Annotated in this window: 242 protein-coding genes and 3 tRNA genes (2 of these 245 only partly in view); 153 read left to right on the top strand and 92 right to left on the bottom strand. The window is 50.9% G+C overall.

Annotated elements, in window-relative coordinates; genetic code table 11:
• The 7 genes from prmB to phaR all read left to right on the top strand — a co-directional run.
• Positions 1-454: the end of a 50S ribosomal protein L3 N(5)-glutamine methyltransferase gene (gene prmB, locus ACFVYJ_RS03715; RefSeq protein ID WP_419413650.1), read on the top strand. Its footprint begins 467 nt before the window's first position; only the last 454 of its 921 coding nucleotides appear in the window; its start codon lies off the left edge, out of view; it ends in the stop codon at positions 452-454.
• 70 nt (positions 455-524) lie between these two features.
• Positions 525-1,616, top strand: a complete 1,092-nt coding sequence (gene aroC / locus ACFVYJ_RS03710; protein ID WP_419413651.1) for a chorismate synthase — start codon at positions 525-527, stop codon at positions 1,614-1,616.
• Between the two features lie 197 nt (positions 1,617-1,813).
• Positions 1,814-2,308: an adenosylmethionine decarboxylase gene (gene speD / locus ACFVYJ_RS03705; protein ID WP_419413652.1), complete on the top strand. Its 495-nt coding sequence runs from the start codon at positions 1,814-1,816 to the stop codon at positions 2,306-2,308.
• On the top strand, positions 2,289-3,143 hold the full coding sequence (speE, locus tag ACFVYJ_RS03700; RefSeq protein ID WP_419413653.1) for a polyamine aminopropyltransferase: 855 nt from the start codon (positions 2,289-2,291) through the stop codon (positions 3,141-3,143). Before speD ends, speE begins: the two co-directional genes overlap by 20 nt.
• A gap of 69 nt (positions 3,144-3,212) precedes the next feature.
• Positions 3,213-4,382: an MFS transporter gene (locus tag ACFVYJ_RS03695; protein ID WP_419413654.1), complete on the top strand. Its 1,170-nt coding sequence runs from the start codon at positions 3,213-3,215 to the stop codon at positions 4,380-4,382.
• A 73-nt stretch (positions 4,383-4,455) separates the two neighbouring features.
• Positions 4,456-4,725: a DUF6489 family protein gene (locus ACFVYJ_RS03690; protein WP_419413655.1), complete on the top strand. Its 270-nt coding sequence runs from the start codon at positions 4,456-4,458 to the stop codon at positions 4,723-4,725.
• Positions 4,726-4,786: 61 nt separating this feature from the next.
• Positions 4,787-5,260, top strand: coding sequence for a polyhydroxyalkanoate synthesis repressor PhaR (phaR, locus tag ACFVYJ_RS03685; protein WP_419413656.1), 474 nt, complete (start codon positions 4,787-4,789; stop codon positions 5,258-5,260).
• A gap of 39 nt (positions 5,261-5,299) precedes the next feature.
• Here the strand turns inward: phaR and phaC are convergent, their stop codons facing one another.
• The 3 genes from phaC to ACFVYJ_RS03670 form a co-directional block, all read right to left on the bottom strand.
• Positions 5,300-6,364, bottom strand: coding sequence for a class III poly(R)-hydroxyalkanoic acid synthase subunit PhaC (gene phaC / locus ACFVYJ_RS03680; protein WP_419413657.1), 1,065 nt, complete (start codon positions 6,362-6,364; stop codon positions 5,300-5,302).
• A complete protein-coding gene (locus ACFVYJ_RS03675) occupies positions 6,361-7,353 on the bottom strand; it encodes a poly(R)-hydroxyalkanoic acid synthase subunit PhaE (protein ID WP_419413658.1) in 993 nt (330 codons plus the stop codon). The genes phaC and ACFVYJ_RS03675 overlap by 4 nt, the downstream gene beginning before the upstream one ends.
• A gap of 63 nt (positions 7,354-7,416) precedes the next feature.
• Positions 7,417-8,313: a LysR family transcriptional regulator gene (locus ACFVYJ_RS03670; protein WP_419413659.1), complete on the bottom strand. Its 897-nt coding sequence runs from the start codon at positions 8,311-8,313 to the stop codon at positions 7,417-7,419.
• A gap of 150 nt (positions 8,314-8,463) precedes the next feature.
• On the opposite strand from ACFVYJ_RS03670, the gene leuC reads away from it, so the two are divergent.
• From leuC to ACFVYJ_RS03595, 15 genes are all read left to right on the top strand, one after another.
• Positions 8,464-9,885 (top strand): 3-isopropylmalate dehydratase large subunit, encoded by a 1,422-nt coding sequence (leuC, locus tag ACFVYJ_RS03665; RefSeq protein ID WP_419413660.1) that lies wholly within the window; start codon positions 8,464-8,466, stop codon positions 9,883-9,885.
• Positions 9,886-9,905: 20 nt separating this feature from the next.
• Positions 9,906-10,553 carry a 3-isopropylmalate dehydratase small subunit gene (gene leuD / locus ACFVYJ_RS03660; protein ID WP_419413661.1) on the top strand — a complete coding sequence of 216 codons (648 nt, stop codon included), beginning with the start codon at positions 9,906-9,908 and terminating at the stop codon, positions 10,551-10,553.
• 48 nt (positions 10,554-10,601) lie between these two features.
• Positions 10,602-11,684, top strand: coding sequence for a 3-isopropylmalate dehydrogenase (gene leuB, locus ACFVYJ_RS03655; RefSeq protein WP_419413662.1), 1,083 nt, complete (start codon positions 10,602-10,604; stop codon positions 11,682-11,684).
• A 101-nt stretch (positions 11,685-11,785) separates the two neighbouring features.
• Positions 11,786-12,901, top strand: a complete 1,116-nt coding sequence (asd, locus tag ACFVYJ_RS03650) for an aspartate-semialdehyde dehydrogenase (protein ID WP_419413663.1) — start codon at positions 11,786-11,788, stop codon at positions 12,899-12,901.
• A 349-nt stretch (positions 12,902-13,250) separates the two neighbouring features.
• The gene (locus ACFVYJ_RS03645; protein ID WP_419413664.1) at positions 13,251-16,010 is read left to right on the top strand and encodes a motility hub landmark protein FimV; all 2,760 of its coding nucleotides are present in this window, start codon (positions 13,251-13,253) and stop codon (positions 16,008-16,010) included.
• A 1-nt stretch (position 16,011) separates the two neighbouring features.
• Positions 16,012-16,875 (top strand): tRNA pseudouridine(38-40) synthase TruA, encoded by an 864-nt coding sequence (gene truA, locus ACFVYJ_RS03640; protein ID WP_419413665.1) that lies wholly within the window; start codon positions 16,012-16,014, stop codon positions 16,873-16,875.
• Positions 16,876-16,936: 61 nt separating this feature from the next.
• On the top strand, positions 16,937-17,569 hold the full coding sequence (locus ACFVYJ_RS03635; protein WP_419413666.1) for a phosphoribosylanthranilate isomerase: 633 nt from the start codon (positions 16,937-16,939) through the stop codon (positions 17,567-17,569).
• Positions 17,547-18,767 carry a tryptophan synthase subunit beta gene (trpB, locus tag ACFVYJ_RS03630; protein WP_419413667.1) on the top strand — a complete coding sequence of 407 codons (1,221 nt, stop codon included), beginning with the start codon at positions 17,547-17,549 and terminating at the stop codon, positions 18,765-18,767. Before ACFVYJ_RS03635 ends, trpB begins: the two co-directional genes overlap by 23 nt.
• 21 nt (positions 18,768-18,788) lie before the next feature.
• On the top strand, positions 18,789-19,592 hold the full coding sequence (gene trpA, locus ACFVYJ_RS03625; protein ID WP_419413668.1) for a tryptophan synthase subunit alpha: 804 nt from the start codon (positions 18,789-18,791) through the stop codon (positions 19,590-19,592).
• A gap of 28 nt (positions 19,593-19,620) precedes the next feature.
• On the top strand, positions 19,621-20,550 hold the full coding sequence (accD, locus tag ACFVYJ_RS03620; RefSeq protein ID WP_419413669.1) for an acetyl-CoA carboxylase, carboxyltransferase subunit beta: 930 nt from the start codon (positions 19,621-19,623) through the stop codon (positions 20,548-20,550).
• 63 nt (positions 20,551-20,613) lie between these two features.
• The gene (folC, locus tag ACFVYJ_RS03615) at positions 20,614-21,882 is read left to right on the top strand and encodes a bifunctional tetrahydrofolate synthase/dihydrofolate synthase (protein ID WP_419413670.1); all 1,269 of its coding nucleotides are present in this window, start codon (positions 20,614-20,616) and stop codon (positions 21,880-21,882) included.
• 6 nt (positions 21,883-21,888) lie between these two features.
• Entirely contained in the window at positions 21,889-22,446 is a 558-nt protein-coding gene (locus tag ACFVYJ_RS03610) for an SPOR domain-containing protein (RefSeq protein ID WP_419413671.1), read from the top strand.
• Between the two features lie 97 nt (positions 22,447-22,543).
• Positions 22,544-23,038, top strand: a complete 495-nt coding sequence (locus ACFVYJ_RS03605; RefSeq protein ID WP_419413672.1) for a CvpA family protein — start codon at positions 22,544-22,546, stop codon at positions 23,036-23,038.
• 40 nt (positions 23,039-23,078) lie between these two features.
• Positions 23,079-24,602, top strand: coding sequence for an amidophosphoribosyltransferase (gene purF, locus ACFVYJ_RS03600; RefSeq protein WP_419413673.1), 1,524 nt, complete (start codon positions 23,079-23,081; stop codon positions 24,600-24,602).
• A gap of 14 nt (positions 24,603-24,616) precedes the next feature.
• On the top strand, positions 24,617-25,837 hold the full coding sequence (locus ACFVYJ_RS03595; RefSeq protein ID WP_419413674.1) for an O-succinylhomoserine sulfhydrylase: 1,221 nt from the start codon (positions 24,617-24,619) through the stop codon (positions 25,835-25,837).
• Positions 25,838-25,862: 25 nt separating this feature from the next.
• Here the strand turns inward: ACFVYJ_RS03595 and thpR are convergent, their stop codons facing one another.
• Positions 25,863-26,399 (bottom strand): RNA 2',3'-cyclic phosphodiesterase, encoded by a 537-nt coding sequence (gene thpR, locus ACFVYJ_RS03590; protein ID WP_419413675.1) that lies wholly within the window; start codon positions 26,397-26,399, stop codon positions 25,863-25,865.
• Between the two features lie 68 nt (positions 26,400-26,467).
• On the opposite strand from thpR, the gene ACFVYJ_RS03585 reads away from it, so the two are divergent.
• The 4 genes from ACFVYJ_RS03585 to ACFVYJ_RS03570 are packed head-to-tail and all read left to right on the top strand — an operon-like array spanning position 26,468 to position 28,668.
• Entirely contained in the window at positions 26,468-27,442 is a 975-nt protein-coding gene (locus ACFVYJ_RS03585; protein WP_419413676.1) for a tRNA dihydrouridine synthase, read from the top strand.
• Positions 27,443-27,482: 40 nt separating this feature from the next.
• Complete coding sequence (locus tag ACFVYJ_RS03580; protein WP_419413677.1) at positions 27,483-27,815, top strand: TfoX/Sxy family protein; 333 nt, start codon at positions 27,483-27,485, stop codon at positions 27,813-27,815.
• Positions 27,812-28,138, top strand: a complete 327-nt coding sequence (locus tag ACFVYJ_RS03575; RefSeq protein WP_419413678.1) for a cupin domain-containing protein — start codon at positions 27,812-27,814, stop codon at positions 28,136-28,138. Before ACFVYJ_RS03580 ends, ACFVYJ_RS03575 begins: the two co-directional genes overlap by 4 nt.
• Entirely contained in the window at positions 28,135-28,668 is a 534-nt protein-coding gene (locus tag ACFVYJ_RS03570; protein ID WP_419413679.1) for an O-acetyl-ADP-ribose deacetylase, read from the top strand. Before ACFVYJ_RS03575 ends, ACFVYJ_RS03570 begins: the two co-directional genes overlap by 4 nt.
• Before the next feature lie 62 nt (positions 28,669-28,730).
• On the opposite strand, the gene ACFVYJ_RS03565 is transcribed toward ACFVYJ_RS03570, so the two are convergent.
• The 6 genes from ACFVYJ_RS03565 to ACFVYJ_RS03540 all read right to left on the bottom strand — a co-directional run bounded on the left by ACFVYJ_RS03565 (position 28,731) and on the right by ACFVYJ_RS03540 (position 34,361).
• Positions 28,731-29,150, bottom strand: a complete 420-nt coding sequence (locus tag ACFVYJ_RS03565; protein WP_419413680.1) for an Hsp20 family protein — start codon at positions 29,148-29,150, stop codon at positions 28,731-28,733.
• A gap of 141 nt (positions 29,151-29,291) precedes the next feature.
• Positions 29,292-29,702, bottom strand: a complete 411-nt coding sequence (locus tag ACFVYJ_RS03560) for an immunity protein Imm33 domain-containing protein (RefSeq protein ID WP_419413681.1) — start codon at positions 29,700-29,702, stop codon at positions 29,292-29,294.
• A gap of 66 nt (positions 29,703-29,768) precedes the next feature.
• Positions 29,769-31,718 (bottom strand): acetoacetate--CoA ligase, encoded by a 1,950-nt coding sequence (locus ACFVYJ_RS03555; RefSeq protein WP_463254894.1) that lies wholly within the window; start codon positions 31,716-31,718, stop codon positions 29,769-29,771.
• A gap of 129 nt (positions 31,719-31,847) precedes the next feature.
• Entirely contained in the window at positions 31,848-32,393 is a 546-nt protein-coding gene (locus ACFVYJ_RS03550; RefSeq protein WP_419413683.1) for a hydrolase, read from the bottom strand.
• Positions 32,394-32,409: 16 nt separating this feature from the next.
• On the bottom strand, positions 32,410-33,027 hold the full coding sequence (locus tag ACFVYJ_RS03545; protein WP_419413684.1) for a DUF2889 domain-containing protein: 618 nt from the start codon (positions 33,025-33,027) through the stop codon (positions 32,410-32,412).
• A 113-nt stretch (positions 33,028-33,140) separates the two neighbouring features.
• A complete protein-coding gene (locus ACFVYJ_RS03540) occupies positions 33,141-34,361 on the bottom strand; it encodes an EAL and HDOD domain-containing protein (RefSeq protein WP_419413685.1) in 1,221 nt (406 codons plus the stop codon).
• 216 nt (positions 34,362-34,577) lie between these two features.
• Here ACFVYJ_RS03540 and ylqF point away from each other — a divergent pair, with 216 nt between their 5' ends.
• The 14 genes from ylqF to ehuA all read left to right on the top strand — a co-directional run bounded on the left by ylqF (position 34,578) and on the right by ehuA (position 48,178).
• Positions 34,578-35,507, top strand: a complete 930-nt coding sequence (ylqF, locus tag ACFVYJ_RS03535) for a ribosome biogenesis GTPase YlqF (protein WP_419413686.1) — start codon at positions 34,578-34,580, stop codon at positions 35,505-35,507.
• A complete protein-coding gene (locus ACFVYJ_RS03530; protein ID WP_419413687.1) occupies positions 35,482-35,754 on the top strand; it encodes a hypothetical protein in 273 nt (90 codons plus the stop codon). The genes ylqF and ACFVYJ_RS03530 overlap by 26 nt, the downstream gene beginning before the upstream one ends.
• A gap of 76 nt (positions 35,755-35,830) precedes the next feature.
• The gene (locus ACFVYJ_RS03525; RefSeq protein WP_419413688.1) at positions 35,831-36,079 is read left to right on the top strand and encodes a CDGSH iron-sulfur domain-containing protein; all 249 of its coding nucleotides are present in this window, start codon (positions 35,831-35,833) and stop codon (positions 36,077-36,079) included.
• Positions 36,080-36,131: 52 nt separating this feature from the next.
• On the top strand, positions 36,132-37,310 hold the full coding sequence (locus tag ACFVYJ_RS03520; protein ID WP_419413689.1) for a BaiN/RdsA family NAD(P)/FAD-dependent oxidoreductase: 1,179 nt from the start codon (positions 36,132-36,134) through the stop codon (positions 37,308-37,310).
• Positions 37,311-37,456: 146 nt separating this feature from the next.
• Positions 37,457-38,464 (top strand): AAA family ATPase, encoded by a 1,008-nt coding sequence (locus tag ACFVYJ_RS03515; protein ID WP_419413690.1) that lies wholly within the window; start codon positions 37,457-37,459, stop codon positions 38,462-38,464.
• Between the two features lie 11 nt (positions 38,465-38,475).
• On the top strand, positions 38,476-39,405 hold the full coding sequence (locus tag ACFVYJ_RS03510; RefSeq protein WP_419413691.1) for a DUF58 domain-containing protein: 930 nt from the start codon (positions 38,476-38,478) through the stop codon (positions 39,403-39,405).
• Positions 39,395-39,865 carry a DUF4381 domain-containing protein gene (locus tag ACFVYJ_RS03505; protein ID WP_419413692.1) on the top strand — a complete coding sequence of 157 codons (471 nt, stop codon included), beginning with the start codon at positions 39,395-39,397 and terminating at the stop codon, positions 39,863-39,865. The genes ACFVYJ_RS03510 and ACFVYJ_RS03505 overlap by 11 nt, the downstream gene beginning before the upstream one ends.
• Positions 39,858-40,886, top strand: a complete 1,029-nt coding sequence (locus tag ACFVYJ_RS03500; RefSeq protein WP_419413693.1) for a vWA domain-containing protein — start codon at positions 39,858-39,860, stop codon at positions 40,884-40,886. The genes ACFVYJ_RS03505 and ACFVYJ_RS03500 overlap by 8 nt, the downstream gene beginning before the upstream one ends.
• On the top strand, positions 40,880-42,883 hold the full coding sequence (locus ACFVYJ_RS03495) for a VWA domain-containing protein (RefSeq protein ID WP_419413694.1): 2,004 nt from the start codon (positions 40,880-40,882) through the stop codon (positions 42,881-42,883). Before ACFVYJ_RS03500 ends, ACFVYJ_RS03495 begins: the two co-directional genes overlap by 7 nt.
• Positions 42,883-44,613: a BatD family protein gene (locus tag ACFVYJ_RS03490; protein ID WP_419413695.1), complete on the top strand. Its 1,731-nt coding sequence runs from the start codon at positions 42,883-42,885 to the stop codon at positions 44,611-44,613. Before ACFVYJ_RS03495 ends, ACFVYJ_RS03490 begins: the two co-directional genes overlap by 1 nt.
• Before the next feature lie 631 nt (positions 44,614-45,244).
• Complete coding sequence (ehuB, locus tag ACFVYJ_RS03485; protein ID WP_419413696.1) at positions 45,245-46,066, top strand: ectoine/hydroxyectoine ABC transporter substrate-binding protein EhuB; 822 nt, start codon at positions 45,245-45,247, stop codon at positions 46,064-46,066.
• Positions 46,067-46,072: 6 nt separating this feature from the next.
• Positions 46,073-46,738 (top strand): ectoine/hydroxyectoine ABC transporter permease subunit EhuC, encoded by a 666-nt coding sequence (ehuC, locus tag ACFVYJ_RS03480; protein ID WP_419413697.1) that lies wholly within the window; start codon positions 46,073-46,075, stop codon positions 46,736-46,738.
• On the top strand, positions 46,731-47,408 hold the full coding sequence (gene ehuD / locus ACFVYJ_RS03475; RefSeq protein ID WP_419413698.1) for an ectoine/hydroxyectoine ABC transporter permease subunit EhuD: 678 nt from the start codon (positions 46,731-46,733) through the stop codon (positions 47,406-47,408). The genes ehuC and ehuD overlap by 8 nt, the downstream gene beginning before the upstream one ends.
• Entirely contained in the window at positions 47,405-48,178 is a 774-nt protein-coding gene (gene ehuA, locus ACFVYJ_RS03470; RefSeq protein ID WP_419413699.1) for an ectoine/hydroxyectoine ABC transporter ATP-binding protein EhuA, read from the top strand. Before ehuD ends, ehuA begins: the two co-directional genes overlap by 4 nt.
• A gap of 168 nt (positions 48,179-48,346) precedes the next feature.
• Here the strand turns inward: ehuA and ACFVYJ_RS03465 are convergent, their stop codons facing one another.
• The 3 genes from ACFVYJ_RS03465 to ACFVYJ_RS03455 form a co-directional block, all read right to left on the bottom strand.
• On the bottom strand, positions 48,347-48,970 hold the full coding sequence (locus tag ACFVYJ_RS03465) for an OmpW/AlkL family protein (protein ID WP_419413700.1): 624 nt from the start codon (positions 48,968-48,970) through the stop codon (positions 48,347-48,349).
• A gap of 368 nt (positions 48,971-49,338) precedes the next feature.
• The gene (locus ACFVYJ_RS03460) at positions 49,339-49,902 is read right to left on the bottom strand and encodes a hypothetical protein (RefSeq protein ID WP_419413701.1); all 564 of its coding nucleotides are present in this window, start codon (positions 49,900-49,902) and stop codon (positions 49,339-49,341) included.
• 186 nt (positions 49,903-50,088) lie between these two features.
• A complete protein-coding gene (locus tag ACFVYJ_RS03455) occupies positions 50,089-51,684 on the bottom strand; it encodes an isocitrate lyase (RefSeq protein WP_419413702.1) in 1,596 nt (531 codons plus the stop codon).
• 166 nt (positions 51,685-51,850) lie between these two features.
• On the opposite strand from ACFVYJ_RS03455, the gene ACFVYJ_RS03450 reads away from it, so the two are divergent.
• A complete protein-coding gene (locus tag ACFVYJ_RS03450) occupies positions 51,851-52,801 on the top strand; it encodes a LysR family transcriptional regulator (protein WP_419413703.1) in 951 nt (316 codons plus the stop codon).
• On the opposite strand, the gene ACFVYJ_RS03445 is transcribed toward ACFVYJ_RS03450, so the two are convergent.
• From ACFVYJ_RS03445 to ACFVYJ_RS03420, 6 genes are all read right to left on the bottom strand, one after another.
• Positions 52,791-53,939: a JmjC domain-containing protein gene (locus ACFVYJ_RS03445; protein ID WP_419413704.1), complete on the bottom strand. Its 1,149-nt coding sequence runs from the start codon at positions 53,937-53,939 to the stop codon at positions 52,791-52,793. The genes ACFVYJ_RS03450 and ACFVYJ_RS03445 overlap by 11 nt on opposite strands.
• Entirely contained in the window at positions 53,932-54,693 is a 762-nt protein-coding gene (locus ACFVYJ_RS03440; protein ID WP_419413705.1) for an RNA methyltransferase, read from the bottom strand. Before ACFVYJ_RS03440 ends, ACFVYJ_RS03445 begins: the two co-directional genes overlap by 8 nt.
• A 100-nt stretch (positions 54,694-54,793) precedes the next feature.
• Positions 54,794-56,158 (bottom strand): adenylosuccinate lyase, encoded by a 1,365-nt coding sequence (gene purB / locus ACFVYJ_RS03435; RefSeq protein ID WP_419413706.1) that lies wholly within the window; start codon positions 56,156-56,158, stop codon positions 54,794-54,796.
• A gap of 85 nt (positions 56,159-56,243) precedes the next feature.
• Positions 56,244-56,909, bottom strand: a complete 666-nt coding sequence (hflD, locus tag ACFVYJ_RS03430; protein ID WP_419413707.1) for a high frequency lysogenization protein HflD — start codon at positions 56,907-56,909, stop codon at positions 56,244-56,246.
• Between the two features lie 13 nt (positions 56,910-56,922).
• Positions 56,923-58,038: a tRNA 2-thiouridine(34) synthase MnmA gene (gene mnmA / locus ACFVYJ_RS03425; protein WP_419413708.1), complete on the bottom strand. Its 1,116-nt coding sequence runs from the start codon at positions 58,036-58,038 to the stop codon at positions 56,923-56,925.
• A gap of 24 nt (positions 58,039-58,062) precedes the next feature.
• Positions 58,063-58,512 (bottom strand): NUDIX hydrolase, encoded by a 450-nt coding sequence (locus ACFVYJ_RS03420; RefSeq protein ID WP_419413709.1) that lies wholly within the window; start codon positions 58,510-58,512, stop codon positions 58,063-58,065.
• 123 nt (positions 58,513-58,635) lie between these two features.
• Here ACFVYJ_RS03420 and moaE point away from each other — a divergent pair, with 123 nt between their 5' ends.
• A complete protein-coding gene (gene moaE / locus ACFVYJ_RS03415; RefSeq protein WP_419413710.1) occupies positions 58,636-59,091 on the top strand; it encodes a molybdopterin synthase catalytic subunit MoaE in 456 nt (151 codons plus the stop codon).
• A gap of 1 nt (position 59,092) precedes the next feature.
• Here moaE and ACFVYJ_RS03410 read toward each other — a convergent pair whose 3' ends face one another.
• The gene (locus ACFVYJ_RS03410) at positions 59,093-59,713 is read right to left on the bottom strand and encodes a pseudouridine synthase (RefSeq protein WP_463254879.1); all 621 of its coding nucleotides are present in this window, start codon (positions 59,711-59,713) and stop codon (positions 59,093-59,095) included.
• A 118-nt stretch (positions 59,714-59,831) separates the two neighbouring features.
• Between ACFVYJ_RS03410 and icd the strand changes: the two genes are divergently transcribed.
• Positions 59,832-61,088, top strand: a complete 1,257-nt coding sequence (gene icd / locus ACFVYJ_RS03405; protein WP_419413712.1) for an NADP-dependent isocitrate dehydrogenase — start codon at positions 59,832-59,834, stop codon at positions 61,086-61,088.
• A gap of 50 nt (positions 61,089-61,138) precedes the next feature.
• Here the strand turns inward: icd and cspD are convergent, their stop codons facing one another.
• Positions 61,139-61,342: a cold shock domain-containing protein CspD gene (gene cspD / locus ACFVYJ_RS03400; protein WP_419413713.1), complete on the bottom strand. Its 204-nt coding sequence runs from the start codon at positions 61,340-61,342 to the stop codon at positions 61,139-61,141.
• A 251-nt stretch (positions 61,343-61,593) separates the two neighbouring features.
• Between cspD and clpS the strand changes: the two genes are divergently transcribed.
• Together clpS and clpA are read left to right on the top strand one after the other, a co-directional pair.
• Positions 61,594-61,923 (top strand): ATP-dependent Clp protease adapter ClpS, encoded by a 330-nt coding sequence (clpS, locus tag ACFVYJ_RS03395; RefSeq protein ID WP_419413714.1) that lies wholly within the window; start codon positions 61,594-61,596, stop codon positions 61,921-61,923.
• An 11-nt stretch (positions 61,924-61,934) separates the two neighbouring features.
• Positions 61,935-64,202 carry an ATP-dependent Clp protease ATP-binding subunit ClpA gene (gene clpA / locus ACFVYJ_RS03390; protein ID WP_419413715.1) on the top strand — a complete coding sequence of 756 codons (2,268 nt, stop codon included), beginning with the start codon at positions 61,935-61,937 and terminating at the stop codon, positions 64,200-64,202.
• A 99-nt stretch (positions 64,203-64,301) separates the two neighbouring features.
• On the opposite strand, the gene infA is transcribed toward clpA, so the two are convergent.
• From infA to trxB, 4 genes are all read right to left on the bottom strand, one after another.
• The gene (gene infA / locus ACFVYJ_RS03385) at positions 64,302-64,520 is read right to left on the bottom strand and encodes a translation initiation factor IF-1 (RefSeq protein WP_075172183.1); all 219 of its coding nucleotides are present in this window, start codon (positions 64,518-64,520) and stop codon (positions 64,302-64,304) included.
• Between the two features lie 131 nt (positions 64,521-64,651).
• The gene (locus ACFVYJ_RS03380) at positions 64,652-65,368 is read right to left on the bottom strand and encodes an arginyltransferase (RefSeq protein ID WP_419413716.1); all 717 of its coding nucleotides are present in this window, start codon (positions 65,366-65,368) and stop codon (positions 64,652-64,654) included.
• Positions 65,369-65,371: 3 nt separating this feature from the next.
• A complete protein-coding gene (aat, locus tag ACFVYJ_RS03375; RefSeq protein ID WP_419413717.1) occupies positions 65,372-66,073 on the bottom strand; it encodes a leucyl/phenylalanyl-tRNA--protein transferase in 702 nt (233 codons plus the stop codon).
• Positions 66,074-66,137: 64 nt separating this feature from the next.
• Positions 66,138-67,094: a thioredoxin-disulfide reductase gene (gene trxB / locus ACFVYJ_RS03370; RefSeq protein WP_419413718.1), complete on the bottom strand. Its 957-nt coding sequence runs from the start codon at positions 67,092-67,094 to the stop codon at positions 66,138-66,140.
• A 258-nt stretch (positions 67,095-67,352) separates the two neighbouring features.
• On the opposite strand from trxB, the gene ACFVYJ_RS03365 reads away from it, so the two are divergent.
• The 6 genes from ACFVYJ_RS03365 (at position 67,353) to ACFVYJ_RS03340 (ending at position 74,037) form a co-directional block, all read left to right on the top strand.
• Positions 67,353-69,818 (top strand): DNA translocase FtsK, encoded by a 2,466-nt coding sequence (locus ACFVYJ_RS03365; RefSeq protein WP_419413719.1) that lies wholly within the window; start codon positions 67,353-67,355, stop codon positions 69,816-69,818.
• Positions 69,819-69,892: 74 nt separating this feature from the next.
• Positions 69,893-70,495, top strand: coding sequence for an outer membrane lipoprotein periplasmic chaperone LolA (lolA, locus tag ACFVYJ_RS03360; RefSeq protein WP_419413720.1), 603 nt, complete (start codon positions 69,893-69,895; stop codon positions 70,493-70,495).
• A gap of 2 nt (positions 70,496-70,497) precedes the next feature.
• Positions 70,498-71,847, top strand: a complete 1,350-nt coding sequence (locus ACFVYJ_RS03355) for a replication-associated recombination protein A (protein WP_419413721.1) — start codon at positions 70,498-70,500, stop codon at positions 71,845-71,847.
• Between the two features lie 27 nt (positions 71,848-71,874).
• Complete coding sequence (gene crcB, locus ACFVYJ_RS03350; protein WP_419413722.1) at positions 71,875-72,246, top strand: fluoride efflux transporter CrcB; 372 nt, start codon at positions 71,875-71,877, stop codon at positions 72,244-72,246.
• Between the two features lie 21 nt (positions 72,247-72,267).
• Complete coding sequence (gene serS / locus ACFVYJ_RS03345) at positions 72,268-73,542, top strand: serine--tRNA ligase (RefSeq protein ID WP_419413723.1); 1,275 nt, start codon at positions 72,268-72,270, stop codon at positions 73,540-73,542.
• A gap of 18 nt (positions 73,543-73,560) precedes the next feature.
• On the top strand, positions 73,561-74,037 hold the full coding sequence (locus ACFVYJ_RS03340; RefSeq protein WP_419413724.1) for a GNAT family N-acetyltransferase: 477 nt from the start codon (positions 73,561-73,563) through the stop codon (positions 74,035-74,037).
• Here ACFVYJ_RS03340 and ACFVYJ_RS03335 read toward each other — a convergent pair.
• Complete coding sequence (locus ACFVYJ_RS03335; protein WP_419413725.1) at positions 74,034-74,612, bottom strand: Maf family protein; 579 nt, start codon at positions 74,610-74,612, stop codon at positions 74,034-74,036. The two genes, ACFVYJ_RS03340 and ACFVYJ_RS03335, sit on opposite strands and share 4 nt — an antisense overlap.
• Before the next feature lie 101 nt (positions 74,613-74,713).
• Between ACFVYJ_RS03335 and ACFVYJ_RS03330 the strand changes: the two genes are divergently transcribed.
• From ACFVYJ_RS03330 to ACFVYJ_RS03255, 16 genes are all read left to right on the top strand, one after another.
• On the top strand, positions 74,714-75,235 hold the full coding sequence (locus tag ACFVYJ_RS03330; RefSeq protein WP_419413726.1) for a YceD family protein: 522 nt from the start codon (positions 74,714-74,716) through the stop codon (positions 75,233-75,235).
• 23 nt (positions 75,236-75,258) lie between these two features.
• Entirely contained in the window at positions 75,259-75,441 is a 183-nt protein-coding gene (gene rpmF, locus ACFVYJ_RS03325) for a 50S ribosomal protein L32 (RefSeq protein ID WP_419413727.1), read from the top strand.
• Positions 75,442-75,443: 2 nt separating this feature from the next.
• Positions 75,444-76,460, top strand: a complete 1,017-nt coding sequence (plsX, locus tag ACFVYJ_RS03320) for a phosphate acyltransferase PlsX (protein WP_419413728.1) — start codon at positions 75,444-75,446, stop codon at positions 76,458-76,460.
• Between the two features lie 95 nt (positions 76,461-76,555).
• Positions 76,556-77,488 carry an ACP S-malonyltransferase gene (gene fabD, locus ACFVYJ_RS03315; protein WP_419413729.1) on the top strand — a complete coding sequence of 311 codons (933 nt, stop codon included), beginning with the start codon at positions 76,556-76,558 and terminating at the stop codon, positions 77,486-77,488.
• Between the two features lie 23 nt (positions 77,489-77,511).
• Positions 77,512-78,255: a 3-oxoacyl-ACP reductase FabG gene (fabG, locus tag ACFVYJ_RS03310; protein ID WP_419413730.1), complete on the top strand. Its 744-nt coding sequence runs from the start codon at positions 77,512-77,514 to the stop codon at positions 78,253-78,255.
• A gap of 158 nt (positions 78,256-78,413) precedes the next feature.
• Positions 78,414-78,647, top strand: a complete 234-nt coding sequence (gene acpP, locus ACFVYJ_RS03305) for an acyl carrier protein (RefSeq protein WP_275812042.1) — start codon at positions 78,414-78,416, stop codon at positions 78,645-78,647.
• Positions 78,648-78,766: 119 nt separating this feature from the next.
• Positions 78,767-80,005, top strand: coding sequence for a beta-ketoacyl-ACP synthase II (gene fabF / locus ACFVYJ_RS03300; RefSeq protein WP_419413731.1), 1,239 nt, complete (start codon positions 78,767-78,769; stop codon positions 80,003-80,005).
• Between the two features lie 20 nt (positions 80,006-80,025).
• Positions 80,026-80,844 (top strand): aminodeoxychorismate lyase, encoded by an 819-nt coding sequence (gene pabC, locus ACFVYJ_RS03295; RefSeq protein ID WP_419413732.1) that lies wholly within the window; start codon positions 80,026-80,028, stop codon positions 80,842-80,844.
• The gene (gene mltG / locus ACFVYJ_RS03290; RefSeq protein ID WP_419413733.1) at positions 80,841-81,869 is read left to right on the top strand and encodes an endolytic transglycosylase MltG; all 1,029 of its coding nucleotides are present in this window, start codon (positions 80,841-80,843) and stop codon (positions 81,867-81,869) included. Before pabC ends, mltG begins: the two co-directional genes overlap by 4 nt.
• A 12-nt stretch (positions 81,870-81,881) precedes the next feature.
• Positions 81,882-82,514 carry a dTMP kinase gene (gene tmk / locus ACFVYJ_RS03285; protein ID WP_419413734.1) on the top strand — a complete coding sequence of 211 codons (633 nt, stop codon included), beginning with the start codon at positions 81,882-81,884 and terminating at the stop codon, positions 82,512-82,514.
• 2 nt (positions 82,515-82,516) lie between these two features.
• Positions 82,517-83,521, top strand: coding sequence for a DNA polymerase III subunit delta' (locus ACFVYJ_RS03280; RefSeq protein WP_419413735.1), 1,005 nt, complete (start codon positions 82,517-82,519; stop codon positions 83,519-83,521).
• A 9-nt stretch (positions 83,522-83,530) separates the two neighbouring features.
• Positions 83,531-83,881, top strand: coding sequence for a PilZ domain-containing protein (locus tag ACFVYJ_RS03275; protein ID WP_419413736.1), 351 nt, complete (start codon positions 83,531-83,533; stop codon positions 83,879-83,881).
• 14 nt (positions 83,882-83,895) lie between these two features.
• Positions 83,896-84,672 (top strand): TatD family hydrolase, encoded by a 777-nt coding sequence (locus tag ACFVYJ_RS03270; protein WP_419413737.1) that lies wholly within the window; start codon positions 83,896-83,898, stop codon positions 84,670-84,672.
• Position 84,673: 1 nt separating this feature from the next.
• Entirely contained in the window at positions 84,674-85,570 is an 897-nt protein-coding gene (locus ACFVYJ_RS03265) for a radical SAM protein (RefSeq protein WP_419413738.1), read from the top strand.
• 11 nt (positions 85,571-85,581) lie between these two features.
• Positions 85,582-85,989, top strand: a complete 408-nt coding sequence (locus ACFVYJ_RS03260; RefSeq protein WP_419413739.1) for a secondary thiamine-phosphate synthase enzyme YjbQ — start codon at positions 85,582-85,584, stop codon at positions 85,987-85,989.
• A 202-nt stretch (positions 85,990-86,191) separates the two neighbouring features.
• Entirely contained in the window at positions 86,192-87,541 is a 1,350-nt protein-coding gene (locus ACFVYJ_RS03255) for an alanine/glycine:cation symporter family protein (RefSeq protein ID WP_419413740.1), read from the top strand.
• Between the two features lie 65 nt (positions 87,542-87,606).
• Here the strand turns inward: ACFVYJ_RS03255 and ACFVYJ_RS03250 are convergent, their stop codons facing one another.
• The 7 genes from ACFVYJ_RS03250 to ACFVYJ_RS03220 all read right to left on the bottom strand — a co-directional run bounded on the left by ACFVYJ_RS03250 (position 87,607) and on the right by ACFVYJ_RS03220 (position 91,111).
• Positions 87,607-88,167: a glycine zipper 2TM domain-containing protein gene (locus tag ACFVYJ_RS03250; protein WP_419413741.1), complete on the bottom strand. Its 561-nt coding sequence runs from the start codon at positions 88,165-88,167 to the stop codon at positions 87,607-87,609.
• A gap of 176 nt (positions 88,168-88,343) precedes the next feature.
• Complete coding sequence (locus ACFVYJ_RS03245) at positions 88,344-88,913, bottom strand: chemotaxis protein CheW (RefSeq protein WP_419413742.1); 570 nt, start codon at positions 88,911-88,913, stop codon at positions 88,344-88,346.
• 62 nt (positions 88,914-88,975) lie between these two features.
• Positions 88,976-89,302: a TusE/DsrC/DsvC family sulfur relay protein gene (locus ACFVYJ_RS03240; RefSeq protein WP_419413743.1), complete on the bottom strand. Its 327-nt coding sequence runs from the start codon at positions 89,300-89,302 to the stop codon at positions 88,976-88,978.
• Positions 89,299-89,592 (bottom strand): sulfurtransferase complex subunit TusB, encoded by a 294-nt coding sequence (gene tusB / locus ACFVYJ_RS03235; protein ID WP_419413744.1) that lies wholly within the window; start codon positions 89,590-89,592, stop codon positions 89,299-89,301. Before tusB ends, ACFVYJ_RS03240 begins: the two co-directional genes overlap by 4 nt.
• Positions 89,593-89,594: 2 nt before the next feature.
• The gene (gene tusC / locus ACFVYJ_RS03230) at positions 89,595-89,960 is read right to left on the bottom strand and encodes a sulfurtransferase complex subunit TusC (RefSeq protein WP_419413745.1); all 366 of its coding nucleotides are present in this window, start codon (positions 89,958-89,960) and stop codon (positions 89,595-89,597) included.
• Entirely contained in the window at positions 89,953-90,354 is a 402-nt protein-coding gene (gene tusD, locus ACFVYJ_RS03225; RefSeq protein ID WP_419413746.1) for a sulfurtransferase complex subunit TusD, read from the bottom strand. The genes tusC and tusD overlap by 8 nt, the downstream gene beginning before the upstream one ends.
• Before the next feature lie 76 nt (positions 90,355-90,430).
• Positions 90,431-91,111: a Bax inhibitor-1/YccA family protein gene (locus ACFVYJ_RS03220; RefSeq protein ID WP_419413747.1), complete on the bottom strand. Its 681-nt coding sequence runs from the start codon at positions 91,109-91,111 to the stop codon at positions 90,431-90,433.
• 125 nt (positions 91,112-91,236) lie between these two features.
• Here ACFVYJ_RS03220 and truC point away from each other — a divergent pair, with 125 nt between their 5' ends.
• The 4 genes from truC to ACFVYJ_RS03200 all read left to right on the top strand — a co-directional run bounded on the left by truC (position 91,237) and on the right by ACFVYJ_RS03200 (position 95,104).
• Complete coding sequence (truC, locus tag ACFVYJ_RS03215; RefSeq protein WP_419413748.1) at positions 91,237-92,031, top strand: tRNA pseudouridine(65) synthase TruC; 795 nt, start codon at positions 91,237-91,239, stop codon at positions 92,029-92,031.
• A gap of 12 nt (positions 92,032-92,043) precedes the next feature.
• On the top strand, positions 92,044-93,054 hold the full coding sequence (locus tag ACFVYJ_RS03210) for a thioredoxin fold domain-containing protein (RefSeq protein ID WP_419413749.1): 1,011 nt from the start codon (positions 92,044-92,046) through the stop codon (positions 93,052-93,054).
• 77 nt (positions 93,055-93,131) lie between these two features.
• Entirely contained in the window at positions 93,132-93,884 is a 753-nt protein-coding gene (gene mtnN, locus ACFVYJ_RS03205; protein WP_419413750.1) for a 5'-methylthioadenosine/S-adenosylhomocysteine nucleosidase, read from the top strand.
• Between the two features lie 44 nt (positions 93,885-93,928).
• Positions 93,929-95,104 carry a pyridoxal-phosphate-dependent aminotransferase family protein gene (locus ACFVYJ_RS03200; RefSeq protein ID WP_419413751.1) on the top strand — a complete coding sequence of 392 codons (1,176 nt, stop codon included), beginning with the start codon at positions 93,929-93,931 and terminating at the stop codon, positions 95,102-95,104.
• Positions 95,105-95,135: 31 nt separating this feature from the next.
• Here the strand turns inward: ACFVYJ_RS03200 and ACFVYJ_RS03195 are convergent, their stop codons facing one another.
• Complete coding sequence (locus ACFVYJ_RS03195) at positions 95,136-95,633, bottom strand: TlpA family protein disulfide reductase (RefSeq protein WP_419413752.1); 498 nt, start codon at positions 95,631-95,633, stop codon at positions 95,136-95,138.
• A gap of 34 nt (positions 95,634-95,667) precedes the next feature.
• Between ACFVYJ_RS03195 and ACFVYJ_RS03190 the strand changes: the two genes are divergently transcribed.
• Together ACFVYJ_RS03190 and ACFVYJ_RS03185 are read left to right on the top strand one after the other, a co-directional pair.
• On the top strand, positions 95,668-96,600 hold the full coding sequence (locus ACFVYJ_RS03190) for an NAD(P)-dependent oxidoreductase (RefSeq protein WP_463254867.1): 933 nt from the start codon (positions 95,668-95,670) through the stop codon (positions 96,598-96,600).
• A 104-nt stretch (positions 96,601-96,704) separates the two neighbouring features.
• Entirely contained in the window at positions 96,705-96,839 is a 135-nt protein-coding gene (locus ACFVYJ_RS03185; RefSeq protein WP_419413754.1) for a hypothetical protein, read from the top strand.
• Positions 96,840-96,883: 44 nt separating this feature from the next.
• Here the strand turns inward: ACFVYJ_RS03185 and ACFVYJ_RS03180 are convergent, their stop codons facing one another.
• On the bottom strand, positions 96,884-97,714 hold the full coding sequence (locus ACFVYJ_RS03180) for a DUF1853 family protein (RefSeq protein ID WP_419413755.1): 831 nt from the start codon (positions 97,712-97,714) through the stop codon (positions 96,884-96,886).
• 92 nt (positions 97,715-97,806) lie between these two features.
• Between ACFVYJ_RS03180 and ACFVYJ_RS03175 the strand changes: the two genes are divergently transcribed.
• The 7 genes from ACFVYJ_RS03175 to ACFVYJ_RS03145 all read left to right on the top strand — a co-directional run bounded on the left by ACFVYJ_RS03175 (position 97,807) and on the right by ACFVYJ_RS03145 (position 102,050).
• On the top strand, positions 97,807-98,121 hold the full coding sequence (locus tag ACFVYJ_RS03175) for a hypothetical protein (RefSeq protein ID WP_419413756.1): 315 nt from the start codon (positions 97,807-97,809) through the stop codon (positions 98,119-98,121).
• Between the two features lies 1 nt (position 98,122).
• Positions 98,123-99,970 (top strand): excinuclease ABC subunit UvrC, encoded by a 1,848-nt coding sequence (gene uvrC, locus ACFVYJ_RS03170; RefSeq protein ID WP_419413757.1) that lies wholly within the window; start codon positions 98,123-98,125, stop codon positions 99,968-99,970.
• A gap of 16 nt (positions 99,971-99,986) precedes the next feature.
• Positions 99,987-100,535: a CDP-diacylglycerol--glycerol-3-phosphate 3-phosphatidyltransferase gene (gene pgsA, locus ACFVYJ_RS03165; RefSeq protein WP_419413758.1), complete on the top strand. Its 549-nt coding sequence runs from the start codon at positions 99,987-99,989 to the stop codon at positions 100,533-100,535.
• Positions 100,536-100,631: 96 nt separating this feature from the next.
• Positions 100,632-100,706 (top strand) — tRNA-Gly (locus ACFVYJ_RS03160).
• 22 nt (positions 100,707-100,728) lie between these two features.
• Positions 100,729-100,802, top strand: a tRNA-Cys gene (locus tag ACFVYJ_RS03155).
• A gap of 17 nt (positions 100,803-100,819) precedes the next feature.
• A tRNA-Leu gene (locus ACFVYJ_RS03150) sits at positions 100,820-100,906 on the top strand.
• A 172-nt stretch (positions 100,907-101,078) separates the two neighbouring features.
• Positions 101,079-102,050 carry a tyrosine-type recombinase/integrase gene (locus tag ACFVYJ_RS03145; RefSeq protein WP_419413759.1) on the top strand — a complete coding sequence of 324 codons (972 nt, stop codon included), beginning with the start codon at positions 101,079-101,081 and terminating at the stop codon, positions 102,048-102,050.
• On the opposite strand, the gene ACFVYJ_RS03140 is transcribed toward ACFVYJ_RS03145, so the two are convergent.
• The 14 genes from ACFVYJ_RS03140 to ACFVYJ_RS03075 form a co-directional block, all read right to left on the bottom strand.
• Entirely contained in the window at positions 102,047-102,322 is a 276-nt protein-coding gene (locus ACFVYJ_RS03140) for a hypothetical protein (protein WP_419413760.1), read from the bottom strand. The genes ACFVYJ_RS03145 and ACFVYJ_RS03140 overlap by 4 nt on opposite strands.
• 12 nt (positions 102,323-102,334) lie before the next feature.
• Positions 102,335-102,661 carry a hypothetical protein gene (locus ACFVYJ_RS03135; RefSeq protein WP_419413761.1) on the bottom strand — a complete coding sequence of 109 codons (327 nt, stop codon included), beginning with the start codon at positions 102,659-102,661 and terminating at the stop codon, positions 102,335-102,337.
• 44 nt (positions 102,662-102,705) lie between these two features.
• Complete coding sequence (locus ACFVYJ_RS03130; protein ID WP_419413762.1) at positions 102,706-102,993, bottom strand: hypothetical protein; 288 nt, start codon at positions 102,991-102,993, stop codon at positions 102,706-102,708.
• Positions 102,994-103,064: 71 nt separating this feature from the next.
• Positions 103,065-103,796, bottom strand: a complete 732-nt coding sequence (locus tag ACFVYJ_RS03125) for a hypothetical protein (protein ID WP_419413763.1) — start codon at positions 103,794-103,796, stop codon at positions 103,065-103,067.
• A gap of 90 nt (positions 103,797-103,886) precedes the next feature.
• Positions 103,887-104,120, bottom strand: coding sequence for a hypothetical protein (locus tag ACFVYJ_RS03120; RefSeq protein WP_419413764.1), 234 nt, complete (start codon positions 104,118-104,120; stop codon positions 103,887-103,889).
• Positions 104,121-104,270: 150 nt separating this feature from the next.
• Entirely contained in the window at positions 104,271-105,977 is a 1,707-nt protein-coding gene (locus ACFVYJ_RS03115; RefSeq protein ID WP_419413765.1) for a DNA cytosine methyltransferase, read from the bottom strand.
• Between the two features lie 59 nt (positions 105,978-106,036).
• Positions 106,037-107,110, bottom strand: a complete 1,074-nt coding sequence (locus ACFVYJ_RS03110; protein ID WP_419413766.1) for a DUF1351 domain-containing protein — start codon at positions 107,108-107,110, stop codon at positions 106,037-106,039.
• A gap of 3 nt (positions 107,111-107,113) precedes the next feature.
• Entirely contained in the window at positions 107,114-108,175 is a 1,062-nt protein-coding gene (locus ACFVYJ_RS03105; protein ID WP_419413767.1) for a hypothetical protein, read from the bottom strand.
• A gap of 9 nt (positions 108,176-108,184) precedes the next feature.
• Positions 108,185-109,012, bottom strand: coding sequence for a PD-(D/E)XK nuclease-like domain-containing protein (locus ACFVYJ_RS03100; protein ID WP_419413768.1), 828 nt, complete (start codon positions 109,010-109,012; stop codon positions 108,185-108,187).
• 97 nt (positions 109,013-109,109) lie between these two features.
• The gene (locus ACFVYJ_RS03095) at positions 109,110-109,385 is read right to left on the bottom strand and encodes a hypothetical protein (protein ID WP_419413769.1); all 276 of its coding nucleotides are present in this window, start codon (positions 109,383-109,385) and stop codon (positions 109,110-109,112) included.
• Positions 109,385-109,675, bottom strand: a complete 291-nt coding sequence (locus ACFVYJ_RS03090; protein ID WP_419413770.1) for a hypothetical protein — start codon at positions 109,673-109,675, stop codon at positions 109,385-109,387. Before ACFVYJ_RS03090 ends, ACFVYJ_RS03095 begins: the two co-directional genes overlap by 1 nt.
• Positions 109,672-110,082, bottom strand: a complete 411-nt coding sequence (locus tag ACFVYJ_RS03085; protein WP_419413771.1) for a hypothetical protein — start codon at positions 110,080-110,082, stop codon at positions 109,672-109,674. Before ACFVYJ_RS03085 ends, ACFVYJ_RS03090 begins: the two co-directional genes overlap by 4 nt.
• Before the next feature lie 7 nt (positions 110,083-110,089).
• Positions 110,090-110,440 carry a hypothetical protein gene (locus ACFVYJ_RS03080; protein ID WP_419413772.1) on the bottom strand — a complete coding sequence of 117 codons (351 nt, stop codon included), beginning with the start codon at positions 110,438-110,440 and terminating at the stop codon, positions 110,090-110,092.
• A 96-nt stretch (positions 110,441-110,536) separates the two neighbouring features.
• Positions 110,537-110,887: a helix-turn-helix transcriptional regulator gene (locus ACFVYJ_RS03075; RefSeq protein ID WP_419413773.1), complete on the bottom strand. Its 351-nt coding sequence runs from the start codon at positions 110,885-110,887 to the stop codon at positions 110,537-110,539.
• A gap of 230 nt (positions 110,888-111,117) precedes the next feature.
• On the opposite strand from ACFVYJ_RS03075, the gene ACFVYJ_RS03070 reads away from it, so the two are divergent.
• The 3 genes from ACFVYJ_RS03070 (at position 111,118) to ACFVYJ_RS03060 (ending at position 112,635) form a co-directional block, all read left to right on the top strand.
• Positions 111,118-111,672, top strand: coding sequence for an HIRAN domain-containing protein (locus tag ACFVYJ_RS03070; RefSeq protein WP_419413774.1), 555 nt, complete (start codon positions 111,118-111,120; stop codon positions 111,670-111,672).
• On the top strand, positions 111,669-112,277 hold the full coding sequence (locus ACFVYJ_RS03065; protein WP_419413775.1) for a hypothetical protein: 609 nt from the start codon (positions 111,669-111,671) through the stop codon (positions 112,275-112,277). The genes ACFVYJ_RS03070 and ACFVYJ_RS03065 overlap by 4 nt, the downstream gene beginning before the upstream one ends.
• 70 nt (positions 112,278-112,347) lie before the next feature.
• Positions 112,348-112,635 carry a hypothetical protein gene (locus ACFVYJ_RS03060; RefSeq protein ID WP_419413776.1) on the top strand — a complete coding sequence of 96 codons (288 nt, stop codon included), beginning with the start codon at positions 112,348-112,350 and terminating at the stop codon, positions 112,633-112,635.
• Between the two features lie 176 nt (positions 112,636-112,811).
• On the opposite strand, the gene ACFVYJ_RS03055 is transcribed toward ACFVYJ_RS03060, so the two are convergent.
• Together ACFVYJ_RS03055 and ACFVYJ_RS03050 are read right to left on the bottom strand one after the other, a co-directional pair.
• The gene (locus ACFVYJ_RS03055; protein ID WP_419413777.1) at positions 112,812-113,324 is read right to left on the bottom strand and encodes a DUF4760 domain-containing protein; all 513 of its coding nucleotides are present in this window, start codon (positions 113,322-113,324) and stop codon (positions 112,812-112,814) included.
• Positions 113,325-113,486: 162 nt separating this feature from the next.
• A complete protein-coding gene (locus ACFVYJ_RS03050) occupies positions 113,487-114,266 on the bottom strand; it encodes a LexA family protein (RefSeq protein WP_419413778.1) in 780 nt (259 codons plus the stop codon).
• A gap of 1,024 nt (positions 114,267-115,290) precedes the next feature.
• On the opposite strand from ACFVYJ_RS03050, the gene ACFVYJ_RS03045 reads away from it, so the two are divergent.
• The 50 genes from ACFVYJ_RS03045 to ACFVYJ_RS02800 all read left to right on the top strand — a co-directional run bounded on the left by ACFVYJ_RS03045 (position 115,291) and on the right by ACFVYJ_RS02800 (position 149,136).
• Positions 115,291-115,578: a hypothetical protein gene (locus ACFVYJ_RS03045; protein ID WP_419413779.1), complete on the top strand. Its 288-nt coding sequence runs from the start codon at positions 115,291-115,293 to the stop codon at positions 115,576-115,578.
• A 274-nt stretch (positions 115,579-115,852) separates the two neighbouring features.
• Positions 115,853-116,740 carry a helix-turn-helix domain-containing protein gene (locus tag ACFVYJ_RS03040; RefSeq protein WP_419413781.1) on the top strand — a complete coding sequence of 296 codons (888 nt, stop codon included), beginning with the start codon at positions 115,853-115,855 and terminating at the stop codon, positions 116,738-116,740.
• Positions 116,733-117,269, top strand: a complete 537-nt coding sequence (locus ACFVYJ_RS03035) for a replication protein P (RefSeq protein WP_419413782.1) — start codon at positions 116,733-116,735, stop codon at positions 117,267-117,269. Before ACFVYJ_RS03040 ends, ACFVYJ_RS03035 begins: the two co-directional genes overlap by 8 nt.
• The gene (locus ACFVYJ_RS03030; protein WP_419413783.1) at positions 117,266-117,559 is read left to right on the top strand and encodes a hypothetical protein; all 294 of its coding nucleotides are present in this window, start codon (positions 117,266-117,268) and stop codon (positions 117,557-117,559) included. The genes ACFVYJ_RS03035 and ACFVYJ_RS03030 overlap by 4 nt, the downstream gene beginning before the upstream one ends.
• A complete protein-coding gene (locus ACFVYJ_RS03025; RefSeq protein ID WP_419413784.1) occupies positions 117,556-117,825 on the top strand; it encodes a hypothetical protein in 270 nt (89 codons plus the stop codon). Before ACFVYJ_RS03030 ends, ACFVYJ_RS03025 begins: the two co-directional genes overlap by 4 nt.
• Positions 117,825-118,184 (top strand): dATP/dGTP diphosphohydrolase domain-containing protein, encoded by a 360-nt coding sequence (locus ACFVYJ_RS03020; protein ID WP_419413785.1) that lies wholly within the window; start codon positions 117,825-117,827, stop codon positions 118,182-118,184. The genes ACFVYJ_RS03025 and ACFVYJ_RS03020 overlap by 1 nt, the downstream gene beginning before the upstream one ends.
• On the top strand, positions 118,184-118,705 hold the full coding sequence (gene ssb, locus ACFVYJ_RS03015) for a single-stranded DNA-binding protein (protein WP_419413786.1): 522 nt from the start codon (positions 118,184-118,186) through the stop codon (positions 118,703-118,705). The genes ACFVYJ_RS03020 and ssb overlap by 1 nt, the downstream gene beginning before the upstream one ends.
• A gap of 95 nt (positions 118,706-118,800) precedes the next feature.
• On the top strand, positions 118,801-119,301 hold the full coding sequence (locus tag ACFVYJ_RS03010) for a hypothetical protein (protein ID WP_419413787.1): 501 nt from the start codon (positions 118,801-118,803) through the stop codon (positions 119,299-119,301).
• Positions 119,298-119,864 (top strand): recombination protein NinG, encoded by a 567-nt coding sequence (locus ACFVYJ_RS03005; protein ID WP_419413788.1) that lies wholly within the window; start codon positions 119,298-119,300, stop codon positions 119,862-119,864. The genes ACFVYJ_RS03010 and ACFVYJ_RS03005 overlap by 4 nt, the downstream gene beginning before the upstream one ends.
• 18 nt (positions 119,865-119,882) lie before the next feature.
• Positions 119,883-120,482, top strand: coding sequence for a hypothetical protein (locus ACFVYJ_RS03000; RefSeq protein WP_419413789.1), 600 nt, complete (start codon positions 119,883-119,885; stop codon positions 120,480-120,482).
• Positions 120,482-120,811 (top strand): phage protein NinX family protein, encoded by a 330-nt coding sequence (locus tag ACFVYJ_RS02995; RefSeq protein ID WP_419413790.1) that lies wholly within the window; start codon positions 120,482-120,484, stop codon positions 120,809-120,811. The genes ACFVYJ_RS03000 and ACFVYJ_RS02995 overlap by 1 nt, the downstream gene beginning before the upstream one ends.
• 475 nt (positions 120,812-121,286) lie before the next feature.
• Positions 121,287-121,661 (top strand): M15 family metallopeptidase, encoded by a 375-nt coding sequence (locus ACFVYJ_RS02990; RefSeq protein ID WP_419413791.1) that lies wholly within the window; start codon positions 121,287-121,289, stop codon positions 121,659-121,661.
• 65 nt (positions 121,662-121,726) lie between these two features.
• Positions 121,727-122,065 carry a hypothetical protein gene (locus ACFVYJ_RS02985; protein WP_419413792.1) on the top strand — a complete coding sequence of 113 codons (339 nt, stop codon included), beginning with the start codon at positions 121,727-121,729 and terminating at the stop codon, positions 122,063-122,065.
• A complete protein-coding gene (locus ACFVYJ_RS02980; protein ID WP_419413793.1) occupies positions 122,062-122,478 on the top strand; it encodes a response regulator in 417 nt (138 codons plus the stop codon). The genes ACFVYJ_RS02985 and ACFVYJ_RS02980 overlap by 4 nt, the downstream gene beginning before the upstream one ends.
• An 8-nt stretch (positions 122,479-122,486) precedes the next feature.
• Complete coding sequence (locus tag ACFVYJ_RS02975; RefSeq protein WP_463254859.1) at positions 122,487-122,666, top strand: hypothetical protein; 180 nt, start codon at positions 122,487-122,489, stop codon at positions 122,664-122,666.
• On the top strand, positions 122,656-122,979 hold the full coding sequence (locus ACFVYJ_RS02970; RefSeq protein ID WP_419413842.1) for a hypothetical protein: 324 nt from the start codon (positions 122,656-122,658) through the stop codon (positions 122,977-122,979). The genes ACFVYJ_RS02975 and ACFVYJ_RS02970 overlap by 11 nt, the downstream gene beginning before the upstream one ends.
• Positions 122,870-123,154 (top strand): Rz1-like lysis system protein LysC, encoded by a 285-nt coding sequence (gene lysC / locus ACFVYJ_RS02965; RefSeq protein ID WP_419413795.1) that lies wholly within the window; start codon positions 122,870-122,872, stop codon positions 123,152-123,154. Before ACFVYJ_RS02970 ends, lysC begins: the two co-directional genes overlap by 110 nt.
• Positions 123,126-123,482, top strand: coding sequence for an HNH endonuclease (locus tag ACFVYJ_RS02960; RefSeq protein ID WP_463254858.1), 357 nt, complete (start codon positions 123,126-123,128; stop codon positions 123,480-123,482). The genes lysC and ACFVYJ_RS02960 overlap by 29 nt, the downstream gene beginning before the upstream one ends.
• Positions 123,483-123,584: 102 nt before the next feature.
• Positions 123,585-124,058: a phage terminase small subunit P27 family gene (locus ACFVYJ_RS02955; RefSeq protein WP_419413796.1), complete on the top strand. Its 474-nt coding sequence runs from the start codon at positions 123,585-123,587 to the stop codon at positions 124,056-124,058.
• Positions 124,055-125,719, top strand: coding sequence for a terminase large subunit (locus ACFVYJ_RS02950; protein ID WP_419413797.1), 1,665 nt, complete (start codon positions 124,055-124,057; stop codon positions 125,717-125,719). Before ACFVYJ_RS02955 ends, ACFVYJ_RS02950 begins: the two co-directional genes overlap by 4 nt.
• Entirely contained in the window at positions 125,719-126,936 is a 1,218-nt protein-coding gene (locus ACFVYJ_RS02945; RefSeq protein ID WP_419413798.1) for a phage portal protein, read from the top strand. Before ACFVYJ_RS02950 ends, ACFVYJ_RS02945 begins: the two co-directional genes overlap by 1 nt.
• Positions 126,914-127,567, top strand: a complete 654-nt coding sequence (locus tag ACFVYJ_RS02940; protein WP_419413799.1) for an HK97 family phage prohead protease — start codon at positions 126,914-126,916, stop codon at positions 127,565-127,567. The genes ACFVYJ_RS02945 and ACFVYJ_RS02940 overlap by 23 nt, the downstream gene beginning before the upstream one ends.
• 14 nt (positions 127,568-127,581) lie before the next feature.
• Positions 127,582-128,796: a phage major capsid protein gene (locus ACFVYJ_RS02935; RefSeq protein ID WP_419413800.1), complete on the top strand. Its 1,215-nt coding sequence runs from the start codon at positions 127,582-127,584 to the stop codon at positions 128,794-128,796.
• Between the two features lie 25 nt (positions 128,797-128,821).
• Positions 128,822-129,199, top strand: coding sequence for a hypothetical protein (locus ACFVYJ_RS02930; RefSeq protein ID WP_419413801.1), 378 nt, complete (start codon positions 128,822-128,824; stop codon positions 129,197-129,199).
• A 34-nt stretch (positions 129,200-129,233) separates the two neighbouring features.
• Entirely contained in the window at positions 129,234-129,410 is a 177-nt protein-coding gene (locus ACFVYJ_RS02925; RefSeq protein WP_419413802.1) for a hypothetical protein, read from the top strand.
• An 82-nt stretch (positions 129,411-129,492) separates the two neighbouring features.
• Positions 129,493-130,071, top strand: coding sequence for a head-tail connector protein (locus tag ACFVYJ_RS02920; RefSeq protein ID WP_419413803.1), 579 nt, complete (start codon positions 129,493-129,495; stop codon positions 130,069-130,071).
• Between the two features lie 4 nt (positions 130,072-130,075).
• Positions 130,076-130,420, top strand: coding sequence for a hypothetical protein (locus tag ACFVYJ_RS02915; RefSeq protein WP_419413804.1), 345 nt, complete (start codon positions 130,076-130,078; stop codon positions 130,418-130,420).
• A complete protein-coding gene (locus ACFVYJ_RS02910; protein ID WP_419413805.1) occupies positions 130,420-130,755 on the top strand; it encodes a phage head closure protein in 336 nt (111 codons plus the stop codon). The genes ACFVYJ_RS02915 and ACFVYJ_RS02910 overlap by 1 nt, the downstream gene beginning before the upstream one ends.
• Positions 130,745-131,194: an HK97-gp10 family putative phage morphogenesis protein gene (locus ACFVYJ_RS02905; RefSeq protein ID WP_419413806.1), complete on the top strand. Its 450-nt coding sequence runs from the start codon at positions 130,745-130,747 to the stop codon at positions 131,192-131,194. The genes ACFVYJ_RS02910 and ACFVYJ_RS02905 overlap by 11 nt, the downstream gene beginning before the upstream one ends.
• A complete protein-coding gene (gene gp17 / locus ACFVYJ_RS02900; protein ID WP_419413807.1) occupies positions 131,191-131,523 on the top strand; it encodes a tail completion protein gp17 in 333 nt (110 codons plus the stop codon). Before ACFVYJ_RS02905 ends, gp17 begins: the two co-directional genes overlap by 4 nt.
• A gap of 2 nt (positions 131,524-131,525) precedes the next feature.
• On the top strand, positions 131,526-131,729 hold the full coding sequence (locus ACFVYJ_RS02895; protein WP_419413808.1) for a hypothetical protein: 204 nt from the start codon (positions 131,526-131,528) through the stop codon (positions 131,727-131,729).
• Positions 131,730-131,854: 125 nt separating this feature from the next.
• Entirely contained in the window at positions 131,855-132,262 is a 408-nt protein-coding gene (locus ACFVYJ_RS02890) for a phage tail tube protein (RefSeq protein ID WP_419413809.1), read from the top strand.
• A complete protein-coding gene (locus ACFVYJ_RS02885) occupies positions 132,244-132,405 on the top strand; it encodes a DUF6171 family protein (protein WP_463254850.1) in 162 nt (53 codons plus the stop codon). Before ACFVYJ_RS02890 ends, ACFVYJ_RS02885 begins: the two co-directional genes overlap by 19 nt.
• Positions 132,405-132,749 carry a hypothetical protein gene (locus ACFVYJ_RS02880; protein ID WP_419413811.1) on the top strand — a complete coding sequence of 115 codons (345 nt, stop codon included), beginning with the start codon at positions 132,405-132,407 and terminating at the stop codon, positions 132,747-132,749. The genes ACFVYJ_RS02885 and ACFVYJ_RS02880 overlap by 1 nt, the downstream gene beginning before the upstream one ends.
• A 77-nt stretch (positions 132,750-132,826) precedes the next feature.
• Positions 132,827-133,000, top strand: coding sequence for a hypothetical protein (locus tag ACFVYJ_RS02875; protein ID WP_419413812.1), 174 nt, complete (start codon positions 132,827-132,829; stop codon positions 132,998-133,000).
• Positions 132,984-135,095: a hypothetical protein gene (locus tag ACFVYJ_RS02870; RefSeq protein ID WP_419413813.1), complete on the top strand. Its 2,112-nt coding sequence runs from the start codon at positions 132,984-132,986 to the stop codon at positions 135,093-135,095. The genes ACFVYJ_RS02875 and ACFVYJ_RS02870 overlap by 17 nt, the downstream gene beginning before the upstream one ends.
• A gap of 59 nt (positions 135,096-135,154) precedes the next feature.
• Positions 135,155-135,760: a hypothetical protein gene (locus ACFVYJ_RS02865; protein WP_419413814.1), complete on the top strand. Its 606-nt coding sequence runs from the start codon at positions 135,155-135,157 to the stop codon at positions 135,758-135,760.
• Position 135,761: 1 nt separating this feature from the next.
• Positions 135,762-136,364 (top strand): hypothetical protein, encoded by a 603-nt coding sequence (locus tag ACFVYJ_RS02860; RefSeq protein WP_419413815.1) that lies wholly within the window; start codon positions 135,762-135,764, stop codon positions 136,362-136,364.
• Entirely contained in the window at positions 136,364-137,134 is a 771-nt protein-coding gene (locus ACFVYJ_RS02855; RefSeq protein WP_419413816.1) for a hypothetical protein, read from the top strand. The genes ACFVYJ_RS02860 and ACFVYJ_RS02855 overlap by 1 nt, the downstream gene beginning before the upstream one ends.
• Positions 137,134-137,598 (top strand): DUF4376 domain-containing protein, encoded by a 465-nt coding sequence (locus tag ACFVYJ_RS02850; RefSeq protein ID WP_419413817.1) that lies wholly within the window; start codon positions 137,134-137,136, stop codon positions 137,596-137,598. The genes ACFVYJ_RS02855 and ACFVYJ_RS02850 overlap by 1 nt, the downstream gene beginning before the upstream one ends.
• A 25-nt stretch (positions 137,599-137,623) precedes the next feature.
• Positions 137,624-139,669 (top strand): hypothetical protein, encoded by a 2,046-nt coding sequence (locus ACFVYJ_RS02845; RefSeq protein WP_419413818.1) that lies wholly within the window; start codon positions 137,624-137,626, stop codon positions 139,667-139,669.
• Positions 139,670-139,845: 176 nt separating this feature from the next.
• Positions 139,846-140,937 carry a hypothetical protein gene (locus tag ACFVYJ_RS02840; protein ID WP_419413819.1) on the top strand — a complete coding sequence of 364 codons (1,092 nt, stop codon included), beginning with the start codon at positions 139,846-139,848 and terminating at the stop codon, positions 140,935-140,937.
• A 269-nt stretch (positions 140,938-141,206) separates the two neighbouring features.
• The gene (hypF, locus tag ACFVYJ_RS02835) at positions 141,207-143,516 is read left to right on the top strand and encodes a carbamoyltransferase HypF (protein ID WP_419413820.1); all 2,310 of its coding nucleotides are present in this window, start codon (positions 141,207-141,209) and stop codon (positions 143,514-143,516) included.
• A gap of 346 nt (positions 143,517-143,862) precedes the next feature.
• Positions 143,863-144,204, top strand: a complete 342-nt coding sequence (gene hypA, locus ACFVYJ_RS02830) for a hydrogenase maturation nickel metallochaperone HypA (protein WP_419413821.1) — start codon at positions 143,863-143,865, stop codon at positions 144,202-144,204.
• Between the two features lie 2 nt (positions 144,205-144,206).
• Positions 144,207-145,121 (top strand): hydrogenase nickel incorporation protein HypB, encoded by a 915-nt coding sequence (hypB, locus tag ACFVYJ_RS02825; protein WP_419413822.1) that lies wholly within the window; start codon positions 144,207-144,209, stop codon positions 145,119-145,121.
• Between the two features lie 167 nt (positions 145,122-145,288).
• Positions 145,289-145,585 (top strand): HypC/HybG/HupF family hydrogenase formation chaperone, encoded by a 297-nt coding sequence (locus tag ACFVYJ_RS02820; RefSeq protein ID WP_419413823.1) that lies wholly within the window; start codon positions 145,289-145,291, stop codon positions 145,583-145,585.
• Positions 145,578-146,294 carry a D-sedoheptulose-7-phosphate isomerase gene (locus ACFVYJ_RS02815; protein ID WP_419413824.1) on the top strand — a complete coding sequence of 239 codons (717 nt, stop codon included), beginning with the start codon at positions 145,578-145,580 and terminating at the stop codon, positions 146,292-146,294. The genes ACFVYJ_RS02820 and ACFVYJ_RS02815 overlap by 8 nt, the downstream gene beginning before the upstream one ends.
• Positions 146,257-147,453, top strand: coding sequence for a hydrogenase formation protein HypD (gene hypD, locus ACFVYJ_RS02810; protein WP_419413825.1), 1,197 nt, complete (start codon positions 146,257-146,259; stop codon positions 147,451-147,453). Before ACFVYJ_RS02815 ends, hypD begins: the two co-directional genes overlap by 38 nt.
• A 16-nt stretch (positions 147,454-147,469) precedes the next feature.
• Entirely contained in the window at positions 147,470-148,516 is a 1,047-nt protein-coding gene (gene hypE / locus ACFVYJ_RS02805; RefSeq protein WP_419413826.1) for a hydrogenase expression/formation protein HypE, read from the top strand.
• Between the two features lie 188 nt (positions 148,517-148,704).
• Positions 148,705-149,136, top strand: coding sequence for a DUF4864 domain-containing protein (locus ACFVYJ_RS02800; protein ID WP_419413827.1), 432 nt, complete (start codon positions 148,705-148,707; stop codon positions 149,134-149,136).
• A gap of 36 nt (positions 149,137-149,172) precedes the next feature.
• Here the strand turns inward: ACFVYJ_RS02800 and gap are convergent, their stop codons facing one another.
• Entirely contained in the window at positions 149,173-150,180 is a 1,008-nt protein-coding gene (gene gap / locus ACFVYJ_RS02795) for a type I glyceraldehyde-3-phosphate dehydrogenase (RefSeq protein ID WP_419413828.1), read from the bottom strand.
• 137 nt (positions 150,181-150,317) lie between these two features.
• On the opposite strand from gap, the gene ACFVYJ_RS02790 reads away from it, so the two are divergent.
• The 4 genes from ACFVYJ_RS02790 (at position 150,318) to ACFVYJ_RS02775 (ending at position 152,673) form a co-directional block, all read left to right on the top strand.
• Positions 150,318-151,001 carry a DNA-binding protein gene (locus ACFVYJ_RS02790; RefSeq protein ID WP_419413829.1) on the top strand — a complete coding sequence of 228 codons (684 nt, stop codon included), beginning with the start codon at positions 150,318-150,320 and terminating at the stop codon, positions 150,999-151,001.
• Positions 151,002-151,163: 162 nt separating this feature from the next.
• Entirely contained in the window at positions 151,164-151,613 is a 450-nt protein-coding gene (locus ACFVYJ_RS02785) for a hypothetical protein (RefSeq protein WP_419413830.1), read from the top strand.
• 98 nt (positions 151,614-151,711) lie between these two features.
• A complete protein-coding gene (locus tag ACFVYJ_RS02780) occupies positions 151,712-152,365 on the top strand; it encodes a response regulator (RefSeq protein WP_419413831.1) in 654 nt (217 codons plus the stop codon).
• Between the two features lie 26 nt (positions 152,366-152,391).
• Positions 152,392-152,673 (top strand): hypothetical protein, encoded by a 282-nt coding sequence (locus ACFVYJ_RS02775; protein ID WP_419413832.1) that lies wholly within the window; start codon positions 152,392-152,394, stop codon positions 152,671-152,673.
• 812 nt (positions 152,674-153,485) lie between these two features.
• On the opposite strand, the gene ACFVYJ_RS02770 is transcribed toward ACFVYJ_RS02775, so the two are convergent.
• The 7 genes from ACFVYJ_RS02770 to ACFVYJ_RS02740 all read right to left on the bottom strand — a co-directional run bounded on the left by ACFVYJ_RS02770 (position 153,486) and on the right by ACFVYJ_RS02740 (position 163,279).
• The gene (locus ACFVYJ_RS02770) at positions 153,486-154,670 is read right to left on the bottom strand and encodes a Fic family protein (protein WP_419413833.1); all 1,185 of its coding nucleotides are present in this window, start codon (positions 154,668-154,670) and stop codon (positions 153,486-153,488) included.
• Between the two features lie 817 nt (positions 154,671-155,487).
• Positions 155,488-155,817: a ubiquitination-like system serine protease family protein gene (locus ACFVYJ_RS02765; RefSeq protein WP_419413834.1), complete on the bottom strand. Its 330-nt coding sequence runs from the start codon at positions 155,815-155,817 to the stop codon at positions 155,488-155,490.
• On the bottom strand, positions 155,814-157,214 hold the full coding sequence (locus ACFVYJ_RS02760; RefSeq protein WP_419413835.1) for a ThiF family adenylyltransferase: 1,401 nt from the start codon (positions 157,212-157,214) through the stop codon (positions 155,814-155,816). The genes ACFVYJ_RS02765 and ACFVYJ_RS02760 overlap by 4 nt, the downstream gene beginning before the upstream one ends.
• Positions 157,211-158,377: a multiubiquitin domain-containing protein gene (locus ACFVYJ_RS02755; RefSeq protein WP_419413836.1), complete on the bottom strand. Its 1,167-nt coding sequence runs from the start codon at positions 158,375-158,377 to the stop codon at positions 157,211-157,213. Before ACFVYJ_RS02755 ends, ACFVYJ_RS02760 begins: the two co-directional genes overlap by 4 nt.
• A 94-nt stretch (positions 158,378-158,471) precedes the next feature.
• Positions 158,472-161,885 (bottom strand): UvrD-helicase domain-containing protein, encoded by a 3,414-nt coding sequence (locus tag ACFVYJ_RS02750; protein WP_419413837.1) that lies wholly within the window; start codon positions 161,883-161,885, stop codon positions 158,472-158,474.
• A 3-nt stretch (positions 161,886-161,888) separates the two neighbouring features.
• Positions 161,889-162,491, bottom strand: coding sequence for a hypothetical protein (locus tag ACFVYJ_RS02745; protein ID WP_419416030.1), 603 nt, complete (start codon positions 162,489-162,491; stop codon positions 161,889-161,891).
• Positions 162,488-163,279 (bottom strand): sigma-70 RNA polymerase sigma factor region 4 domain-containing protein, encoded by a 792-nt coding sequence (locus ACFVYJ_RS02740; RefSeq protein ID WP_419416031.1) that lies wholly within the window; start codon positions 163,277-163,279, stop codon positions 162,488-162,490. The genes ACFVYJ_RS02745 and ACFVYJ_RS02740 overlap by 4 nt, the downstream gene beginning before the upstream one ends.
• Positions 163,280-163,592: 313 nt before the next feature.
• Between ACFVYJ_RS02740 and ACFVYJ_RS02735 the strand changes: the two genes are divergently transcribed.
• Complete coding sequence (locus ACFVYJ_RS02735) at positions 163,593-164,114, top strand: hypothetical protein (protein WP_419416032.1); 522 nt, start codon at positions 163,593-163,595, stop codon at positions 164,112-164,114.
• A gap of 37 nt (positions 164,115-164,151) precedes the next feature.
• Here ACFVYJ_RS02735 and ACFVYJ_RS02730 read toward each other — a convergent pair whose 3' ends face one another.
• From ACFVYJ_RS02730 to ACFVYJ_RS02715, 4 genes are read right to left on the bottom strand one after another with little or no spacing between them, the layout of a single operon-like run.
• A complete protein-coding gene (locus ACFVYJ_RS02730; RefSeq protein ID WP_419416033.1) occupies positions 164,152-165,006 on the bottom strand; it encodes a DUF7281 domain-containing protein in 855 nt (284 codons plus the stop codon).
• On the bottom strand, positions 165,003-166,229 hold the full coding sequence (locus tag ACFVYJ_RS02725; protein ID WP_419416034.1) for a hypothetical protein: 1,227 nt from the start codon (positions 166,227-166,229) through the stop codon (positions 165,003-165,005). Before ACFVYJ_RS02725 ends, ACFVYJ_RS02730 begins: the two co-directional genes overlap by 4 nt.
• Positions 166,229-166,861 (bottom strand): hypothetical protein, encoded by a 633-nt coding sequence (locus ACFVYJ_RS02720; protein WP_419416035.1) that lies wholly within the window; start codon positions 166,859-166,861, stop codon positions 166,229-166,231. The genes ACFVYJ_RS02725 and ACFVYJ_RS02720 overlap by 1 nt, the downstream gene beginning before the upstream one ends.
• 1 nt (position 166,862) lies before the next feature.
• Entirely contained in the window at positions 166,863-170,546 is a 3,684-nt protein-coding gene (locus ACFVYJ_RS02715; RefSeq protein WP_419416036.1) for an ATP-binding protein, read from the bottom strand.
• A gap of 103 nt (positions 170,547-170,649) precedes the next feature.
• Between ACFVYJ_RS02715 and ACFVYJ_RS02710 the strand changes: the two genes are divergently transcribed.
• Positions 170,650-171,519, top strand: coding sequence for a WYL domain-containing protein (locus tag ACFVYJ_RS02710; protein WP_419416037.1), 870 nt, complete (start codon positions 170,650-170,652; stop codon positions 171,517-171,519).
• Between the two features lie 300 nt (positions 171,520-171,819).
• Here ACFVYJ_RS02710 and ACFVYJ_RS02705 read toward each other — a convergent pair whose 3' ends face one another.
• The 13 genes from ACFVYJ_RS02705 to ACFVYJ_RS02645 all read right to left on the bottom strand — a co-directional run bounded on the left by ACFVYJ_RS02705 (position 171,820) and on the right by ACFVYJ_RS02645 (position 192,144).
• A complete protein-coding gene (locus ACFVYJ_RS02705) occupies positions 171,820-173,511 on the bottom strand; it encodes a sigma 54-interacting transcriptional regulator (protein WP_419416038.1) in 1,692 nt (563 codons plus the stop codon).
• Between the two features lie 94 nt (positions 173,512-173,605).
• Positions 173,606-175,927 carry an FdhF/YdeP family oxidoreductase gene (locus ACFVYJ_RS02700; RefSeq protein WP_419416039.1) on the bottom strand — a complete coding sequence of 774 codons (2,322 nt, stop codon included), beginning with the start codon at positions 175,925-175,927 and terminating at the stop codon, positions 173,606-173,608.
• Entirely contained in the window at positions 175,917-176,801 is an 885-nt protein-coding gene (gene fdhD / locus ACFVYJ_RS02695; RefSeq protein WP_419416040.1) for a formate dehydrogenase accessory sulfurtransferase FdhD, read from the bottom strand. The genes ACFVYJ_RS02700 and fdhD overlap by 11 nt, the downstream gene beginning before the upstream one ends.
• A 329-nt stretch (positions 176,802-177,130) precedes the next feature.
• The gene (locus tag ACFVYJ_RS02690) at positions 177,131-178,189 is read right to left on the bottom strand and encodes a Rieske 2Fe-2S domain-containing protein (protein ID WP_419416041.1); all 1,059 of its coding nucleotides are present in this window, start codon (positions 178,187-178,189) and stop codon (positions 177,131-177,133) included.
• Between the two features lie 156 nt (positions 178,190-178,345).
• Complete coding sequence (locus tag ACFVYJ_RS02685; RefSeq protein WP_419416042.1) at positions 178,346-179,665, bottom strand: DUF1329 domain-containing protein; 1,320 nt, start codon at positions 179,663-179,665, stop codon at positions 178,346-178,348.
• 34 nt (positions 179,666-179,699) lie between these two features.
• A complete protein-coding gene (locus ACFVYJ_RS02680; RefSeq protein WP_419416043.1) occupies positions 179,700-181,298 on the bottom strand; it encodes a DUF1302 family protein in 1,599 nt (532 codons plus the stop codon).
• Between the two features lie 16 nt (positions 181,299-181,314).
• Entirely contained in the window at positions 181,315-183,795 is a 2,481-nt protein-coding gene (locus ACFVYJ_RS02675) for an efflux RND transporter permease subunit (RefSeq protein WP_419416044.1), read from the bottom strand.
• Positions 183,796-183,816: 21 nt separating this feature from the next.
• A complete protein-coding gene (locus tag ACFVYJ_RS02670) occupies positions 183,817-184,776 on the bottom strand; it encodes a WD40/YVTN/BNR-like repeat-containing protein (RefSeq protein ID WP_419416045.1) in 960 nt (319 codons plus the stop codon).
• A 469-nt stretch (positions 184,777-185,245) separates the two neighbouring features.
• Entirely contained in the window at positions 185,246-186,901 is a 1,656-nt protein-coding gene (locus ACFVYJ_RS02665) for a sigma 54-interacting transcriptional regulator (protein ID WP_419416046.1), read from the bottom strand.
• Between the two features lie 54 nt (positions 186,902-186,955).
• The gene (locus ACFVYJ_RS02660) at positions 186,956-188,602 is read right to left on the bottom strand and encodes an electron transfer flavoprotein-ubiquinone oxidoreductase (protein WP_419416047.1); all 1,647 of its coding nucleotides are present in this window, start codon (positions 188,600-188,602) and stop codon (positions 186,956-186,958) included.
• A gap of 49 nt (positions 188,603-188,651) precedes the next feature.
• The gene (locus tag ACFVYJ_RS02655; RefSeq protein WP_419416048.1) at positions 188,652-189,581 is read right to left on the bottom strand and encodes an electron transfer flavoprotein subunit alpha/FixB family protein; all 930 of its coding nucleotides are present in this window, start codon (positions 189,579-189,581) and stop codon (positions 188,652-188,654) included.
• A complete protein-coding gene (locus ACFVYJ_RS02650) occupies positions 189,581-190,330 on the bottom strand; it encodes an electron transfer flavoprotein subunit beta/FixA family protein (protein ID WP_419416049.1) in 750 nt (249 codons plus the stop codon). Before ACFVYJ_RS02650 ends, ACFVYJ_RS02655 begins: the two co-directional genes overlap by 1 nt.
• 35 nt (positions 190,331-190,365) lie before the next feature.
• The gene (locus ACFVYJ_RS02645; protein WP_419416050.1) at positions 190,366-192,144 is read right to left on the bottom strand and encodes an acyl-CoA dehydrogenase; all 1,779 of its coding nucleotides are present in this window, start codon (positions 192,142-192,144) and stop codon (positions 190,366-190,368) included.
• 272 nt (positions 192,145-192,416) lie between these two features.
• Between ACFVYJ_RS02645 and ACFVYJ_RS02640 the strand changes: the two genes are divergently transcribed.
• Positions 192,417-193,418, top strand: coding sequence for an AraC family transcriptional regulator (locus ACFVYJ_RS02640; RefSeq protein WP_463254836.1), 1,002 nt, complete (start codon positions 192,417-192,419; stop codon positions 193,416-193,418).
• 84 nt (positions 193,419-193,502) lie between these two features.
• Here the strand turns inward: ACFVYJ_RS02640 and ACFVYJ_RS02635 are convergent, their stop codons facing one another.
• From ACFVYJ_RS02635 to ACFVYJ_RS02590, 10 genes are all read right to left on the bottom strand, one after another.
• Positions 193,503-194,819: a DUF1329 domain-containing protein gene (locus ACFVYJ_RS02635; RefSeq protein WP_419415450.1), complete on the bottom strand. Its 1,317-nt coding sequence runs from the start codon at positions 194,817-194,819 to the stop codon at positions 193,503-193,505.
• Positions 194,820-194,837: 18 nt separating this feature from the next.
• Positions 194,838-196,472, bottom strand: a complete 1,635-nt coding sequence (locus tag ACFVYJ_RS02630; RefSeq protein WP_419415451.1) for a DUF1302 family protein — start codon at positions 196,470-196,472, stop codon at positions 194,838-194,840.
• Positions 196,473-196,539: 67 nt separating this feature from the next.
• A complete protein-coding gene (locus ACFVYJ_RS02625; protein ID WP_419415452.1) occupies positions 196,540-198,930 on the bottom strand; it encodes an efflux RND transporter permease subunit in 2,391 nt (796 codons plus the stop codon).
• 14 nt (positions 198,931-198,944) lie between these two features.
• A complete protein-coding gene (locus ACFVYJ_RS02620) occupies positions 198,945-199,877 on the bottom strand; it encodes a WD40/YVTN/BNR-like repeat-containing protein (protein WP_419415453.1) in 933 nt (310 codons plus the stop codon).
• Between the two features lie 431 nt (positions 199,878-200,308).
• The gene (locus ACFVYJ_RS02615) at positions 200,309-201,370 is read right to left on the bottom strand and encodes an NADH:ubiquinone reductase (Na(+)-transporting) subunit F (protein WP_419415454.1); all 1,062 of its coding nucleotides are present in this window, start codon (positions 201,368-201,370) and stop codon (positions 200,309-200,311) included.
• A 24-nt stretch (positions 201,371-201,394) separates the two neighbouring features.
• Positions 201,395-201,757: a phenol hydroxylase subunit P4 gene (locus ACFVYJ_RS02610; RefSeq protein ID WP_419415455.1), complete on the bottom strand. Its 363-nt coding sequence runs from the start codon at positions 201,755-201,757 to the stop codon at positions 201,395-201,397.
• 64 nt (positions 201,758-201,821) lie between these two features.
• Complete coding sequence (locus ACFVYJ_RS02605) at positions 201,822-203,324, bottom strand: aromatic/alkene/methane monooxygenase hydroxylase/oxygenase subunit alpha (protein ID WP_419415456.1); 1,503 nt, start codon at positions 203,322-203,324, stop codon at positions 201,822-201,824.
• Between the two features lie 16 nt (positions 203,325-203,340).
• On the bottom strand, positions 203,341-203,610 hold the full coding sequence (locus ACFVYJ_RS02600) for an MmoB/DmpM family protein (RefSeq protein ID WP_419415457.1): 270 nt from the start codon (positions 203,608-203,610) through the stop codon (positions 203,341-203,343).
• A gap of 11 nt (positions 203,611-203,621) precedes the next feature.
• Positions 203,622-204,605: an aromatic/alkene monooxygenase hydroxylase subunit beta gene (locus ACFVYJ_RS02595; protein WP_419415458.1), complete on the bottom strand. Its 984-nt coding sequence runs from the start codon at positions 204,603-204,605 to the stop codon at positions 203,622-203,624.
• A gap of 18 nt (positions 204,606-204,623) precedes the next feature.
• Positions 204,624-204,941 (bottom strand): phenol hydroxylase subunit, encoded by a 318-nt coding sequence (locus ACFVYJ_RS02590; protein ID WP_419415459.1) that lies wholly within the window; start codon positions 204,939-204,941, stop codon positions 204,624-204,626.
• A gap of 438 nt (positions 204,942-205,379) precedes the next feature.
• Between ACFVYJ_RS02590 and ACFVYJ_RS02585 the strand changes: the two genes are divergently transcribed.
• The 12 genes from ACFVYJ_RS02585 to ACFVYJ_RS02530 all read left to right on the top strand — a co-directional run bounded on the left by ACFVYJ_RS02585 (position 205,380) and on the right by ACFVYJ_RS02530 (position 217,130).
• A complete protein-coding gene (locus ACFVYJ_RS02585) occupies positions 205,380-207,083 on the top strand; it encodes a sigma 54-interacting transcriptional regulator (RefSeq protein ID WP_419415460.1) in 1,704 nt (567 codons plus the stop codon).
• Between the two features lie 454 nt (positions 207,084-207,537).
• Entirely contained in the window at positions 207,538-207,882 is a 345-nt protein-coding gene (locus tag ACFVYJ_RS02580) for a 2Fe-2S iron-sulfur cluster-binding protein (protein ID WP_419415461.1), read from the top strand.
• A 39-nt stretch (positions 207,883-207,921) separates the two neighbouring features.
• Positions 207,922-208,842 (top strand): catechol 2,3-dioxygenase, encoded by a 921-nt coding sequence (locus tag ACFVYJ_RS02575; RefSeq protein WP_419415462.1) that lies wholly within the window; start codon positions 207,922-207,924, stop codon positions 208,840-208,842.
• A gap of 106 nt (positions 208,843-208,948) precedes the next feature.
• Positions 208,949-210,409 carry a 2-hydroxymuconic semialdehyde dehydrogenase gene (locus ACFVYJ_RS02570; protein ID WP_419415463.1) on the top strand — a complete coding sequence of 487 codons (1,461 nt, stop codon included), beginning with the start codon at positions 208,949-208,951 and terminating at the stop codon, positions 210,407-210,409.
• Between the two features lie 10 nt (positions 210,410-210,419).
• Positions 210,420-211,286: an alpha/beta fold hydrolase gene (locus tag ACFVYJ_RS02565; protein WP_419415464.1), complete on the top strand. Its 867-nt coding sequence runs from the start codon at positions 210,420-210,422 to the stop codon at positions 211,284-211,286.
• On the top strand, positions 211,283-212,068 hold the full coding sequence (dmpE, locus tag ACFVYJ_RS02560) for a 2-oxopent-4-enoate hydratase (protein ID WP_419415465.1): 786 nt from the start codon (positions 211,283-211,285) through the stop codon (positions 212,066-212,068). Before ACFVYJ_RS02565 ends, dmpE begins: the two co-directional genes overlap by 4 nt.
• A gap of 25 nt (positions 212,069-212,093) precedes the next feature.
• Positions 212,094-213,005 carry an acetaldehyde dehydrogenase (acetylating) gene (locus ACFVYJ_RS02555; RefSeq protein WP_419415466.1) on the top strand — a complete coding sequence of 304 codons (912 nt, stop codon included), beginning with the start codon at positions 212,094-212,096 and terminating at the stop codon, positions 213,003-213,005.
• 15 nt (positions 213,006-213,020) lie between these two features.
• Positions 213,021-214,049, top strand: coding sequence for a 4-hydroxy-2-oxovalerate aldolase (dmpG, locus tag ACFVYJ_RS02550; protein ID WP_419415467.1), 1,029 nt, complete (start codon positions 213,021-213,023; stop codon positions 214,047-214,049).
• Positions 214,049-214,843 carry a 2-oxo-3-hexenedioate decarboxylase gene (gene dmpH / locus ACFVYJ_RS02545; RefSeq protein ID WP_419415468.1) on the top strand — a complete coding sequence of 265 codons (795 nt, stop codon included), beginning with the start codon at positions 214,049-214,051 and terminating at the stop codon, positions 214,841-214,843. Before dmpG ends, dmpH begins: the two co-directional genes overlap by 1 nt.
• Complete coding sequence (locus ACFVYJ_RS02540; RefSeq protein ID WP_419415469.1) at positions 214,827-215,429, top strand: antibiotic biosynthesis monooxygenase; 603 nt, start codon at positions 214,827-214,829, stop codon at positions 215,427-215,429. The genes dmpH and ACFVYJ_RS02540 overlap by 17 nt, the downstream gene beginning before the upstream one ends.
• 16 nt (positions 215,430-215,445) lie before the next feature.
• Positions 215,446-215,637: a 4-oxalocrotonate tautomerase gene (locus ACFVYJ_RS02535; RefSeq protein WP_419415470.1), complete on the top strand. Its 192-nt coding sequence runs from the start codon at positions 215,446-215,448 to the stop codon at positions 215,635-215,637.
• A gap of 443 nt (positions 215,638-216,080) precedes the next feature.
• Positions 216,081-217,130 (top strand): NAD(P)-dependent alcohol dehydrogenase, encoded by a 1,050-nt coding sequence (locus tag ACFVYJ_RS02530; RefSeq protein WP_419415471.1) that lies wholly within the window; start codon positions 216,081-216,083, stop codon positions 217,128-217,130.
• 85 nt (positions 217,131-217,215) lie between these two features.
• Here the strand turns inward: ACFVYJ_RS02530 and ACFVYJ_RS02525 are convergent, their stop codons facing one another.
• From ACFVYJ_RS02525 to ACFVYJ_RS02515, 3 genes are read right to left on the bottom strand one after another with little or no spacing between them, the layout of a single operon-like run.
• The gene (locus ACFVYJ_RS02525; protein WP_419415472.1) at positions 217,216-218,232 is read right to left on the bottom strand and encodes an LLM class flavin-dependent oxidoreductase; all 1,017 of its coding nucleotides are present in this window, start codon (positions 218,230-218,232) and stop codon (positions 217,216-217,218) included.
• Entirely contained in the window at positions 218,232-218,624 is a 393-nt protein-coding gene (locus ACFVYJ_RS02520; RefSeq protein WP_419415473.1) for a GlcG/HbpS family heme-binding protein, read from the bottom strand. Before ACFVYJ_RS02520 ends, ACFVYJ_RS02525 begins: the two co-directional genes overlap by 1 nt.
• The gene (locus tag ACFVYJ_RS02515; protein ID WP_419415474.1) at positions 218,621-220,300 is read right to left on the bottom strand and encodes a sigma 54-interacting transcriptional regulator; all 1,680 of its coding nucleotides are present in this window, start codon (positions 220,298-220,300) and stop codon (positions 218,621-218,623) included. The genes ACFVYJ_RS02520 and ACFVYJ_RS02515 overlap by 4 nt, the downstream gene beginning before the upstream one ends.
• A gap of 103 nt (positions 220,301-220,403) precedes the next feature.
• Between ACFVYJ_RS02515 and ACFVYJ_RS02510 the strand changes: the two genes are divergently transcribed.
• A complete protein-coding gene (locus ACFVYJ_RS02510) occupies positions 220,404-221,288 on the top strand; it encodes a LysR family transcriptional regulator (protein ID WP_419415475.1) in 885 nt (294 codons plus the stop codon).
• Here the strand turns inward: ACFVYJ_RS02510 and ACFVYJ_RS02505 are convergent.
• The 3 genes in view from ACFVYJ_RS02505 to ACFVYJ_RS02495 are tightly spaced (at most 18 nt apart) and all read right to left on the bottom strand, a layout consistent with a single transcriptional unit that may run on beyond the window.
• Positions 221,254-221,886, bottom strand: a complete 633-nt coding sequence (locus ACFVYJ_RS02505; RefSeq protein ID WP_419415476.1) for a nucleotidyltransferase family protein — start codon at positions 221,884-221,886, stop codon at positions 221,254-221,256. The genes ACFVYJ_RS02510 and ACFVYJ_RS02505 overlap by 35 nt on opposite strands.
• Positions 221,886-222,908: an XdhC family protein gene (locus ACFVYJ_RS02500; RefSeq protein ID WP_419415477.1), complete on the bottom strand. Its 1,023-nt coding sequence runs from the start codon at positions 222,906-222,908 to the stop codon at positions 221,886-221,888. The genes ACFVYJ_RS02505 and ACFVYJ_RS02500 overlap by 1 nt, the downstream gene beginning before the upstream one ends.
• An 18-nt stretch (positions 222,909-222,926) precedes the next feature.
• A protein-coding gene (locus tag ACFVYJ_RS02495) for a xanthine dehydrogenase family protein molybdopterin-binding subunit (protein WP_419415478.1) crosses the window boundary here: on the bottom strand, positions 222,927-224,776 show its 3' portion. The gene runs 358 nt beyond the window's last position; only the last 1,850 of its 2,208 coding nucleotides appear in the window; its start codon lies beyond the right edge, outside the window — the gene reads right to left on this strand; it ends in the stop codon at positions 222,927-222,929.

Genomic DNA, 224,776 nt, shown 5'->3' with positions numbered 1-224,776 from the left:
CGATGCTGAGGTTGATCTGGTGGATATTTCAGAGGATGCGCTGGATGTTGCAGCAATAAATATCAACAAGCATCAGCTGACAGAGCGGGTGACCGCTGTTCAGTCAGATCTGTTTCAGCAGCTCAAGGGGCAGCGGTTTGATCTGATTGTCAGTAATCCTCCGTATGTTGATGCTGTTGATCTGGCCAACATGCCAGCAGAGTTCGCTCATGAACCTGAATTGGCACTGGGTTCTGGGGTGGATGGCCTGGAGATTACCCGCCAGATTTTGCGTCAAGCCAATGACTATCTATCCGACGATGGCTTGCTGGTGGTCGAAGTTGGCAACAGTGAAGTCCACCTGATGCAGCAGTATCCGCAGCTGCCGGTTGTCTGGCTGGAATTTGAACGAGGTGGTAACGGTGTCTTTGCCATCACCGCCGTCGATCTGGCTAAGCATCGATTATCGATCTGATTTTAACTGCAGTAGCCGGTTTTGCTATACTCGGCACCCCTTTGACCTATCAAGCAACGGAAGAGAGCCCATGTCAGGAAATAGTTTCGGCAAACTGTTCACAGTGACTAGCTTTGGTGAAAGCCATGGTAAAGCACTGGGTTGTATCGTAGATGGTTGTCCTCCGGGAATCGAGATTAGCGAAGCGGATTTGCAGGTAGACCTGGACCGTCGCAAACCCGGTACCTCGCGTCATACCACACAACGGCGTGAAGCTGATGAAGTCGAAATACTGTCTGGTGTGTTTGAGGGTAAAACAACGGGCACGCCTATCGGGTTGCTGATCAAAAATACGGACCAACGTTCCAAAGATTACAGCAATATTGCCGAAACCTTCCGCCCGGCTCATGCCGATTATGTCTACAGCCATAAATATGGTTTTCGTGACTACCGGGGTGGCGGCCGTTCTTCCGCGCGCGAAACCGCAATGCGGGTGGCCGCGGGGTCTATTGCCAAAAAATTTCTCGCAACGAAAGGTGTTGAGATACGCGGTTACCTATCGCAGTTAGGTCCGTTGAAAATTGATCCAGCAAATTTCGACTGGACACAAGTTGAGGAAAATCCGTTTTTCTGTCCGGATCCTGCGCTGGTGGCACCGTTGGAAGCGTATATGGATAAGCTGCGTAAAGAAGGTAACTCCATTGGCGCTAAAATTTCCGTACTGGCCACTGGTGTGCCAGTTGGCCTTGGTGAGCCGATTTTTGATCGTCTGGATGCAGACCTGGCGCATGCCCTTATGAGCATCAATGCCGTAAAAGGTGTAGAAATCGGTGACGGTTTCGCTGTAGTCGAACAGAAGGGCACTGAGCATCGCGACGAGATGACACCGGACGGCTTTTTGTCCAACCATGCCGGGGGCATCTTAGGCGGTATTTCATCGGGCCAGGATATTCTGGCGCACATCGCCCTCAAGCCAACATCCAGCCTGCGTTTGCCCGGACGTAGTATCAATGTTAGAGGTGAGCCGATTGAAGTGGTTACTCAGGGGCGTCATGATCCCTGTGTAGGTATTCGGGCCACACCTATTGCTGAAGCGATGCTGGCAATTGTCCTGATGGATCACTTATTACGGCACCGTGGTCAAAATGCTGATGTGGATTGTGATATTCCGGTGATTCGTTAAGTTGTAACCGCCGAAAGAGATAGAAGAAATATTTCTGAAAAACGAGACATTTATTTACAGAATTTACTTTGTTTTTTACTTGTTTGATTGTATAAATGCGCCACAATTATCAGAGTGCTCGGCATAACTGTCGGGCACTTTTTTATTCTCACGTAACCTGCTCCATTAAAGGGGGCATTAAGGGGGAGTCAACGTCGATGCAAGAGGCACTTAACGCTGTGCACGAGGTGGAAGAACACGAGACTTCAAGCAGTGTAGCTTGGCCAGGTTTTTATCAGGGTGAAGACGATGATCGTCTGGATTACTTTATCGAACGCGATGGCGTGCGTTTTGCGGGTAGTCACCTGATTATTGACCTTAAAGGCGCGACCAATCTGGATAACCTGGAAGTGATGGAAAAAGCACTGCGGGATTCGGTTGAAGAAGCGGGCGCTACACTGCTGCATATCCACCTGCACCACTTTACCCCAAACGGCGGTATTTCCGGCGTGGCGGTTCTGGCAGAGTCTCACATCAGTGTGCATACCTGGCCTGAGCGCAACTTCGCCGCTTTTGATGTTTTCATGTGTGGTGATGCTACACCAGCAAAAGCCGTCCCGGTGCTGGAAAAAGCATTTAAACCATCTGAAGTGAAAGTAGACGAAATTCTCCGCGGTAAGGTGAACATCGACGATGACAACTTCTTACAGTGAAACGCTGCACCAGGGCTACGGGCAACGCTTTGATGTAGAGGAAGTGTTGTTTGAGCAACAGACGGATTCCTGGCATCTGGTGATCTTCCGTAACCCTGTGTACGGCACTGTTATGGCACTGGATGGCATTATTCAGACCACCGAACGTGATGAATTTGTCTATCACGAGATGCTGACCCATGTGCCTTTATTGGCACATGGCAACGCCAAACGTGTGTTGATTATTGGTGGCGGCGATGGCGGGATTTTACGTGAAGTCTGTCGTCACAGTGCTATAGAACATGTGACTCAGGTTGAGATTGACCAATCGGTCATTGAGATGTGTAAAACATACCTGCCGAAGCATTCGGCGGGGGCGTTTGATGACCCCCGTGTCAACATTGTGATCGCTGATGGTATGGAATATGTGCACCAGACCGATGACAAGTTTGATGTCATTATATCCGACTGCACAGATCCGGTAGGGCCGGGTGAAGTTCTGTTTAGCAGCCGTTTCTACGAAGGCTGTAAAAACCTGCTGAACGAGGGCGGGGTGTTTGTAGCGCAAAATGGTGTGCCTTTCCTACAGCAGGATGAAGTGATTACTACCCGGCGTCGACTAAGCCCCTATTTTGCAGATCAGAGCTTTTATGCAGCGGCAGTGCCTACGTATATTGGTGGCGTGATGACATTGGCTTGGGGTAGCGATGATGCTTCTTTGCGGCAGTTGGATCTGGCGACGTTGATCCAACGTTATCAGGACAGTGGTATTACCACTCGATATTACAACCCGCAGGTACATCTCGGTTGTTTTGCCTTGCCACAGTATCTGCTAGATGCATTACAGACTGCCTGAGCGTAGAATAGAAAAAAGCCGGTTTTAACCGGCTTTTTTATTGTCTCAGACTCTGATTGTAGACTCTTCATGTCCCAGGCTACGCCTTACTTAAAGCTCAGCGGGTTTTATTTTTTCTACTTTGCGCTTCTGGGCATCATGGTGCCTTACTGGACGCTGTATCTGAAATCCTTCGGGTTTGAAGCCCAAGTGATTGGCGTTCTGATGGCCATTCTGCATGGCTCTCGTATTTTTGCGCCTTATCTATGGGGACGTTTGGCAGACGAAACCGGGCAAAGATTAAAAATTGTGCGCTGGGGGGCGGCCATTACCTGGTGTGTTTTCCTGCTGATTTTTTGGCAAGCCTCTGCCTTGGGTATTGGCTTGGTAATGCTGGGTTTTAGTTTTTTCTGGAACGCGGTCTTACCGCAGTTTGAAGTGATCACACTGGGCCACCTGGGAGAGCGAAAGCATCGCTATAGTCAGATACGGCTCTGGGGTTCTGTTGGGTTTATAATCACGGTAGCCGGGGTTGGCGTGTTGCTTGACTGGGTTAGTGTGCGCTGGCTGCCTTGGATGATGCTACTGGCAATGGTCGGTATCTGGTTAAGTAGCTTATGGGTGGCGGAACCTGCGCAGCAATCTGTCGCAACCAAGGGCAGTGCCGGTCAGGCGTTTCGCGCAGTGTTAAGGCAACCGCAGGTTAAGGCTTTCTTCTTAATCTGTCTGTTAGTGCAACTGGGGCATGGCGCCTATTACACCTTCTACTCAGTATTGATGGTTGACCTGGGTTATACCCGTACAGAGGTGGGTGCTCTCTGGGCCATCGGCGTAATTGCTGAAGTGGTGGTGTTTGTCTTTATGCACCGCATGATTGAGTCCTGGGGGGTCCGCAATATCATGATTGGCAGTCTGGTGCTCTGTGTCGTGCGCTGGTTGCTGATTGCCCTGATTCCGGACCAGAAACTGCCAATGTTATTTGCACAAACCCTGCATGCTGCAACATTTGGTTGTTTGCATGCCGTGGGCATTGCGCTGGTTCATCAATATTTCTCGCAGCGTAGCCACGGCCAGGGACAGGCGATGTATTCCAGCTTTGGTTTTGGTGTGGGTGGTTCGCTTGGTGCTTTATTAAGTGGCTTTTTATGGGATGCTGCAGGCCCGCAATGGACCTTTGGTTTGTCCGCCCTGGTGAGTGTTGTAGCTATCGTGTTGGCAGTTATCTGGATCTATCCGGAAAAAGTGCAGCAAAACAATTGATTTGGGTATTTTGCAGTGCCGAAGTTTTGCTATAGGATAGGAGGGGATAAGATACCCCTTAAGGAGTCCGGGTATGAAGTTTAATATTGATATCGACATGACGCCTGATGAACTGCGCAGGATTCTGGGTTTGCCAGACGTGCAGAAGTTTCAGGAAGACATGATGCGAAAAATAACCGAACAGATGGAAGCCGGGGTTGAAGGTTATGACCCTCTGACTCTGTTTAAGCCTTACCTGACCAGTGGGTTGGGCTCCATGGAAGCACTGCAAAAATTTATGATGTCAGTCATGACATCCGGATATTCCGGTAGCAGTTCTTCAGCAGTGAAAGATAAAGACTAAGTGCTGCCCAGTGAGTGAGTTAGATACCTTGACACAAAATAATAGTAGAGAGATTAGTACGTTGCGAATTCTAAGAAAATATACAAATCGCCGTTTGTACGATACCTCACGTAGCTGTTATGTCACCCTAGATGATGTAAAGCAGCTGGTACTCTCTGGTGAGGCCTTTAAAGTTGAAGATTCCAAAACCGGTAGTGACCTGACTCGGAATATTCTCCTGCAGATTATCAGCGAACAGGAAGCCAGAGGGCATGGTACTTTGCTGACCAATCAAGTGTTGCAACAACTGATCCGCTTTTACGGTGATAGTATGCAGGGCATGATGAGTCAGTATCTGGAACAGAGCATCTCCTCTTTCCTTGAACACCAGGATCGCATCCGTGACCAGATGCAGACGATGATGGGGGCTGCTAACCCGCTGACCATGATGAGTCGGTTTGCAGATAGTAATCCGATGTGGAATATGTTCGGCCAGCCGGAAGGCGCTGAGAAAGAAGACGAGCCGGAACCGGCCGAGAAACCTGACAAATCCTGAACAAAAAAGGGCGGTGATTACCGCCCTTTTTTTAGTGATTTAATCCCGCGCTATAAGCCAATCCCTGATCGCCGGTGCTACCTGCTTTTGAGCCTTGGATGAAACAAAGACTCCGATATGTCCGGCCTTGATTTCCATCTCCTGATAATCCGTGCTACTGCAATGTTGCTTCAGGGCAGTGGACGCTCGGGGCGGCACTAAATGATCGAAACTACCGTAAATATTCAGCACCGGCTGGGTTAGGTTCTTCAGGTTGACAGTGTGCGGGCCTATTTCAGCGGTGCCCTGAATAAGTCGGTTCTGCTGGAAGAATTGGGTAATGAACTGCCGGAATGCTTCACCTGCCTGATCCGGGCTGTCGTAAATCCATTTTTCCATACGTAGAAAACTGAGTGCACTCACTTCATTTTCTAACTGATTAGGCATGCCCAGGTTTTTTTGCACACCCAGGCGCATCGGCATCAGCGAGTTATAGGAGTCATTCAGCATGCTGCCGGGGATATTGCCATAGGTATCCACTGCCAGGTCGGCATCGACATATTTCGCCAGATGATAGAGCAGGTTATCGTCGGTTTGGAAATCAACCGGCGTCACCATGGTAATCAGGTTTTTAATCTTTTCCGGGTTGAGAGCCGCATAACAAAGGCTGAACGTGCCACCCTGACAAATACCCAGCAGGTTAATCTTATCAGTACCCGCATGTGTACAGACCTGATCAACGGCGTTATTCAGATACTCGTTGATATAGTCGTCAAGATCGAGATAGCGGTCAGCCGCATCCGGGTATCCCCAGTCAATCAGGTAAACATCCAGGCCTAATTCCAACAACCGCTGTAGCATTGAGCGCTTGGGTTCGAGATCAATCATGTAAGGACGATTGACTAGTGCATAGCAGATCAACAAAGGTGTTTTGCAGGCCTTTTTGCCACTGCCTTTGTAGTAGCGCAGGGTTAGCTTATCTTGTTGATAGATGGTTGCGAAAGGGGTCTGATCGACATCCACTTCCTGAATCTGTAGCAGGGTGCTGTAGCTTTTCAGCAACTTGTTGTTGAAGTCATATAACTCTTGGGCAACAGTAACAGGGTCAAGGTCAAGCTGACTCATGCTTTGGATGCTCCTTTCGGTGTGCGCAGTTGTTTGACTTCCTTGCGCAGCTGCGCCACTTCCTGTTGCAGTGCTTGGATTATATCTGCGTTGCTGTTTTGCTGCAGCTCAAGCAGTTGTGCTTGCATGTGTGCAAAGTCACGTTGTGTAACGCGCATCTCTTTGCGTAACTTGTGCTGGCGTTGCAGGGCAGTATCAAGGCCACGACGTGTCGCCAGGCCTATAGATTGAAAATGAATATCCCTGACTTCCTGAACAAACTTGCGCAGCTGCATCAGTGCATTGCTTATTCTGCCATGTGCGCGTTGATATTCGTCTGTGAGCACAGTGATTGAATAGGCTGATTCATAAGCCTCAACCCAGAGGTCATGCAGTGCCTGTAGGCTGGTAACTTTGCCTTCAGAGGCTGTCAGTTGTTGCAGCAGTTTGCTGCTGGCCTGCTGATTGATAGAACCGTAATGCTCGACATATTCATGTAGTGCTTCCTGATATTCGATCAGCAATTTTAAGGCTTCCCGCAGCTGCTGCTGGGTTTCCTGGTTGCTGCCAACGACAGGGGTTTCCAGCAAGCTTTTGATGCCGCTGATAAAGGGGTTTTCAAATAACAGGTCGTCACTAAAACTGTGAGTTTTGAACAGAGATGCAAACTGTTCAGGTACCTGCCATTGGTGCAATAGCAGCTCGCCGGACTGTTTCTGCATGTAATTCTGAAACTGTAATACCGCATCGTTCAGGCTGGTGTCATCACCGCCGCGGTACTGGCGCAGAACTTCTTCGCCAAACTCAGTAAAGTTTTTTGCCTGCGCGCGTAGAATTGATAGCAATTGGGAAAACTGTTTAGGGCCTTCCTGGTTAACTGTGGACTGGGCCTGACTGATCCAGTCCTGCAGTTCGGCAGGAGACATCGCTGGCTTGCCGTCAGTTAATTGCGACCAGTAATCTTGCTGGGCTTCCAATAGCGCCTGAATTTGCGACGCACTGCTATCCATGGGCAACCTTCATAATGAGAAAACGAACCTTGCTGGTTCTTTAAACAACTAACCTCCATCTTATTACAACAATGCATCGGGTTGTACCTGTCTGGCATCGGTTCGGAGAATTTCCAGTAATTTACTCGCTGCATTAGACAGTGTTCGGTTGCGATGCACGATGGCGCCCAGTGGTCGTTTAACTGGTGTAGCGTTTACAGGTAATACGGTGAGGTCTGCTGTGATAAGCGATTCAGGCAGCAGGCTCCAGCCGAGCCCGATGGATACCATCATACGGATGGTATCCAGATAATTGGTAGACATGCTGACCGTTAGGCTGAGGTCATGTTTGGCAAACAGGGCTTCCACCAGTTGTCGGGTAAAGGTGTTACTGCTGGGTAGGATAGCGGGGTAAGCGGTAAGTTGTGCCAGCTCCAGGGAGGTTGCGCTGCTTAATGGATGATCGGGTGCGACGACATAACTGAGCTGGTCTTCCCAGATGACCTCTGACTGGATATTGATATCGGGGTTGGGTGAGAGGGTAATCAGGGCGAGTTCAAGTTCACCTTTTAATACTCCCTCGTAGGCCACTTCGGACTCGGCAAATCTCAGGTCCAGCTCCACATCCGGATAGGTTTGGGTAAAGCATTTCAGCAGCGGGGGGAGTCGATGCAAACTGATATGGTGGCTGGTAGCCAGTGATAACTTACCAGTGATGCCGCCGGCGAGGTTATCCAATGCCCGTCGGGCATCATCCAGTTCTATCAATACCTGTTGCGCTCTGGGGAGCAGTGTGACACCTGCTTCGGTCAAAGAAATAGTGCGCCCGATGCGATCAAAGAGGCGGCACCCCAATTGTTGTTCCAGTAATGCAATACGTTTACTGATGGCTGACTGGGTGAGGTATAGCTGGTCTGCGGCTTTTGAAAACGAAGCATTCTGCGCCACGCTAATAAAGGCCTGCAACGCATTAGTATCCATAGCGAGTTCCGGAGTAATAAAATATTTTTGTATTCTAGTACGGAATGGAAAGTATAAAAAATATGAATTTGTTTTGTGCAAAATCTTGCACTAGGATGGCGTCTTGCCAACGCTGCAGTTAATAGCTGCTGTTATGAATGAGGTGTTTTTATGGCTGGCCAGACTTTATATGACAAATTGTTCGCGTCCCATTTGGTGCGCACTAATGATGATGGTAGTTCATTGATTTATATCGACCGTCATCTGCTGCATGAGGTGACTTCTCCCCAGGCGTTTGAAGGTTTGCGCATTGCTGGCCGCAAACCCTGGCGTATAGATGCCAATCTAGCGACGCCAGACCATAACGTGCCGACGACCAATCGTAGTGGCGGTGTAACCGATATTGCTGATCCAGTATCCAAAATTCAGGTGATTACTCTGGATGAAAACTGTGACGACTTCGGTATTCTCGAATTTAAGATGAACGACCAACGTCAGGGCATTGTACATGTGGTTGGCCCGGAGCAGGGTGCTACTTTACCGGGGACTACGGTGGTTTGTGGTGATTCCCATACTGCGACCCATGGCGCATTTGGCGCATTGGCGCATGGTATTGGTACCTCTGAGGTTGAGCATGTGCTGGCAACTCAGTGCCTGATCACCAAAAAGATGAAAAATATGCTGGTGCGTGTTGATGGTCAGCTTGGTAAGGGTGTCACAGCGAAAGATATCGTGCTGCACGTGATTGGCAAGATTGGTACCGCAGGTGGTACCGGTTACGCCATTGAGTTTGGTGGTGAGGCGATCCGCAGTCTTTCGATGGATGGTCGGATGACCATCTGCAATATGGCAATTGAAGCTGGTGCGCGTGTTGGTCTGGTCGCGGTTGATCAGATCACTATCGATTATGTGGAAGGGCGCCCGTTTGCGCCTAAGGGTGCTCAGTGGCAGGCCGCAATCAGTGCCTGGAGTGAATTGGTCTCTGATGCTGATGCGGTTTTTGACACCGTGATTGAGATTCAGGCAGCGGATATTGAACCGCAGGTGACTTGGGGAACCTCACCGGAAATGGTGGTGGGGGTGAACGCTCAGGTACCAAATCCGGCAAAAGAAACCGACCCGGTGAAAGTCGAAGGCATGAACCGCGCCCTCGAATATATGGGTTTGCAGGCTGATCAGGCGATCACTGATATCCAGCTGGACCGGGTATTTATTGGTTCTTGTACCAACTCGCGGATTGAGGATCTGCGTGCGGCGGCTGAGGTCGTAAAAGGTAAAAAAGTAGCGTCGACTATTAAACAGGCATTGGTGGTTCCAGGATCTGGCCTGGTGAAGGCTCAGGCAGAAGCCGAGGGTTTGGATAAAATCTTTACCGAAGCTGGTTTGGAATGGCGCGAACCTGGCTGCTCCATGTGTCTGGCTATGAACCCTGACAAATTAGGTGCGGGTGAGCATTGTGCTTCAACCTCCAACCGTAACTTTGAAGGTCGTCAGGGCTTTGGCGGTCGCACCCATTTGGTCAGCCCGGCAATGGCTGCTGCCGCTGCGATTGCGGGTCACTTTGTCGATGTTCGCACCATGGGTGTCCACTGAACCGGTTTGAGGAGAGAAAAATGAGAGCATTTACCCAGCATACCGGTGTTGCCGCGCCAATGGATCGCGCCAATGTGGATACCGATATGATCATTCCGAAGCAGTTTTTGAAGTCAATCAAGCGTACGGGCTTTGGCAAGAATCTGTTTGATGAGCTGCGTTACCTTGACGAAGGTCAGCCTGATCAGGAGTGCACAGGGCGTCCGCTGAATGAAAAATTTGTTCTGAACCAGGCTCGTTACCAGGGTGCCAGTATTTTGTTGGCGCGGGAGAACTTTGGTTGCGGTTCAAGCCGTGAACATGCGCCATGGGCATTGGATGATTTTGGTTTTCGTTGCGTGATTGCACCAAGCTTTGCTGAGATCTTTTATAACAATTGCTTTAAGAATGGTATTTTACCTATTGTTTTAGAAGAGAAAGATGTCGATCGTCTGTTCAATGAAGTGATGGAGGCAGAAGGCTATCAGTTGACTATAGATTTAGCCCAGCAGCAGGTTGTTACCCCGTCAGGTGATGTCATGGCGTTCGATATAGATGGCTTCCGTAAACACTGTTTGCTCAACGGCCTGGATGATATTGGTTTGACGCTGGAGCATGCCGACGATATTCGTGCTTATGAAAAAAACCGCCGTCAGACGGCATCTTGGTTGTTCGACGCCATCAAATAAACACTAATTTTGTGGCGCCAGAAAAATTGTTGCCGCAGAGGAAATAATATGTCTAAGCAAGTACTTATTTTGCCGGGGGACGGTATAGGTCCTGAAATCGTTCGCGAAGCTAAACGCGTTTTGGACTTGGTTAATCAACAGGATGACCTGGGGTTGTCCTTCGCTGAAGCCCATGTTGGTGGTGCTGCCATTGATGCTACTGGTGTGCCGCTGCCAGACGCGACACTGACAGCGGCAAAAGCGGCAGACGCGATTCTTCTGGGTGCTGTTGGTGGCCCACAGTGGGATACCAATCCTGACTTTCAGATTCGTCCGGAAAAAGGCTTGCTGGGTATCCGTTCTAACCTGGGCTTGTTTGGGAATCTGCGTCCGGCGATCCTATATCCACAGCTGGCTGATGCGTCTACGCTGAAACCGGAGATCGTTTCTGGTCTGGATATCCTGATTGTGCGTGAGCTGACAGGCGGCATCTATTTTGGTCAGCCACGCGGTATCCGTGAGAAAGAGGGTGGTATTCGCGAAGGCTTTAATACCTATGTATATGACGAGAATGAGATTCGTCGTATTGCTAAGGTGGCATTTGAAGCAGCTCGTGCTCGTAATAAGCGACTCTGCTCTGTTGATAAGGCTAATGTACTGGAAGTTACGATTCTTTGGCGTGAAATCATGGAAGAGGTGGGCAAAGAATACCCGGATGTAGAACTGAGTCACATGTATGTCGATAATGCAGCGATGCAGCTGGTCCGTGCGCCGAAGCAATTTGATGTCATGGTAACCGGTAACATGTTCGGTGATATTCTGTCGGATGCAGCGGCGATGTTGACGGGTTCAATTGGTATGCTGCCATCGGCTTCACTGGATGTGAACGGTAAGGGTATGTACGAGCCGTGCCATGGATCGGCGCCGGATATTGCAGGTCAGAACCTGGCAAATCCATTGGCAACTATCCTGTCAGCATCCATGATGCTGCGCTACTCTCTGGATGCAGGTGATACGGCGGATCGTATTGAAGCGGCCGTTAGTAAAGTGCTTGATCAGGGGCTGCGTACTGCTGATATCTGGTCAGAGGGTACTGAAAAGGTCTCTACCAGCCAGATGGGTGATGCGGTTGTTGCAGCACTCAGTGCATAGAAAAACACGGCTATTTATTGCATAATATAGCCCCTTTAGCGGCTCCTACTGGTTAGGGGCCGCTTTCGTATGATGTTGAATCGGATCTATTGGTGATAACAATGAAGCGTGTAGGTTTTGTGGGTTGGCGTGGCATGGTTGGTTCCGTGCTGATGCAACGTATGCAGGAAGAGGGTGATTTCGACCATATCGATGAACCGGTATTCTTCACCACATCTCAGGTCGGCCAACCAGGACCGGAAATTGGCAAGTCCATTCCGGCGCTCAAAGATGCCAGCGATATCAATGAGCTGAAGCAGATGGATGCGATTATCTCCTGTCAGGGCGGTGACTACACGAAACAGGTATACGGCCCATTGCGTGAAGCAGGCTGGCAGGGTTACTGGATCGATGCTGCATCCAGTCTGCGTATGGATGATAGTGCCATTATCGTACTTGATCCGGTGAATATGCACGTCATCAAAGATGGCCTGAGCCAGGGAGTCAAAACTTTTGTCGGCGGTAACTGCACTGTATCACTGATGCTGATGGGTCTGGGTGGACTGTTTCAGGCAGACCAGATCGAATGGATGACCTCCATGACTTATCAGGCGGCATCGGGTGGTGGCGCGCGGCATATGCGGGAACTCATCAATCAGATGGGTATCATTCAGCAATCGGTTGCGAGCGACCTGGATAATCCGGCCAGCGCAATTCTGGATATCGACCGTCAGGTTGCTGAAACCATTCGCAGTGATGCTATGCCGACTGATAACTTTGGTGTACCGCTGGCAGGTTCATTGATCCCCTGGATCGACACGCGTCTGGATAACGGCCAGAGTCGTGAAGAGTGGAAAGCTTACGCTGAAACCAACAAAATTCTGGGATTAGCTAATAATCCAATTCCAATCGATGGTACCTGTGTGCGGGTTGGTGCTATGCGTTGTCATAGTCAGGCGTTTACCATCAAGTTGAAATCTGATGTGCCTATGGATGAGATCGAATCCATGCTGGCTGAAGCCAATGACTGGGTTAAAGTCATTCCTAATGAGCGGGATATTACTGCTCATGAACTCACTCCTGCCAAGGTTACCGGCACATTGTCAGTTCCAGTGGGCCGTCTGCGTAAAATGAACCTGGGTAATGAATACCTGAATGCATTCAGCGTGGGTGACCAGTTGTTGTGGGGAGCCGCAGAGCCTCTGCGCCGGATGTTACGTATCCTGATTGCAGGCTAAGGCGCAAATCAGCGGTGATATTTAAAAGGCAGCTTTAGCTGCCTTTTTTATGGTCTCAAAGGTATGGCTTTTATTATCAGTGTATTACCAGTAGTGTCAGCATCAGCCCTGTGCTCAAGTAAAACAGGACTTTAAATCTAGACGCTATGGCCGATAAATGGATATTGTTAGCTGAGAAGCTGGCGTAGCGGGTACCGCCAATGGCGTCGGTAGCTTATTCGGAGTGTCAGAAGTCCAATCGGTCTCTTGACCCCCGGCCCGTTTATAATCAATACTTCATGCAAGTTATCTAAACGCAACCCTCTGATTTATCCAGAATTTTTGAGGGTGGGGGAACAGGGACAAGACAATGTGGCAAAAACATGCTGTTGGCCTTGCCGTAGCAGGGATCATTACCGCCACCAATGCCCATGCGCTTGGGCTGGGTGAGATTAAAGTTATTTCCGCGCTAAATGAGCCTTTGAGTGCTGAAGTAAACTTGCTGCAGGTTAAGCAGCTCAATGCATTACAGATTCATCCCAGAATGGCAGATGTTAACGACTATGCCTTGGCAGGTTTAGAGCGCCCCTATTTTCTGTCGGGTATACGCTTTCAGGTAAAGGTCCAGCCTGATGGTTCCGGTAAAATTATCATTACATCCGATCAGCCAATGCGCGAGCCGTTCCTGAACTTCCTCATGGAAGTGAACTGGCCGAATGGGCGCTTGGTGCGTGAATATACCCTATTGCTTGACCCTCCGGTGTTTGAGCCTGCGCCAGTGAAACAGCAGGTTTCGCCTGCAGCTTCAACAACGGCGGTACCGGAAAAAAAGCCAGTTAGGGCTGAAGCTGTTACACCCCCGGCCTCTCAGGCTTCTCGAGTAACCACCTCAGCCCCAACTGCTGATAGCCCAGCGGCTGCACCTACTGTAACAAATAATGATGTACGGGTCGGGCGCAAAGATACGCTTTGGGCACTGGCGATTAACAATAAGCCAGCGGGTATTTCTCCCCAGCAGTTGATGATTGCCTGGTTGAAGAAAAACCCTGATGCTTTCATTGATGGCAATATCAATCGTTTGAAAGCGAATGCGATTTTGAAGATGCCTTCCGCGGAAGAGTTTGCTTCAGTAACCCCCGCTCAGGCAGCGGAAGAGGTTACACGTCAAACGCAGATGTGGCAGAGCAAACGTGCTAAACCCGCGCCGCAAAAAGTGGCTTCACAGTCGGCTCCGGAAGAACCCGCGACGCCTGAACCTGAAGAAAAACCGGCAGCAAGTCGTCCTGAGCCAGAGATTGCATCTGACGATGCTGAGTTGAAAGTCGTCGCCCCGGAAGAGCCTGCAGAGGGTGTAGCACAAGCTGACGATGCCGAATCCGATGCAGCGGCATCCGCGGCTGAAGCAGCGGCGGAAGATCCATTGGCAGTTTTGCAAACGCAAAATCAAGATCTCGAACAGCGCCTGAATGACAGCCTTGAAGCAGCAGATCAGACGGCTCGCGAGAATGAAGCCCTCAATGAGCGTTTGGATGCAATACAGCAGCAGTTAGAATCTTTACAGCGGATGCTGGAATTAAAAGATCAGGAGCTGGCCAGCCTCCAGTCTGAATTCGCCAAGGCACAGGCGGAGCCAAAGTCTGAATCCAACCTGCTTGAACAGTTGATGGCATCTCCTATGGTGTTGATTGGCCTGGCAGCAGGGTTGGTTATCTTGTTGCTTGGTGCACTGTTTGCGCTGCGTAAACGCAAACCAGAAGATGGCGCGGATAGTGATGCAGTAGTTCCTGCTACCGCTGCGGTTGCGGGTGCTGCTGTGGCGGCTGAAGCAGAACCTGCTGCGGAATTAGAATCTGAAACAGCTGTTGAAGAGGTTGCCGCTGCGGTTGCTGTAGAAGAAGCCGCAGAAGAAGTGACTGAGACTGAGCAGGTTGAGCTGCCAATAGTCGATGAAGAAGATACTGACCTGAGTGAGTTCGATGATCTGGATCTGGATATGGATCTTGATCTGGAAGATGATGAAGCTGGTCGAGTGCTCGGTACGTTGCAGGAAGATACCGATAACGGTGAAGTCCTTCTGGAAGATGAAGAATTTGACCTCGCGTTACCTGAAGCTGATGAAAATGACGAAGATGACAGCGCCGCAGTAGAGGGTACTGCTGAGATCGAAGAATCAGACATCTCAAGTGATCTTGATGACATTCTGGGTGAAACCCCAGAGCCAGAGCCAGAAGCTGAGCCCGAGATCGATCTCTCAAGTGACCTGGATGATATTCTTGGCGACGTTGAGTCAGCACCTGCTGTGGAAGAAGAACTGTCATTGGACGAAGTTCTGACTGAATCTGATCAGGTTGAAGCCCTGGCGGATGCCGAAGAGCTTGATGAATTGCTTCAGATGCCTGAGCAGCCATCAGATTCTGTAGTTGAGGAAGAAACGCTGGCAGTTGATGATGACCTCGAGTTCGATCTAGGTGATCTGACCCCGCCAGAGGCAGAGACAGAGACAGAGACAGAGGCGACACCGGCACCTGTGGCTGAGTCTTCGGTTTCAGTGGCAGAGGATGACCTTGAGTTTGATCTCTCCGACATTCCGGAAACGCCAGAGGAAATCAGCGTACCAGAAGAAGAAAGTGCAGAAGATGGGCTGGATTTCGATCTGGATCTTGACCTGGATATCCCGACTGATGCCCCAACGCAGACTGCTGATGAGCCGGTAGCTGCAATGGCGGATGATCTGGACTTGGATCTGGACCTGGATGATATTCAGTCCGAACCAGAAGCCGAGCCAGAAGCGGCAGCAGCGCTAGAATCTGCAGCAGAAAAACCGGCAGAGCAAGCGTTCTCTGAAGAGCTGGATTCTGAGTTGGATGAGTTGCTTGGCGCGACAGATAACGATATCGAACTGGAAGAATCAGGTGCCGACGATCAGGATGAGGACTTTGATGCATTAGCAGGGTTGAATCTGCTGGAAGGTGCAGATGAAGTCGAAACCAAGTTGGATCTGGCGCGTGCCTATATGGATATGGAAGATCTGGAAGGCGCCAAAGACATCCTGCAGGAAATCCTCAGTGAGGGTAATGCTTCCCAGAAACAGGAAGCCGAAGCTTTGATGAATACCCTTAACGAAAGCTAATATGTCAGAATCCGATGTAACTGCCACAGTGGTGGCACCAGAAGGGGCGACTACGGTCGCCCCTTCTTATCGTTATGCACTCTGTATTGAATATGCTGGCGCGGCATATCGCGGTTGGCAGATACAGAAAGATCACCAGGCCAATAGTGTGCAGGCAGAAGTAGAGCGGGCATTGGCTAAAATTGCCAATCATCCGGTGCATGTCATCTGTGCCGGCCGCACTGACGCTCGGGTCAATGCCACCTATCAGATCATTCATTTTGATAGTCAGGTACAACGCACCGAACGGGCTTGGGTTATGGGCGGCAATACACACCTACCTGATGATATCGCTATCTGCTGGGCCAAGCCGGTCAGTGATGATTTCCATGCCCGGTTTTCTGCATTGGAGCGGCGTTATCGTTATTTGATCTATTCCAGTTCAGTAAAACCAGCCGTGTTGGCAAGAGGCGTAACCTGGACTTATAAAGACCTGGATGTCGAGCGGATGCGTCAGGCGGCTGCGCATCTTATTGGTGAACATGATTTCACTTCATATCGGGCGGTTGGTTGCCAGGCAAAAAGCCCAGTACGGCACGTCAGAGCGCTGGACATTTATCGCTGTGGACAGCTGATTGTGCTGGATGTGACTGCTAATGCGTTCTTACATCATATGATTCGTAATTTTGCAGGGGTACTGATGAAAATTGGTGCTGGGGAAGCCGAGCCTGGCTGGGCAAAGACAGTGCTTAACGCACGTGATCGGCGCCAGGGAGGGGTGACAGCACCGCCGTTTGGTTTGTATTTCGTTGATGTTAAATACCCAGTTGAGTTTGCGCTGCCCGAATCTTCTATTGGACCCTATTTCCTTGCGCCGCGAGACTGACGCGGCCCCCCACAATCTGCTAATATCTCGGGCCTGCCCTGAAACCTGATGTGCTGGTGTCATGCGAACCCGAATTAAAATTTGTGGAATAACCCGTCTTGAGGATGCCTATGCAGCCATTGATGCGGGCGCAGATGCGCTGGGATTTGTGTTTTATCCCCCGAGCCCGCGTTATATTGAACCATGTAAAGCCGCTGCGATTATCAGCCAGTTACCCGCGTTTGTGACTACTACTGGATTATTTGTAGACGAACAAGCCAGCCTGATTGATCAGATCATCATGGAGACACGTATAGGCCTAATACAGTTCCATGGTAAAGAAACTGCGGACTTCTGCGGTGGTTTTTCCAAGCCCTATATCAAAGCCATGCGCATGAAACCGGGTCTGGATATTGCTGCTGCAGCGAACCAGTTTTCTGCTGCTCAGAATCTATTGCTGGATGCCTATCAGCCGGGCGTACCCGGCGGTACCGGTGAAGTATTTGATTGGCAGCGCATTCCCGCCGATCTGGCTGCTAAGGTAATCCTTGCTGGTGGGCTTGATTGTGATAATGTGGCGGACGCCATTTTGACGGTACAACCCTACGCTGTTGATGTCAGCGGGGGGGTGGAACAGGGTAAAGGCATCAAAGATGCCGCAAAAATAACAGCGTTTGTAAAAGAGGTTAACCGTGCCGACTCCAACCGATCTTAAAGCACTTTCTCAGTTGCCGGACAGCCATGGTCACTTTGGGCCTTATGGCGGTCGTTTTGTCTCTGAAACCCTGATGGCTGCATTAGAGCAGCTGGAAGAGACTTATGAGAAGCTGTGGCATGATCCAGAATTCCAACGGGAGTTTGATTACGATCTGGCGCATTATGTTGGACGTCCATCACCGCTTTACCATGCCAGCCACCTGTCAGCTAAAGTTGGTGGCGCACAGATCTATCTGAAGCGGGAAGACTTGAATCATACCGGTGCTCACAAGGTGAATAACACAATCGGTCAGGCGCTGCTGGCTAAATATACCGGTAAGCCGCGCGTGATTGCTGAAACCGGTGCCGGTCAGCACGGTGTTGCCACCGCTACGGTTGCTGCGCGACTGGGCCTGGAATGTCAGGTCTACATGGGCGCAGAAGATGTGCAGCGTCAGGCGTTGAACGTATACCGTATGAAACTGCTGGGGGCTACGGTAATTCCGGTAGAGTCAGGTACTCGTACGCTCAAAGATGCCATGAACGAAGCGATGCGCGACTGGGTAACCAACGTCGACAACACCTTCTATATCATCGGTACTGCTGCCGGTCCGCACCCTTATCCAAAACTGGTACGTGACTTTCAGTGCATTATTGGTCGTGAAGCACGCCAACAATGTCTCGAAATGACGGGTCGACTACCCGATGCACTGGTTGCTTGTGTGGGTGGTGGTTCCAATGCCATTGGCTTATTTCATCCGTTTATCGAAGATGCCTCAGTACGTATGATTGGTGTTGAAGCCGGTGGTTACGGTATTGCTACTGGCCAACATGCCGCGCCGTTGTCTGCCGGTCATCCCGGTGTGCTCCATGGTAATCGAACCTATTTGATGTCCGATGATGCCGGACAAATTCTGGGCACCCATTCAGTGTCTGCTGGGTTGGATTATCCTGGGGTTGGTCCGGAGCATGCGTTCCTTAAAGATTCTGGCCGGGCTGAATATGTTGATGCCACCGATGAAGAGGCAATGGATGCTTTCCGGATGTTGACCCGAATTGAAGGCATTATGCCTGCGCTTGAGTCCAGTCATGCAGTGGCATATGCCATGAAACTGGCCAAAGAGATGGACAAAGATCAGACCATCGTCGTGAATCTGTCCGGTCGCGGCGACAAGGACATACATACCGTCGCTCAAATTGACGGTATCAATATCTGAATCAGTGGAACACAAAGTATCATGAGTCGAATTTCTTCCTGCTTTGCTGCCCTTAAAGCCGATGGCCGCAAGGCATTGATCCCTTACGTCACTGCCGGTGATCCTGCGCCGGCGGTTACTGTACCCCTGTTGCATGCTCTGGTGGATGCCGGTGCAGACATCATCGAACTCGGTGTGCCATTTTCCGATCCAATGGCAGATGGCCCGGTGATCCAGCTAGCCTGTGAACGAGCGTTAAATCATGACGTGCGTCTACTCGATGTGCTGGATATGGTCAAAACCTTCCGTGAGCAAGATCAAAAAACGCCAATCGTGTTAATGGGATACCTGAATCCGGTTGAGGCGTTAGGATATGAGGCCTTTGCTAAGGCTGCTCAGGCGGCAGGTGTTGATGGCGTTCTCACCGTAGATCTGCCACCTGAAGAAGCAGAGCAGTTTACTGTTATTATGCAAGCACATGAAATTGATACTATTTTTCTGTTGGCACCAACCAGCAGGGAGTCACGTATCAAAAGTATTTGTGAGCATGGCAGTGGTTACCTGTATTATGTTTCTGTCAAAGGTGTTACCGGTTCTGCTTCACTGGATGTGGACGAGGTTGAATCACGTCTCGATCTGGTACGTCAGTACACCGACCTGCCGTTAGGGGTTGGTTTTGGTATCAAGGATCCTGCATCTGCTAAACAGGTGGCTCAGGTTTCAGATGGTGTTATTGTTGGTAGTGTATTGGTGAATAAAATCGCTGACCTGGTTAAAACTCCAGAGCAGATTCCGGCACAGGTTGCGGCGATTATTAAAGCGATGCGAACAGAGATGGATAGCTGATCAGCGGGATCAGGAAAGGGTTTGAAGCATGAGTAATTGGCTGGAAAAAATTGTACCTTCATTGGTTCGGTCTGAGCGCAAACGGGCTGCTGTCCCTGAAGGTTTGTGGAAAAAATGCCCCAAATGTGAGGCGGTACTGTATCGCCCCGAACTAGAAACAAATCTAAATGTTTGCCCCAAATGTGACCATCATATGCGTTTGGGTGCCCGCAAGCGGCTCGAGTTGTTTCTGGATCCTGATAACCGTCAGGAGATTGCCAATGATGTCACCCCGGTTGATCGCCTTAAATTCAAAGATTCCAAGAAGTATAAGGATCGACTGACTTCAGCGCAGCGTGATACCAATGAAAAAGACGCGCTGATCGCCATGCGCGGTGAACTGGAAGGTATGCCTATTGTGGCAGTTGCGTTCGAGTTTCGCTTTATGGGTGGTTCTATGGGAGCGGTGGTTGGTGAGCGGTTCGTGCGCGCCGCGAATATCAGTTTGCAGGAACGTATCCCCCTGATTTGCTTTGCGGCTTCAGGTGGTGCGCGGATGCAGGAAGCCTTGTTCTCCCTGTTTCAGATGGCAAAAACCAGTGCAGTACTGGAAAAGCTGCGTCAGGATGGTATCCCGTATATCTCGGTACTAACTGACCCTGTGTATGGTGGTGTTTCTGCATCGCTGGCAATGCTGGGTGATCTGAATATCGGCGAGCCAAAAGCACTGGTCGGCTTTGCTGGCCCCCGCGTTATTGAGCAGACGGTGCGGGAGAAGTTGCCCGAAGGTTTTCAGCGCAGCGAGTTTCTGCTGGAGCACGGGCAGGTTGATATGATCATTCCACGGGGCGAGCTGCGTGAGCGCCTGTCCGCTATTTTGCGTAAGCTGGGACATAGCCTGGCGGTGCCAGTGCTAGAGCCGGTTGAGGGTGAAGTTGTGGAAGAAACCGTTGATAGCCCTGCTGACGCAGATAAATAAGACTGTCCAGGTATTGAGCTAAGGCCGTCGCTCTGCGTCGGCCTTTTTTTCTGAGTAAACAGCATGACCCAACCGCCTCACTCCACGCGCACTCTTGCCGACTGGCTGCTTTGGATGGAGCAATGCCACCCATCTGAAATCGAGCTTGGCTTGAGCCGTGTCAGCCAGGTAGCTGAACGTTTGGCTGTTGATCTCAGCGCCAGCCGGGTGGTCACGATTGCCGGTACCAACGGCAAGGGCTCCACCGTTCGCTATTTACAGACCATCTATCAGCTTGCTGGTTATCGGGTAGGTTGTTATACCTCGCCGCATTTCCTGCATTACAACGAGAGGATAGAGCTGAAGGGTCAGCCTGTATCAGATGCACAGTTATGTGCAGCGTTTGCGTCTATTAATCAGGCACGTGGTGATATTGCACTGACTTACTTTGAGTTTGGTACCTTGGCAGCGCTATTGATCTTTAGCCAGGAAAAACCTGACCTGGTGCTGCTGGAAGTAGGGCTTGGGGGTCGTTTAGATGCTGTTAACATCGTCGATCCAGACGTTGCCGTAGTTACTACCATCGCTTTGGATCATCAGGATTGGTTGGGTGATACCCGAGAAGCTATTGGCTTTGAAAAGGCCGGTATTTTCAGGTCAGGCAAACCGGCAGTGTGTGGTGATCCCGACCTGCCAAATTCGGTTGTGGCAACCGCTCACAAGTTGAATGCACCACTGTATAGAACTGGCTATGAGTATGGTTGGACCGACACTTCTGATTATTGCCAGTTTAACGGTCAGGATGTCGGGGGGCGGTCCTGGGTATTAAGTGATATCCCAAGGCCAATGTTGCCCGAAGCCAATGCAGCCACAGCGTTACAAGTGACTGCTCTGCTCGATTTGCCGTTATCTAATACGGTGCGTCGGCAGGGTATTGCTGAGGCGCGATTGACCGGCAGAATGCAGAAACTCGAATATCGCGGCATAAATTTTTGGTTAGATGTGGCACATAACCCCGAGGCAGCTGAACTGTTGGCACAAAGGCTGTCAGATAAGGGGGGGACTGCGGTGATTGTATTGGCGATGCTCAAGGATAAGGACCGCGCGGCGGTTGTTGCAGCGTTGGCACCACAGGTGCAGACGTGGCACCTGGCGGATCTGCAGGTACCACGAGGAGGAACAGCCGCGGAGCTTGCAGCCCTGCTACCTTCTACCGCAGAGGTTAACTTGCATGGCTCAGTAACGGATGCCATTGGCGAACTTCTGCAAGGGGAAATTCTGCCGCAGAATGTTATTATTGCGGGATCATTTTATACCGTTGCCGAAGCGTTGAGCGTTTTGGACAGGGAATAAGCCGTTATGCAGCAACAGATTAAATACCGCTTGGTGGGGTTCGCCGTGATTTTGGTGTCTTCGGCGATTCTGTTTCCGCTGCTGTTTAGCGGTGCGGGTTATGAGGAGCGGCATCTGGTCAGTCAGATACCCGAGGCGCCTCAGCGGCCGGAGGTTTTCAAAATTGAGCCACAATCTAAAGCGTTGCCGGATACCACTGAGCCCGGCGCTGCAAACACTGCTGTTGGCCTGCCTCAGGTGCCGGAACATGTCGCCAAGGCACTGACTGATGCGAAACAGCAACCTGAATTGGATCTCAGAGATGACCAGCCGGTCCTTGATCAGCAGGGTGTTCCTGTGTCCTGGACATTGCAACTGGCCAGCTTTAAGGATGAAAGTAATGCCCGTAGCTTGCGCCGACAGCTGATTAACGAGGGGTATAAGGTGTTCACCCGTAAACAGGGAGAGCTGGTCAAGGTTTACGTGGGACCCGAAATGCAGCGCAGTCGGCTGGAAGGCCTCAAAGCGCAGTTGCAAAAGGATATGGGTCTGGATGGAATCATTGTTCGCTTTACGACGCAGTAAACCGGGCATGAAATCTTATCCGGTACAGGTATTTCCTTTTTTATCACCGACTAAAGTCTGTTAAAATGCGGCCTGTTTTTTCTAACGGCAGAAGACGATGAACTGGGCTGACTGGACCATCCTTGTCATTATTGCGATTTCAAGCCTGATCAGCTTGAGACGCGGTTTCGTACGTGAAGCCTTGTCTCTGTTGACCTGGGTCGCAGCTTTCATCATCGCCCGTCTATTTTCTCAATCACTCGAAGTTCTGCTGCAGCCATATATTCAAACACCATCGGTCCGGCTGGGTGCGGCTTTTGCTATTCTCTTCATTATCACACTGGTGATAGGTGCTCTGCTCAATAAACTGATTGGTCTGCTGGTAGACGCGACCGGTCTAAGTGGTACCGACCGTGTGTTAGGTATTGGTTTTGGGGCCGCTCGAGGCGGCCTGATTGTGGTGGTTTTAGTGGCTCTGCTTCGCATGAGTCCTGCCATCAACGATCCCTGGTGGTTGGAGTCACAGTTGATTCCCCACTTTGTTCTTATGGAAAACTGGACCAAGGATGCTGCCCGCGATATGGCGAGCCTGATTTGGAACGCCGGTCGGTAAAGTTTTCGTTTAGTAAGTTAGCACTTTGAGGTGAAGTTGAATGTGCGGCATTGTTGGTATCGTAGCCAAAACCCATGTTAATCAGACCATTTATGATGCTTTGACGGTGCTGCAGCACCGTGGGCAGGATGCGGCGGGTATGGTGACCTGTGAGGGTAACCGTTTCTTTCTGCGCAAGGATAATGGCCTGGTTAATGAAGTGTTCCGCACCCGCCATATGAAACGATTGGTGGGTAATGTCGGTATTGGCCATGTGCGTTACCCAACGGCTGGCAGCTCCAGTTCAGCCGAGGCTCAACCGTTCTACGTTAACTCACCCTACGGTATTGCGTTGGCCCATAATGGTAACCTGACCAACGCTGAAGAGCTGGCTGATCAGATGTTTCGTGCCGATCTGCGCCATATCAACACCACATCAGATTCCGAAGTACTGCTGAATATCTTTGCCCATGAGCTACAAAGACAGGGCAAGCTGCAACCACAGGCTGAGGATATGTTTTCTGCAGTGCGCCGGGTGCATGAACGCTGTAAGGGCGGTTATGCCGCTGTGGCTGTTATTACGGGTTACGGCATTCTGGCATTTCGCGATCCAAATGGTATTCGCCCGCTGACGTACGGCAAGCGGGAAACCGCGCAGGGTACTGAATATCTGGTGGCTTCAGAAAGTGTTGCGTTGGATATCGCCGGCTTTACACGGGTGCGTGATATTGCACCAGGTGAAGCAATCTATATCGATATGCAAGGTAACGTATTTACCCAGCAGTGCAGTGATAACACCCAGCTGGCACCTTGCCTGTTTGAATTTGTGTATCTAGCGCGTCCTGATTCCATTATTGATGATGTCAGCGTGCATAAATCACGTATGCGTATGGGTAAATGTCTGGCGGAAAAAATTCTCCGTGAGCGTCCAGAGCATGACATCGATGTTGTTATTCCTATTCCAGACACCAGCCGTACCTCGGCGATGGAAATGGCGCTTGAACTGGGTGTCACTTACCGAGAAGGTTTTATCAAAAACCGGTATATCGGCCGTACCTTTATTATGCCGGGGCAGACCGAACGTGCACGCTCTGTTCGGCGTAAGCTCAATCCTATCGGGTTGGAATTTAAGGACAAAGTGGTGATGTTGGTGGACGACTCTATCGTCCGTGGCACTACCTCGGGTCAGATTGTGCAGATGGCTCGCGATGCTGGTGCGCGTAAAGTGTATTTTGCTTCCGCCGCACCGGCCGTTAAATACCCTAACGTCTACGGAATTGATATGCCGGCGGCCAATGAGCTAATTGCGCATGGTCGGACAGATGAGGAAGTGTGTGCAGAAATCGGTTGTGACTGGTTGGTTTATCAGGACCTGGAAGATCTGAAAGGCTGCGTGGGTGACGGCAACCCAGATATTAAAATCTATGATACCTGCGTATTTGACGGTCAATATGTCACTGGTGACGTGGATGAGGCATATCTGGATCGTCTGAGTATGGCGCGTAATGATGCGGCGAAAACTGGCTCGGAAAGCCGGGTAATTGCCAGCAATGAATCTTCCAATCTGTGTAGCAAGATCGATTAAGGAGCCATAGTTCCATGTCCATAGCGGATTATGAACGCCTGCAGCGTATTCAGTTTGAAGCCGAGGGTTACGGCCAGTCGACTCAGGCCGTCCGTGCTGGACAGCATCGTTCGCTGGAAGGGGAGCACAGTGACCCGATCTATGCGACCTCCAGTTACGTGTTCTCCAGTGCTCGTGAAGCGGCTGCGCGCTTTGGTGGTGATGAAGCCGGCAATATCTATTCTCGCTTTACCAATCCTACAGTGCAGTTTTTCGAGGAGCGTATTGCTACGATGGAAGGTGGCGAGCGCGCTGTAGCCACTGCGTCTGGAATGGCGGCAATTCTGAGTACCTGCCTGGCGCTGCTACAGCAGGGTGACCATGTTGTTTGCTCGCGCAGTGTGTTTGGTTCGACTGTATCACTGTTCGAAAAATACCTGACCCGTACCGGCATCAGCACTACCTTTGTTGATCCCACTTCTATTGATGCCTGGCGTGAAGCGATTGTACCGGAAACAAAAATGCTGTTTTTGGAGACGCCCTCCAATCCACTGGCCGAACTGACCGATGTGGTCGCGGTTGCCGCGCTGTCTAAACAGCATGAGCTGCTGCTGGTCGTGGATAACTGCTTCTGCACACCGGTATTACAGCAGCCGATCAAACAGGGCGCTGACATTGTGATTCACTCGGCGACCAAGTATCTGGATGGTCAGGGTCGTTGCATTGGTGGTGTGGTTGTCGGGCGTGATAAAGAGATGGAAGAGGTATATGGCTTTATCCGCACGGGTGGTGCCTGCCTGAGTCCGTTTAATGCATGGGTGTTTTTAAAAGGGCTGGAAACTCTGCGTTTACGTATGGATGCCCATTGTCGCAATGCTCTGGACATGGCGCTTTGGCTGGAACAACAGCCGGGCATTGAGCGGGTATTCTATGCCGGCCTGCCAAGTCACCCACAGCATGAGCTGGCGAAGCAGCAGCAAACCGGTGGTTTTGGTGGTGTATTGTCATTCGAGGTTACCGGTGATCAGGCAGCCGCCTGGCGCTTTATTGATGCCACTGAAATGGTCTCAATCACCGGCAATCTAGGGGATGTGAAAACCACCATTACACATCCGGCGTCCACAACTCACGGCAGAATGACTGCTGAAGCACGCGCTGAGGCGGGTATTCATGACAATCTGATTCGTCTCTCGGTCGGCATTGAAGACCTGGACGATATCAAGGCCGATATGTGCCGTGGTTTGGCCGCCATCTGATCTGTCCAGCGCCTGAGGTTTAACGTCAGGCGCTGGGTTCTTCCGCCAAAAATACCGCTTCTGTGGTATGCAGCGCGCCATCCGGTCGTAGCTGACTGCTTTTAAGCACAAACTGATCCACGCTGAATGGCGCTTTGAACGCTGCCAGATTACTGGCCAGCTGTGTCATCAGTTCAGGTGACAGGCTTTGACATCTGCCCAGAGTAATATGTGGTCGGTAACGACGGCGACCAACGTGAAAACCCTGTTGGTCAATACAGTGGTGCAGCTTTTGTTGTAGCCGCTGTAGGCCTTCATTGGCTTCAATACCCAGCCAGACGATCCCGGAGGGAAAATGCCCGACACCACTGCAGATCAGCTGAAAAGGTTCAAATTCAATTTCGGCAATTGCCGTTAATAGAGGGTCGAACTGGTCCGGTGCGACCTCACCGATAAATACCAGAGTAATATGCATTTGCTCTGGCAGACTCCAGCGCATATCGGTGTCGTAGCCACTTGGAAGCAACGGGTTGAGTTGTTCTGACAGGCGTCGGGGCAGGTCAATGGCGGTAAATAATCTCATGTTCGGTACTCACCCGGCTTCTGCTTTATAATGGTCGCTTTTCACGGACAGTTTAGCCTGACATATCTATGAATATTATTCTCGCCCCGATGGAGGGTGTTGTCGATTTCACCATGCGAGACCTGCTGACCCGGGTCGGTGGTATTGACCGTTGTGTCACCGAATTTGTCCGGGTGAGTGATCGGATTTTGCCTGCAAGGGTGTTTCGTCGTATCTGTCCAGAACTACTTCAGGGGGGGCGTACGCTGGCTGGCGTGCCAGTGGTTTTACAGCTCCTAGGTAGTGATCCAGTGCTGCTGGCGGGAAATGCCCGGAAAGCTGCGAAACTAGGGGCGCCGGCGATTGATCTCAATTTTGGCTGCCCCGCAAAGACAGTTAATCGCAGTCGTGGTGGTGCCGTTTTACTGGATGAACCTGACTTAGTCCATGCTATCGTTAAAGCAGTACGTCAAGCGGTGCCAGCCGATGTTCCGGTGAGTGCCAAGATGCGACTGGGGAATAAAGATAAGGGCCTGGCACTGGAAAATGCAGCAGCCATTTGCAGTGCAGGCGCTACCAGCCTGGCGGTACATGCCCGAACCAAGCTTGAAGGTTATCGCCCACCGGCGCACTGGGAATGGATTGCGCGCATTCGTGAGCAAGTGGCTCTCCCAGTGATAGCTAATGGTGAAGTCTGGAGTGTTGAGGATTACCACCTGTGTCGCGAGGTCAGTGGTTGTGCCGATGTGATGATTGGTCGCGGTTTAATTGCCAAGCCAGACCTGGCCAATATGATCGCGCTGGATCGGGCACAGCAAACCGGCGATGAAATGGCTTGGCGTATGGTTGTTCCCCTAGTATTACAATACCTTGAGCAGATTGAACGTGATATTGCAGCACGTTATGTACATGGCCGGATTAAACAATGGTTACAGCAACTACAGCGGGAATACCCTGAGGCCGCTATGCTATTCCAGCAAGTTAAAACCCTGCGTCAGCCGGAGCAAATCCGCCAGGCGATATATCAATCCATCGGAGCTACTCACCGCACTGCTGTCGCTTAGTTTTTCACTGCTACACTACCTTTGTGGACAAGGAGTAGTTATGGCTAATTCACCAGCATTTATTGACTATTTGTTAGATCAACTGTCGCAACAGCGGTCTGTAACTTCGCGTCGGATGTTTGGCGGGCATGGTTTTTTTTGTGATCAGCTTATGTTTGCACTGGTGGTAGATGATCAGCTTTACCTTAAAGCTGATCATGCACTGGCTGATTGTTTTTTGCAGTGTGGCTGTCAGCAGTTTACTTACCTGAAACAGGGTAAATCTGTCCAGATCAATTATTACACTGTACCCGAGCAGGCAATGGATGATGCAGACTTGCTCAACCAATGGGCCGAGTTATCTGTTCAGGTTGCCCGAGCTCAGGCGGCATGAATCTGTTTGCAGACCTGCCTGAAGATCTGTTGAAGACAGAGCAGTTTGATACGCTGTTAGAAAAAAGCGGAGTCAAAATAGAGCGCATTATTTCCTCCGGTCAGGCCACCCCTGATGGCGAATATTATGATCAGGCCTGGGATGAATGGGTGGTGTTGTTGCAGGGGACAGCAACCATAGAGCTGCTTGCAGACAAACAAACAGTGACCTTGGCCGCAGGTGATAATTATTGGCTCCCCGCCGGTTGTCGGCATCGCGTGATTTATACCAGTAGCGCGCCCAAGGCCATCTGGCTGGCAGTGCATATTGGGCTTAAAACATGAGTCGTTCAACCATCGACAAACTCAGCATCGTGGTGGCTGATATTACTCAGTTGCAAGTGGATGCCGTGGTTAATGCTGCTAATGAAAGCCTGTTAGGCGGCGGTGGGGTGGATGGTGCCATTCATCGTGCAGCGGGGCCGGCGCTTCTGGTGGCTTGCCGGGAATTGCAGGGTTGCCCGACCGGTAATGCCAAAATGACTCAGGGTTTTCAATTGCCGGCCCGGTATATTATTCATACGGTGGGGCCAGTTTGGCACGGTGGCAATCACGGAGAAGCTGCTTTGTTAGCGCGTTGCTATTGTTCGGTCATGGCATTGGCGCAACAGTACCAGCTTAAGAGTATCGCTTTTCCTGCTATCAGTTGCGGTGTTTATGGTTATCCTTACACGCAAGCTGCTGAGATTGCATTACAAACGGTGTTGGCTGAACTTAATGGTCTACAGGCGTTGCAGCACGTGATCTTTTGTTGCTCTAGCGAGCTCATAGCACAGGCTTATCGAGATCAGTTCATGCGCATGCGATTGATGTAGCGCGAGCATATTTTGACTACAAAAAAGGAGGCGAATGCCTCCTTTTTATTCGCCGGATCGGCTTAGTGCTCTATGGCAATCGTGCGGGGTTTCATGGCTTCTGGAATTTCATGTACCAGATCAACATGCAGTAAACCATGTTCGATTGTGGCGCGCACCACTTTTACATGATCAGCCAGCTGGAAACGGCGTTCAAAGTTTCTGGCTGCAATACCCTGATACAGGTATTGTTTATCGTGCAGCTCTTCCGCTTTCTGGCCAGTAATGGTCAATGCGCCACTTTCACTCTGAATGCTCAGCTCTTCACGCTCAAAACCTGCGACAGCCATAGTAATGCGGTATTCGTTTTCGCCTAATAGTTCGATGTTGTAGGGCGGGAAACTAGGTTGATTATCAGAACGACTGGCGGTATTCAGCATGTTTGCTAGACGGTCAACGCCGATAGCGGATCGGTACAGGGGAGATAGGTCAAATTCACGCATGGTTATATCCTCATCAAGCAATATAGGTTGTTAACCCGTCCTAAGACCGGGTTAAGCCGACCCATCAGGCGCCGGCATACCACTTAGATAGGGATGGTCTCATAAATTTCAAGCGTTTTTTTCGTTGCTGCCCAGGAGTGACTATTTTTCGGGGAAGTCATCGACATCATTAGTGATGTGCACCGGAACATTGGCTGCAGGTATTTTGAAGTCATAGACGCGCTCCCAGCCATCACTGTCGGGGGTACGCTCCCATACAGTGCCTGCGTTATAACTCACCAAAGGTTCCAGTGAAGGATCGAGCTTGCAGACTTTGTCCAGATCCACTGGTAGCAGGTTGGTTTGTTCGTCCTGCAGGAAGGCCTCATCTTCATAACCGGTAAACATCCGCCAGCCAGTGTCATTAAGGTGTTCGGGTACCGTTTTGTATATAAAGCGGATCGGTAGTTTTTCTTCAAAGCACAGGCGGGACACTAATGCGAGAAACCCGTTCTTGGTTTGGTTGGTTTCGTTCTCGGCTGTGGTGAGCTGATCAATATTTGGGTTTTTCATCTGCGGCCATGTCGGAGTTACAAAAAAAGCTATTTTAAACTGGTAGCGGTCAGATGTTGAGTGCCATTATTCCTGTAGTTGCGGCAGGTCACGAAATGCCTCAAGTGCCTCAGGATTAGCCAGTGCATCTAGGTTGGTCACCGGTTGCCCTGTCACGATGTTACGCACTGCCAGCTCGACAATTTTACCACTGAGTGTCCGGGGGATATCTGCTACCTGAATGATCTTTTGTGGCACATGACGCGGGGTCGTATTCTGGCGAATGGTGTCGCGAATCTTCTGTTCATGTTCAGCTGTCAGGGTAAGGCCATCCTTGAGCACGACGAACAGCACGATACGGGTATCATCCAGCCATGGTTGATCGATACAGAGTGCTTCTTGTACCCAGTCCAGATGTTCCACCTGACGGTATATTTCTGCGGTCCCGATGCGTATCCCTCCAGGGTTGAGTACCGCATCGGAACGACCATGAATAATCATGCCGTCTTGTGCTGTGCGCTCTGCATAGTCACCGTGGCTCCAGATGCCAGGATAGCGGGAGAAATAGGCCTGTCGGTATTTCGCTTGTTCCGGGTCGTCCCAGAAATAGATTGGCATCGAAGGGAAGGGCTGTTCACACACCAGTTCGCCTTTGCCACTGATTAACGGTTGGCCAGAGGGATCGTAGATATTAACCGCCATACCCAGACCACGACACTGTAGCTCACCACGGTACACCGGACGCATAGGGCAACCCAGAGCGAAACAGCCGATGATATCAGTGCCACCAGATATCGAAGCGAGCATCAGGTCAGATTTGATCGAACGATAAACGTAGTCGTAACTTTCCTGTGCCAATGGCGAACCGGTGGAAAGGAGTGTCCTTAACGCGGGCAGGCGACATTGAGTTACTGGATGCACTCCGGCTTTTTCCAGAGCGGAAATGTATTTGGCACTGGTGCCAAATACGCTGATGTTTTCCTGTTCGGCAATCTGCCAAAGGTGTTCGGTCGTTGGGGCAAAGGGGGCTCCATCATACAGCAGCAGGGTACAGCCACTGGCGAGTCCGCTCACCAGCCAGTTCCACATCATCCAACCGGTGGTCGTGAAATAGAACAACACATCGTTGCGTTCAATATCGGTATGCAGTTGATGTTCTTTCAGGTGCTGCAACAGGGTGCCACCGATACCATGGACAATGCATTTGGGTACACCGGTGGTGCCGGATGAATACAGAATATATAAAGGGGCATTAAAAGGGCGTTGAACAAAATCAATACTGTCATTATCCGGTACCAGCACATCCTGCCAGAGTATGGCATTAGGTAGCGACGCGATGGCAGGCCTGCGCTGCATATAGGGGATGACAATAATCTGCTCAATGCTCTGAATTTCGCGGCTGATGGATTTTACACGCGGTAATACGTCAATATTCTGACCGTTATATTGATACCCATCGGCACAGATCAGCAGTTTTGGTTTTACCTGGCCAAAGCGATCAATCACACCATGACTGCCAAAATCTGGGGAGCATGAGGTCCAGACCGCCCCCAGAGCAGTGGTGGCAAGCATTGCAACCAGGGTCTCGGGGATATTGGGTAGATAGCCTGCGACTATATCCCCAGGTTGTATGCCTGCTCGAGATAATCCAGCCGTCAATTGTGCAGTCTGCTGGTAGAGTTCACGGTAACTGAGGGTACGGCGGCTGGCAGTTTCGTTGCGGAAAATAACGGCGGGGTGGTCATCCCGAAAACGCAGCAGGTTTTCGGCAAAATTCAGTTCAGCATCAGCAAACCAACGTGCCCCCGGCATCTTCTCCGGGTCTTCAAGCGCCTGTGTCGCGGTTTTGCTGGCAATCACGCCACTGTGTTGCCAGACGGCTGACCAGAATGCTTCAGGTTGCGCCACGGACCAGTCATACAACTCGTCATAATTGGTCAGACTGAGCTGACGAGTTTGGTTTAGCTGTTGCATAAATTGGAACAGCTGGCTGCATTTAACCTGCTCAGGATTGGGAGTCCAGATGGGTCTATACATAGTCTCTGGCATCGCAAAGTTTTAAGGCCAGTATATGTCAGGGAGCAGGGTGCGCCAAACTTCCATTATAAAACAGCCGAGATAACCGGCTGTTTTATAATAGAATGCCAGGCGTCAGGATGCCGTGGATTAGCGTATGTAATTTTTGCTGATATACCGGAATTGCGCTGTATCGGATTTCTGCAGCCACTCAAATGCCACCATCTCTCGGCTGACGACATAGATGCCACACTGACGCATCCGTTCTAATGCCAGTGCCTTATCTGCAGGATTGCGTGAAGCAACACAATCGGCCACAACATAGACTTCCCGGGCCTGTTGTTTGAGTTGAATGGCGGTTTGTAGCACACAGACATGGGCTTCCATACCAGTAATGATAACCTGATTAGGCCGCAGGGCATTGATCTGTTGATTACAGTCCGCCTCAGACATGCAGCTAAAAAAAGTTTTGCTCATCACATTGTCATTGCGCTGTAGTGCCTGCAACTCAGCTGCGGTATGGCCGAGCCCTTGGGGGTATTGTTCACTGATTAATACCGGCACATTGAGGTGCTGAGCAATTTCACCCAGCCAGCGGACATTTTTGACCAGGGTTTCGGGTGTTTCTACGGCAGGTAGCAGTTTTTGCTGCACATCGACGATCAGCAGGCAGGATTTATTGGGATGAATCAGCATCTCGGGTCCTCAGCGGTCAGGCGCTTTCATTTGTACAGTCTGAGTCACACAACTCATGCTGAATCAGGTTGAACTCTTCATCCTGAGCATGAAAGTGCGGCCAGTATTCTCGCACGATGGGACCGTCAGATGCCATGGTATGGCAGCTATCCAGCATAGGTGGAGGTGTATCCTTGTTTTGCCAGAAGTTTTCCAGCTTCTCGCGTTCCTGATGGGTCGCCTGAAACGCGGTAGTCGCCAACGGACCAAGTAGCTCCAGCAGGTGTGTGCAGCCTCGGGTGCCTGAGAACAGTTCACGGGTTTTACGGGTGAAACCTTGTGCAATCTGCAGACCGATCAGTTGTCGGTAGGCCGGGGCAATATTACTGCAGCAGTTGAAAGGCGTGTAGTCCATGCTGGCGGCGGCATCGAGAATATTCAGCTCAATGTCAACGGTAATGCGAACTGCCATACCATGCAGGGGTTCGCCTGCTGGAATAATGCCATTTTCGCGATCACGAAAGTTCATGGCAAAGGTTTTGGTGTCGATTAGATGGGCTTCAATATCCCAAAGACCATCATCACGCTTATAGCCTTCACATATGACACGCCGGGTGTGTCGCAGGCTTCGGCTAGCAGGTTGAGGCAATGGCATAATCTATTCCTCTGGCGTTACGCAGTCGCGAAATAGGACTATTGTATTGCGTCTTGAGTCGTATTTCACCCGCAAACAAGCGCACGTCCTGCGGGTGAAATAAGAGGAGGGGATTATTCGTACATGTTCTGCATGGTTTCGCGGGTCCATTCGATACTGTGGCGATAAGCCTTATCGTACAGATTGCCATTCAGGTCTGATGGCAGCAGGTCCCAGTCGCCGTTCTCATAGTTAACCACGTTACGTAGGACCTCACCGATAGGGCCTGCACCCATGGCTACGGCATCTTTTATATCATCACCCAGTGGCACTTGTTCCAGCATTTCGGCGCGATCAATATCTAACATCGCGTGTAGACCGGATAAAACACCGGCCATAAAGAAGCTGCTGGAATTTGGGAATTTATCGTGATCGGCAATGACTTCACACATGCGCCCACGAATTAGCAAAATACGGGTCAGCTCTTCGGGTTTATCTTGATTGGAGGTCATCGCAATCAGTGTGGCCCACTTTTTTACCTGCTCAAGGCCGAGCAACACGATGGCCTGAGCAATCGATTCAACTTTGCGCACCAAGTGATAACAGGCAGAGTTAACGATCCTGAGTAGCTTAAAGGTCAGTGCTGGATCACGCAGGATCATTTTCTCCAGCTTCTCAGGTGTGGCGTTAGGTTTCTGCAATTCCTGAATCAGCTGAAGCAGTGCAATGTGGCTGCTTTGCACCTTTTTGCCTTTGACGATTTCCGGCTTACTGAGGAAGTGGCCTTGAAATAGACGAAAGCCCAGTTCAACACATTCCGTTAGCTTATCGACGGTTTCAATTTTTTCTGCCAGGAGCGTTACCCGAAATTTGTTCAGCTTCTGAACCTGTTGCTTTAACTCACTGCTATTAAACAGAGTGACATCGACTTTAACGATCTGACAAAGCTCGATGTAGGGGTCAAATTTTTCATGGTAGGTGAAGTCATCCAACGCTAGGCGGTAGCCGTCTTTGTGCAGGCGCTGTACCGCTTCAAGGACTTCCGGGCCGGGTTCAATATCTTCAAGGATTTCAAATACAACCTGCTTTTTTGAAACTTCCGGTAAGCGGCTGTTGATCAACAAGTCTTTGTTGATATTGACGAAAGCGGGTACCTGTTTCACTGTGCCGCCTTCTGAAATGCTGGTGTAAGCATTTAATAGAACTTCGCTGGTGGCTTCAGAGCCTGATGCGAATAGGGCGTGCTCTTCCTCGCCCTCGGATCGATACAAAAGCTCATATGCGACAACCTTTTGGTTGCGATCGTAAATGGGCTGGCGAGCCATCAGAATCGTAGGGGTGGTGGATTGATCCATGGTTAGTTTGGCTCCATAACTGCGGCGAACGGCGTGGCAAAACAATAAGAGAATTCAAGTTTAAACCGTATTGTCCCCAACAGGCCAACTGATCTTCAATAAAATTGCTGTTTACCGCTGGGGGCCGGTAGGGCTTTCAAACAGTTTTCTTCTTTAGAACAACTACTTTAGTTAATCCGGTATAATCTGCTGTTTTTGACGGGGCAGGTATTAAACATGAGCATTAACTGGTTTCCGGGGCACATGCATAAAGCCCGGAAAGAGATTGCCAAAGTGATGGATGAGATTGATGTCATCATTGAGGTGCTGGATGCGCGTCTGCCTAGATCCAGTGAAAATCCGCTGGTTGATGCACTGCGCCGTGGCAAGCCGGTACTGAAAATCCTCAATAAATCTGACCTGGCTGACCCGGCGATAACCCGTGAATGGCTTGATTATTTTAATGCTCAGCCGGAAATTCAGGCGATAGCATTGAGTCAGAGTGATAAGAAGATTATCAAAGGGATTTTGGCTCGCTGTAAACAGATGGTGCCAGCGCGAAGCAGCTCTGGTCGACCGGTCCGTACCATGATTATGGGGATTCCCAATGTGGGTAAATCCACCCTTATCAATGCCTTGTTAGGCCGTAAAATTGCTAAGGTGGGTAATGAACCTGCGGTGACCAAAAGCCAGAAACGCTATACCACGCATAATGGTTTAGCGCTGTCTGATACCCCGGGTATTCTCTGGCCGAAAATAGAAGACCCTGATTCTGGCTACCGCCTTGCAGCGAGCGGCGCGATTCGTGATACCGCCATTGAACATGAAGATATCGCATTGTTTACGGCGGCATTTTTACGTGATCTCTACCCGGAAAGATTGGCTGAAAGGTTTAAAATCAAAGATTTGCCTGAGCTTTCTGATGAAGTACTTGACGAGATAGGGCGCCGCCGCGGCTGCCTGAGACCGGGTGGCATTGTTGAACGAAACAAGGCTGCCACCCTTTTATTAAATGAACTGCGTAGTGGCAAGCTGGGTTTAATCAGTTTTGAGACTGTCGCGGAATGGCAGGAAAAAGATCGGCAGGCCGAACTAGAACGCCAGCAAGCGTTGGCATTGGCTGCCACGGGAGAAGAGATAGATGACACGGTTAAAAAAGAGCCGTAAGGCAACAGGATTTATTGACGATACTGGCCCAAGCCGACGTGAACGTTTGGCTGATCCTGAGAGCTATGAAAGTCGGCGTCGTAAAAGTCAGGAAACGCGCAAGAAGCATAAGTCATTGTATGAAAAGCATCGGGAAGCCGAGCAAGCGGCCTCTGATCAGGATGAATCGGAGTCTGGTCCACAGACCCGTTTGGCGAAAAAAATTCGTCGGCTTAACCAGTCTCGATCAGAGAATCCACAGGATTAGTTTTTGCACACCACCGCCGCGTCTTCTACGGTTACTGCATCAGAGATTGAATTATCTGTGCTGCTAGGAGGTTGCTATGACACATTCTCCGGTGATTCGAGCGGGCGACGCGCCAATTAAAGTGACGGTTAAGCAGGGGCAGACTTATGCCTGGTGTGCCTGCGGTCGTTCTACCGATCAGCCCTTTTGTGATGGTTCACATCAGGGAACAGGTATTGACCCAGTGGTATTCAAGGCTGAGCGGGATGATGAAGTCTGGCTTTGCCTTTGTAAACAAACCGATACCCCGCCTCTGTGCAACGGCAACCACAACAAACCACAGTAGATTTCGCCGCTGACAGTTATGCTACTATAGCGCCCCTCAGAGGAGGGTCGCAGTGCAAAGCTATGATGTCATTATAATCGGTGCCGGTGCATCTGGACTGATGTGCGCCGCCACTGCGGGCTACCGGGGTCGTTCTGTTCTGGTACTTGAGCGCAGTAATAAAATCGGTCGCAAAATTCTGATGTCAGGCGGTGGTCGTTGTAACTTCACCAATCTGCATAACACCGCTAGCAATTTTCTGTCTGATAATCCTCACTTCTGCAAATCTGCACTGAGTCGCTACCCAGTAAGTGCCTTTATTGAGCTGGTAGAACGACACGGTATCGATTATCACGAAAAAACCCTGGGTCAGCTCTTTTGCAATGAGTCCAGTAAGCAGATTGTGGATATGTTGCTGACTGAGTGTAACTGGGCGGGTGTTGAGATACAGTCGCAGGCGGATGTTACACAGATACAGCGCGAGAGCACGGGATTCAGCCTTGCCAGCTCTGCTGGACGGTTTAGTTGTACATCGCTGGTGATTGCTACAGGTGGCTTATCTATCCCAAATGGTGGGGCGACTGATTTTGCGTATCGCGTGGCGGAACAATTTGGCTTGCAAGTATCACCATTGGCGGCAGCACTGGTGCCGTTTACTCTGCAGCCGCAGCAACTTGATAAGCTAAAGCAACTCTCTGGCAGCTCACATCGCGTCACTGCGGCCGTCAATGGCAGTGCTTTTACTGAGCAAATGCTGTTTACCCATCGTGGTCTGAGTGGCCCGGCAATACTGCAGGTATCCTCTTACTGGTCTCCCGGTGATACTCTGACAGTGAACTTTTTCCCGGAAACTGATCTATTAACCGAGTTGAAACAACAGCGTGAGCAGCGCCCCAAAGCAGAGTTGAGTTCTGTAATGGGACAATGGATGAGCCGTAAGATGGCCCAAGTGCTGTGTGAGTTGTTCGGTTTTAGCGGCAGCATGGCTGATCTTTCTAATGACCGGCTGCAACAGGTTAGTGAGACATTCAGCGGCTGGCAGTTGAAACCATCAGGTACTGAAGGGTATCGTACAGCCGAGGTCACGCGGGGCGGTATTGGTACCGCACAGGTTTCACAGAAAACCATGCAGGCAGAAGCCGTTGAAGGTTTGTACTTTATTGGTGAATGCCTTGATGTTACCGGCCACCTTGGCGGCCATAATTTTCAGTGGGCCTGGGCCTCTGGTGTTGCTGCCGGTGAGGTGGTTTGAATGATTTGTAAGTTTTGCTGACTAAGAGAGATTAAACAACACGATAGCTGTTTTGGGCGAAACAGTTATTAAACCATGTGGTAGGCTACTTTAAGAACAATTGTTAACTGCATAATATATAAAATAAAAAAATTAGGAGTAACAGGATGACAGCTGAAGTGAATGCTGAACCCATTCATTCAGATCGGCTACAGGGAAAATTCATTTCGCTATTAGACGCCCTTAAGCAGCGAGTGGTTGGCCAGGATGAATTGATTGAATATCTGCTGATTGCCTTACTGACCGATGGTCACGTACTGTTGGAAGGTCCCCCAGGATTGGCCAAAACCCGTACCGTACATGCCCTGAGTGATTTATTGGAAGGGGTATTTCATCGTGCGCAGTTCACCCCGGATTTGCTGCCGAGTGATATTACTGGCACAGAGATCTACAACAGCCAGCAGGGAGATTTTTCTTTCCGCCCCGGCCCCTTGTTCTGCAATCTATTATTGGCTGACGAAATCAACCGCGCGCCTGCCAAAGTGCAATCTGCACTGCTTGAAGCCATGGCAGAACGTCAGGTTACAGTTGCAGGTAAAACCTATCCGTTACAGCGTTTTTTTATGGTCATGGCTACCCAGAACCCCCTGGAGCAGGAAGGTACCTATCCTTTACCTGAGGCGCAGCTGGACCGTTTTATGTTGCATATCCGGGTGGATTACCCAGATCATGAGCAGGAAAAAGAGGTGTTGCGACTGGTGCGTCGCGAACATTCCGCCAGCCTTGCGGGTGATAACACTGCTGCACAGGTAGTACTGTCAGAAACTGACTTGTTTCAGGCGCGCAGTGCCATTATGGACACCTATATGGCACCCAACCTCGAGGATTATTTAATCGCTCTGGTGATGGCTACCCGCCAGCCTGAGCGTTATGGCGATGATCTGAAAGACAGCCTCGTGTTTGGTGCCAGCCCGCGTGCCACCATCGCTTTGGATCGAGCTGTTAGAGCCAAAGCCTGGCTGGCAGGGCGTGACTTTGTTACGCCTGATGATGTCCAGGAAATGGCCCCCAGTATTTTGCGGCACCGCATTGGTCTGAGTTACGTCGCTGAAGCGCGTGGTCTCAATAAAGACCAGCTAATAGGCGAGCTCATTAGCCGAGTCGCTGTGCCCTAGAGGAGTGACGGATGTTTGTGGCAGATAGTAGCCCCCGTCCGGTGCCGGTTCAGCGTCATCAAGTCAGTTTGGATGAGCTGGTTAGCCTGCGCCACTGGCCGCCCGCCAGGGGACATTCCAGTGAACGTATGGCAATCAGGGAAGGGCACCACCTGAGTCATGTCCGGGCGCGGGGCATGGAATATGACGATGTCCGCGAATACCAGCCCGGAGACGATATACGCCACCTGGACTGGCGCTTGATGGCGCGAACGGGTGATGCTTATACCAAGCTGTATCGTGAGGAGCGGGAGCGTCCGGTATTTGTCATGGCTGACATGCGGCCTGGCATGCACTTCGCCACACGTGGCCATTACAAAGCCGTACTCGCCGCTTATGCAGCTGCCATGGTGGTCTGGACCACGCTGGCCAATGGCGACCGGGTCGGTGGCAGGGTGCTGCAGCAATACCATGGCGGCTTATTCAAACCGAGCAATAATCGCCAGCAGGCGATGCAGATGATCGCAGCTCTGAGCGAACCTTTCACAACACCAGCACCTGACACCGGCAGCTCAAGTTCATTGGCATCACAGCTGATCGAAGTGGAAGCGTTGTTGGGCAGTGGCACCATTGTGTATCTGTTTAGTGATTTTCACGATGCAGATGCCCTGTTGCAACAACACCTTATGCGCCTGGCGCAACGCTGTGAACTGAAACTGGTGCTGATTTCTGATCCTATGGAGCAGCAACTTCCCGCCGGACGTCGTTTACGCTTTGCCGGTGAGGGTCGCGATATTGTGGTAGAAGGGAATCAACAACAGCAGGCGCTATTTCAGGCTCAGTTTCAACAACGATTAGCGATGTTAGAACAACTACGTAACTTGCGTGGCGTCGAGTTTGCGCATTGGCACAGTAATCATCATCCGCTGTTCGTAACCGATGGAGTTGGTGATGGATTATAGCCAGTTACCGTTGCGCGCCATGCAGGTGCCTGAAGCGATCGGCTGGTGGCCGCCAGCACCGGGGTGGTGGCTGCTGGCATTGTTGGTGGTCGTGCTGTTGTATCTGACAGTACGCTGGATACGCCAGAGATTGCAGAATCCAAGCCGTTTTGCCTTGGCAGAATTAAAATCTATCGAGCGTGCTTATCAGACTCACCAGAATCCCAGGCAATTGCTTATTCACTGCAATGCACTGTTGAAACGGATGGCGTTGACCCTGTATCCACGGGAAGAGGTGGCCGATTTATCCGGCGATGCCTGGGTGGATTTTTTGCAACGCAGTGGTTCCATTAGCGCCTGGGAGCAGCTGGTAGTGTTGGCCACTGGTCCATATCAGCCACAACCTGATGTCGACCCAGAGGCATTGCTGGCTATCTGTCGGTTATGGATTAAACGGGTCAGGGTGGTGAAACATGTTTGAGTTTGCCTGGCTTTGGGTTTGGTTACTGACGCCGTTGCCATTGCTTGTTCGCGCCATGATGCCTGCGGCAGCCGCGGTACAGAAAACTGCCTTGAAAGTACCTTTTATGCTCAGGCTGGAATCGGCGGTTGGTCAGCAACCGAGCAAGACAGTCAGGCAATTTTCTGCATATTACGGGTTGGCGTTGCTCGTCTGGTTACTGTTACTGGCCGCTGCGGCTCGGCCTCAGTGGCTTGGTGACCCCGTTCCTCAACCCCAGGAAGGTAGAGACCTTATGTTGGCGGTGGACCTTTCTGAGAGCATGTTGGAGAAGGATTTTGAATTAAATGGTCGCCTGATCAATCGCCTGATGGCCACCAGAATTGTGGCGGGCGATTTTATTGAACGGCGCAAGTCAGACAGAGTAGGCTTGATCCTGTTCGCTGATCAGGCGTACATGCAGGCACCGCTGACGCGGGATAGGGACACGGTTAAAACTTTTCTTGATGAAGCGCGGGTCGGCTTGGCCGGGAAGTCGACAGCGATCGGCGATGCCATCGGTTTGGCAGTGAAACGTTTTAAAGAATTGGCAAGCAAACAGCGAATCTTAATTTTGCTGACGGACGGCACCAATAATGCGGGTGCGATTGAGCCGCTGGAGGCGGCTGACCTTGCCAGCAGTTACGACGTAAAAATCTATACCATCGGTGTGGCAGGCGAGGGGCAGCTGGCGGGCCCCATCGGGCAGTTCCTGACCCATAATGCTTATATTGACGCGACTGTGCCTACCTCGATTGATGAAAAAACGCTGATTGAAATTGCAGATCAAACCGGGGGCCGGTATTTCCGTGCCCGGGATATCGAACAATTAGCGGAAATCTACAGTGTTCTGGATGAGTTGGAACCGGTGAGTCAGGATGATGCTGTATACCGTCCGGTGCAGCCCCTGTTTCATTGGCCTTTACTGGCCGGAATGCTATTGGGGGTGATCATGCTGGCGATTCGGCAGTTGTCGGCTGCCCGGGGAGGTGGGCGATGCTAACTCAGTTTCATTTTCTCCAACCGTACTGGCTCGCTCTGTTTCCGCTGCTTCTGGCGTTAGGTTACTGGCTTAAAAATAGCAAACTGCGACGCTCAGAATGGCATCGGATGTGTGATCCTGAATTATTACCTTACCTGGAACAGCGGGGTGCATCAGGTAAATCCTGGTGGCCGGTAAGTTTGGTGGTTGCCGCACTATTGCTCTCGGTTGCTGCTGCGCAACCGGTCTGGAAACAACAACCACAGCCGGTATTCAATCAGCCTGATACGCTGGTGATCGCCCTGGATTTGTCAGCATCGATGAACGCTACTGATCTAAAACCAAGCCGGTTACAACGGGCGCGTTTTAAGATTGAAGATCTGCTGACCCGGATGCAGGATGCTCAGATAGCACTGTTGGTCTATGCCGCGGATGCCTATAGCGTTACCCCGCTGACAGAGGACGGGGTAACGATCACTGCACAATTGCCAGCGTTAACCTCAGAAATTATGCCCGCCCAGGGGAGTCGTGCTGATAGGGCTTTACAGTTGGCAGATGAACTGCTGACGGGTGCCGGCATCAGTCATGGCAATATCTTGTTAGTCACTGATGCCGTATCCCCGGCGCAAATTGCGGCGACGGCGACTCAGTTGCGTGCCAAGGGCCGTCAGCTATCGATTCTTGCCGTTGGTACAGAGCAGGGCGCACCGATAAATACCGAACGTGGCCCCTTACGTGATCAGCAGGGCCAGGTCGTTATCTCTGCCATTCAGCCTGCGCTAATGCAGGAGGCAGCGGGCCTCGGGGGCGGCAAGGCGGTGATGATCAGCCTGGATGATAGTGATATTCGCCAACTGGTGAGTGGTTTCCAAAGCAGCGATCAAAACCCGATAGAGTCAGAGCAACAGATACAGCGCTGGATCGCGGAAGGTCCCTGGTTTGTATTGTTAGCCTTGCCATTGTTATTGCCACTATTCCGGCGTGGCTTGCTGAACTTGATACTGCCCGCCTTGTTGTTGTCCTGGGTTCTACCCGCAGATGCCGTCTTGGCGGACAGTACTGAAACTGGCCCAGGCTCCAGTATGTTGCAGCAATACTGGCAGTCTCTCTGGCAAACGCCTGATCAGCAGGCTTATGAGGCTTTTCAAGCGGGTGATAAGCAGTATGCAGCCAATACGTTTCACGATCCCAGTTGGCAGCAGCTCGCGCACTATGAAGCCGGTAATTATCAGGCAGCACTTGAGGCTCTGCCTAATCCGCAATCAGCCGCGGAATGGTACAACCAGGGTAATATATTGGCGCGGACAGGGCAGTTAGAGCAGGCAGTAGCCGCTTATGATCAGGCGTTGGCGCAGGATACCGGCTTGGAAGATGCGCGCCACAACCGGCAATTGGTACAGGATTTGTTGAATCAGCAACAGCCATCAAACGATCAGGGTTCAAATCAGAATGATAAAAGTGGTGGTGCCCGACAAGACGAGGATGAAAATACCGAGGGTACCGGTGCTGATTCGGAAAGCTCCGAAGGCGGTGGTGCGATGGATGGCGAGGTGCCTGACGGCGGCGCTCAAGGTGGTTCATCTAAAAATGGCAAAGCCAATGACGGTGACTTTGATGAGCAGAGTCAGGCTTCTGAGCAACATGCAAAAAGTAATGCAGCTGGGAAAAATGCGGCTACTCATGAGGGCTCGGCCAATGATCCGCAAGCATCGGATCAACAGCAGACAAGGCAACAGCTGGAACAGCAGCTAAAACAGCAACTTGATAAACAGTTGGCAGCGGCAGAGGAGCAAGTGTCAGCCAGCGAAGAGAACCAGGAGCAAACGGCTAAGGCACAAGCTAGCGCCGATGCTTTGGCTGGGCAACAGGCTGCAGCAGCCTTAAATGAGCAGGACCTTGCCCGGCAGCAGATGCTGAATCGAATAGATGATGACCCAACTGGACTATGGCGGAGAAAGTTTATGTACCAGTACCGCGATCGGGCCGATAACAATGCGGCAGAGGCAAAGCAGTGGTGATGATAGTACGTGTTGTGACAGCGTTACTGTTGATCTGTCTGAGTGTCTCGGTTCAGGCTGAGATATCCAGTCAAGTGGACAGGAACGCCATGGAACAGGGTGAAAGTTTCCTGTTGGTGTTGAATATTAGCCAGTCAGGTGCCCAGGACGTTGACCTGTCTCCACTAGAGCAGGATTTTGAAATCCTCGGGCGTCGGCATAAATCCAGCACCAGTATTATCAACGGAGATATTCAGAGCAGTACTCGTTTGCTGATTTCGCTTGCACCTAAGCGCGCCGGAACGTTAACCGTGCCGGTATTAAACCTGAATGGCGAGCAAACACAGGCACATCAAATTGAGGTTGCGCCGGTTAAACTTCAATCTGCGGTCGATGGTGGGGTTGAGTTGCTTTCAACGTTGTCTGATACAACGCCACTGGTGCAACAGCCGTTGGTGTATCAGCTGAGTCTGGTTTTAGGACAGCGTATCGCTAATGCCATGTTTGAAGAACCCCGTATTCGCCAGGGCAGAGCTTTGATACAACCGCTGGGTGAACAGCGACAACATCGCCAAGAACTTAATGGCCGAGAAATTTTGGTGGTTGAACAGTCGTGGTTGATTACACCGCAGCAGAGTGGGCCATTATCGATTGAGGCGGCTAAATTGAGTGCAGATGTGGCCAAGCAAGCCGGCCCTTATCGCCGCTTTAGTGACCCCCGGGCATTACGCCGTATCTATTTATCAGCGGACAGTTATCAATTGGATGTGGCGCCGATCCCGGCAGGTTTTCAGGGCTCAAACTGGTTGATGGCGAAAAAACTGCAAATTAGCAGTGAGCTGAGTAGTGCAGAATTAAAAGTTGGCGAACCAGTTACGCGGATCATTAAAATACAGGCCGATGGTATCAGTCAGGAGCAGTTGGCAGATATCGAGCTGCCTGAGGTGCCCGGTGTTAAGCAATACAAGGCTAAACCGGTTTTCTCTCAACAGCAGATGGGTAATGAGCTAAGCGCCAATATGACGCTTGAGGTAACCATGATTCCGGGCCAGCAGGGCTCAGTCACCTTGCCCGAGGTAAAGCTGCACTGGTGGAATATTGTAACCAACCGGGAGGAAACCGCATTACTGCCGGAACAGCGCCTGAATGTCGCCGCCGGTATTGCGTCAAGCACTTCGGTTTCAGGCACTCCGTCAGCCGGTGCAGATATCTCTGTGTCAGGTAAGGATGAAACGGTTCAGACCCGTCCAACCACCCGTCCGGCTAACCCACCAATACCTGAGCGTTGGCACGCCACAGAGGGTACCGGCAGCTGGTTCTGGGTGTTTATGGCAGCTGCGGTGCTGACAGGTGGCTTGACGGGTGGCCTGTTAACGTTGATTTTATGCAGACGAAAATTGTTTCCGGGAACACCGGTTGCGGTAGCAGAGACCTCTGCGGCAGTAATATCCAGTCCCAAGGCGGCGCTGCGGATGCTTGCGCAGGCATGTGCGGATAATGATCCGCTGGCGGCGCGAGAGGCCTTACTGGCCTGGGGCCGCGCTACTATACCCGGCTGCACCCAGCTAAACCACCTGCTGGTACGGGTCAGTCCCGACCTGAAAGCGGCTATTATCGAGATGAATGCCTGTTGTTATGGCCGTCATCCAGCGGATTGGCACGGTGATGAGCTGCTCCGTCAGGTACAACAGCAATCATGCCTGGCTGGCGCTGGGAAGGCTGAACGCTTGGCCGCACTGATACCGGCATAGGGTGTTGGCGTTTTAGAGGCAGCACTGGCATTGCAGCCCAGGCAAATTGGCCCGTTTTGCTCTGATGGTGATTGCGGTATTAACCCGAACAGATATAGCGAAATGGTGGTGTATAGTCGCAGCTATTGGTTGATGGCTGTTGGTCAGTATTTGGCAGTGTGCGACGCTGTACAGGCTGGTAATCCCGGACTCGAGAGTCGCAGATGAATGTCTGCATTCTGAACACGCCAGAGAAACACATAGGTTCTCTGTAGCGTGGCGCAAACCCTTTGCCGGTAAAGCGCCGCGTTGGTTGTCGAGCAATTGGTTGAGCGTGGCTCGGTAAAACTCTGCTAGTGACTGGCGGTAACGGTTGCTGTGTAAGAGGCAATCATTTACTTTATAAAGCTAAGGATTTTCTGCGTGGTTTTTTTGCAATTAGGTAGGCTTAAGCTTGCTTTTCAATTGTTTAAGGAAATGAATAATCTATTTAATTCAATGCTCTATGGATTTTTGTTAATAGGTTTTCAATTGTGTGCGCAGAAAGAAATGCTCGAAAAAATAATTTGGATTGCTAAATAAATTTATGATGAACAGCAGGTTACTTCCCTTTCAAACAGCACTTCTTTCTCTTACAGGACGCTTTCGTGCAGTGACAGTATGTGTGCTGCTATTGTTTATGCCCGCTGCCTGGGCAGATACCCTGCAGAGAATACAGCAAGGCGAAACCGTCACTATTGGTGTCGCTAACGAGATCCCATATGGCTATCTGGATGAGAAGGGTACTGTCACCGGCGAAGCGCCGGAAATTGCCAAAGTTATTTTGCAACAACTGGGTACCGAGAGCGTTGAAGTGGTGATCACTGAATTTGGTGCACTGATTCCCGGGCTTAAGGCCGGCCGATTCGACCTGATAGCTGCGGGTATGTATATCACCCCCAAGCGTTGTCGTCAGATTCAGTTCTCTAATCCTACCTATGCCATTGGTGAGGGGTTTCTGGTGCCAACAGGTAACCCTAAAAAGCTGCACGGTTATGATGATATCAAAGCCAACAGCGTCAAGTTGGGTGTAATGGCTGGTGCGGTTGAATATGGCTATGCGCGAGATTTTGGTATCGGTTTGCAAAAATTGGTGACCTTGCCGGATTATCCATCTGGTGTTGCCGCACTGAAAGCGGGCCGGGTTGATGCCCTTGCTGGTACCAGCCTGACCATGGCACAGCTGGCGCAGAAGGATACCAGAGTGGAGCTGGCCCAGCCTTTTACGCCTCTGGTGATTGACGGACAATCAGTGAAGGGGTTTGGTGGTTTTGGTTTCCGCAAAAAAGATCACACGCTCAGCCAGGCGTTTAATCAGCAGCTGACTACTTACATAGGTACAGAAGCCCATCTTGCCTTGATCGAGCCATTTGGCTTTGGTCGACATACTTTGCCTGGTACCGCGACTGCAGAAGCATTGTGTAAGGCTGACTGATTCCCGATGACAATTCTTGAAATGCTGCCGCTATTAATGAGCGGGCTGGGCACGACAGTACTGATTGTTGTCATCGCATTGCCTCTGGCTATCCTGGTTGGCTTTCTGGCCGGCATTGCGCGTTACAGTGGCAACCGGTTGGTTAAAATCACTGCCGTGGTTTATATCGAGTTTTTCCGTGGCACCTCGGTTCTGATTCAGCTCTATTGGATCTACTTTGTTCTGCCGTTTTTGGGTCTCAGCCTGTCTGCTTTTAATGCCGGAGTATTGGCGATCTCGCTAAACATCGGTGCCTATATTGCCGAAGTGGTGCGAGGCGCTTTGCTGGCTGTACCGCAAGGCCAGCATGATGCAGCGATAGCACTTAATTTCACACGCTGGCAGCGTATGCGGCATGTGCTGTTGCCACAGGCCGTGGTGAATATGCTGCCTGCTCTGGGTAATCTTTCCATTGAACTGTTGAAAGCTACTTCACTGGTCTCTCTGATCACGGTCGCCGATTTGACCTACAGGGCTAAGGGCCTAGCGGACCTGACTCTTCAGGTTGGCAGTATTTTCGGTTGTGTTTTGCTGATCTATTTTGTGTTGGCACAGGTACTGGCCTGGGTGGTCAGGCGCCTTGAGGTACGCTTGGGTCGTGGCCTCAAGCGGGGAGGGTTGGCTGATGGATGAGCTGTATTGGGACTGGGCGTTTGCGGTGGAGGTCATGCCGATGTTGCTGCAAGGTGCCAAAATTACCCTGCTGGCAACCCTGCTGGGTAGTGTATTGGCGATTGGCGTGGGTATCTTGCTGGCCCTGTTGCGCCGCAGCCGTAGGCGGTTGCTTAAACAGTCCGTGGGCTTGCTGATCGAATTTATTCGCAGCACGCCACTGCTGATACAGATATTTTTTATCTATTACATTACCCCTGAAATCGGCTTGAATTTATCCCCTCTGGCCACAGGTGTGCTGGCACTTGGTCTGCATTATGGCTGTTATCTGGCTGAGGTATTCCGGGCGGGGATTGATGGTGTCGACCATGGTCAGTGGGAAGCGGCAAAAGCCCTTAACCTGTCTCGCTTTTATACCTACCGGGATATTATTTTGCCACAGGCACTGCGAGCAGTGCTTCCGGCGACCGGAAACTATGTCATTGCGATGTTTAAGGAAACCCCCCAGCTGTCTGCAATTACGCTGCTGGAGATGATGCAGATGGCAAAGATTATTGGCTCGGAAAATTTCCGTTACCTGGAGCCTCTGACGCTGGTGGGCTTATTGTATTTGCTTTTCAGTTTGATTGCGGCTGCCCTGGTGGTGTTGCTTGAACGTAAATTTCCGGTTGAGGGGTTCCGTCTAAAATGAGTACCGCAAAAATCCGCTTCCAGGGCGTACAAAAAAGTTTTGGCGACCAAGTGTTGTTTGATGGATTTGATCTGGATATTCAGGATCAGGAAATTGTCACTTTGATCGGTCCTAGTGGCTCAGGCAAAAGTACATTACTGCGAATGTTAATGACGCTGGAAAATATAAACGGAGGAGAAATTTACGTTGATGGAGAACCGCTTTGGCAACAGCAGCATAGCGGTAACCAAACCTCCGTGGATCAACCGCATCTACGGCATATGCGTAGCAAGATGGGAATGGTGTTTCAGCATTTCAATCTGTTTCCGCATATGACTGTATTACGTAATATTGCTGAGGCCCCCATGCGAGTGCTGGGCAAATCACGACATCAGGCGTATACAGAAGCCGAGCAGCTCTTGGCACAGGTGGGGCTGGCTGAGAAAGGCGATGCGTTTCCGGCTGATTTATCCGGTGGTCAGAAGCAGCGCGTTGGCATTGCCCGAACCTTGGCGATGCAGCCGTCGGTATTGTTGTTGGATGAAATCACCTCTGCGCTTGACCCTGAGCTGGTCGATGAGGTGTTAGATGTGATTCGCCAGCTCGCTAAAACGCAGCGCTATACCATGTTGCTGGTAACTCATGAGATGTATTTTGCCCGTGAGATCAGTGACAGGGTGTGTTTTCTGGAGCAGGGCAAAATTGTCGAGGAAGGTACACCTGAGGCGCTGTTTAATAATCCCAGTGAGCCTCGGACCCAGTCATTTCTGGCCTCTTTTCTCAGGGGGTAACCCATGCAGACCATGGCATATAAGCGTGTAGAGTGGCCTGAATATTATGTTCGCAGCCTGGTAGCTATGGTGCGTATATATTAACTGTTAACGGACAGTGCACTGATTAATCAAAACAAAAAGCCGCACTCTGTGCGGCTTTTTCTCTACCTGACTGGAGCTGTTTATTTAGAACTTGTAACCGATCGCAATCATGTAAACGGTAGGGTCGATTTCAACTTTACCGATTTTGGTGCCGTTCAGTTTGACATCGGTTTCCATATCAACTTTCCACACTGCCGCGTTCAGCAACCAGTTGTCGTTGATAGCAATATCGATACCCGCCTGTACTGCAACACCCCAAGAGTCTTCCAATTTTAGCTTATTGCCAGCCAGGGCTCCTGTTGCTTCTTCAGAGAAGAAGGTGGTGTAGTTGATTCCGGCGCCGACATAAGGCTGTACTGTAGAGCCAGAGCCCATTGGGAACCACTGCACGGACAGGGTCGGTGGCAGGTGTTTAGTTTTACCAATCTGGCCAAGTACATCAGAATTGATTTCGTGGTTGAATGGCGTTGCTGCCAGCAGTTCGATACCCACGGTGTCAGTCAGCATATAGGTGCCGGTGATACCAATAGAGGTATCATTGCTTACGTCCAGATCAAGCGCACCGTCCAGTACTTTATCAGAAGTATCGGTGTTGGCGTTGGCCGCACCCAGGCGCACAATCATATCGCCTGCTTCATATGCCATCGCCGGTGTAGCGGCCAGCAGTGCGGTACCCATTGCTACAGCAGTCAGTAATTTTTTACTCATGAAACTCTCTCCGCTTCGTGACAACTCAAAAATGATGGGGCCATTAAACGGCAAAGTTCATTTTGAAATATTGATCTGGCGCAATTTTGCGCTGCGGAAAGTTATTAATGCAGTGTATTTATTGATCCACCTCAAGGTTACGCGGTTAGGGTGAGGGATTTGATTATAGAAACCTGAACCATGGCGGGTGGTGAGCTGATGGTTAGGCTAAAGCGTTGGCTGGAAAGAATACACAAGGACACGAGTGTGCCCTTGCTGCAGTGCCCGTTTTACTGATAGAACCAACATTGCCGGTACTTTAAACCACAGGTTGGATTGTGGCGGTATCAGGCGTTGGCTGGGTATCGACGTTCGTCACTGTGAATATATTAGTCAGTGACAAGTGCCAGGTATGAGGCTTCGATATCGGCATCAAAATACGCCATGCCCAATTTATTTAAGTAATCCATCCGCTCGGCTTGCATCAGATTAATGTCAGGGGCTTCCAAGCCATTATCCTGATAGACGCCCGCCAGGAAGGCGAGAAAGTTTTCGCCTTCTTTCAGGAGCAGTAAGCTTGCTGCGCCTACATCGGGTTTTACTTTGCTATTTAATGTGTCAGGGAGGGTGGCGGCGAATATGACGGGCTGCTCTTCGCCTTCAATACGCACGCTGCGGTTTCGCACCGTTTGTTCGGCCCAGAAATAAGCCAGTTGCTTGCTTTGGGTTAAAAACACCGGTTCGATGGTTTCGGTATAGGTATTACCAATGGTGGCCATGGTTTTCTTGGCGGCATCGTTGAGTGCTTTATCGCCGGACCGCTTTAAGCCCTGTTGTTGAATTGAGTCGGCCAGTGCTGATGAGGTGCCGTGATACCAGATATTGCCGGTAGCAAAACCTTGCTCGGTTAGCAGCTCTTTCGCATCTTTAAGAAAAGCGGGGGTATCAGTCATTGTTGAAACCACTTAAATCAGTTTGCAGTCGATAGCGGGATTAAATTCTATCCTAAAACGCTATGCGGTTGTTTTCTATAATTTGATTATTCTATTCATAAAAAAGGCGACGCCTGATTCAGGGGTCGCCTTTCTGTGGCAGGTTAAACCCTGGCTAAGCCGGGGTCTTGCCGTTAGCTATACAGCTTAGCCGAACTGGTTAGAGGTGTTTTTCGCACCACCAGCTTTCAGGGCGTTCTCACCAGCGTAGTACTCTTTGTGGTCGTCGCCCAGATCGGAACCAGCCATGTTCTGGTGCTTAACGCATGCGATACCCTGACGGATCTCTTTACGCTGAACGCCTTCAACGTAACCCAGCATCGCTTTGTCACCGAAGTACTCTTTAGCCAGGTTATCAACAGACAGTGCAGTTGTGTGATAAGTCGGCAGAGTGATCAGGTGGTGGAATACGTTCGCTTCGCGAGCAGTATCAGCCTGGAACGTACGTACACGCGCGTCGGCAGCAGCAGACAGTTCAGAATCGTCGTATTCAGCAGACATCAGGTTGGCGCGATCGTAAGCAGAAACGTCTTTACCTTCAGCAGCCCATGCATCGTAAGTCTGCTGACGGAAGTTCAGCGTCCAGTTGAAAGATGGGGAGTTGTTGTAAACCAATTTAGCATCTGGGTGTACTTTACGTACTTCGTCCATCATGCCTTTGATTTCGTGTACGGTTGGTACAGCTGTTTCGATCCACAGCAGGTCAGCACCAGCGGTGATAGCTTCGATGCAATCGAATACGCAACGCTCGTGACCAGTGCCCTGACGGAACTGGTACAGACCAGATGGCAGACGCTTAGGACGAACCAGTTTGCCGTTACGGCTGATCAGTACATCGCCTTCAGCGGTGTCTTCTGGTGCAACTTCTTCAACGTCCAGGTAAGAGTTATATACATCACCCTGGTCGCCTGGCTCTTTAACAACCGCGATCTCTTTAGTCAGGCCAGCACCTTCAGAGTCGGTACGTGCAACGATAACACCGTCATCAACACCCAGCTCCAGGAAAGCGTAACGCAGAGCGCGCAGCTTGTTGTGGAAGTCAGCGTGAGGCACAGTTACTTTACCGTCCTGGTGGCCACACTGCTTCTCGTCAGCAACCTGGTTTTCGATCTGCAGGCAGCAAGCACCGGCTTCGATCATCTGCTTAGCCATCAGGTAAGTCGCTTCAGCGTTACCAAAACCAGCATCGATGTCTGCAACGATTGGTACTACGTGAGTTTCGTGGTTGTCGATCTGAGACTGGATTTCAGCTTCTTTAGCGGAATCGCCAGCTTCACGCGCTTTGTCCAGCTCACGGAACAGACCGCCAAGTTCACGAGCGTCAGCCTGACGCAGGAAGGTGTACAGTTCTTCTACCAGTGACGCGACAGCAGTTTTTTCGTGCATAGACTGGTCAGGCAGAGGACCGAAGTCAGAACGCAGAGCAGCAACCATCCAGCCGGACAGGTACAGGTAACGACGCTCAGTAGAGCCGAAGTGTTTTTTGATAGAGATCAGTTTCTGCTGACCAACAAAACCGTGCCAGCAACCCAGAGACTGAGTGTATTTGGTTTTGTCTTTGTCAAACTCAGCCATGTCACGACGCATGATGCCAGCAGTGTACTTGGCAATGTCTAAGCCAGTTTTGAATTTGTTCTGAGCGCGCATGCGAGCAGCGGATTCTGGGTTGATAGCGTCCCAAGCAGCACCGTAAGATGCTTTCAGGCTTGCTACCGCATCGATATCTTGTTTGATAGAAGACATGGTAAATCCCTTGGTTGTTGGCCACGACTCTGTAGCCATTAGAATTAAATCGATGTCGATTCTAGCTGGGGTTGTGACATAATTGAAATAAATGGGGTTTATTTCTATTATTCACAAAACGAATACCCATGCTAAGTTTCTGGTTTGAAAAAAGAATCAACTCATTATGCTGTTAGATAAAATTGATCTTAACCTTCTGGTGTATCTGGATGTATTGCTGCGAGAGCGTAATGTAACCCGCTCTGCCAGTATACTCGGTATCAGCCAGCCCGCAATGAGCAATGGTTTGCGGCGTTTAAGGGAGATGTTGGGGGATCCTTTGCTAGTGCGAACAGCGGAGGGTATGACACCCACTGAACGTGCCCTTAGCCTGCAGCCTATGTTACGTCAGGTGCTGGCCAGTGTTGAGCAGGTAGTGGAACCCAATGGTGAATTTGACGCGGCTTCCAGTGACCGTGTTTTTCGTATTATGACCAGTGACTACGGCGAAGCGACGTTGATGCCTCGCTTGCTTAAGCGGTTGTGTACAGAGGCACCCAATATCGTGTTGGATATCCTTACGCCGAGCGATATGAGCTTTAAAGAAGTGGAGCAGGGCCTGGTAGATCTGGTAATTAACCGCTTTGATACCATGCCGCAGTCATTTCACCAGTGTACACTTTGGCGTGACAGCTTCTCTTGTCTGTTTAGTGTAGATAATCCGATCTCTCTGGATTTCTGTCTAGAAACTTACCTTTCCGCGGGACATGTCTGGGTCAGTAAAACCGGGATGGGGGCAGGAATGGGCATTACGCCTAAGGATACCAAACGGTTAGGCTGGGTTGACGAGGCCCTACAGAAAGTTGGCCATCAACGCCGAATCACCGTGTTTACCCGGCACTACCAATCAGCGGCGCTGTTAGCCGAACAAAAAGGCTTGGTGGTGACCATTCCGAGCAGAGCGGCCATGGCCCACACCACCAATCCTCGCTTGGTGATCAAGCAACCGCCGTTTGATGTGCCGGATTTTGAGTTCAAGATGGCTTGGAGCCCATTGTTGCAGCACAACAGTGCCCACAAGTGGCTGCGCCGCCTGATTCAGGATGTGGCGCAGAGTACGCAGTCCGCTACTCGCTGAAGTAGAGGCTACCTTGGCGGTACAGTGCTAGCAGTAAGTTCAGGTTTTCCGTGGTCACCTCTGGGTTAACCTGTTCAGCAGAGCAGAGCAGGCTAATCAGCTCTGCCTGAGAGTCTGCACAACTAAAGCTGTTGCCGTCGACAAAGAGTTTGTAGCCGCCATCTTGTTGAAGATAAGCAAAGCGAGACCCTTCTGTGCGATGACAGGGGATACCCTCGGCAAGTAATGTCTCTATCTCCTCAAGGCCGGCAGTGTCATCCGCTTCCAGTTGATCCGGGTATTTTGGTTCGGTCATAAAGCGGCCAAACCATTCGGCAACCTGTGATGGCTCATTAACATAGTGTTGCAGAATTGCCTGTACACGAGTGATTGCAGCTGCATCGATCTCTGCGGCGTTTGTTGTCGCTGTTATGTCCGGGTCGCTGTAGCGCTGCTCGGATAGCAGTTGTTGACCGATAAATTCAGCAAAACCATCAAGAACTTCTTCATGGCTTGGTGCCCTGAAGCCGATGGAGTAGGTCATGCACTCGTTACCAACGGCATAGCCGTTATGGCCGACTCGCGGGGGTATATAGAGCATATCTCCCGGTTTAAGATCCCAGGTTGCTTCTGGCTGCCACTCCGGCAAAATCATCACCGGTGTATCTTCCCGGCGCGGTGAAGTTTCGTCATAGATGCCACCCACCTCCCAGCGTCGCGTACCGGATGCCTGCAGCAGGAACACATCGTAGTTATCATAATGAGGGCCGACTCCACCACCGTCTGATGCATAGCTGATCATCAGATCATCCATACGCCAGCTGGGTAGAAAGTGAAAATGTGACAGCAGCTCCGCGACTTCAGGCACCCAGTGATCAACGGCCTGTACCAACAGAGTCCAGTCGGACGGCGGTAACTCAGTCAGCTCTTCTTCACTAAAGGGTCCGTGTTGAAGTTGCCAGTGCTTGCCATCATTGGATTGGCTGATTAGCCGAGATTCAACGCCTTCCTCCATGGCCAGTCCTGCCAGCTCATCGGCGCTGACTGGTGGTTCGAAATTGGGGAAGGCATTGCGGATCAGCAGGGGTTTCTTCTGCCAGTAGTCACGTAGGAATGTTGCGACTGGCATATCACCCAGGTGGGTCAGGGGGTTAGTCATGGCTGTTGTAATCCTTCTCGCTGCTGATGTTTTGTTCTGACCGTGTGGCGGTTTCTTCTACTGAAGTGAGAATGCCTCGCAGCATATTCAGTTCGGTTTTCTCCGGACGGGAGCGATTAAAATAACGGCGCAGCTTATCCAGTACCTTGCCTTCGTGTTGAGGAATGATAAAACGTGTCAACCGCAACACGCGTTCGAGATGCTCGTAAAATAGTGCCATTTCTCGCTGCCGGGGATATGTCTCGGCCTGGGGTTCGTGTACCGGTGCCTGAGCGGCGATCCATAGTTCATAACTCAGTAACTGAATTGCCTGAGCTACATTCAGTACCGGGTATTCCGGGTTAGCCGGGATATAAACATGGCGGTTACACAACTGTAATTCATGATTGTGCAGGCCCATGGTTTCACGGCCAAAGACCAGCGCGATTTGCCCCTGGGTTGCTTCGCTAACCATTTGAGTAGCGGCACTGCGTGCATCCATAAGTGGCAGGTCAAAACTGCGCTGAGTGCGGGCGCTGGTGCCGAGTACCAGTTGGCAATCAGCGATCGCTTCTTCTAGCGTACTGACGATCACAGCTGAGTCCAGCAGGTCTTTACCGCCTGCGGCACGGGACTCTGCTTCAGGTGATGGAAAGTCCTGTGGATCTACCAGCCAGAGCTGACTTAATCCCATATTTTTCATCGCCCGGGCGGCGGCGCCAATATTGCCGGGATGGAAGGTATTGATCAGTACAATGCGGACGTTTTCTAACATGGCCAAGTAACCGGATTAACAGAGCGGGCATTATAGGTGAGGGCAGTACAGGGTGAAACTAAAACGGGGCCCGACGGCCCCGTGATCAATTGCTGATGGCTCAGACATTTTTTGCCTGAGATACAGCATTACCGATGTAGTTATGTGGTGTTAGCGCCTTAAGCGATTGCTTTGCTTCTTCAGGCAGCTCCAGCGTATCGATAAAGTTCTGAATGGTAATTTTCGACATGTCCTGACCGCGGGTCAGGGCCTTGAGCTTTTCGTACGGCTCTTCGATGCCATAGCGGCGCATAACCGTCTGAATCGGCTCCGCCAGAACTTCCCAGGCAGCGTCCAGATCGGCATCAAGCTGCGCAGGATTCAGTTCAAGCTTGCTGATGCCTTTAAGGGTCGACTGGTAGGCAATCAGGCTGTAGCCAAACCCCACGCCCATGTTACGCAGAACGGTAGAGTCGGTCAGGTCGCGCTGCCAGCGCGAGATTGGCAGTTTAACGGCCAGGTGCTGCATGATGGCATTGGCTATGCCCAGGTTGCCTTCGGAATTCTCGAAGTCAATCGGGTTAACCTTATGCGGCATGGTGGATGAGCCAACTTCGCCAGCGATGGTTTTCTGTTTGAAATAAGCTTGGGAGATATAACCCCACAGGTCGCGGTCAAAATCGATGATGATGGTGTTAAAGCGACATACAGTATCGAACAGCTCGGCAATATAGTCGTGCGGTTCAATCTGGGTGGTATATGGATTCCAGCTGAGCCCCAGCGAGGTGACAAACTGCTCGGCAGTGGCCGCCCAGTCTACATCTGGATAGGCTGACAGGTGGGCATTATAGTTACCGACGGCACCGTTGATCTTGCCCAGCAGTTCAACCTGCTCGAGCTGTTTAACCTGGCGTTGCAGGCGATGCGCCACATTGGCCATCTCTTTGCCCACTGTGGTGGGAGAGGCTGTTTGGCCATGGGTGCGTGAAAGCATTGGCTGCGCGGCATAAGCATGGGCCAGACCGGAAATCTCATCGCAAACCTGACGCATCTGCGGCAGCATGGCTGCGAGGCCATGTTTCAGCATCAATGCGTGGGACAGGTTGTTGATATCTTCGGATGTGCAGGCAAAGTGAACAAACTCACTGATCGCTTGCAACTCGTCATTGCCGCTGATCTTGTCTTTAATGAAGTATTCAACCGCTTTGACGTCATGATTTGTCGTGCGCTCGATCTGTTTAACGCTGGCAGCATCGGCTTCGCAGAAGTTATCGATGATCGCATTAAGCAGTGCATTGGCTTGGGTGCTGAGTTCCGGCACCTCTTTGATCTGCGGGTGGGCTGCCAGTTGTTGTAACCAGCGGACTTCGACTTCGACACGGAAGCGAATCAGGCCATATTCACTGAAAATATCACGCAATTCGGCGGTTTTGCTGCCGTAACGGCCGTCAACCGGAGAGATAGCGGTAAGGGCGGAAAGCTCCATGAATTGTTCTCTGCCTTTTTAGGGGTTGCGAAAAACCGCGCATTATACCCGAAGCCCTGGCATCGTCATAGATGAGCGCCGGTGGTTATACCAGCAGTTTTTTCAGCGATGGGCGCAGCCGGGATTTAAAGAACATCAGATGCCAGCGCTTGCCGCCTTTCTGGCGCCAAAGCATGGCGCTGCGAATGCCTGCTAGCAGTAAGGCCCGAATTTTGGCTGCGTTTTCCCGGTTTTGCAGGTGGCGTGGATCCCCCGTCACCTGGATACGGAAACTGAAAGTACTGATGGTGTCCTGATACAGACTTGCCAGATTCGCAATCACGCTGGGGTGAGCAAAAGTGGAGGGGTCTGACAGGCTATCGGCATCATCGGGATTAAAGTAGCGCGCTTGTTCAGTCACCTGCTTCAGCCGCTGACTGATGGTCTGGATTAATTCAGGTTTAGCCATCAGCTTGCGTTCTAGGTGCATCATACTGAGCGCATAACGAATAACGTCGCGGTTATGTTCAGCGCGTGGCTTTTCAATCAGGTCTTGCAGGTTGCGTAGCCCGATACTCAGGTTATAGGGAAGGTCGCGGTCACCGCCGAACACTGCTTCGGTGTTATCAGCATTGGTTTGCATAATACTGAACAGGCTGGCTTCCAGGTTATTCTGTGACACCATGCCACGGGTGGCGATCTGTTCAACCAGGGCGGCCGCCTGAAATACCCCTGCCAGTGCGATGGCTTGTTCGTCATGTAGACGTGTCACGATCTATAAATCCTCAGAGCGGAATGCTGTCAACTTTGCCGGTTTGTTCAATCACTCCACCTCCCAGGCAGAGCTCACCTTCATAAATTACCACGGATTGGCCCGGTGTGATGGCGCGCTGTGGCGTGGTGAAGCGGATTAGGTAACCGGCACCTATGCGTTTTTCAATAATACAATCCTGATCACTTTGACGGTAACGTACCTTAGCCTTACAGCGATAGGGTAACTGCGGCTCATGGCCATTGATCCAGAACAGTGCTTCTGACATCAGCCAGTCTGTATACAGCAGGTCATGCTGCTGCCCTTGAACTGCGATGAGAACATTGCGATCCAGGTCTTTGCTTGCGACGAACCATGGCGCTTCCGGGTAACCCTGCAAACCGCCGATACAGAGCCCCTGACGCTGGCCAATGGTGTAGTACATCAAGCCGGTGTGCTCGCCAATAACCTCGCCATCTGGGGTCTCGATATTGCCGGGTTGCGCTGGCAGGTACTGTTTTAGAAAATCGGCGAAGCGGCGTTCACCGATAAAGCAGATTCCGGTGCTGTCTTTTTTATTATGCGTCACCAGGTCATGCTGCTCAGCCAGACGCCGCACCTCAGGTTTTTCTAGTTCGCCCACCGGGAATAGGGTCTGTGCCAGTTCTTCACTGCCGACCTGGTGCAGGAAATAACTTTGATCCTTGTTATTATCCAACCCCTTCAATAGGCAGGCGTGGCGGTTATGCTCGCCACGTCGCACATAGTGGCCCGTGGCAATCAGATCGGCACCAAGGGCTTTGGCATATTCCAGAAATGCCTTGAATTTGATTTCCCGGTTGCACAGGATGTCTGGGTTAGGTGTTCGGCCTGCCTTGTATTCCGCCAGGAAATGCTCAAACACGTTGTCCCAGTATTCCGCGGCAAAGTTTGCAGTGTGCAGGGTGATACCCAGTTTGTCACAGACCGCCTGAGCATCAGTCAGATCCTGTTTGGCAGTGCAGTATTCTGTACCGTCATCTTCGTCCCAGTTCTTCATAAACAGGCCTTCCACCTGATAACCCTGTTGGATTAGCAGTAATGCGGAAACGGAGGAGTCGACTCCGCCGGACATGCCAACGATGACTTTGGTTTCGGGAATTGATTTCATGGGTTTTTCTGATTCACTGATACTTCAAGCTGTGTATTCATAGATAAGATCCAATGGAAAGCGCCGCCCCTGCAGATAATCATCGACGCAGCGTAACACCATGGGGCTGCGTAGCCGTGTCGATTGAGCAATGATCTCCTCCCGGCTAAGCCAGTGAGCAGCAATGATACCATCATCCAGTGGTCGTTCTGGATGGTAAATTTGTGGTGTGGCAACAAAGCAGGCTCGGTGATAGGTAACGCCATTGCCTGGTGAGGTGTAAACATACAAACCGACCAGCGCTTCCGGCTGGACCTGCCAGCCTGTTTCTTCCAGAGTTTCACGGACTGCGGCTTCAGAAAAGGTTTCGCCGCATTCAATATGCCCTGCAGGTTGGTTTAATACCTGCTGACCGTCAGCGTGTTCTTCGACTATCAGGAAGCGGTTATCTTTTTCAACAATAACGGCTACTGTCGCATGGGGATACCAGGTCATACCCGGGTCCTTGATAAAACGCCAGATCATAACAGTTATTGTCGATGTTTTCAGGTCTTGAACAGCGGTCAGCGCGTACTTTGGTGGTATGCTTGATATAGCAGTTTTAAGTCGGATTTTATTGTGAAAGCACAGATTTCAGTACAAACAGCAGATTTTGATCTGACTGGCTTGACCCAGTCATTAGCCTCGCCAAAAGGGCAGTGCGGTGCCATCGTGACCTTTACCGGTCTGGTGCGCGAGCTGGCGGGTTCTGACGCGTTAACAGCACTTTATCTTGAGCATTACCCTGGCATGACAGAAAAAGCGTTGGCAAAAATTGTCGATGAGGCCGGACAGCGCTGGCCACTGGGTGCGGTGAGCCTGGTGCATAGGGTAGGTGAGCTGGCGCTTAATGAGCAGATTGTCTTCGTTGGCGTGTCTAGTGCGCATCGTGCGGATGCCTTTGCCGCTGCAGAATTTATCATGGACTACTTGAAACGTGATGCGCCGTTCTGGAAAAAAGAGATATCTGCTCGAGGAGAGAGTTGGGTAGAGCAGAAAACGACCGATGTAAAAGCGGCTAAACGTTGGCAGTGAGCTAGCGCAACTTACGGTGTGTTGTCCGGTTGCTCTGTTTTGAACGCTTAGCTTTAGGTGTGTTTGGTCGGGGCTGACTGGCGTGTACCTGCTCTTGACGATGTTCGCCAGGTTTTAACCCTTTCAGGGTCCAGTTGCCTATGGCGTATCGCACTAAGCGTAGGGTAGGAAAGCCAACCGCGGCTGTCATTCTGCGTACCTGCCGGTTTTTGCCTTCACTGATTTTTAATTCAATCCAGCTGGTGGGTTGGTTTTTTCGTTGTCGAATTGGTGGAACTCTTGGCCATAACTCAGGTGGCGCGAGGCGTCGCGCTGTTGCCGGACGGGTCAGACCATCCTTTAATACCACTCCCTGGGACAGTGCAATTAATGCCTGACCAGTGATCTCGCCTTCAACCTGCACCCAATAGGTTTTTTCCAGCTTAAATTTCGGGTGTGCTAACTGATGTTGTAACTGACCGTCATCTGTCAGTAGCAATAACCCTTCAGAATCGTAATCCAATCGACCAGCGGCGTAGAAGCCCGGTTGCTTAATGAAGTCAGCCAGCGTGCTTTTATTGTCTGTAGTGGTGAACTGGGTCAGCACCTGAAACGGTTTGTTGAAAAGCATCAGGTTGGCCAACGGTGGATCCTCAGCATAAACGGCGGAGTTCGCCTATGATGAAACTAGAGCAGCTATTTTGCTGTCTGACGGTTCGATAAGTATAACAATTTCAATAAGAAAAAAGCGCGGAGTCGATATGGGATATATCAATATAGCAGTACCTGCGGGCGAGAAAATTACAGTCAATAACGATGGTTCGCTGAATGTACCGGCTAATCCGGTCATTCCTTACATCGAAGGGGATGGTATAGGGGTAGACGTGACGCCACCTATGATCAAAGTGGTAGATGCTGCGGTTAATAAGGCCTATAACGCAAGCCGTAAGATCTCCTGGATGGAGGTTTATGCGGGCGAAAAAGCCACCTCTGTATATGATCAGGATACCTGGTTGCCAGACGAAACGCTGGCTGCTTTTAAAGAGTTTGTGGTGGGCATTAAAGGACCGTTAACCACACCGGTTGGTGGCGGTATTCGGTCTTTGAATGTGGCGCTGCGTCAGGAACTCGATCTTTACGTCTGTCAGCGTCCGGTGCGTTGGTTCAAAGGTGTGCCCAGTCCGGTGATTAAGCCGGGAGATGTCGATATGGTTATCTATCGTGAAAACTCTGAAGACATCTACGCCGGAGTTGAATGGAAAGCGGGTAGCCCAGAGGCAGACAAGGTGATCAAATTCCTCAAAGAGGAGATGGGGGTCACCAAAATACGCTTTGATACCGAGTGTGGTATCGGTATCAAACCTGTCTCAGAAGCAGGCAGTAAGCGGCTGATTCGTAAGGCTATTCAGTATTGCGTGGATAATGATCGTGACTCAGTGACCTTGGTACATAAGGGTAATATCATGAAATTCACTGAGGGTGCGTTTAAAGACTGGGGCTATGAGCTTGCGCGGGATGAATTCGGTGCTGAACCGTTAAATGGCGGCCCATGGCTGACATTTAATAACCCGCAGACCGGTAAGCAGATTGTAGTTAAAGACGTGATTGCTGACGCTATGTTGCAGCAGATCTTGTTGCGTCCGGCAGAGTATGACGTGGTTGCAACGCTTAACCTGAATGGTGATTACCTCTCAGACGCTTTGGCGGCTGAAGTGGGGGGCATTGGTATCGCGCCGGGGGCTAATTTATCCGATGAGGTAGCGATATTCGAGGCGACTCACGGTACAGCGCCTAAGTATGCGGGGCAGGATAAGGTTAATCCCGGTTCCATCATTTTATCTGCAGAGATGATGTTGCGTCACATGGGGTGGTCTGAAGCCGCTGACCTGATCATCAAAGGTATGGATGGTGCTATTGAAGCGAAAACGGTTACCTATGACTTCGAGCGCTTGATGCCAGGGGCTACTCTGTTGTCAGCATCCGCATTTGGTGACGCCATTATCAGCCATATGGAATGACCTAAACAAAACAGGCAGCCAATTGGCTGCCTGTTCGTATGCGGGGCGTTTTACACTGGCCTGATGTTGACGGCATGGGTGCCTTTTGGGCCAGGCTGGGTTTCAAAACTTACTTTCTGGCCAGCTTTGAGGCTTTTGTAACCGTCCATTTCAATGGCAGAAAAATGTGCAAAAAGGTCTTCTTGATGTTCGTCTGAGAGGATAAACCCGTATCCTTTCGAATTGTTGAACCATTTCACTTTCCCTGTTTGCATATACCGCTCCGTATCCTTCGCCGGTTAATCTGTAGACTGAACCTGACAGAGATAACTGCTAAAATTATTCTAAGTGCAGGTTTGTAAATAGTTTATTGCACAGATGAAAATATCTTCCTGATATCTTTCTGCCTTAGTATCTTTATATCATTGCAGGCAAAAGGTGTCAGGTCTGGTATCTTCTCCAAACAATCTTAATGTCTTAGATCATAGACCAACTTTTCATGTATACAACTTGTACAAGCAAACCAGTGGCTCAAGCGTCTGATGATGACCACGCCGATCATGACCATGGACTTGTGGTTCAGGAAGCCAAGCCTGAATTACAACAACCTTCCATGTATCGTGTAGTGTTGCATAATGATGATTACACCCCCATGGACTTTGTAGTGGAGGTGTTAATGCTGTTTTTCAGCATGGACCAGGAGAAGGCTACCCAGGTCATGCTGGCGGTTCATACACAGGGAAAAGGTGTATGTGGTGTGTTTACACGTGACATTGCTGAAACTAAAGCGGCTATAGTTAATCAATATGCTAGGGAGAATCAGCATCCGCTGTTATGTGAAGTGGAACAGGTTTAAGAGGCTGCGCCATGTTGAATAGAGAATTGGAAGATACCTTGAGTGCAGCCTTTCAGGCGGCCAAGGAAAAGCGGCACGAGTTCATCACCATTGAGCATTTACTTCATGCCCTGTTAGATAATCGTGAGGCGAGAGACGTATTGCTGGCCTGCGGCGCCGATCTTGAGGCGATTGGTCGCAGCTTGTCTGAATTTATCGATGAAACCACGCCTTTGTTGTCAGAAGTGATTCCTGATATTGAAACCCAGCCAACGTTGGGTTTTCAGCGGGTATTGCAGCGGGCAGTGTTCCATGTGCAGTCTTCTGGTCGCAGTGAAGTGACTGGTGCTAATGTCCTGGTTGCCATTTTTAGCGAACAGGAAAGTCAGGCGGTCTATATCCTGCAGCAGCACGGTGTAGAGCGGATTGATGTAGTTAATTTTATCTCTCACGGCATATCCAAGGTCGACTCAAGAGACAATGCTCAATCTGAGGCGATTGAAGAAGCCGAGGACAGCGAAGAAAACGGCGACAGCGCACTGCTTAAATATGCCGTTAATCTGAATATTGAAGCGGAACAGGGTCGAATTGATCCGCTGGTCGGCCGCGATTCGGAAGTGGAGCGTGTGGTTCAGATACTGTCCCGACGGCGCAAGAATAACCCTCTGTTGGTGGGTGAGGCCGGTGTTGGTAAAACCGCTATCGCTGAGGGACTTGCCAAGCTGATTATTGATAAAAAGGTGCCGGAAATCATCAAAGACTCAGTGGTCTATTCATTAGATCTGGGCGCATTGTTGGCTGGTACCAAGTATCGGGGTGATTTCGAGAAACGGCTTAAAGCCCTGCTGAAGGAGATCAAAGACAAAACCCATTCCATTTTGTTTATTGATGAAATTCATACCATCATCGGTGCCGGAGCGGCTTCCGGTGGTTCGATGGATGCGTCCAACTTGCTGAAACCCTTGTTGAGTTCGGGTCAGATTCGTTGTATCGGCTCGACGACCTTTCAGGAGTTTCGTGGCATCTTTGAAAAAGACCGGGCCCTAGCGCGGCGCTTTCAGAAAGTTGATGTGCTGGAACCCAGCGTCGATGATACCTATCGTATTCTCCGCGGCCTGAAATCCCGCTTTGAAGAACATCACAACATCATATATACCGATGAGGCCTTAAAAGCAGCATCGGAACTGGCAGATCGTTATATCAATGATAAACATATGCCGGATAAGGCGATTGATGTGATCGATGAGGCGGGTGCTTATCAGCGTTTACTGCCTCAGGAGCTGCGTAAATCAGAGATCGAGGTGGTTGATGTAGAGGCGATTGTTGCCAAAATTGCTCGGATACCACCGAAGAGTGTCTCGACATCAGATAAAAACCAGCTGGCCAAGCTGGCGGGTAATCTGAAAATGGTCGTGTTGGGGCAGGATGAAGCCATTGAAACGCTTTCGTCTGCGATCAAGCTTTCCCGTGCCGGCCTGAAAGAACCGAACAAACCGGTAGGCTGCTTCCTGTTTGCTGGCCCCACCGGGGTCGGTAAAACCGAGGTGACGCAGCAGCTCGCCCGTATTATGGGTATTGAGCTGGTACGGTTCGATATGTCGGAGTATATGGAACGCCATACTGTGTCTCGGCTGATTGGTGCGCCTCCAGGTTATGTGGGTTATGACCAAGGAGGCTTGCTGACGGAAGCTGTGACCAAAACCCCGCATTGTGTGTTGCTGCTCGATGAAATTGAGAAGGCGCATCCAGAAGTGTTTAACTTGCTGCTTCAGGTGATGGATAACGGTACGCTTACGGATAATAATGGCCGCAAAGCCGATTTTCGTAATGTCATACTGGTGATGACCACCAATGCCGGGGCCGAGGATATCAGTCGAAACTCCATTGGGTTTACCCGTCAGGACCATTCCACTGATGGCATGCAGGCAATTAAAAAGCTGTTCACGCCCGAGTTCCGTAACCGTCTGGATGGCATTATTCAGTTTAAATCTCTGACCATGGATATCATCAAAGGTGTGGTCGATAAGTTTATCGCTGAGCTACAGGTGCAGTTGGATGATAAACGGGTCGTACTGCATCTGAGTGAAGAGGCGCGGCAGTGGTTTGCTGACCATGGTTATGATCAGCAGATGGGCGCACGGCCGATGAAACGCCTGCTGCAGGAGCAGCTGAAAAAACCGCTGGCAGAAATGATCCTGTTCGGAGAATTGTCCGAAGAGGGTGGAGACGTCATGATTGAAGTGAATGACGAGGGTGAAATATCACTCGACGTGCCTCACTGCATCGTTGACGGCTGCTAACCAGTATTATTAATGCCGAGCACTAATTGGCATGATTTTACATAACCAGAAACGGGGAGCTCAGGCTCCCCGTTAACGCTTAGGTAAGTGCGGACTATATTAGCGGGCGCGGTATACGATGCGACCCTTGGTCAAATCGTATGGGGTCAGTTCAACTTTGACCTTATCGCCAGTTAGGATGCGGATGTAGTTCTTACGCATTTTGCCGGAAATGTGGGCAGTTACGACGTGACCGTTTTCCAGTTCGACACGGAACATTGTGTTCGGCAGAGTGTCGATCACGGTGCCTTCCATTTCAATGCTGTCTTCTTTAGCCATTCACTTTTTACCTTGGTTGCTTATCTCGGTGTTGTATTAAGCCCGAAAAATAATTGCGCGGTATTTTGCACTAATTGTTTTTGTATATCAAAGAGAAAACGTCAATAAACGACGAAACTTTGAGCAGGCAGTCAGGGTTGGGCTACTTCGACCCACTGATTATCGAGTAGCATTTCGATCGGACGATACTGGGTTTTGTATCGCATTTTGCGACATTCGCTTACCCAATAGCCTAAGTATAGATAGGGAAGTTTCAGTTCCTGGCACAGTTGTATTTCGCGCAGTATGGCATAGTTACCAAGGCTTCGGCGATTCGCGTCCGGCGACAGGAAGGTATAGATAGCAGAGAGTCCCTGAGCCAGAAAGTCCACTACCGCAACGGCTAGCAGCCGACCATGACTGTTTCTGAACTCAATAAATTCAGTATGCTGGTTACCGTCCACCAGAAATGAGTTGAATTGCTCCGGGTCAGGTGGATACATATCCCCATCAGCGTGGCGGGCTTCAATATATGCGGCGTAGAGCTCGTAATACTCCTGGGTGAAGATCGGCGAGATCCGACGTACAACCAGATCGGTGTTTTTGGCCAATACGCGTTTTTGGCTTTTACTGAATTTGAACTGATCGATTGGGATTCTGACTGATATACAGGCCTGGCAATGCTTACAGTGAGGGCGATATATGTGCCGGCCACTGCGCCGGAATCCCAGATCAGACAGTTCACTGTAGGCTTCGGTAGAAATCTCTACATGGGGATCGACGAACAGGGTTTGTGCATTGCGACCTTCGAGGTAGCTACACTTATGTTCCGGTGTGGCATAAAAATGCAGCGTTTTAAGATCCGACACAGATTACTCCCTCCGTAACAGATCAGCTTCAAACTCCCAGTCATGATCGGAGTTCTTATCCAGGTAGCGGCTCAGATAATCTTTAAACCGCCGCCGGGGAATTTCGCAGGCACCAAGGCTAAACAGATGCGGGTTGCTTACCTGGCAGTCAATTAAAGCATAGTCCCACTTCTTCAACTGTTCGACCAAATAAACAAAGGCAATCTTGGATGCATTGCTTTGTCGGCTAAACATCGACTCGCCAAAAAACAGTTTGCCCATGGCCAGACCGTACAGTCCGCCGATTAACTCACCGTCACTATACACCTCTACCGAGTGTGCGATGCCTGCGTTATACAGCGCCAGGTATGACTGGCGCATTTCTCGGGTAATCCATGTGCCGCCGGAACTACTGCGCGGCGCGGCGCAGGCATCAATTACGGCAGCAAAATTGCGGTCGAAAAAAACCTCAGGCTGTAACTGGCGCATCGTTTTACGCAGACTGCGGGAGACGTGTAGTTGATCGGGCAATAATACGCAGCGCGGATCCGGGCTCCACCACAAAATGGGTTCACCGGGGCTGTACCAGGGAAAGATGCCATTACGATAAGCATTGATCAGGCGCTCACTGTTGAGTGAGGCACCGGCGGCCAGAAGTCCATTAGGGTCATCAAGCGCCTCGTCAACAGGCGGGAAGGGGGTGGTATCAGATAGCCAGGGAATCATGACAGCTCAGAGTGGTTTTCCATAACAGGGGTTCCATATATTTCCCTCTGAGCTGTTAGCAGCATTACTTTTTCAGGTCATCAAGGAAGCGTTCAGCATCCAATGCGGCCATACAGCCAAAGCCTGCAGAAGTAATCGCCTGACGATAGACATGGTCAGATACGTCACCAGCGGCAAATACGCCTTCAACACTGGTCTGGGTGGCGTTGCCTTCGAGACCCGATTGAATTTTCAGGTAGCCGTTATGCATCTCAAGTTGGCCGGCAAATATATCGGTATTAGGTTTGTGGCCGATGGCGATAAACACCCCAGCAAGATCCAGTTCCTGGGTGGCGCCATTGTCAGTGCTTTTTACCCGCAGGCCGGTCACGCCAGTTTCATCACCCAAAACCTCATCCAGTGTGTGATTCCACAGGATGTTGATGTTGCCATTTTCAGCACGTTCCAGCAGTTTATCCTGCAGGATTTTTTCTGAACGCAGGCTGTCCCGGCGATGAATTAGCGTAACTTCAGCGGCGATATTGGACAGATAGAGAGCTTCCTCTACTGCCGTGTTACCACCACCGATAACGGCGACTTTCTGGCCGCGATAGAAAAAACCATCGCAGGTCGCGCAGGCGGAGACGCCTCTGCCCTGAAAGGCTTCTTCAGAAGGAAGTCCAAGGTACTGTGCCGAAGCACCAGTACAGATGATCAGCGCGTCGCAGGTGTATTCAGCCATATCACCTTTGAGTCTGAATGGGCGATTGCGCAGGTCAGTTTCATTGATATGGTCAAAAATAACCTGAGTATCAAAACGTTCAGCATGGCGCTGCATCCGGTCCATGAGTTCCGGGCCCTGTACGCCGTCAACATCCCCCGGCCAGTTATCAACATCGGTGGTGGTGGTCAACTGGCCACCGGCCTGCATACCAGTGATGACTACCGGCTTAAGGTTGGCGCGGGCAGCATAGACAGCAGCAGTGTAACCGGCAGGGCCGCTGCCGAGGATGATCAGGCTGTGGTGTTGTACTTCGCTCATCTGTTTAACAAGTCCTGTAGTAATGGCGTTTGATAGGTCAATGTGGTCAGTGATGACAAATTCAAGTGGGCAGCGTTAGCTAATGACTTAGCCTTGGCGGGTGCAGGTATGCACCCTGCTGTCCTGGCCCATCGTAATCTCGGCCTAACTATCGCTTAATCGGTTGTTTTCATCAACAGGCATTGGCCTGACAAGTGCTAATTTGTGGTATTGTTGGCGGTTGGAGAGAAACCCGATTCCATGGAGCCAGAAACACCAATGAGTGACACGCCTAGACGCCTGAGTTTTCCCGAATTGCTGATTCGTATCGGGCGGGAGTCAACGTTGATTCTAGTGGTCGCAGCCAACCTGTTATTGCTGCTGGCGTTGATAGGTTATGACCCCAGAGATCCGGGCTGGTCGCACCTCGGTTATCAGCCAGAGGTGCGCAATTTTATTGGTCCGTTTGGCGCCTGGCTGGCTGATCTGAGTATTTCTGCGTTCGGCTTGGGTGCCTATTTACTGCCGTTGCTGATCATTTATCCGGTTATGCGTTTTCTGTTACGACGTGGCGCCAGTCTCATAGAGTCGGTGCCCTACCTCGTGCTGCGTTGTGCTGGCAGTGTGGGTTTGTTACTGGCGTTTAGTGCGTTGTCGGCCACGCATTTTTCTGTAGAAGCGTTACATTACCCATTCAGTGCTGGTGGTATCTCCGGTGAAGCGCTCTCAGACTGGTTCGTTAGCTGGTTTAGCCTGACGGGTAGCTCTGTGGTGTTATTCAGTCTCTTGTTATTGAGTCTTACCCTGCTGCTGGAATTAAGCTGGGCTGAATTGTTGGAGTCCTTAGGCCGGGTTTGTCTTGAATTGCCCGAAAAGCTGACACTGCCAGCGAAGCACAAAGCGTTGAAGGCTGTGCAGGCAGAGAATCCTGCTGAGGTATCAACGCCTCCTGTGGCCACGAAAAAAGCATCTCCCGCCAAAGTGGTACGCACCGAACCTGTAATGACGGACCACCCATTTTCTGCAGCCGTTGATGATGCGCCGCCCTGGGAAGCTGAGCCGACTGTTGCGCCTGACGTGGATGCTAAAGTATCCGTCGCAGTGTCTACAGAGCCTGAACCTGTCGATAAAGGGCATGTGAAAATTGTCCCGCTATCCGAAGCTCACAAGCCAATGCAGGACAAAGAGCTTGGGCTTGAGCCTGAGCAGAGCTCTGGCCTGAGAAAAGCACCGCGTCGGCGAATTCCACCGTTAGATCTGTTGGATCCGCCTGAACTGAATACCAATACCGGGTATTCACCTGAAGAGCTGGAGCGCTTGTCAGGGCTGCTGGAAAGCAAATTGAAAGACTTTGGTGTGATCGCGGAAGTGGTTGAGGTAAACCCAGGTCCGGTGATCACCCGATTTGAGATTCAACCGGCTCCGGGCGTGAAAGCCAGCAAGATTACAAACCTGGCCAAAGACCTTGCGCGCTCAATGGCGGTCAGCAGTGTTCGTGTGGTGGAAGTGATTGCCGGCAAGTCCGTGGTGGGGATTGAGATTCCCAATGAAACCCGACAGACCGTTCATTTAAGTGAGGTGCTGAGCTCTAAACCTTATATGTCTGCGGCGTCTAAGTTAACCCTCGGCTTGGGTAATGACATTGCCGGTAACCCGGTGGTGGCTAACTTGGCGAAAATGCCTCATTTACTGGTTGCGGGTACGACAGGTTCGGGTAAGTCGGTCGGCGTTAATGCGATGCTGTTGAGTCTGTTATTTAAAGCTACCCCGGATGAGGTACGCCTGATTCTGGTTGATCCGAAGATGTTGGAGCTTTCCATCTATGAGGGGATTCCGCATCTCTTAACCCCGGTTATTACCGATATGAAAGATGCCGCGGCCGGTTTGCGCTGGTGTGTCGGTGAGATGGAACGCCGCTATCGGTTAATGGCGAAAATGGGTGTACGTAATTTAGCTGGCTTTAATGATAAGTTGACCGAGGCGCGCAAGCAGGGTGAACCACTGCGGGACCCGCTGTGGAACCCTGAAGATTATGGTGAGCCTTTTGGCACCCCAGCACCCGAGCTGGAGCCTTTGCCTTACATCGTGGTGGTGATTGATGAGTTTGCCGACATGATGATGATTGTCGGCAAAAAGGTAGAGGAGCTTATTGCGCGTATTGCTCAGAAAGCCAGGGCGGCTGGAATTCATCTTATTCTAGCGACGCAACGTCCGTCGGTGGATGTTATCACCGGTCTGATCAAAGCCAATGTGCCAACCCGCATTGCTTTTCAAGTCTCCTCTAAAATTGACTCGCGTACTATTCTCGATCAGGGTGGAGCCGAAAACCTGCTAGGTTGGGGGGATATGCTGTATCTACCTGCCGGTGTCAGCTTACCTAATCGCGTGCATGGTGCGTTTGTTAGCGATGACGAAGTGCATCGAGTAGTCGATGCATGGAAAAAGCTCGGGGCACCACAATATATTACTGATATCACAGAACCTGACGCAGGCATTGGTGACGGGTTAGGCTCCGGTTCAGGTTCGTTATTCGATGATGAGCAGGACCCGCTGTACGATGAGGCTGTGGCCTTTGTGCTGGAAACACGCAAGGCGTCCATTTCTAGTGTGCAGCGTAAACTTAAAATTGGCTACAACCGTGCCGCGCGTATGGTTGAAGCTATGGAGGCGGCAGGGGTGGTCAGTGAAGCTGGCACCAATGGTCAGCGCGAAGTGCTGGCGCCTGGCCCTCAGGGTGATCGTTGAATAGGGTGGTTATGCGAATCTATTTATTTATAAAAAATATTATAAAACAAAAATTTATAGCTTTTTTTTGTAGCGTGGTCTTAAGTTTTTCTGGTGCAGCGTTTGCTGCTGATTCCGTAGCAGAGCTGACTGCGCTACTGCAGAGTTACGATACCTTTGCTGCGGATTTTGATCAGATCACGGTGGCAGAAAGCGGTCGCTCGGCGCAGCAGACCAAAGGTCATATCAGTCTGGCCAAGCCTAACCTGTTCCGTTGGCAAACTATCGAGCCAGCGCCCCAGGAGATTGTGTCTGATGGGCGTTATCTTTGGATCTATGATCCAGATCTGGAGCAGGTAACACGCAAGACCGTAAATCTACAGAATAACAGTGCGCCAGCGCAGATTCTTAATGGCCAAGTGGACCAGCTGTTGCAGGAATACCAGCTTGAGCATCCGCAAGGCTCCGGAAATGATCAGCTTTTTGTGCTTACCGCGCGTGAGGCACAAGCCTCTTTCAGTATCATTCGCCTGGTCTTTCATCAGGACGTGCTGTCTGAGCTAATGCTGGAAGACACACTGGGCCAACGCACAACTATTGTATTTAAAGGTGCCCGGCGTAATCCTGATTTGGCTGAAGAGGTATTTGCTTTCCGGGTGCCAAAAGGTGTTGACCTGATTATCGACGGAGCTGAATAAGCGTGGACCTGTTTGCCGACCAAACGCCGGTTTATCAGCCGCTGGCAGCCAGAATGCGGCCTCGCACGTTAAATGAGTACTGTGGTCAGTCTCACCTGCTTGCTGCCAATAAGCCGTTACGGATGGCACTTGAGCAGGGCGCTATTCATTCGATGATTTTTTGGGGCCCGCCGGGTGTCGGCAAGACCACATTGGCACGTCTTATTGCGCACCAGGTCGATGCCCAGTTTTTGACGCTGTCAGCAGTGCTGGCAGGCGTGAAGGATATTCGTATCGCCGTTGAACAGGCCAAGCAGGTGAGGGCGCAGTCTGGCCGTGGCACGGTGTTGTTTATCGACGAGGTACATCGCTTTAATAAGTCCCAGCAGGATGCTTTTCTGCCCTATATAGAAGATGGCACCGTTATTTTTATTGGGGCCACGACTGAAAACCCCTCTTTTGAGCTGAATAATGCCCTGTTGTCGCGGGCCCGCGTCTATCTGTTGCGCAGTCTCGAAGCGACCGCGATCAAATCATTGTTAAGTACGGCACTTAGCGACGCGGAGCGTGGCTTGGGGAAGCGACGTTTAGTTATGTCGGATGACATATTGGCACAATTGGCGCGGGCTGCTGATGGCGATGCGCGGCGGGCTCTGAACTTGCTGGAGATTAGTGCTGACCTGGCTGAAAAACAAACAGACGGCTCTGAAGTAGTGCCTGAGACAGTACTGGTGGAGGTGCTGGCCGGGCAGGGACGCCGTTACGATAAACAGGGTGACCTGTTTTACGATATGATTTCAGCGTTCCATAAATCAGTACGCGGTTCATCACCGGACGGGGCGCTTTATTGGTACTGCCGCATGCTGGACGGTGGTTGTGACCCACTCTATGTCGCGCGTCGGCTGGTGGCCATTGCTTCGGAAGATATAGGTAATGCTGATCCCCGGGCGATGCAGGTGGCTTTAGCGGCCTGGGATGCATTTGAACGGGTGGGGCCGGCTGAAGGCGAACGAGCCATTGCCCAGGCAGCCATATACTGTGCCAGTGCACCAAAGAGTAATGCAGTTTATCGGGCATTTAATCAGTGTCTTGCAGACGTAAAGCAGCAGACAGGTTATGAAGTGCCAGTACATCTCCGTAACGCCCCCACTGAGCTGATGCAGGAGCTGGGTTATGGCGCTGAATACCGTTATGCGCATGATGAGCCTGACGCTTACGCTGCCGGTGAAAGTTACCTGCCTCCTGAATTGCACCAGCAGCAATGGTATGTGCCGGAAAACCGTGGTTTGGAGCTTAAAATTAAACAGCGACTTGAGTATTTGTCACAACTGGATGAGGCAAGCCACAAGCAGCGTTACCATTCGGATCAATAACATGAAACCCATCACAGGAGCCTGTTGATGCTACACGTGGTCTTTATTGCGCTTGGCGGTGCCATAGGAGCGCTCGGGCGTTACTGGGTCAGTGGTTTGTTGAATAATGCAGCCTACCGTTTGCCATACGGCACCCTGGCGTGCAATGTGGTGGGTTCGTTTCTGATGGGTGTTTTGTTTGTATTGATTCTGGAAAAGTCTCGCATCTCCCCTGAAATGCGACCCTTGCTGATGGTTGGTATGTTGGGCGCGTTAACAACTTTCTCCACTTTTTCCCTGGAAACCGTGGCCATGATGCAGGAAGGCCATGTCATGTCTGCATTGATTTATATATTATTAAGCGTTTTTCTGAGTCTGCTTGCGCTTTACGGTGGGCTTTGGGTTACTCGCTTGTTCTAATTAAAGGTACGTTAAACTCCTATGCTTGATGCAAAACTGGTCCGCGCGAATCCGGAAGAAGTAGCAGCATTGCTGCTGAAAAAAGGTTATGAATTTCCTGTTGCACGTTTTACTGAGCTGGAAAATCAGCGCCGTGAAATGCAGATGACAACAGAGAATCTGCAGAATGAGCGTAATACCCGGTCAAAATCTATTGGCAAGGCGAAAGCGGCAGGTGAAGATATTAAGCCACTGCTGGCTCAAGTTGCGGATCTCGGTACTCAGCTGGACACAGCTAAGGCCCAGCTGGGTGAAGTTACCACGGCACTCGATGACCTGTTGTCCGGTGTGCCTAATATTCCTGATGCAGCAGTGCCTGAAGGCACCGATGAAGCAGATAATGTTGAGTTACGTCGCTGGGGCACGCCAACGGCATTTGATTTCACCCCGCTGGACCATGTTGCGCTGGGAGAAAAAAGTGGTGAGCTGGACTTTGAAACTGCTGCTAAGTTAACCGGTTCTCGGTTCTCGGTACTGACCGGCAAGCTGGCACGACTGCACCGTGCGCTGATCCAGTTCATGCTGAATACCCAGACAGAAGAACACGGTTACTGTGAAACCTATGTTCCCTACATGGTGAACGAGGACAGTCTGCGTGGTACCGGTCAGCTGCCTAAATTTGGTGAAGACCTGTTTAAAGTTCCGTTTGGTGATCGGCAGTACTACCTGATTCCAACCGCAGAAGTGCCGGTAACTAACTTTGTGCGTGATGAGATTATCGATGCTGAGCGGTTGCCGCTAAAGTTTACTGCCCATACTCCTTGCTTCCGTTCAGAGGCGGGTGCCAGTGGTAAAGACACGCGTGGCATGATCCGGCAGCATCAGTTTGAAAAAGTGGAAATGGTTCAGGTGGTTGAGCCATCCCAGTCTTGGCAGGCGCTCGAAGAGATGACTGGTCATGCGGAAGCCATTCTGCAAAAACTGAACCTGCCTTATCGAGTGGTTGCACTCTGTGGTGGTGACCTCGGCTTTAGCGCTGCGAAGACGCATGATATTGAAGTATGGCTGCCGGGTCAGGATGCCTACCGAGAAATTTCCTCTATCTCCAATATGACGGATTTCCAGGCGCGTCGTTTGTTGGCTCGCTGGCGTAATCCGGAAACAGGTAAACCTGAGCTTGTGCATACCCTCAACGGTTCCGGCCTGGCGGTTGGTCGTACGCTGCTGGCTATTATGGAAAATTACCAGACAGCTGATGGACGCATTACAGTACCTGAAGTGCTGCTGCCTTATATGGGTGGTGTTACTGAGATTTAAAAATTAAGAGGTAGGCGGATGACCGACCCTTTGCAGCTGCAATGGCATTGCCTGCCTTTTACCAAGCTCAGTAGCGTGCAGGTGCATGCCTTGCTCTCCTTGCGGCAACAGGTTTTTATTATCGAGCAGCAGTGCCTCTATGCAGATGCTGATCTGCTCGATCTTCAGTCCTATCACCTGTTTGCGCTAGCGTCTGACGGCGATCTAGTGGCCTGTGCTCGCATGATTCCGCCTGCAATCCTGTATCCCGAAGTTGTTATTGGTCGTGTGGTAACGCGGCAATATTTGCGTGGGCAGGGTATTGGCAGGTGTTTGATGGAGCAGGCATTGCTCCACGCTGATCGGTTGTTTCCTGAGGTGACTGTTCGAGTTTCAGCCCAAACCCGGTTGCAGGCCTTTTATCTTCACCTCGGGTTTGTCGCTGCAGGGCGGCCCTATGATGATGAGGGCATTGAGCACATTGATATGTTCCGGGCTAAGCAAACCGGAGTTTAAAGTACATTTACCCCCTCTGTTTCCAGCATGCGCACCAGGCGTATCAGTGGCAAACCAATCAGTGTATTGGGATCATCCCCCTCAAGCTTATCGAAAAGGGCAATGCCTAGCGCTTCAGATTTAAAGCTGCCGGCGCAGTTATAAGGTTGTTCTGTCTTGAGGTAGTTTTCGATCATACGCTCAGTCAGTTGTCTGAACTCTACATGAAATGGCACCACTTCAGTCTGTATATTGCCGCTTTGGCTGTTAAGCAGGCTGAGTCCTGTCAAAAAAGTTACCCGTTGACCGGATAAGCGTTTTAGCTGTGCTGTCGCGCGCTGGTGGTTGCCGGGTTTGCCAAGTATGTCACCATTAATTACTGCGACCTGGTCTGAGCCTATAATCAGGGCTGAGGTTTCGCTTTCTGCAATTTTGGCGGCTTTGGCTGCTGCCAGTCGCGCGACCAGTTCGGTGGGGGATTCTTGATTGAGAGGTGATTCATCGATCTCTGGCGAAATGCAACGGTAGGTAAGCTGCAGCTTATCGAGAATCTGGCGCCGAAATGGCGAGCTGGAGGCAAGAATAATGTCAGACATCGGTGAATTGTTTCCTTTCTACATAGCAGCCGCAGATATTAGTAGATTTGCCCTGTAAAGTCTTTGACAGCAAGGGGTTCAGCCCCTAGAATTGCGCGCTTATGTCAAACGGCCCAATACCCAAGAAAATCGACCCGCGCAAAATGGCTGAGCGGGGAGCTCAAATCTCAGCTGAGGTTGCCGTATCGGCTATGCCTGAATTCTGCGATATGCTGGCAGATCAGGACGCTCGTATACAGGTTGAGCTGGATTTTTCGATTGATGAACAGCGCATAAGGCTGATCCAGGGGCAGGCCACCGGACAGGTGAACATGATCTGTCAACGGTGTCTTGAACCGGTAGAGATTACAGTTGCTGCGACGTTTAATCTTGGGATCGCCGCTAGTGAGGAGGCTGCCAAACAGTTACCCCGGTATTATGACCCGGTGATTGTTGAAGCCGAAGAACTCGAGCTTATTCCGCTGGTGCAGGAAGAGCTGATTCTTAGTATTCCACACGATGCATACCATGAAGACTGCTCAATTCAGACTTCGTTTGGTGAGCCCGAGACAGTGGCAACAGAAAGTAAAAAACCGAATCCATTCAGCGTGTTGGCAAATTTAAAGAAAGCCGACACCAAGTAATACGAATCAGGAGTTATTGACTCATGGCAGTTCAGAAAAGCAAAAAGTCCCGTTCCCGTCGCGATATGCGTCGTTCCCACGATGCACTGGGTAACCCGACTCTGTCTGTGGAAAACACTACCGGTGAAACTCACCGTCGTCACCACATCTCTGCTGACGGTTTTTACCGTGGTAAGCAGGTAATCAATAAGCAGGATGACGAATAAGTTTGTCAGACCGCTACACCATTGCTGTTGATGTGATGGGCGGGGACTTCGGTCCCCGCGTTACTGTTCCCGCTTGCGTCGATGCGCTTAAGCGGCACCCCCGCCTTATCATGAAACTGGTAGGCGATAGAGATACTATCTCTCCCCTGCTGCATAAACTTGATGCTGAACTGAGTTCTCGTCTGCAGATTATTCACGCCGATTTGACCGTCACCATGTCCGATAAGCCCAGCCAGGTGCTGCGCAACGGGCAGGAAACCTCAATGTATAAAGCTTTGCAGTTAGTCTCCGAGCAGCAGGCAAGTGCTTGTGTCAGTGCGGGTAATACTGGTGCCTTGATGGTGCTGGGGCGGTTTATTTTGCGCACGTTACCGGGTATTGATCGGCCAGCCATTATCTCATCGGTGCCAACTGAAACCGGACATTGTTACGTACTTGATCTGGGTGCCAATGTCGATTGCAGTGCCGAACATCTATTGCAGTTTGCCATTATGGGCTCGGTGATGACCACTGCTGTTGATGGTGTTGGTAGCCCGACGGTTGGCTTGTTAAATATTGGCCAGGAAGAGATCAAAGGTAATGAGCAGGTCAAGCTGGCATCACGACTGATTGCAGAGCGCGGCGGGCTTAACTATATCGGTTTTGTCGAAGGCAATGATCTCTATGCCGGCACAGCTGATGTTGTGGTATGCGATGGTTTCGTCGGCAATATTGCACTTAAAAGCAGTGAAGGGCTGGCTCGCATGATCAGCCAAAAGCTGCAATCAAGTTTTCGTCAGGGTTTATACCGGCGATTGTTGGCTTTGTTAGCTAAGCCCATTCTGGGTGAGCTTAAAGCCCTGATGGATCCGTCACGTCGCAATGGTGCCAGCCTTCTGGGTCTGCAGGGCATTGTCATCAAAAGTCACGGCGCCGCTAACCGGACCTGTTTCGGTTTTGCTCTGGATCAGGCTGTTGCCGAGATAGAGCAGGATGTGCCACGTCGTATCAGCTCTGAAATCGAACATAAACTCACCTGAGTTCAACCTGTTAATTACCCCTAGATGTTGTAAACTACGCAGCATTCGTCAGCCCGCCAGGGCTGAATCGCCGTAACAGGAAATCAGAGGAGCTCATGTCTCAATCGCTTGCTTTTGTTTTTCCCGGTCAAGGTTCCCAGCAGGTTGGAATGCTGGCAGATCTGGCCGCTACTTATCCGGTTATTCAACAGACCTTTGCTGAAGCCTCAGATGCCCTGGGTTATGACTTGTGGCAACTGGTTCAGAATGGCCCTGACACTGAACTTAATCAGACAGACAAGACTCAGCCGGCACTCCTGACCGCAGGTGTTGCATTGTGGCGTATGTGGGCCGGGCTTGGCCAGACTGCGCCGGCGATGTTGGCCGGTCATAGCCTGGGTGAATACACCGCCCTGGTGTGCGGCGGGGCAATAGAGTTTGCTGATGGCGTTCGTTTGGTAAAATTGCGCGGTGAGTATATGCAACAGGCTGTTCCCGCAGGTACCGGAGCAATGGCTGCGATACTTGGATTGGATGATGCAGCGATTGCAGCAGCCTGCGCCAGTGCTGCCGATGGTGACGTGGTGTCACCGGTGAATTATAACTGTCCGGGGCAGGTCGTTATTGCCGGCCAGGCAGCTGCAGTGGAGCGTGCCATAGAGGCCTGCAAGGCTGCCGGAGCGAAACGGGCTATTCCATTGCCTGTCAGTGTGCCGTCTCATTGTGCTCTTATGCGCCCTGCGGCAGAGCAAATGGAATCTGCGCTGGCTGATATTAGCATTCAAATGCCAGCTATCCCGGTTATCCAGAATGTTGCTGCTGAGCAGCCAGCGGATGCGGAGCAGCTGAAGGCGAACTTGTTGGCCCAGTTATATAGTCCCGTGTTGTGGACGCCAAGTGTCCAGGCAATGGTTGCTCAAGGGGTTGCAACAACGGTTGAGTGTGGTCCTGGCAAAGTACTGTCTGGCCTGAATAAGAAAATCGACAGATCTCTGAATGTTTTGGCCATTGGTGATGCCGCCGGGCTTGAGAAAGCACTCAGTGCCTGAGCAGAAACAGATAGGTAATCAGCATGAGTATTGAAGGAAAAATTGCACTTGTTACGGGTGCAACCCGAGGAATCGGCAAAGCGATAGCTGAAGAGCTGGGTAAACAGGGTGCAGTGGTGGTTGGTACTGCCACCAGTGAAGGTGGTGCTGCCAGCATCAGTAATTATCTGGCCGCTGCGGGTATCAAGGGTACCGGCTTAGTACTGGATGTCTCCGACAGTACATCCGTAGAAGCCGTTCTTAAGCAGGTGCAAAGTGACTTCGGCACAGTTGAAGTTCTGGTTAACAACGCTGGTATTACCCGCGATAACATTTTGATGCGCATGAAGGACGATGAATGGGATCAGGTGGTTAATACTAACCTGTCCTCAGTGTATCGCCTGGTTAAAGGTTGCCTGCGTGGCATGACTAAAGCGCGTTGGGGCCGAATCATCAGTGTCAGTTCAGTGGTAGCTTCCATGGGTAATGCTGGCCAAACTAACTATGCTGCAGCTAAGTCAGGCATGGAAGGTTTTACCCGTGCGTTGGCCCGTGAAGTGGGCTCGCGTAACATTACTGTGAATTGCGTAGCACCCGGGTTTATTGATACGGATATGACCAGCGGTCTGGCTGAAGAACATAAAGATAAGTTGAAATCTCAAATTCCGTTGAACCGTTTGGGCCAGCCGGAAGAGATTGCAGCAGTGGTCGGTTTCCTGGCCGGTCAGAGTGGCGGATATATCACTGGCGAGTCAATTCAGGTCAATGGCGGCATGTACATGGGGTAATCCCCCCATAAAGGAATTGTTTTTTTTCCTGAATTGTTGATAATGTGCCGTCAGGTAGAGACGAACTTAGCTGCGATGCTTTATGCATCGTCGCATTTAATGAACATTCCTACCCATGTCTAACCGATGTGTGGTGTTGATACAAAATAGGAACAGATATGAGTAACATCGAAGAGCGCGTTAAGAAGATCATCGCTGAACAGCTGGGCGTTAAGGAAGAAGAAGTGACCAACGAAGCTTCCTTCGTTGAAGATCTGGGTGCTGACTCCCTGGACACTGTTGAGCTGGTTATGGCTCTTGAAGAAGAATTCGAAACTGAAATTCCTGACGAAGAAGCTGAGAAAATCACTACAGTTCAGCTGGCAATCGATTACATCAACTCTCACCAGTAATCGTTTATCGTCTCGAACGTTTGAAAAGCCGCACTATCTCAGATAGTGCGGCTTTTCTTTTGCGTCTAATTCTGCAATAAAGAGCCGAGACTTTAGGATAATTGCTCAGGAGTGGCTTAATGGCAAAAAAGCGTGTCGTCGTTACCGGAATGGGAATGGTAACCCCGCTGGGGCATGATGTTGCCCAGACATGGAAGCAGACGCTTGAAGGCAAGAGTGGTGCATCACTCATCACCCATTTTGATGTCGAAAACTTTGCAACCCGTTTTTCCGCTTCAGTTAAAGACTTTGATGTATCTCCCTATGTGAGCAGTAAAGATGCTCGTAAGATGGACCTCTTTATCCAGTATGGGCTGGCGGCTGCAGTACAGGCAATTGATGATGCAGGCCTTGATCCGGAACAGGTGAACCCGCATCGGGTTGGTTGTGCGATTGGTTCCGGTATCGGCGGTTTGCCTATGATCGAAACCAACCTGGCTCAGCTAAGTCAGAATGGGCCACGCCGCGTATCTCCATTTTTTGTGCCGGGCAGTATTATCAATATGATTGCCGGCAACCTAGCAATTCGTTATGGCTTTAAAGGCCCTAATATCGCCATCACCACCGCCTGTACCACAGGGACCCACAATATTGGTTCCGCCATGCGAATGATTCAGTATGGTGATGCGGATGTCATGCTGGCGGGTGGTGCCGAGATGGCCACAACCCCGTTGGGTATTGCCGGTTTTGCAGCAGCCCGTGCACTGTCCACGCGTAATGATAACCCTGAAGCCGCCAGCCGCCCCTGGGATCGTGATCGCGATGGCTTTGTGTTGGGTGATGGTGCCGGTATTGTCGTGCTGGAGTCATATGAGCATGCTGTTGCCCGTGGCGCGCAGATCTATTGTGAACTTGCGGGTTTTGGTATGAGTGACGATGCGTATCATATGACAGCACCACCGGCGAGCGGGGAGGGTGCAGCACTCTCAATGGCAAATGCCATTGCCGATGCGGGTATCGACAAAGGCGATATTGATTATATCAACGCTCATGGTACCTCCACTCCAGCGGGTGACCTGGCGGAGTCCAACGCTGTTAAACAGGTACTGGGGGCTGCAGCAGCACAGGTGCGTTTAAGCTCGACGAAATCGATGACCGGGCACCTGTTGGGTGCGGCAGGGGCGGTTGAAGCAATCTTTAGCGTACTGGCTTTGCGTGATCAGGTAGCGCCCCCTACCATCAACCTGGATAACCCATCCGATGGTTGTGACCTCAACTACGTGCCCCATCAGGCTCAGTCTTGTCAGGTTCGGGCGACCATGTCCAACTCGTTTGGCTTTGGCGGGACCAACGGTACGTTATTGTTCCGCTCTGTTTAGTCTTCATTATGGGAAAGCTCATGCAGCAGGTCTGGATCAATGGGGTACAGGTGACAAGCATTCCGGTTACGGATCGTGGCCTGGCATATGGAGATGGACTGTTTGAGACTATCTGTGTTGCCGATGGCCAGATGCCATTACTTGAGCGTCACCTGTCACGTCTAAGCCTCGGCTTACGGCGGCTTAAGTTTCCCGCTGACACCCTTAACGCGGTCAAGGCGGATATAGCCGCATTATCCCTGCAGGGTGATCTGACACTTAAACTCATGGTTACCCGCGGTTCAGGCGCCCGGGGTTATGCCTTACCTGAGCCGACCGAGACTAGCCGAATCATTATCATCAGCCCGCGACAAGCCGTGCTATCACCACAACAGAAAAACGGTATCAAAAGTCGCTTCTGTGATTATCAGATGGCGATCAATCCACAACTGGCCGGAATTAAGCATCTCAACCGGCTGGAGCAGGTCATAGCCCGCAGCGAGTGGCAGGATACAACCATCAATGAAGGCGTTCTGTTGGACAGCGATGGCTTTCTGGTTGAAGGCACCATGAGCAATTTATTCTGGGTAACCACTGATGGCAAAGTTCAAACGCCAGCGTTAGAGCGCTGTGGTGTGGCGGGAGTGATGCGCGGCTATCTGCTCGACACTCTCACTGCTTTGGGTATTGCGACCGAGCAGGGACTGTATCGTCGCGAAGCTTTATTGTCTGCCACTGAAATTTTCTTCTGTAACAGCCTTATTCATCTGTGGCCGGTGCGTGAACTGGAAGGCCGGGCGTTTGCGCCGGGCAAGGTGTGTCGGTTGTTGCAGCAACGTATTAAACAGGACCTGTTTTGATCCAGCGTGTTTCTCGACTCTTTTTTGTGTTCGCCGTGCTCACTGCTGCAACGGCTATTTGGCTGTGGCAGGATTATCAGCGCGCTCTGCAGGCACCATTGTTATTGCAGGATGTGATCGAAATAGATATAAAAAAAGGCAGCAATTTCAATGATTTTGTAAGCTATCTTGAGAGTAAATCTCTTATAGAAAATCCGCTGTATCTGAAACTCTATGCGCGTCATTCGGGTTTGGCGCGTCAGCTTAAGGCGGGTTACTACCGATTGCAGCCAGATATGACTGTGGTGAGTCTGCTGGAGCTGGTGACCAGTGGTCGTTCAATCAGTTACAGTTTCACCATTGTCGAGGGTTCGACGTTCAAGCAGTTGCTGGCATCGATTAAAAGCAACAGCAAATTGCGCGATGATGTGACCGATCTGGAGACCGTAGATTTACTGAAAAAGCTGGCTATTGATGCCCCTCACCCCGAAGGGCAATTTCTGGCCGAAACCTATCACTTTGAAAAAAACGGCTCCGCCCAGGCGCTTTTAAAACGTGCACATGCCATGTTGCAGGATACGCTTGACCGGGCCTGGGAAGGCCGGGCTAAAGAGCTGCCCTATACCTCAGCCTATGAAGCATTAATCATGGCGTCGATTATTGAAAAAGAAACGGCGCGTGCTGATGAGCGGCCAGTGATTGCTGGGGTATTTGTACGTCGCCTTAATAAAAAGATGCGTCTGCAGACCGACCCTACCGTAATCTATGGCATGGGGGATCGTTACACAGGGAATATTCGCCGCTCAGACTTGCGCAGAGCCACGCCATATAACACCTATGTGATCAAGGGGCTGCCACCCACCCCGATCGCTATGGTCGGTGCTGCTGCCATTGAGGCTGCGGTACACCCAGCCAAGGGAAAGGCTTTGTTTTTTGTTGCCAAGGGAGATGGCAGTCATCAATTTTCCGAGACGCTGAAGCAGCATAATGAAGCCGTGCGTCGTTACCAACTTAAACGGCGTGAGGACTACCGTTCCTCGCCCTGATATGATGCCAATATGAAACAAACACAAGGTCGATTTATTACGGTTGAAGGTACAGAAGGTGTTGGCAAATCGAGCAATATCGACTTTCTCGCCGAATCCCTGCAGATACGCGGCAAGGAGGTGTTACTCACCCGTGAACCTGGTGGAACACCCCTTGCGGAAGATCTGCGTAAACTGCTTCTCGAGCCTCGGGAGGAGAACATCAGTAACGAAACTGAATTGTTGCTCATGTTCGCTGCCCGTGCTCAGCACCTGGAAAATGTAATCAAGCCAGCGCTGGCCCGCGGTGCCTGGGTGATTTCTGACCGGTTTACTGATGCTACCTATGCCTATCAGGGCGGTGGGCGTGGCATGTCCATTAACAGCATCGCCACACTGGAGCATTTGGTACAGGGTAGCCTGCGGCCGGACCTGACTTTGCTACTCGACTTGCCGGTAGAGGTGGGGCTACGCCGTGCCAGTGAACGAAGTACACCAGACCGTATCGAGCAAGAGCGGATCGATTTCTTCGAGCGGGTAAGAAAAGCGTACCTGCTCCGTGCCCAGCAGGACCCGGTAAGAATGCGCATTATTGATGCATCCCAGCCACTGAACCAGGTGCAGCAGCAGATCTCCCGGCAACTTACGATGTTTCTGAGGCAGTAATTTTGGCAGGTCTACATCCGGTTCATCCATGGTTTGAAACCCCGCTGTCTCAGGTAGTCGCGTTACATAGCAGTGGTCGTCTGCCGCATGCATTGTTGTTGCATGGGGTGGCGGGCATTGGCAAGAACCGGTTGGCACAGGCTGTGGCGAATTATTTGTTATGCCATCAACCTGAGACTGGGGTTGCCTGTGGCCATTGCAAAGGATGCGAGCTGAACCGTGCCGGCAGTCACCCTGACCTTTTTCAGCTGATGCCAGAAGAACCCGGTAAGCAGTTAAAGGTAGATCAGGTTAGAAACCTGGGCGATTTTATTTTCAGTACTGCGCAGCAGGGTGGTTACCGGGTAGTTATTATTGATCCGGCGGATGCGCTTAACCTGGCCGCTGCTAATGCGCTGCTAAAAATGCTGGAAGAGCCTGGTCAGAAAACACTGCTTCTGCTTATCACTGCGCGCATGGGGCAGTTGTTACCTACCATCAAGAGCCGCTGTCAGCACATCCAGTGTACGGCACCCTCGGCTGAGCTTGCTCAATCCTGGTTACTTGAGCAGATGCCTGAGTTGGATGCAGAATTAGCGCAGCAGGTATTATCGGTTAACCGAGGCTCACCGGAACAAGCGTTACAGTACCTGCAGCAGTCTGAAGCGGATTTGCGCCAACTGCTGGTAAAGGGGTTAGCAGATATTCTGCGACAGCGTAGAAGCCCTCTGGAGGTCGCAGCACAGTGGCATAGACAGGATGTCGATCGATTGTTAAATTGGTTTTATGCCATTTTGACGGACATTTTACGCCAGACGCTGACCGAAGGTGGCCACCTTATTGAACAGTCCGATGCGAAGAATATGATCGCGGCGGTTGCTAAAAAAGCAAACCCGGTTAAAATCTTGAAATTGGCCGATAAAATTGTCCAGGAACGCCGAGCCATACTGCAACGGCAAAATCCAAATAAACAGCTTTTGCTGGAATCGTTATTGTTGCAGTGGAGTGTTTTGTTCAGACAGGAGTAGCATCGCTTTATGAGTGTGGTCCCACGACTCAGTCACGGCATACTGTCATTGACCATAAAGACCAAGGAAGAGCTGTACCAGGCTTATCTGCCGTTTATCACTAATGGTGGCCTGTTCATCCCAACCCTTCGCTCGTACCACCTGGGTGAAGAAGTCTTTATGCTACTTGACCTGATGGAAGAAACTGACAAAGTGCCGGTTACCGGCAAGGTGGTATGGTTAACTCCCAAAGGCGCGCAAGGCGGCAGAACTCCGGGTATTGGCATTCAACTGACAGCAGATGATTCCAGTCTGGTCAGTAAAATTGAGACCTATCTGGCCGGCGCGCTCAATTCAGAGCGCAAAACTAACGCCCTTTAAAGCGTTCTTACTCTATGTTTATTGATTCACACTGTCACCTCGACAAGCTCGATCTGGCCACTTATGGCGATGATTTCTCCGCCATGGTGCACGCGGCTACTGAACGTCAGATCAGCAAAATGTTGTGCGTCAGCATCTCATTATCCGCTTTTGAGTCTATGTACCAGATAATCCGCGACTGGCCGCAGATTTTTGCTTCAGTAGGGGTGCACCCACTGCATACCGATGAAGGCGAAGTCAGCCGCCAGCAACTGCTGGAACTGAGTCAGCGTGACCGGATTGTTGCCATTGGTGAAACCGGCTTGGATTATTATTATCAACAAGACACTCAAGCCCTGCAGCAAGCTAATTTTGCGACCCATCTTGAAGTGGCAGCTGAAGTTGGCCTACCGGTAATCGTGCATACTCGTGATGCACGGGAAGATACTATTAATCTGATACGTCAGCATGGTAGCCGTGATTCGGGCGGCGTTTTACACTGTTTTACTGAAAGCCTTGAAATGGCACGTGCAGCGATGGATGAGAATTACCTGATCTCATTCTCAGGCATTATCACTTTCCGCAATGCCGCTGAATTACGTGAAGTGGTCAAAGCGGTACCTCTTGAGTCGATGCTTATTGAGACTGACTCACCTTATCTGGCACCCGTGCCATACCGTGGCAAAAGCAACGAACCGAAATATGTCGTTGAGGTCGCTCAGTGTATTGCTGAAATCAAAGGTGTGCCCGTAGAGCAGGTGGCTGAAGTGACCACAGCTAATTTCCACCGGCTCTTTTCTCGTGTGACCTGACATGTCCGGTTATCCGCTGAACTATATCGAACCGGTATTTCGCCCCCCCAGTGAAGCAGGCTCACTGATCCTCCAGGTTACCAACGGTTGTAGCTGGAACCGCTGCACTTTCTGCGAGATGTATACTGCAGAACAGAAAAAATTCAGTCTTAAATCACCGGCTGATATTGAACAGGAGTTGGCAGCATGTGCCGCACAACTGGCACCGGTGCGCCGGGTATTTCTGGCCGATGGTGATGCCATGGCTCTACCATTTGCCCGGCTAGAAAAAATATTGTTGTCGATCCGTGAGCATCTGCCAACGGTCAGCCGGATTTCCAGTTATTGCTTGCCGCGGAATTTGCGCAATAAAAACCCTGAACAGATGCAGCGCCTGCGTGAACTGGGTCTGCGATTGTTATATATCGGCGCGGAAAGCGGTGATGACGAAGTACTCTCTAGTGTCAGTAAAGGCGAAACCTTTGCCAGTACCGCCGAGGCTTTTCGTAAAGCCAGTGCAGCCGGCATGAAAACCTCCATGATGATCATCAATGGGCTGGGAGGGCGCCGTTTATCACAACAGCATGCCAGGGCATCTGCTGAACTTGCCAATGTCGCCCAGCCCGATTATCTCGCCACGCTGGTGCTGTATTTCAGTGGTTCACAAACGCGCCTGACGCAGGGGTTTGAACAGCAGTTTCAGACCCTTGATCAACAAGGCTTGTTTCAGGAGATGTATTGGTTTCTGGAAATGCTGCAACTGGAACAGACTATATTTCGTAGCGATCATGCTTCTAACTACCTGGTATTAAAAGGCGTGTTGGGTAGGGATAAAGCACGTCTGCTAGACCAGGTCAGCCAGGCGCTGGCAGGTGATGATCGTATCAGCTTGCGCGACGAGACTTACCGCAGCCTCTAGAGGAATCAGACATGGTTGAACGCTTAGTGGTTACCACGGGTCGCCAGGGGTTATTTGAATTTACCGACCAGATTCAGGCACTGGTGAAGCACTCTGGCCTAGAGCAGGGACTGTGTACACTTTGCATTCAGCATACCAGCGCCAGCCTGATCATTCAGGAAAATGCTGATCCCAGCGCTAGAGTTGATCTTGAAAACTGGCTGAATCGCCTGGTGCCGGAGCATGATCCGCTCTATACCCACACAATGGAAGGCGCGGATGATATGCCTGCACATATCAAATCTATGCTCACCGCGAGCTCTCTGTCGATTCCTGTTATTGACCAGCAACTGGCACTGGGGGTATGGCAGGGGGTGTACTGCTGGGAACATCGTCACTCCAGCAAGCAGCGCACCATTATCGTTCATTTAGGCCCCTGACACCGTCTGAAGCCCTGTAAACCTCCAGTAATCTGCGTAAAAACTTGCAGCACACGCGGCTGAGCGGTATTTATATTGGTTAAGGCCTGTACAGGCACAGGCCTGATTCTGCTTTTGGAATGGAGTTTGTGTCTTAAAACTTCGCTTTTCCACCCATCTTCTCAGTAACCAATCCCTCGCCTAGGGAAGGGAGCGTGCAACGATGGAACTTCTGAATTCAATTATTTCCGCAATCAACGGGGTCGTTTGGGGCCCCTTGATGCTGGTACTTATTCTTGGTGTAGGTTTGTTCCTGCAGATCGGTCTGAAGCTGATGCCAATTCTAAAGCTTGGCACCGGTTTCAAATTGATGTGGGGCGGACGATCACCAAGCAGCACTGAAAAGAGTGAAGGTGAAATCCCGCCATTTCAGGCGTTGATGACAGCCATGTCTGCGACTGTAGGTACAGGTAATATTGCCGGCGTGGCAACTGCCGTGTTTCTCGGTGGCCCGGGTGCCTTATTCTGGATGTGGTGTACCGCGCTGGTTGGCATGGCAACCAAGTTTGCCGAAGCTGTACTGGCGGTGAAATATCGCGAAGTGGATGCCAATGGCAACCATGTCGGTGGGCCGATGTATTACATCAAAAACGGCCTGGGTGCCAAGTGGGCCTGGTTAGGAACGCTATTTGCGGTGTTTGGTACCATTGCTGGTTTTGGTATCGGTAACACGGTCCAATCCAATTCGGTGGCAGATGTGCTCAACGTCAATTTTGGCTTGCCATTCTGGATTACCGGGGTGGTGATGATGGTGCTGACTGCTGCGGTACTACTAGGCGGAATTCGCCGCATCGGCATGGTTGCTGGTTCATTGGTGCCATTCATGGCGATCAGTTATCTGGTGGCAGGCCTAGTGGTGTTGATGCTGAACCTGGAAGCGATACCCTCAGCGTTGGCGATGATTTTTACTGATGCCTTCACTGGCACTGCCGCACAGGGTGGTTTTGCGGGTGCCGCAGTATGGGCCGCCATCCGCTTTGGTGTAGCACGTGGCGTCTTCTCTAATGAGGCAGGGCTTGGTTCGGCACCCATTGCCCATGCGGCGTCGCAGACCAAAGATCCGGTGCGCCAGGGGCTGATAGCGATGTTGGGTACTTTCCTGGATACTCTGGTGATTTGTAGCATTACTGGCCTGGTCATCATTACCTCTGGTATGTGGACCTCAGGCGAGTCAGGTGCGGCATTGACCTCAGCCGCGTTTGCCGCATCGTTGCCGGGTGTCGGAAATTATATCGTGGCTATCGCCTTAGCGCTGTTCGCGTTTACTACTATCTTAGGTTGGAGTGTCTACAGCGAACGTTGTGCAGAATACCTGTTCGGCGTCCGTAGTATCCTACCTTTCCGTATTTTGTGGATTCTTGGCGTATTGGTGGGATCAGTGGTTGGCCTGGACTTTATCTGGCTACTGGCGGATACCCTAAATGCCATGATGGCGATTCCTAACCTCATCGCGTTGATATTGCTGAGCCCAGTAGTATTTAAGCTCACCAAGGAATACTTCAGCGTGCATTAAACAGGGTGGCATCAAGTATAAAAAAAGGGCCACATGTGTGGCCCTTTTTAGGTTGTATCAGTGAATTACTGCGTCGAGCCCGGCTGTAACTTATCCAGATCCAGCTTGCCATCTTTGACAGGCAACTGGTCTGATGCAGGTTTTTTATCCATGCGCACAACTGCGACCTGGTCTGCAATTTTGTACTCTACATCGTAACCAATAACCCGCTGTTTTTTGTCATTGACTGTAGCGCAATGGGTTTCGACCTCAGTGTAGGTGTCCTTATTTTGCATATCTTCCTGCACTTTTTTACCGGCATAGCCACCGGCTGCAGCGCCTGCAAGGGTGGCGATCTTTTTGCCGCTACCGCCACCAACCTGATTGCCGATTAAACCACCAACCACGGCACCGACCGCTGTACCCGCAATCTGGTGTTCATCTTTTTTCGGCGCAACCTTGGTCACCTGGCGTTGGACACACTCTTCCCGGGGTACTGTGTAGCTTTCATTGACTGCATTTATGCTGAGTACTTCAGCAAACTGAGGGGCGTCTTCGGCAACATAAGCACGATAGCCGGCAATAGTTCCTACAGCAGTTGCAGCTGCTGCGCCGAGGACAACGCCCAATACCATGGACTTATTCATTGATCTCTCTCCTGTAGATCTTGCTTATAAGCTGCTCTTGAGGCGTAACGCCTAATGCTGAGCAAAATAATCGGGTATACCGATAGGTTGCATCACTATAGCAATAGATTGCTGCACTGAAAATGAATAGCGGGGGAGACGTCAGGGCGGCTGACCATCACCGCCCACAACACCTATTAAAACAAGTCGTCTGAAGAGGAAGCATCAACTGGAGTGACACTCTGCAACATTTTTGGCAGATCCAACAATATGGTCAGTATACCCTGGTGGTAACACACGCCCTGAACAAACTTTTTGGTGGATTCATCACCGGCCAGGTTGGGGGCTCGGTCAACGGATTTCTGTGGAATGTTAATAACTTCATCCACATTGTCGACTACCAGACCGACGACTTCGTTTTCGTTATATTCCACCACAATGACACGGGTATCATCGTCGGGTTCGTTCGACATCAGGCCAAACAGCCGACGAGTATCAATGACAGTAACAACATTACCGCGCAGGTTAATAATACCCAGGATATAACTGTCTGCGCCGGGAACAGGCGTGATTTCGCTGTAACGCAGTACCTCTTTCACCTGAATAACATCAACACCATACAGCTCGTTATCCACTTTAAAAGTGGCCCACTGATGGTAAATCACATCTTCCTGCTTACTGCTTTTTTTGCGGTCTCGCTGCTCAGTAAACGTGGCCTGTTCGGCCTGGAGTGCCCGAAGATGTTCTGCTGCTTCTTGCAGTGCCATAGCGTGATACCTGATATGTAGTTAAACCGCTGTTCTGCCAAGGCGTAAGCGGCATGGAATGTTCAGAGGCAGTTGGCGGGTTTAGGTAAACCTGCAATACGTGCCAATCGTTTAGCCGGGCTGCCCGGAAAAAGTTGCATTAGATAGATGCTCTTAGCCTTATCGGCACCTAATTTGATTCCTACAGCCTTAACCAGTGGCCGCATCGCTGGACTATGTTCGTAAGTATGATAGAAATCACGGATCAAATCGATCAGTTCCCAGTGTGCCTCAGTAAGGGTTAATCCCTCTGATGCTGCAAGCTGCTCGGCGATGAATGGTGTCCAGTCTTCCAGGTTATATAGATAACCTTCTTCATCAAGCTGCAGCGGTTTATGATCCGACGTCATGACCAACTGATCACCTTATCCTGTTGGCAACACAACTCAACAAACTGACTGTCGCTTACTGGCGTGAAGTGCTCAGATACCAGAGGACCAATGCCGCGTGCCAACATATCAGGCTCAAGGACATATAATGTTATGCCTGGCAGGTCGGTAAAACGTTGCGGAAAAGTCCCGGTGGCAGCGTAGACCGCATCCTCCAGCAAAAGTACGGCATCACCAGTGTTGAGTGCCAGCCTGCACTGTTCATAACAGCTGCTGGCATCGGGGCGGGCATTGATCAGATGAAGAGCCATAGTTAGAAAGTCAGGACCGTCTTATGTTGTTGGAATAGTTCGGGTAGCTGCTGTTGCTTGATGACCTGGACGCCCGTAATTAACTCATCGGCAGTCACGTTCCGTGCCTGAAGGTCCTCAGCGCAGACATATAGAGTGTCGATATCATACATGGGCAGGGAAGAGAGCAATGCCTGTAGTGATTTTTGGTTAACTTCGTCAGCGGCCTGGCTTGCCAGAAGCTGATACAGCCCGTCTCCCAAAAACAATAAGCTCACCGGGAGATCAAAAATAGCGCAGGTAAGCGCGATATCCAGTCCGTCGCGGGGTAAGTTACTGCCATAGGGAGGGTTACGATGGACTAAAAGTACATTGTGTTGTTCAGCCATGACTGCCCCCAAAACGTACTACTCGGTCAGAGCAGGCGATAGCTTCTGCCAGTTGGCCTAGTCCGGAAAGCTCAAAACCTTCAGCCAGATTATGCCCGGTTTTTTCATAGCGTTTGGCTTCATGCGCATTCAGAACGCCACGCCTGACTGCAGCAGCGATACATACCACCAAGTCTAGGTCATGGGCTTGCTGCAAGGCTTGCCACTCTTGCAATAGCTGTAATTCATCGACTGCAGGTGCGTTGAAGTGGCTGGCTGTCAGTACGGCATCACCATAGAAAAATACCCGATGTACCTGATGCCCTTGACGTAACACTTCACGGCAGAAACGCAACGCGGTCGCAGCGGATTGGTGACTGTGGGGTGAGGATTGAATGAGCAGAGTGAAACGCATACCAGAGGTGCTATCCGCAAATAAAAAAGCCCTGCAATCTTAACAAGAAAGCAGGGCTTTTACAGTAACTGGGCTATCAGTCGTCGCTGAAGGCACCTACCAGGCTCAACAGGTGAACCAGAAGGTTATAAATATTCAGATACAGGCTAACAGTCGCCATCACGTAGTTGGTGTAGGTGCCATTAACGATGTTGCTGGTGTCATACAGTATGAAACCAGCCATCAGTAGTACTACCAGCGCAGAGAAGGCCAGGTGCAGAGCGCCCAGCTGCACACCAAACAGCGGCAGTACAAACAGCGCTACCATGGCAATCAGGGCAACCATCAGACCGGCGGCCAGGAAGCCGCCCATAAAGCTGAAATCCTTGCGGCTGGTCAGCACATAAGCAGACAAACCCAGGAAGGTCATTGCTGTCATACCCATCGCGGTCATCACAATCTGACCGCCATTAGCCATTGCCAGATAGTGATTAAGTAGTGGACCCAGACCAAAACCCATTAAACCGGTAAACACAAATACCAGCGGCAGAGCAGCAGCACTGTTCTGTTTTTTGTGTAACACGAACAGCATGATGAAGCTGACGATAATGCTGCCCAGATAAACCATCATAGGTGGTTGGAGAAGCATGGAAATACCGGCGGTGGCAGCACTGAATACCAGTGTCATTGCCAACAGCATGTAGGTATTACGAATCACTTTATTGGTCTGCAGCACTGATGCTGGTTGCTGCATCTCGTAAGTGTTGACGTCTCGCATGTTGTTCCTCAATCAGGTTTTGAATTCACTCTCTATATATAAGCATTTTAGTCAGGTTTTCAAGAGAATTTGCCAAGTAAATGTAGAAGCATACAATGCCGAGTGATACCTGAAGCGGATAAAGCATGTCTGAACAAGCGTTAAACGTTGAAATTCTATACGAAGATGAGCACCTGATTGCTCTGAATAAGCCCGCTGGCCTGTTAGTGCACCCCAGCTGGTTGGCTCCCCGTGGCACCCCGAATCTGGCTTCCATATTAAAACAATACTGGTCAGCTTCGCCTTATACAGTACATCGCTTGGACCGGCCCACCTCCGGCGTCATTCTCTTTGCCAAGCATAAAGCAGTGGCGCAAGCTCTGAACCTGACGTTTGCCGAACACCGCATTGAAAAAACCTATCTTTGTGTCTGCCGAGGCTATGTGTCCGCAAGTGGTACTATTGATTACCCGCTACAGGAAGAGAAAGACAAGATTGCCGATAAGTTTATGGCGGACGACAAGCCACCGCAGGATGCAATTACGGATTACCGTTGCCTGGCGCAGGTTGAATTACCGCTGGCTGTGGGTCGTTATGCAACTGCACGTTACTCATTAGTTCAGGTGAAGCCTAAGACAGGTCGGAAACACCAGATTCGGCGGCATATGAAACATATATTTCATCCCATTGCCGGTGATACGAAACATGGTGACAACAAGCACAACACAGTGCTTAGGCAACACTATGCACTAAACCGCCTGTTACTGATGGCAACTGAACTTCGCTTTACCCATCCCGTCACAGAAGAGGAATTGCTGTTAACCGCCGGGGTAGATGCTGATACCGACAGGTTGCTCACTGCATTTGGCTGGCAGGGACGGTACCCGGTTGTCAGCCAGCCCAGCAAAGGTTTGTTAACTGTAGCGCAGGACATCGAATAAGAGGTGACCGCTATGCCGCGTCTGCCAAGCGCCATTATTTTGCTGATATTGTGCCTCTTGCCCACAGCATGGGCGGCACCCACTCAGCTTTTGCCTTATCAGGATGGAGAAATTCCAGAGCCAGACTGGTTTAAACACAGCTTTCTTGAGTTGGCGGATGACCTGGAAGAAGCATCGCAGTCGGATAAAAAGCTGTTGATTTACTTTCATCAGGCCGGTTGTGGTTATTGTTACAATCTGGTGCAGCAGGTGTTCATGGATCCAGCGTTAAGCGACTTCATCCAACAACACTATGATGTGATTGCCCTCAATCTATGGGGTGACCGTGCGGTGACACTGCCAGATGGCACGGAATTACCCGAAAAACAGCTGGCGAAGCAATGGCAGGTGCAATATACACCAACGCTGTTATTTTTCTCCGGCTCATTGGAGCCGTTACTCAGGCTTAATGGCTACCGCAAGCCGTCCACGATGGGTCAGTTATTGCGGGATGTAGCGGCACTGCAACCGGGTGAAGAACTGTCTACGGCTTTGCCAGCAGGTCGTCAAGCAGCCCGCCTGACCCCAACTAAGCAATTTGCCGACCTCCGGCCGGATACCACCTATTCCGAGAACCGCCCGGTGGCCGTGATTTTTGAGTACCCCGGTTGTGATGATTGTGCACAGCTGCATCAGACATTACTGCAGCGTGACGACAGCAAAGTCAATCTGGCCAGCTATCAAACCTTACGGGTGGACTTGAGTCACCCAGAGCTTATCCCGTTGCCTTCAGGTGAATTGCTGACTGCCCGTGCCTGGGCAACACAGGAGGGACTGGATTATTTTCCGTCTCTACTGCTGTTCGATGTGTCAGGGCAGGAACAGTTCCGGATTAATGCCTATGTGCAGGCCTTTCATTTCAATGCGGCATTGGAGTATGTCGCGGAGGGTATCTACCAGCATACGCCAGAGTTCCAGCGTTACATTGATTACCGTGCAGATCTGATGCGCGCTGAACAACAAACGCCGGTGATTACTCAATAATTGATCCATGTTGTTTTTTTTCCGTTAAGGCTATGCTCTAATCGGCGTTTTTAAAATCGACAGTGAACCGGCAGTAGATGAACAAGCAAGAGATTCAGGCGGGCAGTTTTTTGGCGCACAATACAGCCCTGCGTATCGGCCTTATTGGTGCGATGGATGAAGAAGTCGAACTGCTAAAGTGCTCATTAACGGATCGACAGGACCTGCAACTGGCAGGTTACGATTTTCATACCGGGAAACTGCACGGTGTCGATGTCATTTTGCTGAAGTCTGGTATCGGTAAGGTCAATGCCGCCATCGGTTGTACCTTGTTATTGCAGCACTTTAAGCCTGACTGCGTTATCAATACTGGTTCAGCTGGTGGCTTTGACCCAAACCTGAATGTGGGTGATATCGTTATCTGTAACGCGGTCTGTCATCATGATGTTGATGTGACTGCTTTTGGCTATGCGCCTGGTCAGGTACCGGGCTCGCCAGAGGTATTTTTACCTCACCCTGACTTGGCAGCAATTGCCGAGCAGTGCATTGCTAACATGGATGGGATACATACCTGCCATGGTTTGATTGCCACCGGCGATCAATTTATGCATGATCCGGAGCGGGTTGCGAAAACCCGCGAAGTATTTCCGAATCTGGCAGCAGTGGAGATGGAAGCTGCCGCCATTGCGCAAACCTGCTACCAATTTGAAGTACCGTTTATCATTATTCGGGCACTGTCGGATATCGCCGGCAAGTCATCTAATCTGTCTTTTGAACAGTTTTTACACATTGCTGCCAAGCATTCCGCGGAAATGATTATTTCTATGATTGAAGCGACCGGCAGAGGCTGATACAACTAGGCCCTTGCAGAATAATAAACAGGGGCCTTACTTTCATGATTACCTCGTTCCATCCACCGGCGCGTACCCTTATGGGGCCGGGACCTTCCGATGTCAGCCCTCGGGTACTAGCAGCCATGGCGCGGCCTACCATCGGGCACCTTGATCCTGCTTTCATCCAGATGATGGATGAAATTAAGGTGATGTTGAAAACCGTATTCAATACTGACAATGAACTCACTATCCCTGTATCCGCACCAGGCTCTGCCGGTATGGAAGCCTGCTTTGTTAACCTGGTAGAGCGCGGCGATAAGGTGATCGTCTGTCAGAACGGCGTGTTTGGTGGGCGGATGAAAGAAAACGTCCAGCGCTTAGGTGGCGAAGCCATCATGGTCGAAGATGCGTGGGGTAAACACGTTGACCCCGACAAGGTGCGCGCGGCTTTTAGTGCCCACCCAGACGCTAAAATTCTGGCTTTCGTGCATGCTGAAACCAGTACCGGCGTGCGCTCTGATGCCCAGGCGTTATGCGCCATTGCCAAAGAGTATGGTGCATTGACGATTGTGGATGCTGTGACTTCGTTGGCTGGGATTGAAGTCAAGGTAGATGAGTGGGGTATCGATGCGATTTATTCCGGTACCCAGAAATGTTTGTCCTGCCCGCCGGGCATCTCGCCGGTAAGCTTCAGTGATGCCGCAGTTGAACGGGTTAAAGCGCGTACCACGTCGGTGCCAAGCTGGTTCTTGGATAAAAATCTGGTGATGGGATATTGGAGTGGCGGTGGCAAACGTGCCTACCACCATACCGCGCCTATCAACTCCCTGTATGCATTGCATGAAGCATTGCTGCTGGTACTGGAAGAGGGCCAGGAAAATGTCTGGGCGCGTCACCAAAAACATCATCTGGCACTACGGGCAGGCCTGGAAGCAATGGGTCTGACGTTTCTGGTAGATGAGAGCCATCGTTTGCCGCAGCTGAATTCGGTATGTATTCCTGAGGGTGTTGATGATGCCGCTGTGCGTACTGCCTTGCTGCAGAACTATAGCCTGGAAATTGGTGCAGGTTTAGGCTCTTTGGCCGGAAAAGTGTGGCGTATTGGCCTGATGGGCGCCGCCTGTAATCAGCGTAATGTGATGCTCTGTCTGGATGCGCTGGAAAATACCCTGCAGGGTATGGATGCTCCGATCAAGCTGGGTGTGGCTGCTCAAGCAGCACTGCAAGCGTACCGTTAAAACGATTCCCCCATGCGGCTGCGTGGGGGAGTTACTTATCTTTGAGCAGTGTTTGTAGTTTCGCCAGGGTATCTGCGCTGTCCCACTCTCTGCCACCCAGAACCGTTTCTACCTTTTTGCCACTGCGGTCATAAATCAGGGTTGTTGGCAGTCCGCGAAGTCCCAGTGCGCCAAATGAAAGACCCTGCTCATCCAACAGGATGGGAAATTTAAGCTCTGTATCCAATTCCAGCAGGAAGGCGGAGACTGCCCCCTCGGTTTCACCAGTGTTGATAGCGATAATCTCAAATGGTTCACCCAGCATAGACTGGCGTAATCGCTCCATTCCAGGCATCTCTTTGATGCAGGGAGGACACCAGGTGGCCCAAAAGTTGAGTACCACGACTTTGCCTTTATAACTCTCAAGTGCAACAGGTTGCCCATCAATATCCTGAAAGCTATAGCTGAAGATATCCTTATCCTGAGCGGTTACGGTTTGGCACAAACAGCTAAGCAATAAACAGCAGACAGCAAGTAGACGGGATTTCATCGGATTATCAGGCCCAGTAGCGGTTTTCAAAACAGTGTTGAGTTTATACTCTGATAACACTCAAGTGGATTGGTTCAGGCAGGTACACGACATGAAAGTAGCATTTATTGGTCTTGGCGTCATGGGCTTCCCCATGGCCGGCCATTTGGCACGGGCAGGGCATGAGGTCTGTGTATACAACCGAACGTCAGCGAAGGCTGAGGCCTGGCAGGAGACCCATAACGGGCAGCATGCCGACACCCCGGCGGCAGCAGCCTATGAGGCTGAGATTGTCTTTACTTGTGTCGGTAATGATGACGATCTGGAGTCGGTGGTGTTGGGAGAGCGGGGCGCACTGGCTGGCATGGAGCAAGGCGCGGTGTTAGTGGATCATACAACCGCGTCTGCTGATGTGGCGCGGCGTTTGTCTGATAGTGCTCAAACGCGCGGAGTTGGCTTTATTGATGCGCCGGTATCGGGTGGCCAGGCCGGTGCTGAAAACGGTGTGCTAAGCATCATGTGTGGTGGCGATGAATCTACATATGACAAGGTAGAGCCTGTCATGAAAGCCTATGGCCGTTCCATTCAGCGCCTCGGGCCGGTTGGCTCAGGTCAGTTGGCAAAAATGGTTAATCAAATCTGTGTTGCTGGGGTATTGCAGGGCTTGGCAGAAGGGGTGCATTTTGCCAAGCAAGCGGGGCTGGATCCCTTACAGGTGTTTGAACTGATTCAGCATGGCGCTGCCGGTTCATGGCAGATGGCCAACCGGCATCAAAGTATGGTCGCCGGGCGTTATGATTTTGGCTTTGCTGTAGACTGGATGCGGAAAGATCTGAATATTGCGTTGGCAGAGTCACGACGTAATGGCGCACAGCTGCCGGTCACTGCCCTGATAGATCAGTTTTATGCTGATCTTCAGCGGCAAGGGGCAGGGCGTGAGGATACCTCAAGCTTACTGCACAGGTTGGAGTCCAATAATAACCATTAATATATTGTGGCTATTATGTTCTATGGGTTAATAGACAAACAGTATCATATGGCTATAATTCGCCGCCAAATACGATTTCTATTATTACCCTTGGGGACAGTTCTATGGATAAATACAGCCTGATTTCGGTTGCGCCAAGCCTGGCCATTGTTGTGGCCATGATTATCGGTACTTTTGTTGGAACTCGCATTCTGAAAAAAGTTATCGCCAAAGATGCCGCCGCTGCTGCTAAGCAGTAAGCATCCCGACCGGGTTGCCTTTGGTAACCCGGTGCTCCCGCCTTTTACCACGTATCGGGCACAATAAAGCCTCTATCTGTTTCAGCCCACGCACCTTTGTCAATAATACCTCGTGAAACCAATACCGGCCGAGTCTGTTGTGACAGCCAATGGTTAAATTCCGCCTGTGATATCGGGGCTTGCAACCTGGCGTGCAACCAGTAGGGTTTATCCAGGGGCATGAGCTGTAATTGTGTGTCTTGCCATAGCGTTGATGCCGATGCCTGCCTTAGCCACCAGCCTTGCAGGTGTGCGGGGTTAATCTCCGGTGCCAGTTGTTCCGGGCAGCCTTCTTGCCAGGGGTGAAACAGGTAGCCCTGCAGTAAAAGCCGCTGGCGCTGTGGTATCAGGTTGAGTTGTTGTAGAAGGTCTTTAGCCGCGCGGTGTTTAGCAAGTGGCAGTTGATGTTCAAGCAAGCGCAGGTATTTTTTATCCAGCCGGTCGGTTTTTCCCGGACCAATATAATCACTAAGTTGATCGCCTTTACCTACTCTTAGATAAAACTTTACCGCGCATTCAAGGTGGAAGATTTGCTGGTTCTGTTGGCCGATGAAGTCAAATTCGCCCAGGGTTATTTTGTCTTTTTTGACTTGTATGTTTCTTTTAAAAACAGTTATTTGAGATGACTTATTAAAAATAAATTCAACTATATTTTCATAGTAAAAACCTAGTCGGCGCGGTGCAGGGATTGCTTCATCAAGTGTTGATTCGGTATAACCGGCAGGCTCAATTAAGCCTGTCAGCCAATCGGTGGCATCGGTAATTCCACTGCCGCTTGGCAGTTTGATCAGACTGGGGCTGCGTAGAACCCATTCCAAATCTGTAGTCACCGTCATAGAATGTCTCTTTGGGTTCATTCCCGCTGATTGTCTGTCCGGCTGCCTGATTTGGCGCGGCCGGTGTGCCATTAAGGATAGAGAATAACACTATGGTAATGATCCAACACAAGGGGAACGATCTGCCCTTAAATGAACAAGAGCGCGAAGTGATGATGTCAGAATCAGACATCAACAATATTCTGGTTAACGGCGCGCAAATTTCTCTCACCAAACTTCGTCGCGCGCGCAACACCGATGCCCGACTGTGCTACTACGCCGAGATCGGTGTGTATCTGGAAGTGTCACTGTCCCGTGGTGCCGGCATTACCGAAGAAACGATGAATGCCCTGCAGGAGATTCACCGAGTGGCCACCCATGAATATATGGAAGGGCAAAAATTAAAACGCAAGGCTGCTCCTGTCTGACGTGGCTGACGCAAAACCCCAACCAGCCTTTGATGCCAAAGCGTTTCTCGCACACCTTACCCGGCGTCCGGGTGTATACCAGATGTATGATGCCGTTGGGCAGTTACTGTACATCGGCAAGGCCAAGAATCTGCGCAATCGTGTTGGTAGCTATTTCCGCAGCACGGGTTTGTCAATCAAAACCCGTGCTCTGGTCAGTAAAATCCAGGATGTTCAGGTTACTGTCACCCATAGTGAAACTGAAGCGTTATTGCTAGAGCAGAACCTCATCAAGCAATACCGTCCGCCATACAATATCTTGCTCAGGGATGATAAGTCCTATCCCTATATTTTTATCTCCGATAAGCAAGCTTATCCCGCCGTAAGATTTAGTCGCGGCACCAATGACAAAAGCGGACGCTATTTCGGGCCATTCCCAAGCGGCGGGGCGGTTAGAGAAAGCCTTAATCTGCTGCAAAAGGTGTTTCGCATTCGTCAGTGTGAGGAGAGTTTTTTTAAAAATCGCTCCAGACCCTGCCTGCAATATCAAATTAAGCGCTGCACAGCACCTTGTGTTGGCTTGATCAGCGAGGCGGATTACCGTCAGGATATTGAACATGCGGTGATGTTTCTCGAGGGACGCAGCCAGTTCCTTACACAAGCCCTGGCTGAACAGATGGAGCATGCTGCTGAAGCACTGGATTTTGAAAAAGCCGCACTGTTACGCGATCAGTTAATCGCCTTACGTCAGGTACAGGAGCAGCAATATGTTTCTGGTCTGCAGGGTGAGGCTGATGTGATTGGCTGTAATATGCAGCCCGGCGGTACCTGTATTCATATGTTATTTATTCGTGGTGGGCGAGTCATCGGTAGCAAGACGCACTTTCCCAAAGTCTCTATCGAAGAACACCCTGCCGATGTGCTCACTGCCTTCTGTGCACAATGGTATCTGAGCGGTAACCGGGATATACCGGCTTACGTGATTACCGCAGTTGAGCTTGCCGAGACTGAGCGCCACCTGCTGCAGGATGCGTTACAGCAACAGCGTAATAAAAAAGTCACCATTACCCATGCGGTGAGAGGTGATCGTGCCGGTTGGCAGAAATTAGCGCAAACCAATGCCGAGCAGCAACTCAGCAGTTTTCTCGCCAATAAACAGCAGATATACAACCGCTACCTTGAACTTCAATCCCTATTGGCGCTGGAAAACACACCGCAGCGGATGGAGTGTTTTGATATCAGCCATAGCTCTGGTGAGGCAACGGTCGCATCCTGCGTAGTGTTCGATCGTAATGGTCCGGTATCGGCACATTACCGGCGCTTTAATATCGAGGGTATCACACCAGGCGATGACTACGCTGCCATGCATCAGGCTCTTGAGCGGCGTTATGCCCGGCTTAAGAAGGGCGAAGGGCTCCTGCCGGACATTTTGTTGATCGATGGTGGTAAAGGCCAGGTAACGCAGGCCATGGAAGTGCTGGATGCACTGTCTATTGACCAGGTGATGGTCATAGGTATCGCCAAAGGTCCTACCCGTAAAGCGGGGTTTGAAGTCTTGCTGTCGGGTGAAAGTGGTGAAGAAATTGTGTTGGAAACCGACTCGCCGGCACTGCACCTGTTACAGCAGATTCGCGATGAGGCACATAGGTTTGCTATTACCGGTCACCGCAAGCGCAGGGATAAAGCGCGGCGTAAATCGGTGCTGGAAGGTATTCCGGGTGTAGGCCCAAAACGGCGGCGCGAATTGCTGCGTCATTTTGGCGGTATTCAGGAAGTTCAACGCGCGAGTATTGAAGAAATTACAAAAGTCTCTACCATAAGCCAAACCATTGCAGAAGCCATTTACGCGGCTTTGCATCCCGATCCGTGAAAGGCCTGCGCTGTAAATGAAAATCCCAAATATTCTGACGTTGTTACGCATCCTGCTGATTCCGGTTTTCGTACTGCTGTATTACTTGCCCTACAGTTGGGCAGGTTTAGCCGCTGGTGCCGCGTTTGCGCTGGCAGCAGTGACTGACTGGCTGGATGGTTACCTGGCCCGTAAACTGGATCAGGCATCGCCTTTTGGCGCATTTCTTGATCCTGTCGCTGACAAACTCATGGTTGTCATCGCGTTGGTGATGTTGGTGGAAACCTTCTCATCGCCTTGGCTGACCATTCCGGCAGTGATCATCGTTGGCCGGGAAATTGTTATCTCCGCTCTGCGTGAATGGATGGCTGAAGTAGGTCAGCGGGCCAGCGTGGCGGTGTCCAATATTGGTAAGATTAAAACGACGCTGCAGATGGTTGCGATCCTGGTGCTGCTTGTATTCAGCCCCGGCACGACACTTTCATGGGTGGGTGTTGTAGCACTTTATCTGGCTGCGGTACTGACATTATGGTCGATGATTCAGTATCTTAGAGCTGCTTGGCCAATACTTTCTGAAGATATTTGACCGCTGTAAGTGGTTAATCTTTAAGCAAAAATAAATACTGTTACAGTGTTGACATAGAACCCCCCGTCTCTATAATACGCACCACTTATCTGCACTGCGGGAATAGCTCAGTGGTAGAGCACAACCTTGCCAAGGTTGGGGTCGCGAGTTCGAACCTCGTTTCCCGCTCCATACTCGCAGACAAAGTATGAAAGGCGCGATGGCAGAGTGGTTATGCAGCGGACTGCAACTCCGTGTACGCCGGTTCGATTCCGACTCGCGCCTCCATTTCTTTGGTTCCATTCGCCCGAGTGGTGAAATTGGTAGACACAAGGGATTTAAAATCCCTCGGCCAGTAGGCTGTACCGGTTCGAGTCCGGTCTCGGGCACCACTCACTCTTTCATTAATTCCCACATAATGTAATCTAGCGCCACATATCCCTGCAAAACAAGGCGTTGCGCCTACCTATCTCAATCTATAATTCCTTTTTTTATCACGACTTATCACCTATATTTACGCTATGCTTCATCATATCTTCATCAGTCGGTTCATCAGGGGAAGCGATGGCGTACATTACAAAGCGCGGAGAGAAGTGGTTTGCGCAGGTTCAGGTAGATAATAGACGCAAATCAAAGTCTTTCCCAACGAAAGGGCATGCCAGGCAATGGGCTTTGGAAATGGAAAACCAACTGTCCAATCCGGATCAAATTGATGAATCCAGAACGCTGGCTGATCTGTTGGATAGATACGCCGAAGAGGTCACACCAACCAAGCGTAGTGCTGAAAGCGAAATAAAGCGCATAATTGCATTCAAGAAACGTCCAATCGCCTCTGAGCGGCTGTGCGATTTAAAGCGTGAGAATTTTGAGCATTACATTACTGAGCGCTTAAAGTCTGTGCAGGGCAGCTCTATCAATCGGGAACTTAATACCCTGAGCAACTGTTTCACCTACGCCAGACGCTGGCGGTGGATGACGCACAACCCGCTTGAGGATATGAAGCGACCGGCCAATCCTAAGCATCGGGATAGGCGCATTTTGCCTGAAGAGATTGAGCAGGTGCTGATTGCCCTGAATTACAACGATGATGAGCCGGTGGAACAAAAGCAACAAGCGGTTGCGGTTATGTTTCTGTTGGCCATAGAAACCGCCATGCGATCTGGCGAAATGTGTAACCTGACCAGAGAGAATATCCATCTGGATCGTAGATATGTGCATTTGCCAATGACAAAAAATGGCATGGCTAGGGATGTCCCATTGTCGAGCCGGGCGGTTGAGCTGCTTGAGAAGGTCATTGATCTGGAAGGATTGTTTAATGTCACAGATAGGCAACGTGACGCGATATTTCGCAAGGCTTTAGCGAGAACAGCTATTGAGGGTTTGACATTTCACGACACCCGGCATGAGGCTATAACGCGACTATCTAAAAAGCTTGGAGTGTTAGAGCTGGCCAGAATGGTAGGGCATAGAGATATTAAACAGTTGATGACTTACTACAACAGCACAGCGGAAGAGTTGGCGCGTAGCCTGGACTAGCGACGTTTCGCAGCCCAGGCAATTACTTCACTTGCATACCAGCAGTTACACACTTTCTTGGATGCGCCTTTTACCTCAGTTGTGGTTGTGCGCAGTGGTTTTGGAAAGCTTGGGTGCTTGCTGGTACGGTCCACAAAGTTGCGCCGTGACTGCCTCAGATAGCTTGCACACTGTTCTGAGTCCCACAAGGTGTACTCCCCAGGCTGGCTTAGCGTTAGCTTTTCAGCAATAGCCCCGGCCAGTTTCTCATAATCAATCGCTAAGTCTGTCATAGTTTTACCTGCTTACTGGTTTATCAATGGACGAAACAGTTTGGCTGTATTGCGAACCGCGTCATGCCAGCCGATCAATCCAGTCTGTTTTTGGTTATCCAGCATCCATCGGTATCTGTTTTTGTAATCGCCGGCCTGAAAAAGAAGGATGCTGTGCTCTACCGGGCATGGCGTTCTGAAATCCAGCATGATGGCAGCCATCTGCAGGCCCTTCGGAATTGGCGGATAGGCCGGCGGATCTTGAGCCAGCCGCTGTAATTCTCTGGCCTGCACCCCGAGGCGCGACATACGCTGCCGTTGCTCGTCTGTCATGTAGCGAAATGCATTTGCACTAATCATGTGCAAAACCTCCAAAAACTCTGCGGAGTTCAGTTATTACCGTGTTATATTTCGTCCCAGTCCTTGCCGCCAGCCATCGCAAAGCGTGTACCGGTTTTTTCAAGCATTGCGTGTTCCCACGCCTCAGTTTTTGTCATCAGCCGGAATCCGGGGATAGCCTCTTTCATCTCTTCATCCACAAACTTCTGAATTCGAGCCTTAACTTTTTCTTTGGATGGGTACTCGAAAATACCTAAACCAATCGTTACTTTTCCGGCCTGCTCGGTCTCATCATTTACAACAAATACTTCCATGTTGAAGTCAGCAGGGCCGTTAAAAACTAAATCTTTCATGTAATTCACCTTTAAATATAACAATCAAAACCAGTGGATCGTCACTGCGTTCCTCCCACTGTTTAGGTGGGTTATGCGCTTAGTAAGTCGCTCTCAACTAAGCTGCACAAAAAATCACATTCTGGTGCCAGTGGTTCAGTTGTTGGCTGATCCGCTGGCACTTCATCAATAAAAACTCGTTCCCCTTTGACTCTTGCAAGTCGTGCGCCGAACTTCCTAGATAGTTCAGCCATTCGATTAAATTCAGAAGGGTATTCCTTGCGCACTAATGCCCAATAATCGGGGGAAGTAGCTTTGCAGCAAGGGATGCAATTAGCATTCGGAAAGCCTTTCTCATAAACAATAGGTACGGCAATCCCAGCGCTCATCACCATTGCTAAGCATGCAGCTTTGGTTAATCCTCTATCGATTAGCGGCGTTTCTATATTCAACTCAGGCCAATTTTCACGCATCGCCTTTGCTCTGCGAACATCGCCGCTATCAGCCGTATAGCCAAAAATATGAATGTCGTCAGCTTCTTGAAATGCAAGGCGCGGGTTTACCTTTAGTTCGCTTGTGCAGGGTGCGCCAGCTATCCCGGCAATGTATTTTCTGTCCTCCCAAACCGACCAAGTATCTATGTACTTTTCAGACTGTAGAGTGATGATTTCTTGATCAAACCATTGCCGACAATCAAGCATAAATCGATTGTTATCCTTATCTTCTGCTCCTGTTTCACAGTAAGCGATAACATCCGGGGTGCTTAGCTTTGTTGCCACTGCGCTTGCCGCGCCGCAGCTAAACCAGCTTATTCTTCTACTCATGGGATCTCCCGTAATTCTGCACATAACAATCGGCTGTAATCAGATGCTCGCTGCGCCTCGCACAGCTAAGCCGTGGGTTATATTTATCCACTAATCCAATTTTGCGCAGTTGTTTGAGTAGTCCCATCGGCGCGTCTTCTTCATCGTTAAAACCAAATCAAGCTTACGCATTCTCATAACTTGCTCCTTCTCGCTTAACTCGCTCCACTCGCCTTGAGTTACACCAAGATCAAGCTTTAGAGGCATTTCATAACTATTGATAATCGCCTTAAGCTCTCTATTTTCCTGTTCTAACTTCTTCGCTCTTTTAAATATCCCGAACATGACTGTCTTGTCCCCGTGGAAAATATAACAACGCAATTAAGCGTCGACGCTCGTTGTACTCGCTCACCGGACCTCTCCGGTTACTGAAGGGTTATCCCTTCTTCCTATTCACATACCGGCTATATGAACGCCAGCACCAGTAGGTGGGTTTCATGCTGCGTATGCCTCCTGTTTGATCAGGTATGGGTTATTGGCTCTTGCGATAGCGGCCATGGGTGGCGGGCTTACGCTGTTACCACACATATGCACCTGTTCGCTTTTGGTGAACTTTCGCCCGTCATGCCCATGGGTAATGATGTAGTTATCCGGAAAGCCTTGTGCTGCATAGAGTTCATGCGGCTGTAGCATGCGCAGGCATATATCAACGATCACGTAGGGGTCGCCCTTTATCCAGACAGTCACCAGCGCCAAGCGGTCTTTGGTGGTGAGGGTGTGCATTGGGTCTGTAAGCTGCCCCCACTGACCACCTTCACCGTAATAACGCATTAGAAACGCTGCGCAGCGTAGGGCGTTTTCTTTATCTGCTGTCGATAGTTTTAGCTCTACCAGTCCATGATGCTGCCCCGCTGCGCTAATGGTATGCAGAGGTGAATCTACGGCTCTTGCATCGCAGTTGCCGCGCAGGTGGAGAAGGTGGGCAGCGATCAGTTGCTGCTGGCTGCCGGTGTTTGTAATTGTCGAAAGCGGGCAGTCTGCGGGCTTGCTATGGGTAGCGTTAAAGCCGCCATTGGCCTGAGCCAGAAATGCAGTCGCCAGTGCAAACCGATTTTCTGTAGTTTGAGTTCGCAGCGGCTGGTTGATTGAGTGGGCTCTGTTGCCTTTCACTTCTCCGCCATAAAACGGTGTCAACACTGGGCTGGCCAATGCAAACGATCCGCCCCGAGGCCAGGCTGTAATGGTGTTCAGTGGCTGGTCTGTCGGATGGATTGTTTCTGTACTCCAGTTGGCAATCGGCACAATAAACGGCTCTGTGCGGTCGATGACTTCCCGCTTAATGCCTTTCGCAATCCGGCGCAGGGTGGCTTCTGCTAATGGTCGCTTGCGGGTGAAGATGCTTTCACCCTGAATGGACCAATCAATGCACTCTGCCGCAGTACGGTAGGGCTGCTGCTTCTTCTTTTTGTCTGGCGTCGCGGTATGGGTAGGCTCAGGCCAAACAATCGGCTCACCGTCACAACGCGCTACCAGAAACAGTCGCTCACGACTGGTTGGTGCGCCAAAATCACAGGCTTTCAGGATTTGATGATCCACTGTATAGCCGAGGTTCTGAAGCGTTCGCAGAAATCGCTGCCATGTTTTGCCTTTGCGCTTTTTATCGGGCACCAGATACTGCTCTTGCCGTGGGACGCGCTCGCCGGGCAGTGCAACAGAGCCATCGGTTTTAATGACCCGCCCAGTCTGCTTGCAGCGTTTAGCAATGAGCGGTCCCCATTGGCGGATCTGTTTCACGTTCTCAAGGCTGATCACTCTGGGTTTGGCAATGCCTGCCCATTTACATACCACCCATGACAGGTCGCGGATCTCTTTTTTACGGGGTTGCCCGCCTGCTGCCTGGCTGTGATGAGTGCAATCCGGCGAGGCATGAAACCACCCAATGTGCCGGCCAGCCAATACCTGCACCGGGTCAACCTCCCATACATCAGTTTGCAGGTGTAGGCAGCCCGGGTGGTTTGCCTGGTGCATGCTGATGGCTGCCGGGTTGTGGTTGATGGCGATATGCACTGGCCGTTCAAGCCCCATCTCCAGCCCGGTACTGGCTCCGCCGCCACCCGCGAACAAATCCACGTTGATCTCGTGGTCTACCTGGTCGAGCGGCAGCCCGTACTGGGTGGTGAAGTGTGAATTGATTGCGTTCATCCTTTTTCCTTTCAAGCAGAGACTGCTGCAGATGCCGTCTATACAGGTTGGGCAGGGCATTAGGCGGCTTTCCGAATCAATTGACCCTGCCAGCCGATAGCGATCAATTCGCCTGGCACCCAAATCCCAAATGGAGTTTCATATGAGGCTGATGCCTGTTGTGCAACACGCTCCCAGGTGCATTCCATGATGGTTGCTCTGGCCGGTTCTGTGAGTGGGCCGACTGCGTACTTCCGGGTGGCCGATTCAGGTGGTGGCGCTAGTACTGGCTGCTGAGTTTCAGGCTCAGGCTGCTGTGGTTCGGCAACAACCGATGGTTTGATCTCTTCCCGAGCAGCTTCTGCTTGTTTCATCCGTTCGCCAGCAGCAATGGCTTCTGCCTTACGGCGCTCTTCCTGCTCGATTTTCTGGCGCATACGTTCCTGAGCGACTTCTTCACGCTTCAGTTCTGACGCCATGACGTTATCCAGGGCAATCTGGTATTGGCTGTCATCTGCAAACAGGAAGGTTTCAACGTGTGCCCGGGTGAGTGGGGCGGCAAGACCGGCCTTGTATGACTGGTTTTCCAGCTGCACCAGACGCATTTCGGTTTGTTGTTGCAGGGCCTTGTCAGCCTGCACGCGGGCTTTTACTTCGTTGGCAACAGAGGCCGTCAGCTTGCCTGTCTTGGTAAGAGCGGTGAGCTTGATCAGATCCTCAATGGTGGCATGCTGGAACTCTTCTTTTACGCCATGCTCGGTCCATTCCTGGTCCATATAGACGGTTAATTCAGCAAGTACCGCAGCACGAGTTTCGTCCTCAAACTTCTGCACTTGATCAAGGATCTTCTGGCGACCGTCTTTGCACATCTGGACCAGTGATTTCATCTGGTCTTCAAACATGCGGATCGGGCCAGATACCTGCTCCACTGCAGCTTTGCGCCGGGTATCGAACTCTTTGGCGTTTTTGTTCAGCTCAGTGGCCAGCTTTTTTGCACCCGGCAGGGTTTCTGCAGTCACCACTACATCGTACCGTTCCAGTTCCTGCTCCAGGCGGGCGCGAACCTCTTCATAGTTCACGCTGATCTTTGCTGGGACTGAGATTACGCTGATCTGATCAGCGGCTTCGTATTCAAGTTTTTCTGCTGCAGACATGGGTTAAGCCTCCTGATTAGCAGCGGCGTGCTGCAGGTTGGATTTATGGGTTTTGTAGGCGTCGATCAGCTGGGTGCGCTCGATGCTTCCCTCGGCCCATTTCGTTGCTTCAGCCTTCCACTCATTCAGATCTTTCTCTGATGAACAGTTGGCTAGATGCTCAAGCAGGGCAGCCACCGGCGTTGTCTCTACATCACCGAAGTCCGGCATGTCAGGTGCGGGTGTCTTTGCTGGGGCTTCCAGTTTTGCGCTCAGGCTGGTGCTTGATTCTGAAGCGCTACTCTCGAAATAATCACTGATGCGAGCCCCTTCCTTGATGGCGTTATAAACACCGGTCAGATCGGCAATATCGTCAGTGGTGACATTGTCCAGGCTGTGGCCGATGTATTTGCCAAGCATGTCCACACTGATTCCGTAAACTGAAAATATGGCGATCATACGGCTGGTGCGGTCTTTCAGGCTTTCTGTATTGTTGCCTGCAAGTGTTTTGCGGCACTCAGCAATACCAATAGCAACCAGTGATTTAGGGACCAGTGCGAGAATACGACCACGCATCTGTTTGCTGGCGATGTTGGCTATGCGGTTATCGATGTCTGCCTGGTCATGTAGAGGCCGTGACATCTTTTTCCGCGTGCTCTTGTCGGTGTAATCCAGCACATGATTCACGGTGATTTGGCGGGTTGAGCGGTTGTTCTTTTCTACATCCCATGCATACACTTCCACCTCTGACTTGCCGGCACTACGCGATAGCTCCCGGTGCCCGTACTGGAAGTTGCTGTACACCCGAGCTACTTCCTCAGCAAACCGAATAGACGGACCTGATCCGCGATTAGGCACAGAGTAGAAGGCCGATTCTGCGAACTCTGGTGATTTGCACACGTCAAGCAGTTCTGCGGTTGCTTCACTGATGCTACGCGGAAACATCTTTGCCAGTTGGATCTGGCCACGGGCTTCAGCGATGGCGCGTTCTTGTTCGATGGCGACAGCACCTTGATTGATAGCCTCGTTTTGTTTTGGGCGATCAAACGGATTCTCTTGCGGCGGCATGGTGGCTACGTTGCTCATGGGTTCCCCTTATGCTGCCCAGGCTGGCAGATAGATTTTCTGGATACCGTCTTGATAGGCGGGCCAGTGGCCGGTACGCTGACACTCAGCCAGTAAATCCAGAGCGGCATCGATTTTGTCAGCCGCCTTAGCCAGCATGTCGCTATCGGCTTCGTAGATTTGTACGGCGAATGGAGCTGATTTCTCAACAACCACCCATGCCCAGGTATCTGGACGGGTGCCGGTGGCTTTCTCGATACCGCGCAAATACCACTCAGCACTGATGTGATAGCCAAGGTTGGCGATCTGTTTGGCAAAGTCGCCGGGGCTGGCATCAGTTGTGGTTTTCAGATCCGCAACCACACCAATATCAGGACGCCAGATGTCAGGACGGCATTTGCACAGCAGGCCATCGCGCTCCATCCAGTAAACCGAGTGCTCGTTCTGACTGCCGCGCAGAAGGTTGGCGGCGGTAGGGTGAGCCAGTACCGCGTTAGCAATTTCGGCGGCACTGTCTAATTCTGTGAGCAATACCGGGGTGCGGTTGCCTGCGAATTCAGCCGCTTCTTTGTATGCCTTGGTGGTGCGTGTACTGGCGTCGATGATCAGGTAATCGTGTTCTAGTTCGTCTGGTTCCAGCACCATCGTATGCACCAGTGAACCCATCAGCATGGCGGCTGTGGATTCAGTCCGGTTGCCGTCGATGTACTGGTGCTTGTAGTGCAGAGGCGACTTCAGCAGCAGTTTAAGGGCGGAACTGCTCAGACCTTCGCCTGCGTGGTAGTCGGCATTAGGGATGCCGGGAAATACGCCGGTCTTGTCCTGCTGTATATCAAACGGATTTGCTGGCGCATTCATGCTGCGTTCTCCTGTTCTGTACCGCGCCGAATCCATTTAACGCGGTAGCCGTTATCAATAAGTTTCTGAGCTGACCGCTGGTTCAGGACGGTGATTTTCATGCCGCAGCCTCTTGCTTTAGCGCTGTCAGATCAGCAATCAGATGATCCAGCTTGCGGTGTAATAATTTTTCATCCGCCTGCAGATAAATCCGATCATCAATAATCCGCTCTCTGGTAAAGCCATCTTGGTACTCAACGTCTGCCGGATGCGCATAGACCGTTAGGTTATCAACGTGGCCTGAGTAGTCGCAGAACACATGGGCAATGTTTGCCTGGCTGATTTCAATGGCCAGCGTTTGGATGGTGCAAAGTTTTTCGGTGATTGTGTTCATTAGGAACCTCTGGCTTTATTCAGTGCTTTCTCTGCGTGATACAGAAGCATGTCTGGGTCTGATACGAAGTCGTGCATAACGAAGGCTTCAAGCGCTTCGTACAGATCAGGCGCGGCGGCAATCAGGCTGGCATCGGCTTTGTTGCCTGTTGTTACCTTGCCAACCATGCCTTCAGGCCCGTCTCTGTAGATGTTTATTCCGTGCGCAATAGATTGCTCTATCACTTTCCCGTGCTGCTCTGTTGTGGAAAAAACAGACCATGAGCCCGGCGTAAATTTTGGTTCGCTCATGCCGCCTCTCCGTCCTGTTCCTGCAGTTCATCAAAATGCATCAGCACAGCCTGTACGCAGTTCAGCTTTTTGAATAACTGGATGCAGGCTTGTATGCGTGGCAGGTTGATAGCGATCTGGACGCCATCACCTCTGTTGCTCAGCACAGCAAAATCGTCTTCTGCGTCATCTACACGCGGGTAGAGGTCTTCTACACAGCCGGTTTCGGTGAGCAGTAGAACCTCAGCCGCCGAAAACAGGGCATGCCTGGTATCCAGTCTGGCGATGGTGAGCGTGTCTTTGTCCATCCAGTACTTGTCCTCAGATACCCCTTTGCGGGTCAGTTCAAGATCACCCACCATCAAGGATTTGGTGACGAACAGTTCAGCGGCATAGCTGAAAACGGCCTGCGGGTTTGCGATATACATGGTCACCTCAAATTCCTGATTCTGACTTAATGGCTTTAATCGCCACCTTGCGGGCCTGAGTGCGAATAAACGCTTCCCGGTCATGGTGGTGCTGGGTGTGTGCTGCCATGAGCTGTTCTGAGGTCATGGTGTCAGCATGCTTAAACGCACGGTTAAATCCTTCGGATTGATAAAACGCTTCAAAGGCATCTTCTGCGCGGTGATAGCTGCCGGCAGCGTAAAAAGGCTGGCCCTTATCCCAGTGCTTCATTACCTGTGCCGTTTTGTCTTCAACTGCGGTTGAACGGTCAGCGGGGTGATTCCAGTCGATACCTGAAATCAGGCTGTTGATGTAACTTCCAATGCTCGCTTCAGTCATGGTTAGTCCCTCACAGTGTTCCGTTGCCAATTTCCCAGACCACCCAGCAGATAAACGCAGCTGGCGAGGATAGGGCGGTTAGGGTGTAAATCAGTTTCATACTCGGCCACCCACGTTGTAGGTGCGGGCGGTTCTGTATGTGGTACGGGGTGCCCGGGTGCGGCGCATGTCCAGGTCGCTGTTTTGCATGACTGCACCCAATACCAGCGCCATCATCAGCAGGTGCATGCGGTGGAGTGCGCCCAGGTCGATCAATTTATTGATGGCAATCACCACATCCGCTTTCGCCATGCCCAACTTGTAATAGATGCTCTGCCAGTATTTCTTTACCGCCTCGGCGCTGACGTGCATCTCTGTGGCGGTTTCTTTATGGCTCAGGCCATTCATGCGGCAGACGGTCACACGCGCCTCACCGGGGGTCAGATTGCCGCCAAATGGCAAACGCATGGGGGTGCATTCCCACTGGTCCCTTGCATATCCATTTGCTGTGCGTGTGATCATATTTGATTACCCTTAGACACTTTTGTTAAGCAAAGTATTACCCATGGGTAATCAATAATCAATACCTAAAGGTAACTTTAATGTTATTCGACAGATTTTTAGGAAAAACTCTTAATAAGTTCAGGTGTTCAGATGTGGCAGACTTGAGCTGCGGGGCTGATACATAGGGAATTAGAATGAAGCAATGGGGAATGATCGCTCTACTCTGGGTTGCGCCTTATCTACTGGGCTTTGAACTGGGGTTTATTGGGTATGCGATATGGGTGCCTATCGCAATTGTGATTGTAATTGTTGCGAATTCATTATTGGATGTTCAGAAGATAAGCGCAGACAGTGATGCAATCGACGCCGTGGAATTAGTACGGGAATTTTCCGTAGCTGGCGTTAGCCATCGCAAACAAGTTGTGCTTAAGCATTTCAGCAAAGGCACACCAAAGCTGTTCCTTATGGCCGAACCTGACAACCAGCATGATAAAAATGCGATAGCTGTGTACGCAGTAAGCGGTTTGAGATCGGGATTAGTTGGCTATATGCCAAAAGATATGGCAAAAATAATCAGCGACTTAGGTATTGTTAAAGATATATCGGTTGATTGCTTAAAGTTTTGGTCTGGTGATTACGGCGGGGTTAAGATTTATGCATCCCTGGAGTGCGATAAATCCATTATTAAAACGATTTCAGAAGGGGCTATCGAGAGTTTAAATGAGGCCGCCGAAGAGAGCTTAAGATGATCAATGGGCTGAACTTGAAAATTACTTTCTTTTGTTGCATGTCAGCGATATTAATATGGCCCTCGACTGTGTTCTCTGAGAATGAATACCTCCGCCAGGTTTGTGATGCAATCCAAAATCATCAAGAAAAACAGATTTGTCTTCGAGATGTCAGGCGACAAGAACGAAGAGCGGCTGAGGCTGATACGCGGCAGCTAAAGATAACAGCGGCAGAAGAGAGAAACACCCGAAAAGAACGCCTGGAAAAATGGAAATTAGATTCAAATTACCCTGTTTACGGAAGTTATTGTGGATATGATTTTGATTGTTGGTTAAGCCTTATTCATGACCATAGCTATAGACAGCCCGGCTGGAGCGCCTGCAAACGTGAGATAAAAAATGCTGCTGGTGATCGAAAATGGCGTGGACGTCAGCTATCAGAATCCTTGAACAGCTATCTACATAATCCGAACCTGCATCCTATGGTGGTTGGTTATAAAGGTGTAGATCTGGAGATACGAAGCCAAAACGGTGTTTGGGAGCGTAAAATATTTTTATGCAACTATGATTACGCAGAGCAAAAGGTTTTGGAGTTGCAGATAAAACCATTACCGCCAAGCAGATAATATTCAAATTATCTGGAAAAGGTTAGGTATATGGATGGCTTGGTTGATACAGCCAACTAGGAGGAAAATTATGCGATGGATAGCAGCGATGGCACTGCTGATTTCAATTAACGCTCAGGCGGCCCGCTTTACTGCCCCCGATGGCACCATTGTGATGGAGGGGCAACCTGTATCTAAGGTGCTGATTCACTTTGGCAATCCGTTAAATGTGAACAAGCAGGTCGTCTGCGGCGACCAGAAACGTGATTATTGTGCCCGCTGGGTCACGATAGAGCGCTGGTATTACAGACTGGATGGTATTTACTGGACGCTGGTTGTGGCTGGCGGCACTGTGCAGAAGATCAGCTGGACACGGTGATGCTGGTATTAACCTTAAAAATGGGCCAAAAGGTCAGAATAGGGGATCAGATAGTGTTCTGGTGCGACCATGACGGCCCTGCAAGGCGGCAGCTCTACCCGATCATAAGGGTGATGGTGGAAGCGCCGAAAGAGGTTGGAGTGGTGCGGGGAGAACTGGTGAAGGAGTAGTCTAGACTACACTTGTTTACGCAATTCCCCTTGCCATTTTCTAGCCAAACTTTCAAATTCCTTGAAAGCGTTTGGATGGGTTTTCTGGATATCTTTGATGTACTCTTCAGCGTCTTCAAAGTGATTGATGTAAGTTGATCTCATCCAGCTTTTATAGAATCCCTCATCAAGAATTTCTTTCCTGATCGAGATCGCTATAAGCTCGTAATGATTCAAAAAATTATCCACTTCTGTTTTCGCTTTGCGCTCTGAGTCTGTTTCAGCAAATAGAAGTGTTTTTAAGCCAGAAGACCTTTTTCGCTCAGAAGAAAAAACGGTATAGATACGCTCGAAATACTCATCGCTTTCACTTTTGAGTATCACGTCAAGCGTAGCTCTTTTCCTGGCGATTTCGCGGTTAGTTTTGATGGCATTGAGCGCAACAGCAGCACCAACCCCAGCAGAAACCAAAATGGCCAGAGGGGAAACCCACTGGCCACTGGTGATAAGCTCTACCGTGCAAGTTACTGGATCAGTCACGGTGTCCTTCGTTAGCAATACGCATAATTAATCCCCTTTGATTTGTTGCTTATCTGATATGACAGCCAGTCTAAAACATTTTGTTAATGTTTTTTTATCTATTAGACTAAAGTATTAGAAAAATAGTCTTACATTACATATCCGGCTTTTCTGATGAATAGCTTAGATCTTCAACTTAACTTCCCTGACCACCCCAACGATTCTGCAGTTGCCGTTGATGTGGATTGTCCCATAATTCGGATTAAGTGGTTTCAAATAATGCTGGCCAGCATCGATGACCAGCTTCTTGAATGTTACTTCGTCGCTGTCCTCAAGTTTGGCAACCACCAGGCTTCCATTGTCAGCTCTGGCGTTTGGGTCAACCAGTATTAAGTAGCCCTCTGGGATGCTTAAGCCAGCCGGTGAGGTCATGCTGTCACCGGTTACACGTAACCAGAATGACTGATCGCTGTACTGAGCGCCTGCTTCTTCCCAGCATTCAGCATCGCCTGGCTGAAAGAGATCAATTGCTTCCTTCCATGCCCCGGCTTGGACGCTGCTGATCACTGGATATTTTCGCATCTGGCCCTGATCTGGGGCGTATGTGAGATTGGAGGGCTCACGGACTTCTTGTGCTAACTGATTGGTCTCTACAAGGATGTCTGCCATCAGTTCTGGGTAGTCATCGCTAACACTGTGACCAAGTTGTTTCAGTCTATCGCAAACATAATTTGGGAATGCTGGATCATCAAACTCGTATTTTGCCAGGCCAATTGATTGCTCAATCTGATCACGTAGATCCTCGCCAATATTTTTCATTGGCACCTTCATTAAGCACCGAGAAATATAACTCGGATCTATTCCTACAGCCTCACCTAAGCGGCGTTTTGAGCCGCGTGCGTCGCCATATAGCGCATGAAGAAGGGCCCGCAAATTATTACGGCGAATAAATTTGATATCCATTTAAGCATCATCTTTTTAAATTACCTGAAGGTAAATGTCCTAAAGGTATTGATTTATGATTACCCTTGGGTAATGATTAAGCGTGTTTAGGAGGATGTGCTTTATGCCAATTAGAAACGACGCTCTGCTTACATGGGCCAAATCAGCCGACGATGAGGCTATTAAGCGGACTGGAACAACCAGGGCTTATTTGCTGCAAATTGCATACGGCAATAAACCTGCGTCACCTATGGTTGCTGCTCAAATTGAGATTGAAACTAATAAATTGGTTACCCGGCAGCAATTGCGCCCAGAGGATTGGCAGCGTATCTGGCCAGAAATCTGTGCCGCCTAACAATCACGCCCTCAGTATCCCCACTGCAGGGCGTTTCTTTTATGACGGCAAGGGTATGGGGATTTGTACAGGCTTCACACTGGTGCTCTAGCGCTTTGGCTGTTTCGACAGCCCTTTTTTAAGCCTCTTTGCGAAGGGGTTTAAGAAAGTAGGGGAGCAGCGATCTGCACTTACACCCGTCCTCGGGCGGGATTTTTAACAGGAGATAGGCGAATGAAAGTGACTCTTGAATGGATGAAGAAGCTAATCAATTCAAACCGCCCTATAAACGAAGGCGTTATCGGCAGCGGAACATCTAACAGCGAAGTTGATGGGCTGTAAGACTCCAGCGATACCCGACCCACGGCGGGGCAGTTGAAACCGTGGGCAACGGAGAGTGGTTTGCATAGAGCTGGGCGAGAAATCCATGCAATAGGTATCTACCAGACCACTGCCCGTTATGATGAATGCGCAGGCTGATGCGTTACAAGATAGCGGCAATAACTCGGTAAGGCCCATGTGGCACGACGTAACCCCGCAATGCCGGAGATCAGCACCGGCCATCGCAACAACCAGCCAGCAAGAAGGTGCAGCCGAGGTCATAGATTGATGCTGCAGCAGCGGACTAAGCCGGAGTGACGCCCGGCGGCTGGCACCAAACATAAGCGAACCTGTAAGCATTCCTTGCAGGTTCAGAAGGGGATAGGGGATATGCGAAAGACGAGAATCATTGCCGCCTGCCTGGTGCTGTCTGTACCAGTCTCAGCCGCGCCTGATATGAGTCAGGTGCTGTACGAACAAGCCCATGCGCTCTGTTATCACGCATCTACTCATCTCCGATATTTCCGTGATGCGCTTGATGAATTTCAGCGTAACACCGGAGCAACCCTAAATGATCAAAACGCTAGCCGCCTAATTTACCTTAATTGCATGAGTTTCCAGTATGGCTCTCATTTCGAAAGCCTGGCGCAGAAGTTGATCAGTGAGAAGAACATATGAATGTTCGCTCATTCGCCATCTACGCTTCAGCGCTTATCGCTTGTGGATCTTCCGGTCAGCACCACTCTTTTCGCCCGCAGCCTAAAAGAAAGACAAAGCTTTGCCTGCAATGCGGCGAAGAGCATCAGCATAACAACGCTTTTTGTAGTGCTGAATGCTGCAAAAGCTACCAGAGGAAGCCCATCTAATGTCTCTACCACAAAACAACAAAAAAATCCTTTGCCCTGGGGCAAAAGACTTCTGTCAGTTCATCAGGGTAGGGTGAGTTCATTCAATGAGTGCAATGCTAATGGTGCAGGCGATGAAAGCTAAAGTTGGCAACACGGCGAGCAAAATGGTGCTGGTGAAGTTGGCAGAGTGTGCCAATGACGACACTCACCAGTGCTGGCCGTCTATGCAACACATCGCTGACCATTGCGAGATGGGCAAAAGCACGGTTAAGAAACATATCAAAGCACTGGCTGAACTGGGGTTTATCTCTGTTACAACCCGAAATGATGGCAACAGCAGCAATCTGTATACGCTCACCCTTGATAAAGGTCAGAACATTGAAAGAACTGTTCACTCAAGAACAGTAGACGATGGACAGACAGGGTCAGGAGATGACCCAGTCACGAGCGAACCCGGTCACGAGATGACCCCCACAGGGTCAGGAGATGACCCCCTGACAGGGTCAGGAGGTGACCCCAGAACCTGTAACTCTTTTGAACCTGTCATTGAACCTAAAACACTTTGCGCAAAACAATCCGCCGAACAGCGCTTTGCCGAGTGGTATGAGAACTACCCCAACAAGAAATCCAGAGCGAGGGCGCTCAAGGCGTTCACCAAGCTCAACCCTGACGACCTGCTGTTGCAACGCATGATCCATGCGCTGAAGTCTCAGATCGAAAATCGGGAACGTGCCAAAACCGCTGGCGTATGGGCACCGGACTGGAAACATCCAGAGACGTGGCTGAACGGCCAATGCTGGGAAGACGACCTGATCGAAATACCTGACCCTCACACCGGAGGCAACCATGACAAAGCAAGTATCCGAATACATGGCCAAAGGTTATCAACCGTTGACCGGCAGCATGCCATCGTCAGACAGCGCCATGCGCAACGCGAAGGTGAGCGCGGAGGTGGTCGATTCAGTGACGCAGTTGTGGCTTCGTATGAGTGAGATTTACGGCAGCCAGTTTGCCAACCAGTTTGGCGATGTGGATGGCGAAGGTTTCCAGACCTGGTGCCTTGGCCTGCGTGACCAGACCGCACAGAGCATCAAACGCGGGTTTTCCAAACTACTGCAGCGTGAGAGCAAATTTGTGCCGAACCTCAACGAGTTCCGCGACCTGTGCTCACCGTCACTGGCAGAACTCGGCATTCCGTCTGAGCACGAGGCGTACACCGAAGCGGCCATGAACGCCCGTCGTGTGACACGCCACCCGTGGAGCCACCCGATTGTCTACCACGCTGGCAGCCAGACCGGCTGGTTCATGCTGGTGCGTGAAGCGGAAGCCAAAACCCGCCCCGCCTTCAAGAAAATCTACGCCGCGTTGATTGAGCGCATCCGTGCAGGTGAAGTGTTTCAGTTGCCAGAACGGGCCTCAAACCAGTTAGAGCACCACACCCATGGTGATCGTGTCACCACTCAGCAGAGCCGAAAAGCAGGTGAGAAAGCGCTGAACAGCCTGAAGGAGTCATTCCGGTGAGCACCCAACTCGAACGCGATTACGCTGCCGCACTGCGCACCATCCGCCGGTTGGAAAAAGACAACAGCACCATGCGCAAAGACATGCACAAGCTCTGCGGCCAGGCACTCGCGGTCAGAGGGGCTTCAGAGGTGAAAAGCGCCGCCCAGCAGTATTGGGATAAACACCAGCTCTACACCCTGGATAACGTAACGCAGCTGTGCAGCTATCCGTCCTGTGATTGTCCAGAGGTGAGGGATGAAGAGCCGGCGCATTGCGCCAAAGGCTACAAACAGGGTGGCAAATTATGAACCTCGTTGCCCTTGGCCAATGGCTGGCAAAAACAGTCCATGATCCGCGCAATATTCAGCCCGGTGAATGGCCGCTTATCAGCCACATTTACAACGCAGCGGATGCGGATGAATGGGAAGAAATTAAAGCCGTGGCAAAGACGTATTCAAAGAACGTGGTTAACGGCCCGGGTGAGAACAGTCGGGCAGCAAAGCGGGCATCAAGGAACATTCATTCAGTGATGAAAAGACAGAATCAGTGGTACAAGCCGGCAGAGGTTAAGTGATGCAACCGACACATAAACAGGGTTACACAGCGGAATCTGACCCGCACGGCACAGACCCGCATTCACCCGGCGCAAAGCTGGATCACGGTAAGAACCGGCTTGGTCTGGTCTTGAATGGATTTCCCCTGGCGCTGATGGCGGTAGGTGAGGTTGGCACCTATGGCGCAAACAAATACACCGATAACGGCTGGAAGCAGGTTCCGGACGGGATTAACCGCTACACCGATGCGATGTATCGCCATCTGTTTGCTGAGGCAGCAGGGCAACTGACTGACAGCGATACCGAACTGCTACACGCCGCCCATGCTGCCTGGAATGCGCTGGCACGGCTGAATCTGATGTTGGAGGGGAAAGGTTAATGGCTTCAAGAGGCATCAACAAAGTCATTTTAGTAGGCAACCTTGGTGGCGATCCTGAAGTGCGCTACATGCCCAACGGTAATGCGGTGACCAATATCACCTTGGCCACCAGTGAAAGCTGGAAGGACAAGCAGACCGGTAATCAGGAAACCCGGACTGAGTGGCATAAAGTGATTTTCTTCAACCGTCTTGCTGAAGTAGCAGGCGAATACCTGCGCAAAGGCAGCAAGGTGTATGTGGAAGGCTCACTGCGCACCCGTAAATGGCAGGATCAAAGCGGCCAAGATCGTTACACCACTGAGATAGTCGCCAGCGATATGCAGATGCTGGATAGCCGCGATAGTGGAGCGCAGAACACGGCTCAGGCTCCACAACAGCAGTCTGGCCAGCAACAGCCGCCGCGCACAGACCGGAATGCAAACGGTACGCAGAAGTCCTATACAGCACCGCCGCCGATGGATTTCCCGGATGACGATATCCCGTTCATGCGGGCCTATGCGGGCATGGAGTTGATGGTATGAGCGCCCACGGCTTTGTTTGCGGTCCGTGATTGTATGAGATCGACGGCGGTGTCCGGCTGTAATGCCTTGTTATATGCGTGTTTGAGGACTTGAGTGTGACCCAACTCGCCCGCCAGATCACCCGCACCATCAAGTCAGACGCAGATAAGCAGCATCTGGTGCGCTATCTGGTGGGTATAGACCAGTACCCGATGCACGTTGCAATTAAACCCGGCAAAGAGCCGCGCAGCCTGCAGCAGAACCGCCTGCAGTTTCAGTGGATGAATGACGCTGAGGGGCAGGGGGACCATACCGCCACGGAGTACCGCGCCCTGTGCAAGTTGCACTTTGGCGTACCGCTGCTGTGTGAGCATGACGAGGAGTTCAGAGAGGCATGGCAACGCATTCTGGATATGGGCCTGACCTACGAGCAGCGCCTGTATCTGATGGGTGAGCCGGTGAATATGCCCATCACCAGCCGCATGAGTGTTGCGGTAATGACGCAGTATTTGAACCGTATCTGGGACCACTTCACGGGCAAGGGCTTTGTGCTAACCGACCCGGCGCAGATGGGTATCGAGGATTATCAGAAATGGTTGGGAGAATCAGAAAGATGATCCAGCCTCGCCAGCGCACCTGCAAACTCAAACAACCCGGCTGTCATGGCAAATACACGCCATTCAACACTTTGCAGGCCTGTTGCCCTAATCCAAAGTGCGCGATTGAAGCTGGACGGCTGACAGAGGCGAAAAAGAACCGCCAGGCGCTACGGGATTTTCGCAAGCGAAACAAGCCGCGCAGTAAATGGCTGAAAGAGGCGCAGGCGGCGTTCAACAAATGGGTCAGGCTACGGGACCAAGGTAAGCCCTGCATCAGCTGCGGATCATTACCCGAACAGAAATACGGCGGCACCATGGATGCTGGCCACTATCGTTCTGTCGGGGCATGTCCTGCACTGCGGTTTGAAGAATTCAACTGCCACGCCCAGTGTGTCAGATGTAACCAGCACCTGTCCGGTAACACCGTGGAATACCGCATTCGATTGGTGAAGCGCATCGGCCAGCAGCGGGTTGACTGGCTGGAGGGTGAACACGAACCGAAGAAATACAGCATTGAAGAACTGAAAGCGATTAAAGCGCACTACGCGGAGCAGGCGCGGGTGTTACAGAAGGCCGGTTGAACTTTAGAGGGGGGCGCAATGGCCATCAGTAAGCATATGCAGAGCACCATCGACACACTTGTGAGCATCTACCTCAATCACCTTGAGCGGTATGTGTACGAGGCAGGCTGTCACGGTATGGGCACGCTGGGGAAGATTATCGACTTCCAGGGTGATCCGCCGCCGCCATCGGGCATGGACAGGAGCAACGATAAACTGATTGATGAAACCCTGAAGATGCGGGAGGAGCATGCGCTGTTTGCATCGGCTCGTTACCTGTTCGGTTGGAAGCATGACTGCAACCACTGCGGCAAGGCGTACCCGGTGGTGAATGAAAACGGCAAACGTATTCTGATGGTGCCTAATGTCTGCCCGGTCTGCCATGGCAATCGATTCATCCTGCTGAAAGGCGAACTGCCCGAGAGCAACACGCTGGTATTGCTGGCCGAAGGGTTTTATGCACGCAAAAAACTAAAACAACACCAGATTGCAGACCGGATGGGACTGACAGAGAGGCAGTACGAAGGACGGCTGAAAAAAGGCCGTGAATTGATGGCAGAAGAAATCCAGCGCATTCGCCGCTTCCGTGAAGCAGGCGTGATGGGCGATGAATTTAAAGCGGTGGTGGGGGGAGAGTGATGGACTACAGCAAGCTGAGTGATTTTGAGATTAACAAGCGGGTGGCTGAGGTTCTCGAAATCCTTGACTACACCGTAGAGGACAAAGGGGTCAGAGTTAGGGTTAACGCTGGTCCGATGGTTGTTCCATGTCCGTTTGACCCATGCAACAACCCTTCAGACGCATTGCCGATTATTGTTGAGAATGAGATAGGCATTACGTTTGGCACTGAGCAAGGTAGCGCAGTAGCTGTTGTCGGTAAGGACTTTTATCAGCATGTAGAAAGTAAAAACAAACTACTCCGCGCAGCAATGGTTGTATTTTTGATGATGAAAGAAAAACAAGATTAAAAAACCAGCCTGTCGGGAGACACGCCATGCAAGATATGAAGCAACTGGAAGGGCTTAAGTAAGCCATAAATGGCGGCGTGAAATCAGATTAAAAAATATACATCTTTCCCTTGAAAGACCAAGGGAAAAGCTATAGGATTATTCTAAATTGGTCTTAGTGACCGCAGAACACAGAACCTCGCCTCGGCGGGGTTTTTTTGTGCCTGAAGTTTCGCGTACCTGTGCCTTTTAAGTAGGCGCTCAGGGGATGTACGGGTGCGTGAATATATGCCGGTGAAGCCGAATTTCCGCTGATTGGATTTTGGCCGAGGAATCCCCGTAGCCACCCATATATGAACGGACTTGACTGCTATCAGCAGCGGTTGATGAAGGGCGAAGGCTGCCAGAGTGCCTTTTAATTTATCGGCCAGCGTCCTGGCTGCCCCTTCTACGCCCCTTTGCGTATCGGCCAGGGCGCTGACCCATAAGAGAAAATATGCACTCGTTTAAGTTCTCCAAGCGGTCCATAGACAATCTGAAGGGCGTACACCCTGAACTGGTGTTAGTGGCCAGCCGTGCGCTGATGTATTCCAGCATCGACTTTGCCATTACCGATGGCGTGAGAACGGAAGAAGAACAAAAACAACTCGTTGCACAAGGCAAGTCCAGAACCCTTAACAGTAAGCACCTGACCGGAGATGCCATTGATGTGATGGCATATGTTGACGGCAAGGGCAATTGGACGTGGGATCTGTATGTGGATATTTCCGAATCATTCAAGAAAGCCGCTGACGAGTTGGGTATTAAGATCCGCTGGGGTGGCGACTGGAAAACATTCAAAGACGGCCCCCATTTTGAGCGGGCTATTTGACTGGCTGACAAATCAACCCTCACCTATGGAGGGAACGAGTTTCTTATTCCTATAGGTGGATTGATATGGACGTACCGTGGCAGGTATTTGCTGTTGCGCTGGGTCTTTGCGGCTTCCTGATACTGATGATCTGGAACATGAAAAGCGCCCAGATCGACAATCTCTCAAGACAATTGGCAAAGTATAAAGCCGACCTTGAGAACTGCGTTAAGGAGCCAAACCATCTGCGCGATATTGATGCGCTGAGTGACCATGTGAGTGGGGCGGTGATGCGGGTGGAGAAGGATCTCGCCAAAGAGAGCAGCGAGCGCAAGGAAGGCCATAAGGATCTGCAGAATAAGTATGAGCGTTTAAACAGCGAACAGCAGGCCATTAATATCAAGCTTGCACAGGATGGCCGATGAAAGTTCTCTTGGTCGATGACAACAAAACCACCCGGATTCTGATCCCGGAATTACTGAAGAAGAAACAATCCTCACTGGCTGAAGGCGTGGTGATTGATACCTGCGCATCAGGCGAGGACTGTCTGAAGGTCTTCAGAGATTACGATGTGATCGTGATGGACTGGAATCTGGAAGGGATGTCTGGCGTGGAAACCTGCCAGCGCATCCGTGAACTGAGCAACGGACAAAGCCCGATTGTTATCATCCTGACGGGCAAGCATGACCGCTACGAAGACGAGCAAGTTTATAAGAGCGGCGCACGCCACTTCCTTGATAAGTTCGACCCTGACATGCTTTACAAACTGCTGTGGAACCTTCGCCTGGCAGAGAACCATTTGCAACGCCGTGGCATGCGGTCATTGGCCACAGCATGAATCCACCCATGATTGGCATGCGGAAGGTCTACTGTGCCGCTGTAGCGCATAGCACCAACACTGTATTGCTGATCTTCGGTGTAATTGATGGGGATCAGTACGTTTCCCTCTCTGGCATGCTGTTCGGCTTCTTAGGTCTGGCTAACAGCGCAGAACACCTCAGCAAGCGAGCACAGAATGAACGTTAAGCTGATCATTACTGCAATCATCCTTGTATTAGTGACTGGCATCTTCTGGCTGGTGCAGGACAGAGGCCAGCGTAAGGCCGAATACGACCAGCTCGAAACCACACTAAAGACCGCAGCCACCCAACTGACTAAACAGCAGGCCGCCAGAGTAGAGACTGACCGGCAACTGGCTGAATCCCGCACTCAACAACAGAGGTTGCAACGTGAAACAGAACGGCTCAGAAAAGCAATTCAGCAGTCAGCTGATCGCTGCGCCTCTACTGTTATCAGTCCTGACGTTGTTGACGGGGTGCAAACCTACCGTAATCACTGAGACAATCCGTGAGCCTGTCCCTGCTGCATGGCTAGTCCCTCTGCCTGCGCCTGATTTATCCGGCACCTATGGCGAGTACATCGCTCAGTGCGAGCAGGTAGTGAAACAGTGCAACGCAGACAAGCAAGATATTAAGCGGTGGTCAGATGCCAAGACGGATACCCAAGGCCTGTAGAAAGCAAGGCTGCCCGTGCACAACAAACCATCGCAGCGGCTACTGTGACAACCACTTGAGCGAGTCATGGGAAGCACACCATCAAGGCAAGACAGCATCCCAGCGTGGATATGGTTCAGCCTGGAAGCGTAAGCGCAAGCAGATCATGGAACGCGATAATGGATTGTGTCAGCCATGTCTGCAGAGTAATCGAATCACAGCAGCTGTAGCGGTTGACCACATCATCCCGAAGGCTCAAGGCGGCACAGACGCAGACACCAACCTGCAAGCGATCTGCAAGACCTGCCACGACGCAAAGACAGCAGATGAGTCCAGGCGGTCACGATAGGGGGAGGGGGGATCAAATCTCTACAGACTCCAACCGCAAGCACCGCCGCCTCCCGTTTTTACACACGAACGCAGGTTAGAAATATTTTTTTGGAGAGTTTTTATGTCAGGTCCAGCGCCTAAACCCACAGCGCTGAAGCTGGTGACAGGCAATGCAGGCAAACGCCCGATTAACAAGAAAGAACCAAAGCCTAGATCAGAGCGGCCAAAAGTTCCAGCCCATCTGAGTCCTAAAGCTAAAACGGCGTTCAAAAACGTCTGCGACCTGCTTGAAGATATGGGCGTGCTCACCATTGCGGATGGCATGGCGCTTGAACTGCTATGCGATGCTTACGCTGAATGGCGTGATCTGGACAAACTGATCAAATCCAAAGGCCATATCTACACAACCGTTGCCACCTCTGGCGAAGAAGTCATCAAAGGCAACCCGGCTGTGGCCATGCGGGCCGATGCCTGGAAGCGCGTCAAGTCGATGGCTGCTGAGTTCGGCCTGACCGCTGCCAGTCGCACCAAAATCCAGACCAACACCCCAGAAGAAACCGACCCGCTTGAAGAGTATCTGAAGCGTAAAAAATGAGCGCAGGCGTCCCGCAAGGCCACCAATATGCAGTGCAGGTGGTCGAGGGGGCTATAGTTGCGTGCAAATGGGTCCGGCTGGCGTGTCAGCGTTACCTGAATGACCTGAAGCGCGAAGATATCTGGTTTGACGAAGAAGACGCGCAGTTCCATCTGGATTTTTACCCGACATTCTGCACCCACGTTAAAGGCAAGCTGGCCGGACAACCGATAGAGCTTGAGCCGTGGCAGGCCTGCATCCTGATGAACGTGTTTGGCTGGAAGACGCCAGACGGCAAACGCCGGTTCAGAACCATCTACGAAGAAGTGGCGCGTAAGAACGCCAAGTCCACCAAGCTGTCAGGCGTCGGTCTGTTCATGCTCGGCTTTGATGGTGAAGGTGGGGCAGAGATTTACAGTGCTGCTACCACCCGCGACCAGGCGCGAATCGTTTGGGCGGATGCGAGAGAGATGGGGCGCAAGTCGCCACACCTGCGCAGAGCGTTTGGCTTTCATCAGAACAACATCCACCACCTGCCGAGCGCGTCAAAGTTTGAGCCGCTTTCAAGCGATGCCCAGACGCTGGATGGGAAGAACGTCCACTGCGGCCTGATTGACGAGCTACACGCGCACAAGACCCGTGAAGTGTTCGACGTAGTGGAAACCGCCACCGGTGCCCGTGAACAGCCGCTGATCTACTGTATTACCACTGCAGGCAGCAACAAGCAGGGCATCTGTTACGAGCAGCGCGACTACCTGTGCAAAGTGCTCGAAGGCGTTATACAGGATGACACCTATTTTGGCCTGATCTACACGCTGGACGAAGGCGACGACTGGACAGATGAAAACGTCTGGATCAAAGCCAACCCCAATTTAGGCGTCTCAAAGAAATGGGACGACATGCGCCGCCTCGCAAAGAAAGCGCAGGAGATGCCCACCGCCCGCAATAACTTCCTCACCAAGCACTTGAACGTGTGGGTGAATGCGGCGGTTGCCTGGCTGAACATGGAAAAGTGGGACCGCTCACCCAAAGCAGCAGACGATATTGTCCTGCAGCAGACGCCCTGTTTTATCGGCCTTGACCTTGCCAACAAGCTCGACGTTGCGGCACTGGTCATGGTGTTCATGGTCGAGGGTGGATACCACCTGAAATGCAAATTCTACCTGCCTGAAGAAGCGGTCCACATCAAGTCCCGCAGTATCGGCAACATGTACCAGGCATGGGCAGAGGCGGGCTATTTAACGCTCACCGATGGCAACGTGATCGACCACGACTACATCGAAAACGACCTCCGGCTGATTCTCTCTGAATACGACGTGAAAGAGATCGGTTTCGACCCCTGGGGATCAACCCAACTGGCCACCCATCTGCATGAAGACGGTGCGCCGATGGTGGAAGTGCCGCAGACCGTTAAAAACCTGTCTGAAGCCATGAAAGAAGTGGAAGCCGCTGTTTACTCAGGACGGCTGCACCACGGAGACAACCCGGTACTCAACTGGATGGCCTCCAACGTGACCGCCAAGGTCGATAAAAACGAAAACATATTCCCCCAGAAAGAACACGCAGACAACAAGATCGACGGCATGGTGGCATTGTTTATCGCCATCAGCCGGATCATTCGGCATGCGGATGAAGCCACCCTCTCATCACACATCGAAACACACGGAATCAGGACGCTTTAATGAAGTTTTTCTCGCGCATTCTAGGCCGCAAAGCGTCCTCGGAAGTTATCGACACGCCTGAAAAACTGGCGGCCTATCTGGGTGTAAGCGCAGAAACCTTCTCTGGCCGGTCTGTAACACCGCAAACCGCCATGCAACTGGTGACGGTGTTCGGTTGCGTCCGGGTGCTGGCCGAATCTGTTGGCATGCTGCCGTGCAAATTGATGACCCGCGAAGGCGGCATGCGTAAACCAGCAGACGATCACTCATTGTCTGAACTGCTATCCATTGCGCCGAACGACTACATGACCGCCCAGGAATTCTGGGAGCTGGCGATTGCCTGCCTATGCCTGCGGGGCAACTTCTACGCCTACAAGGTAAAGGTTATGGGGCAGGTGAAAGAGCTCCTGCCTATCGACCCGGGCGCGGTAAATCCCAAGCTGAACGATGACTGGTCTGTCGCCTACGAAATCACCTTCAGAGACGGCACAAAGGACGTACTAACGCAGGATGAAATCTGGCACGTCCGCATTATGACGCTGGACGGCCTGAACGGAGTCAACCCGGTAGCCTATGCCCGGCAAGCCATTGGTCTTGGTCTGGCTACTGAAGAGCACGGCTCTCGTCTATTCAAGAACGGTACCGTGACCAGCGGCGTACTGACAACTAAAGACGAACTCAGCAACCCGGCATTCGAAAGGCTTAAAAAGCAATTCAATGAAGATCATGGCGGTTTAACAAACGCCCACAAACCATTGATTTTAGAGATGGGTCTTGAGTGGAAGCCGACCGCCCTCAACCTTGAAGACAGTCAGTTCCTTGAGACACGCAAATTCCAGCGCGACGAGATCTGCGGCCTGTACCGCGTGCCGCCGCATCTGGTCGCCAACCTTGAGCGAGCCACTTTCAGCAACATCGAGCATCAGTCACTCAGCTTTGTGAATTACTCGCTGGTGCCGTACCTGACACGCATCGAAAGCCGCATTCGGGTAGGCCTACTCAGCAAACAAGACCGCGCCAAATACTACGCCAAATTCAACGCGGCAGCATTGCTGCGTGGCGACCTGAAGTCCCGCTACGAATCCTACGGGCAGGGCATTAACTGGGGCATTCTCAGCCCCAACGACTGCCGAGAAACCGAAGACCTTAACCCACGCCCGGGCGGCGATGTGTACCTCACCCCCATGAACATGACCACCAAACCGGAGGCAGCCAATGCTGACGACAAAACGTCTTGACGTCCCGCTGACCATCAAGGCAGTCAGCGACTCAGGTGAATTCGAGGGCTACGGCTCCGTGTTCGGCAATAAAGATTCAGATTCAGACATCGTGGTTGCGGGCGCTTTCGCTGCAAGCCTGGCCGAGTGGAACAGCAAAAACCGCTTTCCGGCCATGCTCTGGCAACACGACATGCACGAGCCCATCGGCGTGTATACCGAAATGAAAGAGGACGAACACGGCCTGTACGTGAAAGGCCGCCTCCTGATTGAGGATGACCCTCTGGCCAAGCGTGCCCATGCTCATATGAAGGCCGGCAGTCTTGGCGGTATGTCCATCGGATACCGGCTGAAGGACTGGGATTATGACGACAACAAAAACGCCTGGCTCCTGAAAGAAATCGATTTGTGGGAAGTGTCACTGGTGACATTCCCCGCCAATGAAGAAGCACGAATTTCCAACGTCAAAAGCGCACTGGATCGGGGCGTGACGCCTCGCCCATCCGACGTTGAACGCGCCCTGCGAGAGGTAGGGTTCAGCAAGTCGCAAGCCCAAGGCTTTATGGCCAAAGGCTACGACGCCATCAGCCCGCGAGATGCGGACGCAACCACCGCGCTAACACACCTTAAATCACTGATTAACCGCATCTAAGCGAGGACACAATCATGTCTGTAGATATTCAGGACGTAAAACAAGTCGCCGAAGAACTCGGCGCACGGTTTGATGAATTCAAATCGAAAAACGACAAACGCATCGACGCAATGGAAGCCGAAAAGGGCAAACTGTCTGCATCCGTAGACACCCTGAACGGCAAGCTGACTGAGCTTGATACCTACAAAAAACAGCTGGAAGAAGAACTGGCCGCCCTTAAACGCCCAGGTGCTACCGGTACGGACAAAAAAGCCCAGGCAGAGCACAAAGCTGCCTTTGATCGCTTCGTTCGTAAAGGCCATGACGACGGCCTGCGTGATCTGGAACAGAAAGCCTTTGCAACGGATTCCGATCCGGATGGCGGCTACGTTGTTCCGCAAGAAGTAGACACCATGATCGACCGCATTATGGGTGATATGGGTGCAATGCGCCGTCTGGCACAGGTGCGCTCTGTCGGTTCTGCGACCTTTAAGAAGCTGGTTAACCAGGGCGGCACTTCCTCTGGTTGGGTTGGTGAGCGCGAATCACGTCCAGAAACCGACACCCCAACGCTGAGCGCACTGGAATTTCCAGCAATGGAATTGTACGCAGAGCCAAAAGCCACCCAGTCCATGCTGGATGATGCCTATTTTGATATTGAAGGCTGGCTGGGTGATGAAGTGGGTATCGAGTTCTCTGAGAAAGAGGGCGGTGCGTTCATTACTGGCGATGCCATCAACAAACCACGCGGCATTCTGGCTTATGACACTGTGGCTAATGCCAGCTATGCCTGGGGCAAACTGGGCTATATCGCCTCTGGTGCCGCCGGTGCATTTGCGTCCTCTAACCCATCCGACAAGCTGATTAGTCTGGTGCACAGCCTTAAGCGCGGTTACCGCAACGGTGCAGCGTTCCTGATGAACGATCTGACCCTGGGCGAAGTCCGCAAGCTGAAAGACGGTCAGGGCAACTACATCTGGCGTCCGGGTTTGGAAGCAGGTCAGGCAAGTACACTGCTGGGTTACATGGCAGAGACTGACGACTTCATGCCAGACATTGGCGCGAACAGCCTGTCCATCGCCTTTGGTAACTTCAAACGCGGCTATCTGATCACTGATCGTCGTGGCGTTCAGGTGTTGCGCGATCCGTACACCAGCAAACCGTACATCAACTTCTACACCACCAAGCGCGTTGGTGGCGGTGTACAGAACTTTGAAGCCATCAAACTGATGAAGTTTGCCACTTCCTAACACGCCATAAACAGGAGACAGAATCATGCGTGATCTGAAATCAAACATCGGCGTGGTGCAGTCCATCGCGCCTGCAGCTATCACCTCAACCACTGAAGGCGCAGGCGTAGACCTGCAGGACTACGGCTCTGCTGTTGTTGTTTTCCACCCGGGCACCATCACTGACGGCACACATACGCCAACTGTTGAAGAGTCAGACGACAACTCGTCTTTCTCTGCGGTAGCAACTGCTGACCTGCAGGGCACCCTGGCTGCACTGACATCCGACACCGTCCAGCGTGTTGGCTACAAAGGCACCAAGCGGTACATCCGTGCGGTTTCGACTGTAGCAGGCGCGTCTACGGGTGGCGTGTACGGCGCAGAAGTGGTGGTCGGCAATCCGGCCGTTGGCCCAATCGCTTAACAGGGCAGGCGGTAGCAATGCCGCCTGAATTCTTATGAAAGAGTACAAGAACCTGACCGACTGGAAAGGCTCACCCACCGGTGCCGAGACGTTCTGGTATCGCAAGGATGAAACCCAGCCGCTGCCAGAATCTTTGGCGGCTGTTGCCCTGAAGGAAAAATGGGTGTCTGAAGTTAAGCCAGCGGCTAAAGCAAAAGCTGAAGATAAGTAAGCCTTAATTCAAAGCCATTCCACGAGTGGCTTTCTGTGAAGGTATCTCGCCGTGAGGCGACACGTTCCCCAAGGGAAACCCCATGAAATACAAACTCACTACAGCGCCAGCATCTGAGCCGATCAGCCTTGCCGATGCCAAACTGCATCTGCGCATTGAGTCATCCATTACCGAAGATGACGACTATATAACCGCGTTGATTGCAGCCGCCCGGCACCATGTCGAAAAGACCACTGGGCTGGCGATTATCGACCAGACATGGACGGCCTATGCCGATGCGTTCAGTGATGAAATGGAACTACTGCGTGACCTGTCATCCGTGACAGAGATTCGTTATCAGGACACCGACAACGCCCAGCAAAAACTGGCCACCAGTATCTACACCGTAGACACCGCCAGCTATGTTGGCCGGGTGGTGCTCGCCAAGGATCAGGAATGGCCGGACACCTACGAAGAGATCAACGCGGTAGAGATTGAGTTTGTGCGCGGCATCGCTGCCACCGCGACCGATGTGCCGCAAAACCTCCGCGCCGCCATGCTGCTGATTATCGGCAACCTCTACCTGAACCGCGAAACCGATGTTATTGGCGTCAGCGTGGCTGAACTGCCATTCGGCGTGAAAATGCTACTTCAGCCCTACATTCAGCCAAATATAGGATAAAGACATGGCCACCATCACAGCGACAGATATGTCATCCGGTCAGGCGACCGTTACCAAAACCACCCTGGGCGCATCTGACACGTTCACCTATGACTCTACAAAACGGCCTGTGTTGATCCTGGATAACGTCACCGGCGGCGCGCTTACCGTCACTATTGATGGCGATGGCGCGTCCACTGTGTCTGTGTCAGGTGTTGGCGCTGTTGATATCAGCGGTGGCTACTCCACTGGCTCAATCGCAGCCGGTGCACAGGTGGTTATTCCGCTGAAAGATATCAGCGCGTACCTGTCCGGCACCATCGCTGTGACCGGCGGCACCGGCATTGAGGCAGCACTGCTGGAATACTGATGCGTGCTGGCAGACTCAACACACGGATCACGCTGAAAACCGCCTCCACCGCACAGGACAGCGCCGGACGTGTCACCAAAGGGCCGGACGCCATTGTGGCTACCCTGTGGGCAGAGAAACGCCACATCAGCGGCAATGAACGCTGGGCATCCGAACACGTCACCAACACCGCTACTGTTGTGTTCCGTATCCGCTACCGCACCGACATAGAAACCAGCATGTGGATCACCCACGGCGGCACTGATTACCAAATCACTGGCCAGCCCATCGACCCGGACGGACGGCGTACCGACATGCTGATTACCTGCACAGAGGTTCAGGTGGATGGAAATTGATTTCAAAGTAGAAGGGCTTGATGAGATTGAAAAAAAACTGATTGCCCTGGGTGCTGAAACTGGCTTCAAGACACTGCGAAACGCCGCCCGTAAATCTATGCAGCCCGTATTGGATGATGCCAAAGCCAATGCGTGGGAAGACAGCGGCGACATGAAGGCATCTCTGTCTATCCGTACCCGTAAAGGCAAAGGTAAGAGCAATGCTGTTACGGCAGAGGTTGGCTCATTTAAGCGCACTCTGACAGAAAAGCAATCAGATGGCTCTAAAACAAAACGGAAGATCAACCGGCAAGACGCGAAAGTCGCAGCACAGGAATACGGCGTTAGAGGCCGAGCTCCTGAGCCATTTCTTCGGCCTGCGTTGAACGACAACGCAGAAACCGTACTGGGTATCTTCAAGAAAGCCTTGGTTAAAGCCATAGAAAAGGCCACCAAATGACCGAAGCCCAAATCTACACCCTGTTAAGCGCCGCCTTTTCAGGCACAGCAACCGTTTACAACGGCTGGCTGCCAGAGCGTGCCAACTTACCGGCGGTCACGTTTGAGTATGTCTCAGACACGCCAGAAAACACCCTGGCAGGCGACACTGGCATATCCCGTGTCCGTTACAGCTTCAGCGTCTGGGCTGATACTGGGTCCAGTGCCGACAGCCTGAAAAACACCCTGCTCAGTACCTTGGCCAGTTATTACAGGGTAGGGCTTGTTCCGTTGCACGACGAAGAGCAGAACTACTACCGCTATGCGATTGACTACACGTTTATGAGGTAACTATGGATACCCGAGAACTTCCAAAGGCAAAAGACGATCTTGAGCGCGAAATCGGACTGACTGTTCGCGACATGGTCACAAAATTCAAAAAAGAAACCGGCATTTGTGTATCGGATATCAGGATCGGCATGGAAGAAGTGACATCTATGTCTGACACCTCGCCGCAGTTTGTTGTGTCCGTTACTGAAGTCAATCTCAGTATCTAAACAACCCCGTTTTAACCCAACCCGCTCCGGCGGGTTTTTTTATGCCCGGCTTGTCGTGATGACACCCAGGTGGGCACCCAAACCACACCGCTGTGAAGCGGCACATTCCCTCGGAGGAAATACCCATGGCTGTTCTTGATGCCCAAGGCGCAACAGTTACCTTTAACGATGGCACGACAGCCCAAACCGTGGGCGGCTGTGTCTCCTTTTCTTTTGGTGATGGTCAGGCGGCTGATATTGACATCACCACCCTGGCATCCACAGCGATGGAATACCGTCAGGGGCTTCAGGATTTTGGTGATTGCACCATCGAACTGAAGCGCGACCCCAACGATGTAGGTCAGGCTGCAATGGAAACCGCCAAAGCGGCACAGGCCACCCGTGAGGTAGTGATTACCTTGCCATCTGATGACGTTGCCACGTTTAACGCTTACGTCAAATCCATCTCCAGTTCCGGCGGCGTGAATGACGTGCTGAACGGCACCGCCACCCTGAAAGTGACCGGCTCTGTTGTATGGAGCACCGTTGTATGAAGTTAACACCAAAGGCCCAGCAGCGGTTAGCGATCTGCCAAACCTGTGAGCACTTCACAGGCAAGCGCTGCCGGGTCTGCGGCTGCTTTATGAAACTCAAAACCAAACTCGAAAACGCCAACTGTCCGAAGGGGAAATGGTAATGGCACTACTCACACGCGATGCAATCCTGCAGGCCGACGATAAAAAAACCGCTGAGGTAGCGATTAAAGAGTGGGGCGGCGATGTCCGTATCCGCTCACTGTCTGCCGGTGAAAAAGGGCGGTTTGAGCAGAAGATGCTCAATAAAAATCTGGACTATTCCACGGTCCATGCGGAATACATCGCCATGATCTGCGTGGATGAGAACGGCAAAAACCTGTTCTCAGCCGCTGATGTGAAAGCCCTGTCAGACAAATCCGCCAGTGCCCTGCAGCGCATCTTTGAAGAAGGCAACAAGCTCAACAGCTTTGACGAAGACGACCTGAAGGAATTGGCAAAAAACTAACCCGGCGACCGTTCCGGCATTACCTGATTGGGCTGTCGAGACGGTTGCACACCCCTGTCTATGAACTGGAACAGCGCATGGACGTAGCCGATGTGCGCGAGCAGATGGCCTACGACCTGCTGCAAGACGAAGACTTCCGCAAACGCCTTGAAAGAGAGGCCGAACTGGAAGCCTCCCGGCAGCTCACCCCCGAGCAGCAAGCCGAAAAAATGAAAAACCACTTAGGTAAACGCCATGGCAACCATCAGTAAGCTGGTCGTATCACTGCAGGCCAACTCGGCCAAGCTGGTCACAGAGCTGAAAAAATCCCGTGGTGCTGTGGCCAACTTTGTGGATGCCGCCAAGAAAAAAGCCCAGAAGCTGAAAAAAACCTTTGCCCCCATTGCCGGTGCCATTGGTGCCATCACCAAAGCAGCACTGGCAGGGGCGGGCGCTTTGGCGGGATTTGTCACCGCGATTGCATTCAGGGCCAGTACACTCAGGCAACTGGACACGCTCTCACGGTCGCTCGGCATCAGCGTAGAAGCGCTGCAGCAGTGGCAGTACGCCGGTAAATCGGTGGGCATCGAAGCCGACAAGATGGGCGACATCTTCAAAGACGTATCTGACAAGCTGGGTGATTTTCTAGTTACCGGCGGGGGCGCTGCGGCTGATTTGTTCGACCAGCTTGGCCTGAGCATTAAGGACTTTGTTGGCCTGTCACCGGATCAGGCGCTGCTGAAAATCGGCAAAGCCATCGAGCCGCTGACCCAGCAGGAAAAAGTGTTCTTTCTGGAAGCTATTGCAGGCGATGCCGCATACCTTCTGCCTTTGCTTGACCGAAATGCCGAAGCGTTCCGCAAATTCTCAGCCGAGGCAGAAAAGGCCGGGCTGATTATTGATTCCAAAGCGGTATCTGCCGCCACTCGTTTCAGTACCTCAATCGACAACCTACTTGTACGCAGTAAAGCTTTCTGGTCGCACTTGACTGGTCAGCTTTCTGGCCCGCTGGATGTTTTGACTCAGGAAATAATCGAATGGGTGGATAGCTTTGGCGGGGTGGATCAGGCTGCAAAAAAGGCGGCAGGATTCGTCCTGGAAGCTATCAGGACAATCCTGACAGCAGGGGCTGGCTTGATAACCTTCTTTGCGAACCTTGACACCTACCTTGCAAAGATTGAGCTCCGGTTAAATAAACTCCTTCTTATTGAGGACAAGTTTGCCAAATATTATCCAGCAGCAATGGTGGGAAGATTATTTACTGGGGAAGATATTGATAAGCAGATCGCGGAGAGAGAGAAAAAAATAGCAGATCTTGAAAGTGATATAAAAAATAATAATGAAGCAGCCAAAACTCTTGAAGACTTTCAAGCTGAAGCCCAGGCGCTTTATGAAAAGATGGTTGCTGGCTTAAATGATCCAGTTGACGATAACACAGACTCAAATAATGATAATACTGACGCAACTGGCAAGAACACTGATGCTTTAGGTGGTGTAGAGGCCGCGCTTAATCGCTATCGTCAAAATCAATTAGGCGACAATATCACCACCGGCAGCGGTGGTACAGGCGTAGTCGATACAGACCGGATCTTTGGCCGGGCCAGTCAGGACAATCTGAAAAGCAGCAAGAGTTTTGAGGATTCCGCCAAGCGCTTTTCCGACTCCATCAAAGCCGGTTACATCACCGCCGACAGTGCCACCACAAGCGTTGCACTGCTGCAGCGTCACATCGCCACCCTGGCACTGGACAACGCCCGTTTAGGTGGAGAGAACTTCGACATTGAAGGCATGAAGGCCGTGGTCGATCAACTGGCACAAATGGCCAAGGATCAGTTGGAAGGCAAAAACGCGCCGGTTACGCTGCAAGACTATCAGGCCATGTTCGAGCGAGCGGCACAGGCGGGGCGTAATGCGTCTATCGAGTCCGCACAGAAACAAGTGCAGGCCATCGAGGCATCTACGAATGATATCGTCCGCAGCATCGAGAACGGGCGTCAGTCGTTCAGTAATGTTGCGCCTGAAAAATCTCAGACCGATGCGCAGCAGGTAATGGCTGAATACAACCGCCAGAAATACCTGCAGCCGATTGAAGATGCTGGACGAACCTTTGAGCAGGTCATGGGGAATATTCGCTACCAGTCTGAGCAGATGGGCAAAGCCATGCGCGGCAGCGCAGAGGGCGAAGCAAAAACCTTCAACAGCCTGAACCAACCACAGACCCAATCCATGGGCAGCCTGACCCTCGAACTGATGGGCGATGGCAAAAATCTGTCTGGCAAAGTCCTGGCAGACCCTGCCTTCATCCGTGAAGTGAAACAACTGGCCCGCGAAGAAGCGGCATCAGAAGCCCGCGCTGTCGATCAGTAATTCCCAAACCTCCTATTTCCCAACCCGCTTCGGCGGGTTTTTGCGTTTAGAGGCCCGCAATGCCGAGTTTTAACCTTTTTACCGACACATCGTTAAGCACCGCCTACGGTGGCACCAGTGCGTTTGTGCATAAGACGGATTTCTCCGACAACGATCAGGATTTTGTGCTCTACCTCGGCAGTCCGCTGACCGGTCGGCAGTTGCAGGCCAACAGCAACCCGGGCACCGATAACATCACCCTGACCCCCACCGACACGCTCACCGATTGGACGGTTGCCACGGAGGCAGCGGTAGGGGATCTGATCGAGCCCAGCACCCCCAACGATTACATGTACATCTGTGTGACCGCCGGCACCACCGATGCCAGCACAGAGCCGACATGGACCACCACCGTGGGCGACCAGTTTAACGACAACGGCGTGATCTGGGAGTGCTACGGCAAAAAGCACAAAACCACAGAGATCAAACTGGCCACCACATCTGCCGGGCTCGACTCTGCCACCGCCGGTGCGGCGCTGTCGCTGGGAACTACCATCAGCAGCGGCACGGCCAACAAGATCGAGATCCACGTGCGCCTCACCAATGCCGTGAACCACGTCACCAACACCACTGGCAAACCAAACATAACGCTCACTTTCAACGAGCCAATCGAGACGGCGGCATAACATGGCAGGGCGCAAATACCAGAACTTTTACGGCGATACAATCAGCACCGGATCGGTCGGCACCGGCGACACCAGCTTTGATGTCAATACCGCCCCGGATGCACTCGGCACCGATGAATACTACATCGCCAAGCTGACCGACAGCCTCACCAGCCCCACCAAAACCGAGCTGATCAAAATCACCGGCATCAGCACCAACACGCTCACCGTGGTGCGTGCACAGGAAGGCACCACAGCGCAGAGTTGGAGCAGCGGCGACATCATCGAAATTGTGGCAACCGCCAGCAGTTTTGAAAACCCAGACAACCCCACGTTCAACGATTACACCGAATCAACCAGCAGCGCCGCTGGCACCGTGATCAAATCCAGCGGCCAGTTGATTTGGGAACGTACCCTAACCGCCAACACCACCTTCACCGATGGCCTGAGTAACGGGCAAAGCGTGACCCAGCATTTATACGATGCCGACACCTACACCCCCACCTGGCCAACCTACACCCTGGTGGGCGACACCGCCCTCAGCGGCCTGCCTGCCGCCTGCGTGATTGTGTGGTGGAAAACCGGCGGCGTGTTGTACGGGCAGTATGGCGGGGTGATCAACTGATGCTGGCCCGGCGACTGATAGCGGGTGCCAACAATGGTAGTTTTCACCCGTCTGATCTGTTCGCAAATGGTGAAGAGGGCGGGTCATGGATACCTGCAGAAACCTCAACTTTGTGGCAAGACACCGCTGCCACAACTGCGGTATCCGCCGATGGCGATCCGGTTCAGCGTATAGATGATATTTCGGGCAACGGTAATCATCTAACCAACGCCTCTACACCCCCGACCTATAAAACTGCCAGCAGCCTGCATTGGTTACTGTTTGACGGTGTAGACGATTACCTGGTGTCAGGCACGCTGGGCAGTAACGTCATGACGGGCAGCGGCTTCATGTGCGTTGCGGTGAGCAACGACAACGCCAATGAAGTGGGTATTGCGCTGCTAGAAGAGGGTGTCAGCAATAGCCAGAAGCGCGTTTATGTGGCAAGTGATACGCGCACCAGTAAGCGCTTTTATTACTATGGGCCTGACACAACAAACCGTTATCTGGACCGTGACTCAGAACTGGATACAGATGTTCATGTCCTGAGCGCAGAGAATGATGCTGATGCGCACTCAGCCTATACAGACAGCGGCGCCGAGTCGGGCTCTATTTCATCATCAGCCACGTTTGGTGAGTCAACCCGGATTAGCATGGGGCGACAGACCTATTCCGGCGGGTCACTGTATCTGGATGGCAATATGTATGGCGCACTGATTATTGATCGGGCGCTAACCAGCGCAGAACAAACCAACCTCGAAAACTATTTCGCAGCGCTTGCGGGGTTATAATGAGCAGATACACCAACGGCACCGACACTCACCCATTCAAATGGTTTGAAACTACCTACCCAAACAAAAGCCTGCCCCGCAACCCGGAGCACTGGGATATACCAGACGGCCCGTGGTGGTTTGCGCCATCGCTGCCTGCGCCTGAAATACCCATTGAGCAGCGCATTAAATCCCGCCGTATTCAGGCCATGAACGCAGGCACCACATTCAACGGCATGATTGTAGAAACAGACGACATCAGTCAGCAGCGGATTACCGGGGCAGCCATGGCGGCGTTTCTGGACGGTACGCTGGTCACGCACTGGAAAACGCCCGAGGGCTTTATGCCACTGACAGCGCCGGTCATCATTCAGGTGGCCACTCATGTGGGCAAGTTCGTGCAGGCCTGCTACAACCGCGAAAAAGCCCTGCTGGAAATGGAAAACCCCACTCATGCCGATATCGATTCCGGCTGGCCCAGCTAACCCCTAAACCGCCCAGAGTGCCCGCATGTCTCAATCCCTTGGTCGTAACGCCCTCGGCACGATTCCCGTTGGCGGCTATGGTGTGTCTGGCTATACCAGCGAGGTGTATACCCTCACCAGCATTGCCATTGAGCAATCAGTTGAAGAGGTCGTCACCCTTAGCAGCGTTGCCATTGAGCAGAACGTCGGCCAGCCCGTACCACTGAGCATCGCTATTGAGCAAAGCGTAGAACTGCGCGAGGTGTTCACGCTCACCAGTATTGGTATCGAGCAAAACGTACAGGCGGTGTACACCCTCACCACCATTGGCATTGAACAGAGCGTTACGCAAAGCATCGGCCCGGCAAAACCGTGGGATCTGCTGCTGCGGGTTGGCACACAGGTGATCCCGGCTGATCAGATGATCCGCACCATCACCATCACCCGGGGCGAGGGCGATGCGGCCCTGATGGATGCATCACTGCGCCCACCGCGTGGCACACAAAACCTGATCCAGTACCAGGGCAAACCGGTCACGCTGGACGTGATCGAAAACGGCACGACCATCACTCGTGTATATACCGGCGTGGTGGACATCCCAGAGATCGACCTGATCCCCGGTCACATCATGCTGCGCTGTACCGACCGGCGCACCGAACAAAATAACGGGCTGGAACGCAGCTTTGTTGACGGCATTGGCTACCACTCGCTGGCGGTGTTCAATGAGCCAGACGACCAGCACGAAGAGATCCAGCAGCGGCTGGAAACCGTAGAGGCCTCATTAGACTATGACGCCTACGGCAAGCCGCACCTGACCAGCTGGACACCCAAAGCCACCCCGGACTTTACCCTGGGCGATTCCGACATCTACCGCCGACAGCCTAAAGTGGTGATTGCCAACCGTGGCCGCATTATCAACCGGGTCGACATCACATTCGAGCGGCAATACAAACGCCTGCGCCACCGCGAGCGCAACTTCAGTTTTGATTCAGACCTGACGGCCTGCGAGTACGGCGCATGGGGTCTGCCACCGCGCACCCAGATGCTACGCTCGGCCATCGAGTCTGCAGGCTGGCCACACACCAACCTAAGCATCACCGGGCTGGATGATTCCGGTATCTATAACTGCTACGGCAGCCGGATTGTCTGGAGCACCAAACAGTTCAACGCTGAACTGCAGCCAAAGAAAGACGAAAACGACCAGCAGGTGTATGACGCTGATAACAACCCGGTCTACGAGCAGGTGAGCCGCAGTACCACTGATGTGAAAAGCGCCTTTGCCAGCGCTGCTACCTGGACAGCCGCCACCCGGTTTGTGCAGAACATCAGCGAGCAGATCACCGTTTCCATCCAGTCGCCCGACAGCATCGCCCAGTATGGCGAAGTCAAACGCCAGAACTCCCACGGCATCCGCAGCGACTACGATCAGGAAGCGTTTGAGGATTTCGATAGCTACGCCGCGCCCATGTCAGGCATGGTTCAATCTGCCAACGGTGATTGGGTGATGGATGCCGACGGTATGGATGGAGCCGATGAAGACTGGCGCGACATGACCTGGTGCGCCATCCGAAAAGGCATGACCACCGTGCGCGGCAGCCACCGGGCCAACCGGGTGAATCTACAAATCCCTATTTTGCCACAGGTCGACCTGCGCCACACCATCGAGACCACCGCCGGTCGTATTCAGTGCAAAGGCAAAGTGGCCCGGGTGCAGCATACGTTTGACTGCGGCGCATCACGCGAAGCGGTGACAGAGATCGAAATCGCCCTTAGCCGGGTAGACGGCACGTTCAGCGGCGATGGCGCAGTGCTGGTATATCGCCCAGCTGTAACAGACCCGAACGACACACCGTCAACCATTCAATTTGGCACCCACACCATCCCGATTGGTGGCACGCAGGACGAAAACTGGAACGGCTACATCTTCCAGAAACTGCAGGACCGGGCGCCCATCGACTTTAAAACCCCCGTGGCACTGATCATCGACACCCCCGACATCGACGACAACAGCCGCGAAAACCGAGACGTAACCGCCAGTCAGACAGAACAGATTGGTATTCGGAATGATTTATTGACGGTGGTGTTTGAGTAGGAAAGCCGGGAGTTATCGCAAGCTCGTTACTGTATGCCTACAGCCCGGTGACTCTTGATAGTTTGGCTTCACTTGCCGATATGCGCACTTTCAGCATCTGCCCAGGCTCTCTCCCAATAGCCTGAATCTAAATTATAGCAAAATTACTAAACCTAAGAAGGTTTTTAAGGCAACTTATGAGCCGCTACGCAGAAAACATCCGCCGCATTGTAGGCATTAAAAACACCAATGGCGGCATCGATGCACAAGACGAACTGTCGCCCATCAGAGGCCGCCGAGGTATCGCCTACTTCAATGCAGACGGCACCATCGGCAGTTCATCCGGCAGCACCGGCTCAGACGGCAGCACCCCCACCACCCAGCCCGATGACGCACAGAGCGGCGACCAGGCGGCAACCTCCGACAGCACCACCGGCAGCACCACATCCGGCGGAGGCGGGGGCAGCCTACCCGCCGACAGCGGCACAACCAGCAACCCAGCTGCGGGGAACTCAGTCGATGCGGACGACCTCTTCGGCGGCTCACTCGGTGTAGGCGACAGCTTCAGCTCCATGGGCGGCCTGTTTGAATGCGGCACAACTAAAGAATTCCAGCTCAACTTCGATGGCCAATGGCCAGATATAGACGGCTGGGATGATCCCGATACGCTCCCGCCGGTAGATGACGGCACGTTTGAGGCAGGGTATTTCTGGTACTGGCCGGGAGCCTTTGGTGGTGCCGAACAATCAATTGCCCCAACCGCAACCGAAGCAGCTCAGAACGCCGTATCATTAAACGCAGCGTGGAGCAGCCTGGTCAGCGTGGGCGACCCATATCCTGAAGGGCATATAACATTAGGCTACACGTCCGATATGGTTGCTGTCGCTACATTCAATAAAACAAGCGGCGGCACGGCAACATGGGGAATTTATAGAGCCATCTGCGGATCCAGCAGCGGGGGGGTTGCTGAACCAGCAACCTGCGTGACAGGCCTGCCAAATTACGAGACCAAATGGCCATCAGACGGCGTAACCCAGCTGGCCTTCAATGCCGAAACAGCAAAATGGGAAAGCAGCGCCTACGATCCCGACACCCCAGCCAACTACCAGCAGCCAAAATCCATGGTCTGCCTCTGCAGCGCATCAGGTGACAACATCTGCTCAACCGCCACCAAAGACGGCGAAGCCATCACCATCAACTACGACAAAGGCATCTACATCGTCCGCGGTCAAGACGGCAAAATCAAAGCCGCAGGCGGCATGTCAGACCTGAATAGCTGGCTGCCGTAATGGTCGCCATCGCGCTGCATGATTGCCGGTTGAAGATCGATCGGGCACCGCATTGATGAAAAAATAAAAATAATTCATCATAAACCCATCAATTGCTCTATAGCCCAATAATATAGGCATAGTTCGAGTCCGGTCTCGGGCACCATATACACCCATGATCCATTAGTTATTCCAGCACGTCTGGGGAGAATGTTACATCTCTCCCTTGACTCATTTCTGCTCGCATATTTCTTTGTACACAACCCGATGCACTGTCATAGAATCAATCTATGTTGCAGTCTGAACAAACTTATCTCATACACGTTACCGGACTTGTTCAGGGGGTGGGTTTTCGTCCGTTCGTTTGGCGGCTAGCACGTGAGATGGGCTTGCGGGGCTGTGTATATAATGCTCCAGCCGGTGTAAAAATTCGGCTCAATGCAGATACCGCATCTCTTGCGGCCTTTATGCAATGTCTGGAAGATGATGCCCCCGCGCTGGCACGCGTCGATAGTGTTCAGGCACAAGCCATCGCCTCGGCCTCTTATGATTCATTTGACATTATCGCCAGTCAGCAAGGCGAGGCCAGCACCGGGTGTCCGCCGGATGCCGCTACTTGCGCTAACTGCCTGGCAGAGTTAATTGACCCGGCCAACCGCCGTTTCGGTTATCCGTTTATCAATTGTACTGACTGTGGACCCCGGCTGAGCATTATCCGCAGGATTCCCTACGACCGGGAATATACAACCATGGCTAATTTTGATCAGTGCGCTGCCTGTCTGGTCGAATATCACGATCCGGCGAATCGCCGCTTTCATGCCCAGCCCAATGCCTGTGCTGCATGCGGACCTCAAGTCTGGCTTGAAGATCGCTCAGGCAGCAGAGTCGCGGCGCGAGATGTATTTGCATATCTGAGTGCAGCCGTGCTTGAAGGAATGATCATAGCGGTAAAGGGCTTAGGCGGGTTTCATTTGGCCTGTGATGCCACCAACGCAGAAGCTGTCGAGAAACTGCGCACACGGAAACAGCGCCCTGATAAACCCTTTGCGCTGATGGTGAAAAATAGCGATATCCTGCAACAGTATGCGGTTGTCGATACTGCTGGCGAGGCTGCGATCCGTAGTCGTGCCGCACCGGTAGTACTGTTTGACCTGGTGTCAGTCAGCACTCCTCCAATTGCCCAAAATGTCGCGCCGGGTCAGTATCAACTTGGTTTTATGCTGCCGTATACCCCAATTCATCACCTGCTGTTACAGGGTATTGATAGGCCGCTTATTATGACCAGTGGCAACCGTTCCGGCAGCCCGCAGGTTATCAGTAATCAAGCTGCACATGCGCAGCTCGGTGACATGGCAGACCTGTTTCTGATGCATGACCGTCCGATTGAGAATCGCGTGGATGATTCTGTTATCCGGCAGGTGGCGGGGACTACTCACTTTCTACGCCGGGCAAGGGGATATGCACCCACGTCGCTGCCATTACCCAGAGGGTTTGAGGATGCTCCAGATCTGGTTGCCTTAGGCGGAGAACTGAAAAGTACCCTGTGTTTATTGCAGTCAGGCCGGGCAATAATTACCCAGCACCTGGGTGACCTCGAAGATTACAGCACTTACCAGCAGTATCAGAACACTCTGCAGCTGTATGCAAATTTATATCAATTCAATACCGATCTGTACGTATGCGACTTGCATCCGGAATACCTGTCGAGCAAGTTTGGTGTGCAGCTCAGTGAGCAGGGCAAGCAGTTATCCCGGGTTCAGCATCATCATGCTCACCTGGCTGCCTGCCTGGGTGACAATGGTTACCCACGCGCTGCTGAGCCGGTTCTGGGTATCTGTATGGACGGCACCGGCTTTGGGCTAGATGAAAGTCTGTGGGGCGGCGAATTCCTGTTAGGAAGTTATCGCCAGTGTGAGCGGCTTGCGCATATTAAAGCGTTTCCGCTTGTTGGAGGCAGCAAAGCCATTATCGAGCCCTGGCGCTGTTTGTACGCGCAATTAAAACAGGCTTTTCCCGGTGAGGACATTCAGGGTTATCAGACATGCTTCCCACCCTTGGCATCGCCGAGTTGTGCCACTTTTGCACACATGATTGCCAAAGATCTCAATTGTCCAATGACCACTTCCGCTGGACGGTTATTTGATGCGGTCGCGGCGGCACTGGGCTGCCATGCTGAGCAAATCAGTTACGAGGGGCAGGCGGCGATCGAACTGGAAACCCTGGCGCAGAGCGGTGATCCTGCGGTGAAACCTTACCCCTTTGTCATTATCGGTCATGAGATTGATCCTGCCCGTTGTTGGCAGGCTTTGATCAATGACCTTAACCTGCAACGCGTATCCAAGGCAGATATGGCGCTGGCATTCCACAAAGGTTTTGCCAAGGTGCTGGTAGAGATGGTCTGCCAGTTGCACCGACAGCACAGCTTTACCACTGTTGCGCTCAGTGGCGGCGTAATGCAGAACACAATTCTTCTGCAGCTCCTGCAAACGGATCTGGCAGCCGCCAATTTCAGGGTGCTCTGTCACCAGCAGCTGCCTGCAAATGATGCCGGTTTGTCGTTCGGTCAGGCATTGATTGCTGCATCCCAACAGCTAGCTTAGTGGCGGTAAGTGGGTAAGCAGCGCAATTGCAGAACACTTCAATTTCCTTTCTCTTGTTTTGCTCAAACTGAATAGCTATTTCCTGCAACCAGATAACTACTTATTGCGCTAGATCAGAGGTCATTTAAGACGAGTTAAACTATTGTTTATACAGACGGATGGCCATTGTCTCAGCTACAGGCATAGCCTGATCCGGCGTGTGGAGCTGTCGGCATATATTGCGCACCGCATTAAGGATTATCACATTGCTGCCCCTGCAGATTGGAACTTTCATCCACGCGGGTTGCTTCGCTGATTAAGCGGCCAGATCCGGGGGTTGATTGGCAGCTGGAATTGGACACAGAAAATGCATGAAATGTCGATTGCTGAAGCGATCATTCAGGTGCTTGAAGAGCAGGCTGCAGCTCAGCATTACAGCCGGGTAAAAGCGGTCTGGCTTGAAATTGGCCCTTTAGCAATGATTGAACCTGGGTCACTGCAGTTCTGTTTTGGCGCAGTGACGCAAAACAGTCTGGCAGAAGCGGCAATATTACACATTATAAATATACCCGGTGAAGCGCTCTGCATGCAGTGCCGGAAAACAGTTCCTGTCGAAAACCGTTACGATGCGTGCAAGGTATGCGGTAGCCGTCAGTTGCAGGTTACTCAGGGTGAAGAGATGCGAATTAAAGAGCTGGAGGTTGAGTAATTATGTGTACCGTTTGCGGCTGCTCAGAGGGCGAAGTGACAGTTGAGGGCCAGCAGCATCGTACTGATGAGCACCCGGATGCACATTCCCACAGCCATGCCCACTGTGCTGATCATCATGCAGATAATGAGAACCTTCAGGTTAAAGGTGACAATATGCATTTTGGTAAGGGTCCTGCCCGTGCGCATGTCGCTGGTCTTAGCCAGTCTCGAATGGTGCAGATAGAGCAGGATATTCTAGGTAAGAATACTCTTTATGCTGAACACAACCGGAAACATTTTGCACAACACTCGCTGTTTGTTCTCAATCTTGTATCCAGCCCCGGGTCAGGCAAAACAACTCTGTTGACCGAAACCATTACCCGAATAAAAGCAAAGTACAGGGTTGCGGTGATTGAAGGAGATCAGCAAACCGCTCATGATGCGGATCGCATTCGTGAGACCGGCGTTCAAGCGATTCAGGTGAATACCGGTAAAGGCTGTCACCTTGACGCCCACATGGTGGGTCATGCCATGGAAAATTTTACTGATATACAAGGCGGCCTGCTGTTTATAGAAAATGTTGGTAACCTGGTTTGCCCCGCTGCTTTTGACCTTGGCGAAGCCAGCAAAGTTGTCATTTTGTCGGTGACCGAGGGTGAAGATAAACCGCTGAAATACCCTGATATGTTTCATGCTTCAGATCTGATGATTCTGAATAAAATAGATTTATTACCCTATCTGGATTTTGATGTTGCCCGCTGTATCGACTATGCCAAACAGGTTAATCCGAATATCAAAGTGTTGCAGCTGTCGGCGCGTTCCGGGGAGGGTATGCAAGCCTGGATTGAATGGTTAGATGAGCATCGTAGAGCGATAATCCAGCAGCGTATCGACACGTTGCAGCATGAGGTCGAGCAAGTCAGGGCGTTATTATGATGGATGATTCACAAAGGCCAGCCATTCTGCGGTTGCATCACACAGTGTGGTCATCGTCATGTTTCATTGTGTCCTTATGCTATAGGGTATTCGTTGCCTGCGTTTCAGGGCAGGTATGGCACGCTTTCTCAGCCACCTGAATTGTCACATTCATTGCTGGAGTTAATATGTGTTTAGGAGTCCCCGGTCAAATTGTTGCGATCTCAGATCCGGAGTCTGCCGCAGCGATTATCAACGTCTCCGGTGTGAAACGTGAGGTTAACCTGAGCTGCGTCATTCCTGAATGTGGCGATCTAACTCAACTTATTGGCCGTTGGGCGCTGGTTCATGTCGGTTTTGCTATGAGCTTGATTGATGAAGACGAAGCGCAGAAAACTTTGCAGGTTCTGGCAGAGCTTGGTGAGTTGCAGGAAGAGCTCGATGCTATCCAGAATTCCTTAACCCAGCGAGATAGCGATGTCTGATGCAAAGGCTAGCAACAAGATGCTCAATGCCCTTTATCCCTTTATGGGTACAGAGGATGGCGCCAGGCTGGTAGCGCGGGATAAAACCCAGCAGCTGCTGGCGGCCATTCAAGTCAAAACAGCTGAAAGCATCGCAGCTAAGCAGGCATTTTTCAGCAAATACAGCCAAACATTAGCCGATATTGCCGGTACGATCGCCAGCGCATATGCTCGGGGCGGACGCCTGATGACCGCCGGTAATGGTGGTTCTTCCTGTGATGCCGCGCATCTGGCGCTGGAATTTATGCACCCGGTTACTGCCGGTCGCCCGGCACTTGCCGCCATTAACCTGTCGCAGGATGCAGCCATGTTATCGGCCGTTGCCAACGATGTGGGCTTTGATCATGTCCTCAAGCGTCAGCTGCTTGCTCTGGCCAAAGCCGACGATGTGCTGGTGGTGTTTTCAACCAGTGGCAACTCGTCCAATTTAATAGAAGCTTGTCGTAAGGCCGGTGAACTCGGTATGGATGTCGTGGCCTTTTCAGGCGGGGACGGCGGTGAGTTAGCAAGGTGTGAGTCGGTCAAACATTGCCTGATTGTCGAAATAGATAGCGTACATCGTATACAGGAGTGTCATCTGGTGTGTTATCACATTTTATGGGACTTGGTGCACACCTTGTTGGCGGATGAGCGTGGCTTTATTGGTGAGCATGGCCGGGCTACTGAATAGCCGAATGAAAAAACACCGTGAGACGTTGCATATGAAGTTCGTCGATGAATTCCGTGATCCTGAAATGGCGAAAAGGGTATTGGCGCGTATCCATCGCCTGGTTGGTGAAATCCCTGCTGCCCAAAAGCGACCGTTACAGATCATGGAGGTATGCGGTGGTCACACCCACAGTATTTTCCGCTATGGGCTTGAAGAGCTACTGCCGGAAAATATTGAAATGGTTCACGGTCCAGGCTGCCCGGTCTGCGTATTGCCAATGGGGCGAGTGGATGATTGTATCGCTATAGCTGAACAACCTAATGTGATTTTCACCACGTTTGGTGACGCGATGCGTGTCCCAGGGTCTAACAAAAGCTTGCAGCAGGCCAGTGCTGAAGGCTGCGATGTGCGTATGGTGTATTCACCTTTGGATGCGCTGCAGCTGGCCCGAAAACATCCGGATAAAAAGGTGGTTTTTTTTGGTCTCGGTTTTGAAACCACGATGCCCAGTACTGCCTTAACGTTAAAACAAGCCGAGAAAGAGAGGATTAAAAACTTCTTTCTGTTCAGCAATCACATCACGATTATCCCTACGATAAAGGCTATTCTCGATTCGCCTGATATGGATATAGACGGCTTTCTCGGCCCTGGACATGTGAGCATGGTGATTGGTCAGGCGCCCTATGAGTTCATCTCCATGCAGTATCATCGACCGCTGGTGATCTCCGGCTTCGAGCCCTTGGATATTTTGCAGTCACTGATGTTGGTGCTGGAGCAACTCAAAGCCGGCGAAGCGAGCATTGAAAACCAATATAAACGCATTGTGCCTGAAGGTGGCAATTTGAATGCGCTGACTGCAGTGTCAGACGTGTTTGAGCTGCGGGAGTTCTTCGAGTGGCGCGGCCTGGGTTCCATTGATCACTCAGGGGTACGCATTCGTGAAGCGTATGCGCGCTTTGATGCGGAGAAAACGTTTAAGTTACCGAATCTGAAAATTGCTGATCCCAAATCCTGTCAGTGTGGAGAGGTACTCAAAGGCGTCATTAAACCCTGGCAATGCAAATTATTCGGCAAACAATGTAATCCGGAAACCCCGATGGGGGCGCTCATGGTCTCCACTGAAGGTGCCTGTTCTGCTTACTACAGCTACGGCAAGATCGACGCTAAAAATATCGCTTAATTGAACGAAAACCTAGATGACTATACAAAGACGCACCCTTAAAGCTGACACGATTACCATGGCACATGGTGCCGGTGGCAAAGCTATGCGTGACTTGATTGAAGATGTTTTTGTGGCCACTTTTGATAATACAGATCTGAATAAACTTGAAGATCAGGCCCGGTTTGACCTGCAGAGTCTTCAGGCAGATGGTCAGCAAATTGCGTTCACTACGGATTCTTTTGTTGTCGATCCGGTTGAGTTTCCGGGCGGTAATATTGGTACCCTTGCGGTCAACGGCACCGTGAATGACCTGGCCGTTGCCGGAGCCATCCCTAAATACCTTTCCTGTGCCATGATCTTGGAGGAAGGGCTTGATGTTCAGTTATTAAGACGCATCGTAAGCTCTATGCGCACAGCGGCAGATGCTGCGGGCGTGACAATTGTTACCGGTGACACCAAGGTGGTCCCCCGGGGCAAAGCAGATAAGATCTTTATCAATACAACCGGGATCGGTGTTATACCTGCGGGGCTAAATATTTCCGCCGCAAACTGTAAACCCGGCGACAAAATTATCATTAACGGATTTATTGGCGACCATGGTGCGGCCATACTGAATGCGCGGGGTGACCTGGCGCTGGATGTAGAATTAACCACAGATTGCCAGCCGCTGCATGAGCTTATCCGGGCGATGCTTGATGTCAGTCCCGGCCTGCATGCAATGCGAGATGCCTCACGCGGTGGCGTGGCGACGGTTCTGAATGAATTTGCTGAAACATCTGAAGTCGCAATACGCCTCGATGAAAGCACCATTCCCGTGCGTCGCGAAGTGCGCGGCGTATGCGAAATACTTGGCCTGGATGCTTTGTACTTTGCTAATGAGGGCAAGCTCGTGGCTGTGGTGCCGCAAGCAGATGCTGAGGCGGTATTGCAAGTTATGCTGGCACATCCGGCAGGGCGGAACTCTGTCATTATCGGAGATGTCATCCAGGGCCCCGCCGGGCGTGTGTTGGTAAAAACCGGTTTCGGTGGCGAGCGGATTCTGGATATGCTGGTTGGCGAACAATTGCCCAGAATTTGCTAGGCCGACATCCCGACAAAAAACTGGCAGTAACTGCCTGATAAAACCTGGGACCATAGGCGCAGATGTACGGCGCCATATTGGCTTGGCGCTTGCTGTGGTTAACCATCTTGGTGTCGTAACGCAATAAAATGATCCCTAAAGCCCTTTTGACGTATAGAGTTAAAAGAGCGGCCTGAACAGGGGTAATAATGAAAATAGTACAAGCGATTGCAGGAATGTTACTGTCTGCTGCCATTTTGGTGGGTACTGAAGTGTCCGCTGCTGACGTGGCGGAGGAAGAAACGCAAGCGGCTAAGCACGTTATCGTTGATCAAATTACGGCATTTTTGCACGATGATAACGCCAGGGCCTATTCACATGCTGCGCCAATTATCCGGCAGCAGTTTCCGACGGTTGAGGCTTTTATGCAGATGGTGACACATGCCTTTAAACCGGTCTGGAAACCACGGCAATATGCATTTGGCATGTCTGCCAAACTTAATAATCAGCAACTCATGCAGCAGTTGTTTGTCATTGGTCCGGACGGTAAGTCCTATGAGGCCCTGTATACGCTAATGCTGCAGGGTTCTGGTGATTACAAGATTCTGGCGGTGCGTGTCATCGAGGCACCTGCTATTTGAATTAACGCCACCAAGCACGCTTTTATACTGGCAAGCTCATGCAAGTTTGCCAATATATATCGCCATATCCAGCATCCGGTTAGAAAACCCCCACTCATTGTCATACCAGCCAAACACCTTGACCAGGCCATCCGCTACCTGAGTTTGGGTCGCATCAAAAATACAGGACGCTGCGTGATGGTTGAAATCGACTGACACCAGTGGCAGGTCGTTATATTCAATAATGCCGGCATAGTCGGTATTGGCGGCGTTTTGCAGTAATTGATTAAGTTCAGCAACGTCCGGTTGCTGTTCAGGAATAAAACTCAGATCAACCAGAGAGACATTCGGCGTAGGCACTCGGATTGCCAGACCCGATAGGCGTCCGTTGAGCTCTGGCAGCACCAGGCCAACAGCAGCGGCAGCGCCTGTTTTCGTCGGGATCATTGACAGTGCCGCTGCGCGAGCGCGATGCAGATCTTGATGATGAGTATCCGTCAGGTGCTGATCATTAGTGTAAGCATGGATGGTGGTCATAATGCCTTGTCGTATGCCTATGGCGTCATGCAGGACTTTAGCCATCGGTGCCAGGCAATTAGTGGTGCAGGAGGCGTTGGAAATAATCCGGTGCTCAGGTGTGAGCTGGTGGTGATTGACGCCGTACACCACCGTGGCGTCTGCGCCTGCCGCCGGGGCAGAAACCAGCACTCGTTTCGCTCCCTGAACCAGATGAACCTGTGCCGCCTCTCTGGAGGTGAAACGGCCGGTGCACTCGAGCACCAGATCTATATCCATTGCTTTCCAGGGCAGGGTAGTTGGATCAGCAAGGCTGAGTACCTGAATACTCTGCCCGTTAACACTGAGCTGTTCTGCGTTGGCCGATACCGGGTAAGCAAACCGGCCATGCACACTGTCGTATTGCGTCAGGTGCGCATTCACCGCACTGTCGCCTAGGTCATTAATCGCAACAATCTTAATATCTGCTGTGCGGTCAGATTCATAAAGGGCACGTAATATATTCCGGCCAATCCGGCCGTATCCGTTGATCGCTACTCTGACTGTCATCTGCGTTACCCCAGCTAACTGATTGTTTTTAAACTAAGCATAGAAGATGAGACTGATTTTTAACAACATGTACCGACTAGATATTTTTAGAATACAAATATATGATATGTATCAATTGGTACATATTGGATATTGAAATGAGCAAAAAGAACGACACCCAGTCAATGGCCAGAAAGGCAGCGGACGAGCTGCTTTTTGAGGGAATTAGACCAACGCAGCAAAATGTGCGGGAGCGACTGGGCAGTGGCTCTATTACCACCATTAACAAGGCACTAAACAGCTGGTGGCAAGAGCTAGGCGAGAGGCTTAAGGCTAATAGCACGCACCCTATGATTCCTGACCCGGTAGCAGAAACGGCCAGCAAGTTATGGCATCAGGCAGTGGCGTATGCTGATGCCAGGCTGGAGGAAGAAAAACTGGCGCTGGAGCAAAGCTATCAGTCACGACTCGACGCACTCAAAGGGATAGAGAAAAGCGACGAAGATGAGTTGAAGCAGCTGCGTCAGCAGTGTTTGTCATTACTTCAGGATAAAGAGCGGATTAGCGATGAGAAATATGCTGCCCTTAAGCTTATCGCTGAGCTTGAAAATCAGCTTATGCGGTCACGAAGCGAGTCAGATACACTCCGGCGCGAACTGAAGCAGCAAGGCGTACTGGCGGGGTCGGGTGGTTCGACCGAGGGGGTTGAGGCGCTTATCGAGCAGCAGGTAACTAACCGCTTTTTGAAAGAAGAAAACAAACGCCTTAAAAAACAACTCGATACAGCGATTAATGAAAATGCGACATTAAAATACGAGCTATCATGCCTGAAAAAAAGCTAAGCTAAGGCGCTCTGGGTGTCACGGCTTAATTAGGCTAACTCATTGCAAATATTAATTTTTTTCTGCCTAATGGTAGCCTGCGCACGCAACCCAAACCTTTGGTGAGAGATTGCTTTCTTCTCATTGTGGATATTAATTAACAGTCTTATATAAGTGATTGTTATGGATATACTTCTTTCGGAAAAACCAACTGCAGACGACATTAGCGCCGCACTAAAACAATGCACTGCTGATGATGCGGTATGCTGCAAAAGCGAACAGGTGTTTCAGCAGGCTAAGATTTTGTTGGTTAAGCACAAGCTTAGCAATGTTACCGTCCAGCTGCTCGACAGCGAAGGTTATGCTGTACGTCAAGTTACCAGCAAGAAGCGCGGGGAAGGGCGTCAAGATCAGCTGTCAGATCGCCAGATATCCGTGATAAAGGCGTTAGAAAAAGTACTGATGCACTGCAAGAAGGAAGGGATTCAGCTAGTAGGATACAGTGACGAATTAGTGGCACTGCCGGCTCATATTAATAGCGAGGAAATCTCAAGCGCAGGTGCAATGGATATAGAGAGCTTTGGCGTTTACCAGGGCGCTGATGCGCTGTTAAGTGCCGAGATCGACGAATAGAGAATCCCAACCAAAGTAGCAGGCCGTTTGCTAGTTTTCTATGGCATAGTTAGTAGTTAGCTGTCCTCACTTAGAGAGTATCGTCTCGTTAATTTATCATGACCCAGTCAATCAGTGTTTTGTTAGTTGATGATCATCCTTTAGTTCGGGCGGGCTTTCATCGCCTGCTTACTGCTGATGGCAGTATCGTGGTTAAAGGAGAGGCGGATAATGCGAAATCCGCCTTCGAAATGTATAACACACTGCGTCCTGATGTTGTGATCATGGATCTAAACATGCCGTCAGGCGCGAATGGCGGTGATGGCGCAGGAACTCATAACGCAGGCCTGGAAGCGATTCGGCGCATTATGGCGCATGACAGCGAGGCTTGTGTCCTGGTACTGTCCGCAACCGACTCGACGCCTTTTCCTAGCCAGGTAATAAGCGCAGGCGCGCGAGGCTATCTAACCAAGCGGTGCGCTGGCGATGAGCTGCTTATCGCTGTTCGTAAAGTCTTTGCTGGCGGTCAATATTTGGCTGACGGTCTTGAGGAAACAGGTGAGGATTCGCCTCTAAATTCCTTAACTAAAAGAGAGTTTCAGATCTTTTCTTTATTAGCCGAAGGCAAAAGCGTCAGCCACGTTGCGGAAGCTATGTTTCTCAGTCCTAAGACTGTTCATGCGCACCGATCAAACCTTTTTAGGAAACTCAATATCAAAAGTAATGCTGAACTAATTCACATTGCGATACGTCTTGGTATTGTAGATACTTAAATTTCTCTCTGTATGAGGTTTCTGGTATGGAAGGTAATGACTTTACTGAACTGTTGCTGGAAACCGCGTTTCTCTGGCAGGAAATCTCCGTAGGTGACCGCGTTATGCTGGATGCAGACCTCTGTGATGCGTATGCCGTTCAGCTTAAGCGTAATCATCCTTACCAAGTTGTCGCCAAGCTAGAAGCTGACCCGCTGGAAAAATCTGTCCTGGTGGTCGAATCTGACTACACCGGCGAGCTGGTACAAATTCATCCTTCACTTATCTGTAGCTACCAAAGCGCAGTAACGCCGGTCATTCTGTCCTGATCACGCCAGGCTCTTTGTTGCTTATAAAATCCCATTTTACGCTCACCCTGAAGCAGGGTTGAGCTTGTCTCGTCAAATAATCGGTACCTGGTGCGAGTGCTAACTATCGATAATGCGCCTTAATACGGTATTTATACGCTATAATACATATTCGCATAATGTATATTATGTTAAATAGAATACATTTAAGATAAATACTCCTCGCACACTAATTGTTGTTTTCAGATTCAGATGACTTTCTGTCCAGTTTGTTGAATCTGTGTGGTGTTGTTAATGGACAGATGAGCTTGTATTAGCTCAAAAAGCTTGAGAAAACCCCAAACCCCTATTCATCAGTTTTAGTAGTTTTCGAGCAAAATTGGTTTTCTCATGTTTGTTGAGCTATTGCTGTTGCTGGGTTTTACAAATCACTATCGTGCGGAGAGTTTCGTAAAATGCTTTTTCATGGGTAAAGTGTCGTAAAGAGAAACGTAGCGCACGCTGTTCCTTTGACTTATTTGAGATTAATGGATGTAAACGCTTTGACCCTGACCTGGGTATTTCTCATAGACGTGTATAAATACTTCTGAGCACGCCTTTGGCCATAGGTCATCATCGTAAGGCTTCTTTAATCAGATTTTTAATCTTAGTGATGTTTAGGTTGATACTGACGTTCGTATGAATCGTGATGTAACTTTGTTTCAGCCATTGCGGCTTTCGAGTTCTTCGGGTCGCTATTCTTTAAGTAAGTCAGCGGCCATCCATGGCGCATTTTGTTCTTAACCTTCAGCAATAACTACATGACGTTACAGAGGTTTTTTCTGTCGCAATATCTACCAAAGTTTTGGGAATAGAATGTCAATTGATTCTGGCGAGAGGGCTAATTCTATCGGTTGTTTGTGAGGTGCAATCACTAGCCGCTCATCAGCCATTTGAACCAGGAGCTTTTGAAAGGTTCGCTCGCCCAAACCAATGGCTTCGCGAATCGAGGTGCGGGACTTGGGTCCGTCATTCATTAGCATCCTATAGACCTCTTTAGCCTCAGAGCGAAGGGGTGGCAGCATAGTCCCATCATCCCTCGGTAAGGCCCCCTTAGCTCGCATATCAAAATAGTAGTCCACGCGTGTTCTGAGATGATCCATTTGAAGAAGTGATGCGAAGTATGTCACTTGATCTAAGGCAGTCTTTAGGAAGTATTCGGTATACTTCAGCAGTCCTTTTTCTGATAATAAACCGCGGCCATCTAAATCCCCTTTGCGTTTTAAGTCGGCCTGCTTTAAGGCTGCGTAATACGCATCTGTATCGCGGGCAAAGCCACGACTCATAGACCATAAGCCATAACCAGATAAGCCAGACTGTTTCATGTGTGCATCAGTGAACATTCTCCCTACTCGGCCGTTTCCATCCATAAATGGGTGTATCCAAGCAAAGCGGTGATGTGCAGCTGCAGCTGCAAGCATACGGTTTAGGCCGTGCATTTGGTCGGGCTGGTACATCTGCTCAAACCATCTCAAATAACGATCGAGCTCCTCATGGCCAGGAGGGGTGTGTTTGCCAACTTTAACGCCGCGCTTTCGGCATTCGCCAGGCGTAATGGCAATCTTCTCCTTTGTTTCAGGATGCTCAATATATCGAAATTTCTCTGGCAGGCCTTCATAAAAGGCTTTATGGACCTCGCTTAAAAAATCCCGAGAAGAAACCTTGCTACGTTCAATTTCGCCAAAAGCAATTTTGCACTGTACCTCTAAGTGCTGTTTTATTTCCATGAGATCATCATCAACTTCTCGGTCGCCATTTTCTTCCTGAAGATGCAGGACTTCAGATGGTAAAGTTGGATTGCCCTCTATTTTGTTCGAGTAGTAACTGTTCACCATACGTAACAGATACTCCATCGGCTTGCGAAGTGCTGGAGGGATGCTGTCATTTAGGGCGCGGTCGCGCGAATAGATCTCAACAATGAGGTCTTGAAGCTCTCCTGGAGCTTTATCCTGTGTGATGTAGGGTGACAAGCTAATCATATTTGCTGGATTCCCAATTTAGATTATTCTCAATAAATATAGGTTATTGGGAGGGGTAAAAGCAAGAAGTACCGTTATATTTGCCGAAATAATTGCGCGAAAATTAAGGTCTGTAGCCTAATAATAATTTTAACGATTCTTTCTGGCATGAGCTGTACGGTCAACCAGCCGATCATTGGGTCAGAGCGGGTTTACTTGCAGCAAACCGTTATAACTAGCCCGCCCCCGCTCTCTTATCAATCACCTTCAGCGATTACTTAGAGAATCTCATGCTGAGCGCCCGGATCTTTAAGAACTCAGAGTACGAGCATCTAGAAACTACATTCTTCGTCGTTCTAGCAGATCCAGTGTACGTAGTTACCGCCCTCTTCTTGGTGATTAGTCTGGTGCTTAGCAATGCATGAGTCACGTCTATCAAAAATTTCCATTTAAGTGCTCGAAAGCCATGTTCGAAATTCTTGCGTAACTTACCCAAACCCAGGAGAAACGTTAAAGTAATTTACGCAACCTTCTACCCTTCCCGTTCTTTCATGGAATCTTGTCTGAAACTAAGAAAAGTAAAAATTTCATAGAAAACCCAAAACGCCAGGAATATAGGATGTAATTGCGAAATGGTTATAAATAAATACAAGGAAAGATAATTTTTCGATTTTTATCAAAAAGTTCTAGCAAGACCCTTCGTTCTTAGAGGCGAGCTCATTGATCCTTCTGCGCCCCCTGCAGAAGTTGCCTCGAACATTTAATATAGAATTAGTCAGGTATTTTCTAAGGGGTGAGAGGGTTTAAGCCTCTCACCTGTATTTCTTTTCAGCCCCTTTTAACACCACACCACCTTTCCGCTTCTAACCCAAAAATGTGACTTACAACCAGTCTTAAGCCACACAGATGGATACAGGGTCGGCTTACCGCCCTCATCAACACTGAGCTTCCAATTGGGCGATGCTTCTTTGATTAAAAGCAGTTCTAGCTTCTTCCCACAGCCACATGGACATCTGAATCCGACAGCCCAATTCTCACCATCCTCTCGGGCTAAGACTATATTCCTTAGTGGTAACCGAGCTGGCGGCGTATCCCCCTCAATTATTTTGATTCGACGACCAGGCGATACAAATTCAATCAGCTTTAATAACCAGATTGGTTTTTTCATGCAGCCACTCCTTTCTCAATAGAAAAACAGGGCATTCCTAGCAATGGCTCATGCAGGCCGCGGCCTATATGAGGATTCGTTCCACAGCTAAATTCATCCTCGCCAAAGTATTCCTCTTCACCAGTTGCCAAAGAGAATGTAGTTCTGCTGAAGTAAGAATTTGGCTCATGTCTAAATGGGTAGCACCTAGCAACGAACTCCAGTACACAGGCGCTTGCTGCTCGCATATTCAAGGTGATTACTGAGGGGGCTTCCTCGATAATACCTTTTAGATAACCTGCTGCGACCTGCTCATCGTGGTCTTCGGGGGCAACTGCACGTAAATATTCATTGCGTAAAGATTCCGGTGAGTAAACGCCACGATCAAACAATGTTGCCCCTCCTGGAAAGGTATAGTCTAGGCGCCCACAGGCATCAGCTATGGCTATACTCTCATTCGGTGTTTTTCTGGTTGGGATGGTTACAGCCACGTCAAATAAGGGTTGTAAGAATGCAGAAGCCATTCGGTCGCATATTTGCCGCCCTTCAAAACTATCAACACAGCAAAATAACAGGTCTGCATCACCTGCAGCTTCAATGGCTTCCCGAGAACTGATACTGGATTCGATACAGTGAATATCAATATCATCACGATACATTGCAATTCTTGCAGCAAGCATTTTTGTTTTAAAACGCCCTTCGCTGGCATCTTTCAGTGTCGAATTAATGATCCGGTTAAGGTTTTTCAATTCAACCTTATCGAAGTCGATAAGAATTAATCGCCCAATACCCATTCTGGCCAATTGCTCAGCGACGATAGATCCAGTACCAGATACACCGACAATGCAAGCTGTTAAATATCTCAGGTCCTCTCTCATGGCAGAGGAAAACGTCATAGGACGTTTTTCCAAGCTACCAGTTTTAGATGCTCTCCATATGGTTATATCTTCCGATGAACAAATGACCGACTCAACGTATTCAAAGCTAAGACCCCTCTGGTAAAGGCGTGCGCGTATAGCGCCGTCGGGTGTCATTATTGCCGACCCGTGCAATGTCGTCGGTAATGAAACACCCTCAAATAGGCTTGGAATAGTACGGAGGTCACTATCATCGTCATAGTTAGAGAAATCAAATAGGCCGCCGGGGTGAGAATGAATCAAGATAACTGACAAACTCTCTGATTCAGCTTTGTCAATTGCCTCTTCAATTGAAGAGCCAGGCCAAGCAACCCTGTTTGGAAATCTCACTCTACAGCTATCATGCGGAACAAGCATTAGCTCTTTAACCAGTAGACGGTGCTCACTACTTTTTCCGCATAACAAAATGGCTGCTGCTTCAAGGCCATCGCCGGGAAACAAGTGACTTATCAACTGTGTGTGATGTTGCGTAGAAATGGCAAGTCTATACGGTGTATTCATTCCCCCACCTCCCGTAACAGAGACTCTTCTACAACTGCCATCTGAGTGATAACGCTATCTGTCATTGGGTTCCAACGTGTTGCCCCATTAAGGTGTCGACTCCATCGCTGATAACTAATGCCGCCAATTGAAACATGGCTAGAGGTCTGCGCTATCTCGGCCCCCGAAGTCAGTTTTAATGGGGGATTGCAATAAAACATATCAATGGCTGCATCAGGGTATGATGCTGGGACATCGATGGCGACATCTACTACTTTATGGTTGTACCCTTCGGGCAGCAGGTAATCCCGAATAACCAGCCAGCGTCGAGTGTCGTCAATCAAGGTCTCCCACGTGATACACAAGGTATTCAAATAGGCGGCATCTTTTTCCAATAAAGCAAAATCTGCGCGCAAACCCATTGTCGCCTCCCCGTTGTTTATTTCGGCAGGTGTCAGCCTGAGCTTTTCAATACCGGGTTTAGTCAAATCGATAACGTCATCGACTGTGATGCTTTGCTTCGGCTCTCCTTTAACCTTAAGTATCAAAATCCAACCTTCAGCAGGATTAAACCCTGCGGCCTGCATTGCTTCTGAGGCCAAAATAGTAGGCTGTTCAGAGATTATCCGAACACCATGCACATTAAGCACCCAGCTGGGCTTCTCAGAATAGATTCGTTCCAATCCTGATTCTGATAAGTCAACTTTGTCCCCACTTTCAAGTAACACATCTTCCATTTTGCGCTGTTCCAGCCACAGCGACTGCTCAGCAGGAATGTCGCCAAGGGTTCGCAGGGCTGTTTCACTTATATGCTCAGTTCCCCAAGGGAAACGCTTACCATTGAGTTCAAAGTAGAAAATGCGGTCGCTTTCGAAGGCGATAAACTGCTCGACCCCTTGTTGATAGACGTCAACCGTTTCCGATAGGTTGACTTCTTCCAGCATGCCTGAGCCCTGTAACATCAACAGCATGTAGTTATTGGCAGGGGTATGGCCTGCTGCCTCCAGTATTTGCCGGCCAGTGGGAACTGGGTCATCAGTACAGACAGCCTCTTGCTCCAAATGCTCATTGGCAACTACTATCTGGTATTGATTGGCCAGGCGCGGCGGCCTTTGTTCACGAAGACAAGCAAGAATGTCTTCAAGCGGAATAGGTGGTACTGTTTGTGTGTTGCTATCACTCATAATGATTAATCTCTTGTTTCGCCAGCCGCGACATGCGGTTTTTTGGCTGTTCAAGACCTTAATCGCAAGCAATCTACAAACCGGAAAGATTAATTTACTTTTTTATAGTGACTTTTCCCTGCGGAACATCACCGCAGATAAAGAAGTTGGGGCAGGTTGGGCACCCGCGAGTCGAAGGTGCTGCAGAATAGCTCCCACCAGAAATGGCAGTCAGGGCGCTGCTACTCTTTTCTAGCCGCCCTCCTCTCTTTTTGTCTGTGATGGACACTGCTTCTTGTGTTTCACCCGCTAAATGCACCGCCTCTACTTCGGTACCCTTGCCAAAACGTCTTTCTGCGGCTTCAAGCAGAACCGAATATTCCAACTGGTCAAACTCATTCGAGCGCTGTTTTCCGGTTTTTATACGTCGAATGCTATGACGCCCGGACTCATCAACAAAAACCTCATCAGGCAGAACTGTAACCACTCCATCTGGAAAAGACAGCTGTAACTCCTCCGGTTTAACCAGTTGCTTGTCTTGACGAGTCTCCAACAGAAACTCAACGAGGCGATAGCCTATACGCTGATAATCTTCAGCATAACCATGGTCAACAGGCCCCTTGGCATGCCACGAACGCTGGAATTGTTCATCTAATTCAGCTGCTGCTGGGTTTGACTCCGGATAACTGGTTTTCAACCAATCAATAACGTCATAAACGACGTTGTGCATTTGTAGGAATGCACTTTCTGTTCGCTTACCTCCCAAGGCCAAACCGTGTGTATAAAGGAACCGGCGGGGACATCCGTTATAAAGTCCGAGTTGTTTATCGGAGATTAATAGACCATCACCGGTGTCGGTAGCAATCAGTTGAGCTGGCGCATCATTGGCGGATAATAACGACGGCTGATTAATTTGCTGAATATACCCGCAAATACGTTCTATATACTTTGAGGGGCTTCGGTTCTTGCCGCTATTTTGTACCGATGATGCATAAAGGATTAACCGGTCTCTAGCCCTTGATGCTGCCACGAAAAATTTGCATTCTTCCTCTTCGTCATGCCCTCGTTTAATGGCCTCCTTTCCGGTAAGCTCTTCAGTTCCTTCAATCAAACCATCAGGCGGTAAACAATTAGGAGATTTATTGTTTCCTGGCAACCCAGTCGAAATCATGCCAGGCAAATGCACAACGTCAAACTCAAGCCCTTTGCTCGCATGAATTGTCATCAGGCGTACACCTTGGAGATTCATGGCGGCCTGAGGCAACTGACGAATATCCCTATCTTCTGATAACTGGACAATGCGTCGAATTCTAAAGAGCAAGCGTTCTATCAGTAGCCCCCTACCATTAACTCTCTTACGACAAAAATTCAGCAGCTGCCATATTGCAATTCCCTGCATTCGCTTCTGGATCTGATCCGACTGTGCGATTTCTTTGGCTATTCCCAAGCGATCAATTACCAAAGTTGCCAATACAGACCAAGGGCTATCCTGTTTAGAGAAGCCGTGGAGTACCGAAATTAGATGCTGTAGAGACTTTCGTCCGGCATCCGATAACGGGTTGATATCGTCAATGCAATCAACCCAGCCCAGTGCGGGCAAGTCCTTCTCCTTAATGTATTGGCTAACGGATTGCACATCGTTCACCGTCATCGTCATGCTTGGTAAGCCAGCTGCCCGAATCAGCCCCAGAGCACGTTTATCCACCAGAAGTGATAACAATGATAAGAGATCTCTGATTTCAGCACGTTCAAACAGACTGCCTAAATACAATACTGGTATGCCTTGATGCTCAAGTTTTCCTGCTACTTCGCTGAGCCTGGCATTGGACGTACATAGGACTGCCTGTTTTTCATAGGCAAATCCTTGCTCAATTTTTTCTTCAATGGCTGCGGCAATGGCGGCAATTTCGTCATCAGGTTTGCCGGCTACCCTAAACTCCGGCAACTCACCAGAGCCCCCTCTCTTGGGGTCAAGGTTTAGTGGCAAAACCCCAACAGACGCTTTCATATTCGTTGAAAACGTTGAATACAAATTAATGACTTCAGCAACCGAACGGTAATTCACTGCCAACTGCTCGGCTTTAGCGCCGGGGAAATCCTCGATAAAGCGCTGCATATTAATAGACGAGGCGCCGCGAAAACGGTAGATAGACTGACAGGAATCACCGACAACCCAGAGTTTCTCACCTTTCCCAGCAATTGCCTTAAGTAAACGTACGGAAGCTCTGTTTACATCCTGATACTCATCAACAAGGATGTGTTGATGACGCTCAGCCAAAGATCGGCTAACCCTCTCATTAGTCTCTACCAACATCGTTGGTAACAACACTAGGTCGCCGAAATCCAGAGCATCCCGCGCTTTTAGTAACTGCTCATATCGCTCATATAGTGCGGCCACCTCTAGACATTTCTCTGCTTGAAGACGCTGATCATCACTATTAGCAGTGGTGCGCATGCTTTCCGCCAATTCGCGATAGCGTGTGGCATTGACCACCTCATCTTTAGCCCGAGATATAGCGCTGAGCATATCGTTCAGGTTTAGCGTTGGGTCATAAACGTTTTGATAATGCTTTAATGGTAGCTTTGTCAGCTCATCTTCCAGTAACTCTATAGCCTCGTAACGACCTATAACCGACGGATTATCAGATAACCCCAAGGGTTCGTTAAAGCGATGAATGATATCTAAGCCAAAAGCGTGAAAGGTGCCAATCCATAAAGTTGCTACTGCTTCAGGGGCTTTAGCAGCAATGCGCTCTCGGAGTTCGCCTGCAGCTTTATTTGAGAAAGTCAGTACTAAGATAGATGCCGGCTCAACACCTTCATCCAGTAGGCCTAGAACACGTCGAACCAGCGTTGTGGTCTTACCTGTCCCGGGGCCAGCTTGAAGTTGGTATGGGGTGCCACGGTGATCAGCAGCGTCGACTTGGGATTGATCTGGCTCCGAAGGCTTTTTAGCTATCGACTGAACGGGGATTGAATTAGCAGGCAGCAGCAAAGCATCCAATAACTGCTGTTGTACCACTGCATGAGGGGCTCCAATACGGTTTGCGATATCAAGCGAAGTCGTGTTCTCGTCGATATGCCAACGACGCAGTAGTGAGCGTGGCAATAAGAACTCACGAGCAAAGATATCCATCACGACTTCTCTATGCTCGTGGCTGCCATAATCCAGTACTCGCTCTACTCCAACGGCGGGCTCTTCACTGGATCGTGCTGCATCAACATCTTCAGCAATAAAGTCCTCTTCTCCCCCTTCCAGAACAAGATGAGCGATTTCATGAGCGATCAAGAAAGCTCGTTCAAAATCGCTGCCGCAATTTTCATAGAGAATAGTATCGCCATGACTATCATAGACGGCTCGACCGCCTTTTAGTTGGGGGTCATCTGCAGGCAAAGCACACAGTTCTATATCCCTGCGTTCGGCTTCAGCTGACGCAAAAGCCAGGGGATTGCTAATGTCACCGCCGGCCCTTATCGCTGCAAGATGCAGTTTTTCAGCTTCCTGGCGAGCCGACTCAATAGCGTCCATACTTTAATCCTTGAATGCTCTCAGAGCAGCTTTCTGCTCTTCTGACAAGTTAGACGTTTCTATCGCTTCATCAAAGGAAATTGGCTCAGGCGCAGTGGGCTTACCATCTGCCTTAAAGCTCTGCGCCGAAGATATTGTTGCGGGCCGATTTAGAGCAGATTTCATGATATCAGCACTGACATTAGCGGCATCAGCCACTGCTTCAATAAAGCGTATGGGGATTGACGAAAATGTTATCGTTTGATCACGCAGTCGCGTCAAAAATATTCTGCTTAAGCCTAGGCTTTTGGCTAAGTCGCGGAAGCTCTTCTTGTCCAGATTAGCCAACGGGTTTTCGACGCCCGTCGATCGTGATTCAGACTCAGTGCCCGACAACATTGACTGGAATTTATCCCATGCCATCGCAGCCCCCTCACTTACTTTGCCATCAGCTGGAATCTCCTCATGTACTGGAGCAGTAAGCATTTCAATTGAAAGGTCGATTAGCTCATCGCGGTACTGCGGGTAGCTCTGTAGGTACTTCTCTAATATCGCAGCGTCTCGCCTTGGTTCAACAGAAAAGGCGTATAAAACATCTTCTTTTGATTCATCGGGACCAATTGTCATAATTCTTCCTCCGCAGGCAGCATCGTCTGCAACTTTGTATATGCCCGACGTAATAGATTACGTACAGTCCGATCGGTGCAATCCAAAGCTTTTGAAATGGTTGGCGTATTTGGGTCTTTGGCTTCAACTTGCATGCCTTGTAGCCTTAGGCCGACCGCCCTTCGTTCCTTATCGGGCAGAAGCTTAATCGCATCACTTAGCCAAAACCGGAAATCACTATCGTCAAAACTTGACGACCCAGGACTGAAAAACTCTGCGGCGGCCTCCTCTAACCCAGGGATTACCTCAACTCCATCGTTGGTATCTCTAGTTAGCGTGGCAGGGTTTGCAAGAGGGTCGCTCTTGCTAGCTGGCCCCATTTTTCTTAGTACACTGAAGCGCAAGGCTTGGAGGGCGTGATTGAAATTTACTTCGTAATAATCAAGGGTAGAATCGCCATCAGTATGATCTTTAGCGACTTTCTCTAATAGCTGGCTGACTATCTCTTCTCGAATAATCCCCGCTTTTCCAAACTCAACCTCCGAAACGGCTTTTTTTAATGAAACTTCCAATCGAGTAAAAAAAGCAGAAAATAGTTGCTCCAAATGCTGAGATTCAGATCCACCCTTCTTCTGTCGAAGAAAATAGAGCAGCACCTCCATTGGTACTGGATTATCAAAGCGACTGCAACACTGTACTTGGTCGCTCTCAGGTATCCCCTCAAGCTCATCAATTAACTGCTCAACTTCAGGCCGCCTTTGATAGGGTTTTCCATCTTTTACTGATGTTTTCCTTAGTGGAATAGCCATCCATGCCTCCAAAATAAAACTTTGTTCTAGGATACACTTAATGTGATCATTTTAAATGATCCACCTAATTGGCTTATAAATAGCGTCCTTCCAGAGGCAAGAACACTGCTATGGGATTTCGTGTTTTTGGCGTAAATTGCGCCCATATCTGACTTTTTACTTTACCCACATATCTTCCATGAAAGGATCTTCGTGATTCATCAACAATTAATGGCAATCGTTGCGTTAAACTTGGTGAAAATCAATAATGCCCGTGCTCCAATTCGCTGGCAAATTGGATTGAGTAATGTCTTGTATTCATGAGGGGGAGTTTATGAGTGTCACACACTATGCGCTCCACTTACGGATGAATCATCAAAAATACCGGGCAGCATTTCATGAAGTTGGGCACTTAGTCATGCTAAAGAGTTGGAGGCCTGATAAGTCCAATGTGGCTATCTATTATGATGGGCTTTGGTGTGGAGAAATTCTCCCTCCTCCTAACTACCCGCATTCGATTGACGTTGCCAAAGTTATCGTTGCAGGAGTCGTTGCAGAAACGTGCTATGAACAGCTGAATGCGAAAGAGGTTCGACGTGTTTTCGAAAGCGATTTTCGTTCATTTGGCGGGGACTGGAAAAATTACAAAAAGAACTTAAAGGCCACTAAACCTGAGAGGATAGCGCTGTCGGAAATGCTATTAAATGAGGGAAGATACTATGGTGATGTGGTGGAAGACTCGGGATATTTTCCATATATCCATTCAGCTTGCATGGCTACGTTTCAGCATTTTGGTGAGCACAAAATGCACCTCCTAGCTAAAGCGCTATACCTTAACGGCAAAGTCATTCTTTAATGCAAATTCGTTTAACTTTATGACTAATTACTTCGAATTACTGCTTCATCTCAATGATTCTCAAGGGGATTTTATTGGCGATGATATGCTCTTGCATAACAGCTATATTCTGATCTTTCATCGAGATAAGTAATTCACAGGCTTCACCGCATGCTTTCATTTCAGCTGTTTTCAATTGCCGAGCTTGCTTCCAAAAAATGTCAGGCTGATTGAATTTATTAAATTCAGGGTTTTCTTTTGTCCATATACTGATATCTGCAGGAACCAGAATTGCATCGTGGTTATTAGACAACCCTATGGACATACCTGCAGGGTCAAAATCATAAAAACCAACACTTTTTGCTGGCGGATTTATTTCTAAAAGCTGCTTTACCTCTCTAGCATCTTCTTCGTGGCCTCGATAGATAAGCAATGAGTTGGAAAGCTCTTGAGGTAAACGCAGGCCAGACCAATCCCTAATAAGCTCACCATTCTCAACGATAACGACGGTTTCATTCTCGAGGATTAGATTTGAAGCCGGAGTATTCATGAAGCAGCGAGGAGGCAAAATGGCAAGACCTGAGTGAGTATTAATGGCAGTGCCGTCAGCCCGTGCCACTTTAATCAGATCTGAGAAGACGTTCTTGCCTGAAACCTTTTCGCTTTTACCACGGAGTGCTGCTTCCACCCTACTCTTTGGTAGTTCTGATTTTGAGTGGGGATTTAAGCCAAGCTCCTCATCCATCCAGCCTTGAAGGTAATCTCTGTCTTTCTGAGAGAAAGTTATCGTTGAATTTCCAGAAATACGACCTACGCCATGCTCATCATGGATTCGTTTCCACGTACTGTTAAGCTTTGCTGTAGGTCCACCGTTCAGAAAGTATGCTTGAATGACTTTGAATTCTCGTCTCACACTACCACTCCTGAAACTGGTTGAATAACTATGTCTGATACCCAGTAATTACCCCTGAAGGTGTCATCCTGCCTCTCTAGAAAATCAAGGCAGATCGATTTTCGATCTATGTCTGGTAAGCCATAAACCTCATTCACTAAGGCCATAAACCATAGTTCAGGTTCGCATCCGAGCTCTAAGACTTTATAAACCTCGTAGGCAGAAATTGATTGACTGGTTTCTTGCACCAGACTTACAGCATCTAAGACAGCTGTGCGTATAGGATCTACGGGTAATAGCTCTGCTTCACCTTCCAGCGCGTTTTTAACGGGCTCCTCTTCATGCTCCTCTTCTTCTACTGGAACGATTGGAGGGAGCTTATGAACAATCTCTGCAAGGTCCTCTTCATGATCTGGGTTACGTATATCTGCTTTAGCAGAAACCATAACGGCTTCAGCACGGTTCAATACTTGTGGGATTTTATCTAGATTATCGATATTTGCTGTGTACGTTTCCTGATTTTGATATAGACCTAGAACACTGTCGATCAATCGTGACTTGCGTTGTTGGCGGTTAATCGTATGTAGCATGTCAGTAAGCCGATCTATCGCATAAATCAGCTCTTTTCGACAGGCTTCAAGCGCTTTAGGGATTGCTTTTCTTAACAAGCGTCTTAAGTCAGGATCTCGACCCGCTTTAGCTTGTAGGTCCTGATAATCAAATGTACTAAGAATGTTATTAAACTCAGTCGCACGATCGATCATTTTTCGGTTTTCACGTGCTCTTAGGTCTAAATTATGTATGTGTGTAAATCCACTGCTGATGTGATGGGAGAACATTGCTATAGATTCTGTTAGCCCTTCTATGAGCTGCTGACCATATTCAAAGGCAATGCCCAAGTAAGTTAAGCTATCCTCTTCTGCGCCACGTTTCTTTGCTTCTTGGTAACCATTTATCGCCTCTTCAATCTCACTCCAAAGGTGCCCGATAACAACGTTAGCACTCGACATTCGATAACTTCGTGTGACTGCGGATAATGTTGTTGTAAGAGCGCGACTCAACTGGACGGGTTCGTCTGGATCTAGCTGCCATGCGAGATGGTGTTTCAATAATGCTTTTATTGCAGCTTGGTTTTCTTCTGTATCATGTAGTGTGCCACGATGGTTTAAATAGGCATCGAGCACAGGACCATGATGTGTGGCCAATGACTTCAAGCCATCTGCAGCATCATCTAATCGAGCCATTACAAAAGACCTCCTTGGGTCTGCTCTGTATCTTCGATGTCTAAGCGTTCGTGAGAAGCAATGAATTCCAGAACATCGTAAAGATAGCTCCATTTAGCAGTGGCACGATATCGCGAACCGGAAGCATCTAACTTGATGAGATATTCTTCACTCTCAAGCTTGTTCAAAATATGGCGGATACGGCCTTTACCATCTCTTGCAGCGGATTTGAAAAGAGCGTTCTTTGTTAGATCTGTAAGGGCATGATTTAACTCTGGAGATCTCTCAATATAGCCAAGCATTTCACTCTCATTAACTAACAAGCCTGCTTCTATAGGTCTTCCAGTTGGATTGCAATCACGAGCAAGTCTCATCCAGCGCACATACGGTTCTATCTCACTCGCAAACTGCTTGAAAGTTCTACGGATATCAGTTTTTGCTTTTGGCTCATCCAGATCAACATATGCCAAATGAAATCCTTTCCCATCACTTGTAGACCTTACTGAACGATCGATACGTATCAGAAACTCAAGCACTTCACGGTTATGCGTTTCGTTTTGGAGGAAAGCATACTCGCCAGGTAGAGTTTCATGGCAAATGACTTTGTCAGCGAGTAAAGCTTGAGTAGCACGAGAAAACATTTTTAGATCCATCTTATTCAGCCTCCACTGCCAGTGATGATAGTTTCCCTTTTAGAGAGTTTGACCGATTTTTTAACGGATCAGTAAGATTTCTAACTCCCCTTTTACGATCAATCAGTTTGCGGTGCTTAAAGAACTTCAGCAGATTTTGGTCTGTACTAGGGAATGCTGAGAAGCAATAGATGCCAGCCTCCTCAAACATATGGAACAGCCTTGCAATATTTTCGGGTGATAGAGCGGCAAGTTCGTCGATAGGCCAGTGAAGAGATATCTGATTATTAGGACATAGGTAACGTGCCATACCCATGAAGATTACAAGTATTGCTAGATAGGACAAGCCGTTACTACTTAGCGCATCAAATTCTTTAGCGGATTCAACATGTGCTTTACGCCCATTTTCTTCAAGACATATTCGCAGACGAATCAAAGAATTGATGTCATTACTGATACGAGCATTTTGTAAGGCTTCATTTGCTGATTGGATGGCATAGAGAAGCGCCTCTGGTGGTAGTTCAAAGTCTCGACCATCTTGCCATTCTCTCCATTGTTCATTAAAGCTGGAAAGCTTGTCCCAATAATCACCTTCCACCACCACTGAGGTGACCTGTAGTTCAATATTGGTTAGGTTCTCAATCCGCTGATTTGTATTGACGCGCTGCCCAAGAAGGCGTGAAACTCGTGAAACTTCATCGTTCAAACCTTTTAGGCAATCATGATATTTAGACAGGCTATCCCCAACCGCCCTTACCTGCTGAATTAAGACATCTCTTATTGCAGGAAGGTCATGATCTAATAGGTGCGCCAAATCTAGAGGCTGTTTAAGCCTGAATTCATCAGAAAACTCATCGCTATGACTTAAGCTTCTTCGCTGCTCAAGCAAAGATTCCCACGCTTTATAAATACGTGAGTTAATGTACTTATTGAGGATAGCCTGAGCGTTATTGACGCCTTCAATCACTTCTTTTTTCAGTTGCTTCTCTTCTGAAATAAGGCGGGATAGCTTGTCAGTCAAATCTAGCAGGCTACCACTTGGCTCTTCCTCGGCTGTTTCTGATACTGGACACTGTGAAATAAGGTTGTTTGCGTTTTCAATTTGAGGCTTTAGTTCTTTCAACTTATCTAGACTTTCGCGACGCTGAGTCTCGATACCATTTTTGGCCTGATGGTGTTTTTTGTTATGGATTTGAATATCTTCTTGCGCACTAGAAGCCTTAGATCTGAGTTCTGAAATTAGTAGGTCTTTCTCAGGTACTTTTGACCAGAAGTTTTTGCACCAACTCTCATATTTTTGTAATTCGGTTGTGTAGCCTCTGATTGTTTCAACTAAATTGTATTGATCATTCTTAGTTTTGCGTGCAGTTCTTATCTGATTGGGATCAACACCAGCTTTCTCGCACTCCACTGTGAAACGCACTTCGATTTGTTTCACTCGGGTTTGAAAATCAGCTTTCGACTGTTTTTCCTGAGATACGAGTAGATTAATCCTCTCCTCAATATTTTGGCTTTCAGATTGCTGCCTTGAGTCAAGTTCTAGCCTCGTTTGATTAAAAGAACTTTCGATCTCTCTTTTCAGTTCAGTTGTACGTTCATCATGGTCTTTTAGGGCTTTCTTGAGGCTCTTAACCTCTTCAAGAAGTTGTACCTGTCGCTCTTCAGCTTTCTCCTGAGCAATCGCCTTGGTTCTTTTGTACCTGTCTCTAAGGGCCTTAATGCTATCTCCTTGTTGTTTAACATGATGTTTCAATTCAGCATATTTTGTTTCAAGAGGTTTGATAGCCTTGAATAGCTCATTAGCTGCACTTTCTAATTCATCACATCGTTTTTGTGAAGACCTAAGGCGTGTATCAGCTTGCTCTAAACGTGCCAGTAATACATCTTCCCTAGTGGCGTGTGGCGGGGTATCAATATTTTGTAATGCTAAGTGCCATCCATAGATGGTGCCAGATAGCCCTTCTTTGTAATCAGGTTGCAAATCAGTTCTTAAAAGCAACTCTGGATCTAAGATTTTCCCGATTGTCTCAGCCCAAGCTGGGTCGAATAAACGTAGATCAGATAGCAATGTCCCGTCTTTAGGATAAATTAGAGCATTTAATTCATCATAAGCTTTCTGGAGATCCTTTGTTTCATCAAGCCCATACTGTAGGGCTTTTAGCGCTGCCTTGTGCTTATCATTTTGTGTGTCGAGTTCGCTCTTGCTGTTTGCTAAAGCAAATTCATTTACCTCAAGCTTCTCACTCGCTTCATCAATTTGAGCTTCAATGAGATCTAGGGCTTTTTGGTCATCGTTAGTTATTTGTACAGAACCAGATTGGAGCCCTGTTTTAACTATTAGGTTATTAAGTTCCTGGCGTTGCTTGGCGTTTTCGCCCTCTATCAACTCGGTAATTGCTTTATGCTTTTGGGAGGTGACTTCAGCTTTAGCATCCGCAAACTTTATGACCAGCTCGTTCTGTTGTTCCCTTAGTTCAAGCTTCTTAGCCGAGAGCTTTTTTAAGTCCTTATCGAGATTCTCTTGAGCCTTATATTTCCCTGAATCTAGTGCGCTTTCTAAATTGTTTACCTGTTTTGTGAGTAGCTCTAGATCACTCTCAAACTGTTGTAAACGATCAATGTGGTGATCTAAATTATCGTACTGAGCTTTCTTTTCGGTGACGTTCCAGCCCTGCCACCTTCTATTTTCATCATGGATTCCATTGATTTCGTCATCTAACTGCTTAGCTTGACTCTGAAGCTGCAACGCATTTTCCCTAAGCTGTAAGCTTTCGGATTTGTAAACTTCATCAAGGGCTGTAATCTCAACAGTAAGTGTTTCTATCTGATTTTTTAACGTTTCGGCCTGATCTGACGCTTCAAGGCAACGATATTTCAGCTCAGTTACAGCTATGACTCTGTCTGAAATAACAAGGTCTCGTTGTTGGTGCTTCTCTATGCAGAGGCGAATTTTTAGTTCTGCAGAGTCAAAATCCCTTAAGCCAGCAATATCCTGTACAAGTGTTTTATCTTTTAGGTGCTCAGGCCTTTCATCAATATGGATATCGTTAAACTGTGTTTCCGCAATCATTTTCTTAAGACGGTCAAACATATCTGCCCGCCTTAATATTGCGTAGCTCATTCTGTCTAAATGACTCATATGGTCATTCGGCCCGCCTAAACAGTATTCTCTGGCTAATTCACTCTCATTATTCCCCTTACTACCCCTTCGGCGTAATAGTTTCTTGTCGTTCTGAATGAGGGCTCTGTAGTCAGTAATGGTATCGATCTGACGTGATAATCGAATCCCCATGTCCTTTAAAGCCATGAATACTTCAGTTATAGCTGAGCCCCTTTCCAGCAATGGGGTAATGGTTGGATGAAAGAACGTTTCTTCAAGAGAGCCGGTTACAAATCGATAGATGGTTTTAGCACCACTGCTATGCCGATACATGACCACCAGTCGATGACCGTCTTCTCTTAGGTGCTCGTAGATAAGAGCGCTGGACTGCTTGGGAAGGTAAAAGTCTAAAAAAGAATCTTTATCAGCAACTTGGTCAACCAGTTGATTGGGCTCAGTACCATAAAATATAGGTATTAAGTTTAGTGCAGATGTTTTGCCAGCACCATTACCGCCGCTAGCATTAGAATGACCATCAGCATCAAACATAACTGATAGCCCGGAAAAATAGGAGTTATGAAGAGCTATTCGTTTAAGACCAAGCATAGATACATTCCTTTGAATAATAACTTCCATAATGCTATGTAGCATTTGTATACATGTATATACTGTATACATATATATGTAGCATTTTCACGCAGGTGTATGGATGAAAGACGTTAAATGGGATCAAGCGCTCCGTTTCCGCTTAATCGAAATTATTGCCCTTTGGGAGGGCCGCTTAACTACAAACCATCTATGTACTGCGTTTCAAATTGGTCGCCAACAGGCATCGCGAGACATTAACAGTTATCAGTCTCTTTTTGAAACTCCTCCTCTTGTACTTGATCGATCTATAAAGGGATATAAACCAACTCAAGCCTTTTCTCCAAAATTCAGCCAGGGAACTGCGAGTGAATATTTAGCGCTTCTCCATAGGCAAAAAGAAATGGTTGAAGCGTTTGATTGCTTCGAATTGGGTCATGCGGAATCAGAAATTGTAAGTGTTCCGGATAGGACTATTTCGCCAATCATAGTTCGCTCTCTAATACAGGCGGCACGAGAACAGCGCCGAGTTGATATTGATTACATATCACTTTCTACTCCTAAGGTCATAGGCCGGAATATAGTGCCCCACACTATCGTTAATGATGGTTTTCGATGGCATGTAAGGGCATATTGTGAGCACAGGAAAGAATATAGAGATTTTGTGCTTAGTAGGTTCAGAAATGAACCTGACTTACTGGATCGATCCGATTTTGGAAGGGAGCATGATACTGATTGGAATGAATCTACAGTACTTGAAATAACCCCAAATCCTTATTTATCTGAGGCCCAACAGCAAATTATTGCTGAAGATTATGGCATGCAAAATAAGTCCATGATCATTGAAGCTAGAAATGCTTTGGTTAAATACGTTGTTCAACGTTTAAACCTCTGCTTAGAAGAAAAACTTCTTAAAAACACTCCTGAAGCTAATCAGCTCACCGTTAAGAATCAACCTGACACAATTGCCCATCTGATATCTAAGTCACCGTAAATAAGGGGGCTAAAGTGAAAAGGATCACTCGTAAGGAACTTCATGAGCTAGTCTGGCTAAAACCTCTTTGTAGTGGTCAACTAATTCCGGACAGGGATCAAACCTTATTCTGGACAGCTCCTCTACAGGCCTTAGTTCCTGGCCCTCTGTAGATTCACTTATTCTGAAAACAACATAATAATGATTGAGCGGGTTCTACTTTGTTAGTCAGGCAAGGTTGCTTTTGGCGCTGATAAACCAGCCACTTGCATACGGGTGGCTGGTTTCGCACAGCCTGCAACTCGCTTGGGAATGGGGTCGTTAGCTCACATTAATTTTTTCATGTTTCTTCAGGCGGTATTCAAACTGACCTCTGGGCATATTCAGCAAGCGGGCGGCGGCGGAGATATTCCCCCCCGACTTTTCCAGCACATGGTTGAGGAATAACCCCTCAAGCGCATCGAAGGAATCCACACCGACCAGGATCTGATCCAGTGCCTGATTTGGGCTCATACCTGGAGCCTGCTCAGTATCGGGAGTTGTGCCTGAAGCTTGTAATAACGACTCTGCAAACTCTTTACAAGAGAACAGGTGTTCAATATCCAGACTTTCGCCATCTTCAGCCAGTATCACTGCCCTTTCGCATATATTCTCCAGTTCGCGAACATTGCCGGGCCAAGCGTAGCTAAGCATGGCATTGACTGCTTTTTTGGTAACGCCTTTGATGTTTTTATTGATGCGCTCTGAGTAACGATTGACGAACAAGTTGACCAGCAGTGGAATGTCGTCTTTTCGCTGCCGCAGTGGCGGAATTTCGATTGGGAAGATATTCACTCGGTAATACAGATCTTCACGAAAACGCCCGGCTTTGACTTCCTCTTTCAGGTCAACATTGGCAGCAGCGACCAAGCGGATATTTATGTTAATCAGGTCGCTTCCCCCTACCCGCTCTATCTCGCGTTCCTGAATCGCACGCAGCAGTTTGCCCTGAGCTTCCATCGGCAAGCTGCTGATCTCATCCAGGAACAGGGTGCCGCCATTGGCGCGTTCAAACTTACCCGGGCGGGAACTGACCGCACCGGTATAGGCACCTTTCTCAACGCCAAACAGCTCGGCTTCTACCAGCTCTGACGGGATGGCGGCACAGTTAATTGATATAAAGGGGGCGTCAGCACGGTGACTGATGGAGTGCAGTGCTTTGGAAAACCGTTCTTTGCCGACACCACTTTCACCTAGCAGGAGGACGGTAGAGTCGGTATTGGCCACTTTTTTCAGTAGCGTGGCGACCTTGTTAAACTCCCGGGATGCACCCACCAGGTCGGGCAGGCCTGCTGTCTCTGTGTCTGCCTGAGCCATCCCGGCTCTTTCATTATCGACACGTGATCTGGGCGGAGAGATAAAGTCTTCAATTTGCAGAAAGCGCAAACCTTCTTCAGTTTCGTCGCTTTCTTCAAGGGGTGTCCCGATTACCCGGCAGTGCTTGTGTCCCATTGCGGTACATTCAATCTCTTTCCAGAAGATCGGTCGGCCCATCACTGCGGTGGTGTAACCGCAGGCGTAACCTGTCATCATCCAGCAAGCGGGTGAGCCACTGATACCAAAATGCTCGAGGTGCGCCTGAGCTTCCCAGGAGTGCTCCCAATAGTAGTCGCCCCAGAACTCGCCGGTCTGCTCATCGAACTGCATGGTGTCTACAGCACGGTTGTGCACAAAACCTTCGGTCTCTCTGAGCTTTGGGCCATAGGAAAACATATCGGTAATATCGGTGATGCCATATTCATCACGCAACCTGCGGGCATCTTCAGAGCCTTGCTGGTAACCAAGCCGGGTAAAGATTTCGCGGGTTTTGCGGATGCCTAGCTGATCGACCAGTTCACGCCGGAGAGTGGCCAGGGAAAAGCCGTGCAGCAACAGCATACGCTGTCCCAGTAGCCGGATTTCACCACGGTCCAGATTGGTCTTAATCAGTGAATCAAGATCAAGTTTTACTTGGTCATCTATGAATTTTTTCATCGTCACCCATATCGTTATTTTTGTCAGTGGTGGCTGGACGATTGCTATATTTTTCTACTCTACCTATTCACCCGGAAATATCCAATTACCCGGTTTAATCACTTTTGGTGATCCAGGGTGATACGTGCTCGCAGAGTTCCACCGCAATACTTTTGGCGGTAGGTGTCAGACTTTGCAGGCCGTAGCTGGCCAGCGGGATCAGCGGATTACACTCAGGGTAATAGGCGGCCAGATTTCCCCGGGGGATATCATAGGGAATCAGCCGAAATCCCTGCACTTCTCGGGTTACGCCGTCATTCCAAATGGAACGGATATTGATCTGCTGACCAGCACTAAAACCGGAAGCTTGCAGGTCTTCGGGGTTAATAAGCACAATCTTGCGTTCGCCATGCACGCCGCGGTAGCGGTCTTCCATACCATAGATGGTGGTGTTGTACTGGTCATGGGAACGCAGGGTTTGCAGGATAAAACCGGTGGTCGGGCCTGATACTATGGCGGCACTGGCCAGAGGGGACTCCGGTAATGGATTGGCATGAATCTGCAGCTGGCCTGAGCGAGTATTGAAGACCCGCTGGCGAACCGGGTTGCCGAGATAAAACCCTCCGGGTTCGGTGATGCGGGTGTTGAAATCAGCGAAGCCGGGTATGGTTTCAGCAATCAGGTCCCGAATACGGCAATAATCTTCAACCAGCCAGTGCCAGGGCACCGGATGCTCACCCAGCGTCGCCTGTGCGATTCGAGCGATGATCCAGGGTTCGGAGTGCATGGTGGTGGCCAGTGGTTCAACAATGCCGCCGGAGGCATGTACCATGCTGAACGAGTCTTCCACGGTTACCCGTTGTGGCCCTGTAGCCTGCAGGTCAATATCTGTGCGGCCCAGGCAAGGCAGAATCAGTGCTTCCTTGCCGGTTGCCAGGTGAGAGCGATTCAGCTTGGTACTGATCTGTACTGTCAATTCACACTTACTCAGCGCCTGCTGCGTTAGCTGGGTATCAGGCGTGGCGGCGGCAAAGTTACCGCCCAGGCCGATAAAGACCTTGCTGCGTTTTTCCAGCATGGCGGCAATGGCTTCAACCGTCGCGTGGCCATTGTGTTTGGGCACAGTAAAACCAAAATGCTGCTCAAGCTGCGCCAGGAAATCAGGGTCAGGACGTTCATTAATGCCCATAGTCCGATCGCCCTGGACATTGCTGTGTCCTCTCACCGGGCAGAGACCGGCGCCGGGCAGTCCAAGCTGGCCCCGAAGTGCCATCAGGTTGACCAGCTCCTGAATAATGGCAACAGAATGGTAGTGCTGGGTTAGCCCCATCGCCCAGGTTGTTATAACCCGCGGCGATTGCAGGAAGATCTCTGCTGCCAGACACAGGTCCTGCTTACTTAAGCCGGACTGCTCTTCAATTTGTGACCAATGGGTATGCTTTACGAGGTTGAGATAGTCTGTTGCGCCCCGGGTGAAAGCATTGATAAAAACCTGATCAAAAACGTCTTCAGAACGCTGTGGGTCGGCATCGACCTCAATGAGATGTTTTACCAACCCCCGAATTGCGGCCATGTCCCCGCCGAGTTTGGGAGACAGGTACAGTGTGTTCATACGCGTGGCTGAGCTGGTCAGCATCTCAACCGGATCTTGCGGGTGCTGAAAGCGCTCCAGCCCCCGTTCTTTCAGGGTATTGAATACTACGATTTGGGCGCCACGTTTTATGGCGCTGCGCAGGGTTTCCAGCATCCTTGGGTGGTTAGTACCTGGATTCTGGCCAAATACAAAAATAGCATTCGCCTGCTCAAAATCATCAAGCGTTACTGTGCCCTTGCCAACCCCGATGCTCTCAGTTAAGGCAACGCCGCTAGCCTCATGACACATGTTAGAGCAATCAGGAAAGTTATTGGTACCAAAGGCTCGGCCAAATAGCTGGTACAAAAATGCAGCTTCATTGCTGGCGCGGCCTGAAGTGTAAAGTTCCAGTTGATCGGGATGCTCAAGTTGTTTCAGGTGTTTGGCAATCAGTGCTATCGCAGCATCCCAGCTGATTGGCTGGTAATGGTCTGTTGCCGGATCGTAGCGCATTGGCTCGGTAAGTCTGCCCTGGTATTCCAGGAAGTAATCCGACTGCTGGCGTAACCAGCCGACGCTATAACGGGCAAAGAAGGTCTGGTCGACTGTTTTGGAGGTAGCTTCCCAGGTCACCGCTTTGGCGCCGTTTTCACAGAAGCGAATACGGTTAGGGTGTTTGTCTTCGCCCCAGGCGCAACCGGGGCAATCAAACCCGTCAGGTTGATTGGTATTCAGCAGCGAGCGGATATTGATGGTGGGCTGTTCGCTCTTGAACAGGTATTTCAGGGTACTGCCAAGTGCCCCCCAGCCCCCAGCCGGGCCCAAATAGGGAGGTTGGCTGAATCGGTTTTTTTTATGCTTCATGGTTGGACTCTGATAATTGCAGTGCCTGTGCATTCTGGTGAAAAATGCGATGTTCGCCATTTCTCAGTTGTTGGGTCAGATTGAGGTTATGGGCTTTGGCAACAGCGATTGCCTGATAGCTTGGGCTTGATAAATGTGTCAGACAACGCAGCCCTGCCCTCACCGCCTTATAGACCAGCTCAACACTGCAACGGCTGCTCATGACAATGCTGTGCTGGCTTAGATCAAGCTGCTGGGCCAGTGCATAGCCGATAGCTTTGTCCATTGCGTTATGGCGACCAATATCTTCCTGGAAGGTAATAACCTGCCCTGATGTATTCAGGAGTACGGCGGCATGCAGGCCACCAAAGTCCCCCCTTTGCTGCTGCAGTATGCTGAATTTATGGTGCAGGTCGCCCATTGCGGACAGGTCTGGCAAAGGTTGTGGCGAGTTCGATTGCAGTTCGGGGAAGGCCTGGTGCAGTTGTTCAGTACCGCACACGCCACAGCCTGCCATCCGTCGCCGGATCACCCCATCGTGGCGGTAGCGGTGGGATGCTCTGCTGCTGAGGGTGATATCGAGTATTAATGGCGACAGGGCTTTGTCTGCAACACGCTGGTCTTGGGTTTCAGGGGATTGCAGCGCCATGTCCCTGATTTCATCAGGATCGGCAATCACACCTTCATTAAATAGAAAACCAAGCGCAAACAGCTCCAGTGATAATGGCGAAACCATCATCACGGCATGCGCGACCTGATTAATAGTCAGCGCCAGTGCAACCTCTTCTGCCAGGGTTGCTACTGCAACTTCATCAGAGCTACCCAGGCGGTAGCGTTGTTGACGGCTACCTGCTGCCGTTTTCATCGGCACGGTGGAGGGCGTGGTTATGGACATAAACGCTTAATGGCCTTTCCGCCGCCTGCAGCGAGTGCAGTCCGGTGTGAGTATGTGGCACGTAGCGATAGGGGTAACCGAACAACAGTTCGCCGCTTGGTCGGCCAGCAGGGAGAAGCTAAACAATAGGATTGTCCTTCACCGTTTATTTGTAGTGATAAATGTTGGTCGCCTTGTCACTGTAGCTCATAGCATAGCAGGGCTTTTTACGACAAAGTTAAATCGGGCTTTTCTTATAGTATATTCTTTAATATCAACATCTAAATAAATATTCATCAGATATTACCTTAAGATACCGGCGCAGAGCGCCGGGCTCTTAGGCGGGTTTGTTACACGGTTTCTGCTTCAATCATAGCGCGTAATTTTCGTCTTACCCGGATACCACCTGCATCACTTGAAAGCAGTACTGGGTTCATGCCCAGCAGGTCTATACCGCCCATTTCTAGCTGCTGTGCTTCGATAATCGGTTTATCTTCCAGAGTGAATGCCTCAATCATGCCTTCCATCTTAACGCGGTTATATTCGCCATCATCCATTTTGTAATTGCGGGTAGAAGCAAAAAAGTAATGCGTCGTTGTGGCTGATTCCGGCGTCATAATGTGGAAGTCATAGAGTACCAGGCCATCGTTATGATAATCATCAGCATCCTGCACAGCCCCCACGGTTAGTTGCATATTGGAAGGGGCATGCCAAACCACTTCGAAGAACTGATTGGCAGTGTCCTCTGGCCGCTCAAGGTTCATGGCAAACAGCAGCATGGCCGGATCAGCCAGCCAGTCCCAGCGTACGGCAATGGTGTCGCCCTGCTCGTTTACTTTGGGTAGCAGTGGACTGAGTTTGCCGTTGGTATTGATCAGCGGGCCATGCAAGTGATCAATATGTGACAGATCCATGATGTTATCGGTCACCAGTTCATAATTACACTTGTTGTGCATATAGGTATGAGCCACTGAGCTGGCGGGATTCCGGCTCAGGCTCGAGCAGTCCATGATCTTGCCAGGATCAGCTTTGTCACTGTCTCCCATCCAGATCCAGATAAATCCATCCCGCTCTTCCACCGGGTAGGTTTTCAGTTTGCATGCTTTAGGCACCTTGCCATTGCCATGCGGATTGTTTGTGCATTCACCATCGGCATTAAAACTGAGGCCGTGATAATGACACGTAATAGTGTCGCCATCGCGTTTGCCGATATGCAACGGGGCGAAACGATGTGGACAACGGTTAGTGGTAGCAACCATATTGCCTGCAGTGTTACGAAAAAGCAGTACAGATTCAGACAGTATGGTGCGGGGAAACAGCGCGTCACCGACCACTTCCTCACTCAGCGCGGCCACATACCAGGCATTTTTCAAAAATTTGTATGAGTCAGACGCAATAGTGTTTTCCATGATTGTTCTCCTCTATCCGGTCAGGTTTATAGGTCAAACGGATAGCCTGATAGCTGCCTAAACAACTACGTAAAATGGTTAAAAAGGGAGAGTGCCGTGGCTCAGATAACCCCGGCCACTCTCCAATGCCATAGCCAAATGGCACCCTGAAGGGTTCTATTTGCCTGAGGACCGCATGTTCTGCACTGTAAATTTATCGACAGGGCTGAGTGCGGGATCGACAATTCCTTTGAACTGGCCAGTGGTACAGTGCTGTGCCTGAACATCAATCATTGAGAACGAGTCATCAATGGATACGCCGGTACCTTTGTTAACCGGCAAGTGATGATCTGGGTGTGCCTGACCAATTGAGAATGAACGCCACAGGTCACCTTTACGGTCATACGCGATGGTGCGCGGAATGGTAAAGGTCTGGGCATCGATAAAGTGAATGCGCTTGCTGATCGGATGACTCTCGTCTACCGGGTGCGACTCAAGCAGATGGACCTTACGCAGTTGCCAAGTGATCTGAGGGAAGCAACCGCCCTTGCCACCAAAGGCGACCATTTTGTAGCCGTCTTCGTCATCTGGATGCACTTCAAGGTCGTACTCAGTCAGCGCATTATGGTTATACATTGGCAGCAGCACATTCTTGGTGCCTTTATAGGCCCAGTTCATGTCACTGATACGGCCGTTATAACCCTCAAAATCTTCGATCATCAGGTCAGAACCCAGGAAAGCATCCGTCGTCTGACCGGAAGACAAACGACGTACCCGGCGCTGAAAGCCCAGGTAGAGGTAAACGTTGTCCAGCTTGGTGTCATCCTCAAAGCGGTGAATCAGCAGCTGGGTGTTTTTCACGTCGTAAGGCTCGAGTACTTCACCATAGGTGGAGCGGAAGAAGTTAGACGGGTTTGGCGTAACCTCAGGGAATGGCTCGTGTTGAGTACGGTGGGTAAAGTTAAGGAAGTGGAAGTTGAACTTCAGCGTCCGTTCAACCTTGCCACTGCCCATGTCACGATACTTCCAGTAGAACGGATAGATTGAGGCAGAATCACCCCAGTTGTAACCGTACTTGAAGTTCCAGGCCAGCTTCTCGCCCGCACGAGGATCGTCCATTGAAGGCTCTTCCGGGAATGGGCGACCGGCAACCGTCTCGGAGATCTGCCCCACTTCAGCACCCAGTGTGACACCAGCAGAGTACTTGCGGGTCGCTTCAATATAACTCTCATCCAATACGAAATCGCTGGTCTCACCGACTTTCATGTCGGTATCACCGTTCTTGATGAAGGTATACATGGCCGGGTCCAGCGCCTCTTTGAACTGATCAACGTTGGACTGATTAATGGTCATGCCGGCGCTCAAACCTTCAAGGGTCGGCACACCGTCTTTATATGGGTAAAAGCTACTATCAATTACCGCGTCCGACACTTCAGCCTGTACCTGAGTAGTCATTACGGCGGTGATAGCCAGAGTTAACAGTGGTTTATTTCGCATAATTACACCTTTAATTGTTGTTATAGGTTGAGTGTTAGAAGCTGTAACGGACTGTCAGCTGAATCTCATCTTCCTGGTTGGCAACACCGATCGGGCCATTGGTGAAGCGTGCCAGTGGCTCATAGGTTTCCTGGCCAGCGGGTGCCCAGTTGAAACGCTCATCACCACCAAACTTCACATTCAGACCCAGGTTGAACATCCAGTGGTTATCCGGTGTCCAGGAGATGCTTGGAGCAATGGCAGTGGCTTTGCCCGCGAAGTCATGCGCCATGATGATCTGCGGACTCAGACGGTTATTGATGTACCAACCTTTGAACAGCAAGGTGGCAATCCAGTTATCTTCATCGTTTGGCATATCCTCAACGTGATCCAGGATGTGCTCACCAAACAGCTGGGCCGAGATCAGGAAGGCACTCTGGGTACCCAACGCAGGCATCATCAGGTTTTTATCGAAACCGATGACATAACGCAGCATGTCAGTTTCCTGATGGCCGTTGGCATCACGAGCCAGCTCTTCACCTTCGGTGTAAGCCAATTCCAGACGCCAGACTGCATCCATGTTCATGGAGTAGTAGTCAACAGCACCCCCCAGCAGGGTTACTCGTGGGAATTCAATATTAAACAAACCGAAGTTATCACCCGGTCCAGGCAGCGCATGCAGCGACGGTAGCTGCTGACGGAAGTGCAACGCATTCAGGGAGAACGTGGCGTCGCCATACACCCCTTCCCACTTCACGCCGAACTGGGTATTGGCCAGGCTCCAGCTAGGCTCTTCCACATCATTGATGACGTAAGGGCCGCCGCCGTTAATACGGCTGCTGAAGAAACAACCTGCATCCAGGATGCTGTATGACTGTCCACAGGTACCCAGGTTGCTGGGACGGAACTTGTCGAAGTTCCAGACAAATGACAGGTTGATATCATCGAAGGTCTCAGTGGCACCCATGCGCCAGGTGGCATTCAGCATCCACTGTGGGATACGGATATCTTCCAGTTCGTCATAGATGTTGTGGCGGGAGTAATCCACCGGGTTGAGCACATCCAGTACCCGGAACAGGTCAGTTTTGCCCCAGACTACCTGTTGCTTACCGATGGACAGGGACAGCATGTCGCCATTATCCATTGGCAAGTCGGCGCGGACATAGAGTTCGCGGATGAAGTCCAGCTGGTCGTTGAACTCTGGGAACATAGCATCGCTTTCATGCTGATCCATGTAACCGTCAAGGTTGTTACACAGTGCCGGATCGTTCTCGCAGGGGAACGGAGTACCCGGTGCCAGAATGACATTGGAGAAATCTGAGCTGTGCCAATTGGACCCGAGATGAGGTTCCTGCGCATTTTTGCCAAAATCTTTATCGTTCAGATCGTAGACACCGTCATAGGTACCGCGCAGAACGCCGTTCAGGGACAGGGAGCGAAACGTCTCGCTTTCATAGCGGGTTTCGAATTCTGCCTGGGCAGTGTTGCGGAACTTGGACAGACCTACATCCTGGCGGTAGTAGGTGGCGTTCTCTACAAAGCCCGCCCAATTCGTTTCTGCAGCTACCGCGGTGGTAGCGAACTGGCCCCCTGCCAGTACAACAGAAACAGCCAGTGCCATGCGAGTGTATGTCGTTGTTATTTTTTTCGACATTTTTATCGGCCTCTTGTTATGCCTTGGTTGTCACATATAGGGATGAATCTGGAGTTTGCGCCACATCCCCTTCGGTTTCGGTTGACTGAACACCTGCTTCAGGCGCATCGGCGTGAATTACACCGTCCTCATCTAAGTAGGCGTTACGGATAAACTTGGGTTGGAAAACCAGTACCCAGCTAGGGACCAGCAGCATGGCCGCGATGGCATTGAGTACGACCATTACGATCAGCAACAATGCGGCATCGGCTTGGAAACGAAGGTCAGACAGTGCCACCCACATCACGATACCGGCGATCAACGTGGTCGCTGTGAAGCTGACCGCAAGGCCGGTGGTTCTGATGGCATGTTTAACCGCATGTACCAAGCTGGACTGATGGGTCATCTCAGCGCGAATACGGTCCATCATGTAGATGGAGTAATCGATGCCAACACCTACACCCACGGCGATGATTGGCACGGTATTAGCGTTAATACCCATGCCTGCCAGCCCCATATAGGCATAGGTCAGTGTGGTGGCAAACAACATGGCACCAAACATCATGGCACCGGCCATCAGTGACTGATAAAACAGCGTCACGAAGAGAAAGATCAGCAGGAATACCAGTGGCAATACCATCAGGTTGGTTTCATAAGCGGCTTCGTTCTGTGCTGCAATGACACCAATGGTGCCCCCCGCCAGACGTACCGTCAGACCTTCAACCTGCCCTTCGTTATCAGCAATCCACTGTTTTGCGGTATGAATGGCGCGACGGATGGTTTCGCCCTGATGATCCTTGTAATAGAACACCAGATTGGCAACCCGCTCGTCAGTATCCACGAACTCATCCAGCGCACCGGGAATCGGATTGGACATCATGTAGGTATACATCAGGCCACCGACATAGCGCTGATCAGCAGGCACCTGATACCAACGCGGATCATTGTTGTGCAGCAAGCGGTTAACCTGCATCACCAGGTCGGGCACGCCTTTGGATGCACCCACTTCAGGATCCATCAGCATATGGCGTTGCAGATCAGCCAGTGCCAGCAGTACTTCGGGACGTTTAATACCACCCTTCTCTGCTGTTTCGGCAACGATGTACATCTCTTCAGACCCGGGAAAACTGTCATTTACCGCTGTCGAGGAGATGTTGTAATCATGATCCTGATAGAGAATTGGCGAGCCAGGCTCTGATTCACCAATCACCACTTTAGAGGAGAAAATGAAACCGCTCAGCAGCATTACGCCGGCAATCATTAGTGCCGTCGCACCCGCTTTGCGGCTACTGATCAAGTCCGCACAAAAGTGGCCAACGCTGCGGAAAATATTGTCGCGAATGTTGTTGTCTTTTGGCTTTGGCAGCACAGACAGCAGTAACGGCACCGCCAGCAGCACAGTCACGATGATGCTCAGCGCCCAGATGGAGGCATAGTGCGCCAGCTTAGTATTCAGCGGAATCGAACCAATGGCGATCAATAACAGACCAATGGCATCTGACACGACCCCCAGGCTGCCGGGGCGGAACAGGCTTTCAAAGGTCAGCCGCGCGGCCAGGTGATGGTCATCGTGGCCTGCCAGTTCGTGGTAATAACGTTCAACCAGCTGGATACCATGAGACATGGCGCGGGCCGAAATCAGGAACGGGATAACCAGACTGAGTGGATCGAGGTTATAACCGAACAGAGAGATAATACCAATGCCCCAGATAGTGGACACGATAACCCCTGTTAGTGGCACCAGAATACCGTACGCTTTGCGGAAGTAAAAAATCAGCAAGGACAGCATGATCAAAATGGTGAACAAGAAGATCTCGTAGATCTGGTCGAGATACTGATAAGCCCAGCCAACCAGCATCGGCTGGCCAGTGACATGGATTCTGACTCCGTCTGCTGATTCAGCAAGGCGCATCTGCTGAATTTTGTTGAATGTGGCCGCGTAGTCCAACTGTCCTTCTATTAACTGCGCTTTAACCAGCGCCATATGCATATCGGGACTGACCAATGGGCCATAGATACGACCATCAGCGACTACATCCTTACGGATCTGATCCAGCTCTTCAGTTGTAAGCTCAGTATGCTCCGGATTGTAATAGGGTACCGAGTTCACATTCCCTTCAGGGGTCAGCCATACCTTACGCGTATTACGGTGGGTAACACTGGTTACCAAGTTATGGTTAACCCCAGGCAGTGAATCTACCTCTTTAGTGATGCGATGAATCCGCGCCAGCGCTTCATTATCAAAGATGTCATGCTCGGTATATTCAATACCTACAATAATGACATTGGCACCACCAAAGGATTCCTTGATCTCGTTATGCAACTCAATATAGGGGTGAGTTTGCGGCAGCAGGTCAGCGAAATCGGAGTACATTTTGACGCTGGGAATCTGCGCAGCAAAAAACAGCGTGGCAAGAAGTATCAGCCCAAGAATGGTTTTGGGGTAATCAAACACCCGCTGCTCAAACTGGTGCAGCCAGTGGGTGGTTGTATGTGCTTTAGCAGAGTGCTTATCCATAACCGGTATCCTGTAAATAAATCAGAGCTTCAACGCGACAAGCGTGCCTTTACCACCACCGAGCAACACGCCCTCGGCTGTAGCAATGCCTGCGCTGAGGTAAACAGGAGGCAGTGAAACCGCAACTGTCTGCCAGCTATCATCGATATATTGAAGAACGGTGGCGTTCTCACCTAGCGCATAGGTAGTGCCACCGGCAGTGAATAATTCGAATAATGGAGCCGATACCGGTGTTGGTGATATTACCCAGGACTCACCCCCATCTTCTGTATGTAAAATGGTACCGTCGAGACCCACGGACCAGCCCTGCAGCTGATTGAGAAACAGTGTGTCCTGAGGATAAAACTCGTCCTGCATGGGCGGCAGCACATCCCAGCTCAAACCACCATCGTTGGTGCGGGCCAACATGCCAAATTCACCCGCTGCAAAACCATGCTCTGCATCCAGAAATTGAATGCTGGTCAGCTGAGCATCTTCATTTAATGAGGTTTCCTGCCAGCTAGCGCCCTGGTCAGAGCTGGATAGCAGCGTAGCAAAACTGCCAACAGCCCAATATGAGCCGTCGGGTGTGCAGGTCAGCGAGAGCAGATTTTCCGGGGTATCAAGCGCGAGTTTGGTCCAGGTTTTTGCCTGATCCTGGCTACGCCAGATCTGCTTATTAAAACTCAGTACCAGAATTGACTCATCCGGACAGACGGTAATATCCAATAAGCCCGGATTACCCTCAAGGGCCTGACGCTGCCACGACTGTTCACCCACTGCGCGGGTCAGAATAACGCCGAAGTTACCCACCACGATTTCTGTTGTCTGGGTACTGGCAATCGCCTGATACTGGTCGGTACGCAGCAAGGACTTAGTATGTTCCTTGGTGACACCCTCCAGGTTCAGAGGCGCTTCACAGCCAGTTGCTGATATAACAGCACCCAGAAGTGCAGTTTTTAAAATAGGATTTAACGATTTCACAATATTATTCTTATTCATAGTTATCGATTTCCATCGCCAAAAATTGCCGGTCAGACCACAAAAAAGAGTGCGAATCCTTTGCTTGTAGCTTGGGTTTAAACCCCTGACCGGCAGACGGCTCTTTTATCAAGTGATGAAAATGCTTACAGGAATTACTGTAATTCAGAATTCCAATACCCATCCAATACATTTAAGTCGCTTTCTCAATACCAAAAAGGTATTGCTTGAAAAGCCCACCATAGAACTAAAAAACTGTTTATAAACATATACTTAAGAATCAAGCTTAGACGAAAAATAGATTTACAGGCTGAGCATCACCGACAGCTTTTTACCCAGCGTGAAGAAATACACAAGGAGAGTCATCGGAATAACGATGCAGGCAAACAGGTTCCGGCATCGCGGGCTGTTGCAGTATGTCCGCTGATTAAACCAGGGGAGAGAAAATATAAGTGTTAAGCCCGGCCAGAGAATCGGGCAAGCCCGGCAATCAGCGCTTGGCCAGTTTGTAGGCCACCTGGCGCCGGGTCAGACCCAGCAAGCGGGAAGCTGCTGCCACATTGCCTCCGGCGCGTTTCATGGCTTGATCCAGCAAACGGTTTGCATGCCGCTCCAGATTGAGGTCAGTATCTGACAATTCATCAAGCTGCATGCCCAGACAGGCCGGGCGATCCTCACTGACCACCCCATCGGAGCTGACCGAGGCCAGCATTTTTTGTTCGGTCTGTATCTTGAGCTGCTCAAGTCCCAGCATGCCATTATCCGGCAGTAACAGAATTGCCCGCTCAATGACATTTTCAAGCTGCCTGACATTGCCTGGCCAGTGATAGTGCACCAGCTCTGCCATCGCCTCGTCGGTGACCCCTTTGACTTTTTTGTCATACAGTGGGGCGTACTTTTCCAGCATCGCCTGTATCAACAGTTTTATATCCTGGCTGCGCTCACGTAGCGGCGGAATTTCGACTGGATAGGCTGAGAGCCGGTAATAGAGATCCGAACGAAAGCGACCATCCGCAATCATGCTGTTGAGATCGACATTGGTGGCGGCAACCAGACGGACATTCACCTTGCGGATCTTGTTATCACCCAGACGCTCAACCTCACCGGTTTGCAGTACCCGCAGCAGCTTGACCTGCGCCGCTGGTGATAGCTCGCCCAACTCGTCCAGAAACAGTGTTCCCCCATCGGCACGTTCAAATTTACCCGGTCGTGATTGTTGAGCCCCGGTAAAAGCTCCTTGGCTGACGCCAAACAGTTCAGCCTCAATTAACTCTGCCGGTATTGCCCCGCAGTTAATCGGCACAAAGGGCGCTGCATTGCGGTCACTGTTGTCATGCAGCCACCTGGCAAATACCTCTTTGCCAACCCCGGTTTCACCAAGAATTAACACTGAAATGGGCGCTTTTGCAGCGCGACTGAGCATATCAAAACACTGCAGAAACCCCGGTGATTCGCCAACCAGATTGCCCTGAGTTGGCGGTTTACTGCGTTTACCGCGCAAGGTTTTCAGCTCCTGCTCGATATCCACCAGATCTTGCTGTACCTGCTCGGAACGGAACAGGTTGATGTAGTGCTGGTCTTCCCAGGCATCCGCCGGTTTGCCAACCAGCAGGCAGTGATCGTCACCTTTGGCAACACATTTGGTTTCTTTGAAAACAATAAAGCGTTTGAAGAAACCCGTGACATAACCCGATGCATAACCGGCCAGCGCCCAGCAGATAGCGTGATTGCTGGGACCAAAATGGCGCAGGTGACATTCAGCTTCCAGGGATTCATGGCAGATGGCGCGGCCAAAAAAAATGCCGGCCTCCCAGTCAATATCCGCATCGATCACTTCTGCCTGAACCACTCCTTCAAAGCCGTGCAGTTCAGGGCCAATACGAAAAACTTCGTAATTGTCCCCTTCACCAAACAGCTTATAGGCCATAGCAGCATCCTGCTGACCGGAGGCAAATCCCATTCGCAACAGCGTGCCCTTGGCACGCTCAACCCCATAGTTTTCTATCAGGTCACGGCGCAGTTCGGCAAAGGCTGATGCATGCAGCAGCATCATCCGGTTCTGGTCTAGCCAGATCTGGCCTTTTTCAATGTCAAAATGTAACCGGGACCTCAGGTTGAACTGATCTATCAGACGTTTCTTTGGCATAGTATTTATCTGCAGAAGCCAGGTAACAACGGGGGCACCCCCCTCTCGGTGCTGTTACATATTCGGGTAATTGGGGCCTCCACCACCCTCAGGTACCACCCAGGTAATATTCTGTGCCGGATCTTTGATGTCGCAGGTTTTGCAATGGATGCAGTTTTGCGCATTTATCTGGAAGCGTGGCCCATCAGTTTCTTCGATGATTTCATACACCCCCGCCGGACAGTAACGCTGAGCCGGCTCCTGAAAACGCTTCAGATTGTCGCCCACAGGCAGGGCCGGGTCAGTCAGTTGCAGGTGGCAAGGCTGATTCTCTTCATGGTTGGTATTAGAGATAAACACCGAGGATAGCTTGTCAAAGCTGAGTTCACCGTCTGGCTTCGGATATTCGATTGGCGTCGTCTGATCAGCCGGTAGCATTCTGCTGTGATCAGCATCCGTATCATGCAGGGTAAATGGCAGCTTGCCGGCAAACAGATTCTGATCGACAAAATTAAATGCGCCTCCCAGGATCGGACCAAACTTGTGCAGTGCCGGACCAAAGTTACGCGACCTGAACAGTTCGTCATACAGCCAGCTCTGAGCAAACTTATCGGCATAGCTGCTCAGTTCCCGCGGGGCATCGGTATCAGTAGTGAGTGCTTCAAATACGGATTCAGCTGCCAGCATGCCGGATTTCATCGCGGTATGGGTGCCCTTGATCTTGCTGAAATTCAGTGTACCGGCATTGCAGCCGATCAATAGCCCTCCAGGGAACGTCATTTTTGGCAGTGCATTAAAACCGCCTTTAGTAATGGCGCGAGCACCATAGGACAACCGATTGCCACCGGCCAGATGTTTCGCCAGCACCGGATGATGTTTCAAACGCTGGAATTCATCAAAGGTACTCAACCAAGGATTGGTGTAATTAAGGTCAATAATCAGTCCGACCACCACTTCGTGGTTTTCAAGATGGTAGAGAAAAAAACCACCGGAGCTGTCGCCGGCCAATGGCCAGCCGGTACCGTGAACCACCAGTCCGGGCTGATGTTGCTCAGCAGGAACCTGCCATAACTCCTTGAAACCTATCGCATAGTGCTGAGCATCGGCATCAGTGTCCAGCTCGAAACGACTGATCAATTGTTTCCCAAGGTGACCGCGACAACCCTCGGCAAACAGAGTGTACTTGGCATGCAGTTCCATGCCTGCCATATAATTAGGCCCCTGCTTACCTTCCGCAGTAATGCCCATATCCCCCGTGGCAATGCCTTTAACACTGCCGTCATCATGATAGAGCACTTCGGCTGCTGCAAAACCAGGAAATACCTCAACCCCTAGCTGCTCCGCCTGCTCTGCCAGCCAACGGCACAGGTTGCCCAGGCTAACGATATAATTGCCCTGGTTATGCATGGTTTTTGGCACCAGCGCATTGGGCAGTTGTCGGCCCTGCTGTGCATCTGACAGCAGGTAAACTTCATCTTGCGTAACCGCAGTATTCAGCGGTGCGCCACGTGCCTGCCAATCAGGAAAAAGCTCATCCAGAGCACGACTTTCAATCACCGCGCCAGACAGGATATGCGCGCCCACTTCAGAGCCCTTTTCTACCACACAGACAGACAATTCCCGGTCTTTATCCTGAGCCTGCTGCATCAGGCGGCAGGCTGCGGATAAACCCGCCGGGCCTGCGCCGACAACAACAACATCAAACTCCATGGATTCGCGCATAACACCCTCTCTATACAATCGTTTGCTCTGCGTTTTAGAGCCTTGTTATTCAGAGCTTGCTTTCCAGCTCTGGCAAAATGTCAAACAGATCACCCACAAGGCCGTAGTCTGCCACCTGAAAAATTGGGGCTTCCTCATCCTTATTGATGGCCACAATAACCTTGGATTCTTTCATGCCAGCCAGATGCTGAATGGCACCGGAGATACCAACGGCTATATACAAGTCAGGCGCAACAATTTTACCGGTCTGGCCCACCTGCAGATCATTGCTGACATAACCGGCATCGACGGCAGCACGGGAAGCGCCAATGGCGGCATCCAGCTTGTCGGCAACCTTGGCGAGCAGGTCGAAATTTTCGGCACTGCCCAGTCCGCGGCCACCAGAGACCACCACCCGCGCGCTACTGAGCTCGGGCCGTTCTGAGACCACCAGTTCCTCTTTCACCACACTGGCACGGTCACTGTTGAAGACCTGTTCGATCATCTCTACTGAAGCGACAGTATCTGTATTCGCTGCACGATCAAATGCAGATGCCCGCACAGTAATCACCTTTATGGCATCCAAACTTTGTACAGTGGCAATGGCATTGCCAGCATAGATAGGTCGCTTGAAGGTATCCGCAGACTCAACGGCAATAATGTCTGAGATCTGCCCCACATCCAGTTTTGCAGCGACCCGGGGCATAAAATCTTTGCCGGTAGTGCTCGCTGCGGTGAGAATATGGCTGTAGTCACCACTGATAGCACACACCAGTTGCGCCAGGTTCTCAGCCAAGGCTTTGGCGTAAGCTGTATCCACTGCCAGCAGCACCTTATTGACGCCTGCCACCGCCGCCGCCTGCGTGGCAACAGCTGCACAATCATCGCCCGCTACCAGCAGATCAATCTCATTGCCCAGCTGCTGTGCCGCGGCAATGACACTCAGGGTCGCCTGATTCAGCTGCTTATTATCATGGTCAGCAATAATTAGAGTACGCATCAGATCACCTTCGCTTCGTTTTTCAGTTTGTCCAGCAGTGCATCCACACTGTCGACCCGAGTACCTGCCTGGCGCTGCCCTGGCGCTTCAACCTTAAGCAATGCCTGATGCTGTTTGAGGTCGACACCCAATGTTTCAGGTGTGACCACGGCCAGTGGCTTGCGCTTGGCTTTCATAATGTCAGGCAGCTTTACATAACGCGGCTCATTCAGGCGCAGATCTGTGGTGATAATGGCAGGCAGTTTGAGTGCAACGGTTTTCAGACCGCCATCAACCTCACGGGTTACGGCAACCTGCTCATCACTCAGATCTACCGCAAACGCGAACGTGCCCTGGGGGCAATCGGCCAACGCGGCAAGCATCTGGCCGGTCTGGTTGTTATCGCCATCAATGGATTGTTTACCCATGATGATCAGCCCTGGTGCCTCCTCTGCGACCACTTTGGCCAGCAGTTTGGCGACATTAAGTGGCTCAGGCATGGTCGCGGTTTCGATATGAATCGCTCGATCTGCCCCCAGCGCCAATGCGGTACGTAACTGCTCCTGCACCGCTTTATCACCCACTGACACCACAATAACTTCGCTGGCCTTGCCCTGTTCTTTCAGGCGCACCGCCTCTTCAACCGCAATTTCACAAAACGGGTTCAGCGCCATTTTGACATTGGCCAGGTCGACATCCGTTTGGTCCGCCTTCACCCGTACTTTCACGTTGTAATCGATGACGCGTTTTACGCTGACTAAGATTTTCATTTTTATATTCCTCTCTGACGGCTGCAAACGCCCCGTTAAAACTGATCTTCCGGCAGTGCCATCACACTCTCATGCCCTTGCAGGACAGTTTCTGTGCAGGCTTTTACCCGTGGCAGAAGATGTTGGCAGTAAAATCTGGCAGTGGTTATTTTGGCTTGCAGGAAGGCGCTGTTATCGGGCCCCTTCTGCAGCATCGCATGTGCCGTGGCCGCCTGCTTGGCCATCAGCCAGCCACCACACAGATAACCGCTCAGCATCAGATACGCCATGCTGATGGCACCGGACGCCGAAGCAGTCTGGGCGCCATTATCCAGCACCCAGGCCAGGGCCTTGCGGGCATCGGCCAGGGCACAGGACAGCGCCTGGGCCAGATCCAGCAAGTCGTTATTTGTCTGCAGCGCTTTGCAGGTATCTTCAATGTCAGCCAGCAGGCGGGCCATGGTCTGTCCACTATTACGCAAAGTTTTACGGCCGATCAGATCCAGCGCCTGAATACCGGTGGTGCCCTCATAAATAGTCAGGATCCGTGCATCACGAGCGTGCTGTGCTGCACCGGTTTCCTCCACATAACCCATACCACCATGAACCTGAATGCCGAGAGAGGTAACCTCCTGCGACATTTCGGTCAGCCAACCCTTCACAATTGGGGTGTAGAGTTCCACCATTTCATGGCACAGGGCTGCGGATTCGGCGGACTGTATCTGACGACTGCGGTCGACTTCAGCCGCTGCCAACAGAGCCAGTGCCCGCATCGCTTCAATGGAGGCGCGCATCTGCATCAACATGCGGCGTACATCAGGAAACTCGATAATCGGAATTTTGCGACCGTCAGAGCGTGTACCCTGCAGCCGTTCCCGGGCATAGCCAACTGCCTGCTGATAGCTGCGTTCACTGATTGCCAGACCCTGTACCCCAACCGACTGCCGGGCGTGGTTCATCATAGTGAACATATAAGCCAGGCCTTTATGCGCCTCACCCACCAGATAACCAATTGCACCGCCGTTATCACCAAAACTCATGGTGCAGGTCGGACTGCTGTGAATACCCATCTTATGTTCAATGGAGACACAGCTAACATCATTCAGCGCACCCGGCTCACCCTGCTCATCCAGCAGGAATTTGGGCACAATAAATAGCGAGATACCTTTTACCCCGGCGGGTGCATCCGGCAAACGAGCCAGTACCAGGTGCACAATATTGGGGGTCATCTGGTGATCACCCCAGGTGATGAATATCTTTTGTCCGGTAATCAGATAATGATCCTCTTCTGGCACGGCACGGGTTTTAATCGCGGCCAGATCGGAACCCGCATCCGGTTCCGTCAGATTCATGGTGCCGGTCCACTCACCGCTGACCAGCTTTGGCAGCCAGGTCTCTTTCAGGTTTTCACTACCATGATGCTGAATGGCTTCTGCTGCCCCTTGTGTCAGCATAGGACACAGAGCGAAAGCCATGTTGGCTGAATGCCAGATTTCATTAACCGCCGTCGCCAACACATTGGGCAAGGCCTGACCACCAAACTGTTCTGGAAAGCCTAGTGTAGGCCAGCAGTTTTCAACGAAGGCCTGATACGCGTCAGCATAGCCTGCAGTTTCAACCACCCCCTGCTCTGCTATTTTTGCCCCGGCACGGTCACCCACCTCATTCAGCGGCGCCCACACTTCACTGCCAAAACGCCCCGCTTCTTCCAGAATGGTTTCAGCCAATTCCTGATTAACTTCATCCAAGCCTGAGGCATGGCATAGCTGATCAAACTGCACCAGGTGCTCAAGAACAAAGGCGGCATCACGCAACGGGTGGATATATTCAGACATGAGCAACTCCTTTTTATGGCTCGCTTTCGGCAGGCCGGATACATCGACAATTAACGACTGAACAACGAGAGGAAAGGTGGCGGTATCAAGAAACCATAAGCCGTGAAGGGGTCTGTCTGTGCCAACTGCAATACCACAGCCGTGCTGGCCATTGCTCTGCTCGTTATTATTTGCAGCTATTTTTCCAGTAAATAGTAGTTGCGCCCATGATCATTAAAGACGTAAATTTAACATTTTAGGACATTGATTAAGTATAGACCCGGCAGCAGAATATGAGTTATGAAAACCAAACCATCTCTATGCATTATGCGCAGGCTGTAGTCACCGCGGCGAAACGACATAATATTGCGCCGGATATTTTGCTGCCAGAATCCGGCATAAGCGAAGCGATGCTGAAGTCGGACGGAATGCGCATTACTCCTCTGCAGCTGTCGATTCTGATGCAGTCCGCCTGGTCTCTTGAAGATGACGAATTTATGGGCATGGCGGCGCAACCCTGTCGGCACGGGGTCTTCAGCCTGATGGCTCATCAGGTGGTACATAGGCCCAACCTGCGCAGTGTCTATCGCCACCTGTGCCGCTTTTATAACCTAACCACTCAAGCCTTTATCCTGGATTTTTATGCAGATAAGGACACCGCTTACTTCACCATGCGACTAACTAATCCCAGCCTTGATGTACAGCATATGCTGATCGATTTCTTACTGCTGATCTGGCACCGTTTTCCCGCCTGGCTGACCGGACAACGCATTCCGCTAACCCGGGTCACCTTTGATTTTCCTGCACCTGAGCATGCCAGGGAGTATCGCTTGCTCTTCCCCTGCCCGGTTGAGTTTGATCAGTCCGTATCGGGTTTCAGTTTTCCAGCCAGTTGTTTGAACTGGCCTGTGGTTCAGACCCGAAACAGCTTACGAGAACATCTACACCGCGCACCGCTGGACTGGTTTGAGAAACAGAATTACTACCCAACCTACACTCGGCGGGTACTGGATGCCCTGACCGCTGAGCAGCAGTTCCACAATCTACAGATTGAAGAGATCGCCCACAATCTGGCCATGACTTCACGCACTCTGCGCCGCAAATTGGCCGACGAACACACCTCATTTCGCGATATAAAACATATCGCCCGACGGGACACAGCGATTCACCTGCTGTCCTTGCGTAACCTCCCGGTGGGCCGTATTGCCCATATGCTGGGTTTCACCGAAGCAGCGTCCTTTTCACGGGCGTTCAAGGAGTGGACCGGCGTCACCCCGCACTTCTATAAAAAATAACCGACCTGGTTGCTCCCAGACATAAAAAAGCCGGACAGTATTTCATGTCCGGCAAACAGTTAAGGGCCTAGCAAAACCGAAAGATCATGCCCCGGAGGCGCGCAGGTTCTGTACTGTCATTTTGCTTTCAGGCGTGAGTACAGGATCAACGATGCCTTTGAACTGACCGGTAGTGCAGTGATCTGCCTGAACATCGATCATCGAGAATGCATCATCAATAGATACCCCGGTACCTTTGTTCTGCGGCAGGTGATGATCCGGGTGCGACTGACCGATCAGCCAGCTTTTCCACATATCCCCTTTGCGGTCATAGGTAATATTGCGAGGGATTGTGAAGGTCTGCGCGTCAATATAGTGTTCACGCTTACTGATCGGATGGTTTGGATCGACCGGATCGGACTCCAGTACATACACCTTGCGCAACTGCCAGGTGATCTGCGGGAAGCAGCCACCCTTATCACCAAACGCCACCACCTGATAACCATCATCATCTGCATGAGTTTCCTGATCCAGTGTCAGGTCGTTATGGTTAAACATGGGCAACAGCATGTTTTTGCTGCCTTTATAGGTCCACTCCATATCACTGATACGACCGTTATAACCCTCAAAATCTTCGATCATAAGGTCAGAACCCAGGAATGAATCGGTCACCTGACCGGTAGAGAGACGGCGTACCCGGCGCTGGAATCCGAGGTAGAGGTAGGCATTATCCCGTTTCAAGTCATCTTCGAACCGCTGGATCAATAGCTGGGTGTTCTTGATATCAAACGGCTCCAGTACCTGAACATAGATTCCCCGGAACAGACCGGACGGGTTGGGCGTAATTTCCGGTACGGGTGTCTGCTGGGTACGGTGGGTGTAGTTCAGGAAGTGGAAATTGAACTTTACAGTACGCTCAACCTTGCCAGTATTCATGGCACGGTATTTCCAGTAGAACGGCATGATCACCGCCGAATCACCCCAGTTGTAGCCATACTTATAGTTCCAGGCCAGTTTTTCACCGGCACGGGGGTCATCCAGAGAGGGTTCCTGCGGAAACGGACGACCGGCTACCGAGCCTTCGATCTGACCCGATTGGTCACCCAGCTTGGTGCTGCCGGCATGGCTTCGGGTTGCATCAACGTAGGATGCGTGCAGATCAAATGAAGTGGTTGCACCCACCTTAATGGTGGTATCACCATTTTTGATGAACTGGTACATCGCCGGATCAAGATATGCCTTAACCGTTTCAACGTTGCCAGCATCGATCACCATGCCCGGTTTAATGCCTTCTGCGTTGGGCAGGCTATTGGCGTATGGATAAAAAGAGTTCTGGATAACCTCTTCAGAAACTGCCTCGGCCTGGGCAACAGAAATACTGGCTGCAGTCAGTGCTGCCGCTAAAAATACTTTCTTAAACATGTGAATACCCTAAATTTATTAGAAGCTGTAACGCACTGTCAGCTGAATCTCGTCTTCCCGATTCGCAACACCGATCGGGCCATTAGTAAACCGTGCCAGAGGCTCATAGGTTTCTGTGCCGGCAACCGACCAGGCGAAGGTTTCGTCACCACCGGTTTTCACATTCAACCCAAGGTTAAACATCCAGTGGTTATCCGGTGTCCATGACACACTTGGCGCGATAACCGTGGCTTTACCACCAAAATCATGGGCGATAATTACCTGCGGACTCAGACGGTTATTCATGTACCAGCCCTTGAACAACAGCGTACTGATCCAGTTGTCCTCTTCGTTGGGCATATCCTCGACATGATCCAGAATATGCTCACCAAACAGCTGGGCCGAAATCAGGAAGGCACTGCTCGTACCCAATGCCGGTATCACCAGGTTCTTGTCGAAACCAATGACGTAACGCAACATGTCAGATTCTTTGTGGCCATCAGTATCACGCGGCAGCTCTTCGCCTTCGCTGTAGGCCAGCTCCAGACGCCAGGTGGCATCAATGTTCATGCTGTAGTAGTCAATGGCACCACCGATCAAGTTGACCCGTGGGAACTTGATGTCGAAAACACCGTCTTCAAGGAAAGGCGTATTACCCGGCGCCACCGGTGACAACGGATCAAACGCTGGGTTGTAACGGAAATGCAGAGACGGTAACTGCTGACGGTAATGCAGTGCGTTCAGGGAGAATGTGGCATCGCCATACACCCCTTCCCACTTCAGGCCAAACTGACTGTTTTTCAGGCTCCAGCTAGGTTCTTCTACATCGTGAATGATCGGCCAGGGTCCCAAACGTGAGCTGAAGAAACAGCCCGCATCGAGGATTTTATAGGACTGGCCACAGGTACCCAGGTTGTTGGGGCGGAACTTATCGAAGTTCCAGACGAACGACAGGTTGATATCATCAAAGGTTTCAGTGGCACCCATCCGCCAGGTGGCATTCACCATCCACTGCGGAATACGGATATCTTCCAGCTCGTCATAGATATTGTGGCGGGAGTAGTCCACCGGATTGATCACATCCAACACCCGGAATAGGTCAGTCTTGCCCCAAACCACTTGCTGTTTACCCAGAGTCACGGAAAGGACATCACCGTTATCCAGCGGCAGATCACCACGCACATAGAACTCGCGGATAAAGTCTAGGCGGTCGTTGAACTCGGGGAATTTTGCGTCTTTCTCTTCCTGATCCATATAGCCGTCGAGGTTATGACACAGGGTCGGATCATTCTCACACGGAAATGGCACACCGGCTGACAGAATAGTCGGTGAAGAGATATCGCTGTCGTGCCAGTCAGCCCCCAGATAGGGCTGGGTTGCATCCTTGCCGAACTCATCATCGTTCAGGTCGTATACCCCATCATAGGTGCCCCTTAAGGTGCCATTGATGCTGACATTACGCCAGGTATCGGACTGGATCGATCGAAAAAACTCTGCCTGGGCAGTGTTGCGGAATTTCGACATTCCCACCCCATCGCGATAGTAAGTCGCGTTTTCCACAAACCCTGCCCATTCAATATCCTCAGCGTGCACAGTGCCGGCTGCAGTTGCAGCCAGCCCGGCTGAGATACACAAGGGAAGTGATTTAAGGGTCATTTTTATTGTTTTTGGCATATAGAACCCCTTCAGGTTGTTTTGGCTATGGTTGTTGTGTGTTTTTTTATAATTTTGCGCCCTGAGGTCAGGCGTGAATTACGCCATCTTCATCGGCATAGGCTTTACAGATAAATTTTGGTTTGAACACCAGTACCCAACTCGGCACCAGCAGCATCGCGGCAGCGCCATTCAGCAACACCATGACAATCAGCAGCAGTGCAGCATCGGCCTGGAAACGCAGATCGGATAGCAGTACCCACATGACGATGCCGGAGATCAGGGTAATCGCCGTAAAGCTGATCGCCAGCCCGGTGGTACTGATTGCCCGACGGACAGCGGCAGTGATATCTCCCTGCGCCACCATCTCTGCGCGGATGCGATCCATCATGTAGATGGAATAGTCGATACCCACCCCAACACCCACCGCAATGATCGGCACTGTGTTGATATTGATGCCCATGCCGGTGACGCCCATGTAGGCATAGGTCATGGTGGTGGCGAACAGCATCGCCATAAACATCATGGTGCCCGCCGCCAGTGACTGATAGAAGAACATCACCATGGCAAAGATCAGCAGGAACACTAATGGCAGCACCCAGAGATTGGTTTCATATGCCGCCTCGTTCATGGCAGCAGTCACGCCGATGGTGCCACCCGCCAGTCGGATCTCCAGCCCCTCTACCCGGTTCTGGTTATCCGCGATCCACTGTTTTGCGGTATGAATCGCACGCCGGATGGTTTCACCCTGGTGATCCTTGTAATAGAACACCAGGTTGGCGATCCGCTCATCAGTATCTACAAACTCATTCAGTGCCCCTGGAATCGGGCTGGACATCATGTAGGTGAACATCAGACCACCGACATACATCTGATCATCAGGGATCTGAATCCAACGCGGATCATCGTTATGCAGCAAGCGATTAACCTGTTTGATCAGGTCCGGGATACCTTTGGAACCACCCACCTCAGGATCAAGCAACATATGCTTTTGCAGATCACTGAGCGCCGCCAGCACGTCCGGTTTTTTGATATCACCCTTGTTCCTTGTTTCCGCCACGATGTACAGCTCCTCCGATCCGGGGAAACTGTCATTTATCGCTTTGGATGACACGTTGTAGTCATGGTCCTGATACAGGATCGGCGAACCGGGTTCCGATTCACCAATCACCACCTGGGATGAGAAATACCAGCCGCTGGCCAGCAGCAGTGCCGCCAGGGTCAGCGCATGACGGCCAGCGCGTTCGCTGCTGATCAGGTTGGCGCAGCCAAAACCCACATTGCGGAAGATATTGTTGTGGATCTCGATTTTTTTCGGTTTAGGTAGAATCGACAGCAACAACGGCACGGCCAGCAGCACTGTAATGATGATCGACAAGGCCCACAGCGAGGCATAGTGCGCCAGCTTGGTATTCAGCGGTATTGAGCCAATCGCGATCAGCAGCAAACCGATCCCATCTGACACCACCCCCAAACTCCCGGGGCGGAACAGGTTTTCAAAAGTCGAACGTGCCGCCTTATGGTGATCAGCATGATCGTTCAGTTCGAGATAGTAACGCTCGACTATCTGAATGCCATGGGACATCGCTCGGGCTGAAATCAGGAACGGAATCACCAGTCCCAGCGGATCTAGGTTATAGCCAAACAACGAGATAATGCCGATGCCCCAGATGGAGGATACGATCACTGCACCCAAGGGTATCAACACCCCATACGCCTTACGGAAGTAGAACATCAGCAGACCGATCATGATCAGGGCAGTAAACAGGAATATCTCAATGATCTGGTCCAGATACTGATAAGCCCAGCCAACCAGCATCGGCTGACCTGTCACATGGATACGATACCCCTCTGCAGACTCTTTCAGACGCAACTGCTGAATGGAATTAAAGGTACCGGCATAGTCCAGCTGGCCCTCATTCAACTGCGCCTTAACCAACGCCATCTTCATGTCCGGCGACACCAGCGGTCCGTAAACCCGCGGATCCGCCACCACATCTGAGCGCAGCGACGCCAGCGCTTCTGCTGCCATATCGCCGCCCTGAGGGTCGTAATAGGACTCTGAGTTAACATTGCCTTCCGGCGTCATCCAGACCTTGCGAGAGTTTCGATGGGTTACGCTGGCCACCAGGTTGTGATTTACCCCCGGTAGGCTGTCTACTGCCAGCGTTACTCGATGGATCTTCTCCAGTGCTTCATTGCTGAAGATATCGCCCTGTTCCACCTCAACGCCGACGATAATCACGTTAGCGCCGCCAAAGGACTCCTTAATCTCGTTATGCAACTGGATATAGGTATGCTCCTGCGGTAACAGGTCGGCAAAGTCCGAATACATCTTTACCCCGGGAATCTGCAGCGCAAAAAACACGGTGATTGCCAGAATCATGCTGAGAATAATCTTGGGATGTTTAAACACTACCCCATCGAGTTTGTGTAAAAAATGCGTGGCCTTATGGGCCTTAGCGGATTGTTTATCCATGGTTCAGGCCTCTGTTATTTTTGTGTCAGGCGGGCTTGGTCGCCGTTGATATCCAGCGAGAGCAGTGATCCGGCCCCACCGGCCAGTAATACCGTGTGGTCAGGTAACTGCATGGCGGCACGCAGATATACCGGTGGATGCTGAAAATTCACACTGCTCCATGCGCCACCCTGGTACTGCAGCAATGTGCTGTGGTCACCAAAAGCAAACAGAGAGGTATCGGTGCGTAGAAATCCGTAGATCGGTGATTCGGTCGGAGTTGACTGTTGCTCCCAGTTGCTACCACCATCCCGGGTATAGAGAATTTTGCCACTCAATCCACCCACCCAACCCTCTTGCGGGGTCATGAACTGGGTTGCATGGGCGTAGAAATCATCCGGAATATATTGCGGCTCATTCCAACTCACACCACCGTCCGTTGAATGAACCAACAGACCAAATTCACCACTGACGATCAGATTGTCAGAATCCAGAAACTCGATACCAGTAAGCATGGCATCTTCATTCAGACTCTGTTCCTGCCAGGACTGTCCCGCATCAGCTGAATGCAGAATGGTAGAAAAACTGCCCACGACCCAGACACTGTTATCTGGCGCACAGGCGACCGCCATCAGATCTTCGGATGTATCCACATCCATCGCCTGCCAGCTGGTTGCATTGTCGGTACTGCGCCAGACCTGTCTGTGTATACTCAACGCCATCAAGCTCTGATCTGGACAGGCAGCAATATCAATCAACGGGGGTTCACCGGGGATGGCAGAGCGCTGCCAGCGGGCAGTGTGTTTATCACCGATCATTACCAGACCATCGTTGCCGACGGCGTAGATACCTTGATCATTGGTGGCCAGTGCTTGGAACTGGTCGGTGCGGCGCACCTCTTTATGCAGCTCCTGATTCACACCTTCGAGATTAAGGGGGGCTTCACAACCGGTTAGTACCAGCATCATGCAGCCAGAGCCTAAAACTGTTTTTGTTAAAGCCGGCCATGTGCATTGCACATTATGTAGCGGCCGGACTTTGACGTGTCTTGTTTTAATTATCGACGTCATCGTTTTCACCAATAGCCATTTAAGGAAACCCAATCAGGTCTCACTACTGGTTGAGCAAACACTATGCCAGCGTTTTTAAAACGTCCGAAACAAGATTAATAGATCAATTAAATCAGTGTCTTAAATGCATAATCTAAACTTGTATTTAGATTTGATCACCTGCGCCTGTTAAGTTTGACGAGTGACTAAATTCATTTTTTAATCAAATCATCAAATGCGCAAAAGCCAAGGTGAGCAAATGATGAGCGTGCAGTCGCGTTAGCAACAGGCAATAAAAAAGCCAGCTGCTGCTGGCTTTTAAAATCGGAGACCGAGTATGTTTGGCAGTATCAGATCCGCTTGAACAGGGCCGACCGGGTAGATTCCTCACCATTATCCGCTGCGGTATAGAAACGCTCCATATGGATATCGCGCTCAAATAACCGCCCCTGCATCAGCGCCGTGATAGCGGCATCAATCATAGGTGGCGGGCCACAAAGATACGCCTTGTGATTATCAAACCGGCTATCAAAATAAGCCTGAGCTGCTTGATGCACAAAGCCGGTAAACCCCTGCCACTGATCATCCGCTTCGGGCGCATTCAGCGCCGGGATATAGTGGAAATTGTTATGCGCAGTATCCAGTTGCTCAAACATCTGCCGGTTATAAAGTTCAGCCACATTGCGGGCGCCCTGGAACAGATAGATCTGACGGTTGTCGCCCTCTTCCAGCAGCTCCAGAATCATCGACTGAGGACTGGACAAACCCGAACCACCGGCAATGAAAATCACATCCTGCTGATCAGATTTGCGGGTGAAGAACTGGCCATATGGCCCCGATGCAGGAAGACTATCCCCCACCTTCAACTGCTCATGCAGATACCCTGTGCCAGCACCACCCGGTACCCGCCGGACATGCAGTTCCATCTGCTGATTTTCCGATGGTTTGTTGGCTAATGAAAAAGCGCGGTGTCCTTCGACACCCGGGATGTCCAGGTTGATATACTGACCTGCCTGAAATTCAATTTCCTCATCCAGATCAAAGACAAAACCTTTAATGGTTGGCGACAGCTCACGTATCTCACGCACAGTGGCCTGAAAATCCTTCACCGGATAACCGGCAAAATCCGGATCAACATCAATATCGGCCTCGAGCACCAGGTCTGACTCAGGAGTGGCACAACACACCAAAATCTTACCTTCATCACGTTCGACATCCATCAGGGCGAAGGGCGAAGCATTACCCAGATCGACATCCCCTTCAACCAGCTGGCATTTACAGGTGGCACAGGTGCCATGACCACAGGCAAAAGGCAACCAGACCCCCTGCCGTAGAGCCGCATCGAGAATCGTCTGGCCCTCTTCCACCTCGATTACATCACCGGTGGGTTCAATGGTTACTTCATACGTCATAATGCTCTACTCTTGCGGCGTAAATCAGACATCAGCGCCCTGGAACCCTTTCAGTTCCGGCGTCTGGAAGCGCAGCAGGGATTTATGTCCAATCCCCTGATCCTTCAGCGCCACATCCATCTGCGGGATAAACGGCTGGCCATCCAATAGCCACTCGGCGGTTGCCCAGTTCACTTGCTGATACTCAGGGTGCGGTGAAAAACCTTCAGCCATCACTTCTTCTATTAATGCCTTGAAAATCAGCTCTGGCGGAACCGAAAACGCAAAGGCGGCACAAAACATCATGTGCTTGTCCCAGCCAACATATACCAGCTGGTTGCCGTTAAAGTTTTCCATCCGGTCTCTGACTTGACCCTGATAATCGGGCACGATTGCTTGTAAGGACATATTATTATTCTCACTTTACCGGCAGGGAACCTAAGCCCCCTGCGCTGTTGTCAGTTGCAGTTGCTCAAGCAACCCCTTTCCAGTTTTTCCAGCGTTTTTCGTCCGGCGAGCCTTTCATATCCATATTGTCGGCACCGACATTTATCTGGTAGTAGTCACTCAGCACCTGCTCAACACTTGGACCACCGCAGTTACCCTGCAGAATCTGGTGCACCGGTAGCCAGGACTGGACATATTTTTCCGGTTCATCCTTGAAGATGTCGCAACAGCCGTCAGAGCAGAAATGATAACGATCGCCCTTATAGAGAGTGTCGCGATAGGCAATTTGGGTCGGATCATCCATTTCAGTGAACAGCATTGGAATCTGACAAGTAGTACACAGTTGCGGCAGCGCCTTGGTATAGAAACGTTTGCCTTCGGCTTCAAGCTTACGGGCCAGTTCCCAGCGTGGGCGGTAGTACTTGTCAAAGGTGTCCGGATATTTTTCGCTCAGCCAGTCCAGCTCTTCATCGGTTGGAATCCAGGTATGGAAACCTGTCGCATGGCCGTGGGTATAGAAGGTCCACCATGCCTGGTGTGACACATGCTCTTTCTCTTGCTCTACCAGATCAGCGTATTTTGGAATGCGGATACCGTAACGGGCCAGATCCTTGAACAGCGCCCCACCCGCTTCCTCGAAATAAACTTCCCAGGCTTCCTTCCAGCTCATCACCTTATTAGGCAACATATAGTCCATCATCATGGCAACAAGGGTCAGCAGACGGGTACCGCGCCAGAACCACTTGTCGATCCATTTCTGTACGATTGGCACATTGTCTTCATGCTGTTCCAGCAGGAACTTGATCACTTCCAGCCCCAGGGTCATGTGTCGGGCTTCATCAGACTGGGCGGAGAAGCCAAAGGTCACTGTCGCCATATCGCCGTTGTAAGCCGCACCAGACATAAAGGGCACAAACAGCAGGTTTGTCAGTACGTATTCAAAACTAAAACCGATCGCCACCAGGAACTCAAATGGCCCGGCACTGCGTGCATCATGGAAGAACGAGGTTGGCACCGACAGATACCAGACCCGATCCTGCATGTTGGTCCAGCTCTGAAAGCCATCAAAGAACTTGTTGTAGTGACTCATAGCATGGACCTGAGTCTGTACATGGCGCAGCTCATCTATCGATTGCATCTGGCAGGCGACACGGGCGCCGACACCACCATACTGGCGGCCGATATGGGCAAAACCTTGGTGCGCCTGATATTCCTGCGGCGAGATACCCGTCAGGAACAATTTTATTGCGTTAAGGTAGCGTGGATCAGACACATTCATCTGGCCGTTGTTCTGGGAGAACGCATCAAAAATGGCGTACAACTTTTTCTCTTTTTCCGCCTGATATTTCCAGTATGCATCCATGGTCAGCCGGAACGGATCTTCCCACTTTGACCAGTCGGTAATCTTAATCCCTTCAAACTCTTCCATCGGAAACGCTTCTTTGCGGTCCTGATAGGAAAATTCCCAATCCAGATCGCGCGTCAGCATGCTGTACTTTTCTTTTAAATTCAGTTTTTTAGCTGCCATTTCACTCACCTTATTCTTATTCGTTCCAGCTCAGGCTGATCTTGTCATCATCTTCATCGACATTGCCGCCCAGGGTGATCAGACTCAGATGCAGCTCCTGCATATTCCAGTCACGCCCCAGTTTTTCTTCAACGGTCTCACGGTTAACAACCAGGAAACCCTCGGCTTCGATACGCACCATCGCGGGTTGATAGATAACCGTTACTTCCGGGTTATCCTCTTCTATGGCCTCAACGATGTAGCGAGATTCATCGTTATCCTGTAGCGCCAGATAGACTTTTGACATGTTGTGATTCCTTATTTGATTCCGGCTTTCGCCACACGTTTATCCAGCACCTGCAGTGCTTCTGTTAGCGCATCAGGACCCAGCATGTCCTGTGCCACCGGCGCCAGGGCCTCGGCGGCTTTGCCGCGCCAAGCTTCAATCCAGCCGGCAATCAGGGTTTTATTCTCTTCCGACTCAGCGCCGGAAATCTTCAGCACAGCATCCACCCAGCGGCTGGTGTCCTTATTCCACTCCTGCACAAACTCGGTAAGCATGGCGATGTCCTGGCCACCCGCATCTGCCAACTGCTGATCAAACTGCACATAGAAGAGTTGATAGACCAGAGTGTCGATCACCAGATCTTGGGCAACAAACAGTTCAAACCAGTCTTTGGTGATCAGGGTTTCTTCGCACAGTGCACGCATGCCCTGCCAGATGCTGTCATCCATCCAGAACTGTTTGGCCTGCGCCAGCGCATCACCGCTATTACCATCAAGAATCAAACCGATACGCGACAGGTATTGCGCAATCCCCAACCGATCCATCGAGTTATATAACAAAGCCTGGGTGATGGCGGTGCCATAGCCGTAGGCAGTGCCGTACATGTTGTTCAGGTTGGCCGTCTGCTCGACATGGCGCAGTGGTATCAGATAACGGATCACGTCGTTGCGCACGTCGTCACTCATCCGGGCTGCCAGATCACGTTTCTCGAAAAAAGCATAATTGTGTTCAGCGTTTTCCTGCATGCGGGCGCGCTGCTGTACATAGGTGCCGTAGTAAAACTGGCGAGGATCCTTGAATACATACCAATCTTCCATCACCAGTGCTGTGCGACGCGGGTCATTCAGCTCATGCTCGGGATCCCACATCGGGCGGTAATGGTAGTTGGACTCAGCCTGCAGATCGTAGGTCGCTTCCTGGTAGCGGGTTGCCGGTTTGTCGCCAAAACGGCGCTCGATGTTGGCAAAGGTATTGCGAACGGGTTCAAGAGTTGAAGTCTTTATCTGGATTGTCATATTTTTTCCCCGAAAGGATTACTTATTGTTATTACCTGAACGGTTATGGTTGTCCGCCATCAGCGTTTCTTCGCCATAGCGCCACTTGCTCATTTCTGCATCCACCGTCGCCATCTGCTCTTGCGTCATAAACTGCACATCGTTCGCTGCGCAGAACAGGTCAAAGGCCTGCTGCGGCATAACTAACTCGACAAATAGCGATGGGTCATCAATTGCGAAATCGAACTCTACAAACCGTGCTCCCGGCTCGCTGCGAATCCGAACATATTTGGTCAGCTGTCGGCCCTGCTGCTGAGCGGAACGCGTCGGCACTGACTGAAGTGGGGTATGTTTCATAGCATTCATTCACATTTTTTATTGTTGTGAACGGGATGAGCAAAGGCTGTGCCAGCAACCAGGAAAGCTTTCAAGCAAAACCAAAATCACAACTTAAACCATTGTTTTTAAATGCTTTATATATAGGTATAAATTTTATCGAAAAGATTTCGGCGCCGTTGTTCCCGCCGCCGCAGCACTGTGCTGGGTAACCATATGATCAGGCCAGATACCTGAGGTGATGATTTCAGAAGTCATTTCCAGACTGAATAATTCGCTAATACCCGACAATCAACACAAGGTGATTGAATTTTCAGTCTTACTATAGTCCTATGAATATAAGGCGACCCGACTCCACTGCCAGCAGCGGAGCTTGACTGGTGCCTGTAACCGACCAGCGTTACAGACGTATCCCGTACTTGCCTCATTATTCTAAAAATAATACAGCGGTAACTTTTGATGGACACTGGTAACACCATTTCAGATACAAGGCCGGATGACCTGATCGGGCAAATTCAGTTTGCCTACAGGGACGGTAAAATCTGGCTGGATGAGCAGCGCATGCTGCTGATTCATGCCACCGTAATGGGGTCGCTGCGTAAAGAGCTGATCACCACCATGGGCATTGAACGAGCCCGTGGCTTTTTGATGCGGTTTGGTTACCACTCCGGTATGAAAGACGCAGAACTGGCGCACAAAATCAGACCGGAAATATCCAGCTCAGAAGCCTTTATGGTCGGACCACAACTGCATGCTCTCAAAGGCATGGTCAGAGTCCAGCTTGATAAATTAGAGTTTGATATTGATAAGGGTGAATTTTTCGCTGAAATCGACTGGTATGATTCTTATGAAGCTGAAGTTCACCTGGCTGAATTTGGTACCGCTGCGGAACCCATATGCTGGACGTTGCTAGGCTACGCCAGTGGTTTCACCTCCTATTACCTGGGACGCAAAGTCTTTTTCAAAGAGGTGAGCTGCGCCGGATGTGGTAATGATCATTGCCGCATCGTCGGCAAGCCCGCCGAGGAATGGGAGGATCGTGAAGAACTGGAACGCCAACTGCTGCCAGATCCCTTGATCGAAGAGCTATTTGCCCTACGTTACGAGATCAGTACTCTGCGCGAAAATCTGCAGTTGATTCGCTGCCCGACAGATGAGCTACTGTTCAATTCGGTGGGTCAGTCCGAGGCTTTCAAACATGTTTGCCGCCTGATCCAGCGCGCATCCGATAGCACTGTCACTGTGCTGCTGCAGGGTGAAACCGGGGTCGGCAAAGAGGTGGTTGCCCGCGGCCTGCATCTGAGTAGCCACAGGGCCGAACAACCTTTTATCGCGGTCAACTGTGCCTGTATACCACCGGATTTAATCGAAGCTGAGCTGTTTGGAGTGCGTAAAGGCGCTTATACCGGCGCCACCGCATCCAGAGAGGGTAAGTTTGAGCGCGCTAACACCGGCACCATCTTTCTGGATGAAGTGATAGAGCTCAGCCCGCGGGCTCAGGCATCCCTACTTCGGGTGCTACAAGAAGGTGAACTGGAACGCGTCGGTGGTACCGAAACCCTTAAGGTTGATGTGCGGGTGGTCGCGGCTACCAATGAAGACCTAGAGCGGGCGGTACAGGAAGGACGCTTCCGCGCTGATCTGTTCTACCGCTTGAATGTATTTCCGGTGCACATTCCACCCCTGCGTGACCGCAGGGAAGATATACCGTTACTGGTTGAGCATTTCCTGGAAAAATATCACTCCCGTTATAACAAAAAGACCCTGGGTGTTTCCGACAAAGCCATGGAAGCTTTGCAGCATTACAAATGGCCGGGCAATATTCGCGAACTGGAAAACATGCTGGAACGCGGGGTTATTCTTACCGACAATAATCGCAGCATTGATATGCATGCGTTTTTCCCCTCTTTGGTTGAACCAACGCATCCGCTGCATATTGCAGCAGGCACTGGCGAAGTGGCGGAAAAATCCAGCACTTCAGACGGTACTGATCTGCTGGATAAACTACTCTCCAACCAGATGAATCTGGATGAACTAGAAGCTAACCTTCTGCACCGCGCCATGGAAAAAACCCAGGGTAATATTACCCAGGCTGCACGTCTGTTGGGCATTACCCGCCCTCAGATGGCATACCGGCTGAAGAAAGCTGACCCCGAAGGTTAACCAGCTAAGGAACCTACGAATAAGCCTGAAAGCCCCATGGAGCTGGCTCTAAAACAGCCTTCTGCTTTCAGGGAGCTTGAAAAGGACGTGTCATTCCACTGCACTGCCTTTCGCGCATAAGGCTGATTTATCTGCTGCAGAGAAAGTCTTGTACTTGTTCGCAGGTTCTCTAACCGCCCTCTGCAGGCTGTATCCGCTGATACAGTTTGCAGCACTATTTCATCAACTCATTAAGTGCAGCCTGATCATTTCATCATTTAATCAGATAAACACCTGCCCTGCTCTCCCCCCCCTGCATTAACCTGACAGCAAACCTACTCAATATTTCAATAATAAATAATTAAAAAACAATACTTTAAATAAAAAACCTCTCAGCAATATCCATATATCCAAGCGGCTGGCACACCCCTTGCTTTTAACCAGCAAACCATAAAAAAAATAATCGGTTATGTGTATGCAAGTTATGACAGCAGATTTTTGTGGCCCATATCAACCATTCCGCATTCGGGTCATCAACCGGGATCAGGAGTTTCTCTGTCCTGCCGGAGGCAACCTGCTGAAAGCCATGGAACAACGCCAGTGCCGCTGCATCGCGGTAGGTTGCCGAGGTGGCGGTTGTGGCCTCTGCAAAGTCCGGGTACTTGAGGGCCAGTACCAACATAAAAGAATGAGCAAAGCCCATATCAGCGAGGCTGACCTGGCTGAAGGCCTGGTACTGGCTTGTCGCATCAGCCCTACCAGTAATCTGCTGATCGAGTCAGATCAATATCAACCCCCCGTCTCACCACCGAATAAATGAGCTGTTGGTTTAAAACAATAACAACATGAGGAAGTACAGATGAAAAAAGGTGTTATGCGTCCAGGACATGTCCAGCTCAGAGTACTGGACATAGAAGAAGCAGTCAGCCACTACCGTGACCTTATTGGTATGACTGAGATGGATCGTGACGACCAGGGCCGGGTGTACCTGAAGTGCTGGACAGAGGTAGATAAATTCTCCGTTGTACTGCGCGAAGATGACACTCCAGGTATGGATTTTATGGCTTTTAAATGCCTCAGCGAAGAAGTTGTCGATCAGCTGCGCGCTGAACTGATTGAGTTCGGCTGTAGTGTTGATGATATTCCTGAAGGCGAATTGAAAGACTGCGGTCGCCGGGTTCGCTTCACCTCACCAAGTGGCCATAATTTTGAGCTGTTCGCCACCAAAAAGCAGGTCGGATCAGCAGTGGGTAGCCATAACCCAGAAGCCTGGCCGCGCGACCTTACCGGTATGAAAGCCCAGCGCCTAGATCACTGCCTGCTGTACGGGGTTGAACTGGCCAAAACCCTTGACCTGTTCCGCAACGTGCTGGGCTTTGACCTGGTTGAACAGGTCATGACACCGGATGGAACCCGGGTTGCTCAGTTTCTGACTGTGAGCATGAAAGCTCACGACATTGCCTTTATTGACCACCCTGAACCGGGCAAATTTCACCACGCATCTTTCTTCCTGGAAACATGGGATGACGTATTACGTGCCGGTGACCTGATCTCCATGACAGACACTTCAATCGACATTGGCCCTACCCGTCACGGTATTACTCACGGTCAGACTATCTACTTCTTTGACCCGTCCGGTAACCGTAACGAGGTGTTCTGTGGTGGCGACTACTTCTACCCGGATCACGAACCGATCACCTGGGATGCCGAAAAACTCGGCAAGGCCATTTTCTACCATGACCGCGAGTTGAACGAACGCTTCCTGTCAGTAGTGACCTGAGCCACTTTTTAATGACAACCACGGGTAAACCGACCTCCCGTGGTTGGGGCAAGTATTGTCTAAAGAAAGCGCACACCAACGAGCAAAGTAAACGACGAGCACTTACATGAAAGAATTTAAACATTTTATCAACGGCGAATTTGCCGCCTCTGCCAGTGAGCGCACTTTCGAAAACCGTTGCCCGGTAGATAACAGTCTGATCGGCATGGTGCACGAAGCTGGCCAGGCTGAAGTCAATGCTGCGGTTGCTGCTGCTCAGGCAGCGCTTGATGGTCCCTGGGGCAAGATGTCGCAGGCTGAGCGTATCAAATTGCTGGACCGTGTCGCTGCCCGTATCAATGAACGGTTTGATGAGTTCCTGAAAGCGGAATGTCTGGATACCGGCAAACCGGAAAAGATTGCCTCCCACATTGATATCCCGCGCGGTGCGGCCAACTTCAAGGCATTTTCCGAAACCCTGGCCAACCACCCGACCGAAGCCTTCAAGCTGGATACACCGGACGGTAAAAGCGCCCTTAACTATGGTCACCGTACCCCTAAAGGGGTCATCGCCGTCGTCAGCCCGTGGAACCTGCCACTGCTGCTGATGACCTGGAAAGTGGGTCCAGCACTGGCCTGTGGTAATACCGTGGTGGTTAAGCCTTCGGAAGAGACACCGGCCACTGCCACCCTGCTGGGTGAAGTGATGAACGAGTGCGGCGTACCCGCCGGTGTTTATAACGTGGTGCACGGTTTCGGTCCGGAATCTGCCGGTGCTTACCTGACTGAACATAAAGATGTCGATGCCATCACCTTCACTGGTGAAACCCGCACCGGCGAAATTATCATGCGAGCCGCTTCTGTTGGTCTGCGCAACATCTCACTGGAGTGTGGAGGTAAAAACCCCTCTCTGGTATTTGCCGACTGCGATATGGACAAAGCGATTGAGGGCACCATGCGCTCAGCGTTTGTTAACTGTGGCCAGGTATGCCTGGGTACTGAGCGCGTCTATGTTGAACGGCCAATTTTTGACGCGTTCGTTAATCGCCTGAAGCACGGTGTAGAAAGCCTGAAACTGGGTCGCCCAGAAGATCCGGAGGTCGATTTCGGCCCACTGGTCAGCCTGGAACACCGCGACAAGGTAGTGTCCTACTACAAGCTGGCAGCGGAGGAAGGTGCCAATGTGGTAATTGGAGGCGGTATCCCTGATATGGGGCCAGAACTGAATGACGGTGCCTGGATAGAACCCACTATCTGGACCGGCCTGCCCGACGATGCCCGGGTAGTGAATGAGGAGATCTTCGGCCCCTGCTGCCATATCCGTCCATTCGATACCGAAGAGGAAGCCATCGCACTGGCTAACGACACCCGTTACGGCCTGTCTGCGACTATCTGGACCGAAAACAGCGCCCGCGCCTCCCGCGTTGCCGAACAGATGGAAGTCGGTTTGGTCTGGGTTAATAGCTGGTTCCTGCGCGATCTGCGCACCGCATTTGGCGGCGCTAAAGAATCCGGCATTGGCCGTGAAGGTGGTATCCACTCTCTGGAGTTTTACACCGAAACCAAAAATATCTGCATCAAGCTGTGAGACCCCATTCATGACCATTCCACAGCCAGCCAACAACCCTGAACTGGGACAGATGATTCAAGCCGGAGGGGTGCAGACGAATCTGCATGACCTGGGCGCAGGTCATCCGGTGCTGCTGTTGCACGGGTCAGGCCCCGGGGTTACCGCCTGGGCCAACTGGCGCCTGGTGCTGCCCTATCTGGCTGAAACCAGACGAGTACTGGCACCCGACCTACTGGGATTTGGTTATACCGCGCGTCCGGCAGACAACAGTTACAACATGGATCGCTGGGTAAAACATGCACTGGATATTCTTGACAGTCTGGATATCCAGCGAACCGACCTTATCGGCAACTCCTTTGGCGGCGCCCTGGCACTGGCATTGACAATTCGCCACCCGGAACGAGTACGGCGACTGGTCTTGATGGGCAGTGTAGGTGTGCCATTTGAGATTACCACGGGTCTGGATCAGGTCTGGGGCTATCAGCCATCGATCGCTGCCATGAAGCAGATGCTCGACATCTTTGCCTACGATCGCAGCCTGGTGACCGATGAACTGGCTGAGCTGCGTTATCAGGCCAGCATACGTTCCGGTTTTCAGGCGTCATTCTCCGCTATGTTTCCGGCACCCCGACAGCGCTGGGTCGATGCTATGGCCAGTAGCGAAGCTGACATCCGTACCCTGCCTCAGGAAACCCTGATCATTCACGGCCGGGATGACCGCGTGATTCCGTTACAGACCAGCCAGACCCTGCACCAATGGATTGAACGATCTCAGTTACATGTGTTTGGTCGTTGTGGTCACTGGACCCAGATTGAACACACCCAAAGATTTAACCAATTGGTTGCCGCCTTTCTGGGCGAAGCCGATGCAGCAGACAACGAGAAAACACAATGAATACAGAACTGATTCAGCAGTGTGGTGATGAACTGTATGAGGCCCTGACCGGCCGGATTACACTGCGCCCGTTCACCGAGCGCTTTAATGACATCACCATTGACGATGCCTACCACATCTCACTGCGCATGGTGGATCGTCGGGTACAAGCTGGCGCCAAAATCATCGGTAAAAAAATCGGTGTTACCTCTAAAGCTGTGCAGAACATGCTCAATGTGCATCAACCCGATTTTGGTTACCTGACCGATGACATGGTGTTTAACCAGGGTGAAGAGATGCCGATTAGCGAACGGTTGATTCAGCCAAAAGCTGAAGGCGAGATCGCATTTATTCTCAAAAAAGACCTGATCGGCCCCGGCATTACCAATGCGGACGTGCTGGCGGCGACGGATTGCGTCATGCCCTGCTTTGAGATTGTCGATTCCCGTATCGAGAACTGGCAGATCAAAATTCAGGACACCGTTGCAGATAACGCCTCCTGCGGCCTGTTTGTGCTGGGTGACACCGCCGTCAGCCCATCGCAGGTCGACCTGTCTACGTGCGGCATGGTGGTGGAGAAAAACGGCCAGATCATCTCCACCGGCGCTGGTGCAGCTGCACTGGGCAGTCCAGTGAACTGTGTCACCTGGCTGGCCAACACCCTGGGCCAGTTTGGTATTCCACTAAAAGCCGGTGAAGTGATCCTGTCCGGTTCGCTGGTGCCACTGGAGCCGGTACAAGCCGGTGACTTTATGACCGTCAGCATCGGCGGCATCGGTTCCGCTTCCGTACGTTTCACCTGATCCAGGACTGATTTGAGGACATAACATGAGTAAGAAACTGAAAGCCGTCATCATTGGCCCGGGTAATATCGGCACCGACCTGCTGATGAAAATGATGCGCTCTGATTGGGTAGAACCGGTCTGGATGGTGGGTATCGACCCTGAGTCCGAAGGCCTGAAGCGGGCCAAAGAGATGGGTTTGAAAACCTCCCATACCGGTGTTGATGGCATGCTGGAACAGGTCATTGCAGATGATATCCGCATCGCCTTTGATGCCACCTCGGCTTATGTTCATGCCGAGAACAGCCGCAAACTGAATGAACTGGGAGTCATTATGATTGACCTGACCCCAGCCGCGATCGGTCCTTTCTGTGTGCCACCGGTGAACCTGAAACAGCATGCCGAACAGCTGGAGATGAACGTCAACATGGTCACCTGTGGTGGCCAGGCCACCATCCCAATGGTGGCCGCTGTGTCCCAAGTCCAGGAAGTGGAATATGGCGAGATTGTTGCTACCGTTTCCTCCCGCTCGGTTGGCCCCGGCACTCGCCAGAACATCGATGAATTCACCCGCACCACCTCTGGCGCGGTGAAGCAAGTTGGCGGTGCCAAAGACGGCAAAGCGATTATTATCATCAACCCGGCTGAGCCTCCTCTGCTAATGCGCGACACCGTGCACTGCCTGACCAAAGACACCCCGGATCAGCAAGCGATTACCGAGTCCGTCCACAAGATGGTCGCAGAAGTCCAGAAATACGTCCCCGGCTACAAGCTGGTAAACGGCCCTATCTTTGATGGCAATCGCGTATCCGTGTTTATGGAAGTGGAAGGGCTGGGCGACTTCCTGCCTGCCTATGCTGGCAACCTGGACATCATGACAGCAGCCGGTTTACGTACCGCTGAGATGTTTGCTGAAGAAGCTGCCAATGGCGTTATCACCCTGCCGACCCGTGGTTAAGTGGAGGAACAGAATATGAATTTACAAGGTAAGAAAGTCACGCTCCACGACATGAGTCTGCGCGATGGCATGCATGCCAAACGTCACCAGCTGTCACTGGAGCAGATGGTCGCCGTGGCCACCGGCCTGGATGAAGCGGGTATGCCGCTGATCGAAGTCACCCACGGCGATGGTCTGGGCGGTGCATCTGTCAACTACGGCTTCCCGGCCCACACCGATGAGGAATACCTCAACGCGGTAGTGCCAAAAATGAAAAACGCCAAAATCTCTGCCCTGCTACTGCCGGGTATCGGTACCGTCGATCACCTGAAAATGGCGAAAGACTGCGGTGTAAACACCATCCGTGTTGCCACCCACTGCACCGAAGCGGATGTGTCCGAACAACACATCGGCATGGCGGCAAAAATGGAGATGGACACCGTTGGCTTCCTGATGATGGCGCACATGGTGTCTGCCGAGAAAGTGCTGGAACAAGCAAAACTGATGGAAAGCTATGGTGCTAACTGCATCTACTGCACCGATTCCGCCGGTTACATGCTGCCGGATGAAGTCACGGAAAAGATCAGTCTATTACGTGCTGAACTGAACCCTAACACCGAAATCGGTTTCCACGGCCACCACAACATGGGCATGGCTATTGCTAACTCACTGGCGGCGATGGCGGCCGGTGCCACCCGTATCGATGGTTCCGTTGCAGGCCTGGGTGCCGGTGCCGGTAATACACCACTGGAAGTCTTTGTTGCGGTACTGGATCGTATGGGTGCTGATCATGGCATCGATCTCTACAAGATCATGGATGTCGCAGAAGACATCGTTGTACCACTGATGGATCAGCCAATCCGGGTGGATCGTGATGCCCTGACCCTGGGCTATGCCGGGGTGTACAGCTCCTTCCTGTTGTTTGCCAAGCGCGCTGAAGCTAAATACGGCATTCAGGCCCGCGATATTCTGGTGGAACTGGGTAAACGTGGCACCGTGGGCGGCCAGGAAGACATGATTGAAGACTTGGCACTGACCATGGCCAAAGCACGAGGATTGATTTAATGACCAACCAACTCACCACAGAACAGATTCAGGCGCTGGCTGAGCATTGTGAAACAGCAGAGCTGGAAGCCTACGAAATTACCAAAATCACTGACGACTTCCCGGAGATGACCTATAAGGACGCCTTCGATATCCAGTGGGAGATCCGCCGCCGCAAGGAAGCTCGCGGTAACAAAATTGTCGGCATGAAGATGGGCCTGACCTCTTGGGCCAAGATGAAACAGATGGGGGTTGAACAACCCTGCTACGGTTTTCTGGCGGATTACTTTTCAGTGCCAGATGGTGGCGAGATCAAACATGATGAGCTGATCCATCCGAAGATTGAAGCGGAACTGGCATTTGTCACCAAGGCACCGCTGAAAGGCCCGGGCATTCATATTGGTGATGTACTGCGCGCTACCGACTTCGTAATGCCAGCCGTAGAAGTGATCGACTCACGCTACAAGGATTTCAAGTTCGACCTGAAAAGTGTGATTGCCGATAACTCCTCCTCCAGCCGCTTTATTGCTGGCGGCACCATGGCCAAACCACAGGATCTGGATCTGAAAAACCTGGGCGTGGTAATGGAAATCAATGGTGAAGTGGTGCAGCTGGGCGCCGGTGCGGCGGTGCTGGGTCACCCGGCATCCTCGGTGGCCATGCTGGCCAATATGCTGGGCGAACGGGGCGAAGAGATTCCGGCTGGCACCTTTATCATGATCGGTGCCATTACCGCGGCGGTTCAGGTCAACAAGGGTGACAGCTTCTGTGTACGTTATCAGGATCTGGGGACTGTCAGTGGCAAGTTCGTCTGACCACCCACAGGATCCGGCTGACAGCCGGGTCTGTACCCCGGGTGATGAAGGCCCGGTCACCGTCAGCATCTCGCGTCGGGTAAAACCCGGCCGGGAAGCTGAATATGAAGCCTGGATTTCAGGCGTTATTGATGCTGCAGGTGAATACCCGGGGCATCTTGGTACCAGCGTCCTGCGTCCCGGTCCGACCACTGACCATGAGTATGTCATCATCTACAGGTTTGACACCTATCAAAACTGTCAGCAGTGGGAACAGTCGACACTGCGCAAAACCTGGTTAGATAAACTGGCAGGATTGACGGAAGGCGCGGCAAAAACCCACCGCGGTACCGGTCTGGAATTCTGGTTTGATCTGCCGGAGCTTCCCGCCCACCAACCTCCATCACCGGCCAAAATGGCGCTGGTACTGATTGTCGTGGTATACGCCCTGATTATGGGTATACATGCCCTGCTGCAGCCCTGGCTGTCTGTGTTGCCCGCTTGGCTGCAGACCCTGTGCGTGGTGGCAGGTCAGGTAGTACTGATGACCTATGTGGTAATGCCAAGGGTGACGCGGTTACTGAAAAACTGGTTATTCAAACATTAACAAGCAGGAAAACATTATGCCCATCGCACAGATCAATCTGATTGAAGGCCGCAGTGATGAACAGAAAGAGCTGCTGATTCATGAAATGACTGAGGCAATTGTCCGTGCTCTGGATGCCCCTCGTGAAAGTGTTCGCGTCCTGATTAACGAGATGCCAAAACAGCATTTCGGTATTGCCGGACAATCAGCGAAAAAACTCGGGCGCTGACGCCCAGGCCCATCTAGCAAAAACTCTACACACGGAGAAATCTAGCAGGCTCCTCCGTCTTCACCCACCCGGTCCGCCGGGTGTTTTTTTCTGGCTATATCTATTACTCCTTATCAATTTGGGACTCGCTACCTGGTACGTTAATTAACATACTGTCAGTTTGCCATGCTCTTTATCTGATGATAACCATTGCCCTAGTGATGGGGATCACCATCACGAGGTAGTGACGCAGCACACACAAAAGCACTAATCATACTTATTGCTATGCCGGTTGTTTATGCAAGTCGCGGCACTGAGAGCCGCCTGAAAATTATCATAAGTACTACGCCTTAAAGCGCATTCACGAGCAATAGGCAAAAATTAGCGGCTTTTGGTTTTGCTCGCGGTCCCCCTCGCCTCGTACACTGAACACCTCTCCTCGATCTGAACCACACAAGGTAACTATGAAAACGATTGGTTATGCCGCCCATTCTGCCGACACAGAACTTGCACCCTACCATTTTGAGCGACGTAATCTGCGCGCCAATGATGTGTCTATAGAAATTCTCTACTGCGGAGTCTGTCACTCAGACTTGCATACAGTTAATGGTGACTGGGGACCACAGGACTACCCATTGGTACCAGGACACGAGATCGTCGGACGAGTGATAGACGTCGGTCAGGATGTCACCAAATATGCAGTGGGTGACCCTGTCGCCGTTGGTTGTATGGTGGACAGCTGCCAAGAATGCGACCAATGCCACAATGGTGAAGAGCAATACTGCCGCCATGGCATGACAGCCACTTATGGATCGCCCGATCGTATATCCGGTGAAACCACACAGGGTGGCTACGCAAAACATATTGTCGTGCGTGAGGGCTTCGTGCTTAAAGTACCGACCACACTGGATCTGGCGAAAGCGGCACCGATTCTGTGTGCGGGCATCACCACCTACTCTCCCCTGCGTACCTGGAATGTTGGTCCAGGCAGCCGTATAGGCGTTATTGGTTTGGGTGGTCTTGGCCATATGGCGGTAAAGCTGGCGGTTGCCATGGGGGCAACGGTTACCGTAATCAGTCGCTCTGCCAGCAAACAGAGATATGCCAAATCACTGGGCGCTCAAGACATCCTCGTCTCTACTGACACCACAACAATGGCACAGGCAGCTGCATCTTTTGATCTAATTATTGATACCGCACCAGTTAAACATGACCTGAACCCCTATACCCCCCTGCTGGATATAGATGGCTCTATCGTCATAGTCGGTCAGATCGGAGCGCTGGAAGAGCCACAGTCATTCCCGTTGGTATTTGGTCGGCGACGCATTGCAGGCTCCTTAATTGGCGGTATTGCAGAAACCCAGGAGGTGCTGAATTTTTGCGCTGAGCATAATATTTTGCCTGAGTGTGAAATGATCCGTATGGACCAGGTTAACGACGCTTATAAGCATCTTGAGCAAGGGGATGTTGCACACCGCTACGTCATTGATATGGCTTCACTTAATGCACAGTAGTACAGAATAAGATTCGCTACGGTTCACCCGGTCCGGGTGAACCGCACTGCTGATTATCAGCAGTAAATGAGGCCCGTGTTAGTGGTTAATCATTAAATGCCTGCGCCAGTAACCGGTAGCTTTCGCAGCGTTTGGCAAAACTCCAGGTCACCGCAACCACCATCACCTCATCTACACCATAAAAGGCAGCCTGTTGTTCCAGTTGCTCCCGGCACTGTTGCGGTGTTCCGGTTACCATCGAGTCGCAGGTCTCTGCAAAATACGCCTGGTCGGAAGGTGCCAGTTGTTTTACCCGGTCCAGGCAGTCTTTCGGACTGCGCAACCCTTCCCGGATACCATGGCGGAACGCCAGGGTTTTCCAGTAGGCATGGGATGCCGTCAGATAATGGGCTTCCTCAGCGGTCTCTGCACAGATCACGGCATTGGCGATAATCGCCTGAGGTTTATGCAGCGCTGAGCCATTGCGGGGCCGGAACTGCTGGTAATACTGCTGCACGAACTCGGCCGGGCGATGTTCGGTGCCGATAAACAAGGCCAGAACAAAACCCAGCCCCTGCTCCGCCGCCAGATTGATACTGCCGGCACCGGAACCCAGGGCCCACATCTGAGGTGGCTGCGCCCCTTCGGGGGTAGTTTTCAGGTCGGCAAAATAATCGTCCTCATGCAGATCGCCATGCAGAAAACCGATCAGTTGCTCAACCTGATCCGGGAAGTTTTCAACCCCACTGGGATAATTGGGGAACGCCAGCGCACGGCTGCTCAGTTCACTGCCCCCCGGAGCGCGGCCAAAACCCAGGTCGATCCGGCCGGGGAAAAAGGCACTCAGGGTACGGAACAGTTCGGCCACCCGGTAAGGGCTGTAATGGGACAACATGACCCCGCCACTACCAACGCGTATCTGTTTGGTCGCTGCGGCAATCCGGCTAATGACCAACTCCGGACAACTACTGGCATAGCTGGGTGTCGCATGATGTTCTGCAATCCAGTAACGATGATACCCAAGTTCATCCGCGATCTGCGCCAGCTGCACGGCATCATTCAGTGCTGCCGCCTGTGTTTTTCCCTGATGTACCGGAACCTGATCGACAATGCTGAGTTTCATCAGACCGCTTCCATTACTGCTGCTGCCGAAGCAATGGCATGATCCTGATCTGCCGAACCGCCGGAAATGCCTATCGCCCCCAGTGACTGACCGGCAACAAACACCGGGCAGCCGCCGGGAAACCCAATCAGACCACCGTTGGTTTCATGCATTCCGGTTAGATCCTCATCCCGCATCAACTGGCCAAAGTCACCGCTGGGCAGCGGAAATAACGCCGACGTTCGGGCTTTTTTGATTGCCACATCAATAGCACCCAGAAATGCACCGTCCATGCGCTGAAACATGTTCAGCTGCGCAGAGGCATCCACCACCGCAATACATACCCGTATATCCAGTTCCTTTGCCTTAGTGACTGCAGCCTGCAGAATACGTTGGGCCTGTTGTTCGTTCATGCGGTGTTCTCCATTTTTTTCAGTCGATATGCCAAGGTTGGACGACTGACGCCCAATGTACGGGCAGCCGATGATATATTGCCGCTGCCCTTTTGCATGGCGTATTCGATAAGGTGCTCTTCAATGGTTTCCAGGGAACCGGCTTCTTTTAGTGCCTGCTCGATCCAGCCAGGCGTAGTCTCGGTTTTATCCAACTCTGTGGCATCAATCAGCCGGCCGTCATCCGAGACAACCTGACTGGCACCAGAGTCAAAACTTGGGAATAAGGATTGGGCGCTGATGGATTCACCGTTATCGGTCAGTATCAGGCCACGTTCGATCAGGTTTTCCAGCTCCCGTACATTGCCAGGCCAACTGTATTCACGCATCGCCTTCTGGGCCATATCACTCAGGCCCGAGACGCGTTTTTTATAGTAGGCCTGATATTTTTCGAGAAAATGATCAATCAATACCGGAATATCTTCCTGACGTTGTCGCAATGGCGGTATCTGAATCGGATAGACATTGAGCCGGTAATACAGATCCGCCCGGAAACGGCCCTCTTTTATGGCTTCTTCCAGAGACTCGTTAGTCGCAGCAATAATCCGCACATCAATTTTACGGGTCTGGGTATCGCCCACCCGCTCCATCTCACCTTCCTGCAGCACCCGTAACAATGATGCCTGAGCTCTCGGGGACAGCTCGATGACTTCATCCAGAAAGATGGTACCAGTATGTGCCCGCTCAAATTTACCTTCACGACTTTGCATAGCCCCGGTATAAGCACCCTTGCAGACACCAAACAGTTCCGCTTCTATCAGATCGGGAGGAATAGCAGCACAGTTAACGGCAACGAAGGGATTATTATGCCGTTCACTGGCATTGTGGATGCCCTGTGCTACCAGCTCTTTGCCAACACCCGTTTCACCAAGCAACAATACACTGACATCGCCTTCCGCGGCGCGGGCAGCCATACTGCAGACGTGACGGTAACCGGCCGATTTCCCGCGCAGGTTACCCAAGGTTGGCGCTGAATCGACTTTGTGTCGCAACACCGATAACTGTGACTGCAACTCATACAACTCTTCAATAATGGGGCTGCTGACAAAATAGCGCCGATACTGAGCTGCATCGTCCCATGCCTCAGCAGGCCGCCCGACAAGATGACAAGCTGCATCGCCGCAGCCACGGCAACTGGTCTCTTTAAACAGGATTTCCTGACCGAGAATATTGCTGGTAAACGCACTGGCATGACCGACCAGACTCCAGCAGCCAGGCTCATCTATCTGTCCTAATTCACTGCGAAACATCTCTGCTTCATATGAATCGGCCAGGGCATACTCGGCAATAAACTCCTCTGGACTAGGCATGGAAAGGGTGTTTTTTTCTATCCGCACCATGCCTTTCAGACTATGCAGAGAAAAACCTGCCCGCAGCAGTTCAAGCGAGGAAGCCTCAGGATATAACCGCCGGGCTAGCAAGGCATCCTTCTGGCCAAGGCTGTAACCAAGCCGCATAAAGAAACCTTTAGCCCGTTCCAGGCCTACCGTCTCTATCTGCTCTTTACGGAAAGAGGCCAGAGCCGCCAACTGCAAAAGGATCATGCGTTGCTCGCCAAACCAGATGGTGCCGTCCCGTTTCTGAAACCGGATCTGATGGCTGAGGGATAACTCCGCTTCCTGCAGTGGCTGGCTCATTGGATACCTCTCTTATTTTTATCACTTAAGACATTGTATGAGATTTCATAATCAGAATTTAGTAGCCTAAGTGAGAATTTAAATCCCATATATGGAATTTATAATGAATTATCAAGATCTCTACTTGTTTGTGCGCATTATAGATAAAGGCAGTTTTAGTGCCGCTGCAGCCAGCCTGAATATGCCGACCTCAACCCTGAGTCGACGAGTGCAGCAGTTTGAGCAACAACTGGGCGTCAAACTGCTGCATCGTAATGCCCGCCAGATTTCATTAACTGAAGCCGGCCAGCAGTTTTATCGTCGTTGTCAGCCGCTGTTTGATGAATTGGATAACAGTCTGCAAGCAATAGAAGGTGAACTGTCATCACCCAGCGGGTCACTTAAGGTGACTGCACCGGTAGCGCTGGCAACCGAATTACTCGATGACTGGTTCTTTGAATTTATGCAACGATATCCCGGCATCCACTTACAACTGATTCTGGATAATCGGAATCTGGATCTACGTGAAGAGGGTATCGATGTCGCCTTCCGTATCGGTGATGTCACCATCAAAGACTGGGTCCGCCGACAACTGTTTGTATCGCAGTTTCATCTCTGCGCCAGTCCGGCTTTTATTACGCAGTTTGGTAGCCCTACTCATCCGGATCAATTGGCTGACTTCCCGTTGATTGTGACCGCTAGGACACCCAATTGGCAGTTTCAGGGAACCGGAGGAGAGTTTGTTCAGCTGACGCCACAGGGCCACCTACAGGTGGATGAACTGCGCACCGCGACCAAAGCCGTTATACAGGGCATAGGTATTGGTAACCTGCCGCACTACATCATTAAATCTCAGCTCGAAGCCAGGGAACTGGTCCCGGTAATGACTGATTGGCAACCCCAGGGACGCGAGATACAACTACTCTACCCTCACCGCACCTATATGCCCATGAAGGTAAAATTACTGGTAGATTTTATGATCGACAAGATTCGTCAGTCGGGACTTTGAGGGGAGAAAAACGCTCGGTTTGGCGCAACCACTGCGCCAGTTGTTCACGGCTATCAATATCCAATTCAGCCGCAGGGAGTGGGCAACGGACAACTGCAAGCGGACTATTGGTTAATATATTTTTTGCCCCCTGATCTCCAGTCAACTGCATAAGTTGCTGAAACAGAGGCCGGGGAAAGATTGCCGGCACACCGGGCTGATTTGCATATTCACTGCACACAATATTGCCCCCGTTAAACAAGTCTGTCAGCTGCAGAAGGTCATTGCTCCCCAGTTGCACCTGATCCGCCAGCATGACCAAAATAGCCTCATAGTCATCGGCCAGCTCAGCGACACCCAGGGCTAAAGAACAGCCCATGCCCTTGGACCATTGCGGATTAAACAATAATGGGACTTCTGTTATCTGCCCGGCGTGTTGCGCGTGGTTGATCTGTTGATGCCAAGCGCCAGTGACAACAAACACCTCGCCGGGACAGACAGCTTCAGCCGTCATAATCGTCCGCTGCAACAGGGGTAAACCCTTCACGTCAGCCAGCAGCTTACAACCATCGAAGCGGGCACTTTTACCTGCGGCCAGGATCAGGGCTGCCATTTTCATTAGTAGGCCAACACTCCGCTAATAGAGTGGCCGGTCCCCTGCTCCAACATTGCCTGACACTCTGCCAGTACCGAGAGGGCAATGGTTTCCGGTAATTGTCCGCCTAAATAGAGCCCTGCCGGTCCAGCCAACGGCGAGCGCAGTTGCACACCTGCCAGGCCTGCTCTTTCCAGTACGTCATGACGTCGGCTCACCGGCCCCAGCAACGCTAGATAAGAGAGTGGATAGTCAGCCAACATGCGCAATACTTCCGCATCCATGCCAATATTGTGCGTCATCAAAATTGCAGCGTGAACATGCTGACAGCGAACGTAATCAATCAATTCACTTGCTGGACAGCTCAGCAGCGTATCCGCCTGTCTGAAATATTCAGGACGACCATTCGCCGGCCGAGGGTCCCATACCGATATACGCCAGCCCAATTGATGGCCCAACGCAGCCATGGGTCTGGCATCAATGCCGCCGCCAACAATCAAAAAATGTGGTGGTGGGGCAACCGGTGTTTTCAGCCAACTGCCTTCGCTATTAATGTGCAGCTCGCCCTGTTGCCTGCGGTATACGGAACTGACTTTTGCAGCAGGATGGAAGCGGGCCCGGGTGAGGCCGCTTTGATCAGGAATCCATTGATAATAGTCACCCTGCCCCTGCTGCCGCAGGCAGAGATAGACATCACCCAATGACAGATAATCATTATCCTTGTGCAGCGGTTGCAGCAGAATATACACCGTGCCACCGCAACCGATACCCAATTGAAATGAGATATCATCCTCGTCGGTGCCATCGTAGGTCAGGGTTATTGATTTGCCGGACAAGCTGACTTTTCTGGCATGGTGATGAATGTCCGACTCCAGACAGCCGCCGCTGAGCATACCGAACTGCTGGCCTTCGCTGCCAAACAGCATCATGGCCCCCGCTTTGCGATAGGCTGGCCCCTCGGTGCGATACACCGTGCCCAATACCCATCTGCAACTATCTCGTTGCGGATACCAGGCATTGAGCATACCCATGAGTTGATTAGACATTTTAGCTAACCTCTGGGCCTACATGGTCAACGTTTCTGGCTTGATGGGCAGCCGGTAGAAACGTTTACCCGTGGCCGCTGACAGTGCATTGGCCACCGCCGGGGCAATGGGCGGTACTCCCGGCTCACCGACGCCGGTAGGGGGTTCTGTTGACGGCACAATATGCACCTCAACCTCTGGCATCTGATTGATCCTGAGTACCTGATAGTTGTGGAAGTTGGTCTCTGTTACTTTACCCTTTTGCAACGTAATCTCACTGTTGATCACCGGGCCAAGACCAAACCCTATACCCCCTTCCATCTGCGCCTTGATTACATCCGGGTTCACTGGCACGCCGCAGTCGACCGCACAAACCACGCGTTCAACTTTATATTGTCCATTGGCTTGCACAGACACTGCTGCTACCTGTGCAACATAGGTGGAAAATGACTCATGCACGGCAATTCCGCGTCCCCAACCCTTCGGTAGCGGAGCACCCCAGTTGGCTTTTTCTGCCGCCAGTTTAAGCACACCCTGCCATCGTGGATGTTTTGCCAATAGCTGCATTCTGAAATCAACGGGATCCTTGCCAGCCTGGCTGGCTAACAGGTCGATAAAGGTTTCCACCACAAACGCGGTATGAGAGTGCCCCACCGAGCGCCACCACTGTACGGTTACCTGTTTCTGGGTAGTGGTAAGTTCGACCTTAAGATTGGGGATCGCATATGGCATGGTCGCGACACCTTCAACGGAGGTACTATCGATACCATCCTTAATCAGGAATGCCTCAAATGGCGAACCTTCAACCACAGACTGACCCACGATGTGGTGTTGCCAGGCTGCTATATTGCCCTCTGCATCCAATCCGCCGCGCAAGCGATGCACATACATCGGACGATACTTTCCTGCCAGGGTGTCATCTTCCCGGCTCCAGATCATTTTGACCGCAGTGCCCGGACGCTGCTCTGCAATACTGACCGCTTCCAGCAGATAATCAGATGTTGAATCGGCACGGCGGCCAAAACTGCCACCGGCATACAGCATATTGAGTTTCACCTGATCGGGCTGGATGCCCAGTTGCTTGGCAATGGCCATCTGGTCGGCGGTGTGAAGCTGCTCACCATTCCAGATTTCACAGCCGTCTTTGGTTACCCTGGCTACACAGTTGAGCGGCTCCATTGCCGCATGGGCCAGAAACGGCAATACATAACTGGCGGCAACCTGTTGTGTAGCGCCAGACAGGCCAGCATCGATATCACCATCATTGCGCGCCACCAGGCCGTCTTGTTCTGACAGGGCAAGGTATTCTGCTTCCAGTTCGGCACTGCCCTGCGTAAAAGCGTTGGTTTCGTCCCACTCTATCTGCAACAGGTCACGGGCTTTTTTACCGCACCAGTAATCACTAGCCAGTACCGCAATGCCCTGCGGAATCTGCACAACATCAACAACACCATCCGCAGCCAGAGCGTTACTGGCGTCAAAGCTTTTTACTGTGGCACCAAACCGTGGCGGATGCGCCACTACAGCAGTCAGCATCCCGTCTAGCTGAATATCCTGAGTGAAGATCGCGGTACCATCGGTTTTACCAACATCCTTGCGCGTCACCCGTTTGCCGATATAGATAAACTCAGACGGATCTTTCAGCTTAATCGACTCACTGTCCGGGATCGGCAGGTTTGCTGCCGCTGCGGCGAAATCACCAAATACCCCTTGCTTACTACTGGCTGCGTGACTGATTACCCCTCGATCCACAACAATTTCCGTCACTGGCACCTGCCATTGATTGGCAGCGGCCTGCACCAGCATTGCTTTAGCCGTCGCACCCGCAGTTCGCATCTGCATAAAGGCGTTGGCAATGGCAGAACTACCGCCGGTGCCCTGGAACTCGC

Origin of the sequence: Pontibacter sp. JAM-7 (assembly GCF_048548695.2) — a bacterium.
Taxonomy (GTDB): Bacteria; Pseudomonadota; Gammaproteobacteria; order Pseudomonadales; family Balneatricaceae; genus Neptuniibacter.
This window is presented reverse-complemented; position numbering and strand designations above follow the sequence as displayed.

What these genes read in the sequence shown, in the direction of transcription:
- ACFVYJ_RS02815 (WP_419413824.1), top strand. Translation starts at nt 145,578, where the DNA reads ATGTCTGATGCAAAGGCTAGCAACAAGATGCTCAATGCCCTTTATCCC.
- aroC (WP_419413651.1), top strand. Translation starts at nt 525, where the DNA reads ATGTCAGGAAATAGTTTCGGCAAACTGTTCACAGTGACTAGCTTTGGT.
- ACFVYJ_RS03085 (WP_419413771.1), bottom strand. Translation starts at nt 110,082, where the DNA reads ATGTATATCGCAAACCCGCAGGCCGTTTTCAGCTATGCCGCTGAACTG.
- ACFVYJ_RS03515 (WP_419413690.1), top strand. Translation starts at nt 37,457, where the DNA reads ATGACAGCTGAAGTGAATGCTGAACCCATTCATTCAGATCGGCTACAG.
- ACFVYJ_RS03200 (WP_419413751.1), top strand. Translation starts at nt 93,929, where the DNA reads ATGATTACCTCGTTCCATCCACCGGCGCGTACCCTTATGGGGCCGGGA.
- ylqF (WP_419413686.1), top strand. Translation starts at nt 34,578, where the DNA reads ATGAGCATTAACTGGTTTCCGGGGCACATGCATAAAGCCCGGAAAGAG.
- ACFVYJ_RS02720 (WP_419416035.1), bottom strand. Translation starts at nt 166,861, where the DNA reads ATGGATCTAAAAATGTTTTCTCGTGCTACTCAAGCTTTACTCGCTGAC.
- fabD (WP_419413729.1), top strand. Translation starts at nt 76,556, where the DNA reads ATGTCTCAATCGCTTGCTTTTGTTTTTCCCGGTCAAGGTTCCCAGCAG.
- ACFVYJ_RS02500 (WP_419415477.1), bottom strand. Translation starts at nt 222,908, where the DNA reads ATGTCTAATCAACTCATGGGTATGCTCAATGCCTGGTATCCGCAACGA.
- ACFVYJ_RS02990 (WP_419413791.1), top strand. Translation starts at nt 121,287, where the DNA reads ATGCACTCGTTTAAGTTCTCCAAGCGGTCCATAGACAATCTGAAGGGC.
- ACFVYJ_RS03050 (WP_419413778.1), bottom strand. Translation starts at nt 114,266, where the DNA reads ATGGATATCAAATTTATTCGCCGTAATAATTTGCGGGCCCTTCTTCAT.
- ACFVYJ_RS02590 (WP_419415459.1), bottom strand. Translation starts at nt 204,941, where the DNA reads ATGAAACATACCCCACTTCAGTCAGTGCCGACGCGTTCCGCTCAGCAG.
- ACFVYJ_RS02950 (WP_419413797.1), top strand. Translation starts at nt 124,055, where the DNA reads ATGAGCGCAGGCGTCCCGCAAGGCCACCAATATGCAGTGCAGGTGGTC.
- ACFVYJ_RS02800 (WP_419413827.1), top strand. Translation starts at nt 148,705, where the DNA reads ATGAAAATAGTACAAGCGATTGCAGGAATGTTACTGTCTGCTGCCATT.
- ACFVYJ_RS03175 (WP_419413756.1), top strand. Translation starts at nt 97,807, where the DNA reads ATGGTAATGATCCAACACAAGGGGAACGATCTGCCCTTAAATGAACAA.
- ACFVYJ_RS03635 (WP_419413666.1), top strand. Translation starts at nt 16,937, where the DNA reads ATGCGAACCCGAATTAAAATTTGTGGAATAACCCGTCTTGAGGATGCC.
- ACFVYJ_RS02970 (WP_419413842.1), top strand. Translation starts at nt 122,656, where the DNA reads ATGAACGTTAAGCTGATCATTACTGCAATCATCCTTGTATTAGTGACT.
- ACFVYJ_RS02785 (WP_419413830.1), top strand. Translation starts at nt 151,164, where the DNA reads ATGGATATACTTCTTTCGGAAAAACCAACTGCAGACGACATTAGCGCC.
- ACFVYJ_RS02930 (WP_419413801.1), top strand. Translation starts at nt 128,822, where the DNA reads ATGCGTGATCTGAAATCAAACATCGGCGTGGTGCAGTCCATCGCGCCT.
- trpA (WP_419413668.1), top strand. Translation starts at nt 18,789, where the DNA reads ATGAGTCGAATTTCTTCCTGCTTTGCTGCCCTTAAAGCCGATGGCCGC.
- ACFVYJ_RS02555 (WP_419415466.1), top strand. Translation starts at nt 212,094, where the DNA reads ATGAGTAAGAAACTGAAAGCCGTCATCATTGGCCCGGGTAATATCGGC.
- ACFVYJ_RS03180 (WP_419413755.1), bottom strand. Translation starts at nt 97,714, where the DNA reads ATGACGGTGACTACAGATTTGGAATGGGTTCTACGCAGCCCCAGTCTG.
- pabC (WP_419413732.1), top strand. Translation starts at nt 80,026, where the DNA reads ATGCAGCAGGTCTGGATCAATGGGGTACAGGTGACAAGCATTCCGGTT.
- ACFVYJ_RS02510 (WP_419415475.1), top strand. Translation starts at nt 220,404, where the DNA reads ATGAATTATCAAGATCTCTACTTGTTTGTGCGCATTATAGATAAAGGC.
- truA (WP_419413665.1), top strand. Translation starts at nt 16,012, where the DNA reads ATGTCAGAATCCGATGTAACTGCCACAGTGGTGGCACCAGAAGGGGCG.
- ACFVYJ_RS02570 (WP_419415463.1), top strand. Translation starts at nt 208,949, where the DNA reads ATGAAAGAATTTAAACATTTTATCAACGGCGAATTTGCCGCCTCTGCC.
- ACFVYJ_RS03365 (WP_419413719.1), top strand. Translation starts at nt 67,353, where the DNA reads ATGAGTGACACGCCTAGACGCCTGAGTTTTCCCGAATTGCTGATTCGT.
- asd (WP_419413663.1), top strand. Translation starts at nt 11,786, where the DNA reads ATGAAGCGTGTAGGTTTTGTGGGTTGGCGTGGCATGGTTGGTTCCGTG.
- ACFVYJ_RS02665 (WP_419416046.1), bottom strand. Translation starts at nt 186,901, where the DNA reads ATGCCAAAGAAACGTCTGATAGATCAGTTCAACCTGAGGTCCCGGTTA.
- ACFVYJ_RS03645 (WP_419413664.1), top strand. Translation starts at nt 13,251, where the DNA reads ATGTGGCAAAAACATGCTGTTGGCCTTGCCGTAGCAGGGATCATTACC.
- ACFVYJ_RS02635 (WP_419415450.1), bottom strand. Translation starts at nt 194,819, where the DNA reads ATGTTTAAGAAAGTATTTTTAGCGGCAGCACTGACTGCAGCCAGTATT.
- ACFVYJ_RS02650 (WP_419416049.1), bottom strand. Translation starts at nt 190,330, where the DNA reads ATGAAAATCTTAGTCAGCGTAAAACGCGTCATCGATTACAACGTGAAA.
- ACFVYJ_RS02515 (WP_419415474.1), bottom strand. Translation starts at nt 220,300, where the DNA reads ATGAGCCAGCCACTGCAGGAAGCGGAGTTATCCCTCAGCCATCAGATC.
- leuC (WP_419413660.1), top strand. Translation starts at nt 8,464, where the DNA reads ATGGCTGGCCAGACTTTATATGACAAATTGTTCGCGTCCCATTTGGTG.
- ACFVYJ_RS02780 (WP_419413831.1), top strand. Translation starts at nt 151,712, where the DNA reads ATGACCCAGTCAATCAGTGTTTTGTTAGTTGATGATCATCCTTTAGTT.
- ACFVYJ_RS02725 (WP_419416034.1), bottom strand. Translation starts at nt 166,229, where the DNA reads ATGGCTCGATTAGATGATGCTGCAGATGGCTTGAAGTCATTGGCCACA.
- ACFVYJ_RS03450 (WP_419413703.1), top strand. Translation starts at nt 51,851, where the DNA reads ATGCTGTTAGATAAAATTGATCTTAACCTTCTGGTGTATCTGGATGTA.
- pgsA (WP_419413758.1), top strand. Translation starts at nt 99,987, where the DNA reads ATGAAAATCCCAAATATTCTGACGTTGTTACGCATCCTGCTGATTCCG.
- ACFVYJ_RS03610 (WP_419413671.1), top strand. Translation starts at nt 21,889, where the DNA reads ATGCAGCAACAGATTAAATACCGCTTGGTGGGGTTCGCCGTGATTTTG.
- ACFVYJ_RS02875 (WP_419413812.1), top strand. Translation starts at nt 132,827, where the DNA reads ATGGACGTAGCCGATGTGCGCGAGCAGATGGCCTACGACCTGCTGCAA.
- ACFVYJ_RS02775 (WP_419413832.1), top strand. Translation starts at nt 152,392, where the DNA reads ATGGAAGGTAATGACTTTACTGAACTGTTGCTGGAAACCGCGTTTCTC.
- ACFVYJ_RS02615 (WP_419415454.1), bottom strand. Translation starts at nt 201,370, where the DNA reads ATGACGTATGAAGTAACCATTGAACCCACCGGTGATGTAATCGAGGTG.
- dmpE (WP_419415465.1), top strand. Translation starts at nt 211,283, where the DNA reads ATGAATACAGAACTGATTCAGCAGTGTGGTGATGAACTGTATGAGGCC.
- ACFVYJ_RS03585 (WP_419413676.1), top strand. Translation starts at nt 26,468, where the DNA reads ATGAATATTATTCTCGCCCCGATGGAGGGTGTTGTCGATTTCACCATG.
- ACFVYJ_RS02735 (WP_419416032.1), top strand. Translation starts at nt 163,593, where the DNA reads ATGAGTGTCACACACTATGCGCTCCACTTACGGATGAATCATCAAAAA.
- ehuA (WP_419413699.1), top strand. Translation starts at nt 47,405, where the DNA reads ATGAGTACCGCAAAAATCCGCTTCCAGGGCGTACAAAAAAGTTTTGGC.
- ACFVYJ_RS02945 (WP_419413798.1), top strand. Translation starts at nt 125,719, where the DNA reads ATGAAGTTTTTCTCGCGCATTCTAGGCCGCAAAGCGTCCTCGGAAGTT.
- ACFVYJ_RS03120 (WP_419413764.1), bottom strand. Translation starts at nt 104,120, where the DNA reads ATGTTCGGGATATTTAAAAGAGCGAAGAAGTTAGAACAGGAAAATAGA.
- ACFVYJ_RS02865 (WP_419413814.1), top strand. Translation starts at nt 135,155, where the DNA reads ATGCCGAGTTTTAACCTTTTTACCGACACATCGTTAAGCACCGCCTAC.
- ACFVYJ_RS03210 (WP_419413749.1), top strand. Translation starts at nt 92,044, where the DNA reads ATGCCGCGTCTGCCAAGCGCCATTATTTTGCTGATATTGTGCCTCTTG.
- ACFVYJ_RS02505 (WP_419415476.1), bottom strand. Translation starts at nt 221,886, where the DNA reads ATGAAAATGGCAGCCCTGATCCTGGCCGCAGGTAAAAGTGCCCGCTTC.
- ACFVYJ_RS03250 (WP_419413741.1), bottom strand. Translation starts at nt 88,167, where the DNA reads ATGAATAAGTCCATGGTATTGGGCGTTGTCCTCGGCGCAGCAGCTGCA.
- ACFVYJ_RS03545 (WP_419413684.1), bottom strand. Translation starts at nt 33,027, where the DNA reads ATGCCATTGCCTCAACCTGCTAGCCGAAGCCTGCGACACACCCGGCGT.
- ACFVYJ_RS03605 (WP_419413672.1), top strand. Translation starts at nt 22,544, where the DNA reads ATGAACTGGGCTGACTGGACCATCCTTGTCATTATTGCGATTTCAAGC.
- ACFVYJ_RS02525 (WP_419415472.1), bottom strand. Translation starts at nt 218,232, where the DNA reads ATGAAACTCAGCATTGTCGATCAGGTTCCGGTACATCAGGGAAAAACA.
- ACFVYJ_RS02685 (WP_419416042.1), bottom strand. Translation starts at nt 179,665, where the DNA reads ATGCGAAATAAACCACTGTTAACTCTGGCTATCACCGCCGTAATGACT.
- trxB (WP_419413718.1), bottom strand. Translation starts at nt 67,094, where the DNA reads ATGAGCGAAGTACAACACCACAGCCTGATCATCCTCGGCAGCGGCCCT.
- ACFVYJ_RS03335 (WP_419413725.1), bottom strand. Translation starts at nt 74,612, where the DNA reads ATGTCTGACATTATTCTTGCCTCCAGCTCGCCATTTCGGCGCCAGATT.
- ACFVYJ_RS02960 (WP_463254858.1), top strand. Translation starts at nt 123,126, where the DNA reads ATGCCAAGACGGATACCCAAGGCCTGTAGAAAGCAAGGCTGCCCGTGC.
- ACFVYJ_RS03460 (WP_419413701.1), bottom strand. Translation starts at nt 49,902, where the DNA reads ATGACTGATACCCCCGCTTTTCTTAAAGATGCGAAAGAGCTGCTAACC.
- ACFVYJ_RS02660 (WP_419416047.1), bottom strand. Translation starts at nt 188,602, where the DNA reads ATGCGCGAATCCATGGAGTTTGATGTTGTTGTTGTCGGCGCAGGCCCG.
- ACFVYJ_RS02740 (WP_419416031.1), bottom strand. Translation starts at nt 163,279, where the DNA reads ATGGCTATTCCACTAAGGAAAACATCAGTAAAAGATGGAAAACCCTAT.
- ACFVYJ_RS03135 (WP_419413761.1), bottom strand. Translation starts at nt 102,661, where the DNA reads ATGATTAGTGCAAATGCATTTCGCTACATGACAGACGAGCAACGGCAG.
- tusD (WP_419413746.1), bottom strand. Translation starts at nt 90,354, where the DNA reads ATGCGTTTCACTCTGCTCATTCAATCCTCACCCCACAGTCACCAATCC.
- dmpH (WP_419415468.1), top strand. Translation starts at nt 214,049, where the DNA reads ATGACCAACCAACTCACCACAGAACAGATTCAGGCGCTGGCTGAGCAT.
- acpP (WP_275812042.1), top strand. Translation starts at nt 78,414, where the DNA reads ATGAGTAACATCGAAGAGCGCGTTAAGAAGATCATCGCTGAACAGCTG.
- ACFVYJ_RS02625 (WP_419415452.1), bottom strand. Translation starts at nt 198,930, where the DNA reads ATGGATAAACAATCCGCTAAGGCCCATAAGGCCACGCATTTTTTACAC.
- ACFVYJ_RS02585 (WP_419415460.1), top strand. Translation starts at nt 205,380, where the DNA reads ATGGACACTGGTAACACCATTTCAGATACAAGGCCGGATGACCTGATC.
- ACFVYJ_RS02750 (WP_419413837.1), bottom strand. Translation starts at nt 161,885, where the DNA reads ATGGACGCTATTGAGTCGGCTCGCCAGGAAGCTGAAAAACTGCATCTT.
- ACFVYJ_RS02995 (WP_419413790.1), top strand. Translation starts at nt 120,482, where the DNA reads ATGGACTACAGCAAGCTGAGTGATTTTGAGATTAACAAGCGGGTGGCT.
- ACFVYJ_RS02520 (WP_419415473.1), bottom strand. Translation starts at nt 218,624, where the DNA reads ATGAACGAACAACAGGCCCAACGTATTCTGCAGGCTGCAGTCACTAAG.
- ACFVYJ_RS03080 (WP_419413772.1), bottom strand. Translation starts at nt 110,440, where the DNA reads ATGACTGAAGCGAGCATTGGAAGTTACATCAACAGCCTGATTTCAGGT.
- leuD (WP_419413661.1), top strand. Translation starts at nt 9,906, where the DNA reads ATGAGAGCATTTACCCAGCATACCGGTGTTGCCGCGCCAATGGATCGC.
- ACFVYJ_RS03440 (WP_419413705.1), bottom strand. Translation starts at nt 54,693, where the DNA reads ATGTTAGAAAACGTCCGCATTGTACTGATCAATACCTTCCATCCCGGC.
- ACFVYJ_RS03005 (WP_419413788.1), top strand. Translation starts at nt 119,298, where the DNA reads ATGATCCAGCCTCGCCAGCGCACCTGCAAACTCAAACAACCCGGCTGT.
- dmpG (WP_419415467.1), top strand. Translation starts at nt 213,021, where the DNA reads ATGAATTTACAAGGTAAGAAAGTCACGCTCCACGACATGAGTCTGCGC.
- ACFVYJ_RS02845 (WP_419413818.1), top strand. Translation starts at nt 137,624, where the DNA reads ATGTCTCAATCCCTTGGTCGTAACGCCCTCGGCACGATTCCCGTTGGC.
- ACFVYJ_RS03570 (WP_419413679.1), top strand. Translation starts at nt 28,135, where the DNA reads ATGAGTCGTTCAACCATCGACAAACTCAGCATCGTGGTGGCTGATATT.
- ACFVYJ_RS02985 (WP_419413792.1), top strand. Translation starts at nt 121,727, where the DNA reads ATGGACGTACCGTGGCAGGTATTTGCTGTTGCGCTGGGTCTTTGCGGC.
- ACFVYJ_RS02760 (WP_419413835.1), bottom strand. Translation starts at nt 157,214, where the DNA reads ATGAATACACCGTATAGACTTGCCATTTCTACGCAACATCACACACAG.
- ACFVYJ_RS02710 (WP_419416037.1), top strand. Translation starts at nt 170,650, where the DNA reads ATGAAAGACGTTAAATGGGATCAAGCGCTCCGTTTCCGCTTAATCGAA.
- ACFVYJ_RS03040 (WP_419413781.1), top strand. Translation starts at nt 115,853, where the DNA reads ATGAGTGCAATGCTAATGGTGCAGGCGATGAAAGCTAAAGTTGGCAAC.
- ACFVYJ_RS03140 (WP_419413760.1), bottom strand. Translation starts at nt 102,322, where the DNA reads ATGACAGACTTAGCGATTGATTATGAGAAACTGGCCGGGGCTATTGCT.
- ACFVYJ_RS02850 (WP_419413817.1), top strand. Translation starts at nt 137,134, where the DNA reads ATGAGCAGATACACCAACGGCACCGACACTCACCCATTCAAATGGTTT.
- ACFVYJ_RS03035 (WP_419413782.1), top strand. Translation starts at nt 116,733, where the DNA reads ATGAGTGAGATTTACGGCAGCCAGTTTGCCAACCAGTTTGGCGATGTG.
- ACFVYJ_RS03565 (WP_419413680.1), bottom strand. Translation starts at nt 29,150, where the DNA reads ATGCGTGAATTTGACCTATCTCCCCTGTACCGATCCGCTATCGGCGTT.
- ACFVYJ_RS02580 (WP_419415461.1), top strand. Translation starts at nt 207,538, where the DNA reads ATGCAAGTTATGACAGCAGATTTTTGTGGCCCATATCAACCATTCCGC.
- ACFVYJ_RS02855 (WP_419413816.1), top strand. Translation starts at nt 136,364, where the DNA reads ATGCTGGCCCGGCGACTGATAGCGGGTGCCAACAATGGTAGTTTTCAC.
- ACFVYJ_RS03125 (WP_419413763.1), bottom strand. Translation starts at nt 103,796, where the DNA reads ATGAGTAGAAGAATAAGCTGGTTTAGCTGCGGCGCGGCAAGCGCAGTG.
- ACFVYJ_RS03505 (WP_419413692.1), top strand. Translation starts at nt 39,395, where the DNA reads ATGGATTATAGCCAGTTACCGTTGCGCGCCATGCAGGTGCCTGAAGCG.
- aat (WP_419413717.1), bottom strand. Translation starts at nt 66,073, where the DNA reads ATGATTCCCTGGCTATCTGATACCACCCCCTTCCCGCCTGTTGACGAG.
- ACFVYJ_RS02745 (WP_419416030.1), bottom strand. Translation starts at nt 162,491, where the DNA reads ATGACAATTGGTCCCGATGAATCAAAAGAAGATGTTTTATACGCCTTT.
- ACFVYJ_RS02840 (WP_419413819.1), top strand. Translation starts at nt 139,846, where the DNA reads ATGAGCCGCTACGCAGAAAACATCCGCCGCATTGTAGGCATTAAAAAC.
- ACFVYJ_RS02645 (WP_419416050.1), bottom strand. Translation starts at nt 192,144, where the DNA reads ATGTCTGAATATATCCACCCGTTGCGTGATGCCGCCTTTGTTCTTGAG.
- ACFVYJ_RS02605 (WP_419415456.1), bottom strand. Translation starts at nt 203,324, where the DNA reads ATGGCAGCTAAAAAACTGAATTTAAAAGAAAAGTACAGCATGCTGACG.
- ACFVYJ_RS03025 (WP_419413784.1), top strand. Translation starts at nt 117,556, where the DNA reads ATGAACCTCGTTGCCCTTGGCCAATGGCTGGCAAAAACAGTCCATGAT.
- ACFVYJ_RS03265 (WP_419413738.1), top strand. Translation starts at nt 84,674, where the DNA reads ATGTCCGGTTATCCGCTGAACTATATCGAACCGGTATTTCGCCCCCCC.
- ACFVYJ_RS02905 (WP_419413806.1), top strand. Translation starts at nt 130,745, where the DNA reads ATGGAAATTGATTTCAAAGTAGAAGGGCTTGATGAGATTGAAAAAAAA.
- phaC (WP_419413657.1), bottom strand. Translation starts at nt 6,364, where the DNA reads ATGAGTCAGCTTGACCTTGACCCTGTTACTGTTGCCCAAGAGTTATAT.
- leuB (WP_419413662.1), top strand. Translation starts at nt 10,602, where the DNA reads ATGTCTAAGCAAGTACTTATTTTGCCGGGGGACGGTATAGGTCCTGAA.
- ACFVYJ_RS03105 (WP_419413767.1), bottom strand. Translation starts at nt 108,175, where the DNA reads ATGAGCAACGTAGCCACCATGCCGCCGCAAGAGAATCCGTTTGATCGC.
- mtnN (WP_419413750.1), top strand. Translation starts at nt 93,132, where the DNA reads ATGAACAAGCAAGAGATTCAGGCGGGCAGTTTTTTGGCGCACAATACA.
- ACFVYJ_RS03695 (WP_419413654.1), top strand. Translation starts at nt 3,213, where the DNA reads ATGTCCCAGGCTACGCCTTACTTAAAGCTCAGCGGGTTTTATTTTTTC.
- ACFVYJ_RS03495 (WP_419413694.1), top strand. Translation starts at nt 40,880, where the DNA reads ATGCTAACTCAGTTTCATTTTCTCCAACCGTACTGGCTCGCTCTGTTT.
- ACFVYJ_RS03540 (WP_419413685.1), bottom strand. Translation starts at nt 34,361, where the DNA reads ATGGATCAATCCACCACCCCTACGATTCTGATGGCTCGCCAGCCCATT.
- ACFVYJ_RS02770 (WP_419413833.1), bottom strand. Translation starts at nt 154,670, where the DNA reads ATGATTAGCTTGTCACCCTACATCACACAGGATAAAGCTCCAGGAGAG.
- ACFVYJ_RS03060 (WP_419413776.1), top strand. Translation starts at nt 112,348, where the DNA reads ATGCGATGGATAGCAGCGATGGCACTGCTGATTTCAATTAACGCTCAG.
- ACFVYJ_RS03220 (WP_419413747.1), bottom strand. Translation starts at nt 91,111, where the DNA reads ATGCGAGACGTCAACACTTACGAGATGCAGCAACCAGCATCAGTGCTG.
- ACFVYJ_RS03075 (WP_419413773.1), bottom strand. Translation starts at nt 110,887, where the DNA reads ATGCGTTTGCCATTTGGCGGCAATCTGACCCCCGGTGAGGCGCGTGTG.
- ACFVYJ_RS03550 (WP_419413683.1), bottom strand. Translation starts at nt 32,393, where the DNA reads ATGCTGATTCATCCCAATAAATCCTGCCTGCTGATCGTCGATGTGCAG.
- ACFVYJ_RS02880 (WP_419413811.1), top strand. Translation starts at nt 132,405, where the DNA reads ATGGCACTACTCACACGCGATGCAATCCTGCAGGCCGACGATAAAAAA.
- ACFVYJ_RS02870 (WP_419413813.1), top strand. Translation starts at nt 132,984, where the DNA reads ATGGCAACCATCAGTAAGCTGGTCGTATCACTGCAGGCCAACTCGGCC.
- ACFVYJ_RS03095 (WP_419413769.1), bottom strand. Translation starts at nt 109,385, where the DNA reads ATGAACACAATCACCGAAAAACTTTGCACCATCCAAACGCTGGCCATT.
- ACFVYJ_RS03420 (WP_419413709.1), bottom strand. Translation starts at nt 58,512, where the DNA reads ATGACCTGGTATCCCCATGCGACAGTAGCCGTTATTGTTGAAAAAGAT.
- ACFVYJ_RS03065 (WP_419413775.1), top strand. Translation starts at nt 111,669, where the DNA reads ATGATCAATGGGCTGAACTTGAAAATTACTTTCTTTTGTTGCATGTCA.
- ACFVYJ_RS03245 (WP_419413742.1), bottom strand. Translation starts at nt 88,913, where the DNA reads ATGGCACTGCAAGAAGCAGCAGAACATCTTCGGGCACTCCAGGCCGAA.
- ACFVYJ_RS03130 (WP_419413762.1), bottom strand. Translation starts at nt 102,993, where the DNA reads ATGAAAGATTTAGTTTTTAACGGCCCTGCTGACTTCAACATGGAAGTA.
- ACFVYJ_RS03525 (WP_419413688.1), top strand. Translation starts at nt 35,831, where the DNA reads ATGACACATTCTCCGGTGATTCGAGCGGGCGACGCGCCAATTAAAGTG.
- clpA (WP_419413715.1), top strand. Translation starts at nt 61,935, where the DNA reads ATGTTGAATAGAGAATTGGAAGATACCTTGAGTGCAGCCTTTCAGGCG.
- ACFVYJ_RS02935 (WP_419413800.1), top strand. Translation starts at nt 127,582, where the DNA reads ATGTCTGTAGATATTCAGGACGTAAAACAAGTCGCCGAAGAACTCGGC.
- ACFVYJ_RS03340 (WP_419413724.1), top strand. Translation starts at nt 73,561, where the DNA reads ATGACCGACCCTTTGCAGCTGCAATGGCATTGCCTGCCTTTTACCAAG.
- ACFVYJ_RS02955 (WP_419413796.1), top strand. Translation starts at nt 123,585, where the DNA reads ATGTCAGGTCCAGCGCCTAAACCCACAGCGCTGAAGCTGGTGACAGGC.
- ACFVYJ_RS03445 (WP_419413704.1), bottom strand. Translation starts at nt 53,939, where the DNA reads ATGACTAACCCCCTGACCCACCTGGGTGATATGCCAGTCGCAACATTC.
- ACFVYJ_RS02655 (WP_419416048.1), bottom strand. Translation starts at nt 189,581, where the DNA reads ATGCGTACTCTAATTATTGCTGACCATGATAATAAGCAGCTGAATCAG.
- ACFVYJ_RS02700 (WP_419416039.1), bottom strand. Translation starts at nt 175,927, where the DNA reads ATGAAGCATAAAAAAAACCGATTCAGCCAACCTCCCTATTTGGGCCCG.
- purF (WP_419413673.1), top strand. Translation starts at nt 23,079, where the DNA reads ATGTGCGGCATTGTTGGTATCGTAGCCAAAACCCATGTTAATCAGACC.
- ACFVYJ_RS03675 (WP_419413658.1), bottom strand. Translation starts at nt 7,353, where the DNA reads ATGGATAGCAGTGCGTCGCAAATTCAGGCGCTATTGGAAGCCCAGCAA.
- ACFVYJ_RS03195 (WP_419413752.1), bottom strand. Translation starts at nt 95,633, where the DNA reads ATGAAATCCCGTCTACTTGCTGTCTGCTGTTTATTGCTTAGCTGTTTG.
- ACFVYJ_RS02690 (WP_419416041.1), bottom strand. Translation starts at nt 178,189, where the DNA reads ATGGAAAACACTATTGCGTCTGACTCATACAAATTTTTGAAAAATGCC.
- speD (WP_419413652.1), top strand. Translation starts at nt 1,814, where the DNA reads ATGCAAGAGGCACTTAACGCTGTGCACGAGGTGGAAGAACACGAGACT.
- gap (WP_419413828.1), bottom strand. Translation starts at nt 150,180, where the DNA reads ATGACAGTCAGAGTAGCGATCAACGGATACGGCCGGATTGGCCGGAAT.
- truC (WP_419413748.1), top strand. Translation starts at nt 91,237, where the DNA reads ATGTCTGAACAAGCGTTAAACGTTGAAATTCTATACGAAGATGAGCAC.
- ACFVYJ_RS03110 (WP_419413766.1), bottom strand. Translation starts at nt 107,110, where the DNA reads ATGTCTGCAGCAGAAAAACTTGAATACGAAGCCGCTGATCAGATCAGC.
- ACFVYJ_RS02790 (WP_419413829.1), top strand. Translation starts at nt 150,318, where the DNA reads ATGAGCAAAAAGAACGACACCCAGTCAATGGCCAGAAAGGCAGCGGAC.
- ACFVYJ_RS03270 (WP_419413737.1), top strand. Translation starts at nt 83,896, where the DNA reads ATGTTTATTGATTCACACTGTCACCTCGACAAGCTCGATCTGGCCACT.
- ACFVYJ_RS02675 (WP_419416044.1), bottom strand. Translation starts at nt 183,795, where the DNA reads ATGGATAAGCACTCTGCTAAAGCACATACAACCACCCACTGGCTGCAC.
- ACFVYJ_RS02680 (WP_419416043.1), bottom strand. Translation starts at nt 181,298, where the DNA reads ATGTCGAAAAAAATAACAACGACATACACTCGCATGGCACTGGCTGTT.
- ehuC (WP_419413697.1), top strand. Translation starts at nt 46,073, where the DNA reads ATGACAATTCTTGAAATGCTGCCGCTATTAATGAGCGGGCTGGGCACG.
- tmk (WP_419413734.1), top strand. Translation starts at nt 81,882, where the DNA reads ATGAAACAAACACAAGGTCGATTTATTACGGTTGAAGGTACAGAAGGT.
- ACFVYJ_RS03670 (WP_419413659.1), bottom strand. Translation starts at nt 8,313, where the DNA reads ATGGATACTAATGCGTTGCAGGCCTTTATTAGCGTGGCGCAGAATGCT.
- ACFVYJ_RS03555 (WP_463254894.1), bottom strand. Translation starts at nt 31,718, where the DNA reads ATGTATAGACCCATCTGGACTCCCAATCCTGAGCAGGTTAAATGCAGC.
- ACFVYJ_RS03690 (WP_419413655.1), top strand. Translation starts at nt 4,456, where the DNA reads ATGAAGTTTAATATTGATATCGACATGACGCCTGATGAACTGCGCAGG.
- ACFVYJ_RS03500 (WP_419413693.1), top strand. Translation starts at nt 39,858, where the DNA reads ATGTTTGAGTTTGCCTGGCTTTGGGTTTGGTTACTGACGCCGTTGCCA.
- ACFVYJ_RS03260 (WP_419413739.1), top strand. Translation starts at nt 85,582, where the DNA reads ATGGTTGAACGCTTAGTGGTTACCACGGGTCGCCAGGGGTTATTTGAA.
- folC (WP_419413670.1), top strand. Translation starts at nt 20,614, where the DNA reads ATGACCCAACCGCCTCACTCCACGCGCACTCTTGCCGACTGGCTGCTT.
- ACFVYJ_RS03070 (WP_419413774.1), top strand. Translation starts at nt 111,118, where the DNA reads ATGAAGCAATGGGGAATGATCGCTCTACTCTGGGTTGCGCCTTATCTA.
- ACFVYJ_RS03455 (WP_419413702.1), bottom strand. Translation starts at nt 51,684, where the DNA reads ATGTCTTCTATCAAACAAGATATCGATGCGGTAGCAAGCCTGAAAGCA.
- rpmF (WP_419413727.1), top strand. Translation starts at nt 75,259, where the DNA reads ATGGCAGTTCAGAAAAGCAAAAAGTCCCGTTCCCGTCGCGATATGCGT.
- ACFVYJ_RS02860 (WP_419413815.1), top strand. Translation starts at nt 135,762, where the DNA reads ATGGCAGGGCGCAAATACCAGAACTTTTACGGCGATACAATCAGCACC.
- ACFVYJ_RS02980 (WP_419413793.1), top strand. Translation starts at nt 122,062, where the DNA reads ATGAAAGTTCTCTTGGTCGATGACAACAAAACCACCCGGATTCTGATC.
- ACFVYJ_RS03020 (WP_419413785.1), top strand. Translation starts at nt 117,825, where the DNA reads ATGCAACCGACACATAAACAGGGTTACACAGCGGAATCTGACCCGCAC.
- hypB (WP_419413822.1), top strand. Translation starts at nt 144,207, where the DNA reads ATGTGTACCGTTTGCGGCTGCTCAGAGGGCGAAGTGACAGTTGAGGGC.
- ACFVYJ_RS02620 (WP_419415453.1), bottom strand. Translation starts at nt 199,877, where the DNA reads ATGATGCTGGTACTAACCGGTTGTGAAGCCCCCCTTAATCTCGAAGGT.
- ACFVYJ_RS02890 (WP_419413809.1), top strand. Translation starts at nt 131,855, where the DNA reads ATGGCTGTTCTTGATGCCCAAGGCGCAACAGTTACCTTTAACGATGGC.
- ACFVYJ_RS02755 (WP_419413836.1), bottom strand. Translation starts at nt 158,377, where the DNA reads ATGAGTGATAGCAACACACAAACAGTACCACCTATTCCGCTTGAAGAC.
- ACFVYJ_RS02715 (WP_419416036.1), bottom strand. Translation starts at nt 170,546, where the DNA reads ATGCTTGGTCTTAAACGAATAGCTCTTCATAACTCCTATTTTTCCGGG.
- ACFVYJ_RS02600 (WP_419415457.1), bottom strand. Translation starts at nt 203,610, where the DNA reads ATGTCAAAAGTCTATCTGGCGCTACAGGATAACGATGAATCTCGCTAC.
- ACFVYJ_RS03580 (WP_419413677.1), top strand. Translation starts at nt 27,483, where the DNA reads ATGGCTAATTCACCAGCATTTATTGACTATTTGTTAGATCAACTGTCG.
- ACFVYJ_RS03465 (WP_419413700.1), bottom strand. Translation starts at nt 48,970, where the DNA reads ATGAGTAAAAAATTACTGACTGCTGTAGCAATGGGTACCGCACTGCTG.
- tusC (WP_419413745.1), bottom strand. Translation starts at nt 89,960, where the DNA reads ATGGCTGAACAACACAATGTACTTTTAGTCCATCGTAACCCTCCCTAT.
- ACFVYJ_RS03560 (WP_419413681.1), bottom strand. Translation starts at nt 29,702, where the DNA reads ATGAAAAACCCAAATATTGATCAGCTCACCACAGCCGAGAACGAAACC.
- ACFVYJ_RS03100 (WP_419413768.1), bottom strand. Translation starts at nt 109,012, where the DNA reads ATGAATGCGCCAGCAAATCCGTTTGATATACAGCAGGACAAGACCGGC.
- gp17 (WP_419413807.1), top strand. Translation starts at nt 131,191, where the DNA reads ATGACCGAAGCCCAAATCTACACCCTGTTAAGCGCCGCCTTTTCAGGC.
- purB (WP_419413706.1), bottom strand. Translation starts at nt 56,158, where the DNA reads ATGGAGCTTTCCGCCCTTACCGCTATCTCTCCGGTTGACGGCCGTTAC.
- ACFVYJ_RS02925 (WP_419413802.1), top strand. Translation starts at nt 129,234, where the DNA reads ATGAAAGAGTACAAGAACCTGACCGACTGGAAAGGCTCACCCACCGGT.
- ACFVYJ_RS03240 (WP_419413743.1), bottom strand. Translation starts at nt 89,302, where the DNA reads ATGACGTCGGATCATAAACCGCTGCAGCTTGATGAAGAAGGTTATCTA.
- icd (WP_419413712.1), top strand. Translation starts at nt 59,832, where the DNA reads ATGGGATATATCAATATAGCAGTACCTGCGGGCGAGAAAATTACAGTC.
- ACFVYJ_RS02920 (WP_419413803.1), top strand. Translation starts at nt 129,493, where the DNA reads ATGAAATACAAACTCACTACAGCGCCAGCATCTGAGCCGATCAGCCTT.
- ACFVYJ_RS02670 (WP_419416045.1), bottom strand. Translation starts at nt 184,776, where the DNA reads ATGAATAAGAATAATATTGTGAAATCGTTAAATCCTATTTTAAAAACT.
- ACFVYJ_RS03530 (WP_419413687.1), top strand. Translation starts at nt 35,482, where the DNA reads ATGACACGGTTAAAAAAGAGCCGTAAGGCAACAGGATTTATTGACGAT.
- fabG (WP_419413730.1), top strand. Translation starts at nt 77,512, where the DNA reads ATGAGTATTGAAGGAAAAATTGCACTTGTTACGGGTGCAACCCGAGGA.
- ACFVYJ_RS02885 (WP_463254850.1), top strand. Translation starts at nt 132,244, where the DNA reads ATGGAGCACCGTTGTATGAAGTTAACACCAAAGGCCCAGCAGCGGTTA.
- ACFVYJ_RS02530 (WP_419415471.1), top strand. Translation starts at nt 216,081, where the DNA reads ATGAAAACGATTGGTTATGCCGCCCATTCTGCCGACACAGAACTTGCA.
- ACFVYJ_RS02765 (WP_419413834.1), bottom strand. Translation starts at nt 155,817, where the DNA reads ATGAAAAAACCAATCTGGTTATTAAAGCTGATTGAATTTGTATCGCCT.
- crcB (WP_419413722.1), top strand. Translation starts at nt 71,875, where the DNA reads ATGCTACACGTGGTCTTTATTGCGCTTGGCGGTGCCATAGGAGCGCTC.
- tusB (WP_419413744.1), bottom strand. Translation starts at nt 89,592, where the DNA reads ATGGCTCTTCATCTGATCAATGCCCGCCCCGATGCCAGCAGCTGTTAT.
- ACFVYJ_RS02630 (WP_419415451.1), bottom strand. Translation starts at nt 196,472, where the DNA reads ATGCCAAAAACAATAAAAATGACCCTTAAATCACTTCCCTTGTGTATC.
- ACFVYJ_RS03145 (WP_419413759.1), top strand. Translation starts at nt 101,079, where the DNA reads ATGGCGTACATTACAAAGCGCGGAGAGAAGTGGTTTGCGCAGGTTCAG.
- ACFVYJ_RS03275 (WP_419413736.1), top strand. Translation starts at nt 83,531, where the DNA reads ATGAGTGTGGTCCCACGACTCAGTCACGGCATACTGTCATTGACCATA.
- hypE (WP_419413826.1), top strand. Translation starts at nt 147,470, where the DNA reads ATGACTATACAAAGACGCACCCTTAAAGCTGACACGATTACCATGGCA.
- ACFVYJ_RS02975 (WP_463254859.1), top strand. Translation starts at nt 122,487, where the DNA reads ATGATTGGCATGCGGAAGGTCTACTGTGCCGCTGTAGCGCATAGCACC.
- fabF (WP_419413731.1), top strand. Translation starts at nt 78,767, where the DNA reads ATGGCAAAAAAGCGTGTCGTCGTTACCGGAATGGGAATGGTAACCCCG.
- ACFVYJ_RS02610 (WP_419415455.1), bottom strand. Translation starts at nt 201,757, where the DNA reads ATGTCCTTACAAGCAATCGTGCCCGATTATCAGGGTCAAGTCAGAGAC.
- ACFVYJ_RS03185 (WP_419413754.1), top strand. Translation starts at nt 96,705, where the DNA reads ATGGATAAATACAGCCTGATTTCGGTTGCGCCAAGCCTGGCCATTGTT.
- ssb (WP_419413786.1), top strand. Translation starts at nt 118,184, where the DNA reads ATGGCTTCAAGAGGCATCAACAAAGTCATTTTAGTAGGCAACCTTGGT.
- infA (WP_075172183.1), bottom strand. Translation starts at nt 64,520, where the DNA reads ATGGCTAAAGAAGACAGCATTGAAATGGAAGGCACCGTGATCGACACT.
- hypF (WP_419413820.1), top strand. Translation starts at nt 141,207, where the DNA reads ATGTTGCAGTCTGAACAAACTTATCTCATACACGTTACCGGACTTGTT.
- thpR (WP_419413675.1), bottom strand. Translation starts at nt 26,399, where the DNA reads ATGAGATTATTTACCGCCATTGACCTGCCCCGACGCCTGTCAGAACAA.
- ACFVYJ_RS02910 (WP_419413805.1), top strand. Translation starts at nt 130,420, where the DNA reads ATGCGTGCTGGCAGACTCAACACACGGATCACGCTGAAAACCGCCTCC.
- ACFVYJ_RS03255 (WP_419413740.1), top strand. Translation starts at nt 86,192, where the DNA reads ATGGAACTTCTGAATTCAATTATTTCCGCAATCAACGGGGTCGTTTGG.
- mnmA (WP_419413708.1), bottom strand. Translation starts at nt 58,038, where the DNA reads ATGAAATCAATTCCCGAAACCAAAGTCATCGTTGGCATGTCCGGCGGA.
- ACFVYJ_RS03575 (WP_419413678.1), top strand. Translation starts at nt 27,812, where the DNA reads ATGAATCTGTTTGCAGACCTGCCTGAAGATCTGTTGAAGACAGAGCAG.
- ACFVYJ_RS02535 (WP_419415470.1), top strand. Translation starts at nt 215,446, where the DNA reads ATGCCCATCGCACAGATCAATCTGATTGAAGGCCGCAGTGATGAACAG.
- ACFVYJ_RS02940 (WP_419413799.1), top strand. Translation starts at nt 126,914, where the DNA reads ATGCTGACGACAAAACGTCTTGACGTCCCGCTGACCATCAAGGCAGTC.
- hypA (WP_419413821.1), top strand. Translation starts at nt 143,863, where the DNA reads ATGCATGAAATGTCGATTGCTGAAGCGATCATTCAGGTGCTTGAAGAG.
- speE (WP_419413653.1), top strand. Translation starts at nt 2,289, where the DNA reads ATGACAACTTCTTACAGTGAAACGCTGCACCAGGGCTACGGGCAACGC.
- ACFVYJ_RS03510 (WP_419413691.1), top strand. Translation starts at nt 38,476, where the DNA reads ATGTTTGTGGCAGATAGTAGCCCCCGTCCGGTGCCGGTTCAGCGTCAT.
- ACFVYJ_RS03090 (WP_419413770.1), bottom strand. Translation starts at nt 109,675, where the DNA reads ATGAGCGAACCAAAATTTACGCCGGGCTCATGGTCTGTTTTTTCCACA.
- serS (WP_419413723.1), top strand. Translation starts at nt 72,268, where the DNA reads ATGCTTGATGCAAAACTGGTCCGCGCGAATCCGGAAGAAGTAGCAGCA.
- ACFVYJ_RS03045 (WP_419413779.1), top strand. Translation starts at nt 115,291, where the DNA reads ATGCGAAAGACGAGAATCATTGCCGCCTGCCTGGTGCTGTCTGTACCA.
- ACFVYJ_RS03595 (WP_419413674.1), top strand. Translation starts at nt 24,617, where the DNA reads ATGTCCATAGCGGATTATGAACGCCTGCAGCGTATTCAGTTTGAAGCC.
- fdhD (WP_419416040.1), bottom strand. Translation starts at nt 176,801, where the DNA reads ATGTCCATAACCACGCCCTCCACCGTGCCGATGAAAACGGCAGCAGGT.
- ACFVYJ_RS02915 (WP_419413804.1), top strand. Translation starts at nt 130,076, where the DNA reads ATGGCCACCATCACAGCGACAGATATGTCATCCGGTCAGGCGACCGTT.
- ACFVYJ_RS02595 (WP_419415458.1), bottom strand. Translation starts at nt 204,605, where the DNA reads ATGACAATCCAGATAAAGACTTCAACTCTTGAACCCGTTCGCAATACC.
- accD (WP_419413669.1), top strand. Translation starts at nt 19,621, where the DNA reads ATGAGTAATTGGCTGGAAAAAATTGTACCTTCATTGGTTCGGTCTGAG.
- ACFVYJ_RS03330 (WP_419413726.1), top strand. Translation starts at nt 74,714, where the DNA reads ATGTCAAACGGCCCAATACCCAAGAAAATCGACCCGCGCAAAATGGCT.
- ACFVYJ_RS03115 (WP_419413765.1), bottom strand. Translation starts at nt 105,977, where the DNA reads ATGAACGCAATCAATTCACACTTCACCACCCAGTACGGGCTGCCGCTC.
- ACFVYJ_RS02575 (WP_419415462.1), top strand. Translation starts at nt 207,922, where the DNA reads ATGAAAAAAGGTGTTATGCGTCCAGGACATGTCCAGCTCAGAGTACTG.
- ehuD (WP_419413698.1), top strand. Translation starts at nt 46,731, where the DNA reads ATGGATGAGCTGTATTGGGACTGGGCGTTTGCGGTGGAGGTCATGCCG.
- ACFVYJ_RS02895 (WP_419413808.1), top strand. Translation starts at nt 131,526, where the DNA reads ATGGATACCCGAGAACTTCCAAAGGCAAAAGACGATCTTGAGCGCGAA.
- ACFVYJ_RS02565 (WP_419415464.1), top strand. Translation starts at nt 210,420, where the DNA reads ATGACCATTCCACAGCCAGCCAACAACCCTGAACTGGGACAGATGATT.
- ACFVYJ_RS02705 (WP_419416038.1), bottom strand. Translation starts at nt 173,511, where the DNA reads ATGAAAAAATTCATAGATGACCAAGTAAAACTTGATCTTGATTCACTG.
- ACFVYJ_RS03000 (WP_419413789.1), top strand. Translation starts at nt 119,883, where the DNA reads ATGGCCATCAGTAAGCATATGCAGAGCACCATCGACACACTTGTGAGC.
- cspD (WP_419413713.1), bottom strand. Translation starts at nt 61,342, where the DNA reads ATGCAAACAGGGAAAGTGAAATGGTTCAACAATTCGAAAGGATACGGG.
- ACFVYJ_RS02640 (WP_463254836.1), top strand. Translation starts at nt 192,417, where the DNA reads ATGAGTTATGAAAACCAAACCATCTCTATGCATTATGCGCAGGCTGTA.
- ACFVYJ_RS02820 (WP_419413823.1), top strand. Translation starts at nt 145,289, where the DNA reads ATGTGTTTAGGAGTCCCCGGTCAAATTGTTGCGATCTCAGATCCGGAG.
- ACFVYJ_RS03490 (WP_419413695.1), top strand. Translation starts at nt 42,883, where the DNA reads ATGATAGTACGTGTTGTGACAGCGTTACTGTTGATCTGTCTGAGTGTC.